General features: G+C 66.8%; 218 protein-coding genes, 3 tRNA genes and 2 pseudogenes (1 of these 223 only partly in view). 105 read left to right on the top strand and 118 right to left on the bottom strand.

Annotated features, from left to right (window positions below; genetic code table 11):
- The 7 genes in view from ACCD11_RS01115 to ACCD11_RS01085 are tightly spaced (at most 45 nt apart) and all read left to right on the top strand, a layout consistent with a single transcriptional unit that may run on beyond the window.
- Positions 1 to 588, top strand: the 3' portion of a protein-coding gene (locus ACCD11_RS01115; protein WP_413311825.1) for a hypothetical protein. It extends 342 nt beyond the left edge of the window; the window shows 588 of its 930 coding nt (coding positions 343-930); the start codon falls outside the window, past its left edge; it ends in the stop codon at positions 586 to 588.
- Positions 589 to 633: 45 nt separating this feature from the next.
- Entirely contained in the window at positions 634 to 1,572 is a 939-nt protein-coding gene (locus ACCD11_RS01110) for a hypothetical protein (protein WP_413311823.1), read from the top strand.
- 13 nt (positions 1,573 to 1,585) lie between these two features.
- A complete protein-coding gene (locus tag ACCD11_RS01105; protein WP_413311822.1) occupies positions 1,586 to 2,845 on the top strand; it encodes a polysaccharide biosynthesis protein in 1,260 nt (419 codons plus the stop codon).
- Positions 2,842 to 4,089, top strand: a complete 1,248-nt coding sequence (locus ACCD11_RS01100; RefSeq protein ID WP_413311820.1) for a glycosyltransferase WbuB — start codon at positions 2,842 to 2,844, stop codon at positions 4,087 to 4,089. Before ACCD11_RS01105 ends, ACCD11_RS01100 begins: the two co-directional genes overlap by 4 nt.
- 30 nt (positions 4,090 to 4,119) lie before the next feature.
- Positions 4,120 to 5,343 carry a UDP-glucose 4-epimerase GalE gene (galE, locus tag ACCD11_RS01095; RefSeq protein WP_413311818.1) on the top strand — a complete coding sequence of 408 codons (1,224 nt, stop codon included), beginning with the start codon at positions 4,120 to 4,122 and terminating at the stop codon, positions 5,341 to 5,343.
- A complete protein-coding gene (locus tag ACCD11_RS01090; protein ID WP_007832138.1) occupies positions 5,336 to 6,112 on the top strand; it encodes a LuxR C-terminal-related transcriptional regulator in 777 nt (258 codons plus the stop codon). Before galE ends, ACCD11_RS01090 begins: the two co-directional genes overlap by 8 nt.
- A gap of 44 nt (positions 6,113 to 6,156) precedes the next feature.
- On the top strand, positions 6,157 to 7,638 hold the full coding sequence (locus ACCD11_RS01085) for a mannose-1-phosphate guanylyltransferase/mannose-6-phosphate isomerase (RefSeq protein WP_413311816.1): 1,482 nt from the start codon (positions 6,157 to 6,159) through the stop codon (positions 7,636 to 7,638).
- Positions 7,639 to 7,665: 27 nt separating this feature from the next.
- On the opposite strand, the gene ACCD11_RS01080 is transcribed toward ACCD11_RS01085, so the two are convergent.
- Positions 7,666 to 8,268 (bottom strand): DJ-1/PfpI family protein, encoded by a 603-nt coding sequence (locus ACCD11_RS01080; protein WP_413311814.1) that lies wholly within the window; start codon positions 8,266 to 8,268, stop codon positions 7,666 to 7,668.
- Between the two features lie 95 nt (positions 8,269 to 8,363).
- Here ACCD11_RS01080 and ACCD11_RS01075 point away from each other — a divergent pair, with 95 nt between their 5' ends.
- From ACCD11_RS01075 to ACCD11_RS01060, 4 genes are all read left to right on the top strand, one after another.
- Positions 8,364 to 9,698 carry a PLP-dependent aminotransferase family protein gene (locus ACCD11_RS01075; RefSeq protein ID WP_413311813.1) on the top strand — a complete coding sequence of 445 codons (1,335 nt, stop codon included), beginning with the start codon at positions 8,364 to 8,366 and terminating at the stop codon, positions 9,696 to 9,698.
- A gap of 113 nt (positions 9,699 to 9,811) precedes the next feature.
- On the top strand, positions 9,812 to 10,102 hold the full coding sequence (locus ACCD11_RS01070; RefSeq protein ID WP_056596913.1) for a DUF1330 domain-containing protein: 291 nt from the start codon (positions 9,812 to 9,814) through the stop codon (positions 10,100 to 10,102).
- A 53-nt stretch (positions 10,103 to 10,155) separates the two neighbouring features.
- The gene (locus ACCD11_RS01065) at positions 10,156 to 10,503 is read left to right on the top strand and encodes a GFA family protein (RefSeq protein WP_413311811.1); all 348 of its coding nucleotides are present in this window, start codon (positions 10,156 to 10,158) and stop codon (positions 10,501 to 10,503) included.
- 58 nt (positions 10,504 to 10,561) lie between these two features.
- Entirely contained in the window at positions 10,562 to 11,068 is a 507-nt protein-coding gene (locus ACCD11_RS01060; RefSeq protein WP_413311810.1) for a GNAT family N-acetyltransferase, read from the top strand.
- Positions 11,069 to 11,155: 87 nt separating this feature from the next.
- Here the strand turns inward: ACCD11_RS01060 and ACCD11_RS01055 are convergent, their stop codons facing one another.
- Positions 11,156 to 12,121 (bottom strand): MBL fold metallo-hydrolase, encoded by a 966-nt coding sequence (locus ACCD11_RS01055; RefSeq protein ID WP_413311808.1) that lies wholly within the window; start codon positions 12,119 to 12,121, stop codon positions 11,156 to 11,158.
- 355 nt (positions 12,122 to 12,476) lie between these two features.
- On the bottom strand, positions 12,477 to 13,610 hold the full coding sequence (locus tag ACCD11_RS01050; RefSeq protein WP_413311806.1) for a DSD1 family PLP-dependent enzyme: 1,134 nt from the start codon (positions 13,608 to 13,610) through the stop codon (positions 12,477 to 12,479).
- A 72-nt stretch (positions 13,611 to 13,682) separates the two neighbouring features.
- On the opposite strand from ACCD11_RS01050, the gene ACCD11_RS01045 reads away from it, so the two are divergent.
- A complete protein-coding gene (locus tag ACCD11_RS01045; RefSeq protein ID WP_413311804.1) occupies positions 13,683 to 14,621 on the top strand; it encodes a LysR family transcriptional regulator in 939 nt (312 codons plus the stop codon).
- A 101-nt stretch (positions 14,622 to 14,722) separates the two neighbouring features.
- Entirely contained in the window at positions 14,723 to 14,929 is a 207-nt protein-coding gene (locus ACCD11_RS01040) for a dodecin (RefSeq protein WP_007832149.1), read from the top strand.
- Positions 14,930 to 14,965: 36 nt separating this feature from the next.
- Here ACCD11_RS01040 and ACCD11_RS01035 read toward each other — a convergent pair whose 3' ends face one another.
- Positions 14,966 to 15,460: a low molecular weight phosphatase family protein gene (locus tag ACCD11_RS01035; RefSeq protein WP_413311802.1), complete on the bottom strand. Its 495-nt coding sequence runs from the start codon at positions 15,458 to 15,460 to the stop codon at positions 14,966 to 14,968.
- A gap of 85 nt (positions 15,461 to 15,545) precedes the next feature.
- Between ACCD11_RS01035 and ACCD11_RS01030 the strand changes: the two genes are divergently transcribed.
- Positions 15,546 to 18,245 carry a GNAT family N-acetyltransferase gene (locus ACCD11_RS01030; RefSeq protein WP_413311800.1) on the top strand — a complete coding sequence of 900 codons (2,700 nt, stop codon included), beginning with the start codon at positions 15,546 to 15,548 and terminating at the stop codon, positions 18,243 to 18,245.
- A gap of 137 nt (positions 18,246 to 18,382) precedes the next feature.
- Here the strand turns inward: ACCD11_RS01030 and ACCD11_RS01025 are convergent, their stop codons facing one another.
- The 9 genes from ACCD11_RS01025 to ACCD11_RS00985 form a co-directional block, all read right to left on the bottom strand.
- On the bottom strand, positions 18,383 to 19,390 hold the full coding sequence (locus tag ACCD11_RS01025; protein ID WP_413311798.1) for an LLM class flavin-dependent oxidoreductase: 1,008 nt from the start codon (positions 19,388 to 19,390) through the stop codon (positions 18,383 to 18,385).
- A complete protein-coding gene (locus ACCD11_RS01020; protein ID WP_413311797.1) occupies positions 19,387 to 20,331 on the bottom strand; it encodes an ABC transporter substrate-binding protein in 945 nt (314 codons plus the stop codon). Before ACCD11_RS01020 ends, ACCD11_RS01025 begins: the two co-directional genes overlap by 4 nt.
- A 9-nt stretch (positions 20,332 to 20,340) precedes the next feature.
- A complete protein-coding gene (locus tag ACCD11_RS01015) occupies positions 20,341 to 21,258 on the bottom strand; it encodes an ABC transporter substrate-binding protein (protein WP_413311795.1) in 918 nt (305 codons plus the stop codon).
- 37 nt (positions 21,259 to 21,295) lie between these two features.
- Positions 21,296 to 23,131, bottom strand: coding sequence for an amino acid ABC transporter permease/ATP-binding protein (locus ACCD11_RS01010; RefSeq protein ID WP_413311793.1), 1,836 nt, complete (start codon positions 23,129 to 23,131; stop codon positions 21,296 to 21,298).
- Entirely contained in the window at positions 23,128 to 23,667 is a 540-nt protein-coding gene (locus ACCD11_RS01005; RefSeq protein WP_413311791.1) for a GNAT family N-acetyltransferase, read from the bottom strand. The genes ACCD11_RS01010 and ACCD11_RS01005 overlap by 4 nt, the downstream gene beginning before the upstream one ends.
- Before the next feature lie 35 nt (positions 23,668 to 23,702).
- Positions 23,703 to 25,043, bottom strand: coding sequence for an LLM class flavin-dependent oxidoreductase (locus ACCD11_RS01000; protein WP_413311789.1), 1,341 nt, complete (start codon positions 25,041 to 25,043; stop codon positions 23,703 to 23,705).
- 32 nt (positions 25,044 to 25,075) lie between these two features.
- Positions 25,076 to 26,083: an LLM class flavin-dependent oxidoreductase gene (locus ACCD11_RS00995; protein ID WP_413311787.1), complete on the bottom strand. Its 1,008-nt coding sequence runs from the start codon at positions 26,081 to 26,083 to the stop codon at positions 25,076 to 25,078.
- Between the two features lie 101 nt (positions 26,084 to 26,184).
- Positions 26,185 to 26,685, bottom strand: a complete 501-nt coding sequence (locus ACCD11_RS00990; protein ID WP_413311786.1) for an AAA family ATPase — start codon at positions 26,683 to 26,685, stop codon at positions 26,185 to 26,187.
- Positions 26,686 to 26,723: 38 nt separating this feature from the next.
- Positions 26,724 to 26,921: a hypothetical protein gene (locus tag ACCD11_RS00985; protein WP_413311785.1), complete on the bottom strand. Its 198-nt coding sequence runs from the start codon at positions 26,919 to 26,921 to the stop codon at positions 26,724 to 26,726.
- Between the two features lie 263 nt (positions 26,922 to 27,184).
- Between ACCD11_RS00985 and ACCD11_RS00980 the strand changes: the two genes are divergently transcribed.
- On the top strand, positions 27,185 to 27,613 hold the full coding sequence (locus ACCD11_RS00980) for a GNAT family N-acetyltransferase (RefSeq protein ID WP_007832174.1): 429 nt from the start codon (positions 27,185 to 27,187) through the stop codon (positions 27,611 to 27,613).
- 6 nt (positions 27,614 to 27,619) lie between these two features.
- Here ACCD11_RS00980 and ACCD11_RS00975 read toward each other — a convergent pair whose 3' ends face one another.
- The 4 genes from ACCD11_RS00975 to ACCD11_RS00960 all read right to left on the bottom strand — a co-directional run bounded on the left by ACCD11_RS00975 (position 27,620) and on the right by ACCD11_RS00960 (position 32,445).
- Complete coding sequence (locus ACCD11_RS00975; protein ID WP_413311782.1) at positions 27,620 to 29,107, bottom strand: MFS transporter; 1,488 nt, start codon at positions 29,105 to 29,107, stop codon at positions 27,620 to 27,622.
- Positions 29,108 to 29,156: 49 nt separating this feature from the next.
- Positions 29,157 to 30,386, bottom strand: a complete 1,230-nt coding sequence (locus ACCD11_RS00970; protein ID WP_007832176.1) for an SAM-dependent methyltransferase — start codon at positions 30,384 to 30,386, stop codon at positions 29,157 to 29,159.
- Positions 30,387 to 30,477: 91 nt separating this feature from the next.
- On the bottom strand, positions 30,478 to 31,419 hold the full coding sequence (locus ACCD11_RS00965) for a cation diffusion facilitator family transporter (protein ID WP_413311780.1): 942 nt from the start codon (positions 31,417 to 31,419) through the stop codon (positions 30,478 to 30,480).
- 33 nt (positions 31,420 to 31,452) lie between these two features.
- Entirely contained in the window at positions 31,453 to 32,445 is a 993-nt protein-coding gene (locus tag ACCD11_RS00960; protein WP_042673222.1) for an AraC family transcriptional regulator, read from the bottom strand.
- A 240-nt stretch (positions 32,446 to 32,685) separates the two neighbouring features.
- Between ACCD11_RS00960 and ACCD11_RS00955 the strand changes: the two genes are divergently transcribed.
- Positions 32,686 to 33,738: an aldo/keto reductase gene (locus ACCD11_RS00955; protein WP_007832178.1), complete on the top strand. Its 1,053-nt coding sequence runs from the start codon at positions 32,686 to 32,688 to the stop codon at positions 33,736 to 33,738.
- Here ACCD11_RS00955 and bioD read toward each other — a convergent pair.
- The 4 genes from bioD to ACCD11_RS00935 all read right to left on the bottom strand — a co-directional run bounded on the left by bioD (position 33,721) and on the right by ACCD11_RS00935 (position 37,698).
- Positions 33,721 to 34,449 carry a dethiobiotin synthase gene (gene bioD / locus ACCD11_RS00950; protein WP_413311778.1) on the bottom strand — a complete coding sequence of 243 codons (729 nt, stop codon included), beginning with the start codon at positions 34,447 to 34,449 and terminating at the stop codon, positions 33,721 to 33,723. The two genes, ACCD11_RS00955 and bioD, sit on opposite strands and share 18 nt — an antisense overlap.
- Entirely contained in the window at positions 34,446 to 35,678 is a 1,233-nt protein-coding gene (gene bioF, locus ACCD11_RS00945) for an 8-amino-7-oxononanoate synthase (protein ID WP_413311776.1), read from the bottom strand. Before bioF ends, bioD begins: the two co-directional genes overlap by 4 nt.
- Positions 35,662 to 37,050: an adenosylmethionine--8-amino-7-oxononanoate transaminase gene (locus ACCD11_RS00940; protein WP_413311774.1), complete on the bottom strand. Its 1,389-nt coding sequence runs from the start codon at positions 37,048 to 37,050 to the stop codon at positions 35,662 to 35,664. Before ACCD11_RS00940 ends, bioF begins: the two co-directional genes overlap by 17 nt.
- A gap of 336 nt (positions 37,051 to 37,386) precedes the next feature.
- Positions 37,387 to 37,698: a plasmid stabilization protein gene (locus tag ACCD11_RS00935; protein ID WP_413311772.1), complete on the bottom strand. Its 312-nt coding sequence runs from the start codon at positions 37,696 to 37,698 to the stop codon at positions 37,387 to 37,389.
- A 230-nt stretch (positions 37,699 to 37,928) separates the two neighbouring features.
- Here ACCD11_RS00935 and ACCD11_RS00930 point away from each other — a divergent pair, with 230 nt between their 5' ends.
- A complete protein-coding gene (locus ACCD11_RS00930) occupies positions 37,929 to 38,141 on the top strand; it encodes a hypothetical protein (RefSeq protein WP_413311770.1) in 213 nt (70 codons plus the stop codon).
- Between the two features lie 9 nt (positions 38,142 to 38,150).
- Here the strand turns inward: ACCD11_RS00930 and ACCD11_RS00925 are convergent, their stop codons facing one another.
- Positions 38,151 to 38,771, bottom strand: a complete 621-nt coding sequence (locus tag ACCD11_RS00925; RefSeq protein ID WP_413311768.1) for an alpha-ketoglutarate-dependent dioxygenase AlkB — start codon at positions 38,769 to 38,771, stop codon at positions 38,151 to 38,153.
- A complete protein-coding gene (locus ACCD11_RS00920; protein ID WP_413311766.1) occupies positions 38,758 to 41,085 on the bottom strand; it encodes an ATP-dependent DNA helicase in 2,328 nt (775 codons plus the stop codon). Before ACCD11_RS00920 ends, ACCD11_RS00925 begins: the two co-directional genes overlap by 14 nt.
- Positions 41,086 to 41,236: 151 nt before the next feature.
- On the opposite strand from ACCD11_RS00920, the gene ACCD11_RS00915 reads away from it, so the two are divergent.
- The 14 genes from ACCD11_RS00915 to ACCD11_RS00850 all read left to right on the top strand — a co-directional run bounded on the left by ACCD11_RS00915 (position 41,237) and on the right by ACCD11_RS00850 (position 56,446).
- The gene (locus ACCD11_RS00915) at positions 41,237 to 44,725 is read left to right on the top strand and encodes a response regulator (RefSeq protein ID WP_413311764.1); all 3,489 of its coding nucleotides are present in this window, start codon (positions 41,237 to 41,239) and stop codon (positions 44,723 to 44,725) included.
- Positions 44,722 to 45,591: a CheR family methyltransferase gene (locus tag ACCD11_RS00910; RefSeq protein WP_413311763.1), complete on the top strand. Its 870-nt coding sequence runs from the start codon at positions 44,722 to 44,724 to the stop codon at positions 45,589 to 45,591. Before ACCD11_RS00915 ends, ACCD11_RS00910 begins: the two co-directional genes overlap by 4 nt.
- Complete coding sequence (locus tag ACCD11_RS00905; protein WP_413311761.1) at positions 45,588 to 46,193, top strand: chemotaxis protein CheB; 606 nt, start codon at positions 45,588 to 45,590, stop codon at positions 46,191 to 46,193. Before ACCD11_RS00910 ends, ACCD11_RS00905 begins: the two co-directional genes overlap by 4 nt.
- The gene (locus ACCD11_RS00900) at positions 46,183 to 47,397 is read left to right on the top strand and encodes a hybrid sensor histidine kinase/response regulator (protein ID WP_007832193.1); all 1,215 of its coding nucleotides are present in this window, start codon (positions 46,183 to 46,185) and stop codon (positions 47,395 to 47,397) included. Before ACCD11_RS00905 ends, ACCD11_RS00900 begins: the two co-directional genes overlap by 11 nt.
- Before the next feature lie 16 nt (positions 47,398 to 47,413).
- Complete coding sequence (locus tag ACCD11_RS00895; RefSeq protein WP_413311758.1) at positions 47,414 to 47,770, top strand: response regulator; 357 nt, start codon at positions 47,414 to 47,416, stop codon at positions 47,768 to 47,770.
- A 73-nt stretch (positions 47,771 to 47,843) separates the two neighbouring features.
- The gene (locus ACCD11_RS00890) at positions 47,844 to 48,575 is read left to right on the top strand and encodes a FadR/GntR family transcriptional regulator (RefSeq protein ID WP_007832199.1); all 732 of its coding nucleotides are present in this window, start codon (positions 47,844 to 47,846) and stop codon (positions 48,573 to 48,575) included.
- 58 nt (positions 48,576 to 48,633) lie between these two features.
- Positions 48,634 to 49,479: a substrate-binding periplasmic protein gene (locus ACCD11_RS00885; RefSeq protein ID WP_413311756.1), complete on the top strand. Its 846-nt coding sequence runs from the start codon at positions 48,634 to 48,636 to the stop codon at positions 49,477 to 49,479.
- Between the two features lie 34 nt (positions 49,480 to 49,513).
- A complete protein-coding gene (locus ACCD11_RS00880) occupies positions 49,514 to 50,365 on the top strand; it encodes a transporter substrate-binding domain-containing protein (protein ID WP_413311754.1) in 852 nt (283 codons plus the stop codon).
- 108 nt (positions 50,366 to 50,473) lie between these two features.
- The gene (locus ACCD11_RS00875; protein ID WP_413311752.1) at positions 50,474 to 51,511 is read left to right on the top strand and encodes an L-idonate 5-dehydrogenase; all 1,038 of its coding nucleotides are present in this window, start codon (positions 50,474 to 50,476) and stop codon (positions 51,509 to 51,511) included.
- Between the two features lie 46 nt (positions 51,512 to 51,557).
- Entirely contained in the window at positions 51,558 to 52,223 is a 666-nt protein-coding gene (locus tag ACCD11_RS00870; RefSeq protein ID WP_007832206.1) for an amino acid ABC transporter permease, read from the top strand.
- A 13-nt stretch (positions 52,224 to 52,236) separates the two neighbouring features.
- Positions 52,237 to 52,896, top strand: a complete 660-nt coding sequence (locus ACCD11_RS00865; RefSeq protein ID WP_413311751.1) for an amino acid ABC transporter permease — start codon at positions 52,237 to 52,239, stop codon at positions 52,894 to 52,896.
- Positions 52,893 to 53,684 carry an amino acid ABC transporter ATP-binding protein gene (locus ACCD11_RS00860; RefSeq protein WP_082572215.1) on the top strand — a complete coding sequence of 264 codons (792 nt, stop codon included), beginning with the start codon at positions 52,893 to 52,895 and terminating at the stop codon, positions 53,682 to 53,684. Before ACCD11_RS00865 ends, ACCD11_RS00860 begins: the two co-directional genes overlap by 4 nt.
- A 27-nt stretch (positions 53,685 to 53,711) precedes the next feature.
- Positions 53,712 to 54,923 (top strand): D-mannonate dehydratase ManD, encoded by a 1,212-nt coding sequence (manD, locus tag ACCD11_RS00855; RefSeq protein WP_413311749.1) that lies wholly within the window; start codon positions 53,712 to 53,714, stop codon positions 54,921 to 54,923.
- A gap of 14 nt (positions 54,924 to 54,937) precedes the next feature.
- Positions 54,938 to 56,446, top strand: coding sequence for a mannitol dehydrogenase family protein (locus ACCD11_RS00850; protein ID WP_413311747.1), 1,509 nt, complete (start codon positions 54,938 to 54,940; stop codon positions 56,444 to 56,446).
- A 22-nt stretch (positions 56,447 to 56,468) separates the two neighbouring features.
- On the opposite strand, the gene ACCD11_RS00845 is transcribed toward ACCD11_RS00850, so the two are convergent.
- Together ACCD11_RS00845 and ACCD11_RS00840 are read right to left on the bottom strand one after the other, a co-directional pair.
- Entirely contained in the window at positions 56,469 to 56,843 is a 375-nt protein-coding gene (locus ACCD11_RS00845; RefSeq protein WP_413311746.1) for a hypothetical protein, read from the bottom strand.
- A gap of 255 nt (positions 56,844 to 57,098) precedes the next feature.
- The gene (locus ACCD11_RS00840; RefSeq protein WP_007832214.1) at positions 57,099 to 58,046 is read right to left on the bottom strand and encodes an adenylate/guanylate cyclase domain-containing protein; all 948 of its coding nucleotides are present in this window, start codon (positions 58,044 to 58,046) and stop codon (positions 57,099 to 57,101) included.
- A gap of 339 nt (positions 58,047 to 58,385) precedes the next feature.
- On the opposite strand from ACCD11_RS00840, the gene ACCD11_RS00835 reads away from it, so the two are divergent.
- A complete protein-coding gene (locus ACCD11_RS00835) occupies positions 58,386 to 58,721 on the top strand; it encodes a hypothetical protein (RefSeq protein ID WP_007832215.1) in 336 nt (111 codons plus the stop codon).
- A 59-nt stretch (positions 58,722 to 58,780) separates the two neighbouring features.
- Here ACCD11_RS00835 and ACCD11_RS00830 read toward each other — a convergent pair whose 3' ends face one another.
- The 8 genes from ACCD11_RS00830 to ACCD11_RS00795 form a co-directional block, all read right to left on the bottom strand.
- Positions 58,781 to 59,749 carry an LD-carboxypeptidase gene (locus ACCD11_RS00830; RefSeq protein WP_007832216.1) on the bottom strand — a complete coding sequence of 323 codons (969 nt, stop codon included), beginning with the start codon at positions 59,747 to 59,749 and terminating at the stop codon, positions 58,781 to 58,783.
- Positions 59,746 to 60,864, bottom strand: coding sequence for a tRNA adenosine(34) deaminase TadA (gene tadA / locus ACCD11_RS00825; RefSeq protein WP_413311743.1), 1,119 nt, complete (start codon positions 60,862 to 60,864; stop codon positions 59,746 to 59,748). The genes ACCD11_RS00830 and tadA overlap by 4 nt, the downstream gene beginning before the upstream one ends.
- The gene (locus ACCD11_RS00820; RefSeq protein ID WP_413311741.1) at positions 60,854 to 61,075 is read right to left on the bottom strand and encodes a hypothetical protein; all 222 of its coding nucleotides are present in this window, start codon (positions 61,073 to 61,075) and stop codon (positions 60,854 to 60,856) included. The genes tadA and ACCD11_RS00820 overlap by 11 nt, the downstream gene beginning before the upstream one ends.
- Position 61,076: 1 nt before the next feature.
- On the bottom strand, positions 61,077 to 61,721 hold the full coding sequence (locus ACCD11_RS00815) for an FMN-binding negative transcriptional regulator (protein ID WP_413311740.1): 645 nt from the start codon (positions 61,719 to 61,721) through the stop codon (positions 61,077 to 61,079).
- 45 nt (positions 61,722 to 61,766) lie between these two features.
- Positions 61,767 to 62,465 carry an ankyrin repeat domain-containing protein gene (locus ACCD11_RS00810; RefSeq protein ID WP_007832220.1) on the bottom strand — a complete coding sequence of 233 codons (699 nt, stop codon included), beginning with the start codon at positions 62,463 to 62,465 and terminating at the stop codon, positions 61,767 to 61,769.
- A complete protein-coding gene (locus tag ACCD11_RS00805; RefSeq protein ID WP_007832221.1) occupies positions 62,465 to 62,974 on the bottom strand; it encodes a GlcG/HbpS family heme-binding protein in 510 nt (169 codons plus the stop codon). The genes ACCD11_RS00810 and ACCD11_RS00805 overlap by 1 nt, the downstream gene beginning before the upstream one ends.
- Before the next feature lie 118 nt (positions 62,975 to 63,092).
- Positions 63,093 to 63,731: a response regulator transcription factor gene (locus tag ACCD11_RS00800; protein WP_007832222.1), complete on the bottom strand. Its 639-nt coding sequence runs from the start codon at positions 63,729 to 63,731 to the stop codon at positions 63,093 to 63,095.
- Complete coding sequence (locus ACCD11_RS00795; RefSeq protein WP_413311738.1) at positions 63,728 to 65,206, bottom strand: sensor histidine kinase; 1,479 nt, start codon at positions 65,204 to 65,206, stop codon at positions 63,728 to 63,730. Before ACCD11_RS00795 ends, ACCD11_RS00800 begins: the two co-directional genes overlap by 4 nt.
- 62 nt (positions 65,207 to 65,268) lie before the next feature.
- On the opposite strand from ACCD11_RS00795, the gene ACCD11_RS00790 reads away from it, so the two are divergent.
- Positions 65,269 to 66,351, top strand: a complete 1,083-nt coding sequence (locus tag ACCD11_RS00790) for a DUF72 domain-containing protein (RefSeq protein WP_413311736.1) — start codon at positions 65,269 to 65,271, stop codon at positions 66,349 to 66,351.
- Here ACCD11_RS00790 and ACCD11_RS00785 read toward each other — a convergent pair.
- The 5 genes from ACCD11_RS00785 to ACCD11_RS00765 all read right to left on the bottom strand — a co-directional run bounded on the left by ACCD11_RS00785 (position 66,348) and on the right by ACCD11_RS00765 (position 70,016).
- Positions 66,348 to 66,842 (bottom strand): RidA family protein, encoded by a 495-nt coding sequence (locus ACCD11_RS00785; protein ID WP_413311734.1) that lies wholly within the window; start codon positions 66,840 to 66,842, stop codon positions 66,348 to 66,350. The genes ACCD11_RS00790 and ACCD11_RS00785 overlap by 4 nt on opposite strands.
- Before the next feature lie 86 nt (positions 66,843 to 66,928).
- Positions 66,929 to 67,249 carry a non-heme iron oxygenase ferredoxin subunit gene (locus ACCD11_RS00780; protein WP_007832227.1) on the bottom strand — a complete coding sequence of 107 codons (321 nt, stop codon included), beginning with the start codon at positions 67,247 to 67,249 and terminating at the stop codon, positions 66,929 to 66,931.
- 8 nt (positions 67,250 to 67,257) lie between these two features.
- A complete protein-coding gene (locus tag ACCD11_RS00775) occupies positions 67,258 to 67,740 on the bottom strand; it encodes an aromatic-ring-hydroxylating dioxygenase subunit beta (RefSeq protein ID WP_413311732.1) in 483 nt (160 codons plus the stop codon).
- Positions 67,737 to 68,993, bottom strand: coding sequence for an aromatic ring-hydroxylating dioxygenase subunit alpha (locus ACCD11_RS00770; RefSeq protein WP_413311730.1), 1,257 nt, complete (start codon positions 68,991 to 68,993; stop codon positions 67,737 to 67,739). The genes ACCD11_RS00775 and ACCD11_RS00770 overlap by 4 nt, the downstream gene beginning before the upstream one ends.
- 33 nt (positions 68,994 to 69,026) lie before the next feature.
- Positions 69,027 to 70,016 (bottom strand): 2Fe-2S iron-sulfur cluster-binding protein, encoded by a 990-nt coding sequence (locus tag ACCD11_RS00765; RefSeq protein WP_413311728.1) that lies wholly within the window; start codon positions 70,014 to 70,016, stop codon positions 69,027 to 69,029.
- 125 nt (positions 70,017 to 70,141) lie between these two features.
- Between ACCD11_RS00765 and ACCD11_RS00760 the strand changes: the two genes are divergently transcribed.
- On the top strand, positions 70,142 to 71,056 hold the full coding sequence (locus ACCD11_RS00760; protein ID WP_413311726.1) for a LysR family transcriptional regulator: 915 nt from the start codon (positions 70,142 to 70,144) through the stop codon (positions 71,054 to 71,056).
- Between the two features lies 1 nt (position 71,057).
- Here ACCD11_RS00760 and eno read toward each other — a convergent pair.
- From eno to ACCD11_RS00725, 7 genes and pseudogenes are all read right to left on the bottom strand, one after another.
- Positions 71,058 to 71,231 (bottom strand): annotated as a pseudogene (gene eno / locus ACCD11_RS00755) (phosphopyruvate hydratase); the annotation flags it as partial.
- Positions 71,212 to 72,627 (bottom strand): pyruvate kinase, encoded by a 1,416-nt coding sequence (pyk, locus tag ACCD11_RS00750; RefSeq protein WP_413311724.1) that lies wholly within the window; start codon positions 72,625 to 72,627, stop codon positions 71,212 to 71,214. The pseudogene eno and the gene pyk, both read right to left, overlap by 20 nt.
- Positions 72,628 to 72,655: 28 nt before the next feature.
- Positions 72,656 to 73,426, bottom strand: coding sequence for an SDR family NAD(P)-dependent oxidoreductase (locus tag ACCD11_RS00745; RefSeq protein ID WP_413311722.1), 771 nt, complete (start codon positions 73,424 to 73,426; stop codon positions 72,656 to 72,658).
- A gap of 22 nt (positions 73,427 to 73,448) precedes the next feature.
- The gene (locus tag ACCD11_RS00740) at positions 73,449 to 75,320 is read right to left on the bottom strand and encodes a TRAP transporter large permease subunit (RefSeq protein WP_413311720.1); all 1,872 of its coding nucleotides are present in this window, start codon (positions 75,318 to 75,320) and stop codon (positions 73,449 to 73,451) included.
- A 5-nt stretch (positions 75,321 to 75,325) separates the two neighbouring features.
- Positions 75,326 to 76,345, bottom strand: coding sequence for a TRAP transporter substrate-binding protein (locus tag ACCD11_RS00735; protein WP_413311718.1), 1,020 nt, complete (start codon positions 76,343 to 76,345; stop codon positions 75,326 to 75,328).
- An 18-nt stretch (positions 76,346 to 76,363) separates the two neighbouring features.
- Positions 76,364 to 77,764 carry a four-carbon acid sugar kinase family protein gene (locus tag ACCD11_RS00730; protein ID WP_413311716.1) on the bottom strand — a complete coding sequence of 467 codons (1,401 nt, stop codon included), beginning with the start codon at positions 77,762 to 77,764 and terminating at the stop codon, positions 76,364 to 76,366.
- An 8-nt stretch (positions 77,765 to 77,772) separates the two neighbouring features.
- Positions 77,773 to 79,047 (bottom strand): ribulose-bisphosphate carboxylase large subunit family protein, encoded by a 1,275-nt coding sequence (locus ACCD11_RS00725; protein ID WP_413311714.1) that lies wholly within the window; start codon positions 79,045 to 79,047, stop codon positions 77,773 to 77,775.
- Between the two features lie 134 nt (positions 79,048 to 79,181).
- Here ACCD11_RS00725 and ACCD11_RS00720 point away from each other — a divergent pair, with 134 nt between their 5' ends.
- Entirely contained in the window at positions 79,182 to 80,066 is an 885-nt protein-coding gene (locus ACCD11_RS00720; protein ID WP_413311712.1) for a LysR substrate-binding domain-containing protein, read from the top strand.
- Between the two features lie 115 nt (positions 80,067 to 80,181).
- Here the strand turns inward: ACCD11_RS00720 and guaA are convergent, their stop codons facing one another.
- From guaA to guaB, 4 genes are all read right to left on the bottom strand, one after another.
- Positions 80,182 to 81,801 (bottom strand): glutamine-hydrolyzing GMP synthase, encoded by a 1,620-nt coding sequence (gene guaA / locus ACCD11_RS00715; protein ID WP_413311710.1) that lies wholly within the window; start codon positions 81,799 to 81,801, stop codon positions 80,182 to 80,184.
- Positions 81,802 to 81,813: 12 nt separating this feature from the next.
- Positions 81,814 to 82,233: a type II toxin-antitoxin system VapC family toxin gene (locus tag ACCD11_RS00710; RefSeq protein ID WP_413311999.1), complete on the bottom strand. Its 420-nt coding sequence runs from the start codon at positions 82,231 to 82,233 to the stop codon at positions 81,814 to 81,816.
- Between the two features lie 11 nt (positions 82,234 to 82,244).
- Positions 82,245 to 82,493 (bottom strand): type II toxin-antitoxin system Phd/YefM family antitoxin, encoded by a 249-nt coding sequence (locus ACCD11_RS00705; protein ID WP_413311708.1) that lies wholly within the window; start codon positions 82,491 to 82,493, stop codon positions 82,245 to 82,247.
- Between the two features lie 78 nt (positions 82,494 to 82,571).
- Positions 82,572 to 84,041 (bottom strand): IMP dehydrogenase, encoded by a 1,470-nt coding sequence (gene guaB / locus ACCD11_RS00700; protein ID WP_007832241.1) that lies wholly within the window; start codon positions 84,039 to 84,041, stop codon positions 82,572 to 82,574.
- Between the two features lie 128 nt (positions 84,042 to 84,169).
- Here guaB and ACCD11_RS00695 point away from each other — a divergent pair, with 128 nt between their 5' ends.
- On the top strand, positions 84,170 to 84,694 hold the full coding sequence (locus ACCD11_RS00695; RefSeq protein ID WP_413311706.1) for a DUF4124 domain-containing protein: 525 nt from the start codon (positions 84,170 to 84,172) through the stop codon (positions 84,692 to 84,694).
- Between the two features lie 7 nt (positions 84,695 to 84,701).
- Here ACCD11_RS00695 and ACCD11_RS00690 read toward each other — a convergent pair whose 3' ends face one another.
- Both ACCD11_RS00690 and ACCD11_RS00685 read right to left on the bottom strand, forming a co-directional pair.
- Entirely contained in the window at positions 84,702 to 85,040 is a 339-nt protein-coding gene (locus tag ACCD11_RS00690; RefSeq protein ID WP_007832243.1) for an RnfH family protein, read from the bottom strand.
- Positions 85,040 to 85,486, bottom strand: coding sequence for a type II toxin-antitoxin system RatA family toxin (locus ACCD11_RS00685; RefSeq protein ID WP_413311704.1), 447 nt, complete (start codon positions 85,484 to 85,486; stop codon positions 85,040 to 85,042). The genes ACCD11_RS00690 and ACCD11_RS00685 overlap by 1 nt, the downstream gene beginning before the upstream one ends.
- 63 nt (positions 85,487 to 85,549) lie before the next feature.
- Here ACCD11_RS00685 and smpB point away from each other — a divergent pair, with 63 nt between their 5' ends.
- Positions 85,550 to 86,026: an SsrA-binding protein SmpB gene (gene smpB / locus ACCD11_RS00680; protein WP_007832247.1), complete on the top strand. Its 477-nt coding sequence runs from the start codon at positions 85,550 to 85,552 to the stop codon at positions 86,024 to 86,026.
- A 178-nt stretch (positions 86,027 to 86,204) separates the two neighbouring features.
- Positions 86,205 to 86,600, top strand: a complete 396-nt coding sequence (locus ACCD11_RS00675; protein ID WP_007832248.1) for a hypothetical protein — start codon at positions 86,205 to 86,207, stop codon at positions 86,598 to 86,600.
- A gap of 101 nt (positions 86,601 to 86,701) precedes the next feature.
- On the opposite strand, the gene ACCD11_RS00670 is transcribed toward ACCD11_RS00675, so the two are convergent.
- The 12 genes from ACCD11_RS00670 to ACCD11_RS00615 all read right to left on the bottom strand — a co-directional run bounded on the left by ACCD11_RS00670 (position 86,702) and on the right by ACCD11_RS00615 (position 102,947).
- Positions 86,702 to 87,619: a DMT family transporter gene (locus tag ACCD11_RS00670; protein ID WP_413311702.1), complete on the bottom strand. Its 918-nt coding sequence runs from the start codon at positions 87,617 to 87,619 to the stop codon at positions 86,702 to 86,704.
- Positions 87,620 to 87,644: 25 nt separating this feature from the next.
- Complete coding sequence (typA, locus tag ACCD11_RS00665; RefSeq protein WP_007832252.1) at positions 87,645 to 89,483, bottom strand: translational GTPase TypA; 1,839 nt, start codon at positions 89,481 to 89,483, stop codon at positions 87,645 to 87,647.
- Entirely contained in the window at positions 89,480 to 90,436 is a 957-nt protein-coding gene (truB, locus tag ACCD11_RS00660) for a tRNA pseudouridine(55) synthase TruB (protein WP_413311699.1), read from the bottom strand. The genes typA and truB overlap by 4 nt, the downstream gene beginning before the upstream one ends.
- 2 nt (positions 90,437 to 90,438) lie before the next feature.
- Positions 90,439 to 90,810, bottom strand: coding sequence for a 30S ribosome-binding factor RbfA (gene rbfA / locus ACCD11_RS00655; protein ID WP_007832256.1), 372 nt, complete (start codon positions 90,808 to 90,810; stop codon positions 90,439 to 90,441).
- Between the two features lie 21 nt (positions 90,811 to 90,831).
- Positions 90,832 to 93,819, bottom strand: coding sequence for a translation initiation factor IF-2 (gene infB / locus ACCD11_RS00650; protein WP_413311697.1), 2,988 nt, complete (start codon positions 93,817 to 93,819; stop codon positions 90,832 to 90,834).
- 24 nt (positions 93,820 to 93,843) lie between these two features.
- A complete protein-coding gene (nusA, locus tag ACCD11_RS00645; protein ID WP_056596656.1) occupies positions 93,844 to 95,337 on the bottom strand; it encodes a transcription termination factor NusA in 1,494 nt (497 codons plus the stop codon).
- A 16-nt stretch (positions 95,338 to 95,353) separates the two neighbouring features.
- Entirely contained in the window at positions 95,354 to 96,001 is a 648-nt protein-coding gene (rimP, locus tag ACCD11_RS00640; protein WP_042673195.1) for a ribosome maturation factor RimP, read from the bottom strand.
- A gap of 195 nt (positions 96,002 to 96,196) precedes the next feature.
- A complete protein-coding gene (locus ACCD11_RS00635; protein WP_413311694.1) occupies positions 96,197 to 97,399 on the bottom strand; it encodes a YbfB/YjiJ family MFS transporter in 1,203 nt (400 codons plus the stop codon).
- A gap of 16 nt (positions 97,400 to 97,415) precedes the next feature.
- Complete coding sequence (locus tag ACCD11_RS00630; protein ID WP_413311692.1) at positions 97,416 to 99,053, bottom strand: ABC transporter ATP-binding protein; 1,638 nt, start codon at positions 99,051 to 99,053, stop codon at positions 97,416 to 97,418.
- Positions 99,050 to 100,093 carry an ABC transporter permease gene (locus ACCD11_RS00625; RefSeq protein ID WP_413311691.1) on the bottom strand — a complete coding sequence of 348 codons (1,044 nt, stop codon included), beginning with the start codon at positions 100,091 to 100,093 and terminating at the stop codon, positions 99,050 to 99,052. The genes ACCD11_RS00630 and ACCD11_RS00625 overlap by 4 nt, the downstream gene beginning before the upstream one ends.
- Positions 100,086 to 101,120: a microcin C ABC transporter permease YejB gene (locus ACCD11_RS00620; RefSeq protein WP_413311690.1), complete on the bottom strand. Its 1,035-nt coding sequence runs from the start codon at positions 101,118 to 101,120 to the stop codon at positions 100,086 to 100,088. Before ACCD11_RS00620 ends, ACCD11_RS00625 begins: the two co-directional genes overlap by 8 nt.
- A 27-nt stretch (positions 101,121 to 101,147) precedes the next feature.
- Entirely contained in the window at positions 101,148 to 102,947 is a 1,800-nt protein-coding gene (locus ACCD11_RS00615) for an extracellular solute-binding protein (protein WP_413311997.1), read from the bottom strand.
- A 37-nt stretch (positions 102,948 to 102,984) separates the two neighbouring features.
- Here ACCD11_RS00615 and fabI point away from each other — a divergent pair, with 37 nt between their 5' ends.
- Together fabI and ACCD11_RS00605 are read left to right on the top strand one after the other, a co-directional pair.
- Positions 102,985 to 103,767 carry an enoyl-ACP reductase FabI gene (fabI, locus tag ACCD11_RS00610; RefSeq protein WP_413311688.1) on the top strand — a complete coding sequence of 261 codons (783 nt, stop codon included), beginning with the start codon at positions 102,985 to 102,987 and terminating at the stop codon, positions 103,765 to 103,767.
- A gap of 62 nt (positions 103,768 to 103,829) precedes the next feature.
- Complete coding sequence (locus ACCD11_RS00605) at positions 103,830 to 104,672, top strand: DNA ligase (RefSeq protein ID WP_413311687.1); 843 nt, start codon at positions 103,830 to 103,832, stop codon at positions 104,670 to 104,672.
- A 28-nt stretch (positions 104,673 to 104,700) separates the two neighbouring features.
- On the opposite strand, the gene ACCD11_RS00600 is transcribed toward ACCD11_RS00605, so the two are convergent.
- Entirely contained in the window at positions 104,701 to 106,998 is a 2,298-nt protein-coding gene (locus ACCD11_RS00600; RefSeq protein WP_413311685.1) for an Orn/Lys/Arg decarboxylase N-terminal domain-containing protein, read from the bottom strand.
- Between the two features lie 216 nt (positions 106,999 to 107,214).
- Between ACCD11_RS00600 and ACCD11_RS00595 the strand changes: the two genes are divergently transcribed.
- The 5 genes from ACCD11_RS00595 to ACCD11_RS00575 all read left to right on the top strand — a co-directional run bounded on the left by ACCD11_RS00595 (position 107,215) and on the right by ACCD11_RS00575 (position 109,765).
- Positions 107,215 to 107,640, top strand: coding sequence for an NfeD family protein (locus ACCD11_RS00595; protein WP_413311683.1), 426 nt, complete (start codon positions 107,215 to 107,217; stop codon positions 107,638 to 107,640).
- A 36-nt stretch (positions 107,641 to 107,676) separates the two neighbouring features.
- Positions 107,677 to 108,606, top strand: coding sequence for an SPFH domain-containing protein (locus ACCD11_RS00590; RefSeq protein WP_007832284.1), 930 nt, complete (start codon positions 107,677 to 107,679; stop codon positions 108,604 to 108,606).
- A gap of 25 nt (positions 108,607 to 108,631) precedes the next feature.
- A tRNA-Ser gene (locus ACCD11_RS00585) sits at positions 108,632 to 108,722 on the top strand.
- Positions 108,723 to 108,919: 197 nt separating this feature from the next.
- Positions 108,920 to 109,276, top strand: coding sequence for a hypothetical protein (locus tag ACCD11_RS00580; RefSeq protein WP_413311681.1), 357 nt, complete (start codon positions 108,920 to 108,922; stop codon positions 109,274 to 109,276).
- A gap of 99 nt (positions 109,277 to 109,375) precedes the next feature.
- Positions 109,376 to 109,765 (top strand): response regulator, encoded by a 390-nt coding sequence (locus ACCD11_RS00575; protein WP_413311679.1) that lies wholly within the window; start codon positions 109,376 to 109,378, stop codon positions 109,763 to 109,765.
- Between the two features lie 88 nt (positions 109,766 to 109,853).
- Here ACCD11_RS00575 and ACCD11_RS00570 read toward each other — a convergent pair whose 3' ends face one another.
- From ACCD11_RS00570 to ACCD11_RS00555, 4 genes are all read right to left on the bottom strand, one after another.
- On the bottom strand, positions 109,854 to 111,059 hold the full coding sequence (locus tag ACCD11_RS00570) for a branched-chain amino acid ABC transporter substrate-binding protein (protein WP_007832287.1): 1,206 nt from the start codon (positions 111,057 to 111,059) through the stop codon (positions 109,854 to 109,856).
- A gap of 136 nt (positions 111,060 to 111,195) precedes the next feature.
- Positions 111,196 to 111,591 carry a hypothetical protein gene (locus ACCD11_RS00565; RefSeq protein WP_007832288.1) on the bottom strand — a complete coding sequence of 132 codons (396 nt, stop codon included), beginning with the start codon at positions 111,589 to 111,591 and terminating at the stop codon, positions 111,196 to 111,198.
- A 1-nt stretch (position 111,592) separates the two neighbouring features.
- On the bottom strand, positions 111,593 to 112,033 hold the full coding sequence (locus ACCD11_RS00560) for a DNA polymerase III subunit chi (RefSeq protein WP_413311677.1): 441 nt from the start codon (positions 112,031 to 112,033) through the stop codon (positions 111,593 to 111,595).
- Entirely contained in the window at positions 112,030 to 113,544 is a 1,515-nt protein-coding gene (locus tag ACCD11_RS00555) for a leucyl aminopeptidase (protein ID WP_413311675.1), read from the bottom strand. Before ACCD11_RS00555 ends, ACCD11_RS00560 begins: the two co-directional genes overlap by 4 nt.
- Positions 113,545 to 113,565: 21 nt before the next feature.
- On the opposite strand from ACCD11_RS00555, the gene lptF reads away from it, so the two are divergent.
- The 6 genes from lptF (at position 113,566) to ACCD11_RS00525 (ending at position 118,640) form a co-directional block, all read left to right on the top strand.
- The gene (lptF, locus tag ACCD11_RS00550; protein ID WP_007832293.1) at positions 113,566 to 114,687 is read left to right on the top strand and encodes an LPS export ABC transporter permease LptF; all 1,122 of its coding nucleotides are present in this window, start codon (positions 113,566 to 113,568) and stop codon (positions 114,685 to 114,687) included.
- On the top strand, positions 114,684 to 115,793 hold the full coding sequence (gene lptG, locus ACCD11_RS00545) for an LPS export ABC transporter permease LptG (protein ID WP_007832294.1): 1,110 nt from the start codon (positions 114,684 to 114,686) through the stop codon (positions 115,791 to 115,793). The genes lptF and lptG overlap by 4 nt, the downstream gene beginning before the upstream one ends.
- Positions 115,790 to 116,152 (top strand): sirohydrochlorin chelatase, encoded by a 363-nt coding sequence (locus tag ACCD11_RS00540; protein WP_007832296.1) that lies wholly within the window; start codon positions 115,790 to 115,792, stop codon positions 116,150 to 116,152. Before lptG ends, ACCD11_RS00540 begins: the two co-directional genes overlap by 4 nt.
- Positions 116,153 to 116,215: 63 nt before the next feature.
- Complete coding sequence (locus ACCD11_RS00535) at positions 116,216 to 117,157, top strand: CysB family HTH-type transcriptional regulator (RefSeq protein ID WP_007832298.1); 942 nt, start codon at positions 116,216 to 116,218, stop codon at positions 117,155 to 117,157.
- Positions 117,154 to 118,326 carry a pyridoxal phosphate-dependent aminotransferase gene (locus ACCD11_RS00530; RefSeq protein WP_413311674.1) on the top strand — a complete coding sequence of 391 codons (1,173 nt, stop codon included), beginning with the start codon at positions 117,154 to 117,156 and terminating at the stop codon, positions 118,324 to 118,326. Before ACCD11_RS00535 ends, ACCD11_RS00530 begins: the two co-directional genes overlap by 4 nt.
- Positions 118,327 to 118,481: 155 nt before the next feature.
- The gene (locus ACCD11_RS00525) at positions 118,482 to 118,640 is read left to right on the top strand and encodes a DUF3309 family protein (RefSeq protein WP_082572211.1); all 159 of its coding nucleotides are present in this window, start codon (positions 118,482 to 118,484) and stop codon (positions 118,638 to 118,640) included.
- A gap of 60 nt (positions 118,641 to 118,700) precedes the next feature.
- Here the strand turns inward: ACCD11_RS00525 and hrpA are convergent, their stop codons facing one another.
- Positions 118,701 to 122,480, bottom strand: a complete 3,780-nt coding sequence (gene hrpA, locus ACCD11_RS00520; RefSeq protein WP_413311995.1) for an ATP-dependent RNA helicase HrpA — start codon at positions 122,478 to 122,480, stop codon at positions 118,701 to 118,703.
- Positions 122,481 to 122,924: 444 nt separating this feature from the next.
- Between hrpA and ACCD11_RS00515 the strand changes: the two genes are divergently transcribed.
- The 10 genes from ACCD11_RS00515 to ACCD11_RS00470 all read left to right on the top strand — a co-directional run bounded on the left by ACCD11_RS00515 (position 122,925) and on the right by ACCD11_RS00470 (position 135,091).
- The gene (locus ACCD11_RS00515) at positions 122,925 to 124,910 is read left to right on the top strand and encodes an AAA family ATPase (RefSeq protein ID WP_413311672.1); all 1,986 of its coding nucleotides are present in this window, start codon (positions 122,925 to 122,927) and stop codon (positions 124,908 to 124,910) included.
- Positions 124,911 to 124,959: 49 nt separating this feature from the next.
- Positions 124,960 to 126,306, top strand: a complete 1,347-nt coding sequence (gene argA / locus ACCD11_RS00510) for an amino-acid N-acetyltransferase (RefSeq protein WP_007832305.1) — start codon at positions 124,960 to 124,962, stop codon at positions 126,304 to 126,306.
- Positions 126,307 to 126,342: 36 nt separating this feature from the next.
- Positions 126,343 to 126,984, top strand: coding sequence for a LysE family translocator (locus tag ACCD11_RS00505; protein ID WP_413311670.1), 642 nt, complete (start codon positions 126,343 to 126,345; stop codon positions 126,982 to 126,984).
- A 68-nt stretch (positions 126,985 to 127,052) separates the two neighbouring features.
- A complete protein-coding gene (dapC, locus tag ACCD11_RS00500; RefSeq protein WP_413311668.1) occupies positions 127,053 to 128,282 on the top strand; it encodes a succinyldiaminopimelate transaminase in 1,230 nt (409 codons plus the stop codon).
- Positions 128,283 to 128,322: 40 nt separating this feature from the next.
- Positions 128,323 to 129,147 carry a 2,3,4,5-tetrahydropyridine-2,6-dicarboxylate N-succinyltransferase gene (gene dapD / locus ACCD11_RS00495; protein ID WP_007832310.1) on the top strand — a complete coding sequence of 275 codons (825 nt, stop codon included), beginning with the start codon at positions 128,323 to 128,325 and terminating at the stop codon, positions 129,145 to 129,147.
- A gap of 63 nt (positions 129,148 to 129,210) precedes the next feature.
- Entirely contained in the window at positions 129,211 to 130,359 is a 1,149-nt protein-coding gene (locus tag ACCD11_RS00490; RefSeq protein WP_413311666.1) for a PilT/PilU family type 4a pilus ATPase, read from the top strand.
- A gap of 16 nt (positions 130,360 to 130,375) precedes the next feature.
- Complete coding sequence (dapE, locus tag ACCD11_RS00485) at positions 130,376 to 131,554, top strand: succinyl-diaminopimelate desuccinylase (RefSeq protein WP_413311665.1); 1,179 nt, start codon at positions 130,376 to 130,378, stop codon at positions 131,552 to 131,554.
- Positions 131,551 to 132,438, top strand: coding sequence for a 50S ribosomal protein L3 N(5)-glutamine methyltransferase (prmB, locus tag ACCD11_RS00480; RefSeq protein ID WP_413311663.1), 888 nt, complete (start codon positions 131,551 to 131,553; stop codon positions 132,436 to 132,438). The genes dapE and prmB overlap by 4 nt, the downstream gene beginning before the upstream one ends.
- Positions 132,439 to 132,564: 126 nt before the next feature.
- Positions 132,565 to 134,559 (top strand): ABC-F family ATP-binding cassette domain-containing protein, encoded by a 1,995-nt coding sequence (locus ACCD11_RS00475; protein WP_413311660.1) that lies wholly within the window; start codon positions 132,565 to 132,567, stop codon positions 134,557 to 134,559.
- A 28-nt stretch (positions 134,560 to 134,587) separates the two neighbouring features.
- Positions 134,588 to 135,091 (top strand): hypothetical protein, encoded by a 504-nt coding sequence (locus tag ACCD11_RS00470; protein WP_007832320.1) that lies wholly within the window; start codon positions 134,588 to 134,590, stop codon positions 135,089 to 135,091.
- Here the strand turns inward: ACCD11_RS00470 and ACCD11_RS00465 are convergent.
- Entirely contained in the window at positions 135,042 to 135,275 is a 234-nt protein-coding gene (locus ACCD11_RS00465) for a hypothetical protein (protein ID WP_413311659.1), read from the bottom strand. The two genes, ACCD11_RS00470 and ACCD11_RS00465, sit on opposite strands and share 50 nt — an antisense overlap.
- A gap of 3 nt (positions 135,276 to 135,278) precedes the next feature.
- A complete protein-coding gene (locus ACCD11_RS00460; protein ID WP_413311658.1) occupies positions 135,279 to 135,512 on the bottom strand; it encodes a transcriptional regulator in 234 nt (77 codons plus the stop codon).
- A gap of 68 nt (positions 135,513 to 135,580) precedes the next feature.
- On the opposite strand from ACCD11_RS00460, the gene ACCD11_RS00455 reads away from it, so the two are divergent.
- On the top strand, positions 135,581 to 136,297 hold the full coding sequence (locus tag ACCD11_RS00455) for a helix-turn-helix domain-containing protein (RefSeq protein WP_007832324.1): 717 nt from the start codon (positions 135,581 to 135,583) through the stop codon (positions 136,295 to 136,297).
- Between the two features lie 44 nt (positions 136,298 to 136,341).
- On the opposite strand, the gene ACCD11_RS00450 is transcribed toward ACCD11_RS00455, so the two are convergent.
- From ACCD11_RS00450 to tolB, 6 genes are all read right to left on the bottom strand, one after another.
- On the bottom strand, positions 136,342 to 136,533 hold the full coding sequence (locus tag ACCD11_RS00450) for a hypothetical protein (RefSeq protein WP_413311656.1): 192 nt from the start codon (positions 136,531 to 136,533) through the stop codon (positions 136,342 to 136,344).
- 24 nt (positions 136,534 to 136,557) lie between these two features.
- Positions 136,558 to 136,633 (bottom strand) — tRNA-Lys (locus ACCD11_RS00445).
- A 48-nt stretch (positions 136,634 to 136,681) separates the two neighbouring features.
- Positions 136,682 to 137,521, bottom strand: a complete 840-nt coding sequence (locus ACCD11_RS00440; protein WP_413311993.1) for a ThiF family adenylyltransferase — start codon at positions 137,519 to 137,521, stop codon at positions 136,682 to 136,684.
- A 34-nt stretch (positions 137,522 to 137,555) separates the two neighbouring features.
- Positions 137,556 to 138,305, bottom strand: a complete 750-nt coding sequence (gene ybgF / locus ACCD11_RS00435; RefSeq protein ID WP_042672779.1) for a tol-pal system protein YbgF — start codon at positions 138,303 to 138,305, stop codon at positions 137,556 to 137,558.
- Positions 138,305 to 138,823, bottom strand: a complete 519-nt coding sequence (gene pal / locus ACCD11_RS00430) for a peptidoglycan-associated lipoprotein Pal (protein ID WP_007829187.1) — start codon at positions 138,821 to 138,823, stop codon at positions 138,305 to 138,307. Before pal ends, ybgF begins: the two co-directional genes overlap by 1 nt.
- 28 nt (positions 138,824 to 138,851) lie before the next feature.
- Positions 138,852 to 140,078, bottom strand: coding sequence for a Tol-Pal system beta propeller repeat protein TolB (tolB, locus tag ACCD11_RS00425; protein WP_007829189.1), 1,227 nt, complete (start codon positions 140,076 to 140,078; stop codon positions 138,852 to 138,854).
- A 254-nt stretch (positions 140,079 to 140,332) separates the two neighbouring features.
- On the opposite strand from tolB, the gene msbA reads away from it, so the two are divergent.
- Positions 140,333 to 142,117: a lipid A export permease/ATP-binding protein MsbA gene (gene msbA, locus ACCD11_RS00420; protein ID WP_413311654.1), complete on the top strand. Its 1,785-nt coding sequence runs from the start codon at positions 140,333 to 140,335 to the stop codon at positions 142,115 to 142,117.
- Here msbA and rng read toward each other — a convergent pair.
- The 8 genes from rng to ACCD11_RS00380 form a co-directional block, all read right to left on the bottom strand.
- On the bottom strand, positions 142,114 to 143,640 hold the full coding sequence (gene rng, locus ACCD11_RS00415) for a ribonuclease G (RefSeq protein WP_413311652.1): 1,527 nt from the start codon (positions 143,638 to 143,640) through the stop codon (positions 142,114 to 142,116). The genes msbA and rng overlap by 4 nt on opposite strands.
- 7 nt (positions 143,641 to 143,647) lie before the next feature.
- Positions 143,648 to 144,250 carry a Maf family protein gene (locus ACCD11_RS00410; RefSeq protein ID WP_413311651.1) on the bottom strand — a complete coding sequence of 201 codons (603 nt, stop codon included), beginning with the start codon at positions 144,248 to 144,250 and terminating at the stop codon, positions 143,648 to 143,650.
- A gap of 113 nt (positions 144,251 to 144,363) precedes the next feature.
- Positions 144,364 to 144,843: a 23S rRNA (pseudouridine(1915)-N(3))-methyltransferase RlmH gene (rlmH, locus tag ACCD11_RS00405; RefSeq protein ID WP_056598898.1), complete on the bottom strand. Its 480-nt coding sequence runs from the start codon at positions 144,841 to 144,843 to the stop codon at positions 144,364 to 144,366.
- On the bottom strand, positions 144,840 to 145,523 hold the full coding sequence (gene rsfS, locus ACCD11_RS00400) for a ribosome silencing factor (protein ID WP_413311649.1): 684 nt from the start codon (positions 145,521 to 145,523) through the stop codon (positions 144,840 to 144,842). Before rsfS ends, rlmH begins: the two co-directional genes overlap by 4 nt.
- Positions 145,523 to 146,152: a nicotinate (nicotinamide) nucleotide adenylyltransferase gene (gene nadD, locus ACCD11_RS00395; RefSeq protein WP_413311647.1), complete on the bottom strand. Its 630-nt coding sequence runs from the start codon at positions 146,150 to 146,152 to the stop codon at positions 145,523 to 145,525. The genes rsfS and nadD overlap by 1 nt, the downstream gene beginning before the upstream one ends.
- Positions 146,149 to 147,066 (bottom strand): oxygen-dependent coproporphyrinogen oxidase, encoded by a 918-nt coding sequence (gene hemF / locus ACCD11_RS00390; RefSeq protein ID WP_413311645.1) that lies wholly within the window; start codon positions 147,064 to 147,066, stop codon positions 146,149 to 146,151. Before hemF ends, nadD begins: the two co-directional genes overlap by 4 nt.
- Positions 147,066 to 148,364, bottom strand: a complete 1,299-nt coding sequence (gene purD / locus ACCD11_RS00385; protein ID WP_413311643.1) for a phosphoribosylamine--glycine ligase — start codon at positions 148,362 to 148,364, stop codon at positions 147,066 to 147,068. The genes hemF and purD overlap by 1 nt, the downstream gene beginning before the upstream one ends.
- 46 nt (positions 148,365 to 148,410) lie before the next feature.
- On the bottom strand, positions 148,411 to 149,136 hold the full coding sequence (locus ACCD11_RS00380) for a YebC/PmpR family DNA-binding transcriptional regulator (RefSeq protein ID WP_007829214.1): 726 nt from the start codon (positions 149,134 to 149,136) through the stop codon (positions 148,411 to 148,413).
- 117 nt (positions 149,137 to 149,253) lie between these two features.
- Between ACCD11_RS00380 and ACCD11_RS00375 the strand changes: the two genes are divergently transcribed.
- The 4 genes from ACCD11_RS00375 to ACCD11_RS00360 all read left to right on the top strand — a co-directional run bounded on the left by ACCD11_RS00375 (position 149,254) and on the right by ACCD11_RS00360 (position 152,661).
- Positions 149,254 to 150,042 (top strand): class I SAM-dependent methyltransferase, encoded by a 789-nt coding sequence (locus tag ACCD11_RS00375; protein ID WP_413311640.1) that lies wholly within the window; start codon positions 149,254 to 149,256, stop codon positions 150,040 to 150,042.
- 2 nt (positions 150,043 to 150,044) lie between these two features.
- A complete protein-coding gene (locus tag ACCD11_RS00370; RefSeq protein ID WP_413311639.1) occupies positions 150,045 to 151,079 on the top strand; it encodes a hypothetical protein in 1,035 nt (344 codons plus the stop codon).
- Between the two features lie 65 nt (positions 151,080 to 151,144).
- Positions 151,145 to 151,918, top strand: a complete 774-nt coding sequence (locus ACCD11_RS00365; RefSeq protein ID WP_413311637.1) for a lysophospholipid acyltransferase family protein — start codon at positions 151,145 to 151,147, stop codon at positions 151,916 to 151,918.
- Positions 151,885 to 152,661: a glycosyltransferase family 2 protein gene (locus tag ACCD11_RS00360; RefSeq protein WP_413311636.1), complete on the top strand. Its 777-nt coding sequence runs from the start codon at positions 151,885 to 151,887 to the stop codon at positions 152,659 to 152,661. The genes ACCD11_RS00365 and ACCD11_RS00360 overlap by 34 nt, the downstream gene beginning before the upstream one ends.
- A 45-nt stretch (positions 152,662 to 152,706) precedes the next feature.
- Here the strand turns inward: ACCD11_RS00360 and ACCD11_RS00355 are convergent, their stop codons facing one another.
- The 8 genes from ACCD11_RS00355 to ACCD11_RS00320 all read right to left on the bottom strand — a co-directional run bounded on the left by ACCD11_RS00355 (position 152,707) and on the right by ACCD11_RS00320 (position 159,558).
- On the bottom strand, positions 152,707 to 153,210 hold the full coding sequence (locus ACCD11_RS00355; RefSeq protein WP_413311635.1) for a disulfide bond formation protein B: 504 nt from the start codon (positions 153,208 to 153,210) through the stop codon (positions 152,707 to 152,709).
- Positions 153,207 to 154,304: a sulfate/molybdate ABC transporter ATP-binding protein gene (locus ACCD11_RS00350; RefSeq protein WP_413311633.1), complete on the bottom strand. Its 1,098-nt coding sequence runs from the start codon at positions 154,302 to 154,304 to the stop codon at positions 153,207 to 153,209. Before ACCD11_RS00350 ends, ACCD11_RS00355 begins: the two co-directional genes overlap by 4 nt.
- A 21-nt stretch (positions 154,305 to 154,325) precedes the next feature.
- Positions 154,326 to 155,228, bottom strand: coding sequence for a sulfate ABC transporter permease subunit CysW (gene cysW / locus ACCD11_RS00345; RefSeq protein WP_413311631.1), 903 nt, complete (start codon positions 155,226 to 155,228; stop codon positions 154,326 to 154,328).
- Between the two features lies 1 nt (position 155,229).
- Entirely contained in the window at positions 155,230 to 156,120 is an 891-nt protein-coding gene (gene cysT, locus ACCD11_RS00340) for a sulfate ABC transporter permease subunit CysT (protein ID WP_413311630.1), read from the bottom strand.
- Entirely contained in the window at positions 156,120 to 157,136 is a 1,017-nt protein-coding gene (locus ACCD11_RS00335) for a sulfate ABC transporter substrate-binding protein (RefSeq protein WP_007829223.1), read from the bottom strand. The genes cysT and ACCD11_RS00335 overlap by 1 nt, the downstream gene beginning before the upstream one ends.
- Positions 157,133 to 157,708 carry an RBBP9/YdeN family alpha/beta hydrolase gene (locus tag ACCD11_RS00330; protein WP_413311628.1) on the bottom strand — a complete coding sequence of 192 codons (576 nt, stop codon included), beginning with the start codon at positions 157,706 to 157,708 and terminating at the stop codon, positions 157,133 to 157,135. Before ACCD11_RS00330 ends, ACCD11_RS00335 begins: the two co-directional genes overlap by 4 nt.
- A gap of 139 nt (positions 157,709 to 157,847) precedes the next feature.
- Positions 157,848 to 158,489, bottom strand: a complete 642-nt coding sequence (locus ACCD11_RS00325; protein ID WP_007829225.1) for a peroxiredoxin — start codon at positions 158,487 to 158,489, stop codon at positions 157,848 to 157,850.
- A 154-nt stretch (positions 158,490 to 158,643) separates the two neighbouring features.
- The gene (locus ACCD11_RS00320) at positions 158,644 to 159,558 is read right to left on the bottom strand and encodes a LysR family transcriptional regulator (protein ID WP_007829226.1); all 915 of its coding nucleotides are present in this window, start codon (positions 159,556 to 159,558) and stop codon (positions 158,644 to 158,646) included.
- A gap of 136 nt (positions 159,559 to 159,694) precedes the next feature.
- Here ACCD11_RS00320 and ACCD11_RS00315 point away from each other — a divergent pair, with 136 nt between their 5' ends.
- Positions 159,695 to 160,342 (top strand): FMN-dependent NADH-azoreductase, encoded by a 648-nt coding sequence (locus tag ACCD11_RS00315; RefSeq protein ID WP_413311625.1) that lies wholly within the window; start codon positions 159,695 to 159,697, stop codon positions 160,340 to 160,342.
- 71 nt (positions 160,343 to 160,413) lie between these two features.
- Here ACCD11_RS00315 and ACCD11_RS00310 read toward each other — a convergent pair whose 3' ends face one another.
- Positions 160,414 to 160,968 carry an NADPH-dependent FMN reductase gene (locus tag ACCD11_RS00310; protein WP_413311623.1) on the bottom strand — a complete coding sequence of 185 codons (555 nt, stop codon included), beginning with the start codon at positions 160,966 to 160,968 and terminating at the stop codon, positions 160,414 to 160,416.
- Between the two features lie 310 nt (positions 160,969 to 161,278).
- Between ACCD11_RS00310 and panE the strand changes: the two genes are divergently transcribed.
- Together panE and ACCD11_RS00300 are read left to right on the top strand one after the other, a co-directional pair.
- The gene (panE, locus tag ACCD11_RS00305) at positions 161,279 to 162,214 is read left to right on the top strand and encodes a 2-dehydropantoate 2-reductase (protein ID WP_413311622.1); all 936 of its coding nucleotides are present in this window, start codon (positions 161,279 to 161,281) and stop codon (positions 162,212 to 162,214) included.
- Positions 162,215 to 162,218: 4 nt separating this feature from the next.
- Positions 162,219 to 162,881, top strand: coding sequence for an Asp/Glu/hydantoin racemase (locus ACCD11_RS00300; protein ID WP_413311619.1), 663 nt, complete (start codon positions 162,219 to 162,221; stop codon positions 162,879 to 162,881).
- On the opposite strand, the gene ACCD11_RS00295 is transcribed toward ACCD11_RS00300, so the two are convergent.
- A complete protein-coding gene (locus ACCD11_RS00295) occupies positions 162,868 to 164,226 on the bottom strand; it encodes an NAD(P)/FAD-dependent oxidoreductase (protein WP_413311616.1) in 1,359 nt (452 codons plus the stop codon). The two genes, ACCD11_RS00300 and ACCD11_RS00295, sit on opposite strands and share 14 nt — an antisense overlap.
- Before the next feature lie 137 nt (positions 164,227 to 164,363).
- On the opposite strand from ACCD11_RS00295, the gene ACCD11_RS00290 reads away from it, so the two are divergent.
- Entirely contained in the window at positions 164,364 to 165,332 is a 969-nt protein-coding gene (locus ACCD11_RS00290; protein WP_413311614.1) for an alpha/beta hydrolase family protein, read from the top strand.
- Between the two features lie 10 nt (positions 165,333 to 165,342).
- Here ACCD11_RS00290 and ACCD11_RS00285 read toward each other — a convergent pair whose 3' ends face one another.
- From ACCD11_RS00285 to ACCD11_RS00215, 15 genes are all read right to left on the bottom strand, one after another.
- Positions 165,343 to 167,178: a family 2A encapsulin nanocompartment cargo protein cysteine desulfurase gene (locus tag ACCD11_RS00285; RefSeq protein ID WP_413311992.1), complete on the bottom strand. Its 1,836-nt coding sequence runs from the start codon at positions 167,176 to 167,178 to the stop codon at positions 165,343 to 165,345.
- Positions 167,179 to 167,244: 66 nt separating this feature from the next.
- Positions 167,245 to 168,177 carry a family 2A encapsulin nanocompartment shell protein gene (locus tag ACCD11_RS00280; RefSeq protein WP_056598965.1) on the bottom strand — a complete coding sequence of 311 codons (933 nt, stop codon included), beginning with the start codon at positions 168,175 to 168,177 and terminating at the stop codon, positions 167,245 to 167,247.
- Between the two features lie 62 nt (positions 168,178 to 168,239).
- Positions 168,240 to 168,509: a helix-turn-helix domain-containing protein gene (locus ACCD11_RS00275; protein WP_007829247.1), complete on the bottom strand. Its 270-nt coding sequence runs from the start codon at positions 168,507 to 168,509 to the stop codon at positions 168,240 to 168,242.
- A complete protein-coding gene (gene epsC, locus ACCD11_RS00270) occupies positions 168,506 to 169,417 on the bottom strand; it encodes a serine O-acetyltransferase EpsC (RefSeq protein ID WP_413311611.1) in 912 nt (303 codons plus the stop codon). The genes ACCD11_RS00275 and epsC overlap by 4 nt, the downstream gene beginning before the upstream one ends.
- A gap of 34 nt (positions 169,418 to 169,451) precedes the next feature.
- On the bottom strand, positions 169,452 to 169,931 hold the full coding sequence (locus tag ACCD11_RS00265) for a rhodanese-like domain-containing protein (protein WP_413311609.1): 480 nt from the start codon (positions 169,929 to 169,931) through the stop codon (positions 169,452 to 169,454).
- 554 nt (positions 169,932 to 170,485) lie between these two features.
- Positions 170,486 to 170,701, bottom strand: a complete 216-nt coding sequence (locus ACCD11_RS00260) for a TOBE domain-containing protein (protein WP_007829250.1) — start codon at positions 170,699 to 170,701, stop codon at positions 170,486 to 170,488.
- Positions 170,702 to 170,763: 62 nt separating this feature from the next.
- Positions 170,764 to 172,050 carry an O-acetylhomoserine aminocarboxypropyltransferase/cysteine synthase family protein gene (locus tag ACCD11_RS00255; protein ID WP_413311604.1) on the bottom strand — a complete coding sequence of 429 codons (1,287 nt, stop codon included), beginning with the start codon at positions 172,048 to 172,050 and terminating at the stop codon, positions 170,764 to 170,766.
- 151 nt (positions 172,051 to 172,201) lie between these two features.
- Entirely contained in the window at positions 172,202 to 173,032 is an 831-nt protein-coding gene (locus ACCD11_RS00250; protein ID WP_007829253.1) for an ATP-binding cassette domain-containing protein, read from the bottom strand.
- Positions 173,033 to 173,035: 3 nt separating this feature from the next.
- Positions 173,036 to 174,007 (bottom strand): aliphatic sulfonate ABC transporter substrate-binding protein, encoded by a 972-nt coding sequence (locus ACCD11_RS00245; RefSeq protein ID WP_413311601.1) that lies wholly within the window; start codon positions 174,005 to 174,007, stop codon positions 173,036 to 173,038.
- A gap of 10 nt (positions 174,008 to 174,017) precedes the next feature.
- Positions 174,018 to 174,863 carry an aliphatic sulfonate ABC transporter permease SsuC gene (gene ssuC, locus ACCD11_RS00240; RefSeq protein WP_007829255.1) on the bottom strand — a complete coding sequence of 282 codons (846 nt, stop codon included), beginning with the start codon at positions 174,861 to 174,863 and terminating at the stop codon, positions 174,018 to 174,020.
- Between the two features lie 121 nt (positions 174,864 to 174,984).
- Positions 174,985 to 176,154, bottom strand: a complete 1,170-nt coding sequence (ssuD, locus tag ACCD11_RS00235) for an FMNH2-dependent alkanesulfonate monooxygenase (protein WP_413311599.1) — start codon at positions 176,152 to 176,154, stop codon at positions 174,985 to 174,987.
- A complete protein-coding gene (locus ACCD11_RS00230; RefSeq protein WP_413311598.1) occupies positions 176,154 to 177,116 on the bottom strand; it encodes a sulfonate ABC transporter substrate-binding protein in 963 nt (320 codons plus the stop codon). Before ACCD11_RS00230 ends, ssuD begins: the two co-directional genes overlap by 1 nt.
- Positions 177,117 to 177,144: 28 nt before the next feature.
- A complete protein-coding gene (locus ACCD11_RS00225) occupies positions 177,145 to 177,282 on the bottom strand; it encodes a hypothetical protein (RefSeq protein ID WP_007829260.1) in 138 nt (45 codons plus the stop codon).
- 125 nt (positions 177,283 to 177,407) lie between these two features.
- A complete protein-coding gene (gene ssuE, locus ACCD11_RS00220) occupies positions 177,408 to 177,992 on the bottom strand; it encodes an NADPH-dependent FMN reductase (protein WP_007829262.1) in 585 nt (194 codons plus the stop codon).
- A 101-nt stretch (positions 177,993 to 178,093) separates the two neighbouring features.
- The gene (locus ACCD11_RS00215) at positions 178,094 to 179,146 is read right to left on the bottom strand and encodes a sulfate ABC transporter substrate-binding protein (protein WP_413311597.1); all 1,053 of its coding nucleotides are present in this window, start codon (positions 179,144 to 179,146) and stop codon (positions 178,094 to 178,096) included.
- 147 nt (positions 179,147 to 179,293) lie between these two features.
- Between ACCD11_RS00215 and ACCD11_RS00210 the strand changes: the two genes are divergently transcribed.
- From ACCD11_RS00210 to ACCD11_RS00200, 3 genes are all read left to right on the top strand, one after another.
- Positions 179,294 to 179,569 (top strand): oxidative damage protection protein, encoded by a 276-nt coding sequence (locus ACCD11_RS00210; protein WP_007829266.1) that lies wholly within the window; start codon positions 179,294 to 179,296, stop codon positions 179,567 to 179,569.
- 16 nt (positions 179,570 to 179,585) lie between these two features.
- Positions 179,586 to 181,427, top strand: coding sequence for an FAD-dependent 5-carboxymethylaminomethyl-2-thiouridine(34) oxidoreductase MnmC (gene mnmC / locus ACCD11_RS00205; protein ID WP_413311595.1), 1,842 nt, complete (start codon positions 179,586 to 179,588; stop codon positions 181,425 to 181,427).
- A gap of 123 nt (positions 181,428 to 181,550) precedes the next feature.
- Complete coding sequence (locus tag ACCD11_RS00200) at positions 181,551 to 182,450, top strand: transglutaminase family protein (RefSeq protein ID WP_413311594.1); 900 nt, start codon at positions 181,551 to 181,553, stop codon at positions 182,448 to 182,450.
- Positions 182,451 to 182,484: 34 nt separating this feature from the next.
- On the opposite strand, the gene ACCD11_RS00195 is transcribed toward ACCD11_RS00200, so the two are convergent.
- Together ACCD11_RS00195 and ACCD11_RS00190 are read right to left on the bottom strand one after the other, a co-directional pair.
- Complete coding sequence (locus ACCD11_RS00195; protein WP_413311593.1) at positions 182,485 to 183,975, bottom strand: ATP-binding protein; 1,491 nt, start codon at positions 183,973 to 183,975, stop codon at positions 182,485 to 182,487.
- On the bottom strand, positions 183,972 to 184,697 hold the full coding sequence (locus ACCD11_RS00190; protein ID WP_007829274.1) for a response regulator transcription factor: 726 nt from the start codon (positions 184,695 to 184,697) through the stop codon (positions 183,972 to 183,974). The genes ACCD11_RS00195 and ACCD11_RS00190 overlap by 4 nt, the downstream gene beginning before the upstream one ends.
- Before the next feature lie 97 nt (positions 184,698 to 184,794).
- Here ACCD11_RS00190 and ACCD11_RS00185 point away from each other — a divergent pair.
- From ACCD11_RS00185 to msrA, 4 genes and pseudogenes are all read left to right on the top strand, one after another.
- A pseudogene (locus ACCD11_RS00185) lies at positions 184,795 to 185,436 on the top strand (cytochrome b/b6 domain-containing protein); the annotation flags it as partial.
- Between the two features lie 145 nt (positions 185,437 to 185,581).
- Positions 185,582 to 186,373 (top strand): molybdopterin-binding protein, encoded by a 792-nt coding sequence (locus ACCD11_RS00180; protein WP_413311589.1) that lies wholly within the window; start codon positions 185,582 to 185,584, stop codon positions 186,371 to 186,373.
- Between the two features lie 105 nt (positions 186,374 to 186,478).
- Positions 186,479 to 186,715 (top strand): pentapeptide MXKDX repeat protein, encoded by a 237-nt coding sequence (locus ACCD11_RS00175; RefSeq protein WP_007839323.1) that lies wholly within the window; start codon positions 186,479 to 186,481, stop codon positions 186,713 to 186,715.
- A gap of 95 nt (positions 186,716 to 186,810) precedes the next feature.
- Positions 186,811 to 187,512 (top strand): peptide-methionine (S)-S-oxide reductase MsrA, encoded by a 702-nt coding sequence (gene msrA / locus ACCD11_RS00170; protein WP_413311587.1) that lies wholly within the window; start codon positions 186,811 to 186,813, stop codon positions 187,510 to 187,512.
- A 6-nt stretch (positions 187,513 to 187,518) separates the two neighbouring features.
- Here the strand turns inward: msrA and ACCD11_RS00165 are convergent, their stop codons facing one another.
- The 3 genes from ACCD11_RS00165 to ACCD11_RS00155 are packed head-to-tail and all read right to left on the bottom strand — an operon-like array spanning position 187,519 to position 190,799.
- Entirely contained in the window at positions 187,519 to 188,532 is a 1,014-nt protein-coding gene (locus ACCD11_RS00165; RefSeq protein ID WP_007839321.1) for a class I fructose-bisphosphate aldolase, read from the bottom strand.
- A gap of 47 nt (positions 188,533 to 188,579) precedes the next feature.
- A complete protein-coding gene (locus tag ACCD11_RS00160) occupies positions 188,580 to 189,752 on the bottom strand; it encodes an NAD(P)/FAD-dependent oxidoreductase (RefSeq protein ID WP_413311585.1) in 1,173 nt (390 codons plus the stop codon).
- An 18-nt stretch (positions 189,753 to 189,770) separates the two neighbouring features.
- Positions 189,771 to 190,799: an aldo/keto reductase gene (locus ACCD11_RS00155; RefSeq protein WP_413311583.1), complete on the bottom strand. Its 1,029-nt coding sequence runs from the start codon at positions 190,797 to 190,799 to the stop codon at positions 189,771 to 189,773.
- A gap of 258 nt (positions 190,800 to 191,057) precedes the next feature.
- Between ACCD11_RS00155 and ACCD11_RS00150 the strand changes: the two genes are divergently transcribed.
- The 4 genes from ACCD11_RS00150 to ACCD11_RS00135 all read left to right on the top strand — a co-directional run bounded on the left by ACCD11_RS00150 (position 191,058) and on the right by ACCD11_RS00135 (position 193,424).
- A complete protein-coding gene (locus tag ACCD11_RS00150) occupies positions 191,058 to 191,729 on the top strand; it encodes an N-acetylmuramoyl-L-alanine amidase (protein ID WP_413311580.1) in 672 nt (223 codons plus the stop codon).
- Entirely contained in the window at positions 191,726 to 192,280 is a 555-nt protein-coding gene (locus ACCD11_RS00145) for a hypothetical protein (RefSeq protein ID WP_413311579.1), read from the top strand. Before ACCD11_RS00150 ends, ACCD11_RS00145 begins: the two co-directional genes overlap by 4 nt.
- 110 nt (positions 192,281 to 192,390) lie before the next feature.
- On the top strand, positions 192,391 to 192,864 hold the full coding sequence (locus ACCD11_RS00140; RefSeq protein WP_413311577.1) for a GNAT family N-acetyltransferase: 474 nt from the start codon (positions 192,391 to 192,393) through the stop codon (positions 192,862 to 192,864).
- 113 nt (positions 192,865 to 192,977) lie between these two features.
- The gene (locus ACCD11_RS00135) at positions 192,978 to 193,424 is read left to right on the top strand and encodes an SRPBCC family protein (RefSeq protein ID WP_413311576.1); all 447 of its coding nucleotides are present in this window, start codon (positions 192,978 to 192,980) and stop codon (positions 193,422 to 193,424) included.
- Between the two features lie 54 nt (positions 193,425 to 193,478).
- On the opposite strand, the gene ACCD11_RS00130 is transcribed toward ACCD11_RS00135, so the two are convergent.
- Entirely contained in the window at positions 193,479 to 193,928 is a 450-nt protein-coding gene (locus ACCD11_RS00130; protein WP_413311575.1) for a MerR family DNA-binding protein, read from the bottom strand.
- A 337-nt stretch (positions 193,929 to 194,265) separates the two neighbouring features.
- Between ACCD11_RS00130 and ACCD11_RS00125 the strand changes: the two genes are divergently transcribed.
- The 15 genes from ACCD11_RS00125 to ACCD11_RS00055 all read left to right on the top strand — a co-directional run bounded on the left by ACCD11_RS00125 (position 194,266) and on the right by ACCD11_RS00055 (position 210,403).
- Positions 194,266 to 195,237, top strand: a complete 972-nt coding sequence (locus tag ACCD11_RS00125; RefSeq protein WP_007839313.1) for a MurR/RpiR family transcriptional regulator — start codon at positions 194,266 to 194,268, stop codon at positions 195,235 to 195,237.
- Positions 195,234 to 196,193, top strand: a complete 960-nt coding sequence (locus ACCD11_RS00120) for an isoaspartyl peptidase/L-asparaginase family protein (RefSeq protein ID WP_413311573.1) — start codon at positions 195,234 to 195,236, stop codon at positions 196,191 to 196,193. The genes ACCD11_RS00125 and ACCD11_RS00120 overlap by 4 nt, the downstream gene beginning before the upstream one ends.
- Positions 196,194 to 196,233: 40 nt before the next feature.
- Complete coding sequence (locus tag ACCD11_RS00115; RefSeq protein ID WP_413311571.1) at positions 196,234 to 198,111, top strand: dipeptide ABC transporter ATP-binding protein; 1,878 nt, start codon at positions 196,234 to 196,236, stop codon at positions 198,109 to 198,111.
- A 56-nt stretch (positions 198,112 to 198,167) separates the two neighbouring features.
- The gene (gene gsiB / locus ACCD11_RS00110; protein ID WP_413311569.1) at positions 198,168 to 199,721 is read left to right on the top strand and encodes a glutathione ABC transporter substrate-binding protein GsiB; all 1,554 of its coding nucleotides are present in this window, start codon (positions 198,168 to 198,170) and stop codon (positions 199,719 to 199,721) included.
- A gap of 79 nt (positions 199,722 to 199,800) precedes the next feature.
- Entirely contained in the window at positions 199,801 to 200,721 is a 921-nt protein-coding gene (gene gsiC, locus ACCD11_RS00105) for a glutathione ABC transporter permease GsiC (protein ID WP_007839308.1), read from the top strand.
- 10 nt (positions 200,722 to 200,731) lie between these two features.
- The gene (gene gsiD / locus ACCD11_RS00100; RefSeq protein WP_413311567.1) at positions 200,732 to 201,652 is read left to right on the top strand and encodes a glutathione ABC transporter permease GsiD; all 921 of its coding nucleotides are present in this window, start codon (positions 200,732 to 200,734) and stop codon (positions 201,650 to 201,652) included.
- A 14-nt stretch (positions 201,653 to 201,666) separates the two neighbouring features.
- Positions 201,667 to 202,725 (top strand): P1 family peptidase, encoded by a 1,059-nt coding sequence (locus ACCD11_RS00095; RefSeq protein ID WP_413311565.1) that lies wholly within the window; start codon positions 201,667 to 201,669, stop codon positions 202,723 to 202,725.
- Positions 202,726 to 202,741: 16 nt separating this feature from the next.
- Positions 202,742 to 203,560, top strand: coding sequence for a M55 family metallopeptidase (locus ACCD11_RS00090; protein WP_007839305.1), 819 nt, complete (start codon positions 202,742 to 202,744; stop codon positions 203,558 to 203,560).
- A gap of 268 nt (positions 203,561 to 203,828) precedes the next feature.
- A complete protein-coding gene (locus tag ACCD11_RS00085) occupies positions 203,829 to 205,607 on the top strand; it encodes a nitrite/sulfite reductase (RefSeq protein ID WP_007839304.1) in 1,779 nt (592 codons plus the stop codon).
- Entirely contained in the window at positions 205,604 to 205,999 is a 396-nt protein-coding gene (locus ACCD11_RS00080) for a DUF934 domain-containing protein (protein ID WP_056518187.1), read from the top strand. Before ACCD11_RS00085 ends, ACCD11_RS00080 begins: the two co-directional genes overlap by 4 nt.
- A gap of 20 nt (positions 206,000 to 206,019) precedes the next feature.
- The gene (locus ACCD11_RS00075) at positions 206,020 to 206,640 is read left to right on the top strand and encodes a phosphoadenosine phosphosulfate reductase family protein (protein WP_007839299.1); all 621 of its coding nucleotides are present in this window, start codon (positions 206,020 to 206,022) and stop codon (positions 206,638 to 206,640) included.
- A gap of 43 nt (positions 206,641 to 206,683) precedes the next feature.
- Positions 206,684 to 207,637 carry a sulfate adenylyltransferase subunit CysD gene (cysD, locus tag ACCD11_RS00070; protein WP_007839298.1) on the top strand — a complete coding sequence of 318 codons (954 nt, stop codon included), beginning with the start codon at positions 206,684 to 206,686 and terminating at the stop codon, positions 207,635 to 207,637.
- A complete protein-coding gene (locus ACCD11_RS00065) occupies positions 207,637 to 208,977 on the top strand; it encodes a sulfate adenylyltransferase subunit 1 (protein WP_413311560.1) in 1,341 nt (446 codons plus the stop codon). The genes cysD and ACCD11_RS00065 overlap by 1 nt, the downstream gene beginning before the upstream one ends.
- 41 nt (positions 208,978 to 209,018) lie before the next feature.
- Positions 209,019 to 209,348, top strand: coding sequence for a ferredoxin FdxA (gene fdxA, locus ACCD11_RS00060; RefSeq protein WP_007839295.1), 330 nt, complete (start codon positions 209,019 to 209,021; stop codon positions 209,346 to 209,348).
- The gene (locus ACCD11_RS00055; protein ID WP_413311558.1) at positions 209,306 to 210,403 is read left to right on the top strand and encodes an NAD(P)/FAD-dependent oxidoreductase; all 1,098 of its coding nucleotides are present in this window, start codon (positions 209,306 to 209,308) and stop codon (positions 210,401 to 210,403) included. The genes fdxA and ACCD11_RS00055 overlap by 43 nt, the downstream gene beginning before the upstream one ends.
- Here the strand turns inward: ACCD11_RS00055 and ACCD11_RS00050 are convergent.
- Positions 210,363 to 211,667, bottom strand: a complete 1,305-nt coding sequence (locus ACCD11_RS00050; RefSeq protein ID WP_413311557.1) for an aspartate aminotransferase family protein — start codon at positions 211,665 to 211,667, stop codon at positions 210,363 to 210,365. The genes ACCD11_RS00055 and ACCD11_RS00050 overlap by 41 nt on opposite strands.
- A 113-nt stretch (positions 211,668 to 211,780) precedes the next feature.
- On the opposite strand from ACCD11_RS00050, the gene ACCD11_RS00045 reads away from it, so the two are divergent.
- Together ACCD11_RS00045 and ACCD11_RS00040 are read left to right on the top strand one after the other, a co-directional pair.
- A complete protein-coding gene (locus ACCD11_RS00045; protein WP_413311556.1) occupies positions 211,781 to 212,515 on the top strand; it encodes a TetR/AcrR family transcriptional regulator in 735 nt (244 codons plus the stop codon).
- A gap of 365 nt (positions 212,516 to 212,880) precedes the next feature.
- Positions 212,881 to 214,218 carry a purine-cytosine permease family protein gene (locus ACCD11_RS00040; RefSeq protein ID WP_413311555.1) on the top strand — a complete coding sequence of 446 codons (1,338 nt, stop codon included), beginning with the start codon at positions 212,881 to 212,883 and terminating at the stop codon, positions 214,216 to 214,218.
- Here ACCD11_RS00040 and thiD read toward each other — a convergent pair.
- A complete protein-coding gene (gene thiD, locus ACCD11_RS00035; RefSeq protein WP_413311554.1) occupies positions 214,163 to 215,011 on the bottom strand; it encodes a bifunctional hydroxymethylpyrimidine kinase/phosphomethylpyrimidine kinase in 849 nt (282 codons plus the stop codon). The two genes, ACCD11_RS00040 and thiD, sit on opposite strands and share 56 nt — an antisense overlap.
- 134 nt (positions 215,012 to 215,145) lie before the next feature.
- Here thiD and ACCD11_RS00030 point away from each other — a divergent pair, with 134 nt between their 5' ends.
- From ACCD11_RS00030 to ACCD11_RS00005, 6 genes are all read left to right on the top strand, one after another.
- Positions 215,146 to 216,237 (top strand): FAD-dependent oxidoreductase, encoded by a 1,092-nt coding sequence (locus ACCD11_RS00030; protein WP_413311552.1) that lies wholly within the window; start codon positions 215,146 to 215,148, stop codon positions 216,235 to 216,237.
- Complete coding sequence (thiS, locus tag ACCD11_RS00025) at positions 216,234 to 216,437, top strand: sulfur carrier protein ThiS (RefSeq protein WP_007839285.1); 204 nt, start codon at positions 216,234 to 216,236, stop codon at positions 216,435 to 216,437. The genes ACCD11_RS00030 and thiS overlap by 4 nt, the downstream gene beginning before the upstream one ends.
- 18 nt (positions 216,438 to 216,455) lie before the next feature.
- Complete coding sequence (locus ACCD11_RS00020) at positions 216,456 to 217,265, top strand: thiazole synthase (protein ID WP_413311550.1); 810 nt, start codon at positions 216,456 to 216,458, stop codon at positions 217,263 to 217,265.
- Positions 217,262 to 218,197: a thiamine phosphate synthase gene (locus tag ACCD11_RS00015; RefSeq protein WP_413311549.1), complete on the top strand. Its 936-nt coding sequence runs from the start codon at positions 217,262 to 217,264 to the stop codon at positions 218,195 to 218,197. Before ACCD11_RS00020 ends, ACCD11_RS00015 begins: the two co-directional genes overlap by 4 nt.
- 5 nt (positions 218,198 to 218,202) lie before the next feature.
- Positions 218,203 to 220,350, top strand: a complete 2,148-nt coding sequence (locus ACCD11_RS00010) for a TonB-dependent siderophore receptor (protein WP_413311547.1) — start codon at positions 218,203 to 218,205, stop codon at positions 220,348 to 220,350.
- Between the two features lie 50 nt (positions 220,351 to 220,400).
- Positions 220,401 to 220,476, top strand: a tRNA-Asn gene (locus tag ACCD11_RS00005).
- Positions 220,477 to 220,695: the final 219 nt, after the last annotated feature.

The raw sequence follows: 220,695 nt of genomic DNA, 5'->3' as shown, positions 1-220,695 counted from the left end.
GCGCTGATCCTCTACCTGCCGTTCCGCGCGCCGCAGGGCGACCGCGCGCTGATGGAATGCCTGGGCGACGTGTCCGAACAGGAGCCGCCGCCCGCGCGCTTCATCGCCGCCTGGTCGAGCGTGATCCGCGACTGGTCGGAACGCTACGGCTCGCTCGTGAGCGGCTGGTGGTTCGACGGCACCTACAACACGAAGGGCATCACGCCGGCCGGCTGGGAGCTGCTGTGCAGCGCAGCCCGCGCGGGCGGGGGCAACCGCTGGCTGGCCTTCAACGCGGGGGAAGGCGCGGAGCACTTCAGCGCGAAATCGGCGCCCTGCCAGAACCTGATGGCCGGCGAGTACATGCAGCCGCCCGCGCGTCTCTCGGCCCCGCCGTCGGAGCTGGCGCTCCACGTGCTCACGCCGCTGAGTGCCTCGTGGGGCCGCGAGGCGCCGGCGCGCTTCTCGGCCACGCAGCTGCGCAACTGGATCTCGGAAGCGGCCGCCGCGCGCGGCCTCTTCACGCTGGACATGCCCGTCGATGCCACCGGCCGTTTTCTTCCCGCGCATGTCGCGCTGATGAAGAGCGTCACGGCGCGCACCCCCTGAATTCAACGAGTGCTGTCACATCCCCTCACCCCTCAAACAAGAGCCATGAATCCATCCTTGCCCTTCATCGTCGTGGAAGACCGCCAGAACAAGACGCTCGCGCTGTGCCGCGAATCGGCCGCGCTGGCCGGCGAGCCGCTTCTCGTGCTCTCAAGCACCGACGCCGGCCCGGCCTACGAACGCTTCTGCCGGTCGTACGTGCATCTGTCGAGCAACTCGCCCGAGTTCGAGAAGATCTGCTTCCGGCGCTACTTTCTTCTAGCGCGGTTTCTGGAATCCAACCCGGAAGTGCGCGAGTTCACGCTGATCGACAGCGACGTGCTGCTCTTCCAGGGGGCCGGGCCGCATGTCGCCCGGCTCGCGGGCAAGGCCGATTTTTCGGGTTCCTGCATGCAGACCTCGGACGGCTGGAACCACTGCCAGATCTCGCCGCACGTGAGCTACTGGACCGCGAACGGCCTGCGCCAGTTCGTGGCCTACGTGCTCGACTGCTACGCCACCCCGTCGGGACGCAGGAAGCTGCGCGAGATTGCCGCGCGCTTTGCCGCGCGGGGCGTGCGCGGCGGCGTGTCGGACATGACACTGCTCTACCTCTGGGCCCACGCCACGGGCAACGACGCGCCCATCAACCGCGTGCTCGACGGCACCGTCATCGACCACAACATCAACGGCATGCACAACCAGCTGCAGCGGGAGTTCAAGGTCCTGGGCGGCGCCAAGCGCATCGCGTACCGCGAGGGCAAGGCCTGGCTGACGAGCACGACCGGCGACATGACGCGCGTGGTGGCGCTGCACTTCCAGGGCAGCGCCAAGATGGCCATGCCCTACGCACTGCGCGGCCATACGTACGCCGTGGCGGGCGTGACCTTCGTGCTGCAGATGGCACGCCGCGCCAGGAACAATGCGTTCCGGGCCGCGGCGTTCGCGCGCCGGGTCTTCGACCCGCGCCGCGCGCCCCGCGCCTCGGCCAGCAAGCAACCCTGAACCGGCCTGCGCCATGAAGCACTTCAGCCCGCAACTCGCACTGCCCGGCGCCCGCATGGCCTGGCTTTCGGGCGTGGGCGCGCTGGCTTCGCGGCTGTATGTGTACCTGTCGGGTTTCCTGGCCATCTTCCTGATGGCGGCGAGCATTTCCCCGGCGCGCTTCGGCGAGTACTCCATCTACCAGTCGGTCATGGAAGTGGCGCTGGTCGTGGGCACGCTGGGCAGCTCGCTGCTGTTCTCGCGCAATGCGGCCACCGTACCGCCGGGCGTCACGCGCGGCGACGTGGTGCGCACGCTGGCCATCGGGCTGCCGCTGGCCGCGATGCTGGCGACCGTGATCCTCGCGGTGCAGCACATGCCGGTGGGCGACGCGCCCTTCCTGCTCGTGATTGCCACGCTGGCGGTCTTCGCATTCAACAGCCTGCGCCTCTCGTTCAGCCGCGGCCTCGGCCACGCAGGGCTGCTCAACCTGGAGACCGGCATCCGCTCGACCATCCTGGTCGCCGGCGTGGGCCTCTGCGTGGCGGTGCGCTTCGAGCTGGGCGTGGCGCACCTGCTGCTCATCAACCTGTTCGCCGTGGTGGTGGTTCGCCTGGCCATCGGCCTGCCGGGCAACGGAGCGGCGCCACCGGCCGGGCGGGCTGCGCTCGGGCTGGCGTCGCAGGCCGGCGCAACGATGTACTCGCTGCTCATGTTCCTGCTGCGCAAATCGGACCTGCTCATCGTGGCGTACTTCATGCCGCTCGGCTACGTGGGGGCCTTCAAGATCGCCTTCCTGCTGGCCGAGGCGCCGTCGCAGTTCGTGCAGGCTTTTCTCGTGACGAAGACACCCGCGATGCTGGAGACGGATGCGCACAACTTCTCCGCGGAAAAGCTGCGCCTCGCGAAGTATTCCTTCCTGCTGGGCTGCGGGCTCTTCGTCGGGCTGGCCGCCCTCATCTCGGTGGCTGCGCCGCTGCTCAAGCTGGGCAACGAGGCGCGCTCCATCTTCCTGTGCATTGCGCCGTACTTCCTGCTGCGCACCTACACGATCCATCACGAAATGGTGCTCTCGCTGAAGACCTCGATGGGGTCGCTCGGCCGGTGGGCGCTGCTGGAGGTTGCCCTGCGGCTGGCGTCCTACGTCGCGGTGGCGGCGATGTTTCCGGGCAAGCCGCACTACGTGTTCTTCATCGCCTGTGCGACCGACCTCGCGCTGTACGAAACACGCATGCGCCTGCATCTCGGCTTCTTCCCCCTGCTGCGCCTGCTGGCGCGGAGGCAGGCATCGTGAAGATCCTCCTCTACTCGATGAACTTCGCGCCCGAGCTGGCCGGCATCGGCAAGTACTCGGGCGAGATGGCTGAGTGGCTGCACGGCCGCGGACACGAGGTGCGGGTGATTGCGTCGCCGCCCTTCTTTCCGCAATGGTCGGTGTTCGAGGGCTACTCGGCGTGGAGCTGGCGCAAGACTGGCTGGAACGGTGTCACGGTCTGGCGCGCGCCCACCTGGGTACCGTCGAAGCCCCGTGCGCTGGGGCGCATCGGGCACCTGCTGTCCTTCACGCTGTCGAGCATTCCGTCGCTTCTGGCGCAGCTGCGCTGGAAGCCCGACGTGGTGTTCGTCGTGGAGCCGCCCATTTCCTGCACGCCGGCCGCCCTGTGCTTTGCGAAGCTGCTCGGCATCCGGTCGTGGCTGCACATCCAGGACTACGAGGTGGACGCGGCATTTGACCTCGGCTGGGTGCGCGGCGAACGGGTGCGGCGCTTCGCGCTGGCGGCCGAGCGCTGGCTCATGCAGCGGTTCGACCGGGTCTCGAGCATCTCGTCCACGATGTGCGCCAAGGCCCTGGAAAAAGGCGTGGACGAGGCCCAACTGGTGCTGTTTCCGAACTGGGTCGACGTGGAGGCCATCCAGCCTGTCGCAAGGCCGGCGGTGGCCGAAGGCGTGCCGCCGCAGGGCTATCGGGCCGAGCTGAACATTCCGGCCGACGCAGTGGTGGTGCTCTATGCGGGCAGCCTCGGCAGCAAGCAGGGCATCGAGCTGCTGGCCGAGGCGGCGCGCCTGCTGATCTGCTCTCACGGCATCCACTTCGTGTTCTGCGGCAACGGACCGAGCCGCGCCTCGCTGATGGACGCCTGCGTCCGGCTGACCAACACGCATTTTCTCGACCTGCAGCCGGCCGAGCGATTCAACGAACTGCTGGGCATGGCCGACATCCACGTGCTGCCCCAGCGCGCCGATGCCGCGGACCTCGTCATGCCGTCGAAGCTCGGCGGCATGTTCGCGAGCGGCCGCGCCGTGATCGTCACCGCGCACGCCGGCACCGCGCTCAGCGAGGCCGTATGGGGCCGCGGCGTGGTGGTCGAGCCTGGCGACGCGGCAGCGCTGGCCGATGCCATCGAACAGCTCTCCATGTCGCCCGCGACGCGCGATCTGCTGGGCTCGGCCGGCCGCCGCTTCGCGGAGGAAGAGCTGGACCGCGACACCATCCTGCTGCGCCTCGAAGAGGAACTGCAGCGCTGCATCGCGCGCTGACGAAACGCGCCGCACACCAGGACCACGACCATGCGCGCACCCAGAATTCTCGTGACCGGCGGCGCCGGATTCATCGGCAGCCATACCTGCGTGGCGCTGATCGCGGCGGGCTACCTGCCGGTGGTGCTCGACACGCTCGTCAACAGCGACGCGCGTTCGCTGCAGCGGGTGGCGTGCATCACGGGCGTCGAGCCCGTCCTCGTGTGCGGCGACGTGCGCGACGCGGTGGCGCTCGACCGGGTGTTCGCGGCGTACGACGTCGCAGCGGTGGTGCATCTCGCCGGCCTGAAGGCGGTCGGCGAATCGATGGTCGACCCGGTGAGCTACTACGACGTCAACCTCGCCGGCACGCTGGCGCTGGTGCAGGCCATGGACCGGACCGGCGTGCGCACGCTGGTGTTTTCCTCGTCGGCCACGGTGTACGGCGACTCGCAGCCCTCGCCGATCGCGGAAAGCGCGCCGTACGCTGCGGTGAACCCCTACGGCCGCACCAAGGCAATGGTGGAAAGCATGCTGGCCGACCTGGCTCGGGCCGACGCGCGCTGGAGCATCGCCTGCCTGCGCTACTTCAACCCCATCGGCGCGCACGAAAGCGGGCTGCTCGGCGAGCGGCCGCACGGGCCGCCCAACAACCTGATGCCCTACATCGCGCAGGTCGCGGCCGGCCAGTGCGAATGCCTGGTGGTGCATGGCGCCGACTACGACACCGTCGACGGCACCGGCGTGCGCGACTACGTGCACGTGATGGACGTGGCCGCGGGGGCCCCGGGGGGGCGGGGCCCCCCGGGCCCCCCCCCCCCCCCGGAAGAAGGCCCCCCCCCGCCCCCCCCCGCGGGGGCCCCCCCCCCCCCCCCGTGCGGCGGGGCCGCGCCGCCCGGGGGGGCGCCCCCCCCCCCGGCCCCCCGCCGGCCCGGCATTCTCATGGCCAACCTCGGCACCGGCCGCGGCGCATCGGTGCTGGAGGTGGTGTCGGCCTTCGAGCGCGCGAGCGGCCGCCGCATCGCGCTGCGCATCGGGCCGCGCCGACCAGGAGACGCACCCGCCTACTGGGCCGATGCGCGCGGCGCCTGGCAGGCCTTCGGCTGGCGCGCGCGCCGCGACCTCGACCAGATGTGCGCGGACAGCTGGCGCTGGCAGGCCGCGAATCCGCATGGTTTCGACGACCCGGCACCGGCCCATGCCTCGGGCCTGCCGCGCTTCCAGGACAACACCAGCACGAGCATCAACTCCAAACCGGGACACAGCCATGCCTGAAAACGCATCCTCATCTCCTGGCGAGCAGGCCGCTGGCCGCTCGGGGTATCCACCGGGTGTCTGCGCGCCCGCCGCGCCGCTATGGCCCGGTTTCCTGAGGGGGCAGGAAAACGCGCCGGTGCGCGTGCTGCTCGTCGACGACGACGAGTTCATGCGCCGGGTCATCGCGCAGGAACTGCTGTCGGACCTGCGCATCCAGCTCGAAGGCCAGGCCGGCAGCCTGCGCGACGGCCGCCGGCTGCTGGTCACGCACGAGTTCGACGTGTTGATGGTCGACCTGCGGCTGGGCGACGGCAGCGGCTTCGAGCTGATCCAGGAGGCCCGCGAACTCCACCGCGCGGGAGAGATCATCGTGATTTCCGCGATGGAGGACGAGGCGCACGTGCTGCATGCCTTCGAACTGGGCGCCACCGGCTACCTGCTGAAGGACGCCTGGCTGCAGAGCTTTTCCCAGGCCGTGCTGCAGGTGGTCAACGGTGGCGCGGCCATCACGCCGCGGCTGGCGCGGCGGCTGCTCTCGCGACTGATCCATCGGCCCGGCAACATGCCGCCGTCGGTGGAGCCGCCCGCGCGCGAGGCGACACTGACGGCCCGCGAGTGCGAGATCCTGCGCTGCGTGGCGCGCGGCCACGTCACCGACGAGATCGGCACCAAGCTCGGCATCTCGGGCCAGACCGTCAACGCGCACATCAAGAACATCTACAAGAAACTGCACGTGCATTCGCGTGCGCAGGCCGTGAGCTACGCGGCGTACTCAGGGCTGATCTGAAGCCCTCTTCCCACTCCCTCAAAAAGAAACGCAGGCAGGCCATCATGACAACCCCTCTCATCCATCCCGTGGTTCTGTGCGGCGGCAGCGGCACGCGGCTGTGGCCGCTGTCGCGCAAGGCGCTGCCCAAGCAGTTCGCGCCGCTGGTCGGCGGCAAGAGCCTGCTGCACCTCACGCTCGAACGACTGTCGGTGCTGAACCGCGACATCACCTGCATCACGTCGGAAGACCATCGCTTCCTGGTGAAGGAAACGCTGGAGAACGCCAATGCCACGGGCCGGCAGATCCTGGAGCCGGTGGCGCGCAACACCGCCGCGGCCATGGCCTCGGCCGCGCTGCTGGCCGATCCCGGCGACCTGCTGCTGTTCGCGCCGGCCGACCACCACATTCCAGACACCGCGCTGTTCGCCCGCACCGTGCGCACCGGCGTCAAGGCAGCACTGGCCGGCAAGATCGTCACCTTCGGCGTGGTGCCGAGTTTTCCGAGCACCGCCTACGGCTACATCGAGGCCGGCGAGCCCTCGGCCGACGGGCGCAGCCAGGCCGTCGCGCGCTTTGTGGAAAAGCCGACGGCGGCGGTGGCCGAAACACTGATCCTGCACGGCGGCTACAGCTGGAACGCGGGCATCTTCCTCGTGCAGGCGCGCACGCTGGTCGCGGCGCTGCGCGAGCACGCGCCCGACATCCTCCTGGCCTGCGAACATGCCACCGCCGCGGTGGCTGCCGACGGCAGCTTTCTGCGGCTGGAGCCCGTTGCCTTCGAGGGCTGCCGCGCCGACAGCATCGACTACGCCGTGCTCGAAAAGCACAAGGACATCGCGGTCGTGAAATTCGAAGGCGCCTGGAGCGACGTCGGCAGCTGGAACGCGGTTGCCAGCCTGCATCCGGCGGACGATGCGGGCAACCGCCTGAGCGGCAAGGCCAGCGCGCTGAATTCGCGCAACACCTTCATCCACGCGCCGCACCGGCCGGTGGTGGCGCTGGGCACCGAAGACCTGATCATCGTGGACACGCCCGACGCCGTGCTGGTGGCCGGCGTGGGCTGCGCCGAGCAGGTGGCTGACGTCGTGCGCAAGCTCGTGCGGGAAGGCTGCGCCGAGGCCACCCAGCACCGCCGCGTGGTGCGGCCCTGGGGCGCGTACGACAGCATCGACCTGGGCGAGCGCTTCCAGGTCAAGCGCCTGACCGTCAAGCCCGGCGGCAAGCTGTCGCTGCAGATGCACCACCACCGCGCGGAGCACTGGATCGTCGTGCAGGGCACGGCGCGGGCCACCTGCAACGGCGAAGTCACGCTGGTGCGAGAGAACGAATCGATCTACCTGCCCTCGGGAGCGATCCACCGGCTGGAGAACCCGGGCAAGACCGTGCTCGAGGTGATCGAGGTGCAGACCGGCGGCTACCTGGGCGAGGACGACATCGTGCGCTTCGACGACACCTACGGCCGCTGCGGGCCGGCCAGGATACTGGCGGACGCGTCGGCCGGATCGGGCGCGACCGCGGTGCTGCAGGCGCCCGTGGACCACTGAATTTCCGCGTTCAGCCGAATCCGAATGTCATCGGGGCAGGTACGGCGTGATGTTCTTCAGCGCATTGGCAACGTAGGCTTCCTTCTCGCCCACGGGGGCGACGTAGTGAAGCGCCGCGGTGGCGGCTTCGAGCCCCTCGGTGCGGGCGATGATCCAGCCGGCCAGATAGGGAGAAGCAAGGCAGCCGCCCGCGGTGGCGACATTGCCGCGCGCATAAAAGGGCTGGTTCAGCACTTCCACCCCCGCCTCCTGCACCCACGGCTTGGTGGTCAGGTCGGTGCAGGCCGGCACGCTGCCCACGAGGCCCAGCTTCGCCAGGATCAACGTGCCCGAGCACTGGGCCGCGATCAGCTGGCGCGCCGGATCGAGCGCGAGGCGCCCCATCAGCTCGGGACTGGCGACGACATCGCGCGTCCGGATGCCGCTGCCGACGACGACCGCATCCGCATGGCGCGCGTCTTCGAGCAGGGACTGCGCACGAACAGTCACGCCGTTCATCGACGTGACTTCCGCCGTCGGGCAGCACAGGCTCACGCGCCAGTCCGGCTTCTTGATCCGGTTGAGGACGCCGAGCGCGATGAGCGAATCAAGTTCATTGAAGCCGTCGAAGGTAAGGATCGCGATGTGCATGGTGTCCGTGGAGTTCGTGCGTTGGAAGAAGGGGCGCGCCCATCGTAGGAGAGACGATCAATACAATCAAAAAATTGTCATGGATACATCCCGCGATGGCCGAAGCCCGCTACAAGCAACTGGTCGATCAACTCGCTGCCGAGATCCGCGCGGGGCGCCTGCAGCCCGGCACCCGCCTGCCCACGCACCGGCGGCTGGCCGAACGCCACGGGCTGGCGCTGGTCACTGCATCGCGCGTCTATGCGGAGCTCGAGGCCATGGGGCTGGTCAGCGGCGAGGTCGGCCGCGGCACCTTCGTGCGCGAGACCGTGCGGCCTCGCGGACTGGGTATCGACCAGCAGGCCGTGGCCGCGGGCCTGGTGGACCTGAACTTCAACTACCCCTCGCTGCCCGGACAGGCCGAGCTGCTGCGCGGCGCATTGCGCCAGCTTGCCGCCGGCGGCGAACTGGAAGCGATGCTGCGCTATGCGCCCCATGGCGGCCGGATGCACGAACGCGCCCGCGTTGCGCGGCACCTCGAGTCGCGCGGGCTGGCGGCCGAACCGTCGAGGGTGCTGATCGTCGACGGCGCGCAGCACGGGTTGGCAGTGACGGTCATGGCGCTGCTGCAGCCGGGCGACGTGATCGCGGTCGATGCCCTCACCTACCCGGGCTTCAAGGTGCTCGCCGAGGCGCAGCGGCTGGAGCTGGCACCCATTCCGGCATCCGGCCAGGGACCCGACCTTGACGCGCTGGAGCGCCTGTGCACGCAGCGCCGCGTGCGGGCCGTCTACACCATGCCGACCTTGCACAACCCGCTCGGCTGGGTGATGAGTGCGAGCCGGCGCCGCCGCCTGGCCGCCATCGCGCGGCGGCACGGCCTGCTCGTCATCGAAGACGCGGCCTACGCCTTTCTGGCCGACGACCCGCCTCCCCCGCTGGCAACGCTGGCACCGGAGACGACCGTGTACGTCTCGGGCTTGTCCAAGAGCGTGGCGACCGGGCTGCGCGTGGGCTTCGTCGTAGCCCCGGAAGCCTGGGTGCCGAAGATCGAACGGTCGATCCGGGCCACGACCTGGTGCAACCCCGGCGTGACCACGGCAATCGCCTGCGCGTGGCTGGAGGACGGCACCGTCGGCCGGCTCGAATCCGAGAAACGGCACGACGCCGCGACGCGGCAGGCCATTGCCGGCGACGCGCTCGCCGGGCTGCGCTGCGTGTGCCACCCGGCGTCGTACTTCGTCTGGCTGCCCTTGCCGGAAGAAACGCGCGCCGACCGCGTCGCGGCGGCGCTGATGCGCGATGGCGTGTCGGTGTCGACGGCCGAGCCTTTTTCCGCCTCGCAGCACGTGCCGCATGCGCTGCGGCTGGCGCTCGGCTCCGTCGGGTTGGACAGCCTGCGCAGTGCATTGCGGACGGTGCGCCGGGTGATTGCGGAACAGTCCTTCTGAGAGTGCCTGCAGAGGCGACACGGCCGTTTCATCGGGGGTGTCCATGCCGGCGAGTGGTGGCGAGGAGCCATCGCAAGCTATATTGCCTGCTCCCCAACCTGAGAGAAATCACCATGGCAAAAGCCTACTGGGTCAGTGCATACCGTGCCATCAAGGACGCCGACAAACTTGCGGCCTACGCAAAGCTGGCCGGCCCGGCAATCACCGCCGGTGGCGGACGCTTTCTGGCGCGAGGGCTGCCGGCCCAGGTCTACGAATTCGGACTGGCCCAGCGCACCGTGTTGGTCGAATTCGACAGCATCGATCATGCAAGATCCGTTCATGACAGCCCCGACTACCAAGCGGCGCTGGCTGCACTGGGCGACGGTGCCGAACGGGATCTGCGGATCATCGAAGGGGTGTGAACAATCCCCGGCAAGGCGGGCGCGGAATGCGCGAATTTTCTTCTGGAGGACCGATGAACTACCAAGGCAGCTGTCACTGTGGCCGGATCGCTTTCGAAGTCGAGGGCGACATCCAAGGGGCAATGGCATGCAACTGCTCGATGTGCCAGCGCAAGGGGTCGTTGTTGTGGTTCGTGCCGCACGACCGGCTCAGGCTGAAGACGCCAGCCGAGGACATGAGCAACTACATGTTCAACAAGCACGTGATCTCGCATCGCTTCTGCCCGGTCTGCGGCATCCATCCCTTCGGCGAAGGCACCGATCCCAAGGGCAACAAGATGGCGGCCATCAACATCCGCTGCCTCGAGGGCATCGACCTTGAGGCGGTGCCGGTACAGCATTTCGACGGACGTTCGAAGTAAACCCGGCCCCTTGCTGCAACTCCGTCAAAGCCATTCGCACCCACAACAGGAGCGAGGGATGGAAAAGGGTGCAATCTCAGTGAGCAGAGCGGAACTGGGCGACGTTGCAGATCTTCTCGCCATCCTGAACGGCGCTACCCAATACAAAGTCGAGCGCGGCGATATGGCTTGGGGTAGCGAGGCAAGGTCTGAACAACGTGTGCGCGACGCGATGGCTGAGAGCCAGATGTACATCGTCCGGCAGGACGGCAGGTCCGTCGGTACGACTTGCCTTCAATGGGACGATGAGCACTACTGGGGCAAGCAGCAGCCGATCGCGGGCTACATCCACGGCCTCGCCGTCGAAAGTAGCGTTCACGGACAAGGCATAGGTGCGATGGTTATCGAGTGGGCGCTGCACCAAACCTTCCTGCAAGGGCGGCAGTTCCTTCGGCTGGACTGCAGCGCCAGGAACGCCGGTCTCTGCAGGTACTACGAGCGGCAGGGGTTCATTCAAGTCGGTCAACGGGTTCTGCAAAGCGGCTACATAGCGGCGCTATACCAGTGCGAAGCGTCTCACTGCTGAGAAATGCCTGGTTCACCCGAGCGTTCTTTTGCTGGCGAGCGCAAGGGTCGCACGGATGCAGCTGCGGCGCGCAAAGAATGACGCGACTCATCGAGCTGCCGAAGGCAGTTGCTTTACTTCTTCGCCGACGCTAAAAGCCATCAGGTCCTGGCCGACGACGAGCGGCCCGTTGTACGTCTTGCGCGTCTGCTCGATCAGCGCGTCCACCGTCGGACGAGGGAATTTGGTGTCGGACAGGAACACCAGGTGGCTGTAGACCGCCAGCTTTGGCTTCGCTGCGGTGAAGACCGCACCCGCATCGGCTGGTGTGACGTGGTGGGCAACGATGGCCTGGAAGCCTTGGTTCGAAGCGAGGGCTTGCTCGTTGACCATGCACACTTCGTGAATCAGCAGATCCACGCCGGTGGCGAACTTCACGAGATTGTCGCTGCGCCGCGTGTCGCCTGAGATCAACACGGAGTGGCCGTTGTAGTCGATCCGGTAGCCATAGGCCGGCTTGATCTTGTCGCCATGGTCGACCTCGAACGCCGTGACCCTGACTCCGCCATGCTCGAACACCGCGACGCCGTTGCCGCTGAACTCGCGAGCATCGATCCGCGCAGCGTCGGCCGAGAGATGCTCGTCGGCGACCCGGGTTGTCACGTCGTCGGCGTAAGCGGCCTCCAAGCCCCGGGCCAGGGGTAGCACCCCGCTCGGGCCGATCAGCCTCAGAGGCTGTTTGCGTCGACCGTAGGGGGTGTCGATCCAACCGGTGAGCCAGATGTCGGGCAGGCCGACGGTATGGTCCGAGTGGTAGTGAGTAAGGAAGACCGCATCGAGCTTGCCAATTGGTACCCCGGCCTGCCACAGGCGGATTGATGAGCCGCGACCGGCGTCGAACAGGAGGTTCTGCCCGCCTGCGGTAACCAGAGTGCTCATGGAAAAGCGCTCAGGGCTGGGGTTGGGCGAGCCGGTACCGAGCAAAGTAACCTTTATCTCGCCATCGTCGGCGTAAGTCCAACCGGTGAAAAGCAAGGCCAAGGCGACCAGAAGGGCGCGGAAGAGAGGGCTCATGGAGAACATCCTGATATGCGAATGGGGGAGTAGTCCGGCGCTGCGGTGCCGACGTCCGGGCCGCGACGGGCAGGACGTTCAGGTGTCGCGTTTCGTCCTAGATGCGAAATATATAGTTAGTTTATATAACTACTTTTGATGAGGTCATGAGCGTTTTCACCTATAACGCCAACTTGTCAGTGAGGTTTGTCGACAAGCTGCAGCACTCAACTTCAACCCCCGCCCAGCCGTCGCCTTCTTGCCTCGCGTTCGCATCGATGCATGCGCACCGATGACCCGCTGCGAGGCGCAGCGATCGTTCATCCATGCGGTGAGCGGAGGTGATGCCTTCGTTGCCCGCTCCGCAACGCGCGCGTCACCAACCGTGGAACCGTCCCCAGGTCTTCAGCGCGCCCTCTTCCGACAGCGCGTGATATTCGGGAAACTGCGCGCCCGTCGCGCAGGCGTGGTTCGGCAGAATGCGCAACCGCGTGCCGATGGGAAAGCGCGCCGCGATGTCCGCGTCCGGCGCGCCTTCGCGCGAAAGGATGCCGTGCTCCTGGTTGGCACCGCTGAGCACGTAGCCATCCAGCACCTTGCCGTCGATACCGCAGACCTGCCCGTAACCGAAGTCGCGCTTCTGCTTCTGCGTGCCGCGGTCGCGGCTCATGGCCATCCAGCCCGCGTCGACGATGGCCCAGCCCTTTTCGGCCTGGTGGCCAATCACCGTGGTGAGCACGCTCAAGGCAATGTCGGCCTCGGTGCACACGCCGACGTTGCGCATCACGAGGTCGAAGAACACGTACACGCCGGCCCGCACCTCGGTCACGCCGTCGAGCGCCTGGGCCATCAGCGCCGTGGGCGTGGAGCCGACGCTGACCACGGGACATGGCAGGCCCGCGCCGCGCAGACGCTGTGCGGCGCGCACGCAGCCCGAGCGCTCCTGTTCGGCCATCGCCCTCAGGGCTTCTGGCGTGTCCAGCTCGTAGCTGGAGCCGGCATGGGTCATCACGCCGCCAAGGCGCATGCCGCCGTCGTGCAGCGCGTGTGCCACGTCGAGCAGCGCGTCTTCCTCGGGGCGGATGCCGCAGCGGTGGCCGTCGGTGTCGACCTCGATCAGCACGTCGAACACTTCGCCGTTCGCGCGGCCGAACGCGGCAATCGCCCGCGCCGATTCCACGCGGTCGGTGATGATGCCGAGCGCACAGCCTCGCCGGCGCAGGTCCAGCGCATGCGGCAGCCGGTGCGGCGCCATGCCGACGGCATAGAGGATGTCGGTGAAGCCCCCGGCGAGGAACTGCTCGGCCTCCTTCAGCGTGGAAACGGTGATGCCCTGCGCGCCCGCGCCGCACTGCGCCTTGGCAACGTCGATGCATTTGCTGGTCTTCACGTGCGGGCGAAAGCGCACGCCGAGTTCGTTCATGCGCTGCTGCATGCGCGCGATGTTGTGCTGCATGCGCGCCTGTTCGATGAGGGCGGCAGGTGTGTCGATGGTGGAAAGGGTACTCATGGCCACCGACTGTACGTTTCAAGGCCGTGCCTGTGCTTCAATGCACGGTCATCAATCGTTAAGCAGAAGTTAATGATCCAGGTCGAGGACATGCAGCTCGCCGCCGCCCTTTTGCGCGAACCCTCGCTGAGCGCGGCGGCCCGCGCGCTCGACGTGACGCCGCCCGCGCTGTCGATGCGGCTGCGCAAGCTCGAAGCCGCGTTGGGCCTGTCGCTAGCCACCCGCACCGCACGGCGGCTGAGCCTCACGCCAGAAGGCGAACGCTTCGCGCGCGAGGCCGCCGCGCTGCTCGGGCAGATCGAGGGCCTGCGCGAATCAATGCAGCGTGACGACCGGCGGCTCACCGGCGCGCTGCGCATCGCCGCGCCCTTCGGCTACGGCCGGCAGTACATCGCGCCGATGCTGGCGCGCTTCGCCCGGCTGCATCCGGGGCTGCGCGTGCAGCTCGACCTGCGCGAAACCCCGTGGCCCGACCGGCACGACGTCGACGCGGTGATCCACATCGGCACGGTGCGCGATTCTTCATGGGTGGCGCGCACGCTGAGCCCCAACGAGCGCTGGCTGTGCGCGAGCCCGGACTACCTGCGCCTGCACGGCGTGCCGCGTGCACCGCGCGATGTGCTGGCGCACGGCTGCATCTGCATCCGGGAGAACGACGAAGACGTGACGCTGTGGCACGTGCGTCCGTCCAAAGGCGCAGCGGGGTCATCGGGCAAGCGGTCGGCCGAGCGGGAAACGCTGCGCATCTCGCCCGCCTACGTCACCAACGATGGCGGCGTGGCCCGGCAATGGGCCGAGCAAGGCATGGGCCTCGTGCTGCGTTCCGAATGGGACGCGGCCGACGCCGTCGCGCGCGGCACGCTGGTGCGCGTGCTGGCCGACTGGCAGTTCGACAGTGCACCGGTCACGCTGCTGGTACCGAGCCGCAAGGGCCGCACGGCGCGCGTGCAGGCCGTCGTCGGGTTCCTGGTCGAGAGCTTCGGGGATGCGGGAAAGCAGCTGGGCGCATAGCGATAGCCGGATTCGTCCACTGCCGCCCGCAACAGGACTACGATGTTTTGCGGCCGCCTTGCCGCCGCTGTCCAACCAACAACCTGAAGGAGACCGATCCCATGTCCAACCATGTCTACAAATCGCTCGAACTGACGGGCTCCTCGCCGACGGGCATCGAAGATGCCGTGCAGGTGGCCATCGCCAAGGCGCACGAGACGGTGCGCAACATCCAGTGGTTCACCGTGACCGAGACACGTGGGCATGTGGTCGACGGCAAGGTGGCGCACTGGCAAGTGACGTTGAAGATCGGCTTCACGCTGGAGTGAAGCGACGGACGCGGGGCGGCACGCTGCGCAGGCCCGCTAGCGCAAGTACCCCAGGTCCCGCAGGTCGGAGCGCACGGCCGAGCGATCCACCCCTTGTATCGGCAGGCTCACGAGCAGTTCCAGCCGGCGGCGCAGCGAGAACAGCATCTGGATCGCGTCGTGCGCGATCTTGTCGAGGTCGCTGCCATCGGCCACGTCCGGGTAGGCCCACAACGCCGCGTCGGGCTGGCCGGGCCATGGCGGCTGGCGGGATTCGGTGGTCGCATCCAGCGTGATGACGAAGTCTGCCGCCGCTGCATTCGCGCGCACCAGTTCGTCCCAGCTGCGCGGCGGCCGCAGCGGCACGGGGATGCTCGTGCTCTTCAATGCGGCGACGGCTGCGGGATGGAACTCGTGGGCGACCTGCCCAGGTTGACCGCAGGAAGATGCCGAGAACCGCTTCGGGTCCAGGTGCGCGAGGCACGCTTCGGCCAGGATGCTGCGTAATGAATTTCGTCGCGAGACGAAGATCACGCCGATACGTTTTTGCATGGAACCTTGACTATAGCCAAGCGTGCTGAATCCGTCCTGACCACCGCACTGCACAACGGCCTGCGAACGGTGCAGACTTGGGGGCATGGACAAGCATTTTCTGAACCCGCTTTTCGCGCCCGCCTCCATCGTGGCCTTCGTCGGCCACGCCGACGATCCGGGCGGCCAGACTCCGGCGGGCCACACGCTGCGCGAGGCCTTTCGCACCGACCGCTTCGACGGCACATTGCGCTTTCTGGACGTGCGCACCAAGGGCACGCTCGAAGAGTTGGCCCAGACCCACGCCGACCTCGCACTGATCGCGCTGGCGCCGCGCGACGTGGCGGCCGCGCTTGAAATCGCAGGGCGCATCGGCTGCACGGCGGCAGCGGTTCTTTCGAGCGGCATCGGCGCGGACCAGGCGGCTCAGTGGCGCAAGATCGCGCAGCGCGAAGGGGTGCATCTGCTGGGGCCGAACTCGCTGGGTTTCCAGCGGCCGCTGCTGCATCTGAATGCGAGTGCAGCCGGTCCGCTGGCCAGGCCGGGGCCGCTCGCACTGGTGTCGCAATCGGGTGCGCTCACGGCCTCGATGCTCGACTGGGCGCGGCAGAACGGCGTCGGTTTTTCCAGCGTGGTGTCGCTGGGCCCGCACACCTCGGTCGACATTCCGCAGGTGCTCGACTTCCTCGCCAACGACCAGGCCACGCACAGCATCATCGTGTACCTCGAAGGTATTGCCGACGCGCGCCGCTTCATGAGCGCGCTGCGCTCGGCCTCGCATGCCAAGCCGGTGGTGGTACTCAAGGCCGGCCGCAAGCCCGCGGGCAACGAGGCCGCGCAGACACATAGCGCGGCCATCGTGGGCAGCGACGACGTGTTCGATTCCGCCTTGCGCCGCGCGGGCGCCGTGCGCGTGCGTTCCTTCGTCGAACTGTTCTCGGCCGCCAAGTGCCTGGCCTCGCGCTACCGCCCCGTGGGCAAGCGGCTTGCGGTGGTCACCAACGGCGGCGGCCCCGGTGTGCTGGCGGCCGACTGGATCAACGAGATCGGGCTCGACCTGGGCAAGCTCTCCGCGCCCGCGCAGAAAGTGCTGCAGCCCGCCCTGCCCCCGCTCGCCTCGCTGGCCGACCTGATCGACCTTTCTGAAGAGGCCCTGCCCGCGCACTACCGCGCCGCCATCGACGCAGCCTCGGCCGACAGCCAGGTCGACGGCGTGCTCGCCATCTTCTCGCCCAAGGCCGGCGCCGACGCGGCCGCCACCGCGAAAGCACTGGCGGACATTCCGCGGCCGATGAACAAGCCGCTGCTGGCCTGCTGGATGGGCGACTCTTCCGTCGGCAAGGCGCGCTCGGTGCTGGCCGAGGCAACCATCCCGAGCTTTCGCACGCCAGAGGCCGCGGTGGGCGCCTTCGGCAACATCGCGGCCTTCTACCAGAACCAGCAGTTGCTGCAGCAGACGCCGCCGCCGCTGTCGGCGCTGGCCAAGCCCGACATCGAGGGCGCGCGCCTGCTGATCGAAAGCGTGCTGGCCGAGCGGCGCCGTGTGTTGACGGAGATGGAATCGAAGTCGCTGCTGTCGTCCTTCCACATTCCGATCACGCGCACGATGCTCGCGCGCAGCGCCAGCGAGGCGATGATGATCGCGACGCAGCTTGGCTTTCCGGTGGCGCTGAAGATCGATTCGCCCGACATCCCGCACAAGTCGGACGTCGAGGGCGTCGCGCTCAACGTGATGAACGGCACCGACGCGCGCGACACCTACATCGAGATGATGGAGCGCGTAGCCCGCCTCGCGCCCGAGGCGCGCATCAACGGCGTGACTGTGCAGAAGATGGTGCGGGCGCGGCGCGGCCGCGAGATTTACGTGGGCATGGTGACCGACGAACCCTTCGGCCCGGTCATCGTCTTCGGTGCGGGAGGCACCATGATCGAGCTGCTGAACGACCGCGCAATGGAGCTGCCGCCGCTCAACCAGTTTCTCGCGCACCGGCTCATCGAGCGCTCGCGCGTGGCGCAGACGCTGGGTGAATGGCGCGGCGCGAGTGCCGTGAACATGGAAGCGATCGAAGACGTGCTGCTGCGCGTGTCTGAAATGGTGTGCGAGCTGCCCGAGCTGCGCGAGATGGACATCAACCCGATCATCGTGGACGAGTCGGGCGCGGTGTCTGTCGATGCGCGCATCGTGATCGGCAGCAGCACGCAGGCGGCGGCGGGCCACCTGGGCAACGGCTACCAGCACCTGGCGATCATGCCGTACCCCGCGCGCTACCGGCGCGAGTGGCCCCTGCCGGGCACCGGCGGCGGCACCTACATCGTGCGGCCGGTACACCCCAACGACGCCCAGATGCTGCAGGCGCTGGTGCAGGGCCTGTCGCCCGAGAGCCGCTGGTTCCGCTTCGTCTCGCGCTTCCACGAACTGCCGCCGTCGATGCTGTCGCGCTTCACGCTGATCGACTACGACCGCGAGATGGCGCTGGTGGCGGTGATGCTGGAGCGCAGCGTGTCGCCCGAAGGCACCGTGCTCGAGAGCGAGCACATCGTGGGGGTGTCGCGCTACGTCACCAACCCCGACCAGACCAGCTGCGAGTTCTCGCTGGTGGTGGCCGACGAGTTCAGCGGCAAGGGCATCGGCTCGCGGCTGATGGAAAGCATCATCGACGTGGCGCGCGACAAGGGCCTCGCGGAAATCGACGGGCTGGTGCTGGCCAACAACCCCGACATGCTGAAGCTGGTGCGGCGGCTGGGCTTCACGGTGAAGCCCTTCCCCGAGGACCCGGACTTCAAGCTCGTGACTTACATGCTGTAGGGCTCGCCTTCTCTTGAAAAAAAACGGGCCGAAGGCCCGTTGAAAAGTCGCCCGTCGAATTGCAGAAAGCGCAACCCGACTCCGACTCACCTCGAACTCAATGCCTCAGGGTCTCCCCTCTCTCTCCATCCTCCAGTTCAAAGCGCCCGCCAACCGAGTTCCGGCGCGATGCGGCCAGACAAGTCGGTCAGGATCTGTTCGTATTCCGCACCGCTGAAGTTGTAGGGCAGCTCCACACGCAATTCGCTCACATGCGGCAGTACCGGGTCGTGCCGCAGGCGCTCTAGGATTTCGTCGGAGGTACCCACGAGGTCGCCCGCGAACAGCGTGCGCCGCTCGCCCTGCGGCGTCAGCGTGCGTTCGACGCGGCCGGCCGCAAACTCGCGGTAGCGCTTGCGCGTGGCGGCATCGGCGCCATCGAGCGGCACGATCACGCGGCCCAGCGCCACCCTGCCCCTGCGCCCATCCGCTTCGCTGGCGCGATAGCGCTCGACGAGGCCCAGCTGCGCCTGCAAAAAGTCGTCGGTGGTCTCGCCCGACAGCACATTGCCCAGCAGCAGGTTGAATGCATTGCGTCCCGCCCACTCGACCGAGCGCAGCGAACCGCCGCCGTACCAGAGCCGGTCGGTCAAGCCCTGTGGGTACGGTTGAATGCGCGGCCGCACGCGACCGCCGGCCGACTCGACAAAAGTCTGCTCATCGCCAAGCAGCGTGTCCTCCAGGTTGGCCTTGAGCCGCCCGACGCGCTTGTGCGTGAAGTCGATGGTGTTCGGCGCCGCGTCGTAGAAGCGGTTGCCCAACAGCGCGCCATGCTGCGGCGCGCCCGCGCTCAGGCCCACCTGCAGCCGGCCGCGCGACAGCACGTCGACCGTGGCGAGGTCTTCGGCAAGCCGGAACGGATTCTCGTAGCCCATCTGGATCACTGCTGCGCCCAGCTCGATGCAACGCGCACGCTGCGTTGCGGCGGCCAGGAAGGTCGCGGCCGACGACACGCCGCGCTCCAGGTGCCGCTGCCGCACCCATGCACCGTTGAAGCCGAGCTTCTCGCCGAATTCGAAGAGCTTCAGCGCGGCTTCGAGTCCGGTGTGCGGATCGCCCTCGGCGTAGTTGCCGGGCGTGAGGAATGCAAGATGGCGGATGCTCATGGCGCGAACTTCGGCAAACCGGGCGGGTTGGTCTCCGACTTCGGCAAGGCTTCTTCCACGAGGCTCCAGCGCGCCAGGGCCTTGGCGTAGGTGCCGTTGCGGATCAGGCCATTGGCAGCGGTGGTCAGCGCCACCGCGAGGCCGCTGCCCTTGCGCGTGGCAATGGCCACGTCCGACTTCAGCGGCCAGCCCGCGTTGACGGTGCCGACCAGCCTGATCTGCCCGTTCTTCGCGGCCTCGTAGGCCTGTGGCGCGTTGGGATTGAAGTTGGCATCGACCCGCTTGGTGACCACCGCCAGCGTGCGCGTCACATCATCGTCGTAGTACTGGATCTCGACGGGCTTCAAACCCGCCGCAACGTTCTGCCGGTTCCACTCGAGCAGGATGCGCTCCTGGTTGGTGCCGGCGCCGGTCGTCAGCTTGAGGCCCGCCACGTCCTTCGGCTCCTTGATCGACTTGATCGCGCTGTCGGTGCGCACATAGAAGCCATGCAGGCCGAGGCGGTAGGTCGAGAAGTCGAACTTCTCCTTGCGCTGCTCGGTCACGCCCACGTTGGAGATCACCGCGTCGTACTTACCCGAGCTCAGGCCCAGCGGCCAGTCGGCCCAGGCGATGGGCTGCAGGTCGAGCTTCAGGCCCAGCGCATCGGCGATGAGCAGCGCGAAGTCGGCGTCGAAGCCGACGACCGTCTTCGCGTCGGTGGCGTAGGTCGAGATGGGTGGGGCGAACGGCGCAATGGCGACGGTCAGCACGCCTTCTTTCACGAATCTGAAGCTCGGTGGAATGGCATTGACGGCTTCCGCGTCCTTGCCGGCGCGCAGACGGCTGCGCTGTTCGGGGCTGAAGTCGAACTTGTCGGCAGCCTGCACCGCGCCGGCAACCAGCGCGAGTGCGACGAAGCTGCGGGCGATCCAGGCGCCCGGTGCGTACTTGAAAGTCATGCCCATCGCTCAGTTCTTCGGCAGGCCTGGCGGATTGGTGCGCGAGGCCTCGATGGCTTCGGAATTCAGGTTCCAGCGCGAAAGCGCCTTGGCGTAGTTGCCGTTCCTGATCTGCGCGTTCAGTGCGAGCGTGATGGCGTCCGCAATGCCCGAGCCCTTGCGTGAAGTGACTGCAATCTCGGCGTTCTGCGGCCAGCCGCCGGAGAACACACCCGCGAGCTTCGTCTTGCCGTCGCGCGCCTCATAGGCCGCGATGGCGTTCGGGCCCACGTACGCGTCGGCGCGGCCCGACTGGATCGCCAGCCGCTGCACCACATCGTCGTCGTAGTACTGGATCTCGACCGGCTTCAGCCCGGCCGCCACGTTCTGTTTGTTCCAGCGCAGCAGGATCTGCTCCTGGTTGGTGCTGGCCGACACGATCACCTTCAGACCCGCGATGTCCTTCGGCTCCTTGATGGCGCCAAGCTTGCTGTCGGACTTCACGTAGATGCCGATCTGGTCGTTGCGGTAGGTGGAGAAGTCGAACTTCTCCTTGCGCTCTTCGGTCACTGTCACGTTGGACACCACCACGTCGAACTTGCCCGACTGCAGGCCCAGCGGCCAATCGGCCCAGGCGGTGGACACCAGCTCCAGCTTGCGGCCGAGGCTGTCGGCCACCAGCTGGGCGATGTCGGGGGCGTTGCCCACGGGCGTCTTCGTGTCGGTCGCATAGGCCGCGAACGGCAGGCGGCCGGTGGTCGTGCCGACGACGAGCACGCCCTCCTTCTGGAACTTGAAGTCCTTCGCGAGCTTGACGGCCTCGTCGAGCTTCTGCGCGCGCGGCCGGCCGGCCTGCTCGGGGCTCAGGTCGGCGGCGGGTTGCGCCAGGGCAGCCAGGGGCAGCAACGTCGCCAGAAGAGCGGACAGGATGTTTCGTCGATGGGTCATGAAGAGCGATGCAGTAGAGAAAGAAAAGGATGAGGAATCAAAGAACCTTGGCCAGGAACTCAGCCGTGCGCGGATGCTCCGGCGCGTTGAACACCTTGTCGGGCGTGCCGGTTTCGAGAATGCGGCCGCGCTCCATGAAGACGATGGTGTCGGCCACCTCGCGCGCAAAACCGATCTCGTGCGTCACGATGACCAGCGTGGTGCCCGAGCGCGCCAGCTCCTTGATGACGGCCAGCACCTCGCCCACAAGCTCGGGGTCGAGCGCCGAGGTGGGCTCGTCGAACAGCAGCACCTTGGGCTTGAGCGCGAGCGCGCGCGCGATGGCCACGCGCTGCTGCTGGCCGCCGGAAAGCTGGCGCGGATAGGCATGCGTCTTGTCGCCCAGGCCCACGCGCCCCAGCAGCTCGGAGGCCAGTGCCTCGGCTTCGGCGCGCGGCAGGCCGCGCACCGACACCGGCGCCTCGACGATGTTCTCCAGCACCGTGAGGTGCGGGAACAGGTTGAAGTTCTGGAACACCATGCCCACGTCAACGCGGCGCTTGAGGATTTCCTTCTCGTGCAGCTCGTAGAGCGTGTCCGCGTCGCGGCGGTAGCCGATGAGTTCGCCGTCGATGGCAATGAAGCCGTCGTCCACGCGCTCCAGGTGATTGACGACGCGCAGCAGCGTCGACTTGCCCGAGCCCGACTGGCCGAGGATGACCGTCACGCTGCCCTGACCCACGGTGAGCGTCACGTCGTCGAGTACCTTGAGCATGCCGAAGCTCTTCGAAACGCCGTGGATCGTGACCTCGCCGCCCCGCGTGAGCGGATCGGTCCAGCGCGGCACCTGCGCGGGGGCGTCGGCGGCGACCGGCGCTCCGGTCACGGGTGCCACGGTCGGCGTCTTCGATCGCCACAGGCCGCGCACCACGCCACCGAGCCACGAACGCGGCGGATGGCGCAGCGCGCCGCGCGAAAAATACCGCTCGATGTAGTGCTGCGCCACCGACAGCACCGTGAGGATGATGAGGTACCACACCGTCGCCACCATCAGCAGCGGAATCACTTCGAGGTTGCGCCGGTAGATGATCTGGATCGTGTAGAACAGCTCGGGCAGCGCCAGGATGTAGAGGTTCGACGTGCCCTTGGCCAGCCCGATGATGTCGTTGAAGGCCGTCGGCAAGATCGTGCGCATCGCCTGCGGCAGCACGATACGCAGCGACTGCCTTCCGCGCGACAGCCCCAGTGCCGCCGCCGCTTCGAGCTGCCCCTGCTCCACCGAAAGGATGCCGCCGCGCACGATCTCCGAGGCAAAGGCCGCCTGGTTCAGCGTGAGGCCCAGCAGTGCCGCCACGAACGGGCTGATCAGCTGCGTGGTCGGGTACGAGAAGAAGGTGACGTCGGTGCCCGGAATGCCCAGCGCCACAGTCTCGTAGAGGTAGCCGAGGTTGTTGATGATCAGCAGCAGCACGATCACCGGAATCGACCGGAAGATCCACGTGAACACCCATGACAGCCGCGCCAGCAGCGGCGAGCGGGAGACGCGTGCCAGCGCCAGCCCGGTGCCGAAAAAGAAGCCGAGCAACGCGCCCAGCGCCGTCAGCAGCAGCGTGCGGCCCAGCCCTTCGAGCACCGGCTGCGCAAAGAACCATTCGGCGAACACGCCCCAGCCCCAGCGCGGGTTGGTGAGCGTCGAATGCAGCACGATACCGATGACCGCCACGGCAAAGATGGTGCCGGCCGTGCGGGCCGGGTACTTCGCCGGCACGACGCGGAAGTGCGAGTAGTCGCCCTTGGCGGGTGCTGGCGCTGCTGCCGCGCGCGGCGGTTGAGGCGCGCGAACGGGCGCAGGGCTGCGCGGCTCGGCGCCGGCGTCGAGGACGGTCGTGTTCATCGCAGTACCGCCTCGGCTCGTTGCGCGGCCGGACGGCCGTGATGGCGCCCCGTGTCCAGGTGCTTCTCGAAAGGCAGCTTGCGCGGCGTTTCGGGGTCGATGGGCGGATCGAACAGCGCCGTGTAGCCATGGCCGAGGTACAGGCCCACGGCCTCGGGCTGGCGAAAGCCCGTCGTCAGGTAGATGCGCTCGTAGCCCTGCCGCAGCACCTGCGCCTCCAGCTCGGCAAGCACCTTGCTGGCCAGACCCTGCCGCCGCAGTGGGCCGTGCGTCCACACGCGCTTGAGTTCCGCCGTGCGCTCGTCATGCCGCATGAAGGCGCCACCGCCGATGGCGATGCCGTCCCGCAGCAGCAGCACGAAGTTGCCGCCGTGCGACGGCGCAAACACCTCGGCCGGATAGCGGTCTATCTCGCGCGGCGCGCCGGGCTCGCGCAGCACGTCGCCATAGCGGCTGTCGTACTCGAACGAAAGGCCTTCGAGCAACGGCTTCGCGCGCGGGTCGAGCGGCGTGGTGTAGAGGAAGTGTTCGTTCATGCGGTTCGTCTCCGTCTCCTTGTGGTTCTTTCCCATCAGGCGACCTTCTTTTTCGCGGCGGGCGCGTCGTCTTGCGCGGCGTAGCGGCTCGCCTTGCGTGGCAGTCCCAGGTGGTCGCGCAGGGTGACGCCAGGCAGTTCTCGCTGGTAGCGCCCGCGCGCCTCCAGCACCGGAATCACGAACTCGATGAAGTCGTCCAGGCCCTGCCCCAGCACCGGGAAACCGAGGATGAAGCCATCGGCCGCGCCCTCGTCCACCCAGCGGATGATCTCGTCGGCGATGCGCTCGCCGGTGCCTACAAACTGCGTGCGCGGCGTGGCCACTTCGAGCGCCACTTCGCGCAAGGTCTGGCCATTGGCCTTCGCGTTGGCCTTGATGCGGTCGGTGGTCGAGCGAAAACTGTTGCGGCCGATTTCGCCCAGCTCGGGGAACGGCGCGTCCAGCGGGTACTGGCCGAAGTCGTGATGGTCGAAGAAGCGACCCAGGTAGGCCAGCGCCTCCTCCACCGTCAGCAGCTCGCGGATGGCGCGGTACTTGGCCTCGGCTTCTTCCTCGGTGGCCGCGACCACGGGACCGATGCCGGGGAATATCTTCACGTCGTCGGCCTGACGGCCCTGCGCGACCGCGCTGGCCTTCACCTGCCGCAGGAAGCTGCGCGTGTCTTCCAGCGACGGTGAATGCGTGAACACCGCATCCGCATACTTGCCCGCGAGACCGACACCCGCGTCCGACGATCCAGCCTGGAAAATCACCGGCTGGCCCTGCGGCGAGCGCTGGATGTTCAGCGGGCCCGATACCTGGAAGAAGCGCCCCTTGTGGTCCAGCGTGTGGAGCTTCTCGCGCTCGAAGAACTGCCCGGTCTCGCGGTTGCGCGCGAAGGCATCGTCGTCCCAGCTGTCCCACAGGCCCTGCGTGACGGCAAGGTACTCGTCGGCGATCTCGTAGCGCAGCGCGTGCTCGGGGTGGCTGCGGCTGTAGTTCTTCGCGCTGCCTTCGAGCGGGGTGGTCACCACGTTCCAGCCCGCGCGGCCGCCGCTGATCAGGTCGAGCGAGGCGAACTGGCGCGCCACCGTGAACGGGTCGCTGTACGAGCTGGAAACGGTACCCGCGAGGCCGATCTTCGAGGTCACGGTGGCGAGCGCCGAAAGAATCGAGATCGGCTCGAAGCGGTTGAGGAAATGCGGGATCGACTTCTCGTTGATGTAGAGCCCGTCTGCCACGAATGCGAAGGCGATGCCGGCCGCTTCGGCCTTCTGCGCGGTGCGCACGAAAAAGTCGAGGTTGACGCTGGCGTCGGCCGGCCCGCCCGGATGCTTCCATGAATTCATGTGGCTGCCGGCACCCTGCAGCATGACGCCGAACTTGATGTTGCTCATGACGATCGTTCTTGTGAGGTTGAAGGAAAGGTTCAGGCCAGCGCCGGTTCGCGCGCCTTGGCAAGCAGTTCGACGCAGGCGTGGCGCTCGGCGAAACCGGCCACGGGGATGTCTATGACGAACTCCTCGATGCCGTAGCGCTCGCTCAACGCGTCGAGCGCGTCGCGCACCTCTTCGCCGGAACCTGCGATCACATGCGGGCGGCGTTCTTCGGTGCGGTAGTCGCTCACGCCGGCCTGCCGCGCAAACTCGGCGGCCGCCTCGAGGCTCGGCAGGTTGACGCTCTGGCCCGTGGGCAGGTGCACGCGAAAGCTGCGCAGCGCACCGACAAGCTCCGCGGCCTTCTCGTGCGTCTCGGCCGCGAAGGCGAAGAGCGCGAGCAGCGGCGCGCGGCCCGTCTCGGCGCGGTAGGCCTCGATCGATTGCGCAAGATTCACCGGGTCGCCGTTGAAATGCCCCGCATAGACAAAGTCCCAGCCGAGGCGCGCCGCCAGCACCGCGCTTTCAGGACTGCCGCCGAGCAGCACGCGCTGCGGCAGCTGCGGGGGATTGGGCGTGGCCACCACGCCGGCCAGCGCATGGCCGGAGGCAATGCCATCGTGCAGGAAGGCATCGAGCTCGGCCAGGCGCAGCCCGAAGTCCTCGCCCTTCGCCTTCACCGGATCGTGCAGCCATTGCAGCGCCTTGCTCGTCAGCGGCAGGCCGCCGGGCGCCTTGCCGATGCCCAGGTCCACGCGCCCCGGTGCCAGCGAAGCCAACACGCGGAAGGTCTCGGCCACCTTGAACGGGCTGTAGTGCTGCAGCATGACGCCACCCGTGCCCACGCGGATTCGCGAGGTCTTCGCGAGCACGTGCGCTGCCAGCACCTCGGGGGCGGAGCCCGCGTAGTTCCTGTTGCCGTGATGCTCGGCGAGCCAGTAGCGGTGGTAGCCCAGCCGCTCCGCGCTTTGCGCGAGCGCAATGGTGTGCCGGAACGCTTGAGCGGCGTCGGCGCCTTCTGGGATCAGGCTCTTGTCGAGCAGGGACAGCGAGTAGGACACGGTGTGCGGCGAAAGACGCCTCGGAAAGAATTGATGCAAATTCTCCGAGGCATCGCGCGCACCGTTTGCGCTGAATTCCTATATCGATATTTGCTGAATGCTCAGTCGCGCACGTGGGACAGGATCGATTGCACGGCCTCATGCGCGCTGAGGGTTGCGGTGTCGATGACGAGGCGTTGGGTGGTCCAGGGCGCGTAGTCGTGGCGCTGCACGGACGCCCACATCGGCGGCACGAGGCCCGGCACGTCGACGCTGCGCTGCTCGACGCGGCGCCGATGTTCGGCGTTATCGGAGCACACGATCTCGACCTCGACGATGCGCGATGCGGTATCTGCCGCGACGGTGCGCCAGGCCTCGCGCGTCACCGGCAAGGGATTCACGCAGTCGGCCACGACCGCCTGCCCCAGGGAAAGATTGGCGCGGGCCAGGTCATAGGCCACGATGTAGCCGGCCGGCCCCACGTCACCGGCCAACACCCTGGCCGACCGCAGCGCCTGCTCGATGGTGTCAATGCGCAGGTAGACGGCCGGCACGAGTTCGGCGATCTCGCGCGCGATGGTGGTCTTGCCCGTGCCCGGCAGACCGCCCAGGACGATCAGCATCTTCTCTTGTCTCCAGGTTCATGGCCCTGGCGCCAAGTTCACCACGAATGCGGCAGCAGGGCCAGTACCGCGGCCGCATGCAGCCGCCGCAGCGCCCGCACAGGCACATAGCCGTGTGGTGCCCGGCGCGCCACTTCGCGTGCCGAGCGCGGCGGAATGCGCCAGGCAGTGGCTGTCAGGGCAAGAACTTTGCGGCCCTGGGCCGACGGAGAAAGATGAAAGGTACGCAGTGGCATGGCAATGGTCGAACGAACGCTTCGGCCGATTCTGCGCAGTGCCACCGCCTTTCCAAAGACGGATTCCAAGTTACCTGATGAGGTTCGCGATGGAGGGGCTCAGGCGAAGTCGGTCGATGGCGTCTCCCAGGGATTGCATATGCGTGCGCGGCTTTCTTCGTTGGGTGGCTTCGCCCGCCAATCCTGAGCGGGCTGTGGTTCGGGTTCGGACTTGGAGCGAGCCGGTAGAGTTGCACCGTTCCATCGCACAGCTTTTCTCCCGAATGAAAAACCTCACCATTGCCCCCGCCACGCCTGAAGAAATCCGCTCTGGCGAGCTCGGCCTCAAGCTGCGCCACTACAACTATGGCTTCGTCGGCGAGTACCCCGAACAGCAGTACATCCGCCTCAACGCAAGGGACGAGAACGGGCGTCTCCTCGGTGGCCTGCGCGGCTTCGTGTTTCTCTACTGGCTCAACATCGAAGTGCTCTTCGTCGAAGAAGACGCGCGAGGCTCGGGCCTTGGCACCCGCCTGCTGGCCGAGGCCGAGCAGCAAGCCATCGCGCTGGGCGCGAAGAACGCAAAGCTGGACACCTTCGAGTGGCAGGCGCGCCCGTTCTACCTGAAGCACGGCTACGAGGAGTACGCCCGCATCGACGATTACGCACCCGGCTTCTACCTGGCGTACATGAAGAAGTCGCTGCTGCGCTGAAGCGGCCTACTTCGGCGCCGGCTTCCCAGCCCCGACCGCATGGCTCTCCAGTCCTTCCTTCGGCAACAGCAACGCCAGCGCGACCACACCCAGGCTCACGGCCAGCATTGCCACGAAGGTGAGATGCAGCGAACCGCCCAGCGCCAGGCGAATGCCCGCGTCGTTGGCCTCCGAACCCTGCACACCCTGCAGCAGCAGGCGCAGCTGGTCGTCGGTGAACATCGGGCCGCCATCCCCGCGCGTCAGCCCGAAATTGAAGACTGCGCCGAAGAAGGCCGCGCCCAGCGCACTGCCGAGGTTGCGGGAGAACACGTTCGACGCCGTGGCGATGCCGCGCTGCGCAAGATCGACGCCTTCCTGGATCAGGATCAGCGAGCTCAGGCTCATCACGCCCATGCCCAGGCCGATGACGAAGGAGCCGATGGCGGGCAGCACCGGCGAGCTGCCTGACGCGAGCAGGACGAAGGCCGAGGTGCCCACCGGAATCAGCGCTGCACCGACCACCACCATGCGCCACAGGCCGATGCGATGGAAGGTGCGCGAGGTCAGCGTCGCGCCGATGGGCCAGCCGAGCATCACCATCGTGAGCGTGAGGCCGGCCGTGACCGACGAGCGCTCGAGCACCACCTGCACGTACATCGGCAGGAAGGTCGTGATGCCGATCAGCACCATGCCGGCCAGCATTGCCGCGCCGTTGACGGCGGCGATCATCCGCGCGCCCCAGAGCTTCAGCGACACCATCGGGTCGGTGGCACGGCGCTCCTGCGCGATGAACAGCACGAGCGTGACGACGAACAACCCGGCCCACGCGAGCGCCACGCCCGAATTGCCGACGCCGAATTCCGTCAGTGCGATCATCAGCGCCGCGATGCCGATGGTGAACAGCACCGCGCCCACCATGTCGATGGACGAGCGGCGCACCGTCGGCGCTTCGTGCAGGAAGAGCCAGAAGCCAGCCGCGGCCGCCAGGCCGATGGGCACGTTGACCCAGAAGATCCAGGCCCAGGACAGCTTCTGCACGATCAGTGCGCCGATCATCGGCCCCACCACAGCCGACACGGCCCAGACGCTCGCAAGCCAGCCCTGCACCTTGCCGCGTTCGCGCACCGGATAGAGATCGCCCACGATGGTGAGCGCCACCGGCTGGATGGCGCCCGCGCCGATGCCCTGGATGAGCCGGAAGCAGATCATGGCCGGCATCGACCACGCGAAACCCGCCAGCACCGACCCGAGGACGAAGACGGCGATGCCCACGAACATGATGGGCTTGCGGCCGTACAGGTCCGAGAGCTTGCCGAACACCACAGTCATCGCGGTCTGCGCCAGCAGGAAGGAGGCGAACACCCAGCTGTACAGATGCAGTCCGCCCAGTTCGGAGGCGATCTGCGGCATGACGGTGGAGACGATGGTGGCTTCGATGGCCACCATCGCCATGGAGGCCATGATCGAGGCGATGACGAGGGGGCGGTTTGTTGTTCTGTTGGTGGAAGTCATGAGCCGTGCATGCTATAGACGGCTTGAGCCCTTGTCCGGCGCTCAAGCTCTAGGGGCTTCCGAACGAGGTGCCGTCGTAGATATAGCGGCGCGACCACGGCAGCGTGTTCGCCGGCCGCCCTGCCTTGCGGCCCACGACCTGGTAGATGGCCACGTCGTCGTTCTCGAAGGCATAGGCGCAGCCCGCGAGGTAGATGCGCCAGATACGGAATTTTTCTTCGTCGACGAACGCGCGCGCCTTCTCGCTGTTGGCTTCGTAGGCGTCGCTCCAGCAGCGCAGCGTGCGCACATAGTGGCGGCGCAGGTTCTCCACGTCGAAGGCTTCGAGGCCGCCCTGCTGCATGGCCTGCAGCGCGAGGCTGATGTGCGGCAGCTCGCCGTTGGGGAACACGTAGCGGTCGATGAAGTCGCCGCCGCCGTACGACATGCCGCCGCCGGCGGGGTCGGACGAGGTGATGCCGTGGTTCATCACCACGCCGTCGTCTGCAAGCAGCTCCTGCACGCGCCTGAAGTACGCAGGCAGGTTCCTGCGGCCCACGTGCTCGAACATGCCGACGCTGGTGATGCGGTCGAACCGGCCGGTCACGTCGCGGTAGTCCTGCAGGCGGATCTCGATGCGGTCCTGCAGGCCGGCGGCCTTCACGCGTTCGGTCGCCAGCTCCAGCTGGTTCCGAGAGAGCGTCACCCCCACGCAGCGCGCGCCGAACTTCTGCGCCGCACGGATCGCCAGAGCGCCCCAGCCGCAGCCGATGTCGAGCAGCGTCTGGCCCGGCTTCAGTTCGATCTTGGTGAGGATGTGGTCTATCTTCTTCAGTTGCGCAGTGGCCAAGTCCTCGTCGCCGTTCTCGAAGTAGGCGCATGAATAGACCATGTTCGGATCGAGCCACAGCCGATAGAACTCGTTGGAGACGTCGTAGTGGTACTGGACGGACTTCCTGTCCGACGACCTCGTGTGCGCGAAATGGCGCGCCATGTTCCGCAGCGCCCCGCCGTGCTTGTCGATCGACGTCCTGGCGAGGCCGTAGGCGATGTCGATGACGTCGCTGAGCTTGCCCTCGATGTCGATCTTGCTCTTGACGTAGGCCTCGCCGAGGTTGTCGAGCGTGGGATGCAGCATCAGCGGCAGCGCGGCGGGCGTCTTCACGTGCAGCGTGACCGAGGGCCCGCTGAAGGTGCCGAAGTCGTAGGACTGGCCGTCCCACAAGGTAAGCCGCACAGGCAGGTTGGCGCGTTCGCGGACCACGTCGCTCCATCGTGCCAGCTTCTTTTGCCAAAGCATGCATTACTCCGTGTTGCTGCAGCGAACAAAACAATAGCGAAATTCCGCGAAACCTGCATGGCAGGGGCAACGCGCGAAACCGCGGCAGGTGCTATCGGGCGCCGCCCGTCCTATCGGCGTGGGCATCGCCTCCGGGCGCGTCGCTCGCCTCGACGAAGATCCGCCTGATCATGGGGAAGCGCGCGCGCACCTGCTTCTCGATCGCCGCGATGGCATCGGCCGCGTCCCCGGTGGGCGTGTCGTCCTTGAAGTCGACATCGACGACCACGAGCACCTCGTCGGGGCCGACGTACATCGAAAGCACTCGGCCCACGCCTTCCACGCTGGGCTGCTCCATCACCACCGCACGGATCGCCTTTGCGGTTTCCGGGCGCACGCCCTCCCCGATCAGCAGCCCGCGCGACTGCGCGATGAGCAACACTGCCACGCCCGCGAGCAGCACGCCGATGACGACCGAGGCCACGCCGTCGAGCACCGGCATGTCCAGTGCATGGCTGGACCAGATGCCCAGCGCGGCCACCGCCAGTCCCACCAGCGCGGCCGAGTCTTCGGCCAGCACGGTATAGGTGGTCGGGTCCTTGCTGCGGTCGAGCGCCTCCCAGAACGGCACGCCGCGGGCCTGCGCGCGGAACTGCCTCAATGCGACGAGGAAGCTCGTGCCCTCGAACAGCGCCGCCGCCGCAAGCACCACGTAATTCCATGTCGGGTCGCGCATCGGCTCGGGCTGGCGGATGTGCTGGATGCCTTCGTAGAACGACACGCCGCCGCCCAGCCCGAAGATCAGCACCGCGACGATGAGACTCCAGAAGTACAGCTCCTTGCCGTGCCCGAACGGGTGCTCGGCGGTCGCGGGCCGCTTGCTCAGGCGCAGGCCCACCAGCAGCAGCACGCCGTTGAAGGTGTCGACTGCCGAGTGGATGCCTTCCGACAGCATGGCCGAGCTGCCGGTGATGCCCGCGACGATGAACTTGGTGACCGCGATCGCCACGTTGGCGCCGATGGCGCCATAGATGGCGATCTTCGAATCAGCCATGCGGCGCCGCGCCGGCCATGCAGCCCGTCCGGTTCACGCAGCCTCCATCGAGGCCGCCCCCATCGCGTCGTTGCCCGCCTCGCCGAGCCAGCGGCGCTTGTCGCGCAGCGGCGGCGCGCCGAACATGCGGCCGTACTCGCGTGCGAATTGCGACGGGCTTTCGTAGCCCACGTTGTGCGCGGCGCTCGCCACGTCGGCGCCGGCGATCAGCATCTGCCGGCGCGCCTCCTGCAGGCGCAGCTGCTTCTGGTACTGCAGCGGGCTCATCGCGGTGACGGCCTTGAAGTGGTGATGGAACGACGACACGCTCATGTGCACCGCCCGCGCCATGTCTTCCACCCGCAGCGACTGCGCGTAGTTGACGCGCAGCGCGCTGATGGCTTTCGCGATGCGCTGGGTGTGGCTGTCCTGCAGCGCGATCTGCCGCAGCCGCGCGCCCTCGCCGTTGACCAGCAGGCGGTACATGATCTCGCGCTTGATGAGCGGCGCCATGATCGGCACGTCTTCCGGCGTATCGAGCAGCCGCAGCAGGCGCAGCACGGGTTCGAGCACCGGCATGGCAATGCGGTTGACGTACATGCCGCGCGAGGCTGGCGCATTGGCCTTGGCGGGCAGCTTCTCGTCGCCGATGAGCTCGCCGATTTCGTCGAGGGCCAGTTCCAGCCGCACGCCGAGGTAAGGCTCCTTCTCGCTCGTCACGCACACCTGGCCGCACACCGGCAGGTCGACCGAGGTGACGAGGTAGTGCATCGGGTCGTACACGTAGATGTCGTCGCCCACGATGATCCGCTTGGAACCCTGCGCGATCAGGCCCAGCGCCGGAGACGCGAAGGCGTGCTTGGGGCCTTCGGGCTTGCTGATGCAGAACACCTGCAGGCCGGGCACGGCGGTGATGACGGTGCCGTCCTGCCCGCGCGTGATGTGCTCGATCAGCGCCACCAGTTCCTTGCGGGCTTCGTCGAGTTCGGGCTCCAGCGGCATCGGCTGGGCGATGACGGCGGCGATTTCGGGTGTTTCGTCGGACATGTTCGAGGCCTTGTCATGGTTGGGGGCCAAAGGGGCGGCCACCATGGAGGAATGAGCGGTTCGAAGCTTAGCGCTCCTCCATCGGATTCGCACGCGCCACGCGGGAGGTCTGGAGAATCAGGCAAATACTTTGCAGGAACGCACTCGCCATGGGCCAGGCGCCGGCGGGATACTTTTCCGCAGTCGCCCGGGCTTGTCGGCCCCTTTCGGCGCCTGCCTCCAACGCAAAGGAACCTCTCCATGCAATACCGCAAATTCGGCCGCACCGGCCTCCTGGTTTCCGAACTGTGCCTCGGCACCATGACCTTCGGCGGCTCCTCCGGCATCTGGGGCCAGATCGGCAACCTGCAGCAGTCGGAGGCCGAAGGGCTGGTCGGCCGCGCGCTCGACGCCGGCATCAACTTCATCGACACGGCGGACGTGTACTCCGAAGGGCAGTCGGAAGTCATCACCGGCCAGGCGCTGAAGAACCTCAAGGTGCCGCGCGACAGTTTCGTGCTGGCCACCAAGGTGCTCGGCGAAACCGGCAGCAAGGGCGTCAACTCCGCGGGCGCCTCGCGCTTCCACATCATGGACGGTGTCAAGGCCAGCCTGCAGCGCCTGCAGCTCGACCACATCGACCTGTACCAGATCCACGGCTTCGACCCCATCACGCCCATCGAGGAAACCGTGCACGCGCTCGACAACCTCGTGCGCCAGGGCCACGTGCGCTACGTGGGCGTGTCGAACTGGGCGGCCTGGCAGATCGCGAAGGCGCTGGGCATCGCCGAGCGCGACCGGCTCGCGCGCTTCGAGTCGCTGCAGGCCTACTACACCATCGCCGGGCGCGACCTGGAACGCGAGCTGGCGCCCATGCTGCGCAGCGAAAACGTCGGCCTGATGGTCTGGAGCCCGCTCGCGGGCGGCCTGCTGAGCGGCAAGTACGGCCGCGACACGCAGGCGGAAAAAGGCAGCCGCCGCACCACCTTCGACTTTCCGCCGGTGAACGTCGAGCGCGCCTACGACTGCATCGACGTGATGCGCCAGCTGGCCGAAGCGCGCAAGGTTTCGGTCGCGCAGATCGCGCTGGCGTGGCTGCTGCACCAGCAGGTGGTGACCAGCGTGATCGTCGGTGCCAAGCGCGCCGAGCAGCTGGACGACAACATCGCCGCCACGGCCATCAAGCTCACGGGCGACGAGCTGGCCGCGCTGGACAAGGTGAGCGCGCTGCCGGCCGAGTACCCGGGCTGGATGCTGGAGCGCCAGGGCGGCGTGCGAGCCAAGCGGCTCGTCGAATCAGGCCAGCGCGGCTGATTCCTCCGCCGCGGCACGGCGCGCGGCATGGGCCGCCGTCGCGCGCAGTGCACGCAAGTCGATGTGGCGCGCGGCCTGCGCGGCGCCGGGTTGCTGCAGATGCGGCACCACGCCGAGCAGCGGCGCGCCGAGCCGGGCACGCAGCGCCTGCAGGTTGGCTTGCGGCGCCAGCATCGAGGGATCGACAACGCTCGCCACCCAGCCCGCCAGCACGAGGCCCCGCGCGCGAACCGCCTCGGCGCTCAGCAGCGCATGGTTGAGGCAACCCAGCCGCAGGCCGACCACGAGGATCACGGGCAGGCCCAGCGCCACAGCGAGGTCGGCGCTGTCGAGGTCGTCGCCGAACGGCACGCAGAAGCCACCGACGCCTTCGACCACCACGGCATCGGCGCGCGCCGAGAGTTCCGCGAAGGCCGAGAGCATCGGCCGCAGCGTGATGTGCACGCCCTCTTCCCTGGCCGCCAGGTGCGGCGACATCGGCGCGCGCAGCAGGTACGGGCTGCGCAGCGCCAGTGGCGCGTCGACGTTGCCGGCCGCGCGCAGCTGCTCCACGTCTTCGTTGCGCCATTCGCCGTCGCGTTCTTCGAGCCCTGCGGCCACCGGCTTCATGCCGACCGCGCGCAGGCCGGAGCCGGCCAGCAGGCTCAGCATGGCGCTGCTGACCAGCGTCTTGCCGATGCCCGTGTCTGTGCCGGTGACGAACCAGTTCATGCGGCCTCCTTCCAGGGCTGCGCCAGCGCATCGCCCAATGCATCGACGAGCCGGGCGACGTCGGCTTCGCCGTGGCTGGCCGACAGCGCGATGCGCAGCCGCGCGGTGCCGGCGGGCACGGTCGGCGGGCGGATCGCGCCGACGCGCAGGCCGCGGGCATCGAGCTGCGCCATGGTGCGCATCGCGCGCGCGTTGTCGCCGACGATCAGCGGCTGGATCGCGGTGGGCGACTCGGGCAGCCATGCGCTGCCGTCCGCTGGCAGCACGGCGGTCAGGCCCCGGCGCAATTGCGCGATGCGTTCCCGCAGCCGTGAACGGCGTTCGGCGCCCTCCTCGCCCTCGATCAGCGCCAGACTCGCGAGCAGCGCGTGCGCGATGGCCGGCGGTGCGGCCGTGGTGAAGATGTACGGCCGCGCGCGCTGCACCAGGTAGTCGACGACGGTGCGATGCGCCGCCACGAAGGCGCCCGACACGCCCGCGGCCTTGCCCAGCGTGCCGATCAGCACCAGCCGCTCCGAGCGCAAGCCCATGGCTTCGAGCACGCCGCGCCCCGTGGCGCCGAGCACGCCGAAGCCGTGCGCGTCGTCGATCACCAGCCAGGCATCGTGCCGCTCGGCCAGCGCGAGCAGTTCGGCCACGGGTGCGATGTGGCCGTCCATGCTGAACACTGCATCGCTGACGATGAGCTTCACGGGCGCGTCGCAGGCGGCGAGCTGCGCGTCGAGCGCGGCCACGCCGCAGTGCGGATAGCGCTCGACGCGCGCCTTGGCCAGCCGGGCGCCGTCGATCAGCGAGGCATGGTTGAGTGCTTCCGAGAAGATGACCGCCTCGGCGCCGCCGAGCGCCGACAGCACGGCGAGGTTGGCCATGTAGCCCGTGCAGAAGAACAGGCTCCGCGCTTCGGGGATGAAAAGTGTCATCCACTCGGCGAGCCGCTCCTCGAGCTGCGCGTGGGCGCGCGAGTGGCCAAGGATCAGGTGCGAACCACCGCTGCCCGTGCCGTACAGCGCGGCGCCTTCGGCCCATGCCTTCGCCAACGCGGGGTGCGCGGCAAGACCGAGGTAGTCGTTGCTGCTGAAGCCGAGCATGGTGCGCGGCGCGGTGGCGCCGGCCAGCGTGAGGATCTGCTCGGGCGCGCAGGCGGTTTCGGCGATCTGCCGGCGGCGGCGCAGCGACTGCGCGTCGAGCGCGTGGATCTCGCCCTGCAGGCGGTCAAGCAAGCGCGACATCGCGGGCTCCTTCTTCCTGGTTCGTGGCCATGACGGCTTTCAGCGTGGCCAGCGTGCCGTCGACCAGCTGATCGATCTCGCCGTCGCCGATCGTGTACGGCGGCATGAGGTACACGGTGTTGCCGATCGGCCGCATCAGCAGCCCGTGCGCGCGCGCCGCCAGGTGAAAGCGTTCGGCGAAACGCGCGCCCGGCTCGCGCACGTCGAAGGCCGTGATCATTCCGCGCTGCCGCAGATGATCGACCGCCTGCCCTGCAAGCCCGCCGCGCAAGTGCCGCAGCAGGCGCGCGGCACGGCCGCGGTTGCATTGCAGCGCATCCTCGCTCTCGAAAAGATCCAGCGTGGCAATTGCCGCGCGGCAGGCCAGTGCATTGCCGGTGTAGGAATGCGAATGCAGGAAGCTGCGCGCCGCGTCGTCGTCGACGAAGCCTTCGTAGATGGCGTCGCGCGTCATCACCAGCGCCAGCGGCAGGTAGCCGCCGCTGATGCCTTTCGACAGGCACAGGAAGTCGGGCCAGATGCCGGCCTGCTCGCACGCGAAGAAGCTGCCGGTGCGCCCGCAGCCCACCGCGATCTCGTCGGCGATGAGGTGCACCCCATGGCGATCGCACAGGGCGCGCAGCCGACGCAGGTACTCGGGGTCGTGCATCGCCATGCCGGTGGCGCATTGCACCAGCGGCTCGACGATCACTGCGGCGATGGTGTCGTGCTGCTCGGCCAGCAGCGCTTCGAGCTCGGCGGCGGCGCGGCGCGCGACGGCGGCCGCGTCCTCGCCGGGCCGGGCGTTGCGCGCATCCGGCGAGGCGACGAGGTGTGCATCAGCGAGCAAGGGCGCATAGGCATCGCGGAACACCGGCACGTCGGTCACGTGCAAGGCGCCCAGGGTCTCGCCGTGGTAGCCCCGCTTCAGCGCCACGAAGCGCCGCTTCCCGCCGCGCCCGGCGTTGCGCCAGGCATGAAAGCTCATCTTCAGCGCGATCTCCACGGCCGAGGCGCCGTCGGACGCGTAGAAGCAATGGCCGAGCGCGTGGCCCGTCAGCGCGGACAGGCGCTCGGCCAGTTCCACCGCCGGCGCGTGCGTGCAGCCCGCGAGCATCACGTGCGACAGCTTGTCGAGCTGGTCCTTGAGCGCGGCGTTGATCGCCGGATGCGCATGGCCGAAGAGGTTGACCCACCACGAGCTGGTGGCATCCATGTAGCGGCGGCCTTCGGCGTCGAAGAGCCACACGCCGTCGCCGCGCGCAATGGGCAGCGGCGGCACCGCTTCGAGGCGGATGCTCTGCGTACAGGGATGCCAGACATGGCGCCGGCTGCGTTGCTGCCAGCGTGCATTGGCATCGGAGCCAGGGGAAGAAGCTGTGGTGATGGGCACTCGCGCGGTCCTTTCGTGAAGGGCAAGGCGCGGGATCGTATCGACGCGTCGAAGGCGCGGCAAACGACGAAAACGGCGGCGGAATGACCGCCGGTTGCCCGATGTTGGACGGCATAGAAGCCGCGTTCGGCGCAGCGTCGCCGAACAAGCCGGCAACCCGCGTCCACCGCCGGGTGGCGGGAAATCGCAAGTCGTCCGGCTGGCGCCAGAAACAGGTCAGGAATGTCCGGTTTTCGCGGCTTCCCGAGGAGAAATCCGATTTTCGGACATGCCCGATGGCTGGTTTCAGGAGGCCGCGGAACTCGCACGTTCAGGCCGGGTTCCTCTTCACCCCGCTCAGCCGCGCTTTTCGGCGTTGCGCTTGCGCGTGGCGGCGGCCTTCTTCGCCGAGGCCGAGCGTTCGGCCGCGGTGCGATGGGCGGCGGCAGCGCCGCCCAGGCGCCCGCCCTTGCGCGAGGGGCCGTGGTTCTCCGCCTTGCCGCGGCCGGAACCCGACTTCTTGCCGCCGCCTGTCTCGGCGTTCACCGTGGCCCAGGCGCGGCGCTCGGCCTCGCCCTTGCCCACACCGCGGTGCTCGTAGCCCTCTTCGATGTGTTCGGCCTTTCGCTTCTGCTTGTCCGTGTAGGACGACTTGTCGCCTCTTGGCATGGCATTGCTCCTGCGGGTTGAGAAGCCCCCCATGCTGGGCGCACGGCGCGCGCAAGGGGTAAGAAGACGCACGCGCTGCGCGTCAGCGAAATCTGTCTTCCACCCCATGGCGTGCGTCGACCGGCTGCCGCGCGGCTTGGACGACGCACGGGGTCGGTCCGTTCCCACAGGCATCCTCCATCGGCCGCAGGACAAATGGATGTCTTGTCCACCCCTACCCAGGAAGCCCCATGACGAGCCACAGGCAGCACCCGAAACACAACCCCGACGCCATCACCACCGACGAGCACGACACCGTGCCCACGCAGCACAACAAGGCGGGCAATCAGCCCACCACGCCAAGGAACGAGCCGCGCCGCACGCCGGAAAGCCGGCACGACCGCGAGAGTCACGTCGGCGCAGGCAACCAGCTGCAGGCGCGCCGCGGCGGCGGCACGCGATGACGGCCGCGATCACGGCCCAGGCGATCTTCTTCGCGTGCGCAGCGTGATCGAATAGCGCAATGCCTCGGTCGGCGCGATGGCGTGCTGCCACGCCCACCGTGCCGGACCGCGCAGCATGTAGATCGAGCGCGGCTCGACAAGAAACTCCAGCGTGCTCGGTCGCGAGGCCGCCGCGCCGGGCGCATACGGCCTGAACTGCATGACTGCATCGCCGAGCAGCGAGATGCCGACGATGTCCTCGAAGTCCGGTACGTCGCGGTGCCAGCCGAGCGGCGTGCCAGGCCGGTATTCGGCGATGAGCATGTGGGTGAGGTCTTCGGGCGCGAGGCCGGCCCATGCGGCCGCCTTGGCCCGCAGCGGGTGCAATGCCTCGGGCAGCGGCGGGCCGGGCTTGAGGCGGTTGGTGTCGAAGTCGTAGCTGCCGCCGAAGCTGGTGCCGCGCCGCCGCGCCGTGTATTCCTTGTAGCGCATCTCCCTGAGCGGCAGGCCCTGGACGATGTGCAGCAACGCCGCCTCTTCTTCGGGCGACAGGAACCCGCTTTCATAGCGCAGCCCCTCGATGGCGGCCACGGGCGCCTCGCCGAAGAGGTCAGGCTGGCCGGCGTGTTCGAGGCGTCTAGCTGCGCGCATCTTCTTCATCGCCTCCGCCCAGTTGCACATGCCACCAGCGCGGCAGCAGCTCCCGGATTTCTGCACGCGCGAAGCGGTCGTCGAGCAGGTGCAGCACGCCACGGTCCTGTTCGGTGCGGATCACGCGGCCGGCCGCCTGCACCACCTTCTGCAGGCCCGGGTACAGGTAGGTGTACTCGTAGCCCTTGCCGAAGCGCGTCTGCATGCGCTCGCGCGTGATCTCGTTGAGTTCGTTGTACTGCGGCAGGCCCAGGCTGGCCACGAAGGCGCCGATCAGGCGGCTTCCCGGCAGGTCGATGCCCTCGCCGAACGCGCCGCCAAGCACCGCAAAGCCGATGCCTTGCCCGCCCTCCTCGAAGCGCGCGATGAAGCCGTGGCGGTCGGCCTCGCGCATGCCGCGCGTCTGCGCCCACACCGGCACGCCAGGATGCCGCAGCGAGAAGGCGGCGCAGGCTTTCTCGAGGTAGTCGAAGCTGCTGAAGAAGGCCAGGTAGTTGCCGGGCAGCCGCTCGAACTGCGCGCCGATGATGTCCGCCACGTTGCGCAGCGACCCCGCACGGTCGCGGAAGCGCGTCGACACATGCATCGCCACCTCGACGCGCAGCTGCTGGCTGTTGAAGGGCGAAGCCACGTCGAGCAGCGCGGTGCCTTCGGGCAGGCCGAGCGCATCGCGGTAGAACTCGAAGGGCGACAGCGTGCCCGAGAAGCAGGTGACCGACACCGCATCGCCGAAGCGCGCCTCCAGGAATGGCGCCGGCACGAGGTTGCGAATGGCGAGGCCGCGATCCTGCTGCGCCGCACCCAGCGTGCGCTCGAACACCGAGTGGTCGCCGAAGGCCTCGGCCAGCCGGGCGAAGTGCAGCGCGTCGAAGAAGAAGCGCTGCAGCGGCCCCTGCGAAGCATCGGGCGTGGCGGCGAAGTACTCGGCCATGGCGGTGTTGGCAGCCTGCAGGGTGCGCAGGAAGCGCTCGGGAATCTCGTCGCCGGTTTCGTAGTCGGCCACCTGGGCCTGCTGCACCGTGTCCCATTCGCGGAACAGCCGGGCCAGCGGATCGCGCAGCGCGGCCGGCGCGACTCGGTGCGCCTCTTCGAGCGCCGCGCCTTCGAGCTGCGCGGTGTACATGCCGCGCGAGCGCTCCAGCAGGTTGTGGGCCTCGTCCACCAGCACGGCCACGCGCCAGTCGGCGTCGCGCATGGTGGCGTAGAGGAAGGCGCTGCTGTCGAAGTAATAGTTGTAGTCACCGACGATGGCGTCGGCCCAGTGCGCCATTTCCTGCGCGAGGAAATAGGGACACACCTCGTGCACGAGCGCGATGTGGCGCAAGGCTTCGCGGTCGAGCCACGCCACCTGCGCGGCCTGCTCGCGTGCGGCTGGCAGGCGGTCGTAGAAGCCCCTGGCGAGCGGGCAGGCATCGCCGTGGCAGGCGCGGTCGGGGTATTCGCAGACCTTCTCGCGGGCGGCGAGTTCGAGCACGCGCAGCCGGCCCTGGCCCTGCCCCCTGTCGAGCACGCGCAGCGCGTCGAGCGCCACCGGGCGGCCGGAGGTCTTGGCGGTGAGGAAGAACACCTTGTCGATCCTGCGCGCGGCGCGGGCCTTGAGCAGCGGGAAGATGGTGGCCAGCGTCTTGCCGATGCCCGTGGGTGCCTGCGTCATGAGGCAGCGCCCGCCCATGGCCGCGCGGTAGACGGCCCCGGCCAGTTCGCGCTGGCCCGTGCGGAAGTTGCGGTGCGGAAATTCGAGCCGGGCCAATGTTTCGTCGAGCGCGGCGCGGTGGCCGGCTTCACTCACGGCCCAGGCGCTGTAGCGCCCGCACAGCAGTTCGAAGTGCTCCCGCAGCGCTTCGCGGGTGTGATGCTCTTCGAGCACCGTCTCGTCGCCGGTGGCGAGGTCGAGGTACACCAGCGCCACCGTCATTTCGTCGTGGCCGTCCAGCTCGCACAGCATCCAGCCGTAGGTGCGGGCCTGCGCCCAGTGCAGCGCGCGGTGGTTGCCACGGATGGCGTCGAAGTCGCCGCGGAAGGTTTTTATCTCTTCGACGCGGGCCTTGCGCGCTTCATAACCGTCGGCCCGGCCGCGCACCCGGACCGCACCGCAAGTGGCTTCGAGCCCGACTTCGCAGGCGTAGTGCTCGGGATCGCGCCGGTGCTGCACCAGCGCGTGGCCTGCCATGCCTTCGAGCGCGCTGGGCGCGGGCACGAACCGCAGGTCGAGGTCGCCCGCCTTCGCACCGAAGGCGCACAGGGCCTTGACGGAAACGACATGTGCGGCAACGGTGGCCGCGTCATTCTGCGGGTTGGAGGGTGTGGCGCCCATCTGGCAATGCTGTATGAATTCACAGTATAGCCACAGGGGTGCCGACGATGAGGCTTCCTCGCGCACGTCAAAATTGCGACGGGTCCTTCTCCGACAGGGCTCCCCCGATTTATCGGCAAGACTCGATAGGTTTTGCTTACAAATGCGCCTGATGAAAACTCCCACCGCGATCGACCCCGACGACTTCGAGCGTCTGCTGAGCCGCAACCTCAAGCTCCCGCTGATCGGCGGCGTGTTCGGTGCGGTGGTGTTCGTCGGGCTGATCCTCTTCCTGCTGTCGACCATCGGCTGGGTCGAGCACACCGACCGCGTCACCCGTGTCGCCAGCGAGCTGCAGCACCAGAGCGTCGACATGGAGACCGGCATGCGCGGCTTCCTTCTCACAGGCGACGACGCCTTCCTGGAGCCCTACCAGAGCGCCCTGCCCCGCATCAACGGCGACACGGCCACGCTGCGCAAGCTGGTGTCGGACAACCGCCAGCAGGTGGAACGCGTCGACCGCATCGCCGCCATCCAGAGCAACTGGAACGAGCTGGCCGCCCAGCTGATCGCCGCGCGCCGTGCCGGCCCGGCCCCTCAGCTCGAGGTGCGCCTGGGCCAGGACAAGCGGCTGGCCGACGCCATGCGCGCCGAGTTCACGGCGTTCATGGAAACCGAGCAGGCCCTGCGCTTCCAGCGCAACAACGACGCCAACCGCACCGCATGGTGGGTGGTCGGCCTGTTCCTCTTGTTCACGCTGGTCATCACCGGGCTGGCGGCCTACTTCGGGCGGCGCCAGCTGGTGCTGCTGTCCGACAGCTACGACGTGGTGCTGAAGGAGCAGGCCGAGCACGCGGACAGGCTCGCCCAGGAGGCCTGGCTGCGCAGCGCACAGACCGAGCTCGTGGGAGAGCTGGTAGGCGAACTCAGCGCACCGGACATGGGCCGCAAGATCCTCGCGTTCTTCTCGCGCTACCTGGGCACGTCGGTCGGCGCGATGTATGTGCGCGAGCGCCACGGTCCGCTGCGTCGGGCGGCGAGCTATGGCTTTTCGAGCTCGGCCGAGGCGATGCCGCAGGTCTTTTCCCCCACCGAGAGCCTGGTGGGCCAGGCCGCGGCCGAGCGGCGCCGCATGCTGCTCGACCCGGTCGATGCCGACTACCTGAAGGTCAATTCGGGCCTGGGCGAGATGTCGCCCAAGGCCGTGCTGCTGGTGCCCGTTGCCAGCGCCGGCATGGTCAACGGCGTGGTCGAGCTCGGCCTGCCCGGCACGCTGGACGAGCGCGGCAGCCAGCTGATCGACACGGTGGCCGACGACATCGGCAGCTCGCTGGCGGCGGCGCGCTACCGCGAGCAGCTGCAGGACGTTCTTGCCCAGACCCAGCAGCTCAACGAGGAACTTCAGGTGCAGCAGGAAGAACTGCGCACCGCCAACGAAGAGCTCGAAGAACAGTCGCGCGCCCTGCATGCCTCGCAGGCCATGCTGGAGAACCAGCAGGCCGAACTGGAGCAGACCAACAGCCAGCTCTCCGAACGCACCGAGGCGCTGGACCAGCGCAACACCGCGCTGCGCCGCGTGCAGCGCGACCTGGAGGACCGCGCCGACGAGCTGCAGCGCGCCAGCCGCTACAAGTCGGAGTTCCTCGCCAACATGTCGCACGAGCTGCGCACGCCGCTCAACAGCGCGCTCATCCTCGCCAAGCTGCTGGGCGACAACCCGCAGGGCAACCTCACGCTGGAGCAGGTGAAGTTCGCGGAGTCGATCTACTCGTCGGGCAACGACCTGCTGGTGCTGATCAACGACATCCTCGACATCGCGAAGGTCGAGGCCGGCAAGCTCGAAGTGGTGCCCGAAGACGTCGCACTCGCCAAGCTGGCCCGCAGCCTGGAGAGCACCTTCGGCCCGCTGGCGATGCAGAAGAACCTGGGCTTCCGGCTCGAGGTGCGGCCCGACGCGCCGGCCTCGCTGGTCACCGACCGGCACCGGGTCGAGCAGATCCTCAAGAACCTGCTGTCGAACGCGCTCAAGTTCACCGACAGCGGCGAAGTGGCGCTGGTCGTTTCGCCGACATCGGACGGTGGCGCCGCCTTCGCGGTCTCCGACTCGGGCATCGGCATCGATGCGCAGCAGCACGAGCTGATCTTCGAGGCCTTCCGCCAGGCCGACGGCACCACCAGCCGGCGCTACGGCGGCACCGGGCTGGGCCTGTCGATCTCGCGCGACCTCACGCAGCTGCTGGGCGGCACGCTCACGGTGCAGAGCGAGCCGGGCCGGGGCAGCACCTTCACGCTGCAACTGCCGGCGAAGGCGCCGCAGGCTTCGCCGGGGCTGCCGCAACAGTCGTCGTCGGTCTACACGCCCCGGCCTGCACCTGCACCGTCCGTGCCTTCCGCTGCGCCGCCGGCGCCAAAGCCCCCTCCCCCGGTGCCCGCACCGCAGTTCGCCGACGACCGCAGCCTCCCGCGCGACCAGGTGCGCCGCGTGCTCGTGATCGAGGACGAGCCGCAGTTCGCGCACATCCTCTACGACCTGGCGCACGAGCTGGGCTACCGCTGCCTGGTGGCGCATGGCGCGGCCGACGGCTTCGAGCTGGCCACGCAGTTCCTGCCCGACGCGATCCTGCTCGACATGCGCCTGCCCGACAGCACCGGGCTCGGCCTGCTGCAGCGGCTGAAAGACTCGCCGCACACGCGCCACATTCCGATCCACGTGGTGTCCGCCGCCGAGAACGCGCAGAGCGCGGCGCTGCAGATGGGCGCCATCGGCTATGCGCTGAAGCCGGCCACGCGCGACGAGCTGAGGAAGGTGTTCGGCCGGCTGGAGGAAAAGCTCACGCAGAAGGTCAAGGTCGTGCTGCTGGTGGAAGACGACGAGCTGCAGCGCGAGAGCGTCATCCGGCTCATCGGCGACGAGGACATCGAGATCGTTGCCGTCGGCTCCGGCGAGGAAGCGCTGGAGCTGCTGCGCACCCGCGTGTTCGACTGCATGATCACCGACCTGAAGCTGCCCGACATGCAGGGCAGCGAGCTGCTCAAGGCCATGGCAGCTGAAGAGATCGTGTCGTTCCCGCCGGTCATCGTCTACACCGGGCGCAACCTTACGCGCGACGAAGAAGCCGAGCTGCAGCGCTATTCGCGCTCGATCATCATCAAGGGCGCCCGCTCGCCGGAGCGCCTGCTCGACGAGGTGACGCTGTTCCTGCACAAGGTGGAGGCAGAGCTGTCCAGCGAGCGCCGGGGCATGCTGAAGACGGCGCGCGGGCGCGACCGCATCTTCGAGGGCCGCACCATCCTGCTGGTGGATGACGACGTGCGCAACATCTTCGCGCTGACCAGCGCGCTGGAGCAACGCGGCGCCATCGTGGAGATCGGCCGCAACGGCCGCGAGGCGCTGGAGCGGCTCGACCAGGTCAGCGAGATCGACCTCGTGCTGATGGACGTGATGATGCCGGAGATGGACGGCCTCGAAGCCACGCGCCGCCTGCGCGGCGACCCGCGCTTCGAGAAGATGCCGGTGATCGCCATCACCGCCAAGGCCACCAAGGACGACCGCGAGCAATGCCTGGCTGCCGGCGCCAACGACTACCTCGCCAAGCCGGTGGACCTGGAACGCCTGTTCTCGCTGCTGCGCGTGTGGATGCCGAAGATGGAGCGCCTGTGACCACACGCCCCGGCACATCGCAGGCTGCGCAGACGCCGCCGCTGCACCCGCTGAGCGACACGGAGATCGAGCTGCGCCTGCTGATGGAAGCCATTTACCTGAAGTACAGCTACGACTTCCGCAACTACACCGTGGCCTCGCAGAAGCGCCGCGTGCTGCATGCGCTCGAGCAACTCGGGCTGCCGAGCATCTCGGCGCTGCAGGAACGGGTGCTGCGCGAGCCATTGCTGTTCGGCCGGCTGCTGCAGTTCCTGACGATCCCGGTGAGCGAGATGTTCCGCGACCCGGCCTACTTCCTGGCCTTGCGCGAGCATGTGGTGCCGATCCTGCACACCTACCCTTCCGTCAAGGTCTGGGTGGCGGGTTGCAGCACGGGCGAGGAAGTGTTCTCGCTGGCCATCCTGCTGCGCGAGGAAGGCCTGCTCTCGCGCACGCAGATCTACGCCACCGACATCAACCCCGCTTCGCTGGAGAAGGCGCGGCTGGGCATCTTTCCGCTGGAGGCGATCCGCGGCTACACCGCAAACTATCAGCGCGCGGGCGGACGCAGCGCGTTCTCCGACTACTACACCGCCGCCTACGACGCCGCGCGCTTCGACCCTTCGCTGTGCGCCGACGTGATCTTTGCCGACCACAGCCTGGCCACCGACAGCGTGTTCGCCGAAACCCAGCTGGTGTCGTGCCGCAACGTGCTGATCTACTTCAACCGGGAGCTGCAGGACAGGGCGCTGGGCCTGTTCCACGAGTCGCTGTCGCATCGCGGCTTTCTCGGGCTGGGCTCGAAGGAAAGCATCGACTTCTCGGGCTACTCCAACCGTTTCGACACGCATGCGCGTGCCGAGCGCATCTACCGCAAGGCCACATGAACCGCCACCTTCGCTCACCCGTTCGCAAGCGCGTGGACGCCGTGGTGCTCGGCGCCTCGGCCGGCGGCATCGATGCGCTCTCCGCGCTGCTGCACGGCCTGCCCGCTGGTTGGCATATTCCGATGGCGGTGGTCCTTCACCTGCCCGAGGGGCACGAGAGCCACCTCGCCGAGATCTTCGCGCAGCGCCTGCCTATTCCGGTGCACGAGGCCGCCGACAAGATGCCGCTGGCGGCCGGCAGCCTTTACTTCGCGCCGCCCGGCTATCACCTGTCGATCGAGCGCGAGCGCACCTTCTCGCTGAGCTGCGAGCCGCCGGTGCTGTTCTCGCGGCCGTCCATCGACGTGCTGATGGCCTCCGCCGCCGACGCCTACGGCCCTGCCCTCGCCGGCTTTCTGCTGACCGGCGCGAACGAAGACGGCGCCGAGGGCCTGCGCCGCATCCATCTGGCCGGTGGACTTACCGCCGTCCAGGAACCGAAAGAAGCACAGATTCCCACCATGCCCCAAGCCGCCATAGCGCGCCACGCTCCCGACTACGTGCTTCCCCTGCGCGAACTGCGCAACTTGCTGCTTCAACTGGAGGCCGCCCATGAACATTGACGTCCAGAGCAAGCTGCTCATCGTCGATGACCTGCCGGAAAACCTGCTGGCGCTGGAGGCGCTGATCCGCGCGCCGGGGCGCATCGTGTACCGCGCCGCCTCGGCCGACGCCGCTCTCGCGCTGCTGCTGGAGCATGAATTCGCGCTCGCCATCGTCGATGTGCAGATGCCGGGCATGAACGGCTTCGAGCTGGCCGAGCTGATGCGCGGCACCGAGCGCACGCGGCACATTCCCATCATCTTCGTGAGCGCGGCCGGGCGCGAGCTGAACTACGCCTTCCAGGGCTACGAGAGCGGCGCGGTCGACTTCCTGCACAAGCCGCTGGACCCGCATGCGGTGGTCAGCAAGGTGCACGTGTTCGTCGACCTGTACCGGCACCGCAAGGCGCTGCGGCACGAGATGGAATCGCTCGCTGCCGCGCACCGCAAGCAGGAAGAGCTGGTGCAGCAGCTTCAGCAGACGCAGCACGAACTGGAGCGCGCTGTGCGCATGCGCGACGACTTCATGTCGATGGTGTCGCACGAGCTGCGCACGCCGCTCAACACGCTGTACCTCGAGGCGCAGCTGCGGCAGCTGCACCTGTCCAAGGGCAATCTCGCCAACTTTGCGCCCGAGCGGCTGCCCGCGATGATCGAGCGCGACCAGCGGCAGATCCGCAACATGGTGCGGCTGATCGACGACATGCTCGACGTCACGCGCATGCGGCGCGACGCGCTGTCGATCAAGACCGAGCCGGTCGACCTGGCCGCGCTGGCGCGCGCAGTGGTGGAGAACCTGCGCCAGCAGGCCGAAGCCGCGGGCTCGGCCATCACGCTGATTGCGCCCGCCGAACTGCACGGCGTGTGGGACGAGTTCCGCATCGAACAGGTGCTGACCAACCTGCTGACCAATGCCCTGCGCTACGGCGGCGGCAAGCCGGTCGAGATGGTGGTGCAGCAGATGGGAGGCACCGCCCGGGTGGCCGTGCGCGACCAGGGCATCGGCATTGCGCCCGAAGACCAGGAGCGCATCTTCAAGCAGTTCGAGCGCACCAAGGACAGCCGCAAGCACGCGGCCGGGCTGGGCCTGGGCCTGTACATCACGCACAAGATCGTGAGCCTGCATGGCGGACAGATCGGAGTGGAAAGCGCGCCGGGCGAAGGCTCGCGCTTCGTGGTCGACCTGCCGCTCGAGCCGCCGGCCATACTTCCCTCTTCAACCTGAAGGAAAGAAACCCCTCGTGAACGTGCTGATCGTCGACGACAACAAGGCAGCGGCCGACCTGCTACAGGAACTGCTGGGCCTGTTCGGCCACACCGCGCGCTGCACCTACACGGCGCAGCAGGCGCTGGACACGGCCGCCGCCGAGAGCTTCGATGCCGCGCTCATCGACCTCACGCTGCCCGATTTCCCGGGCACCGAGGTGGCGCGGCGGCTGCGCGCCAGCACCACCCAAGGCACGCCGAAGCTGTTGATCGCGATCTCGGGTTTTTCGGCGGAGGACACGGGCGGCGAGGCGGCCGAAGGGCTGTTCGACCACCACCTGCAGAAGCCGATCGACATCGACAGGCTCGGCGGCCTCCTGGCGCAGGGCTGAGCGCGGCCGGCAGCCGGCTAGTGGTAAACCACTATCGGTAAATTGGTGAACCACTTTTAGACTGGCTCACCACATGGCGACCATTCACGAACTCCCCCGCCTGCCTGCGACCGAGCCGGATTCCGACCGCTCCTACCAGAAGCTCGCGGCCAGCATCGCCGCCCTCATCACCGAAGGCGAATTCAAGGTGGGCGACCGCCTGCCATCCGAGCGCGCACTGGCCGACCGCTTCGGCGTGAGCCGCACGCTGGTGCGCGAGGCCATCATCGTGCTGGAGATCCAGGGCAACGTCGAAGTGCGCGGCGGCTCGGGCATCTATGTCTGTGCGCCGGCACCCGGTGCAGTGGCGCCGGCCTCGGCCTACACCCTGTCGCCCGGTCCGGGCCCCTTCGAGCTGCTGCGCGCGCGCTGCCTGATCGAGGCCGAGATCGCGGCGGTGGCCGCCGAGAGCCGCAAGGACAGCGACCTCGACCGCATCTACAGCGCGCTGGCCGAGATGCGCGAGAACATGCACGACAAGGAGGCCAACGAGGCGGCCGACCGCCTGTTCCACCTGCGCATTGCCGAGTCGACCGGCAACAGCGTGCTGCTGCAGATGGTGACCGCGGTGTGGGACCACACCAAGGCCCCGATCTGGTCGCAGCTGGAGGCCCACTTTCATACCCCGGCGTTGCGCCGCGCGTCACAGGACGATCACCAGCGCGTGTTCACCGCCCTGCTGGAGCGCGATGCAGACGCGGCCCGCAAGGCCATGCGCGCGCACATCGAGCGCGTGATCAGCGAATTCGCGCAAGCCTGGCGCTGAGCAGGCACCCGGCGTCCGGCCTGCCGGCCGGCGCCACCCGAACCACGGAGACAAGACCATGAGATCCACCGTCCTTCGGCGATGCCGCATCGCCGCGCATTGCTTCGCCCTGACATTGCTGGCCGCTACCGCGGGTGGCGCGTCCGCCCAGCCGGCGCCCGGCGCCAGTCCACGCATCGACGCCATCCGCAAGGCCGGCGAACTGCGCGTGGGCGTGCTGCAGAACGCCCCCTGGCTGATGGAAAACACCACCGGCCAGGGCGAACCGTGGAGCGGCCCGGCCTGGCTGCTGGCCACCGAATATGCGCGGCAGCTCGGCGTGAAGCTGCGCACCGTGCCGGTGTCGCACGAAACCAAGGTGCCGGTGCTCGCGGCCAACCAGGTCGACATGACCATCAGCCCCCTGGGCGAAACGCCCGAGCGGCTCAAGGTGGTCGACTTCGTCATCTACTCCGCCACCAGCGTGTGCATGTTCGGTCGCGCCGACAACGCGAAGCTGGCCAAGGCCGCCTCTGTGGACGACCTCAACCAGCCCGACGTGACGATCGCCTATTTCACCGGCGGCGCCGAGGAAGGCTGGGTCAAGGAGCGCTTCCCGAAGGCGAAGCTGCGCGCCGTCGCCAGTTCGGGCGCCACCGCCCCCATCGAGGAAATCATGGCGCGCCGCGCCGACGCCGCGCCGATCAACCGCGTGCCATGGGTCGGCCTGCAGCAGAAGGTCAAGGGACTGGCCGTGCTGCCGAAGGACAACAACTGCCAGTCGAGCACCGAGAAGGCCTCGCCCGTCGGGCTCGCGGTGGACAAGAACCAGCCGGCGTACCTGAACTGGCTGCGCGAGGTCGCCAAGGCGCAGAAGGCGCGCCTGGACGCGGACGAGGCCCGCATCGTCGGCACGCTCAAGTGAGCATGAATCCCAGCAACATCAGGAGACAGACAGCATGACGAAGATCAAGACCTTCCTGGCGCGCGCATCGCGCGGTGCCGTGTTCGCTGCAGCACTCGCGGCCCTGGGCTCGACGGCCCTGGCGCAGACCCCGCCCGCGCCGGGTGCCAGCCCCCGCATCGACGCCATCCGCAAGGCCGGCGTGCTGCGCGTCGGCGTGGTCAACAACCCGCCCTGGCTGGTGCAGAACACCAGCGGCGACGGCGAAGACTGGGCCGGCCCGTCGTGGATGCTGGGCAAGGAATTCGCCAAGCTGCTCGGCGTGAAGATGATGCCGGTGGCGGTGAGCCACGAAACCAAGGTGCCGGCGCTGGTGGCCAACCAGATGGACATCATGATCGGCCCGCTGAACCAGACGGCCGAGCGCGCGAAGATCATCGACTTCGTCACCTTCTCCAGCACCGGCGTGTGCATGTTCGGACGCGCCGACAACCCGAAGTTCACCGGCGCGAAGACGCTCGAGGACTTCAACAGGCCCGAAGTCACCATCGCCTATTTCTCGGGTGCCGGCGAAGAGCCGCTGGTGCGCCAGCAGTTCCCGAAGGCCAAGCTGCGCGGGGTGGCCAATTCAGGCTCGGTCGCGCCCATCGAGGAAGTGATGGCCGGGCGCTCCGACGTGGCGCCGCTCAACCGCATGCTGTGGCCCAACATCAGCAAGAAGGTGAAGGGGCTGGCCGCGTTCCCGAAGGAAAACGACTGCCAGGACAGCAAGATCTTCGAGATCCAGTCCGGCATGGGCGTGGCCAAGGAACAGCAGGTGTACCTCGACTGGCTGCGATCGGTGGCGCAGCGCATGCAGCCCGCGCTGACCGCGGAAGAGCGGCGCATGACGCAGAACCTCAAGTAAGTCGAGCGCCTTCGGGCGCTTCCTCCACCTCCCATCGAAGTCTTTCGGGCCGCCGCCATCAGAGTGGCCCGCGGGGACTCCCTTGCCCATCATTTCGAGATCTTCACCATGTTGAATTGCCAGATCCACGGTGCCCGCGACCTGCGCGTGGAAGACGTGCCCACGGAAACGCTCTCGCCCACGCAGGTGCGCGTCGGCGTCAAGGCCGTGGGCATCTGCGGCTCCGACCTGCACTACTACCAGCACGGCCGCGTCGGCGACTTCCTGATCCGCGCCCCGCTCACGCCGGGCCATGAAGCCTCGGGCCAGGTGCTGGAAGTGGGCGCGCAAGTGACCTCGGTGCGCGCCGGCGACCGCGTGGCGCTCAACCCCTCGCGCACCTGCGGCCACTGCCGCTTCTGCCGCATGGGTGCTTCCAACCACTGCGAGAACGTGCACTTCTTCGGCAGCGCGAGCAAGTGGCCCCACATGCAGGGCGCGATGCGCGAGCAGGTGGTGGTGGAAGCGAGCCAGTGCGTGCCCGTACCCGACGGCCTGTCGTTCGAACTGGCCGCCTTCGGCGAGCCGCTGGCGGTGGCGCTGCATGCGGTGCAGGAGGCCGGCTCGCTGCTGGGCAAGACAGTGATGGTGATCGGCACCGGCCCCATCGGGGCCCTGATCCTCATGGCCGCGAAGCTGGCGGGCGCGAGCCGGCTGATCGCAGTGGACATCCAGGACCAGACGCTGGCCGCCTGCACCCGCGTGGGCGCCACGCAGACCATCAACGCCGCGAAGGACCCGGCGGCACTGGACGCGCTGGCCGAGGGCAAGGGCCAGGTCGACGTGAGCTTCGAGGTGTCGGGCAACTACGCAGGGCTGGCCAACTGCATCCGCCTCACGCGCCCGCGCGGCACCGTCGTGCAGGTGGGCACACTCAACGGCAGCAGCGAGGGCTGCCCGTTCAACCAGGTCATGGTGAAGAGCCTCACCTACGTGGGCACCTTCCGCTTCATCGGCGAGTACGCATGGGCGGTCGACTATCTGAGCCGCGGCGTGCTCGACGTGTCGCCGCTGCTGACCGACGCACTGCCGGTGTCGCGCGTGCACGAGGCCTTCGCGCTGGCCGCCGACCGGCAGCGCGCCATGAAGGTGATGGTCACGTTCTGAAGAACGCGCCCGCCCTTCCCTTCATCACCTCACGGGGATTCTTCCCATGAACTTCGATTTCTCGCCGATCGCGGACAACTGGCGCTTCTTCGCCAGCGGCCTGGGCATGACCGTGCTGCTGAGCATCGTCAGCGCGGCCACGAGCCTGCTGGCCGGGCTCGTGATTGCGCTGTTGCGCCTGTACGGCCCGCGCTGGCTGCGGCCGCTGCTGGTCTTCTACATCGACTCGATGCGCGCCATTCCGGTGCTGGTGGTGCTGATCTGGATCTACTTCGCGTTCCCGATCATCGCGAACGTGACCTTCCCGCCCTTCTGGGCGGCGCTGGTCGCGCTCACGCTGCACATCGCGGCCTACGCGGCGGAGGTGATCCGCGCAGGCATCGAGTCGATCCGGCCGGGCCAGACGCGCGCCGCACTGGCGCTGGGCATGTCGCGCGCGCAGATTTTGCGCAAGGTGCTGCTGCCGCAGGCCATCGTGCGGATGCTGCCGGCCTTCGGTTCGATCCTCACCATCGCGATCAAGGACACGGCCATCGCCACCGTGATCGCGGTGCCCGAGCTGATGCACCGCGCCGAAACCGTGGCCGGCCAGAGCTACCGGCCGGTGGAGGTGTTCACCGCGGTGATGGTGGCGTACTTCTGCATCCTGTTTCCCGTCACGCGGGGCGTGGACCGGCTCTATCGCCGCTTCGCGCACCTTGGCCGCTCGTAGGAAAGACACAGCCATGACATTCGATTGGTCCGTGATCTGGACGCACCGCGCCGCGCTGCTCGAAGGCGCCGCCCTCACCGTGGGCCTGACCGTGCTCACGATGCTGCTGGCAGTGCCTGGCGGGATCGTGCTCGCGCTGATGCGCCTGTCGCCCAACAAGCTGCTGCAGTCGGTTTCGCTCGGCTTCGTGGAGTTCTTCCGCAACCTGCCGCTGATCCTCGTCATCTACTGGGCCTTCTACGTGATGCCCATGGCCTTCGACGTGCAGTTCTCGGCCATCACCACCGCGCTCGTGGCGCTGGTGCTGAACGTCGCGGCCTACAACGCCGAGACCTTCCGCGCAGGCATCAACTCGATCCGCAAGGGGCAGATGGAGGCCGCGCTCGCCATGGGCATGTCGCGCCGCCAGGCGATGTTCAAGGTGGTGATCCCGCAGGCCGCGCGCCGCATCCTGCCGGTGATCGCGAGCACCTGGATCTCGCTGTTCAAGGACACCTCGCTGGTCTCGGTCATCGCCGTCAGCGAGCTGGCCTACACCTCGATGCAGATTCGTGCGCAGACCTTCCGCGTACTGGAGATGCTCACCGCCATGGCCGTCATCTACTGGCTCATGGGCTACCCGCAAGCCAAGCTGGTGGACTGGATCCACCGCAAATACGGAGTCAAGGAATGAACGCAACCACCCCAACCGCTCTTTCCCCGGCGCGCAAGAATGCCGACCAGCCGCCCGTGCTGGTGTACGAGAACGTCCGCAAGCTGTACGGCGACTTCGTGGCGCTGCGCGGCGTGTCGCTGCAGGTGCACAAGGGCGAGGTGATGTGCCTGATCGGTCCCTCGGGCTCGGGCAAGTCCACGCTGCTTCGCTGCACCAACGCGCTGGAGACCATCGACGGCGGGCGCGTGCTGGTCGACGGCGTGGCGCTGCCCTCGCAGGAGTCGCAGGTGCGCAAGGTGCGCCAGCGCATGGGCATGGTGTTCCAGAGCTTCGAGCTGTTCCCGCACAAGTCGGCGCTCGACAACGTGGCGATGGGCCCGGTCACAGTGCTGGGCATGCCCGAGGACAAGGCCCGCGCCCGCGCGATGGTGCTGCTGGAAAAGGTGGGCCTGGCGAACAAGGCCGGCAACTTCCCGGCCAACCTCTCGGGCGGCCAGCAGCAGCGCGTGGCCATTGCCCGCGCGCTGGCGATGGAGCCCGAGGTGATGCTGTTCGACGAGCCCACCTCGGCGCTCGACCCCGAGACCGTCGGCGAAGTGCTGAGCGTGATGCAGAAGCTCGCGCAGGAAGGCATGACCATGATCGTGGTGACGCACGAGATGGGCTTCGCGCGGCGCGTGGCCGACTGGGTGGTGGTGTTCGAAGCCGGCGCCATCATCGAACAGGGCCCGCCCACGCAGATCTTCGACAACCCGACGGTGGAGCGCACCCGCGACTTCCTCGGTCACCTCGGCTGGAACGGCTGAACCACTCACCCCCTGAAGCCACGCATCATGAAAATCACCAACGCGCGCGTCATCGTCTGCAGCCCCGGGCGCAACTTCGTCACCCTCAAGATCGAAACCGACGAGGGCCTCACCGGCATCGGCGATGCCACGCTCAACGGACGCGAGCTGGCCGTGGCGGCCTACCTCACCGAGCACGTCATTCCCTGCCTGATCGGGCGCGACGCGCAGCAGATCGAGGACATCTGGCAATACCTCTACAAGGGCGCCTACTGGCGCCGCGGCCCGGTCACCATGACCGCCATCGCCGCGGTCGACACCGCGCTGTGGGACATCAAGGCCAAGGCCGCGAACATGCCGCTGTACCAGCTGCTCGGCGGCAAGAGCCGCACCGGCGTGATGGTGTACGGCCACGCCAACGGCCGCGACATCGAACAGACGGTGGACGAGGTGCTTCGCTACAGGGACGAAGGCTACCTGGCCATCCGCGCGCAAAGCGGCGTGCCGGGCCTGGAAAAGGTGTACGGCGTGGGCCGCGGCACCATGTTCTACGAGCCGGCCGACGCTGACCTGCCCAGCGAGCACGACTGGTCGACCGCCAAGTACCTGGAGCACACGCCGAAGCTCTTCGACGCAGTGCGTAGCGCCGTGGGCCCCGACATCCACCTGCTGCACGACGTGCACCATCGCCTGACGCCCATCGAGGCCGGGCGGCTGGGCAAGTCGCTCGAACCCTTCAACCTGTTCTGGATGGAAGACGCCACGCCGGCCGAGAACCAGGAAGCCTTCAGGCTCATCCGCCAGCACACGACCACGCCGCTGGCCGTGGGTGAGATCTTCAACAGCATCTGGGACTGCAAGGACCTGATCGAAAACCAGCTGATCGACTTCATCCGCACCACGGTGGTCCACGCGGGCGGCATCACCCAGCTGCGCCGCATCGCCGACCTGGCTTCGCTCTACCAGGTGCGCACCGGCTGCCATGGCGCGACCGACCTGTCGCCGGCCTGCATGGGCGCGGCGCTGCACTTCGACATGTGGGTGCCCAACTTCGGCATCCAGGAATACATGCGCCACACCGATGAAACCGATGCAGTGTTCCCTCATGCCTACAGCTTCGCCAACGGCATGCTGCATCCAGGCGAGGCACCGGGCCATGGCGTGGACATCGACGAGAAGCTCGCCGCCAAGTACCCGTACCAGCGCGCCTACCTGCCGGTGAACCGGCTTCAGCACGACGGCACGCTGTGGAACTGGTGAACGGGGAAAGCGCCATGGCACGTCTGCATCCCGGCACCCTGCCCTCGCTGCCCGCCGACGTGGCAAAACCGCGCTATGTGCGCGATGCGCTGCAGGCCGGCATCGTCCACCTCGGCGTGGGCGCCTTCCATCGCGCGCACCTTGCGGTCGTCAACGAGGCCGCGCTGCATGCCAGCGGCGACCTGCGCTGGGGCGCGGTGGGCGTGTCGCTGCGCGCGGCCGATACGCGCGATGCGCTGCAGCCGCAAGGCGGCCTCTACACGCTGGCACTGCGCGATGCGGCCGACGACGGCAGCCCGCGCGAGGCGCTGCAGGTGGTGGGCAACCTGCTCGACGTGCTCGTGGCGCCGGAAGACCCGCTGGCCGTGCTCGAACGCCTCGCCCATCCGGACACGCGCATCGTCACCCTGACGATCACCGAGAAGGGCTACCACCACGACCCGGCCACCGGCGCGCTGCGGCTGGACGACGCCGGCATCGTGCACGACCTCGCGCACCCGCAAGCGCCGCGCACGATGCCCGGCTTCGTCGTGCACGCGCTGAACCTGCGCCGCCGGCGCGGGCTGCCGCCCGTGACGCTGCTGTCCTGCGACAACCTGCCCGCGAACGGCGACACGCTGCGCGGCATCGTGCTGGCCTTTGCGCAGCAGGTCGACGGCGCATTGCACGGCTGGATCGGGGCGCACTGCACCTTCCCCAATTCGATGGTCGATCGCATCGTGCCGCGCACCACCGACGCCGATCGCGAACGCATCTCCGCGCGCCTCGGCGCCGAAGATGCATGGCCGGTGATCGGCGAGCCCTTTCTCGAATGGGTGGTGGAAGACCGCTTCGCCAACGGGCGCCCCGGCTGGGCCGCGGGAGGCGCGCGCTTCGTCGAGCATGCGGAACCCTTCGAGCGGCTGAAGCTGCGCATGGTCAACGGCAGCCATTCGGCGCTCGCCTACCTGGGTACGATGGCGGGCTTTCGCACGGTGGACCGCGCGATGGCGGAGCCGGCCTTGCGCAACTTCATCGATGCGTTGATGCGCGAAGAGATCGCCCCCACGCTGCCGGCCATGCAGGGCCTCGACCTGGACAGCTATCGCGCGCGGCTGCTGCAGCGCTTCTCGAATCCCGCGCTACAGCACCAGACGAAGCAGATCGCAATGGACGGCTCGCAGAAGCTGCCGCAGCGCCTGCTCGGCACCGTGCGCGACCGGCTCGCTGCCGGACAGCCCATCGACCGGCTCGCGCTCGCCATCGCCGCATGGATTCACTACCTGCGCGGCGTGGACGAGACCGGTGCCACGCACGACATACAAGACCCTCTCGCCGAAGCACTGGCCCACCGGCTCGTGCAAGCCGACGCGGCACCGTCGGTGCAGGAGCGCGTTGCCTTCTTCGCGGGGTTCGCGCCAGTCTTCGGCGAGCTCGGCGGTGAACCGCGCTTCGTCGCGGCAGTGGCGCGCCAACTGGCCGTGCTCGAGACGCGCGGCGTGCTTGGCGCCCTGGCCGTCTTCGACACGACGGCCAGCGGCTGACGTCCGGCTCTGCGGCGGCGCCTCAACGCTTCTTGCGGCGCCCCTTGTAGGCGGGCATGGCCTCGTAGCGATAAACCCGGAATCCGTCCTTCTGCATGAAGCTGACCGGCTCCCAGCCGCGTGCCAGCGCGCAGTCGGTGATCTGCGCCATCTGCACGCCCAGGTAGTCCTGCAGGCTGTCGGCCACAGCGAGTTCGAATTTCTTCAGTTCGCGGTCCAGCGATTCCACCGCCGCAATGGCGGCCTCGACGCGGGTGAAGGGACGCACATGCGTCATCCCCTTGCTGCTCGCCGCAGTGCGCTCCTTCGCGGGATGTTCCGCGCTGAAATTCACGCTGGCTCCGCCTTCCATGCCGTTGAGGCCACCGATGGCACCCATGCTGCTCATTGCGTTCATGCCACGACCCGGCTCGCGCAGCCGGCCTCGAACTGTTCCACCATGTTCCTCGCTCCTACGGCGTTTCAGCGCCGGTCGAGCGATACAAGGCAAGCAGCATGCCCTGCGAAAAACTGCTGGCGGGCATCCAAAAACCAGCGCCTTCGCCGCACAAATGTGTACTTGCGTGACTTTTTGGTCACTTCCCAAAACAAAATTGGCATGCCAGTGTGCATGCCATGCTTCATCAAGCCCTGAGGCAGCGGCCGCGCAGCGTCAACGCGCGATCTCCCGGCGCGACAGCATCACGTCGCCGCTGTTGGTGTTGAAGGCGATGGTCGGCGCGCTGACATCGCTGAGCGGCGCGCCCAGCCCGATCTCTCCGCGCCCGTGCAGCACGCATTCCTCGCGCCGCAGGGCGATCTCGGTGCTCGGTCCGCCGTTGCCATGGAAGCGCACCCAGGTGCCATAGGTGCTGACGTCGATCAGCACACAGCTGCCCTGTCGCAACTCGATGCGCGCATGCAGCCGCGAGACGCGGGGATCGTTGACCACGAACTGGGCGTCATTGACGCGCCCGAGATGGATCGGGAGTTCTTCGGTACGGAACATCGAACGAACGTCGAGCCAGGCCAGTTCGATCTGGCCGAACGTGGAGTCCGGCATCCGCAGCGGAGCGAGCGCCGCAGGCACGGTGAGGAAGCTCGTCACCTCCTCCTGCCAATCGATACGGTGCACCACGGACATCTCGCTGCGGCCGCGGATGTTGATGAGGCCCAGGTCGCGGTGTTGCACCGTGCCTTCGCGCAATTGCGAGATGACCGCGTCAGTCACCCAGATCTGGCCGGGACCGGCCAGGTCGCTCAGGCGCGAGGCCAGGTTGACGGCGTCGCCGTAGCAGTCGCCCTCGACCTCGACCACCTCGCCGCTGGCCACGCCGATCTGCAGCGCCATGCGCAACGGCACAGGCCACGCGAGCAGCCGCTTCTGGTGATAGCGCTGCAGCTCGACGACAGCGTGCGTGGCGGCTGCACCACTGGAGAAGATGGCGAACACGCCGTCTCCGAGCGACTTCACCACTCGGCCGCCATGCGCCTGGCACACGCCGCCGATCCATTGCGTCAGCCGCGTCACGGTTTCCGTGGCCCGCGCATTCCCCATGGCCTCGAAGACTCTCGTACTCCCCGTCAAGTCCGCGAATACGACTGTGGAATTGACACCCATATTGTTGTGATTCTCGATTTTTCTATCGCAGGTTGTGAACGTTCAGGCTCTCTACCTTCCTCCGCAAACAGCTCTCCTGGCTATATCCATCGCGCACAAAAAGAAACGGCGTGCGCTCTCTTCGTGTTGACCACTGGGTATACCCCGTTGGGCACGGAGCAGACATACCAAGGGTCTTTTGGCCGCTTGTAGTACTTTTGAAAACAAAACACAACGACGGCGAAAAACACTAAGCCAAGGGTGTTGTTTACAAACAAGAAACATCGTTTCAGATCTTGTGGAACTCCTGACTGAGGCTTAAGGTAGCGGCCGTCCTGGCTTCCCACACGCATCCCGTCCATGCTTCTCCGCCTCCTTCGCCTGCTGAACGTACCCGGCTCCGGATCCCGCCAGGCGACGGAGAGCCAGCTGGGGCGCATTCGCACTGCGATGCTGTCGGTGCTCCAGGGCCATGGCGGCCACTCGGTGCAGCGCGTCAGCCAACGCGTGCGCTTCGCGGCCGACGTCGAGGCACTCTGGTACCTGCGACAGGACGTGATGATGGCGCTGAGCGCCATCGATGGCGAAACCGCCGCCCGCCGCCAGATGAAAGCCATCAACAGCATGTTCAAGGGCGGATTGCCGGGCTCGATGGGGCCTCGTGCGCACCAGCGCTTTACCAGCAACAACAGCTGAAGCTGCGGCGGCCCTTCGGGGCCGTTTTTCTTTTTTCGATTTCTTCTCCCTGCCCGTGGTCAATGGGCGTGTTGATGATCATGTTCGTGGTGGTGCCCGTGCGCCGACGCGTGCAAGTGGCCCCAGACGAGGAAGACGTCGCGCCCTTGCGCCGCCATCGACACCTTCGCGCCCACCGGCAGCAGCACCTTCGTGGGCACGTGGCCGAACGGCAGGCCCGCCAGCACCGGCACCTTGAGCGAAGCGCGCAGCCGGTCGATCACCGTGTCCAGGCCAAAGCCGCGGTCGTAGCCCGGCACCTTGCGGATACCCGTGAACTGCCCGAACACGATGGCACGCTGGCGCGCCAGCACGCCGGCCATCTTCAACTGGTCGAGCATGCGTTCGATGCGGTACGGATGCTCGTTGGTGTCCTCGATGAAGAGCACTCCCTTGTCGACCGCGGGAAAGTATGGCGTGCCAAGCAGGCTGGCCAGCACGCAGAGGTTGCCACCCCACAGCACCGCGTCCTGCACCGGCTTGAACTTCAGGTCGGCATCGCGCGCCGGCATGCGCCAGCCGGTGCCTTCGCCCTGCCCGCTCACGAGGTCGTCGAAGCAGGCTTCCATGATGTCGTCAGGACCGGCCTCGGCGCCGAAGTCTTCGCCGAGCGCAGGGCCCGACCAGCTCACGGCGCCGGTCTTGACCAGCAGCGCGCTCTGCAGCGCGGTGAAGTCGCTGCAGCCGACGAACTCGGTGCCCTTGCCGATCGCCTTGGCCACGGCCTTGTAGGGAATGGCATCCAGGATGCGCGTGAGGCCGTAGCCGCCGCGCGCGATGAGCGCGACGTCGGCACCGCTTGCTGCGGCGCGCGAAATCGCGGCGAGCCGCGTGGCGTCGTCGCCCGCGAAGCGTTGGTACGCCGAGAGTGCCGCCTCGTCGATTTCGACTTCATGGCCCAGCGCCTGGAGCCGCTTGACGCCGCGCCGGAACGCGGCCTTGTCGCGGACCGCGCTGGCGGGGGAATAGATATAGATGTGTTTGCTCACGTGTTCGAGTATCCCATTGCGTTTCGCGCCTGCAGCACGAACGTTCGAGCTTGCGCCGGCGCAGGTCCCGAGGACGTGGCGATGGGGCCGAGCGCGCGCAGCGCGGCTTCGTAGCCCCGATCGGGGAAAGGTGCGCGCCATGCGCCCCCGATTTGCTCGCCGCCGTCGGGCACGAGCAGCATCGCCGCGAAACGGCCGGGCGCCGCGGCCTGCAGCAGCGCGGCCAGGTCGGTCGCGGCCGCGCTGTGCGCAAGCACCATCGCGCCGGGCTGCATGCGATCCAGCCATTCGAGCAGCACGTCGCGGTGCCATTCAAGGCGATGCGGCGCTTCGCGCTTGGGCTTGTCGCTCTTGCCGAAACCGATCAGGTCGGGCACGAGCGTGCGCAGCCCGGGCAGGCCCACGAGCTGCCGGAAGAAGTAGCCCCATTCGCCCGGGCCGTGCAGGCACAGGCAGCAGGCTGCTTCGCCTTCACCGCCTTCACCGCCTTCATCGACGTAGTGCATGCGCCAGCCCTGCTGGCTCGGCAGGTCCTGCACGTAGTGCGGCGCGAAGGCGTAGCCGGCCAGCGCGTCGAAGCGTTCCTGCGGCGTGCGCAGCGCGTCGTCGCGCAAGGGTTCGGCCTGCGCGCGCGCGGCGCTCCGGCGCTGCTGGAAGAAGGCCTGCAGCACCGCGGCGCACTCCTGCGCCAGCACCCCGCCCTGCACCAGCGTGCGATGGTTCAGCCGAGGTTCGGCGAAGAGATCGAGCACCGAACCGGCTGCACCGGTCTTGGGATCGGTCGCGCCGTACACGACGCGCGCCAGCCGCGAATGCAGCATTGCCCCCGAGCACATCGCGCACGGTTCCAGCGTGACGAACAGCTCGCAGCCATCGAGCCGGTAGTTGCCGAGCGCTGCGGCACCGGCGCGCAACGCGTTGATCTCGGCATGCGCGCTCGGATCGTGCTGTGCGACCGGCGTGTTGCGGCCTGTCGCGATCAGCTGGCCGTCCTTGACCAGCACAGCGCCGACGGGCACTTCGCCTGCCTCGGCGGCAAGCTGCGCCTCGGCGAGCGCGAGCGCCATCCAGTGCGCGTCGCCCGGCATCGGCGCGGGAATGGCCTCAGTTGTCATCCGGCATCTGGCGCGCCTTGGTCGCCGCGTCGAGCGCTTCCTTGACCTGCCGCTGCACCTGTTGCGCATTCACAGGCGCTTCGCCTGCTGGTGCAGCAACGCCGGGTACGGCCGGCCGCGAAGAAGAAGCCATGCTCGTCATCTGCTTCTTCGCAACCAGCCCGGCGATCACGAGTGCCAGCACGAGGCCGATGAGTCCGAGTCCGCGCATCTCAGCGTTCCTGCGCCACGGGCGCATCGGCCGTCATGCCGAGCCGGCCCATCCACACGGCAAGCGCCTGCTCGTCCGGCGTGCCCGCGCTGTAGACCGCGTGCATCGCGGCATGCGACTCGCGGCGGTGCTGGTTGAGCTTGACCTTGCATTGCAGCGCCGTCACGCGCAACTCGAAGCCCGTGATGCCGGCCAGCATCTTGAGCTGGAATTCCTCGCCCAGGTCGCGCCACTGCTGCGCATAGGCGGGCTCGTGGTCGCCGATGAGTTTCTTGAGCAGCGCGTCCTTGTCCGCGGACTCCTCGATCAGCCGGGCCTCGACGGTGCAGTGCACGGCCAGGTAGTTCCAGGTCGGCACGCGGGCCAGGTCAGGGTACACCGAAGGTGACAGGTACGAATGCGGACCGAGGAAGGTGACGACCGCCTTGGGGCGCGCCTGCAGGTAGCGCCAGTGAGGATTGGGCTTGGCGCAATGCCCCAGCAGCACCAGTTCGTCGCCTCCGCGCGGCTCGGCCACGAGCGGCAGGTGCGTGACGTACGGCAACCCGTCGTCGTCGTTCGAGATCAGGCTCGCGAACGGGTGCGAGCGCATCAGCTCCAGCGCGATGGCCGGGTCCTTGGCATTGAACTGCGGGGGCATGTACATGGGCGTTTTTCCTCGTGGCGAGGCCCGATTGTCCCCGAGCCGCCCCTATCTTGTACGCGGCGCCTCCAGCAGTTTCACCATCGCGGTGTAGCCGCGCGCCTTGGCCAGCTGCAGCGGCGTGTTCCCCTGGCGGTCGGTCAGCTTGAGGCTGGCGCCGGCATCGATCAGCGCGGCCAGCGTGCGCTGATGGCGCGGGCCGCCGTCGCCGAGCACGATGGATTCGATCACGGCCGTCCAGTGCAGGTTGTTGACGTGGTCGAGCGGCGCACCCGCGGCGATCAGCCGCCGCACCACCTCGTCGTGCCCGAGGTGCGCGGCCGCGATCAGCGCGGTGCCGTCGTAGCGGCTCGTGGTCTGCCCGGCCTTGGCGCCGAGCGACAGCAGCAGGGAAAGCGTCGGCGTGTCATCGGCCACCGACGCGATGGTGACGGCGTCGTAGCGGTCGTCGTCGAGCAGGTCGAGGTTGGCGCCGGCCTTGGCCAGCAGCTTGATCGCCTCGCGCTGCCGCGCATGCGTGGCAACATGCAGCGGCGTGCGGCCGCGCGTGTCGCGCGCATCGAGGTTGGCGCCCGCGGCGGCCAGCGCCTTCAGCTTCTGCAGGTCGCCATGCCATGCAGCCTGGTGCAGTCCCTCGTAGGCCAGCACCTCCGCTGCCAGCGGCGGCACCTGGGCGAGCGCGCTGATCGGCACGCCCAACCCGAGCGCGATCGCCAGCACACCCGGCCAGATGCCGCGCGCCTTCATCAGAGCAGGCCCTTGACCTTTTCCAGCGCCGCGTTGGCGCACTGGTCGTCGAGATGGCCGCCGGGTGCGCCGCCCACACCGACCGCGCCGATCACTTCATTGCCCGACTTGACCGGCACGCCGCCGCCCAGCAGCAGGAAGCCCGGCAGATAGACCAGATTGGCCGCACCTGCGTTCTTCTGCGCGCCTTCCATCATGGCCTGCGTCGGGCTCTTGGCCGAGGCCGAGGTCCAGGCCTTGCGCTCGCTCGAAGCCAGCGTGTGCGGGCCAGCGTTGTCGGCGCGCTGCACGGCACGCACGGTGCCGGCGCGGTCGACCACGGTGGCCGCCACGTTGTAGCCGTTGGCCGCGCAGGCGGCCACGGCTTCGGCCGCGATCTGGTTGGCCAGCGCGAGCGAGATGTTCTTTTCGGTGCGCACGGCCGAAGCCGCGGGTGCGGGCGTCTGGGCCTGGACCGCGGAAGCGGCAAGCAGAACGGCGAGGCCGCCGAGGCGAAGGATGGAATGCATTGTTCGTTTTCTCCAGTGGATGCGGGTGGTTGCGCCGGCTGTTGCCGACGGCTGCGCCACTGTAGAAAACCCGGCGCGCAACGGCCATTCGTACGGCTACGCGCGGTGCTCCGTAGTTCTACGGAGCGCTGTCCACCAGCACGGCGTAGCGCCGGATCAATTGCGCGAGCGAATCGCAGCCGAGCTTGGCGAACAGGTTGGCGCGGTGCGTCTCGACCGTGCGCGGCGACAGCGCGAGCGTGCGCGCGATCTCCTTGTTGGTCAGCCCCTGCACGATGAAGGCGAGCACCTCGCGCTCGCGCTCCGACAGCTGAGCCACCCGCTCGCGCGCGGCGTTGTCCGCCTGCGAGCGTTCGCGCGAGCGCACGTGCTGCCGCACGGCCTGCTGCAGCGCTTCGAGCAATTGCTCGTCGTCCACCGGCTTTTCGAGAAACTCGGCCGCGCCGGCCTTGAAGGCGCGGCGGCACATCTCGACCGTGCCGTGGCCGGTCAGCATGATCACGGGCTGGTCGACGCCCTGCGCCACCAGACGGTCGAGCACCGTCAGGCCACTGATACCGGGCATGCGCACGTCGAGCACGATGGCGCCGACACTCGCGCGGTCGAACCCGTCGATAAAGGCCTGCGGGTCGGCCCAGGCCTGAACGCGCAGGCCGACCGTACCGATCAGCAGCGACAGGCTGTCGCGCACCGCCTGGTCGTCGTCGATCAGGTGGACCAGCGGAGATTGCGGTGGATGGATGCTCGGCGTGTTCATGGGGACGGTGCGACCAGCGGCAGCAAAAGAGTGAAGCGCGCGCCGCGCGGCGAGGCGTTGGCTGCGCTCAGGCTGCCGCCCATGCCGCTGGCCAGGGTTTCGCTGAGGCTCAGGCCGAGGCCCAGTCCGCCTTCGCGCGTGCTGAAAAAGGGCTCGAAGAGGCGCGGCAGGGCCTCGGGGGCGATGCCGCGTCCGTTGTCGGTCACGGTCAGCACGCCCTCCTGCCCATTGCGGCCGACCGAGACGACGAGGCGCCGCTCGGCCGCCGGCACGAGCTCGAGCGCCTGAAGCGCGTTCATCAGCAGGTTGTGCACGATCTGCTCGAGGGCCACGGCCTCGGCCTGCACGCGCACCGGCGCCTGCGCGGCGGCGTCGAACTGCGCGTTGATCGTGTGCTTCGCGAACTCCGGCGCCAGCAGGTGCATGGCGCTGCGCACCACCTCCTGCAGCACCAGCGGCTTCGCGTCGCCCGCGGCCTCTGGACGCTCGATGACGCGGCGCAGGCGTCCCACCACGCTGGCCGCGCGGCGCGCCTGCTCGACGGCCTGCCCCATCGCGTCGCGCGCCGTGGCCAGGTCCGGTGGCTCGTCGCCGAGCAAACGGCGCGCGGCCTGCACGTTGGCCAGCACCGCCGTGAGGGGCTGGTTGAGTTCGTGCGCCAGCCCGGCAGACAGTTCGCCCAGCGCATTGAGCCGCGCGACCTGCCCGAGCCGCAGCAGCTCTTCGGCCCGCCGCCGCGCCACGCGCTGGCGCTGCGCGGCCCACAGGCCCACCAGCAGCGCAGCCGCGGCCACGGCCCAGCCAGCGATGCCGCGCCACGGCAGCTCGCCCCATCCCACCTGCCGCTCGGCCACGAGCTCGAAGGGCTGGCTCGGCGAGGCCAGCGCCTTGGTCAGCCCGAAACGCCATCCGTTCGTGGCCGGTGCACCGGGTTGCAGCACGAGTTGCTGCCCGTCGCGCTGCAGGCTCACCCTCACGGGGCTGCGCTGCGGGTTCATCGGCCAGTCGCGCCACGGCACGGAGCCGGCCAGGTCGATGTCGAGTGCGTAGCTGAACGGCGTGGCGCCGATGACGAGCACATAGCGGCCATGAGCCAGGTCGAGCGCGGCCAGTTCGGGGCGCTGCAGGCTACGCGAACGCGCCTCGGCCGCGGCCAGTGCGCCGGCCTGCGCGCCGTCTGCCCAGGGCTCGTCGCGGTCGCGCCGCTGCACGCGCAGGATGGACGAATACACCGAAGGCAGGCGCTGCTCCGGATGGTCCGCGCCGGTGCTGGGCTCCAGCAGCGCGAGCGTGGCCAGCACGGCGTCGTACTGCACCATCTGCTGGCTCATGAGCCGGTGCGCGATGCGCACATCGGTCTCGAAGTCCTGGTGCACCTGCGCCAGTTCGGCGCGCGCGAGCCACACCGCGCCAGCGGCGGTGAGCACCAGCCATGCCAGCCACCAACCACCCTGCGTGCGCAACCACTGTTTCATGGCGCGGATTGTGCCCGGCGCGGCGAGCCTGTCCGGGGTTGGCCGAGAATGCGGGCCCAGACATGGCTGACGTACAGGACTCTCTTTTTCCCGATCTTCCGCGCCCTGAAGAGGCGTCAGCGGCCGCGCCGGCGCCCGCCAAGGCGGAAGCCGAACCGCCCGCGAAGAAGAAATCGCGCACCGGCACGGTCGAGCCCGCCCCCACCGATCCGGCACTGGTCGAGCTGGCCGCTGCGCTGCCGCCCAAGCTGCGGCTCGGCACCTCGTCGTGGAGCTATCCGGGCTGGGCCAACCTGGTTTGGGATGGCGAATATGCCGAGACCGTGCTGTCGAAGAACGGCCTCTCCGCGCTGGCGAAGCACCCGCTGTTTCGCACCGTGAGCCTGGACCGCAATTTCTACCGCGCCCTCACCGCCAGCCAGTACGCACGCTACGCGGCAATGGTGCCGGACGACTTCCGCTTCGTGGTGAAGGCGCCGAGCCTCGTGACCGACGCCACCGTGCGCGACGAAAGCGGCCGCGGCATGCAGGCCAACCCCGTGTTCCTCAGCGCCGAGATCGCGCGGCAGGAGTTCGTGCTGCCCGCGCTCGAAGGGCTGGGCCATCGCATCGGCGCGCTGGTGTTCCAGCTGAGCCCGATTCCCGGCCACCTGCTGGCCGACCAGCCCACGCTGCTGGCGCGCATCGCCGAGATGCTCGACTCGCTGCCCGACCTCGCATCGGTCGCGCCCGATGCGGTGATCGCCGTCGAAGTGCGCGACCCGCAGCTGCTGAACCCCGCCTTCGCCGAGATGCTGCGCAGCGTGCGTGCCACCTTCTGCATGGGCCTGCACGCCAAGATGCCCCCCATCGAGGAGCAGTTGCCGATGCTGCGTGCGCTGTGGCCCGGTCCGCTGGTGTGCCGCTGGAACCTGCACCGCCGCCATGGCCGCTTCGGCTACGAGGACGCAGAAAAGCTCTACGGCCCCTTCGACAAGATCGTCGATCCCGATCCCGAGACGCGCGCGGCGCTGGCCAAGGTGATCGCGGGAACCACGCGCGCGGGCCAGAACGCTTTCGTCACCGTGAGCAACAACGCAGAAGGCTGCGCGCCGCTGACCATCGCCCAACTGGCACGCGACCTCATCGGCCTGCCGTCGCGCTAGCCGATGTACTGCTTGGCGGCGACCGTCATCTCGACTTCGACCGTCGCATTCTTCGGCAGTGCATACACGCCGACCGCCGTGCGCACGTGCACGCCGGCCTCGCCGAACACACGGTGCAAGAGGTCGGAAGCGGCATCGGCCACTTCGCTCTGCAGCGTGAAGTCGGCCGTGCATTGCACGAACACGCCCACGCGCAAGACCTTCTCGATGGCATCGAGCGAACCGAAGGCCCTGCGCAGCAGCGCCAGGCTGCGCAGCGTGCAGATCTGCGCGCCTTCGCGGGCCTTGTCGAGCGACACTGTGTCGCCGACGCGGCCGGTGACCACCACCGTGGTGCCCACGCGCGGCACCTGGCCGCTGAGGTAGACCGTGCGGCCGTCGCGCACGAGCGGCACGTAGTGGCCGCCGGCAATGATCTCGCCGTCGAAGCTGTGGCCCAGCTCCGCGGCAATCTGGTCGGCGATCTGGTCCCGGGTCTTTTCTGCTGTCATGGCGCTTCCGTGAAAGGGAGGTTCATTGTCGCCAGCCCTCTCACCGCGCAACAGATACAGAGACTGCAGATCAGCGGCAGAACAGATCAGCCCTCGAACGCAAGAAACACCCGCCCGCCCTCGATCTTCACCGGGTAGCTGCGCAGGTCTTCGGTGAGCGGCGCGCACATCGCCTTGCCCGTGCGCACATCGAAGCGCCCCTGGTGCAGCGGGCATTCGATTTCGTGGCCCTCGAGAAAACCATCACACAGCCGCGCATGGCCGTGCGTGCAGATGTTGTCGGTGGCGTGGATGCCGTCCTCGGTGCCGTAGAGGGCGATGTCGCGCCCCTGCACCTCGATGCCCACCACGTCGTCGGAGGGAATGTCGTCGACGGCCGCGGCGTCGACCCAGGTCATGGTGCTCATGGTCGCTTTCAGATGGGATAGATGATGGAGTTCGGGATCATTTCGCTGTCGAACACGCACAGGCGCGACGCGAACTTCAGGCCTTCAGGTGTGGACACCACGGTGTCGATGTAGCGGCCGACGTTGAACACCGTCGAAGGCCCGTCGAGCTTGGTGCGGAACACCGCGTAGTTGGCCTCGCTGTGGATCGTGCCGTCTTCGTCGACCTTGTGCACCAGTGGCAGGCCAACGACGTGGCGCTGGTAGTACGGATCGTGGAACAGCGTCTCCTTGATGCCGTAGACCCGGTCTTCCAGCATGGCCCGGCTCTCGAACGAGAGCGTGGCCAGGGGCAGATTGCGCTCGTGGTTTTCACGCGGCTGAAGGCGGTAGCTGCATTGCTCCGTGAAGAACGCGGGCCACAGGTCCCAGTGACCGGAATCGACCGCATGGGCATAGGCCGCATAGAGGCGCGAGAGCTCCAGGTAGGCGTTGGCGTCGAGGTTCTTCATGCTTCCATCACCTCGCGCCAGTAGCGGTACATGCCGCGAATCAGTGTCTCCGTCACCATGTGGTCGGTGTTCTCCACCTCGCGCCCGCCGAGTTCGGCCAGCGTGCGATGGAAGGGCTTCTGCTCGAAGCCTTCCTGCGAGAACTCGATGACTTCACCGTCATCGGCCGAGACGAAACCCGCGGGGCCGAACAGGTTGGCCTGGCGCAGTCGCCGTTGCGTCATCTCCTCTGTGTCGTCCTCGAAGCCGAAATGCGTCCAGACGAAATCGAAGGCCTCGTGTCCCACGGGCTGGATGTGCCGGGTCGAGACGCTGTTGACCTGCTGCTGGAGGATCAGGCTGGGGAACAGCGTCATCATCACCGCGGTCGGCCCGCCCCACCAGGGCTCGGGCACGATGTCGAGAAAGCGCGGGTCCTTCAGCTGCATGCTCTCCTTGAAGCTCGACACCTGCGTGACCTGGGCCGCCTTGCCGCCGGTGCCGCGCGTGGAGATCATCGCGGCGTGGCGGCCGTGCGCGTCCATCTTCAGTTCCGACCTGTTGTCGGCGCGCCAGAGCCCGAAGGTCACGAACCAGGTGTGCAGCAGGCCCGGGTGGTACGGGTCCTTGATGTTCTCCTGCATCAGCTTCCAGTTGCCTGGAATGCGCTGACGGCTGTAGCCGAGGATGGTGAGCTTGCGGCCATCGAACAGGCGGTCGAAGTAATGCAGGATGTCGGGCCCGAGAAAGTCCTCGAGCGACTCGATGCCGTGGTCGAACGATGCGAACACCACGCCGCCGCGCGAGGCCACCTTGAGCCTGGTCAGGCCGTGCTCCTCGGTCTTGAAGTCGGCCGGCATGCCGCCGTTGACCTTGCCGTCCTGCTTCACGCCGCGGCGGAATGGCACGCCCTGCAGGTCGCCCTTGAGCGTGTAGTTCCACTGGTGGTAGGGGCAGACGAACTCCTTGCGGTTGCCATGGCGCTCGCGGCAGAACTGCATGCCGCGATGCGCGCAGACGTTCTCGAAGACGTGGATCACGCCCTCTTCGTCGCGCGACATGACGACCGAACGCTCGCCGATGGCAGTGCGCTTGAAATCGCCGGGGTTCGGAATCTCGGCTTCCAGACCGACGTAGCACCAGTGCTTTTCGTAGAAGAAGCGCTGCAGTTCCTTCTTGTGCAGCGCCTCGTCGGTATAGGCCATGAAGGGAATGCGACTGCTCTTTTCGCTTTCCCATTTCAATTCGATAGGGAACACGGTTTGCGTGGTCATCGCGGGTCTCCTTTTTTCTCGTGGTTTCTTGCTTCAGATGCCTTGCAGGTAGAAGGCATCGGCGTGGATCTGCTCGGTCGCGAGGCCGCGGCCACGCACCAGCTGGGTCACGGCCTCGACCATCGGCGGCGAGCCGCACAGGTAGGCGCGCCAGCCATCGAGGTTGCCCGGCCAGTCGGCGCGGATGGCATCGGTGATGAGGCCCACGCGCTGGTTGTTCCTCGCGGGGCCGGTGACGACCACCACGTGCACATTCAGCCCCGGATGCTGCGCCTGCAGTTCGCGCAGCTCGCCCAGGCCGTAGACGTCGGCATCGGAGCGCACGCCCAGGTAGAGGTGGACAGGCTGTGTCAGCCCGGTCGCTACGGCGCCGCGCACGATCGAGAGGATGGGCGCCAGCCCCGTGCCGCCCGCCGCGCAGAGCATGGGCCCGCGGTGTTTGGTGCGCAGGTAGGCGGTACCCAGCGGCCCGCTCACGCGCACCGAATCGCCAACGCGCAGCTGCTCGAAGATGTGCGCCGTGACCCGCCCGCCGGGCACCCTGCGCACGTGGAATTCAAGCTCGGCGTCGCGGCTCAGTCCGGCCATGGAATACGGCCGCGCCAGATCAGGCGCGAACTGCAGCTGCGCATACTGCCCCGGGGAAAACTCCAGCGGCTTGTTCGGCTTGAGGCGCAGGCGGCGGATGTCGTGCGTGAGCACGTCGATGCCGGTGACCGTCGCCTTCAGGATGCGCGCCGGATGCACCACCACTTCGTCGGGCTCCGGAATCTCGATGGCGCAGCTTTCGGTCAGCGTGCTCTGGCAGGCCAGCACGTAGCGCTCGCCCTGCCCGTCCGGTCGGATCGCGTCCTGGCCGCCGTCAAGCAGCTGGCCCGACACTACTTTGCAGCGGCAGGTGCCGCAGCGTCCCGACATGCAGCTGTACGACACCGGCACATGGTGTTCCCGCAGCACTTCGAGCAGGTTCGCGCCGGGGCGAACCTCGAGGGTGCGGGCAAGGGGGTGAATGTGAAGGTCCATCGTGGGGTTCTCTTGCGCCGGTGTGGATCCGGCTTGTCTCCGGGACCGATGATGCTCGGCCCCTATCGATTGACCAATAGAATTTGGTGAATCATCTGCATCACTGTGCTGAATAAAGGTGCACCATGCAACTCAAGGACATCGACCTCAACCTGCTGCTGGTGTTCGACCGCATGCTGGCCGAAAAGCGCGTGTCGGCCGTGGCTGAATCACTCGGGCTTTCGCAGCCAGCCATCAGTAATGCGTTGGCGCGGCTGCGCAAGCTGCTGGGCGACGAACTGTTCCTGCGAACCGCGCGCGGCATGGAGCCCACACCCTTCGCGCTGCAGTTGGCCGAGCCGGTGGCCTACGCCATGGGCGCGCTGCACACCGCGCTCAACCAGCAGGTGGTGTTCGACCCCGCCACGAGCACGCGCGGATTCACGCTCGCCATGACAGACATCGGCGAGATCTACTTCACGCCGAGGCTGATGGAGGCGCTGTCGGTGGCGGCGCCGGGCGTGACGATCAGCACGCTGCGCAACAACACCGCGACCAACCTGCGCGACGAGTTGGAGGCCGGCCACGTCGACATCGCCATCGGCCTGCTGCCGCAGCTGAAAGCGGGCGTGTTCCAGCGCCGGCTGTTCCTGCAGCGGTACGTGTGCCTGTTCTCGAACGCGCATCCGCTCGCGCACAAGCGCAGCGTTTCGCTCAAGGACTTCAGCGCGGCCGACCACGTGCAGGTGCTGGCTGCCGGCACCGGCCACGGCAAGGCAGACGACGTGATGGCGGCACAGGGCATCCAGCGGCGCATTCGGCTCAAGGTGCCGCACTTCGTGGCCATCGGCCACATCCTGCGATCGAGCAAGATGATCGCGACCGTGCCCGAACGACTCGCACAGAGCATCGCCGAGCCGTTCGGACTGGTCTGGCGCCCACATCCGGTGGCGCTGCCGCAAATCGCGATCAACCTGTTCTGGCACGCGAAGGCGCATCGCGATCCGGGCAACCAGTGGCTGCGCGGGCTGTTGTTCGACAACTTCGCCGATGGTGACTAGATGAGGCCTCTGTTTTCGCGCGCTTGATTTGCGTCGCGCTCGTGGCTACCGCCAGGTCGGCGATGGTCACGTCCTCCGTCTCGCCCGAACGGTGCGACACCACCGCTGAGTAGCCCGAATGTTCGGCCAAGGCGATGGCTGCCAGCGTCTCTTGCCTAGAGTTGTGCGACGTGAAGCAGGTTGGTGGTTCCCGCCTTGCCGAAGGGCATGCCGGCCGCGATGACGATCGCGTCGCCCGCGCGTCCGTAGCCTTCGGCCTGCGTCGTGCTGCGTCCTGTCGAGACCATCTCGTCGACGTTCTTCACGTCGCCGTTCAGGTGGACGGTGTGCACGCCCCAGGCGAGCGCCAGGCGGCGCGCGATGTCGCGATTCGGCGTGAGGCTCAGCACCGGCGCCTTCGGTCGCTCGCGCGCCGCCCGCAGGCTGGTCCAGCCCGAGCGCGTGTAGGTCACCATCGCTACCACCGGCAGCAATGCCGCCACCTGCCGCAATGACGCGCAAATGGCGTCGGCGACCGTCGGGTCGCGGGCGTCCAGCGAGGCATCGAGCACGTCGCGGTAGTGCGGGTCGCGCTCGACCTCCGTGATGATGCGGTCCATCGTCGCCACCGCCTCGATCGGGTAGTGGCCGGAGGCCGATTCGGCCGACAGCATCACCGCGTCTGCGCCGTCGTAGACGGCAGTGGCCACGTCCGACGCCTCAGCACGCGTTGGCACGGGCGACTGGGTCATCGATTCGAGCATCTGCGTGGCGACAATCACCGGCTTGCCGGCGCGCCGGCATTCGCGCACGATGCGTTTCTGGATGCGCGGCACCTGCTCCGCCGGCAGTTCCACGCCGAGGTCGCCGCGCGCAACCATCACGGCGTCGCACAGCGCGACGACGGCGGCCAGCGACTCGATCGCGGCGGGCTTCTCGAGCTTGGCCATCACGCCCGCGCGGCCCTGCACGATCTCGCGCAGTTCCTGCATGTCCTCCGGGCGCTGCACGAACGACAGCGCGACCCAGTCGACGCCGAGCGTCAACCCGAAGTCGAGATCGCGCCGGTCCTTATCAGTCAACGCCGAGATCGGGAGCAGCACGTCGGGCACGTTGACCCCCTTGCGTTCCGACAGGGCGCCACCGGCGATGACGCGCGTGGCCGCGAAGTCGGTTCCGCAGGCCTCGACGCGCAGGCGGATCTTGCCGTCGTCGATCAGCAGGTCGGTGTCCGGTTTCAGCGCGGCGAAGATCTCCGGATGCGGCAAGCTCACGCGCCGCTCATCGCCCGGCGCGGGATCGAGGTCGAGGCGGAACGCGGCGCCCGCCCCCAGGCGGATCGGACCGGCGGCGAAGGTGCCGACGCGCAGCTTCGGCCCTTGCAGGTCGAGCAGCACGCCGATCGGCCGGCCGGTCTCGAGCTCGACGCGGCGGATGAGTTCCAGCCGTTCCTGGTGCTGGGCGTGGGTACCGTGGCTGAAGTTCAGGCGGAAGACGTCAGCGCCGGCGTCGAACAGGGCGCGGATGGTGGCGAGGTCGGAGCTCGCGGGGCCGAGCGTGGCGACGATCTTGGCGTGGCGAAGGCGGCGCATGGTGTCCTCGGAGGTGTTACCAGACCACTCACAAGCCGCGTGCGCCCGACGCGAGGAAGCCGCCATCGACTGGCATCGCGATGCCCGTCACGTAGCGCGCGTCTTCCGACACCAGGTACACCACGGCCGAAGCGATTTCGCCGCAGGTGCCGTACCGGTTCATCGGGATCGCCTTCGAGTACTCGGCCCGGAACTGCGCGGTATGCAGCACCTGCGTCATTGGCGTGTCGACGGGACCCGGTGCCACCGCATTGGCGGTGATGCCGTGCTCGGCCAGTTCCACGGCCATCTGCCGCGTCAGCGCGATGACGGCACCCTTGGACGTGCCGTAGGCCGTGCGCCCGCTGCCCACGGCGCGCATACCAGCGACAGAGGCGATGTTGACAATACGGCCCCAGCCCTGCTTCACCATCAGACGTGCCGCCGCCTGCGCGCACAGCAGCGTGCCGGTCACGTTGACGTTCATCGTCGCGACGAAGTTGTCGAGCGGGAAGTCGATGAAGGGGAAGACCTTCGCGATGCCGGCAGAGTTGACGAGGATGTCGCAGCGCCCGTGCTCGCGCTCGACCTGCTCGAACGCAGTGGCGATGGCCTCGGGCTTGCCGACGTCCAGCCGCAGCGCACTGGCCCGGCCGCCGGCAGCGCTGAGTTCGCGCGCCGTCGCCGTCGCCGCATCGACATCGAGGTCGGCCACGAGGACGTGGTGGCCGAGGGCCGCCAGGCGGGCGCACACCTCCGCGCCGATGCCCTTGGCGCCGCCGGTGACGAGCGCGACGCGTGATTCGGAATTGGTAGTCATGTCGGGTACCGATAAGAAGGGTTCAAAGGAAGCCGATCGAGATCCACGGCACCGCCGCGACGATCACGAGGCCGACGAACAAGGCCAGCATGTAGGCGCCGATCGGCCGGATGCCGGCATCGGGGTTGACGCGGCCGATCGCGCAGGCGGCGTAGTAGCCCACACCGAAGGGCGGCGCGAACAGGCCGAGGCCCATCGCGAGGATGACCACCATCGAGTAGTGCACCTCGTGGATGCCCACCGCCCGGGCGATCGGAAACAGCAGCGGGCCGAACAGCACGATGGCGGGGATGCCCTCGAGCACGCTGCCCAGCACGATGAAGGCGACGATCGACACCGCCATGAAGCCAGCGGCACCGCCGGGAAGCGCGCGCATCGCCTGGCTCAGCGTGTTCGAGAAGCCCGATTGCGTCAGTCCCCAGGCCATCGCGGTGGCCGCACCAATGATCAGCAGGATCGAGCCCGACAGGCTGGCGGTGTCCACGAGCATCGGATAGACCCGCTTCCAGTCGAACTGCCGGTAGATCAGCAGGCCGGCGAGCACGCCGTAGGCGATGCCGATGGTCGAGACCTCTGTGGCAGTCGCGACACCTTCCACCACAGCGGCGCGGATGATGAACGGCAGCGCGATGGCCGGGAGCGCAATCAGAAACGCCCGACCGATTTCACGCCGGCTGGCGCGCTGCACGCCGCTCAGGTCTTCACGCCGATAACGGGCCCACACCACCGCCATCAGCGTTACGGCCAGCACAAGGCCTGGCAGCAGGCCGCCGGTGAACAACGCGGCGATCGACACGCCGGTGACCGAGCCGATCGTGATCAGCACAATGGACGGCGGAATGGTCTCGGTCTGCGCCCCGGTGGCCGACAGCAGCGCGACCAGGTCGCCTTCCTTGGCGCCGCGCTTCTTCATCTCGGGGAACAGCACCGGTGCCACGGCCGCCATGTCGGCCGCCTTCGAACCCGAGATGCCGGAGACGAGGTACATCGCGCCGAGCAACACGTAGTGCAGACCCCCGCGCACGTGACCCAGCAGGCTGGCGAGGAAGGCCACCATCGCACGCGCCATCCCGGTCATCTCGATCAGCTGGCCGAGAAAGACGAACAGCGGCACCGACAGCAGGATCAGGTGGCTGACGCCTTCATCCATGCGACCGACGACGATCAGAACGGGCGTGTTCGTCGTCAACATCACATAGCCAAGCGTTGCAAGGCCGAAGGCGAAGGCAATCGGCACGCCGGCGAACACCGCCCCAGCGACGACGATCACGAAGAAGACCACCAGATTGGCGTTGCCGAGTTGTCGCCACACCGGCTGAAGCAGCGTCATCAAGACCATGATGGCGACGACCAGCCCGACGGCTGCCGCCACCTGGCGGGGCCGGCCCACAGCGGCCAGCCGCAAAATGGCCAGCAGTGCCATCGCCCCGAAGCCGGTGGCCATCGCGGCCACGCGCCAGGAGTTCTGCAGGTCCAGCGCCGGCGTGCGCATCATCGCCTCCTCCACCGCGTACTCATACGCATGCGGCAGCACGAGGAGCAGGAACGCCAGCGCCGCGGCGGTAGCGAGCACGTCGAGGAAGGCGCGCATTTCGGGTGCGAGCTTGCCCACCACGGCCGTCATGCGCATGTGCTCGCCGCGCTGGAAGGCGACCGCAGAGCCCAGCATCGCCAGCCACAGGAAGAGGATCGAGGCGACCTCGTCTGACCAGATCAACGGGTGGTGGAACACGTAGCGCGCGACCACGCCGGCCAGAAGCACGGCGATTTCGGCGGCCACCAGCAGCGCAACGGGCAGGCCGAGCAGGCGGCCCAGCCCTTGATGGGCGCGCTGCGCCCAGGCTGCGACGACGCCGCGCTGCAGGTCGTCTTCGGACATTGGGGCGGCGTGCATGTCGGTCAGCCCAGCTTGCCGGTGTGCTTCTCGAGCAAAGCCCAGGCCTCATCGCCATACTTCTTCTTCCACTCGGTGTAGAAGCCCGATGCAATAAGCCGCTCCCGGAAAGGCCCGACCTTCGGGTCGTTGAAGGTCAGCCCCTTGGACGCCAGCTCGGGCCGTAGCGAGGCGTCGAGCTTCGCGCCATCGGCGCGCATGTCGAGCGCGGCCTGGTTCAGGTGCTTGGCAATGATGGGCCGCGCCTTCTCGGGGATGCGGTCCCAGACCTTTTGGTTCGTCATGCACCAATAGCCATCCCACATATGGTTGGTCATGGAGCAGTACTTTTGCACCTCGTAGAGCTTCGCGATCGAGATGATCGCCAAAGGGTTCTCCTGACCATCGACCACCTTCGTTTGCAGAGACGAATAGGTCTCCGCGAAGTTGATGGAAGCGGATGCGGCGCCGAGGTGCTTGAACAGCGAGGTCCACAGAGGGCTCACCGGCACGCGAATCTTCAGGCCCTTGAGGTCGTCGGGCGTGTTGATCGGCCGCACGCTGTTGGTGATCTGCCGGAAGCCGGAGCTCCACACGGTGTCCATCGCCATCAGGCCGACCTTGGGAAACTGCGCGCGCAGGAACTTGCCGAGATCGCCGTCCAGCGCCTTGTGGACGGCCTCGTCGTTCGCCCAAGCGAATCCCAGGCCCCACATCGAGGAGACGGGCACGAGCTGCGACAGCACGTTCACGCCGGAGACGGTGAAGAACTCGAGCCCGCCGGCGCGCAGCTGCGAGAGCATGTCGGCGTCGTTGCCGAGTTGGTTGTTCGGGAAGACGTTGATCTGGACCTGGCCCCCCGTGTCTTTCAGGATGCGCTCGGCGGCCTCCATCGCACGCACGTTGAGTGGATGCGTCGCCGGCAGGTTAGTCCCGAACTTGTAGGTAAATTCGGCTGCGCGAGCGAAGCGCGGCAGCACCAATGCCGGTGCGCTGATCAGTGCGGCACCGGTCACGAGGGCGCGGCGGCGGTCAATCGAAGTCATGGTTGAGTCTCCTGTTGTTTATGGAAGTGAGGGGCGAGCGTCGGCCGTACCGCGCAGCGCCTTGACGAAGTAGTCGGGCTGGCCCATCTGGCCGCCCTTGAGCGCAATTTCGAGCTGTGCCAGATGCGGCTCGCGCGAGATGGCGCGGCACAGCGGTGCACCTGGTGCCAGGCGAGCAACGACACGCAGCGCCTGCGGTGCCAGTCGCTGCGTGACATGGCTGGAGGTATCGCCGCCCGACAGCAGCAGGCGCTTCAGGGGATGCGCGCGCAGCAGCGCATCGACGAGGTCGCCGAAGCGGTGCCCTAGCAGGCGGCCGCCTTCATGGCGGGACTGCTCTCGGCTCATGCCTTGCTCTGCGAGCGCGGACAGCATCGCTTCGATGCGCGGGTCCTTCGGGCCGCGCGCGCTGTGCAGCATCACGCTGTGGCCGGCGCGCAGCGCCAGCAAGGCTTGTTCGACGAGGCGGGCGAGTTCCGCTGCGGGGTCGTTCGCGGCGACCAACGCGGCGGCGTCCACCGGCAACTCGACGAAGCCCGCGTCAACGGCCGCGTCGATCTGCAACGCGCTCAGCGGCGAAGCGCTGCCTGAGATCGCCAGTACCTGGGGGACGCCGTCGAAGCGGTCATGCGTGGTCGGGATGGCCGGCAGGGCGCCGGTCTCGCGCCACCACTGCGTCAGCGCGTACTCGAGACCCGAACCGCCGATGCAGAACAAGGGCGTCTGGCGGCCCTGAGCCAGACCAGCGAGCAGCCGGCCGGCCTCGGTCAGGTGCTCGGTCGTGGTGCCGTCCAGCAGCACCGCGCCGCCCGACGTGGCATCGACCACGCGCTGCAGCTCGCCCGCCATCGCAGCGCGGTCGAGTGCGAGCTGCGGCAGCGTGAAGCCGATGACGGGCATCGCGGTCTGCGCTCCGAGGTGGCGCGCCAGGTCCGCCTCGTGCATCGGCGTCACGGGATGCACGCTCATGATCGGGTGGCGATCGATGCGATGCACACGGCCGTCGGTGCCGGAGCGCGCAAACAGATTGCCGAAGGCGCAGTAGCGGCCGAGCGCCGGGGTGGCGGCCACGATGGGAATCGCGATGTCACCGAAGGCCGTGCGCGACAGGTCCATTACCCGCCCGATGCTGCCAATGGCCGGCGAGCTGTCGAAGGTCGAGCAGACCTTGTAGTGCACCAGCGGCACAGGCAGGCGGGACATCGCTGCGAGCACGGGTGCGAGCTGCGCGTCCATCTCGGCCGGCGACATCGCGCGGCTCGCGCCCGCCACGCCGATCGCGTCGAACGGTCCGAACTCGAGCAGCGTCTGCTCGTCGGGCACGTCAAGGAACAGCGCGCAGTTCAGACCGGCAAAGGCCAGTACCTCGAGCGCATCGGTGGACCCGGTGAAATCGTCACCATAGAAGGCGAGCTTCATGCGAGCCTCTACAGATTGCCGAAATGAACCAGCGCGCGTTGCAGCGCGGGGTGCGATTCGGCGTAGCGGTCCAGGCTGACGCCGGCCACGGCCGCCTCCCAGCCTTCACGCATGCTGGCCATGCCGGCGGCGATGCCGTCGGGGTGGCCGATGATTCCGCCGCCCGCGAGGTGCATCAGGTCGACCGCACCCAGCGCGCCGTACAGGTCGGGTGCGAGGCCGGCCCACTGGCCGGATGAAAACACCGGCAGCAGCGGCTGCAGACCGGCCCAGGGCGTCAGGCAGGCCTTCGCGGAGGCGATCACCGATTCGTCCGGCTCCCAGAACTTGCTGCGAATGCCGTTGACGTGCAGCTGATCCACGCCCGCCAGGCGCCAGAGCTTCTGGTAGGCCTGGAACGAGAAGCCGAGCCCGCCATGGCGCGTGAACGCGCCCCAGCCGTTGCGATGGCCATGGATTGGCAACTGCGAGTGGCGGCGGAGGTGTTCGACGGCGCTGAATCCGACCCAGTTGATGCTCACCATCACGCAGCTGCCGCCTGCGGCGAGCACAGCGTCGTGGCGGCGCAGCATCTCGTCGACCGAACCTGAGATGTTGATCGCGTACATCGGCATGCGACCGAGGCGATCGGCATGGCGCTGCAACACCGGCATGACGGCCCGCAGGCGCCCGTCGAACGGCGCGTACGGCGGGTCGGCGATCAGTTCGTCGTCCTTGATGAAGTCGATGCCGGCTGCACAGAGGCTGTCGACCAGTTCGGCTGTCTGTACGGGCGTGAGGCCGATGCTCGGCTTGATGATGGTGCCGATCAACGGCCGGCCGTGGACTCCGGCGAGACGCCGGGTGCCGGGGATGCCGAAGGCGGGGCCGGCGAACTGCGCGGCGTAGTCAGGGGCGAGATCGAGGTCGAGCAGGCGCAGGCCGGTGACTTCACCGAGCTCGTACAGGTTGCCCGCGATGGTGGCCAGCAGGCTCGACAGATTGGCACCGACGTTGGCTACGGGGAACGCGATCTCAATCTCCGCGCGGTGGAAGACGCCGCCGTGCGGATGCCGATCGACATAGGCGCTCGGAAGCGTCGGCTGAAGCCCGGGGGTGAGCGGCTTGATGCCGACGATCCGCGCGCGGGAGCGCTCTTTCAGTTCATCGGTCTCACCGGGCAGCGAGAGGAAGGTGCCGCTGGACTGTTCGCCGGCGATCACCTGCGCGATCTTTTCGGAGGCGACCGAGCTTTCGACGAAATAGCGGGCGGTGAACTCTTGACGCGGGCCGATGTGGTTCATGTGGCTGTGAGCTTATGTCTTTGATGGATCAAAGAATATGCGACCCATCCGAGTGAAGCAAACGATATAATTTCTAAATGCTGTGATGAAATCTCACAATACGCGCGGGTTGACCCTAAGCCGGGAGAGCACACATGAACTCGCCACTTCGCTTGTCGCTGAATGCCTTGCGTGCCTTCGAAGCGACGGCGCGCCTGCGCAGCTTCAGCGCGGCGGCCGCGGAGCTGTCGGTCACGCACGGCGCCGTGAGCCGACACATCCGCATGCTGGAGGACTCGGTGGGGCTAGCCCTGCTGAAACGCAACGCGCAAGGCGCCGTGCCGACGTTGGAAGGTCAGCGACTGGCTGATGGGCTTTCCACGGCCTTCAGCCTGATTCAGTCGAGCGTGGAACAACTGACGCCGGGGCCGCTGACCTTGGCGTGTTCGGAGTCGATCATGATGTATTGGCTCCTGCCTCGACTGAACCGCTTCAAGGACGCCCATCCGGAGATCGAGCTTCGCTTCAACATGAGCCACGGCCCGGTCGACTTTGCGCGCGACAACGTCAGCGTGGCAATCCGCCTGTCGTCGATCGAGGCGCCCAAGGATGCCGTGCGAGCCGACGTGGCGCCCGAGTGGGTGGGACCGGTGTGTTCACCGGAGTACCTCCGCAAGACGCGCATCGAGTCGATGAGCGATTTGGCACGCGCCCGGCTCATGGCTTCGCGCACAAGGCCGAGCGCCTGGGACGACTGGGCTCGCTGCACTACTCAGGCTGACATGGAGTTGCGCGTCGATGAGTCGTTCGACCACTTCTATCTGCTGATCCAAGGAGCGCGCTGCGGACTGGGACTCGCCAACGTGCCGCGGATGCTTGTGCGTGATGACCTGACCAGCGGCACGCTCGTTGCGCCGCTAGGCTTCGTGCGCGGCCCCAACCGGCTTTCGATCTGGATTGCGCCTCACCTCAGTCGCCGGCCGGATGCGGTCAAGCTGGTCGACTGGCTGCACGACGAACTGCGGGCGACAGAGCCTTGACTCGGCGTACTTCACTACGCATTGGTGTCGATCGCGGTAAGCATGTCGACGCTTCTAAGAGCCAGTGTTTCGATAACGCAAGCGCGCAAGCGATAGTCCCCGAAGGGACCTGATTTCACTCCCACTCGATCGTCGCCGGCGGCTTGCTCGACACGTCGTACGTCACGCGGTTGATGCCACGCACCTCGTTGATGATCCGCCCCGACACCTTCTTGAGCAGCGCGTAGGGCAGCTCTGCCCAGTCGGCGGTCATGAAGTCACTGGTCTGCACGGCGCGAAGCGCCACCACGTAGTCATAGGTGCGGCCGTCGCCCATCACGCCCACGCTCTTCACTGGCAGGAACACGGTAAAAGCCTGGCTCGTGAGGTCGTACCAGGTCTTGCCCGTTTCGGCGTCGGTGAAGTTTCGCAGCTCTTCGATGAAGATCGCGTCGGCGCGGCGCAGCAGGTCGGCGTATTCCTTCTTCACTTCACCGAGGATGCGCACGCCCAAGCCCGGGCCGGGGAACGGATGGCGATACACCATCTCGGGCGGCAGGCCGAGCGCCACGCCGAGTTCGCGCACTTCGTCCTTGAACAGGTCGCGCAGCGGTTCGAGCAGCTTCAGGCCCAACTGCTCGGGCAGGCCGCCCACGTTGTGATGGCTCTTGATGGTGACGGCCTTCTTGCTCTTGGCGCCGCCCGACTCGATGACGTCGGGGTAGATGGTGCCCTGCGCGAGGAAGGTCGCGCCCTTGTGGCCGCCATCGCCGGCCTTGAGCTTGGCGGCTTCCTGCTTGAACACGGTGACGAACTCGCCGCCGATGATCTTGCGCTTGGCTTCGGGGTCGCTCACGCCGGCGAGCTTGCCGAGGAACAGGTCGCTGGCATCCACGCGAATCACCTTCGCATGCAGCTTGCCTTCGAACATCTCCATGACCATGTCGCCCTCGTTCAGGCGCAGAAGGCCGTGGTCGACGAACACGCAGGTGAGCTGGTCGCCGATGGCGCGGTGGATCAGCGCAGCGGCCACGCTCGAATCGACGCCGCCCGAGAGGCCAAGGATGACTTCTTCATCGCCCACCTGCTCGCGGATCTTCTCGACCGCTTCAGCGATGTGATCACGCATGACCCAGTCGGGCTTGGCTTCGCAGATGCCGAGCACGAAGCGCTCGATGATCGCCTTGCCCTGCACCGTGTGCGTCACTTCGGGGTGGAACTGCAGCGCGTAGTAGCGGTGCGCCTCGTCGGCCATGCCGGCGATGGGGCAGCTGTCGGTGCTGGCCATGAGCTTGAAGCCCGGAGGCAGTTCGGTGACCTTGTCGCCATGGCTCATCCACACGTTGAGCATGCCGTGGCCTTCGGGCGTGGTGAAGTCCGAGATGTCTTTCAGCAGCGCGGTGTGGCCATGGGCGCGCACGGCCGCAAAGCCGAACTCGCGCTTGTGGCCACCTTCGACCTTGCCGCCGAGCTGATGCGCCATGGTCTGCATGCCGTAGCAGATGCCGAACACGGGCACGCCGAGGTCGAATACGGCTTGCGGGCACTTGTCGGTGGTTTCTTCGTACACGCTGGCATGGCTGCCCGACAGGATCACGCCCTTGAGATGGCCGTCGGCCGCGTATTCGCGCACCCATTCGTCGGTGACGTCGCAGGGATGCACCTCGCTGAGCACATGGGCTTCGCGCACGCGGCGTGCAATCAGTTGCGTGACTTGCGAGCCGAAGTCGAGGATGAGGATCTTGTCGTGTTGCATGGGCGTTGGGACTCAGAGCGTTGAAATGTCGAACAGCTTCACGCCCGCCTGGGGCGCTGCCTGGATGAGTTGCTCGTCGAAGGTGGCGAGCGGGAGATTGAGCGACTTGGCGAGCCAGAGGTAGCCGGCGTCGTAGAGCGACACGCCAACGTCGATGGCCACGGCGAGCACGGCCTTGTGCTGTGCGGGCGCGAGCTCGTGCAGTTCGACGCGGTGACGGATGGCGTCGAGCACGCTCCACAGCCCTTCGACTGCCGACGTCGGAATGCGGCCGCTGCGCACGCCGTTGGCGAGGATGTTGGCGCACTCCCATTGCCAGGCATTCGGTGCCTGCGGCTCGACCTCGTCGCGGCGGATGGCGGCGTAGAGCTTGCGGGTGTGTTCGCTGGCCATGTCGGGCAGCAGCCAGGCGGAGGTCACCGAGGCGTCCATGACGAAGGCTGTCACGATTGGCGCCCTTCGTCGAGCAATACGCGCAGTGGCAGACCCGGCTGGATGGCGGCGTGCAGCGCATCGATCTGCCCGAGTTCGCGCTCGATCTGCTCGTCGGTGATGACCGGCTTGCGGCGCACCGGCAGCATGCGCACGACTTCCTTGCCGTGGCGGGTGATGCGAACCTCCTCGCCCTTTTCGACCAGGTCGATCAGGGCCGAGAAGTTGTTCTTGGCTTCAGCGATGCCGATGGATTGCATTTGGGCCAGAAAAATCTGAATCTGGCCCAAATTCTAAACTCAGTCTGGCCCGATTTTCAAGGTCTGGCCAGAATGAGCTTATTCAGCGCGGTAGTTCGGCGCTTCCTTCGTGATCTGCACGTCGTGGACGTGGCTCTCGCGAATGCCGGCCGTGGTGATCTCGACGAACTCGGCCTTGTTCTGCATGTCCGCGATGGTGGCGCAGCCGCAATAGCCCATGCTGGCACGCACGCCGCCGGCCATCTGGTAGACGATGGAGACGATCGAGCCCTTATAGGGCACGCGGCCTTCGATGCCCTCGGGCACGAGCTTGTCGGTGTTCGGGTTGCCGGTGGTCGACTCCTGGAAGTACCGATCGGCACTGCCCTGCTGCATCGCACCGATGGAGCCCATGCCGCGGTAGCTCTTGTAGCTGCGGCCCTGGTACAGCACGATTTCGCCCGGCGCCTCTTCGGTACCGGCGAACATGCTGCCCATCATCACGGTGCTGGCGCCGGCCGCGATGGCCTTGGCGATGTCGCCCGAGTAGCGCACGCCGCCATCGGAGATCAGCGGAATGCCCGTGCCTTGCAGTGCAGTGGCGACGCTGTCGACCGCCATGATCTGCGGCACGCCCACGCCGGCCACGATGCGGGTGGTGCAGATGGAGCCAGGGCCGATGCCGACCTTGACCGCGTCGGCGCCAGCGTCGGCCAGTGCGCGCGCGGCATCGCCGGTGGCGATGTTGCCGCCGATGACGTCGACCTGCGGATAGTTCTTCTTGACCCATCGCACGCGCTCGATCACGCCGGCGCTGTGGCCATGCGCGGTGTCGACCACGATGGCGTCGACGCCGGCCTTCACGAGAGCTTCGACGCGCTCTTCGGTGCCGTCACCCACACCGACCGCCGCGCCCACGCGCAGGCGACCGTTGGCGTCGCGTGCGGCGTTGGGGAAGCTGGTCTGCTTGGTGATGTCCTTGACGGTGATCAGGCCCTTGAGCTCCCAGTCGCCGTTGATGACCAGCAGGCGTTCGAGCTTGTGCTTGTTCAGCAGCGCCTTGGCCTCGGCCAGCGTGGTGCCGTCGGGCACGGTGATGAGCCGGTCGCGCTGCGTCATGATTTCGCTGACGGGCACGTCGTAGCGGTTCTCGAAGCGCAGGTCGCGTCCCGTGACGATGCCGACCACCTTGCCGGCGTCGACCACCGGGAAGCCCGAGATGCCGAGCTGGTCGGACAGCGCCATCACCTGGCGCACCGAGTGCGTCGGCGTGATCACCACGGGGTCGCGCAGCACGCCCGACTCGTAGCGCTTCACGCGGGCCACTTCGGCGGCCTGCTGTTGCGCGGTGAGGTTCTTGTGCACGATCCCGATACCGCCCTCCTGCGCGATGGCGATCGCGAGGCGGGCTTCAGTCACGGTGTCCATGGCCGCCGAGACGAGCGGCAGGTTCAGCGTGATGTTGCGGGAGAATTTGGTGGCGAGAGAGGTGTCCTTGGGCAGGACCTGAGAGAACGCTGGCACCAACAACACGTCGTCGAAGGTGAGCGCTTTGCCGAGAAGGCGCATGGGTGAAGCTCCAAAAGATGGATTGTAACGAGGCCCCCGACCTGTTTGCCGGGCCGGGCTTTTTCGAAGCGTTGCAAAACCACCCACCCCGCATGTTGCAAAAAGTAAGGCCCGGCTAAACTTCAGGGATGAAATTCGTGCACTGGCTGGTACTGGGATGTGTCGTTGCGCTGCCGCTGTCGGCGAGCGCGCAATGGCAATGGGTCGACAAGAACGGCAAGAAGGTCTTCAGCGATCAGGCGCCACCGCCCGATGTGCCGGAGAAGAACATCCTGCGCCGCGTGGGTCCGCCGCCGGTGCCGCGCGCGAATCCCAACGTCGATGCATCGCCCGCCGAAGGCGCGAATGCGGAGGCTGGTGCACCTGCCAAGACGGCGGGCACGCCGAAGCCCACCGGCGTCGACAAGGAACTCGAGGAAAAGACCAAGAAGGCCGAGGCCGAGGAAAAAGCCAAGCGGGCTGCGGAAGAAGCCAAGGTTGCGAAGGCCAAGGCCGACAACTGCGCGCTCGCGCGCCAGGGCAAGGCCACGGTCGACAGCGGCATCCGCATTGCCAAGGTCAATGCGCAGGGCGAGCGCGAGATCATGGACGACGCTGCGCGCGCCGCCGAGCAGAAGCGCCTTCAGACGGTCATCAACAGCGACTGCAAGTAACTGGCGCTCAGTAGCCGGCCTTGCCGCCCTTGCGGCGATTCGCAAACAGGCCTGTGCCCCGAGCACCCTGGCGCTGGAACCGCTCCCGGCGCGCCACCTTGGGGTCCACCTTGAGGGGACGGCACAGCTCGATGCGGTCGCCGTCCTTCAGGGCCTGCTCCCACTCGACCACCTTGCCCCAGATGCCCGGGGTCATGGCGTGCCGCCAATCCAGATCCGGAAAGCGCAGGGAAAGGTCGCTGGCCCTGACCGCATCGGCCAGCGTCGTGTCGGGTGCGAGCCGCAGGACCTGCTCGAACACCTCGCGCGCTGCCGGCGAGCAGCTGAGCGTGACCTCGATGATCATCAGGACGAGCCGTAGACCTGCTCGGCGCGCTTGACGAACGCCTCGACCAGGCTGGAGGCGACGGTGTCGAACACCGGCCCCACCAGTGCCTGCAGGGCGAAGTTGCTGAAGCCGTAGCTCATGTGCAGCTCGACGCGGCAGGCGCGCTCGCCTTGCTCGCCCACGGGCACGAACTTCCATTTGCCATCGAGGTTGGAGAATGGCCCGTCGACCAGCTTCAGCTGTACCTCGCGCCCCGGCACGTGCGTGTTGCGGGTCGTGAAGCTCTGGTGCAAACCGGCGAATGCCAGACCGACTTCGGCCGTCATGCCGGCCTCGTCCTGCTCGAGAATGCGGGCCTTGTCGCACCACGGAAGAAACTGCGGATACCTCGCCACATCGGTGACGAGCGCATACATCTCTTCGGCGCTGTACCAGATGAGGACGGACTTGTTGACTGTTTTCATAGAATCGGCACAGCGTGCGCGACGGATTGTATTGAAGCCATGCAGCCCCCACATTCCCGAGTCATGGCCACAAAGAAACAAGACACCTCCTCCCGCATCGCCGACAACAAGAAGGCCGCGTACAACTATTTCTTCGAAGAGCGCTTCGAGGCCGGCATGGTCCTCGAAGGCTGGGAAGTCAAATCGCTGCGCGAAGGCAAGGTGCAGCTCACCGACGGCTACGTGGTGATCCGCAACGGCGAACTGTTCGTCGTCGGCTGCCAGATCAACCCGCTCAAGAGCGCGTCCACCCACGTCAATCCCGATTCGGTCCGCACCAAGAAGCTGCTTCTGAAGAAGGACGAAATCCGTCGCCTGATAGGCAAGGTCGAGCAAAAGGGCTACACGCTGGTGCCGCTCAACCTGCACTGGAAAGCCGGCAAGGTGAAGTGCGAGATCGCGCTCGCCAAGGGCAAGGCCGAGCACGACAAGCGCGACACCATCAAGGACCGCGAAGGCAAGCGCGAGGTCGAGCGCGCGATGAAGAACCGCAGCCGCTGAGTCTTTTCTGCAGGCGCCATCCCCGGCAGGTTGCCGCACGACCCTTTTGCTCGAACTCGCGACCCCGGCCTACCGCAATTTGTCGTGCCGACCGCATAAACTGCCGGCTCGCGCAATCATCTCGCCTGGCCTGTCACCAAGCTTGTTGTCGCGATTTTTCAACTGAAGGAGAAACTGCATGAAATTGCTCAGCGCCTCGATCCTCGCGGCGGCCCTGCTCGCCGGCTGCGGCGGCATGTCCAACAAGACCGCCAGCGCGCCCGACACGCCCACCCGCACCGCTGACGGCGTGCTGGTCGGACCGAACGGGATGACGCTGTACACCTTCGCCAAGGACACCGCGGGCTCCGGCACCTCCGCCTGCAACGCCCAGTGCGCCACCAACTGGCCCCCGCTCGGCGTGGCCGACGCCGCCAAGCCCATCGGCGGCTACACCATCATCATTCGCGAAGACGGCAAGCGCCAGTGGGCCTACAAGGGCTGGCCGCTGTACTACTGGGCGAAGGATGCCAAGCCCGGCGACAAGACCGGCGATGGTGTCCTGAACGGCGCCTGGAAGGTTGCCCGTCCCTGATCCCCTGCGGATCTGACGCAAAAACGCCGGCATCTGCCGGCGTTTTTTTCTGGTTTCGCGGTGTGGAGGAGATCCGAACCGCACGCGGCAAAATCGGCCCCTCAGTGGGCACCCGGCACCGCGGTGTCGGCGATCGTGCTGCGCCGCCCACGCAATGCCAGCAGTTCGTTGAACACCAGCGCGCCGATGACCAGCACCCCGCCGGTCAGCACGCTCGCTGCAGGCCGTTCTCCCGCGCCGATCCAGGCCAGCGCGATGCCGAAGATCACCTCCAGCAAGGCCAGCAACGCGACCTCAGGCGCCTTCAGCACCTGGGCGCACAGCACCGAGAGCACACAGGGAATGGCGAGCTGGAACACGCCCAGGAAAACCAGCAGCCCGAGATCATGCGCATTGGCCCTGAAGGGCCAGGCGAAGGGCAACGTGAACAGCGCCGAGAGCACCGCACCAATCAGCACGGCAGGTACCAGGTCGATCCTGCGACCCTTGGCTTGCGCGTGTTGAACCACGGTCCAGTTGGTCGCGCCGGCCAAAGGCACGCACAGCGCAACGAGCGTACCGGCCAGTGAACCGCCGCCGCCCTGCAGCAGTTGCGTGCCGTACATCCAGCCGATGCCGGCCCCCGCGACCACGATGGCCAGCCAGGTGCGCGCGGGCAGCCGATGCCCGATGAAAAAGCGCGCCGCCAACGCAGTGAACAGCGGCCCGAGCGACATCGTGACGAGCACGCTGGCCGTCGAAGCCAGCGTGAGCGCGACCATGAAGGCCGTGAACATCACGGCCCAGCACACGCCGGAGATCCAGAGTTCGCGCCCGGCATGACGCAGCTGCGAAAACACCGCGCGCCCCCGCCAAAGCGGCAAGATCACCAGCAGCGCCAGCATCGTGAAGAAGCTGCGCCAGAAGGTGATCTCGAAACTGTGCGCCTGTGCGAGGTGCCGCGTAACGACGCCCGCCGTGCCCCACATCAGGGTCACGACGGCCATCAGCCAGACGGCGCTGCCGTGCGTCAGGCGCATGAAGGGGGCTGCAATCCGAAAGCGATCAGCCCTGCGACGTGTCGCGGCCTGCGCGCTTGCGCTCGTGTTCCTTCAGGTAGCGCTTGCGCAGGCGCACGCTCTTGGGCGTGATTTCGACCAGCTCGTCGTCCTCGATGAATTCCACGCCGTATTCGAGCGTGAGTTCGATCGGAGGCGTGATCTTGATCGCGTCTTCCTTGCCCGAGACGCGGAAGTTCGTCAGCTGCTTGGTGCGCGTGGCATTTACCACCAGGTCGTTGTCGCGGCTGTGGATGCCGACGATCATGCCTTCGTACACCGGGTCGTTCGCCTTCACGAACATGCGGCCGCGATCGTCGAGCTTGCCCAGGGCGTAGGTGAAGATTTCACCGTCGTCCATGGAGATCAGCACGCCGTTCTTGCGGCTGCCGATCTCGCCCTTGTGCGGCTCGTAGCTGTCGAAGATGTTGCTGATGAGGCCCGAACCGCGCGTCAGGTTCAGGAACTCGTTCGTGAAACCGATCAGGCCACGCGCCGGAATGCGGTACTCGAGGCGCACGCGGCCGCGGCCGTCCGGTTCCATGTTGACGAGTTCGCCCTTGCGCTCGCCCAGTGCCTGCATCACGCCGCCCTGGTGCTGCTCTTCGATGTCGGCCGTGACCAGCTCGATGGGCTCGTGCTTTTCGCCGTTGACGTTGCGGAACACCACGCGCGGCTTCGACACGGCCATTTCATAGCCTTCACGACGCATGTTTTCCAGCAGGATGGTCAGGTGCAGTTCGCCGCGGCCCATGACTTCGAAGACGCCCTCCTCGTCGGTCTCGTTCACGCGCAGCGCCACGTTGTGCTGCAGTTCTTTCTGCAGGCGGTCCCAGATCTGGCGGCTGGTGACATACTTGCCTTCGCGGCCGGCCAGCGGGCTGGTGTTGACGCAGAAATTCATGGTCAGGGTCGGCTCGTCGACCTTGAGCATCGGCAGCGGCGCCGGGTTGGCGGCGTCGGTCACGGTGACGCCGATGCCGATGTCTGCGATGCCGTTGATCAGCACGATCTCGCCGGGGCCGGCTTCGGTCGCCTGCACGCGGTCCAGGCCCTGGAACGTCAGCACCTGGTTGACGCGGCCCTTCACGGCCTTGCCATCCGGACCTTCCATCACGATCACGTCCGTCATCGGCTTCAGCGTGCCCTGGCTGATGCGGCCCACGCCGATGCGGCCGACGAAGGTCGAGAAGTCGAGCGCGGAAATCTGCAGTTGCAGCGGCGCGGCGGGGTCGCCCTTTTGCGACGGCACGTGCTTCAGGATGGTGTTGAACAGGGCCGACATGTCAGGGCCCCACTGCTCGCCCTGTGCGCCTTCTTCCAGCGACGACCAGCCGTTGATGCCCGAGGCGTACACCACGGGGAAGTCCAGCTGCTCGTCGGTTGCGCCGAGCTTGTCGAACAGGTCGAAGGCGGCATTGACCACCTTGTCGGGGTTCGCGCCGGGCTTGTCGACCTTGTTCACCACGAGGATAGGCTTCAGGCCCAGGGCCAGCGCCTTCTTGGTCACGAAGCGCGTCTGCGGCATCGGGCCTTCCTGTGCATCGATCAGCAGCACCACGCCGTCGACCATCGACAGCGCGCGCTCCACTTCACCGCCGAAGTCCGCGTGGCCCGGGGTGTCGACGATGTTGATGTGCGTGCCTTCCCAGGTCACGGCGCAGTTCTTGGCCAGGATCGTGATGCCACGTTCCTTTTCGATGGCATTGTTGTCCATCACCGTGTCGACCACTTTCTCGTGCTCGGCGAAGGTGCCGGACTGGCGCAGCAGTTGGTCGACCATCGTGGTCTTGCCATGGTCCACGTGGGCAATGATGGCGATATTGCGGATTTGGTTGGTACTCATGGTGTCGCTTCGATCTGTTGTGCGTTCAAAAGAATTTGCTGGATTTCGATGGGGTTCAGCAAGCGCCCCGGTATCAGTTCGCCGGCCGTGACGTGGGCCGTGCCGAGGAAGGCAGGTGGCTCGGTGCCGAACACGGCCACCTCGCTCGCATCGGCCCAACTGCCGCGGCGGCGCAGGCCCGAGAGAAAACGTGCCGAATCTTCCGCGCCGAGCGTGACGCGGCTGTGGCCGTCCACCAGAGCTTCGGCAGGCAGGAGCCGTGCCAGTCGCCCTTCTTCGTCCAAGGCTTCGAGCGCCTCGAGCGTGATGCACTGGGCTTCGACGAAGCCGCCAGTGGCGGTGCGGCGCAACGAGGTCAGGTGCGCACCGCAGCCCAGCGCCTCGCCGATGTCTTCGCCGAGGGTGCGGATGTAGGTGCCCTTGCTGACGGCGGCAAGAATGCGGATCGTGTTGTCATCGATGGCGGCGAGTTCGAGCTTGTGTATCACCACGTCGCGCGGCGCGCGCTCGACTTCGATGCCTTCGCGGGCGTACTCGTACAGCGCCTTGCCGTCTTTCTTGAGTGCGCTGTGCATCGGGGGCACCTGGCGGATCGGGCCTGTGAACTGCGCTTCCACGCGCGCCAGGTCTTCCGGCGTGACGTGCACGGGCCGCTCGGCGATCACGTCGCCTTCGGCATCGCCGGTCGCGGTCTTGACGCCCAGACGGGCCGTGGCCGCGTAGGTCTTGTCGGCGTCAAGGTGAAGTTGGCTGAATTTGGTGGCCGCGCCAAAGCACAGCGGCAGGACTCCCGTGGCGAGCGGATCGAGCGTGCCGGTATGGCCCGCCTTTTCGGCGCGCAGCAACCACTTGGCCTTCTGCAAGGCCTGGTTGCTGGAGAGTCCCAGCGGCTTGTCGAGCAACAACACCCCATGCACAGGGCGCCGCTGCACCCGTGTGCGTGGCGCGTTCATGGCTAGTCGTCTTTCGAACGCGAAGCGACGGCCTGCGCGATGAGCGCGTTCATGTCGGCTGCACGCTCGGTGGTGCGGTCGAACAGGAAGTGCAGCGTGGGCACGGTGTGGATATGCAGGCGCTTGAACAGGCCGTTGCGCAGGAATCCCGCGGCCTGGTTCAACGCTTCGGTGGTCTCGTCCACGTCGCCCGTGAGCAGGCTGAAGAAGACCTTCGCATGCGCATAGTCCGGCGTGACCTCGACCGCCTGGATCGTGACCATGCCCACGCGCGGGTCCTTCAACTCGCGCGCGATCAGCTCCGTCAGATCGCGCTGGATCTGGTCAGCAACCTTGAACGCGCGGTTGGGGGCGGCGGCTTTTCTTTTCGGCATGGACTCTCTCGCTTCGAACGCTTACAGCGTCCGGGCGATTTCCTTGATTTCGAAGAACTCGAGCTGATCGCCTTCCTTGATGTCGTTGTAGTTCTTGAGCTTGATACCGCACTCAAAACCTTCGCGGACTTCGCGGACATCGTCCTTCATGCGCTTGATCGAGTCGACTTCGCCGGTGTAGATCACCACGTTGTCGCGCAGCAGGCGGAAGTGCGCACTGCGGTTGACCGAGCCCGAGGTGATGTACGAACCCGCGACCGTACCGATCTTCGAGGCCACGAACACCGTGCGGATCTCGGCCGAGCCGATGATTTCCTCGCGGCGCTCCGGCGCCAGCATGCCCGACATCGCGACCTTGATCTCGTCCACGGCGTCGTAAATGATGCTGTAGTAGTTCAGCTGCACGCCGTTGCCTTCGGCCAGCTTGCGCGCACCGGCATCGGCACGCACGTTGAAGCCGATCACGACCGCCTTGGAGGCGATGGCGAGGTTGATGTCGCTTTCGCTGATACCACCCACGCCCGCGTACACCACCTGCACCTTGACCTCGTCCGTCGCCAGCTTGAGCAGCGATTGCGCCAGCGCTTCCTGCGAGCCCTGCACGTCGGCCTTGATGATGATGCGCAGCGTCTGCACTTCGCCGACCGACAGGTCGGTGAACATGTTCTGCAGGTTCGCGGCTTGCGCCTTCGCCAGCTTGGTGTTGCGGAACTTGCCGGCACGGTAGGTGGCGATTTCGCGCGCACGGCGCTCGTCGCTCATCACCATGAACTCGTCGCCCGCCTGCGGCACTTCGGTCAGGCCCTGGATCTCGACCGGGATCGAGGGGCCCGCGGCCTTGGTCGACTTGCCGTCTTCGTCCAGCATGGCGCGAACGCGGCCGTAAGTCGAGCCGGCCAGCACCACGTCGCCGGTCTTGAGCGTGCCGGACTGCACCAGCACGGTGGCGACCGGGCCGCGGCCCTTGTCGAGCTGGGCTTCGATGACCAGGCCCTTGGCGGCGGCATCCACCGGCGCCTTGAGTTCCAGCACTTCGGCCTGCAGCAGCACCTGCTCGAGCAGGTCGTCGATGCCCTGGCCCGTCTTGGCGGACACCGGCACAAACGGCACGTCGCCGCCGTACTCTTCGGGCACGACCTCTTCGGCCACCAGTTCCTGCTTCACACGGTCCGGGCTGGCATCGGGCTTGTCGATCTTGTTGATCGCAACCACGATCGGCACACCTGCCGCCTTCGCGTGCTTGATGGCTTCCTTGGTCTGGGGCATGACGCCGTCGTCGGCCGCCACCACCAGGATCACGATGTCGGTGGCCTGCGCACCGCGGGCACGCATGGCCGTGAAGGCCTCGTGACCCGGGGTGTCGAGGAAGGACACCATGCCGCGTTCGGTTTGCACGTGGTACGCGCCGATGTGCTGCGTGATGCCGCCGGCTTCGCCCGCGGCGACCTTGGCGCGGCGGATGTAGTCGAGCAGCGAGGTCTTGCCGTGGTCGACGTGGCCCATGACGGTCACGACCGGTGCGCGCGGCAGGGCTTCGGCTGTTTGCGCCGACACGTCCTCGTCGGTGAAGGCTTCCGGGTCGTCCAGCGCGGCAACCACGGCGTTGTGACCCATGTCCTCCACGATGATCATCGCGGTGTCCTGATCGAGCGACTGGTTGATGGTCGCCATCATCCCAAGCTTCATCAGCTGCTTGATGACTTCCTGCGCCTTGACGGCCATCTTGTGCGCGAGCTCGGCCACGGTGATGGTTTCGGGCACGTGCACTTCGAGTACGCGTGCCTCGACCGGTGCGGCCGGTGCGTGCTGCTCGTCATGACCGCCACGGTCGTTGCCGCGACGCCCACGCGGGCCTCCGCGCCAATTGCCGCGACCGACGCCGCCGCTGGCATCGCCGCGGGTCTTGATTTCCTTCTTCTTGGCGGGATCGCCAGCCCAGCTCGACGAGAGCTTCGCTGACTTGACTTCCTTGCCGGCACCTGCGGCACCGGGTGCTGCTGCGGCGCCGGGCGCGGCAGGCGCGCCTGGGCGCGCTGCGGGTGCAGCCGGCTTGTGCAGCGTGCCCTTGACCGCGGCCTTCTCGGGCTGCGGCTTCTCGGGCGCCTTGTGCGGCACCAGCACGCGGGCCGGTGCGTTCATCATGGCGCGGATGGCTTCGGCTTCGGCAAGGGCCTTGCGGCGCCGCTCGTCGAGGTCCTTGGCGCGCGCAGCTTCCTCGTCGGCACGGGCCTTCGATTCGGCCGCAGCCTTGGCCTTCGCGTCTTCCTTGGCCTGCATCGCAGCGGTCTGCGCGGCGAGCTTGGTGTCGGCAGCCTGTTGCTCCGCGGCGGCGGCAGCAGCATCAGCCGCTGTCGCTGCGGGCGCTGGCGCCACGGCCGGCGCGGCGGCTGACCTGGCGGCAGCGTTCACTGCCGCGGCCTCCGCGATGGCGGCAGCCTTCTTTTCGGCGGCGATACGAGCGGCTTCCTGCTCGGCTTGTTCGGCGCGTTCGGCTTTTTCAGCCTGTTCGCGTTCGCGTGCTTCGGTTTCTTCACGCAGGCGACGCTTTTCGGCCAGCTCTTCTTCCTGGCGGCGGATCAGCTCGGCCTGGCGGCGCGCTTCTTCCTCGCGGCGGGCCAGTTCGGCTTCGTCTACGCGGGGTGCGGCCGGTGCGGCTGCCGGGGCTTCGGCGGCCTGCTGCGCGTGTTCGGGCGTGGCCGGATGGCCATCCTCGCGCTGGATGAAGGTGCGCTTCTTCCGCACCTCCACCTGGATGGTGCGGGCGCGGCCGGTGGCGTCGGCCTGCTTGATCTCGCTGGTCGATTTCTTGGTCAGCGTGATCTTCTTGCGCTCGGGCTCGACAGTGCCGTGGCTGGCCTTCAGATGGCCGAGCAGGCGCTGCTTGTCAGCCTCGGTGAGTGCATCGGTGGCGGCCGCTTTGGGCACGCCTGCGCTCTTGAGCTGGTCAAGCAAGGTTTCGGGAGTCTTCTTGAGCTCGTTCGCGAACTCGGCGACAGTGGTACTGGACATATTGGTTTCGTGCCTCCATGACCGTCACTCTTGGCCGGCGAACCAGTGTTCGCGGGCTTTCAAGATGAGGGCTTTGGCGTCATCGGCGCTCTGGCCGGTGATCTCGGTGAGTTCATCGACCGCGAGGTCGGCAAGGTCGTCACGGGTGTTCACACCCGCTTCGGTCAGCTTGGGAATCAGCTCGGGGTCCAGGCCTTCGAGATCGTGCAGGTCTTGCGACACTGCCGATTGGGGCTCGACACCCTCTTCCTTGGCGATTTCCATTGTCAGCAGCGCATCCTTGGCACGCGAGCGCAGCTCATTGATGGTGTCTTCGTCGAAGGCCTCGATCTCCAGCATTTCTGAGATCGGCACGTAGGCCACCTCTTCGAGGCTGTTGAAGCCTTCGGAAATGAGGATGTCGGCGATCTCTTCGTCGACGTCGAGCTTTTCCATGAAGAGCTTACGGCTGGCGTCGGTTTCGCTCGCCTGCTTCTGGGCCGACTCGTTGGCGTCCATGATGTTGATCTTCCAACCGGTGAGGTCGGAAGCCAGGCGCACGTTCTGGCCGCCGCGGCCAATGGCGATCGCGAGGTTTTCCTCGTCGACCACCACGTCCATGGCGTGCTTTTCTTCGTCCACAACGATGGACGACACGTTGGCCGGGGCCAGCGCACCGATCACGAACTGGGCCGGGTCTTCGCTCCACAACACGATGTCCACGCGCTCGCCGGCGAGCTCGTTGGTCACGGCGTTGACGCGGGTACCGCGCACGCCGACGCAGGTGCCGATCGGATCGACGCGCTTGTCGTGCGAGAGCACGGCGATCTTGGCGCGCGAACCGGGGTCGCGAGCACAGCTCTTGATTTCGAGCAGGCCTTGTTCGATCTCGGGCACTTCCTGGCGGAACAGCTCGATCATGAACTCGGGGGCCGAGCGCGAAAGAATGATGGGCGCGCCGCGCAGCGTCAGGTCGACTTCCATGATCATGGCGCGCACGCGGTCGCCATTGCGCAGGTTTTCCTTGGCGATCATCTCGCTGCGGCGCAGGCGGCCTTCGACGCGGCCTGCCTCGACGATGATGTCGCCCTTGTCCAGGCGCTTGACGGTGCCCACGAAGATCTTGTCGCCGCGCGACATGAAGTCGTTGAGCAGCATCTCGCGCTCGGCATCGCGAATCTTCTGCAGGATGACCTGCTTGGCGGCCATGGCGCCGATGCGGCCGATCGGCACCGAGTCCACCGCTTCTTCGATGTACTCGCCGACTTCGATGTCCGACATTTCTTCCTTGGCTTCGAACAGGAGGATTTCCTGGTCGGGCAGCTGCAGGCCGGCCTCGTCGGGCACGACATGCCAACGGCGGAAGGTCTCGTAGTCGCCGCTGTCGCGATCGACCGCGACGCGGATGTCCACGTCGCCCTGATGGAGCTTCTTGGTGGCTTGCGCCAGTGCGGATTCGACCGCGCCGAAGACGACGTCACGCTCGACGTTCTTCTCGCGCGAGATCGCATCCACCAACATCAACATTTCGCGATTCATGCCACCACTCCTCTGGTCAGTCCGGAACCTGCGTTCCGTCGTCAATATCCGAAAAACCCGGTTGGGTTTTGGCCTTGCGGCCCTTGAAATCCACAATGGGTGCGAGCCGCGCGTCGCGCAGCTCGTCCAGCACGAAGCCCAGCGCCTGCAGCGTTGCGGGCGCGCGCTTCTTGCTCACTTTTTGACCTGGCTTGGGCTCCGGCGCATCGCTCCAGACGATTTGCCAGCCCTGGGCGCCAGCGGCACCCTCTACCTTTGCGACCCGCTCCAGCGTGCCGCGAAACTTCTTGCGGTTGGCCGACACCTGGCCCGCCGCTGCCGCGCCCATGGGCGCCTTGAGCGTGATGTCGATCACCTCGCCCACGAAACGCTCGAAATCCTGCTCATTGCGCAGCGGACGGTCAATACCCGGCGAGGACACCTCGAGCCGCTTGTAATCGACACCATCGACCTCGAGCGCGAATTGCAATTGGCGCGTCACCTTCTCGCAGTCTTCGACCGTCACGAAGGGCTCGGGCACACCGGCAGCCACAGCTTCGGAGGTGGGGGCCGTCCAGGGCAAATCAATCGTCACGCGCAGCAATCCCCCGGCCGAGCGCTCGATCTCGACCAGGTCATAGCCGAGACCGGCCACGGTTTGTTCCACTATTTGCTGCAATGCCACGTGTTCGAATGCGCCTTTTGAGTAACTGGATTCATGCCACCCGCCCGCCACGGATGCCAAATCGCCATGAGCTCAGCCATGAATGCTCAGCCCAGAATGCATAGACCAAAAAAAACGGGCGGTTGGTACCCGCCCGTTTGGTCGTGAGCCTCGAATTATATGCTATTTGTGCAATATATGAAGGGGCTTTGCCCCTCAATCGGCTATTGCGCGACGCGATTTAGACCAAACCAACGCAAACAGGACCGCACCGAGTGCCAGCGCCGCCGCCGCGACGAGCAGCGGCAACTGAAAAGACCCGGTTCGCTGGGCCAGCGGCGCCGCAAACAGCGGCCCGATGATCTGCCCTACCCCATAGGAAGCCGTTGCATAGCCGATCAGCCCGGCCGCCGCATTGCCTCGCAGACGACGGGCATCCCGCATGGCGAAAAGCGTGATGGCGGTGAACGGCATGCCCAGCAGCAGGCTGCCGAGCGCAAATCCGGCGATGCTCGGCCACGCCACCGACAGAACGACACCGAGCGCCTGCAGCGCGTAGGCGCCAGCCAGCAGCAGCCGATTGTCCCAATGCGTTGGCGCGCGGGCTCCGATCAACGCCCCCGGAATGATGGCCAGCCCGAACAGCGGCCAGAAGAAATCGGGCCAGGGCGACCCCGGCAACGCCTGCCGGGCGATCACCGGCAGGAAGGTGGCAGTGATGATGTAGCCAAAACCGGCCAGGCCATAGAACGCGACCAGCCAGATGGCGTCGCTGCGGTCGGCCGCCGATCCGGCTTCGCGGGCCGCGGCAGCAGGCGCCGGCGCAGCCCCGCCGCCGACCGGTGCCCGCTCGCCGTCGTCGAAAACCCGCCAGATCACCGCGACCAGCACGATTGCCAGAATGCCCAGGCCGATCCACCCCGCCTCGGAACCCCAGCGCCCCAGCACCCCGCCGAGCAGGCCGGTCATGGCGATGCCGATGCCCGGCCCGGTGTAGATCACCCCGGCCAGCGTTGGCGCGTTCGTTTCCGACAGGCGGCGCAACCCCCAGCCCGAGGCAAAGACAAAAACCCAGGCGCTCATCACGCCCGCCGCCGTACGCAGCACGCCCCAGCTGGTAAAGCTGTGCAGCAACCCCATGCCGATCAGCAGGGCCGCCGTGGCCGCCAATCCGCCGCGCACCATGCTCGAAGCCTTGATGCCGATGGCCGCGCAGCTCAGCGCGCCGAGGAAATAACCCAGGTAGTTGAGCGACGCCAGCACCCCGCCCGCCGCGAGTTCCAGTTTTCCCTCGTGCAGCATGATGGGCAGCATGGGCGTGAAGGCGAAGCGCCCCAGGCCCATCGCCACCGCAAGGGTGACCATGCAGGCCAGCGCCGCGCGCCAGGCGCCGCGCCGGTCGCGTCCGATTTCCGACATTTCCTGCAATCTCCGTTTATTCCAGCAGCGCGGCGGCCACCAGCTTTTTTGTGTAGGGGTGATCGGGCGCGTCGAGCACTCGCTCGACCGGCCCGGTTTCGAGAATGGCACCGTCCTTCATCACGATGACGTGGTGCGCCATGGCACGGATCACCTCGACGTCGTGCGTGATCAGCAGATAGCTCAGCCCCCGCTCGCGCTGCAGGCGCTGCAGCAGGCCCAGCACCTGCTTCTGGATCGTCACGTCGAGCGCGCTGGTCGGCTCGTCGAGCACCAACAGTTGCGGATCGACGATCAGCGCGCGGGCGATCGCCAGGCGCTGCCGCTGGCCGCCCGAGAACTCGTGCGGATAGCGGTCGAGCAGCGAGGGGAACTGGGCCTCCGTCAGCCCGACGTCGGCCAGTGCGGCGAGCGCGCGGGCGCGGCGCGCTCCGATGTCGAGTTCGGGTGCATGCACGCGCAACCCCTCGCCCACGATCTGCTCCACCGTCATGCGCGGCGACAGCGAAGAGAACGGGTCCTGGAACACTACCTGCATGACGCGGCGCAAGCCGAGATCGGAGGCGCGATCGACCGCCCAGCCCTTGCCCGCGACCTCCAGTGCACCCTGGTGCTTCAAGAGCCCCAGCGCCGCCAGCGCAAGCGTCGACTTGCCTGAACCCGATTCACCCACCACGCCCAGCGTCTCGCCCGGCACGATGCGGAAATCCGCGCCCTGCACCGCCACGAACTCGCCCTTTCGGAACCAGCCGGCGATGCCGGGCCTCGGCACGGGGTAGATCACGCGCAGGGCCTTCGCCTCGATCACGGGCGTTGCGTCGGCACGCGCGGCAACGGCCGCCACATTGCGCTGCGGATGGCTGTCGATCAGCTTGCGCGTATAGGGATGCTGCGGGGCATCGAACACCGGCGCCACGGCGCCATGCTCGACGACGTGGCCGTTCTCCATGACCACCACGCGATCGGCGAAACGACGCACCAGGTTCAGGTCGTGCGTGATGAGCAGCACGGCCATGCCGTACTTGCGCTGCAGATCGGCCAGCAGTTCCAGGATCTGCGCGCGCACCGTGACGTCGAGCGCGGTGGTCGGTTCGTCGGCCAGCAGCAGGCGCGGCTTGCAGGCGAGCGCCATCGCGATCATCGCGCGCTGGCGCTGGCCGCCCGAGAGTTGGTGCGGAAACGCCCTCGCCCGCCGCGCCGGCTCGGGAATACCGGTATCGGCCAGCAACTGGACAGCGGCCGCCTGCGCGGCGCGAGCCGACAGGCCCTCATGCAGTTCGAGCACCTCCGCGATCTGGTCGCCGACGCTGTAGAGCGCATTCAGCGCGGTCATCGGCTCCTGGAAGATCATTGCGATCTCCTTGCCGCGGATGCCGCGCAGTTGGCGCTCCGGAATTGACAGCAGGTCGCGCACGCCTTGCGGCGCTGCGCCACCGAAGAGCCTTGCGACGCCGGTGACATCGGCGTTCTGCACCAGCCGCAGCAGCGACAGCGCCGTGACCGTCTTGCCCGAGCCCGACTCGCCGACCAGCGCGAGCTTTTCGCCGGCGGCCATCTGGAAGTCGATGCCGTGCACGACCTCCTTGCCGCCGAACGCGACACGCAGGCCTTTCACGTCCAGCAGGGCCTGCTTGAGTTGCGGATCGTTCATCATTTGTCGGCCTTGCGCGGATCGAGTGCGTCGCGCAGCGCGTCGCCCATGAATGTCAGCAGCATCAGGGTGACGACGAGCACGCCGAAAGTCGATATCGAGATCCACCAGGCATCGATGTTGGCCTTGCCCTGGCTGAGCAGTTCGCCGAGCGACGGCGTGCCCGGCGGCACGCCCAAGCCCAGGAAGTCGAGCGAGGTCAGCGCCAGGATGGCCGCGCTCATGCGAAACGGCAGGAAAGTGACGACCGGCACCATGCTGTTGGGCAGGATGTGGCGCCACATGATCTGCAGGTTGCCGACGCCCAGAGCGCGCGCGGCGCGCACGTAGTCCATCTGGCGGTTGCGCAGGAACTCCGCGCGCACGTAGTCGGCCAGGCCCATCCAGCCGAACAGGCTCAGCAGGATGAGCAGCAGTGCCACGCTGGGAGCGAAGATCGCGCTGAAGATGATCAGCAGGTACAACTCCGGCATGGAGCCCCAGATTTCGATGAAACGCTGGAACGCGAGATCGGTCTTGCCGGCGAAATAACCCTGCACGGCACCGGCGACCACGCCCAGCACCGTGCCGATGGCGGTGAGCGCCAGGCCGAACAGCACGCTCACGCGGAAACCATAGATGAGCTGCGCCAGCAAGTCGCGACCTCGGTCATCGGTGCCGAAGAAGTTCTCGGCCGACGGCACCGCCGGGTTTGGCTGCGACGCAAAGTAGTTCAATGTGTGTGGACCGTAGCGGTTTGGCGCGTAGATCGCCCAGTTGGAGCCATCGGTGATGCGCTTGCGGATGAAGGGATCGAGGTAGTCGGCAGGCGTCTCGAAGTCGCCACCGAAGGTTTTCTCGGAATAGTCGCGCAGCACGGGGAAATAGGTCTGGCCCTCGTAGCGAACAACCAGCGGCTTGTCGGTCGACAGGACTTCGGCGAACAGACTCAGCACGACAAGGATCGAGAAAACGACCAGGCTCCAGAACCCCAGCGGATTGCGGCGAAAGCGGCGCCAGGCACGACGACCCGGGCTCACGGAAACAACAGTGGCGCTAATCAAACTTGACCCTCGGATCGACCCAGACGTAGCAGAGATCTGAAATCAGCTTGGTGACCAGACCGATCAGCGTGAACAGATAGAGCGTGCCCAGCACGACCGGATAGTCGCGCCGGATCACGCTCTCGTAGCTCAGCAGGCCCAGCCCGTCGAGCGTGAATAGCGTCTCGATCAACAGCGAGCCCGTAAAGAATGCGCCGATGAAGGCCGACGGAAAGCCCGTGATGATCGGGATCAGCGCATTCCGGAACACGTGCTTCCAGAGCACCTGACGCTCCGACAGGCCCTTGGCGCGCGCCGTCAGCACGTATTGCTTGCGAATCTCTTCGAGGAAGGAATTCTTCGTCAACATTGCAGTGACCGCAAAGCTGCCGAGCACCATCGAGGTCACGGGCAACGCGATGTGCCAGAGATAGTCGACGATGCGTGCGCCCCAGTTCATGCTCTCCCAGTTGGGTGAGGTGAGCCCGCGCAGGGGAAACCATTGCAGTTGCCCGCCGAAGATCACGAGCAGCGCCACGCCCAGCACGAAACCCGGGATGGCATAACCGATCAGCACGATCAACGTGGTGACGAAGTCGAAACGCGATCCGGCGCGCACCGCCTTGGCCACACCCAGTGGCACCGCGATCAGGTAGCTGATGAAGAAGGTCCAGAGCCCGAGGCTGATCGACACCGGCATCTTCTCCTTCACGAGCTGCCACACGTCCTTGCGCTGATAGAAGCTGGTGCCCAGATCGAAGCGCGCGAACGACTTCAGCATGGTCCACAGGCGCTCGTGCGCGGGCTTGTCGAAGCCGTAGAGCTTCTTGATCTCCTCGATGCGCTGCGCGTCGAGGCCCTGCCGGCCGCGGTATCCAGCACCGCTCGAAGCAGCACGCTCGCCGCCCGAGTCGCGCCCCTGCAATTGCGCCACCATCTGCTCGACCGGACCACCCGGCACGAACTGGATCACGCCGAAGGTGATGATGAGCACGCCCAGCAGCGTCGGGATCATCAGCAGCAGGCGCTTGAGGATGTAGCTGAACATTCGGCTTTTTGATTCCGTGTGGTGGGGCTACTTGTTGGCGGGCGACGCCCACCACGTGGAAAGCGCCCAGTCGCCGACATCGTAGTACGGCGGAATGGTCGGCGGCAGCCCGAACGGCGCCGGTCGGTAGCCGACCAGGAAAGCGCTGCCGTAATACTGGGGAATGGAGTAATAGCCATGGGACAGCACACGATCGAGCACGCGCATCGCCGTGGCCAGCTCGGGTCGCGTGGTAGCGGCGAGCACCTTGCCGATCACTGCATCGACGGCAGGATCCGCAATGCCCCAGACATTGGCCGAACCCGGTGTTTCGGCAGATTTCGCCCCGAACAGCTCGAGCAGTTCACCTCCCGGCGCTGTATTGCCGGGCAAGCGCGACGATGTCATCTCGAAGTCGAAGGTTTGCATACGCTGCTGCGCCAATGAAAAGTCGACCGTGCGAAACGTCATCTCGATGCCGAGCTTGCGCAGCGTGGCCTGCAGGGGCGTCACGACGCGGATCAGGCCCGGCTGGTCGTTCAGGAACTCGATGGTGAAGGCCTCGCCCTTCGCGTTGCGCAACGCGCCATCGCGATAGGTCCATCCGGCTTGCTCCAGCAGCGCACGAGCCCGGCGCAGGTTCTCGCGCAGGCTGCCCGGCGGCGCGGTGCTCGGCGGGATCGGGGCCGCCCCAAACACTTCGGGCCTGAGCTTGCCGCGCAGCGGCTCCATGAGCGCCAGCTCATCCGGCTTGGGCAGTCCTTCGGCGTGGAACTCACTGTTGGGGAAGTAGCCCTGCACGCGGGTGTAGATGCCATAGAACAGCTGTTTGTTGAGCCATTCGAAGTCGAACGCGAGGCCGATGGCCTGACGCACGCGCGGGTCCTTGAACTTGTCCTTGCGGATATTGAAGACGTAGCCCTGAAAGTCGCCTGGATTGTGGTTCTCGAAGGCACGCTTGACGATCTCACCGCTGTCGAACTGCTTGCCCTTGTATTGGCGCGCCCAGTTGCGCGAAGTGAATTCGCGCATGAAATCGAACTCGCCCGCCTTCAGGCCCTCGAAGCGCGCGGTCTCGTCGAGGTAGACCTTGTAGGTCACGCGATCGAAGTTGTAGAGGCCCTTGCGCACGGGCAGGTCGGCGCCCCAGTAGTCGGCGCGGCGCACATAGGTGATATCGCGCCCCATGCGATCGCTGGCAGGTTTGTAGGGGCCCGAGCCGATGGGGACCTCGGTGATGATCTGGTCGAAAGGCTTGCCGCCACCCCAGTTGCGGCTGAACACCGCCATGCCGCCGACGACCAACGGCAACTCGCGGTTGGGGCTCGCGAAATCGAAGCGCACCGTGCGATCGCCGATGGCCGTGGCCTTTTTGACCTCTGCGTAGATGGTGCGGTATTGCGGCGAGGCGAGCGGGCCATTCAGTGTGTTGAACGAATACACCACGTCGGCCGCAAGCACCGAGGAGCCGTCGTTGAAGCGTGCCTTGGGATTGATGCGAAACGTGGCCGAGAGCCGGTCTGGTGCCACCTCGACGTCCTCGGCCAGAAGTCCGTAGGCGGTCGTCGGTTCTTCGGAATTGCCCGTCAGCAGACTTTCGATCATCAAGGACCCGACGCCCGAGGGCGAGGTCCCACGCAGCGTAAAGGGATTGAACTTATCGAAGTTGGTGGGCCGGGTGGGCGGCACCAGCCGCATTTCGCCGCCCTTGGGAGCGTCGGGGTTCACATAGTCGAAGTGAGTGAAACCCGGGGGATATTTGATGTCGCCAAATTGGGCGTACGCATGCGCGGCCCACGAGGGAGCCGCCGAGAGAGCCAACACAACCGGAAGCAGCCAACCTCGCATGCGAGAATTCTGCCCAAGATTTTCACGAGGCAACTTCATGGGCTTTCTTTCCGGCAAAAAACTGTTGATCACCGGCGTGTTGAGCAATCGCTCCATTGCATATGGCATTGCCAAGGCCTGCCATGAGCAGGGCGCGGAGCTCGCCTTCAGCTATGTCGGCGAGCGATTCAAGGACCGTATCACCGAATATGCCGCAGACTTCGGCTCGAAGCTGATTTTCGATTGCGACGTGGGCGACGACGCGCAGATCGACAAGCTCTTCGCCGACCTCGCACAGACCTGGCCGAAGTTCGACGGCTTCGTGCACAGCATCGGCTTCGCGCCGCGCGAGTCCATCGCGGGCGACTTCCTCGACGGGCTCTCGCGTGAAGGCTTCAAGATCGCGCACGACATCAGCGCCTACAGCTTCCCGGCCATGGCCAAGTCGGCCCTGCCCTACCTCAACGACAAGTCGTCCCTGCTCACGCTGACCTACCTGGGCGCCGAGCGTGCGCTGCCCAACTACAACACCATGGGCTTGGCCAAGGCCTCGCTCGAAGCTTCGGTGCGCTACACGGCCGCCTCGCTCGGCCCGAAGGGCATGCGCGTCAACGGTATCAGCGCGGGCCCCATCAAGACGCTGGCGGCCAGCGGGATCAAGGGCTTCGGCAAGATGCTGGCGGCGGTAGCCGACGCCTCGCCGATCCGCCGCAACGTGACCATCGAGGAAGTCGGCAACGTGGCCGCTTTCCTGCTGAGCGACCTGGCCAGCGGCGTGACTGCCGAGATTACCTATGTGGACGGCGGCTTCAGCAACGTCGTCGGCGGGATGGCCGAGTAGTCCTGCGCCAAACCCCGGCACGGCTGCCAAACGGCCCTGCTGCGCCACCCATTTCACACATCGTGCTGAATCGACGCTCCTTGCTGCTTGCCGCTTTCGGCGTGATCGTCGCGCCCTCCGCATTCGCGCGCGAGGCAGCGCCCTCGCTGATGCTGGCCGACGTCTACCGCCCCGGCATGTCGCTGAACGACTACTGGGTCAGCGAGAAGTACGACGGCGTGCGCGGCTACTGGGACGGCAAGCAGCTCTGGACGCGCGGCGGCGAGCGGATCATGGCGCCCGCATGGTTCACCGCCCCGCTGCCCAGGCAGCCGCTCGATGGCGAGCTGTGGGCCGGACGCGGCCGCTTCGCCCATGCGATGTCGACAGTGCGCAGCCAGACACCCAACGATGTCGCATGGCACGAGATGCGCTTCATGGTGTTCGACCTGCCCGCCCAGGGCGGCGACTTCACGACGCGGCTGGCCGCGCTGCGCAACCTGCTTCCCGTCACCGACGCTCCGTGGGTGGTGCCGGTGCCGCAGCAGCGCGCGACCACGCATGCAGAGCTGCAGGCGCTGCTCGACAAGACAATCAAGATGGGCGGAGAGGGGTTGATGCTCCACCGCGGCAGTTCCCGGTACCGCGGTGAGCGCAACAGCGACCTGCTGAAGGTCAAGCCCTATGAAGACGCCGAGGCCCGCGTGATCGAGCACGTGGCCGGCAAGGGCCGGCACAGCGCCCGGCTCGGCGCGCTGGTGGTCGAGACGTCCGACGGCAAGCGCTTCAAGCTCGGCACCGGACTGACCGATGCCGAACGGGAGAACCCACCCGCCATCGGCAGTTGGGTGACCTACCGCTACAACGGCACCACCGCCAAGGGCCTGCCCCGCTTCGCGCGCTTCATGCGCGTCCGCGAGGGCTGACCACCCCTCGAACGACTTCGGCCGCGCCCTACTTCGCTTCCTTGACGCAGTCCGCGTAGTAGCGCTTCTTGCCCGTCTCGTCGATGCGCGCCACGAGGCCGTGGATGTCGGTCTCGAAGCCCGGGCACTGCGTATTGAACTCGCGCGAGAACTTGAGGTAGTCGACGATCTTCTTGTTGAACACTTCGCCAGGAATCAGCAGCGGAATGCCCGGCGGGTACGGCGTGATCAAGCTGGTGGTGATTCGGCCTTCGAGCTCGTCGATCTCCACGCGCTCGGTCTTGCGGTGCGCGATGTGGGCGAAGGCGTCGCTGGGCTTCATGGCCGGCGTCAGGTCGCTCAGGTACATCTCGGTCGTGAGGCGCGCCACGTCGAAACGCGCGTACAGCTGGTGGATGTGCTGGCACAGGTCGCGCAGGCCGAGGCGTTCGTAGCCCGGGTGTTGCTGGCAGAACTCGGGCAGGATGCGCCACATCGGCTGGTTGCGCGCGTAGTCGTCCTTGAACTGCTGCAACGCCGTGAGCAACGTGTTCCAGCGGCCCTTGGTGATGCCGATGGTGAACATGATGAAGAAGCTGTAGAGGCCCGTCTTCTCCACGATCACACCGTGCTCGGCGAGGAACTTGGTCACCACGCTCGCGGGAATGCCGGTCTCGGCGAAGTTGCCTTCGAGGTCGAGGCCCGGCGTGACGATGGTCGACTTGATCGGGTCGAGCATGTTGAAACCGTCGGCCAGCTCGCCGAATCCGTGCCAGTTGCGCGGCGACTTCTTGTTCTTCGGCTTGCCGCTCTTCTCCCCCTGCATGATCCAGTCTTCTGCGCGGCCGATGCCCTCGTCGACGAGCTTCTCGGGGCCCCAGACCTTGAACCACCACTCGTCCTTGCCGAACTCTTCTTCCACCTTGCGCATGGCGCGGCGGAAGTCCAGCGCTTCGAGGATGCTCTCTTCCACCAGCGCGGTGCCACCGGGCGGCTCCATCATGGCGGCGGCCACGTCGCAGCTCGCGATGATCGCGTACTGCGGGCTGGTCGACGAGTGCATCAGGTAGGCCTCGTTGAACAGGTCGCGGTCGAGCTGGCGGTTTTGCGAGTCCTGCACCAGCACGTGGCTGGCCTGGCTGATGCCTGCCAGCAGCTTGTGGGTGGATTGCGTAGCGAACACCAGCGATTCCTTCGGCCGCACGCGGCGCTTGCCCATCGCGTGGTAGGCACCATAGAACGGGTGGAAGGCCGCGTGCGGCAGCCACGCTTCGTCGAAATGCAGCGTGTCGACGTAGCCGTCGAGCATGTTCTTGATGGTCTCGGTGTTGTAGATCACGCCGTCGTAGGTCGATTGCGTGAGCGTCATCACGCGCGGCTTGACCTTGTCGGCGTCCACGTCGGCCAGCAGCGGATTGGCCTTGATCTTGGCCTTGATGGCGCTCTGCTCGAACTCGCTCTTCGGAATGGGGCCGATGATGCCGAAGTGGTTGCGCGTGGGCTTCATGAACACCGGGATCGCGCCGGTCATGATGATCGCGTGCAGGATCGACTTGTGGCAGTTGCGGTCGACCACCACCACGTCGCCCGGGGCCACCGTGTGGTGCCACACCATCTTGTTGCTGGTGCTGGTGCCGTTGGTCACGAAGAAGCAGTGGTCGGCATTGAAGATGCGCGCCGCGTTGCGCTCGCTGGCCGCCACCGGGCCAGTGTGGTCGAGCAGCTGGCCGAGTTCTTCCACCGCGTTGCAGACGTCGGCGCGCAGCATGTTCTCGCCGAAGAACTGGTGAAACATCTGGCCCACCGGGCTCTTCAGGAACGCCACGCCGCCCGAGTGGCCCGGACAGTGCCACGAGTAGGAGCCGTCTTCCGCGTAGTCGATGAGCGCCTTGAAGAACGGCGGCTGCACGCTCTCGAGGTAGCTCTTGGCCTCGCGGATGATGTGGCGCGCCACGAATTCCGGCGTGTCCTCGAACATGTGGATGAAGCCGTGCAGTTCGCGCAGGATGTCGTTCGGGATGTGGCGCGATGTCTTGGTCTCGCCGTAGATGTAGATCGGCACGTCGGCGTTCTTGCGCCGCACTTCGCCGATGAAGTTGCGCAGGTTCAGCACGGCCGGATCGAGGTCGGGGCCGATGGTGAATTCCTCGTCGTCGATCGACAGGATGAAGGCGCTGGCCCGGCTTTGCTGCTGTGCGAACTGGCTCAGGTCACCGTAGCTCGTGACGCCCAGCACCTCGAAGCCCTCCGTCTCGATGGCCTGCGCGAGCGCGCGGATGCCGAGGCCCGAGGTGTTCTCGGAGCGGAAGTCCTCGTCGATGATGACGATGGGAAAGCGGAATTTCATGAGCGGGGCTCCGGACAGGCAGACAGACAGGCAATGAGGCGAGGCGCGAAGTGTACGGAATTCGGATGACGAATCTGGTCAGGCTCGTGCAAGCCATTCGGGCCCGTCCGGCAAGGCCCATTCCTCCGGCTGCGGCGCAGTACCCCTACCCAGGGCAAGCGCTTGGGGCATATGCCTCAGAATGGCGCGCATCGAACAAGGAAAAGAGGAGTTGAAATGGCGAATTCCACCGTCTGGTGGCTGATTGCGGGGGTAGCCATCGTGGTCGAGTTGCTCTCGGGCACCGTCTATCTTCTACTGCTGGCCGCCGGCTTCGCGGCCGCAGCAATTGCGGCGCATCTGGGCTTCGGCACCGTCACCCAACTGATCGTGGCCTCGGTCATCGGCGTGGGCGCCGTGCTCACCTGGTACTCGATCCAGCGCAAGCGCCCCCCTGCCCCGCCCACCGGAACCAACCGCGACGTGAACCTCGACATCGGCGAGAGCGTGCAGGTCGATGCGTGGAATGCAGACGGCACGGCGATCGTGCGCTACCGCGGCGCGCAGTGGACCGTGATCCAGCGCGCGGGCCGCACACCGTCGACCGGCGAGCACCGGGTGGTCGAGGTGATCGGCAGCCGGCTCGTCGTCGACAAGGTCTAGTCACAGTCCATAGAACTCAGAAAAAGGAAGCGCACCATGGAATTTTCGGTCCCTCTCATCATCCTGGTCATCGCGATCATCTTCATCAGCCAGTCGGTCAAGTTCGTGCCGCAGCAGAACGCCTGGGTGCGCGAGCGCCTGGGCAAGTACCACGGCACCATGACGCCCGGCCCCAACTTCCTGATTCCGTTCATCGACCGGGTGGCCTACAAGCACAGCCTGAAGGAAATCCCGCTCGACGTGCCGAGCCAGATCTGCATCACGCGCGACAACACGCAGCTGCAGGTCGACGGCATCCTGTACTTCCAGGTGACCGATCCGATGCGCGCGAGCTACGGTTCGTCGAACTACATCGTGGCCGTGACGCAGCTCGCGCAGACCTCGCTGCGCAGCGTGATCGGCAAGCTGGAGCTCGACAAGACCTTCGAGGAGCGCGACGTGATCAACGCCCAGGTGGTGGCCGCGATCGACGAGGCCGCGCTCAACTGGGGCGTGAAGGTGCTGCGCTACGAAATCAAGGACCTGACGCCGCCGAAGGAAATCTTGCTGGCCATGCAGGCGCAGATCACGGCCGAGCGCGGCAAGCGCGCGCTGATTGCGGCCTCCGAAGGCCGCCGCCAGGAGCAGATCAACATCGCCACCGGCGAACGCGAGGCCTTCATTGCCCGCTCCGAGGGCGAAAAGCAGGCGCAGATTAACAACGCACAGGGTGAAGCCGCCGCCATCACCGCGGTGGCCACCGCAACGGCAGACGCCATCGAACGCGTGGCAGCGGCCATCCGCCAGCCCGGCGGCGAGCAGGCCGTGCAGCTCAAGGTGGCCGAGCGCGCCGTCGACGCCTACGGCAAGGTGGCGGCCGATTCCAAGACCACGCTGATCGTGCCGAGCAACATGACCGAGACCGCCGCGCTCATCGCTTCGGCGATGCGCATGGTCCAGGCAGGCAAGCCGTCGAATCCGGCCTGAACTGACTGCTACAATCGTGGGCTCAGGAGCGGTGGATGAGCGGTTTAAGTCGCACGCCTGGAAAGCGTGTGAGGGTTAATAGCCCTCCGCGGGTTCGAATCCCGCCTGCTCCGCCAGAGATCGATTGTTCGTAACCGTTCACGAACATCAGACAACGCAAGAAGCCCAAGTTGCCACAAGCACTTGGGCTTTTTTGTCGTCCGGCTCACCAAGCAGTGCGTTGCTTTGCAACAACTGGATATCACCTGCCGGATCCTTTCATCTGGCGCTACGATCCGAATGTTTTAGTTTCAAAGCCTGCAAAGGAGCCTCGATGGCTGGACAACGAAAAAACGCGCCGCGCGGCAGGACCCCACTGGACCGCACCCTGGAAAAAAGCGAGCAGGTGGCTGCCGACGTGCAGCGGGCATCGGACAACCTCGCCGTGGTGAACACGGTACTCGAACAGGAGTTGCCCGAAGAAGTGCAGGTCGGCGAAGTGGCACAGGCCATCGAGCACACGAGCCAGCTGGAAGAAAAGCTGGCCAAGTCCGCCGAGAAGCTGGCTGAGGTCAACGCCGCACTGAGCGAGGAGATCGAGAAGCGCCTCGAAGCGGCGGCGGAGCGCGACGAAAGCCAGGCGCTGGCCAAGAAGCCCAAGGCAGAGATCCGCGCCGACGGCGACGACTGACCCCGGATTCGGCCACCGGCACTCCGTCCGTATCCTTTCTCCTACGCCGCGGCAACGCCAGGCACGCTACGCTATTCGTTCTCAAAGCGAAACCACGGCATGGCCCTCATCACGTTCCTCGTCGAGGACAACAAGACCATCAGGGATAACCTGGTCCCGGCACTCGAGGATTTGGTCAATGGCCGTGTGGTCGGCTTCGCCGAAACCGAGACAGAGGCCCTTGCATGGCTCGAGGTGCATCCCGACGGCTGGCAGCTCCTGATCGTCGACCTCTTCCTGAAGGAAGGTTCCGGCCTCGGCGTTCTGGGCGGCTGCAGGAACCGCAAGCCCAGCCAACGGGTGGTGGTGCTCAGCAACTACGTGACGGCCGACATACGCGCGCGTTGCATGGCTCTGGGTGCAGACGCGGTGTTCGACAAGTCGCGCGATCTCGACGCTTTCATCGAGTACTGCAACGCCAATCGCCCTTCAGGTCTTGCACCGCTCTGAACCGCGCCTGAAGCAGCCATGAAAAAAGGGCCCGAGGGCCCTTTTTCTTCTTGCGGACAACCGCGAAGGTTGCCGCTGCCGAAGCGAATCAGCGCACCACGGCGATCTGCGTGCGCGCACCACCCTTGTAGGTGTACAGCGTCAGGGCGCCGTTCTTGATGTCGCCCTTTTCGTCGAAGGCGATCGGGCCGGTCACGCCCTTGTATTGTGTCTTGCCGACTTCAGGCAGGTACTTGGCCGGGTCGGACGAGCCGGCCTTGACCATGGCTTCGGCCAGCACGTTGACCGCGTCGTACACGTACGGCGCGTAGATCTGCACTTCGACGCCGTTCTTGGTCTTGAACTTGGCCTTGAAGTCTTCCAGCGGCTGCTTGAAGTCGCCGTCCACGCCACCGGCTTCAGCGCACACCACCATTTCTTCGCCAATCGCATCGCCAGCCAGCTTCGGCAGTTCGCCGGTGCACAGGCCGTCGCCGCCCATGAACTTGACGTTCAGGCCGAGCTGCTTGACTTGCTTGAGCATCGGGCCGCCGACGGCATCCATGCCGCCAAAGAACAGCACGTCGGGCTTGGCAGCCTTGAGCTTGGTCAGGATGGCGTTGAAGTCGGTCGACTTGTCGGTGGTGAACTCGTGGCCCACGATGGTGGCGCCAGCGGCCTTTGCCGACTTCTCGAACTCTTCGGCAACGCCTTGGCCATAGGCCGTGCGGTCGTCGATCACGGCGATGTTCTTGCCCTTGAGCGTTTCGACCGCGTACTTGCCCAGCGTGCCGCCGAGCTGCGTGTCGTCGGCCACCACGCGGAACGTGGTCTTGAAGCCTTGGCGCGTGTACTTCGGATTGGTGGCCGAAGGCGAGATCTGCGGAATGCCGGCGTCGCTGTAGAGCTTCGAAGCGGGAATGGTGGTGCCCGAGTTCAGGTGACCCACCACGCCGTTGACCTTCTCGTCGACCAGCTTCTGGGCGACAGCGGTGCCCTGCTTCGGATCGCCAGCGTCGTCTTCTGCGACCAGTTCGAACTTGGCGACCTTGTCGCCGATCTTGAGGCCCTTTGCATTCAGGTCTTCGATGGCCATCTTGGCGCCGAACTCGTTGTCCTTGCCGAGGTGGGCAATGGGACCGCTCGTGGGCGCAACGTGGCCGATCTTGACGAGCAGGGTTTCTCCGGCAGGTGCAGCAGCCGGGGCCGCAGCCGTTGGCGCGGGCGCCGCAGCGGGAGCAGCAGCTTCTTCCTTCTTGCCGCAAGCCACCAGCGTGAGTGCAGCCAGTGCGACCGCAGTCCATTTCAATTGCATGAGAACCTCCAGAACTTGGATGAAAAGAATAAAAAACCGGTCGTGTGATCCGGGCGCACAGACCTCGCAAGTTTCGCGCCGCGGACCAGCGGCACCCTCACGCCCTTCCGACCTGCGGCGCAGTTTAGCCGAGGATTCAGGCGCCGGAAGCTGGCGTAGACCCTGTGTTTTCGCTGAGTTCCGCGGCCATTGCCTCGATCACCAGCGCACGCAGAACAGCTTCGATTTCATTGCGCAAACGCGGCACCATCGCGTCGAGCTGATGCTGAACGGCAGCTGACACGGTGTCGCTCAAACGCTCTTCCAGAGACAGGTCGACGCGCTGCAACACGCGGTGCAGCAACTGCTCTTCGAGGCTGACGATTTCCGCCTGCGAAAGCTGCACGGCCGGCGGCAATGCCATGACGCTCGCCGGGTCGGGTTGGAGCGCGGCCGCGGCCTGCGGCTCGGGACTCGCGGGCTCCGCCGGAACCTCGAGCACCGTGGTCAGCGTGGGAACGAACCGGGGCGGTGTGCGCAGCGTGCTGGCCATGTCAGGAACTCTTTGCGAAATCGTGTGGCTGGATGGTGTAGCCACGATCGGCATAGTGGCGCCAGCGCGAACGGCCGACCTGGCGATCGTTGGCCTCGTCGCTCACGATGTCGATCATGCGTTCATAGCGCTCGAAGCCTGCAGGCACTTCGAGTCCGAGATTCACCAGCATTTCGCGGTGCGGCAGCGAGGCCGCGTCGGCACCCTCCGCCGAAAGAACGACGGGCGAACGCGCGACCACATGGGCCGGCGCATCGCCGCGGCAGTGCGCGACGAAGTCCACCGGTGACAGCTGCCAGAGCGCGGCGTCCATGGCTTCGAGCGCAAGCGCATCGCCGACGACCACCACGCGCAGGCCGCGTGCATTCACGGCCTTGCGAACCAGCCGGCAGGCGTAGTTCAGCTTGTCGGGCGCGTTGTAGTGAAAGCCGATTTCCGTCACTTCGCCGACCTGGCCTTTTTGGCCGGAGCTGCGGGGGTTTTGGTTTTGCTGGCCTTGCCCGATCCGTCGCCGCCGTTTGCGCGGGTCGTCAGGTACGACACCAGCAGGCCCACCGGCCGGCCGGTCGAGCCCTTGACCGCACCGCTCTTCCAGGCGGTGCCCGCGATGTCCAGGTGCGCCCAGGCGAAGTCGCCGGCAAAGCGCTGCAGGAACTTGGCGGCGGTGATGGCGCCGCCGGCGCGGCCGGCAATGTTGGCCACGTCGGCAAAGTTGCTCTTGAGGCCTTCGGCATAGTCGTCGTCCAGTGGCAGGCGCCAGCAGCGGTCCTGCGAGGCCTCGCCGGCAGCTTCGATCGCTGCGGCCAGCGTTTCGTCGCTGGTGAACAGACCGCTGCGCACGCCGCCCAGGGCCACCACGCAGGCGCCCGTCAGGGTCGCTATGTCGATCACGGCCGCCGGATCGAAGCGCTTGGCGTAGGTCAATGCGTCGCAAAGGATGAGCCGGCCCTCGGCATCGGTGTTGAGCACCTCGATGGTCTGGCCGCTCATGCTCGTCACCACGTCGCCCGGCTTCACGGCGCGACCGTCGTTCATGTTCTCGCACGAGGGAATGAGGCCGACGACGTTGATGGCGGGCTGGAGGTCGCCGAGCGCGCGGAAGGTGCCGAGCACACTTGCCGCGCCGCACATGTCGAACTTCATTTCGTCCATTTCGGCCGCGGGCTTGAGCGAGACACCGCCGGTATCGAAGGTGATGCCCTTGCCGACAAGCACCACGGGCGCCTCGTCCTTGGGCGCACCGTGGTAGCGCAGCACGATGAAGCGCAGCGGCTCCGCCGAACCTTGAGCCACGGCCGCGAAGGCACCCATGCCGAGCTTCTCGACTTCTTTCGGGCCCAGCACTTCGCACTTGATGTTCGGCAGCTTGGCCAGCCCCTTGGCGACCTCGGCCAGCATCGTGGGCGTGGCATGGTTGGCCGGCCGGTTGCCCCATTCCTTGGCCAGTTCGATGCCCTGGACAGTGGCGCGGGCGGTGTCGAAGGCGCCGGTGACGACGGCGGCATCGGCCACGCCGACGATCAGCTGGCGGATGCTGCGGGGCTCGGCCTTCGACTTGGTGGTCGTATAGACATAGCTGGCGTCGGCCGCCGCCGTGACGGCGCTCGCTACCGCCGCGCCGTCGGCGGGTTGCGCAAACACGATGGCCACGCGCTTGGGCCCCTGGGCCTTGACCGCGTTGACCGCCGCGATCACCCCGCTGCGCACCGAGGCGGGCTTGCCGTCGCCGATGGCGGCGAGCACCACGCGGGACGCGACCACGTCTTCCGGACGGTAGAGCCCCAGCTGCTTGCCAGCCTTGTCGGGCAGGTCGCCGGCCTTGCGGGCACTGGCGGCGAGCACCGACAACGGGTCTTTGGAGGTGAGCGGAGCGCTGCCCACGAGCACGATGAGGACGTCGGATTTCTCGGCTGCAGCCTGGGCAACGGTGAGGGTCTTGAGTTGAAAGTCCATAATCCTTTTTTTCCTCGAACGATGTTATTCCATTCTTCCCTACGCAAGGAGCTGTCCCGCAGCTTCGGAGCAACCCTCGTGGTCCTGGTCACCATCGTGATGACCATGATGCTCATCCGCACCCTGGGGCTCGCGTCCAAGGGCAGTGTGAACCCGCAGGAGGTGTTCCTGGTGATGACTTACACGGTGCTCGGCTACATGCCGACCATCCTGAGCCTGAGCCTGTTCATCGCCATCGTCGGCACCCTCTCGCGCATGTACCGCGACAGCGAGATGGTGATCTGGTTTTCCAGTGGGCGCGGCCTGATCGACTTCGTCAAGCCGCTGTTCCGCTTCGCCTGGCCAGTGCTGATCCTGATCGCGGTGATGGCGCTGGTGGGCTGGCCGTGGGCCAATTCGCAGACCATCGGCATGCGCAAGCAGTACGAGCAGCGCAGCGACATCGAGCGCGTGGCGCCGGGTGAGTTCCGCGAATCCGCAGGCCGGGTGCGCGTGTTCTTCATCGACAAGGAGACGGCGGACAACTCCAAGGCCACCAACGTCTTCATCTGGTCGATCGAGCGCAACATGCAGATCACGACCTCGGCGCGCAGCGGCAGCATCGAGAACATCGGCAATTCGCGCTACCTTTTGCTCAACAACGGACAGCGGCTCGAGCAGCCCATTGCCCAGACCGGCCTGAAGATCAGCGAATTCAAGACCTACGGCACCCGGGCTGGCGGCAACAACGGCCTGACCAACGACGCAACGCCGCCGCGCGCGCGCAACACGCTGTCCCTTCTGACCGATCCGAGCGACCCGAGCCGCGGCGAGCTGGCCTGGCGCATCGGGATGCTGCTGACGGCCGTCAACTTCGTGCTGCTGGCGCTGAATGTGTCGAGCGCCAACCCGCGCGTCGGCCGCAGCGGCAACCTGCTGCTGGCGCTGTTCGCTTTCGTCGTCTACTACAACATGCTCAACCTGGGGCAGAGCTGGATCAGTTCAGGCAAATACAGCCTGGGTGGCTTCATGGTGCTGCTGCATGGCGGCGTGCTGCTGATCAACCTGGCATGGCTCGGCATACGCCAGAACAACTGGGGACGGCCGGGCAAGCCACGTCCGTCCGCCGCCGCGCTGCCTACACCCAAGATCGAACCCACGTGAAAACGATAAGACGCCTGATCTACGTGGAGGTGCTGAAGGCCGTGGCGTTCGTGACGCTCGGCTTTCTGAGCCTCTTTTTCTTCTTCGACTTCGTCGATGAACTGCAATCCATCGGCAAGCCGGACAGCCTCAACTACGGGCCGGCGCAGGCGCTGGTCTACGTGACGCTGCTGATTCCGAGCCACCTCTACGAACTGCTGCCGATCACGGTGCTGATCGGCTCCATCTTCGTGATGGCCCGGCTGGCGCAGAGCTCCGAATACACGATCCTGCGCACCAGCGGCCTGGGGCCCTGGCGTGCGCTGCGCACCCTGCTGCTGCTGGGCATCGGTTTCGTCATGCTGACCTTTGCCATCGGCGACTATGTCGCACCGGCGTCGGAGCGCACGGGCCAGCTGCTCAAGGCCAAATACCAGGGCGTCTATTCCCTGGCCGGCAACACGGGCGCCTGGCTCAAGGAAAAACGGGGCAATGTGTCGTTCGCAGTGAACGTGCTGTCGATCGACCGCAAGGGCACGCTGAAGAGCCCGCGCATCTTCGAGTTCGATGACAACGGCTACATCAGCACCCAGATCGTCGCGAGCTCGGCCCGCATCGACAACGGGCACTGGATGCTCACCGACGTCGAAGAGCAGAAGTACGACACGCGCAGCTCGGCCGACCAGGCCCGCATTGCCACGACCAAGATTCCGCAGCTGAACTGGCCCACCACGCTGACCGCCGAAATGGTGTCGGTCGCGCTCCTGCGCCCCGACCGCATGGGCACGATCGACCTGTTCGACTACATCCGCCACCTCGACGCCAACGGCCAGACCGCGCAGCGCTACGAGATCGAGTTCTGGCGCAAGGTGTTCTATCCGCTCTCGTGCCTGGTGATGGTGGTGCTCGCCCTGCCCTTCGCCTATCTGCACTTCCGCCAGGCCGGCATCACCACCTACGTGTTCGGCGGCGTGATGATCGGCATCAGCTTCTTCCTGCTGAACAACGTGTTCGGCTATCTCGGCAACCTGAGCAACTGGTCGCCATGGCTCACGGCGGCGGCGCCGGGAATGATCTATTCGGTGATGTCGTTGACGGCCTTCAGCTGGCTGGTGCTGCGACGATGACCCAGGGCATCGTTTTACTGGCGCACGGTTCGCGCGACGAACGCTGGCGCCAGCCCATCGAAGCCGTGGCCGAGCGCGTGTGCAGGAACGAGCCCCGCGCCCGCGTGGCCTGCGCCTACATGGAACTGGCAACACCCGACCTGCCCACGGCGACAGCGGCGCTGATTGCCGGCGGCGCCACCGCCATCCGCGTGGTTCCGCTGTTCCTCGGCATGGGCAAGCACGCACGCGAAGACCTGCCGCACCAGCTCGAGGCGCTGCGCCAGCGCTGGCCCGACGTTGGCTTCTCGCTCGCCCGCATCGTTGGCGAGGAGCCCGAACTGGTCGATCTCCTGGCCAGAATTGCGGTCAAATCCTGAACATCCGGCAATTTCGATAGATTCCGAAGGCATAATAAATTCCGTAATAAGACGGAATTTGATATGAATCTGCACCAGTTCAAGTTTGTTCAGGAAGCCGTGCGGCGCAACCTGAATCTCACGGAGGCGGCCAAGGCGCTCCACACCTCGCAGCCCGGCGTTTCCAAGGCCATCATCGAGCTCGAGGAAGAACTGGGCGTTGAAATCTTCGCGCGCCATGGCAAACGACTGAAGCGCGTGACCGAGCCGGGCCAGCACGTCATCGCGAGCATCGAACTCATCATGCGCGAGGTGGGCAACCTCAAGCGCATCGGCGAACAGTTCAGCGCGCAGGACAGCGGCACCCTCTCCATCGCCACCACCCACACCCAGGCGCGCTACGTACTGCCGGTGCCCGTGGCCAATCTGCGCGAGGCGTACCCCAAGGTCAACGTGAGCCTGCACCAGGGCTCGCCCGACCAGGTGGCGCGCATGGTGATCGACGAGATCGCCGAGATCGGCATCGCCACCGAATCGCTCGACGGCTACGCCGAGCTCGTGACCCTGCCCTGCTATGAATGGCAGCACGTGCTGGTGCTGCCCAAGGACCATCCACTGGCCGCCAAGGAGCGCATCTCGCTCGAAGACCTGGCGAGCGAGCCGATCATCACGTATCACCCGTCGTTCACCGGACGCACGCGCATCGACCATGCGTTCGCGCAGAAGAAGCTCACGCCGCGCATCGCGCTCGAAGCCATCGACTCCGACGTGATCAAGACCTACGTGCGCCTCGGGCTGGGCGTGGGCATCGTGGCCGAGATGGCCGTGCGCGACGAATCGAACGCCGACCTCGTGGTGCGCCCGATGGGCCACGTGTTCGGCCAGAATATCGCGCGGGTCGCGTTCAAGCGCAGCGCCTACCTGCGCAACTTCGTCTTCAAGTTCGCCGAACTGCTGTCCGACCGCCTCGACCGCAACCTGATCGCCAAGGCCCTGAGCGGCCATCAACAAGACTACGAACTATGAGCACAGCTCAATCCCCACGCACGCCCGACATCGCCACCAAGCTGCCGGCTATAGGCACCACCATCTTCACCGTGATGTCGGCGCTGGCCGCCGAGAAGAATGCGGTCAACCTCGGCCAGGGCTTTCCGGATTTCAACTGCGATCCGAAGCTGCTCGAAGACGTGACGGCCGCCATGGCCGCGGGCCACAACCAGTACCCGCCGATGCCCGGCATTCCGGCGCTGCGCGACGCCATCGCCGCGAAGATCTCGGCGCTGTACGGCCACGGCTACAGCGCGGCCACCGAGATCACCGTCACCGCCGGCGCCACGCAGGCCATCATCACGGCCATCCTCGCCGTGGTGCGCCCGGGCGACGAGGTGATCGTGCTCGAGCCCTGTTACGACAGCTACGTGCCCAACATCGATCTGGCCGGCGGCAGCGTGGTGCGCGTGCCGCTCGTGCCCGGCACCTTCCGCCCCGACTTCGACAAGATCGCCGCCGCGCTCACGCCGCGCACGCGCGCCATCATCATCAACACGCCGCACAACCCGAGCGCCACGATCTGGACCGCCGCCGAGATGCGCCAGCTCGAGGAACTGCTCGCGCCGACCGACGTGTTCGTAATCAGCGACGAGGTCTACGAGCACATGGTCTACGACGGCGCGCGCCACGAAAGCGTGGCGCGCTTCCCGGGCCTGGCCGCGCGCAGCTTCATCGTCAGCAGCTTCGGCAAGACCTACCACGTCACCGGCTGGAAGGTCGGCTTCGTGGCTGCGCCGGCTCCGCTGATGGCCGAGTTCCGCAAGGTGCATCAGTTCAACGTGTTCACCGTGAACACGCCGATGCAGCACGCGCTCGCGCAGTACATGGCCGAGCCGAAGCCGTACCTCGAGCTGCCTGCCTTCTACCAGCGCAAGCGCGACCTGTTCGCCGCCGGCCTGGCCGAGAAGACGCGCTTCAAGCTGCTGCGCAGCGAAGGCAGCTATTTCCAGTGCGTCGACATCTCGGCGGTGAGCGACCTGTCCGAAGCCGAGTTCTGCCTGTGGCTCACGCGCGAGATCGGCGTGGCGGCAATCCCGCTGTCGGCCTTCTATGGCAACGGCTTCGACCAGCGCGTGGTGCGCTTCTGCTTCGCCAAGAAAGACGAGACGCTGCTCGCCGCGCTGGAGCGGCTCGCCAGGCTCTGAGGACGCCCCTTCCGTCGCTTGCAGATACACCGGGCAAAACGCCGACGCGCGCGGTAGGACTGTCCTGACCACCGAAGGGGTGGCTCTCCGGCGCCGCGCCACCGCGAGGATGACCAGCATCGGGGTTCGTTGAAACAACGTCCCAGGAGCAAACCATGTCCCTCTCGTTCATTCTGCTGATCGTCCTGATCCTGCTGCTGATCGGCGCGCTTCCAAGCTGGGGCTATAGCCGGTCCTGGGGCTACGGGCCCAGCGGTGGCCTCGGCCTCGTGCTTGTGATCGTTGTCATCCTCGTGCTCATGGGGCGCATATGACCGGGCGGCGGCACCTTGTGCCGCCTTCGGCGAAGAGCCCGCCCCTTTCGGCGGGCTTTTTCATGCCTGCAGCTGAGCCCACGCCTTGTCGAGCCGCTTCACGCTCACCGGCTGCGGCGTGCGCAACTCCTGTGCGAAGAAGCTCACGCGAAGCTCCTCGAGCAGCCAGCGGAATTCGAGCATGCGCTCATCCACCACGCCCTTGCGCTCCGCCACCAGGCGCCAGTAGCGCTGCTCCTGAGGCTTGAGCTCGGCGAGCTTCGCGGCGTCGCGCGCGGGGTCCGCGCGCAGCTTGTCGAGCCGCAGCACGATGGCCTTGAGGTAGCGCGCGAAGTGCTGCAACTGCGTCCACGGTGCATCGGCGATGAAACGCTTGCCGACGAGACGCTGCAGCTGCTGCGCGGCATCCTGCACGGCATCGGGCTGGATCTTCGTGTCCTTGATCTTGCGCGCGGCCGCCGCGTATTCGACGAGGATGGCCGACGCCAGCCGGCCCACCTCGTTCGCAATCAGCGTGAGGCGGCCGCGCCCCTCTTCCAGCCGGCGCTTGAACGCGAACTCGTCGGTCGGCAGCGGCTCCTGAAGGAAGGCGCGGTCGATCGCCACATCGATGATCTGCGTGCGCAACTCCTCGGAGGTGCCGAGCGGCATGAACGCGACCGACATCTTCTGCAGATCGGGGATGTTCTTCTCGAGGTACTTGAGTGCATCCTTCAGCTGCAGTGCGAACAGGCGGCGCAGGCCGGCCCGGTGCTTGGCGGCCGCCACGGCAGGCTCGTCGAACACCTCGATGGTCACGGCGTCCCCCTCGTCGCGCAGCGCCGGAAAACCGATCAGCGATTGCGAGCCGCGGCGCACTTCCATCAGTTCGGGCAGCTCGCCGAAAGTCCAGCCCGTGTAGCGCTGGCCGGCGGGTAGCGCGGCGGGTGCAGGCGCGTCGGCCGCCTTCGCGGGCGCCTTCGAGCCTTCGTCCGTCGCCGTCTTCTTCTCCGGCGACGCCTTCACATTCAGCCCCGCGAGCGCCTGGAACGCGCCGCGCGCCTGCGCACCGAGTTCGGCCTTCAGCGCACCAAGGTTGCGCCCCATGCCCAGCTGCCGCCCGTGCTCGTCGATCACGCGCAGGTTCATGAACAGGTGCGGCGGCAGCATGTCGAGCTTGAAGTCGGCGCGCTTCACGTCGATGCTGGTCATGTCGCGCACGCGCTTGAGCAGCACGTCGGTCAGCGAGCCCGTGCCGAACAGCTCGGGCAGCGAGAGTTCTTCCGCCAGCTTCGAAGCCGACTCGGGCAGCGGCACCAGCCGCGAGCGCGGGCGCTGCGGCAGGCTCTTGAGCAGCGCCTGGATCTTGTCCTTGAGCATGCCCGTCACCAGCCACTCGCAGCGTTCCTCGCTCACCTGGTTGAGCACGAACAGCGGCACGCTGACGGTGAGGCCGTCCTTCGCGTCGCCGGGCTCGTGCAGGTAGGTCGCAGCACAATCGACGCCGCCCAGCCGCAGCGTGGCCGGAAAAGACTGCGTCGTGATGCCAGCCGCCTGGTGGCGCATCAGTTCATCGCGCGTCAGGAACAAGAGACGTGGCTGCTCCTTCGAGGCATGGCGGTACCAGTTCTCGAAGGTGATGCCGCTGGCCACGTCGGCGGGCAACTGCGCGTCGTAGAAGGCGAAGATCAGTTCGTCGTCGACCAGCACGTCCTGCCGGCGCGACTTGTGCTCCAGCCCTTCGACCTCGCGCACCAGCTTGCGGTTGGCCGTGAGGAACGGGAACTTGCTCTCCCATTGCCCACCGACCAACGCCTCGCGGATGAAGATTTCGCGCGCCGCGACCGGATCGACCTTGGTGAAGTCGACGCGGCGCCCGCTGTATACGACAAGCCCGTACAACGTCGCGCGCTCCAGCGCCGACACCTGCGCGCCCTTCTTCTCCCAGTGCGGGTCGAGCAATTGCTTCTTCAGCAGATGCCCCGCCACCTGTTCGAGCCACTGTGGCTCGATGTTGGCGATGCCGCGCCCGAAGAGCCGCGTGGTCTCGACCAGTTCGGCCGCAACGATCCAGCGGCCGGGCTTCTTCTTCAGATGCGCACCCGGGTGCTTGTAGAACTTGATGCCGCGCGCGCCGAGATACGCCTCGTCATCTTCGAGCTTCCAGCCAATGTTGCCGAGCAGGCCCGCGAGCATCGACAGATGCAGCGGCTCATAGCCAGCGGGCTCGGCGTTGAGGCGCCACTTGTGCTCGGTCACGACTGTGAGCAGCTGCGAGTGGATGTCGCGCCACTCGCGCACACGGCGGATGTTGATGAAATTCTGGCGCAGCAGCTGCTCGTACTGGCGGTTGCTGAGCTTGTGCGTGTCTCCGTGGCCGCCGCGCGCGTCGGCGATCCACTTCCACAACCGCAGGTAGCCGCTGAACTCGCTCTTCTCGTCGTCGAATTTCGAATGCGCCTGGTCGGCCTGCTGCTGTGCGTCCATCGGGCGGTCGCGCACGTCCTGCACGCTGAGGGCCGAGGCGATGACCAGGACTTCTTCGAGCGCGCCGCGCGATCGGGCTTCCAGGATCATCCGGCCGACGCGCGGGTCGAGCGGCAGCCGCGACAGCTCGGCACCGGTTTGCGTCAGTTCGTTGGCGTCGTCGACCGCGCCGAGTTCGTTGAGCAGTTGGTAGCCATCGGCAATCGCGCGCGGCGATGGTGCCTCGAGGAACGGAAAGCGCGCCACGTCGCCCAGCCGCAGCGACTTCATTCGCAGGATCACGCCCGCGAGCGAGGAACGCAGGATTTCCGGATCGGTGAAGCGCGCCCTGCCTTCGAAATCCTTTTCGTCGTAGAGCCGGATGCAGATGCCGTTCGCCACCCGCCCGCACCGGCCCGCTCGCTGGTTGGCCGCGGCCTGGCTGATCGGCTCGACCAGCAACTGCTCGACCTTGCTGCGGAAGCTGTAGCGCTTGACGCGCGCCGTGCCGGTGTCGATCACGTAGCGGATGCCCGGCACGGTGAGCGAGGTCTCGGCCACGTTGGTGGCCAGCACGATGCGCCGGCCCGTGTGGCCGTCGAATATGCGGTCCTGCTCGGGACCCGACAGGCGCGCGAACAGCGGCAGCACCTCGGCGTTGCGCAGCAGCGGCTGGTGGCTCAGGTGGCGGCGCAGGTGGTCGGCCGCTTCACGGATCTCGCGCTCGCCGGGCAGGAAAACAAGGATGTCGCCGGCGTTGTGCGGGTCGCGCCAGAGTTCGTCGACACCATCGGCGATCGCATCGTTCAGGTCGTGCTCGCGCGACTCCTCGAACGGGCGGTAGCGCTGCTCCACCGGGAAAGTACGGCCGGAGACATAAATGATCGGCGCCGGCCCGTTCCTGGACGCGAAGTGCTGCGCGAAGCGGTCGGCATCGATGGTGGCCGAGGTGACGATCACCTTCAGGTCGGGCCGGCGCGGAAGAATCTCGCGCAGGTAGCCCAGCAGGAAGTCGATGTTCAGCGAGCGCTCGTGGGCCTCGTCGATGATCAGCGTGTCGTAGGCCTTCAGCAGCGGGTCGGTCTGCGTCTCGGCCAGCAGGATGCCGTCGGTCATCAGCTTGACCGAGGCGTCGCGGCTCAACCGGTCCTGAAAGCGCACCTTGAAGCCGACCACGTCGCCCAGCGGCGTCTTCAACTCTTCGGCGATGCGCTTGGCGACCGAGCTCGCAGCAATGCGGCGCGGCTGCGTGTGGCCGATGAGCCGGCCCTTGCCTGGCTCGGCGTTGAGCTTGCCTCGACCCAGCGCCAACGCGATCTTGGGCAGCTGCGTGGTCTTGCCCGAGCCCGTTTCGCCGCAGACGATAACGACCTGGTGCGCCGAGATGGCGGCCATGATTTCGTCGCGCCTGCCCGAGACAGGGAGCGATTCGGGAAATTCGATGCGAAGAGGTGTCGTGGTCGTCAAGGGAAGGCAGTCGTCGGGCTGGCGCGGCGGGCAAACCGTCGATTATCGGTGCGCACGGCGGTTGTTGCAGGGCACCCACAGTGCGCCACTCCATGGCAACACGTCGTGTAAATAGTCTTTACTCGACCATACCCTCTCGCTACGATCGCGTCCATGTCCTGCCTTGCCCCCACCACCTTGCGCCGTCGCTGCGCAAGCCGTGCGCCCACCGCGCATGGACGGGCCAAGTTGCCTCGCCCGGCCTGAAGCCGCGCTCCCGCGCGCTTCGAGCACAGAAGCGCCGCAACCGCTCCCACAGCGTCTGACTGCCGACTCCTTCGTGCGAAGGAGCGGCCGCTTTTCCGTACCTGTTCGATAAAAAAGAAAAACACCATGTCCAAAGACATCCATTCCCGCCTGCACGCCGAGCTGTCCGAACGCACGCGCCATCTGCAGACCGTCGCCGAGGCGCTGAAGGCCGAACTCTTCGGCATCGATGACATCATCGACCGCGTGATCGATTCGCTGCGCGCCTGGTACGTGCTGCCGCAGCTCATCAGCCGCCCCGTGGTCATCTGCCTCTGGGGCTTGACCGGCACCGGCAAGACACAGCTCGTGCGCCGCCTGGCCCAGCACCTGGGCTTCTACGACCGCTTCATCGAAGTGCAGATGGACGGCTTCAGCCACGGCTCGGGCTATCACAGCCGCGGCTCCATCTCGGCCATGCTGGCCGAATCGGGCATTGCCGAAAGCACGCCCGGCATCCTGGTGCTCGACGAGTTCCAGCGCTTCCGCACCGTCGATGGCAACGGCAACGAGGCCAAGGTCGAGCGCTACCAGGATGTGTGGGCGCTGCTGTCCGACGGCCGCCTGCCGCCCGCGCTGTCGATGCTGGGCGAGATCGAATCGTCGCTCGCGCAGGCCGAGTACGTGCAGGACCGCGACGGCCCGGCCGACAGGAAGAAGGACGACAAGAAGCGCAAGCTGCACCTCTCGCCCTGGGAGGCGCGCGAAGTGAAGCGCTGCCTGAAGCTCTCCGAGACCCTGCTGCAGATCATGGCCTGGAAGCCCGCCGAGGTGCACGCGCGCCTGCGCGCCTTCCGCGACGCGCAGCAAGACTGGGAGACCGACTACAGCAAGCTGCTGGTGTTCGTCTCGGGCAATCTCGACGAGATGTACGCCGAGACGGCCCGCCGCGTCGAGGACTGCGACACCGACGCCGACATCTTCCACACACTGACGAAGAAGCTCTCCGTCATCGACGTGAAGAAGGCGTTGGCCGAGCGTTTCCGCCCCGAGCAGATCGCGCGCCTGGGCAACAACCACGTGATCTACCCGTCGTTCAACCGTGCGACCTACGTGCGCCTGATCCTGTCGATCTGCGACCGCTACGTGGGCGAGATCCAGGAGAGCTCCGGCGTGCGCTTCGTGCTCGACGCGAGCGTGTACGAGCAGATCTACCTCAACGCCGTGTTCCCGGCGCAGGGCACGCGCCCGCTGTTCTCTTCGATCCACGCGATCCTGAGCGCCACGCTGGTCAATGCCGCGCTGTGGGCGCTGGAGCAAGGCGCCGACGGCGGCGAGCCGGTGTGGCTCACGCTGGATGCGGGCGCCTCCTGCATCCAGGCCAAGTACCGCAAGGTGCGCCGCCAGTTCCCGGTGTCGCTGGAGCTGAACCGCCTCAAGCAGCGTTCGAGCGAGGACTTCCGCGCCCTGCTCGCCGTGCACGAGGCCGGCCACGGCGTGGCCTACGGCCTGCTGTTCGGCCGCGCACCGCAGGAGATCAAGATCAACGTCGCCTCGTTCGAGGGCGGCTACAACAGCTACGAGCAGCGCAAGGCCTGGTCGAAGGAGAACCTGCGCGACCGCATCTGCGTGAGCCTCGCGGGCCGTGCCGCCGAGCAGCTGGTGTTCGGCGAGCAGGCCTGCACCTCCGGCGCCGTGCAGGACTTCATGCAGGCCACCGCCTGCGCGGCACAGTACGTGCGCCACTTCGCCTTCGGCACGCGCCTGAGCCGCACCGACGTGGCGAACGACCCGGAGGACAACCGCAATACCGACGTCGATGCCACCAACCCCGAGATCGAGGCCCTGCTCGCGCAGGAGCATGCGCGCGCCCTCGCGCTGCTCGACGCGCACACGCCGGCGCTGGTGGCGGTGGTCGACGCGCTGATACGCGAGGGTTCCATCGCGCCGGCCGAACTGGCGGCAATGCTCGGCCTGCCAACCGCTCGCACCGGAGAGCCGACCGACGCCTATGCGGCGCTGCTGGCGAGCTTCCGCGCCCGCCATGCCGACCTGCTGCCCCCGGCGCAACCAGAGGCCGCCGCGGCAGCCGTCCCCGCCAGCGCGGCCCGCGTGCTGCGGGCGATCGCCTGAATCGCCCGAGTCAGGCAAACGACGCTCCATGAATGCACAATCACGCCCCATGTCCACCGTTTTCAACTTCACCTTCGTGCCCTGGTTCCGCTCGGTTGCGCCTTATATCCACACGCACCGCGGCAAGACTTTCGTGGTCGCCCTGGCGGGCGAGGCGATCGCGGCGGGCAAGCTGCAGAACATCGCGCAGGACCTGGCCCTGATCCAGAGCATGGGCGTGAAGATCGTGCTGGTGCACGGCTTCCGTCCGCAGGTCAACGAGCAGCTCGCAGCCAAGGGCCACGAAGCTAAGTACTCGCACGGCATCCGCATCACCGACGAGGTGGCGCTCGACTCCGCGCAGGAAGCCGCGGGACAGCTGCGCTACGAGATCGAGGCCGCCTTCAGCCAGGGCCTGCCGAACACGCCGATGGCGGGCTCGACGGTGCGGGTGATCTCGGGCAACTTCATCACCGCGCGACCCGTTGGCGTTGTCGACGGGGTGGACTTCAAGCATTCGGGCCTGGTGCGCAAGGTCGACTCGGCCGGCATCCGCCGCACGCTCGATTTCGGTGCGATGGTGCTGATGTCGCCCTTCGGCTTCTCGCCCACGGGCGAGGCCTTCAACCTGACGATGGAAGAGGTGGCCACCAGCGTCGCCATCTCGATCCAGGCCGACAAGCTGATCTTCCTGACCGAGATCCCGGGCATCCGCATCGACAGCGAGTTGCCCGAGAGCGAGGACAACCCGATCGACACCGAGCTGCCGCTGGATGCCGCGGAAAAACTGCTCGCCTCGCTGCCACCGCCGCAGAAGCCGACTGACACGGCTTTCTACCTGCAGCACTGCGTGAAGGCCTGCAAGGCCGGCGTGGAGCGCAACCACATCCTGCCCTTCGCGCTCGACGGCTCGCTGCTGCTCGAGGTGTACGTGCACGATGGCGTCGGCACGATGGTGATCGACGAAAAGCTCGAGAGCCTGCGCGAAGCCTCGGTGGACGATATCGGCGGCATCCTCCAGCTGATCGAGCCCTTCGAGCGCGACGGCACGCTCGTGAAGCGCGACCGCACCGAGATCGAGCGCGACGTGGGCCACTATACGGTGATCGAGCACGACGGCGTGATCTTCGGCTGCGCGGCACTCTACCCATACCCCGAGGCGCGCACCGCCGAGATGGCCGCGCTCACGGTGTCGCCTCAATCGCAGTCGCAGGGCGACGGCGAACGCATCCTCAAGCGTGTCGAACACCGCGCCAAGGCGATGGGCCTGGACAGCATCTTCGTGCTCACCACGCGCACCATGCACTGGTTCCTCAAGCGCGGCTTCCAGCAGGTCAACCCCGACTGGCTGCCCGAGGCGCGCAAGCGCAAGTACAACTGGGACCGCAAGAGCCAGGTGCTGGTCAAGAAGATCTGACCGACTGCTGAAATCCCCGAGAAGGAGACTGCCCCGATGACGCTCGCCACAGCCCTGCTCTTCGCCATCGTGGCCTTCGCCGCCATCGCCACGCCCGGTCCTACCGTCTTGCTGGCGCTCAGCAACGGCTCGCGCCACGGCGTACGGCGAGCCTTGCCGGGCATGCTCGGCGCGGTGCTGTCGGACTTCGTGCTGGTCGGCGCCGTGGCCCTCGGCCTTGGCGCGCTGCTGGCCGCGTCCGAGTTCTGGTTCTCGATGCTGAAGTGGGTCGGCGCGGTGTACCTGGCGTATCTCGGCCTGCGCATGCTGCGCTCCAGGGGCGGCGGCTTCCATCTGCCTGCCGCCGACGGCGCGCCGTCGACCACGGCGGGCGAGAGCAAGCGCATCTTCTTCAAGTCCTTCCTCGTGGCGGTGACCAACCCCAAGGGCTACATCTTCTGCTCGGCGCTGTTGCCGCAGTTCATCGATCCCTCGGCCGCGCAGGCGCCGCAATACTTCGTCATCGCCCTGATCTTCGCGGGCCTGGACATGGCGGTGATGCTGGCCTACGCCTTCGTCGGCGCCCGCGCGATCCGGCTGCTGACCGTATCGGCCACGCGCTGGATCGACCGCGCCTGCGGCGGCATGCTGCTGGCGCTGGCCGGCTCGCTCGCCTTCTACCGGCGCGGCGCGGCCTGACGACGCCTGTCGCCGGCCAGTAGCCGCTTCGCCAGGAGCGGTAACAGCCGTCACCGATAATCCCGGGCATGAATCCCCTGCTTTCCCGGTTGCAACCCTATCCCTTCGAGCGGCTGAAGCAACTGTTCGCGGGCGTCACGCCCAACCCCGAGTTTTCCGCCATCAGCCTGGGCATCGGCGAACCCAAGCACGCCACGCCGGGCTTCATCAAGGACGCCTTGAGCGCGAGCCTCGGCGCGCTGGCCGCCTACCCCGCTACCGCCGGCGACGTTGCGCTGCGCACCGCCTTCACCGACTGGCTGAAAACCCGCTACAGCCTCGCCCTCGACCCGGCCACGCAGGTGCTGCCCGTCAACGGCTCGCGCGAGGCGCTGTTCTCGCTGGCCCAGACCGTGGTCGACCCGACCGCCTCGCCGCAGCCGGTGGTGATGTCGCCCAACCCGTTCTATCAGATCTACGAGGGCGCGGCCCTGCTCTCGGGCGCCGAGCCGTACTACGTGGCCAGCGTGCCCGCGCGCAATTTCGCGGTCGACTGGGACAGCGTGCCCGACGACGTCTGGGCCCGTACGCAACTGGTGTTCGTCTGCTCGCCGGGCAACCCGACGGGCGCCGTGATGTCGCTGGACGAGTGGAAGAAACTCTTCGCACTGTCCGACCGCCACGGCTTCGTGATCGCCGCCGACGAGTGCTACAGCGAAATCTACTTCCGCGACGAGCCCCCGCTCAGCGGCCTCGAAGCCTCGGTGAAGCTCGGCCGGCCCGACTTCAGGAACCTGATCGCACTGACCTCGCTGTCCAAGCGCAGCAACGTGCCCGGCCTGCGCAGCGGCTTCGTGGCGGGCGACGCGTCCATCATCAAGAAGTTCTTGCTCTACCGCACCTACCACGGCAGCGCCATGAGCGGCACCGTGGCCGCCGCCAGCATCGCGGCCTGGGGTGACGAGTCCCATGTGGTCGATAACCGCGCGCAGTACCGCGCCAAGTTCGCTGCCGTCACGCCGCTGCTCGAACCCGTGCTCGACGTGCGCCTGCCCGACGCCAGTTTCTACCTCTGGGCCGGCGTGCCCGAAGTGTGGGCTGGCGACGACGAAGCCTTCGCCCGCGCGCTCTACGCTCAATACAATGTGACGGTTTTGCCGGGCAGCTATCTGGCGCGCCATACGACATACGGGGCGCACAGCTACAACCCCGGCCGGGGCCGCATCCGCATGGCGCTGGTGGCCGGAACGGCCGAGTGCGTCGAGGCTGCCGGACGCATCGTCCGCTTCTGCAACGAGGGCACGGACGCCCGCCGCTGATCCGCTTTCCCGCTCCCATTTTTCACCCGAGACCTTCTCCATGACCCAGCAACTGCAACAAATCATCGACGCCGCGTGGGAAGACCGCGCCAACATCTCGCCCTCCGCCTCGTCGGCCGAAGTGCGCGATGCCGTCGAGCACGTCATCACCGAACTCAACAACGGCAAGCTGCGCGTGGCCACCCGTGAAAGCGTCGGCAAGTGGACCGTGCACCAGTGGATCAAGAAGGCCGTGCTGCTGTCGTTCCGCCTGAAGGACAACGAGCAGATGCAGGCCGGCTCGCTCGGCTTCTACGACAAGGTGCCGACCAAGTTCTCGCACCTGTCGGCCAACGAGCTGAAGGAGTCGGGCGTTCGCATCGTGCCCCCGGCCGTGGCCCGCCGCGGCAGCTACATCGCCAAGGGCGCGATCCTGATGCCCTCGTACGTGAACATCGGCGCCTACGTGGGCGAAGGCACCATGGTCGACACCTGGGCCACCGTGGGTTCGTGCGCGCAGATCGGCGCCAACGTGCACCTGTCGGGCGGCGTCGGCATCGGCGGCGTGCTCGAGCCGCTGCAGGCCGGCCCCACCATCATCGAAGACAACTGCTTCATCGGCGCGCGCTCCGAAGTGGTCGAAGGCGTGGTGGTCGAAGAAAACTCGGTGCTGTCGATGGGCGTGTTCATCGGCCAGAGCACCCCGATCTACGACCGCGCCACCGGCGAAACCCACTTCGGCCGCGTGCCCGCGGGCTCGGTCGTCGTGGCCGGCAGCCTGCCCAAGGACAACGGCCGCTACAGCATGTATGCCGCCATCATCGTGAAGAAGGTCGACGCCAAGACGCGTTCCACGACCTCGCTGAACGACCTGCTGCGCGACTGAACGGTCCCAGGACCAATCCCTTTCCCCCTTAGAGAAAACAACAGCACCCGAGGAGAGAGACCGATGAACATGATGGAGCGGATTCTTCGTTTGATGGCCGAGCGCAAGGCCTCCGACATCTACCTCTCGGCCCACTCCCCGGTGCTGATCCGCATCAACGGCATCTGCGTGCCGATCAACGCGCAAGTGCTGCCGGCTACCGCGCCGCTCGCGCTGCTGTCCGAAGTGGTACCCCCCGCCCGCATCCAGGAGCTGGAAAGCACGGGCGAACTCAACATGGCCGTCGCCCTCGAAGGCGCCGGCAACTACCGCATCAGCGCCATGCGCCAGCGTGGCACCTACGCGGTGGTGGTGCGGCACATCGCCTCGACGATTCCGAGCTTTGCCGACCTGAACCTGCCCGACATCCTCAAAACGCTCATCATGGACAAGCGCGGACTGATCCTGATGGTGGGCGCCACCGGCGCCGGCAAGACCACCACGCTGGCCTCGATGCTCGACTACCGCAACGAGCACGCCAGCGGCCACATCCTGACGGTGGAGGAACCCATCGAGTTCACCTACACCAACAAGAAATCGGTGGTGAACCAGCGCGACGTGGGCAGCGACACCACCTCGCTGCAGATGGCGCTGAAGAACGCGCTGCGCCAGGCGCCCGACGTGATCCAGATCGGCGAAATCCGCGACCGCGACACCATGACCGCCGCCATCGCCTACGCGCAGTCGGGCCACCTGTGCGTGGCCACGCTGCACGCCAACAACAGCTACCGCGCGCTGAACCGCATCCTGAGCTTCTTCCCGGTCGAAGTTCGGCCCACGCTCCTGGGCGACCTGGGCGGCGCGCTGCGCGCCATCGTGTCGCAGCGCCTGCTGCGCACGCCGACCGGCGGCCGCGTGCCGGCGCTCGAAGTCATGCTCAACACCGCGCTGGTGGCCGAGCTGATCGAAAAGGGCGACTTCTCGGGCGTCAAGGAAGCCATGGAAAAGTCGATGGCCGAAGGCTCGCAGACCTTCGAGGAAGACATCGCCCGCCTCATCACCGAAGAGCGCGTGACCCGCGAGGAAGGCCTGTCGCACGCCGATTCGCCCACCAACCTGATGTGGCGCCTGCAGAACCGCGCCGCGCCCAAGCAGCAGGTGGATGACCGCAATCTGACCGACCAGGTCGACGAACCCACCTTCACCGACATCACGCTCGACGTGAAGTTCTGAACCAAGCCTTTTCCCGATGTCCCGTACGCTCCAGCTCGCCGAACAACTCATCTCGCGCCCCTCCGTCACCCCCGACGATGCGGGCTGCCAACAGATCCTCGGCGAGCGGCTGGCGCCACTGGGCTTCACGCTGGAAACCATCGAGAGCGGCCCGGCCGACTTTCGGGTGACCAACCTCTGGGCGGTGCGCCGTCCCACCAACGCGGCTGCGACCAAAACGCTGGTGTTCGCCGGCCACACCGATGTGGTGCCCACCGGCCCTGTCGAGCAATGGACCAGCCACCCTTTCACCCCCACGCATCGCGACGGCAAGCTCTATGGCCGTGGCGCCTGCGACATGAAGACCTCGGTGGCCGCCTTCGTGACCTCGATCGAGGAATTCCTGCAGGCCGTGCCCGACCCGCAGCTCACGCTCGCGTTGCTGCTCACCAGCGATGAGGAAGGCCCCGGCGTCGACGGCACTGTCATCGTCTGCAACGCGCTGGCCGCGCGCGGCGAAGTCATCGACTACTGCATCGTCGGCGAGCCCACGGCGGTGGAGCGCTGCGGCGACATGATCAAGAACGGCCGCCGCGGCACCATGAGCGGCAAGCTCACCGTCAAGGGTGTGCAGGGCCACATCGCCTACCCGCACCTGGCGAAGAACCCCGTGCATTCGGTGGCGCCCGCGCTGGCCGAACTGGTGGCCATCAACACCGCGGGCGGCTGGGACACCGCGAGCAACCCCTACTTCCAGCCCACCAGCTGGCAGATCAGCAATTTCCATTCGGGCACCGGCGCAAGCAACGTGATTCCGGGCAGCGCAGTGATCGACTTCAACTTCCGTTTCTCGACCGAATCGACGCCCGAATCGCTGCAGCAGCGCGTGCACGCCGTGCTCGACGCGCACGGCATCGACTACACGCTGGCCTGGACCGTCGGCGGACTGCCCTTCCTGACGACGCCCGGCGAACTGGTCGCGGCCGTGCAGGGCGCGATCCGCGCAGAGACCGGCATCGAAACCGAGCTGTCGACGAGCGGCGGCACCAGCGACGCGCGCTTCATCGCCAAAATCTGCAGGCAGGTAGTCGAACTCGGCCCGGTGAACGCCAGCATCCACAAGATCGACGAGCACATCGACGTGGCCGAGATCGAGACGCTGAAGAACATCTACCTGCGCACGCTGAAGCAGCTCGATGCTGCACTCGCGGCATGAGCACCGTCATCGAGCTGATCGAGTCGGGCGCCAAGCGGCTCGAGGAAGCCGGCGTGGCTTTTGGCCACGGTACCGCCAACGCCTTCGACGAAGCCGCCTGGCTCGTGCTGTGGCGCCTGAAGCTGCCGCTGGACGACCTCGACAGCGTCGCCGACACGCCCGTGTCACCCGCAGAAGCCGGCAAGGTCACCGCGCTGATCGAAGAACGCATCGCCACGCGCAAGCCCGCCGCCTACCTCACGAAAGAGGCGTGGCTGCAGGGCGTGCCCTTCTACGTGGACGAGCGCGCCATCGTGCCGCGCAGCTTCATCGCCGAGCTGATCGCCGACGGTTCCATCGACTACTGGCTCGGCGAGCACACGCGGCGCGTGCTCGACCTGTGCACTGGCAATGGCAGCCTCGCGGTGCTCGCGGCGCTGACCTATCCGGACGTGACTGTGGATGCGGCCGACCTGTCGGCCGAGGCCCTCGAAGTGGCGGCCATCAACGTCACCCGCCACGAGTTGGACGCGCGCGTCACGCTCATCGAATCGGACGGCCTGGCGAACACGCCCGGCCCGTACGACCTCGTGCTGTGCAACCCACCCTACGTGAACAGCGCCAGCATGGCCGCCCTGCCCGCCGAATACCGTGCCGAGCCCGAGTTCGCACTGGCCGGCGGCACCGACGGCATGGATTTCGTGCGCCAGCTGTTCGCCGGCGCGCCTTCCTGCATGAGCGAGCGCGCCGTGCTGGTGCTGGAAATCGGCAACGAGCGCGACTACTTCGAGGCCGCCTTTCCGCAGCTCGAGGTCGTCTGGCTCGAAACCTCGGCGGGCGAGGACCAGGTCTTGCTGGTCACACGGGAGGCGCTGCTGAAATCGGACTTCCGGACGCAGAAGTAATACAAAACCATTTTTTGGTTTTCCTTTTGCGCTCTCTGCGAAATCTTCGCGTCCTCTGCGTCCGGTAACCCGCATTCGCGGCCCCCTTCAGCCCACCCGGGATAATCCCGGCCTAGGCCCATTTTCATGATCACTCTCAAAAACGTCATTCTTCGCCGCAGCGCCAAGGTTCTGCTCGACGGCGCCACCGTCACCCTCAACCCCGGCGAGAAGGTCGGCCTGGTGGGGCGCAACGGCGCCGGCAAGTCGACCCTTTTCGCCCTGCTCAACGGCACGCTGCACGAAGACGGCGGCGACTTCTCGGTGCCCAAACACTGGCGCATGGCCCAGGTGGCGCAGAACATGCCCGAGACCGAGGAGTCGGCCACCGACTTCGTGGTGGGCGGCGACACCCGCCTGACCGAGCTGCGCGAGTCGCTGGCCGCCATCGAGGCCGCCTACACCGCGAACCCCGACGACGCCGACATCGGCATGGAGCTGGCCCACGCCTACACCGACCTGGCCGACGCAGGCGAGCACGACGCCGTGCCGCGCGCGCAGGCGCTCATCCTGGGCCTGGGCTTCAAGTCGCACGAGCTCGACGAGCCCGTCAACAGCTTCTCGGGCGGCTGGCGCATGCGCCTGCAGCTGGCCCGCGCCCTGATGTGCCCGAGCGACCTGCTGCTGCTCGACGAACCGACCAACCACCTGGACCTGGACGCCCTCGTCTGGCTCGAAGCCTGGCTGCAGAAGTACCCGGGCACCATGATCGTCATCAGCCACGACCGCGAGTTTCTCGACGCCGTGACCGACGTCACCCTGCACATCGCCAACGCCCAGCTCACGCGCTACGGCGGTAACTACAGCAAGTTCGAGGACATGCGCGCGCTGCAGATGGAGCAGCAGCAAGTGGCCTTCAGCAAGCAGCAGGACAAGATCGCCCACCTGCAGAAGTTCATCGACCGCTTCAAGGCCAAGGCCAGCAAGGCCAAGCAGGCGCAAAGCCGCGTCAAGGCGCTGGAGCGCATGGAAAAGGTGGCGCCGCTCCTGGCCGAGGCCGACTTCACCTTCGAGTTCAAGGAGCCGGGCAACATCCCCAATCCGATGCTGTCGATCAGCAACGCGAGCTTCGGGTACGAGATCGAGAACGAAGCGCCCAAGACCATCCTTCGCGGCGTGAGCCGTTCGGTGCTGGCGGGCCAGCGCATCGGCATCCTGGGCGCCAACGGCCAGGGCAAGTCGACGCTGGTGAAGACCATTGCGCGCGAAATGGGCGCGCTGGCCGGCCAGGTCACCGAAGGCAAGGGCCTCAACATCGGCTACTTCGCGCAGCAGGAGCTCGACGTGCTGCGCCCGCAGGACACCCCGCTCGAGCACATGGTGCGCATGGCGCGCGAGCTCGGCAGCAGCGTCAAGGAGGCCACCGGCGAGCAGGCCCTGCGCGGCTTCCTCGGCAGCTTCAACTTCAGCGGCGACATGGTCAAGCAGCCCGTGGGCACCATGAGCGGCGGCGAAAAGGCCCGCCTCGTGCTCGCGATGATGGTGTGGCAGCGCCCCAACCTGCTGCTGCTCGACGAGCCTACCAACCACCTGGACCTGGCCACCCGCGAGGCCCTGGCCGTGGCGCTCAACGAGTTCGAAGGCACGCTGATGCTCGTGAGCCACGACCGTGCGTTGCTGCGTTCGGTGTGCGACGAGTTCTGGCTGGTGGGCCGCGGCGTGGTCGGCGACTTCGACGGCGACCTCGACGACTACCAGCGCTACCTGCTCGACGAGGCCAAGCGCCTGCGCGAAGAAGCGAAGATGGCGACGCGCGAGGCCGTCAGCATCGCCGCTGCTGCCGCAGCAGCCGCACCGGTGGCGGCGCCCGCCGCTGCGCAGCAACGCAAGCAGGACGCCCAGGAGCGCCAGCAGCGCAGCGACCAAGCCAAGCCGATCAAGCGCGAGATCGCGCAGATCGACGAGCGCATGGCCGCCGCCGGCACCGAACGCACCGCGCTCGAAGCGCGCCTGGCGCAGCCGCTGCCTCCTGCGGAGATTGCCGAAGCGGGCAAGCGGCTGAAGGCGCTCAACGATGAAATCGGCCTCCTCGAAGAGCGCTGGCTGGCCCTGTCGGACCAGCTCGAAGCCCTGGCGGCCTGACCTGGAACCAGGCAAGGGGAATCACCGGATGCCATCCGCCATCGACCTGGCCCGGGGTGACGAGAAACTCGTCGCCGCCGTGCACCGCAGCCGCCGGCTCATCACCCGCAAGGCCCTGATGGCCGCTGCCGCCAGCGCCGTGCCCCTGCCCGGCATCGATTGGATGGCCGACGCCGCCCTGCTCTCGCGGCTGGTGCCGCAGATCAGTGCCGAGTTCGGCCTCTCGGTCACCCAGGTCGAAAAGCTCGCGCCGCACCAGCGCGAGCGCATCCAGAAGGCGGCGACCACCGTCGGCGCCCTGCTGGTCGGCCGGCTCGTCACGCGCGACCTGCTGATCCGGCTGGCCAGGCACGCGGGCGTGCGCCTTACCGCCAAGCAGGCCACCAAGTACGTGCCCATCGCCGGGCAGATCGTGTCGGCCGCGCTCGGCTATGCGGCACTGCGCGCGCTCGGCGAGCAGCACATCAAGGACTGTGTGCGCGTCAGCACGACCCTCGCTCTCGCGCCGCCCGAACCGCACGCGAACGCCTGAGCGACTCGCGGTCGAACAGCACCTGCGCCGCCCAGCCTGCACACACCAGTCCGAAGCAACCGGCTCCCGCGACGGCGGGGCGCGCCGCCATCAGCCCGACGATCAGCCCCACAAGGGACAGCAGCGCCAGCAGCGCGCACAGCAGGCGATCCAGCCAAAGGCCCGACAGGCATCGTCTGAGCACGGTTTACTCATCGGCCGACGGTTGGCGCAAGGCCCGCGGAGCGGATTTGAGCGCCTCTTCCCGTACCTGCTGCTCGTAGGCAGCCAGCAGCGCAATGTAGTGGCGCGACATCACGTCGCTCACCCGTCCCAGGCCGATCTTGCTGATCGTCGGCTGCGGAATGCCTGTTCTCTGCTCGATCTGCTTCTGCGTGAGCCCCATGGCCCTCAGCGCCAGGACCAATTCGCGTGGCTTCATGGTTTTCTCCCTTTTTCTCATATTCTAAAGTCCAGGAAGAATATTCATCTGAGCTTAAATCCCGCTCGATGGAGACCATTGCCACACGCGCCTTGGCCGCGCGCAAATTCGCCAAGATGACGCAGAAGCAGGCAGAGGCAGCTTCCGGCGTCAAGCAGTCCAGCATTTCCAAGATCGAGCGGGGAGACACCAGCCGGTCGATGAGCGTGCTCGCGCTGGCGCGCGCCTACCGTGTCGACCCCAACTGGCTGGACACCGGCGACGGGCCGGCTCCATGGGACGAAGACCAGATACGCCAGGCCCGCGACAAGGCCAACGAACCGCCTGGCCCCTATCGCGTGACGCGCACTCCGCCATCGATCCCCTCGTTCAATCCCCGCACTCCCGGTACTGTGCCGCTCATCGCGTGGGCGGATGCCGCCAACTGGGACAGCCTCGAAGTTTCGCAGCAGCCCAGCGCCGAGCGCTGGATCCCCTGCATCGCCCATCACAGCCTTCATACCTATGCGCTGCGCGTGCGCGGCGACAGCATGACCGCGCCCAGCGGCCATCTGAAGAGCTATCCGGCGGAGTCGATCGTGTTTGTCGACACACAACTTAAGACACCCGATGACGGCGAACGCATCATCGCGAAACTCGACGACAGCGGCGAGATCACCTTCAAGGTGTTCAAGGAAGACGACGGGCGCCGCTGGCTGCTGCCGTTGAACCCGACGCACGAGCCGGTGCGCCAAGCCTTCACAGTGCTCGGCACCGTCATCGGCAAATGGGAAGACGAAGACTGAGGCCGTTGAAACGAGATTCCATCAAGGTCAGCTTCCATGCAGGTTCACAGGCGATAGTCATGGCTCTCCCTGTGGCCTGCATTCTCTGATCCTCCCTCCTCCAGCAGGTCACCTTCCAGCCCGCCTTCGTGCGGGCTGTTTTTTTGTTGTTCCAGGTGTGTGCGCTTCGCGTTACCTCGCCGGGCAACTTTGAACGCCGCAAATGAAAAAGGCCGCTGGAAGGCGGCCTTGATCAACGTGTTTTCAGAGGAGAAGGGTTCTGGTAGGACGTACTGGATTCGAACCAGTGACCAACGGATTAAAAGTCCGCTGCTCTACCAACTGAGCTAACGTCCCGGAACCATTTTTTCTTCTAGCCGGTATCGAATCCGGCAAAGCCTAAGATTATAGCGTGACGTTCGAGGCGATTTGGTCGAGAACCCAACCCGCTGCACATTGACCGAAGGTCGCGGTGACGCTGACCACCGATCCGTAGCCATGGCAGTTGAGCGAGCCGTCGCCTTCGATGGCGCATGACGCGTCGGGCGGCGCCACGCTTTCGCGGCTGAAGACGCAGGCAATGCCGATCTTGCGGCCTTCGCGCGGCGCGCCGTGTTCCTTGCGCAGGCGCTGGCGCAATTGCGCCAGCAAGGGGTCGTGCGTGACGAGCGACAGGTCGTCGATGTCGACCTTGTGCGCCTGCCGCTTGCCGCCCGCCGCGCCTACCGTGACGAACGCAGCGCGCGATGAAGAAGATGCACGCGCCCACGCGGCCATGGCCACCTTGGCCTTCACCTGGTCGCAGGCATCGATGACGGCCGTTGCCGGCCCGTTCACGGCCTGCGCCGCATCGAGCAGCGATGTCCAGTTGCCGGGCTCGACGAAATCGTCGATCGCCTGCACCTTGCATCCGGGGTTGATCTGCGCGATGCGGTCGCGCATGGCTTCGACCTTGGCCTGTCCCACGGTGGCATCGAGCGCATGGATCTGGCGGTTGATGTTCGACTCCGACACGTGGTCGAGGTCGATCATCGTCAGCCGCCCCACTCCGCTGCGCGCCAGTGCCTCGACCGCCCACGAACCCACGCCGCCGATGCCGACGACCAGCACATGCGCGTTGCGGATGCGCGCGGCACCGGCAACGCCGTACAGCCGCTCGAGTCCGCCGAAGCGGCGCGCAAGATCGGGCGCCGCGGTGTCGGTGAGGACATCCGCGGCGGTGGGAGGAGTGGTGAAAGCGTCGATGACGATGGCACTCAAGCGCAAGGCTCCGCCGGCATCAACGCAGGCGCGAGAGGCGCTCGCGGCCGGCCTGCGCGGCTTCGGACTGCGGATAGGCCTTGGTCAGGTCTTCCAACGTGCGGCGCGCGGCGCGCGTGTCCTTCAGCTCGATCTGGCAGTTCGCGATCGACAGCACGGCCTCGGGGGCCTTGGCATGGTCGGGCGCGAGCGAGAGCATGGAGCGGAAGTTCGCGATGGCCTCGTTGTAGTTGCGCGTGGCGTACTGCGCATTGCCGAGCCAGAACAGCGCAGAAGCGTTGTAGCCGCTCTGCGGGTAGCGCTTGACGAATTCGGCGAACGCGGTCTGCGCCTGCGCGAACTGGCCCGAGCGGAACACGCCGAGGGCGGCGTCGAAGTCGGCCTTTTCCTTGGGATCGGCGGTGAACTCGCGGCCGTCCACCGATACCTTCGAGGGCTCGCTCTGCTTGAGCTTGTCGTCGATGGTGCTCTGGCGCGACTGCATCTCGCTCAGCGTGCGCGTGAGCTGCTCGTTCTGGCCGGTCATGCGGGCGAGGTCGCCACGCATCTGCTCGATCTGGTTCTGCAGGTCGAGCAGGCTGCGGCGCAACTGACCGTTCTCGTCGGTCAGCCGCTGGTCGGTCTGCTGGCGCATGGCCTCGACGCGCTGGCGCAGATCGAGGATGGCGCGGCGAGCCTCGTCATCCTCGAACAGTGCGGCCTGCGACCCCATCGAGACGCAAAGCAGGGCGGCGGCCAGCGCCGCGCCCCGCATGAGAGCGCGTGGCATCACCGGGTGTAGCGGAGTTCGGCGCGGCGGTTCTGTGCCCATACTTCCTCACCCGAGCCCGGGACGGCAGGCTTTTCCTTGCCGAAGCTCACGGCCTCGATCTGGCCATCGCTCACGCCCAGCAGGGTCAGCGCGCGGCGGACGGCTTCGGCACGCTTCTGGCCGAGCGCCAGGTTGTATTCACGCCCGCCACGTTCGTCGGTGTGGCCTTCGATCGAGACGCGGCGCTGCGGATTGGCCTTGAGGAACCTGGCGTGGCCGTCGATCAGCGACTGGAATTCGGGCTTGACGGTGTAGCTGTCATAGTCGAAATAGACGATGCGCGCCACGCCAACCGGACCCTGCGCGGTGCCGGCGTTCTGATCGGCGTTGACTGGCGTCACGGTGCTGGCGCCGCCGCCCTGCTGGCCCGCGGTGCCGCGCCCGTCGGTCACGGGCGTGTCGGTGAGCTTGGTGCCCGACGAGCAACCGGCGATGAGAGCCACGATGGCCAGCGAATAAATCGTACGTTTCAACATTTTTTCAAACTCCTCAAATAAACCTTGGTCATTGCTTTTGAAACGGACCCCAGTCCGGTTCCCTGATGTCTCCCGCCTGTCCCGCAAGCCGTGCCTTTATTTTTCCATCGAGCGTGGTCGTCATAAGCGCTTCGCGGCCTTGCAGGTGCGTTGCGTAGACGATCAGCTTGCTGTTCGGGGCAAAGCTTGGACTTTCGTCCGCGGAGGTGTCGGTGATCGCGCTGACGTTGCCGGTTGCCAACTCCATCACATGGAGTTTGAAGGCACCGCCCACGCGGGAGATGTAGGCCAACCACCGGCCATCGCCGCTGACAGACGGAGAGATGTTGTAGGTGCCGCTGAAGGTCACCCGCGTCGGGTTGCCGCCGCTGGCACTCATCTTGTAGATCTGGGGCGCACCGCCGCGATCGCTCACGAAATAGATGGTGCCGCCGTCGGCCGAGTACACAGGCTCGGTGTCGATGCTTGCGCTTTGCGTCAGGCGACGCGGTTCGCCGCCACCGGCCGGGATGGAGAACAGCTGCGAGCCGCCGTCGCGACTGAGCGTGACGGCGAGCGAATTGCCGTCGGGCGCCCAGGCCGGCGCGCTGTTGGAACCCTTGAAGTTCGCAAGCAGCCGGCGCTGGCCGCTGGCCACGTTGTGCACGTACACGACCGGCTTGCGCGATTCGAAGGACACGTATGCCAGCTGTTGGCCATTGGAGGACCAGCAGGGCGAGATGATGGGTTCGGGGCTGGCGAGCGCGGCTTGTGCGTTCTCGCCGTCGGCATCGGCCACCCACAGCGAGTAGCGGCTGCCGCCCTTGGTGACGTAAGCGATGCGGGTCGAGAAGATGCCCTTTTCGCCGGTCAGCTTCTCGTAGACGTAGTCGGCAATGCGGTGCGAGGCAAGGCGCAGGTCGCCTTGCGGCACGGTGTAGCTCTGGCCACCGAGATCCTGCCCCTTCACCACATCCCACAGGCGGAACTTCACGTCGAAGCGGCCGTCGCCCAGCCGGGTGACGCTGCCCACCACGAGCGAGTCGGCGGTGCGCTGGCGCCACAGCGACAGGTCGGGACGGGAGGCTTCGTCCAGCGCCTGGCCCGAGGCATCCACGCCGCGGAACTGGCCGCTGCGTTCCAGGTCGGCCTGGACGATGTCCGAGATCTTCTGGGGCGAGCCTTCCTGGCCCTTGAAAGGAACGAGCGCGATCGGCAACTGCGTGAGCCCGACGCCCGACACCTCGACCCGGAACTGGGCCAGTGCAGGAATCATGGGGGTGGCAGCGAGGGCCGCAATGAGAGTGCGGCGTGCAAAAAGTGATGAAGAAGGAGTTGGAATTGGAGTTGGCAACGGCTTGTTCATGCGATTCGGAGAGGTTTCCGGGTAAAAAGTTCTCCCCGGCTTTGTCGGGCCACATGTTACACACTGGCTTGGGGCGGCCGTCACAAAACGTTTATCGAGCGGCGCGGTCCTACAGAAGCAACCGCGGCAAGCGCTGAACGAGGCCCCCCGTAGAATCCGCCGCCATGCAAGCATCCCCCGGCGGCGAGAACGCCCGCCCTCCCCTGATGCGCCGTCTGGCGCGACTCATGACCTGGTTTGGCGGTTCGCGCCAATGGTGGGCCCTCGGACTGAGCGGGGCGATGCTGGCTGCAATCACCGAGCCGCTGATGGCCGCGCTGTTGAAGCCACTGCTCGATCGCGGCTTCACGCGCGGCGAAATGCCCCTGTGGTTCGTGCCTGCCGCCGTGCTGCTGCTGTTCGCGGTGCGCGGCATCGCCCAGTTCATCTCGCAGTACGCCCTGTCGCGCATCGCCAACGAAGGCATGCAGAAGCTGCGACGGGTGCTGTTCGAGCACCTGCTCGGCGCCGAACTCGCGCTGTTCGCGCGCCAATCGGCCAGCACCCTGTCGAACACGGTGGTCTACGAAGTGCAGACCGGCGCAATGCTGCTGGTGCAGGCGCTGCTCGGCCTTTCGCGCGACGGCTTCACGCTCATCGCGCTGCTCGGCTATCTGGTTTACCTGAACTGGAAGCTCACCCTGATCGTCGCATTCCTCGTGCCCAGCATCTCCTGGATCATGAAGGTGTTCTCCAAGCGGCTGTACCGCCTCACCCAGCAAGGCCAGCAGGCCACCGACGAACTGGCCTACGTGGTCGAGGAGAACGTGCTCGCCCACCGCGTGGTGCGCCTGCACGGCGCGGAAGGCGCGCAAGGCCGCCGCTTCGAACAGCTGAGCCAGCGACTGAACCGCCTGGCCGTGAAGTCGACCATCGCGCAGGCGGCCACCACGCCGCTCACGCAGATGATGGCGTCTCTCGCGCTGTCGGTGGTGGTGATGATCGCGCTCTGGCAAAGCGGCAAGCAGGGCTTCACGGTGGGCGGCTTCGTTGCCTACATCACGGCCATGCTGATGCTGATTGCGCCGATCCGGCGCCTCGCCGAAGTGGCCGGCCCGATCACGCGCGGCCTCGCCGCACTGGAGCGCGGGCTGGTCCTGATCGACGACGTGGCATCGGAGTCGCAGGGCACGTTCCAGGTCGAACATGCGGAAGGACACATCGAGCTGCGCAACGTGCAGGTCAGCTACCGAGGCGAAGACGAACAACGCGCGCTCGACGGCGTGAGCCTGACCATCGAGCCCGGCCAGGTTGTCGCATTCGTCGGCCCCTCGGGTTCGGGCAAGACCACGCTGGTCAATCTGCTGCCCCGCTTCGTGCAGCCCAGCGGCGGCCAGGTGCTGCTCGATGGGCACGACACCAGCGAATGGCAACTGAAGAGCCTGCGCGCCCAGTTCGCCATGGTGAGCCAGGACGTCGTGATGCTCAACGAGACGCTGGCCGCCAACGTGGCGCTGGGCGCAGAGATCGACCGCGAGCGCGTGCTGCAGTGCATCGCGGCGGCCAACCTCAGTGCGCACGTCGAAAGCCTGCCCCAGGGCATGGACGCGGTGCTCGGTCACAACGCCACACAGCTGTCGGGCGGCCAGCGCCAGCGCCTCGCCATTGCCCGCGCGCTGTACAAGAACGCCCCCGTGCTGCTGCTCGACGAAGCCACCTCGGCCCTCGACACCGAGTCCGAGCGGCTGGTTCAGGACGCCCTGCAGCGCCTGATGCAGAACCGCACGACGCTGATCGTGGCCCACCGCCTCTCGACCATCCAGCACGCCGACCGGATCATCGTGATGGAGCAAGGCCGCATCGCGGAGCAAGGCAGTCACGCACAGCTCATGGCGCTGGACGGGCTCTATGCGCGGCTGCAGACACTGGCCGTGCGCAGCGCCACGCCGGGGCAGGATCCGACGCTCTAAAGCAGCACGATGTCGTACTGCCCCTGCCCGATCGCGGGCTCGGACTGCAGCGAAATGGGCTTGCCGATGAAGTCGCTCAGCCCCGCCAGGTGCTGGCTTTCCTCATCGAGGAACAGTTCGATCACCTGCGGCGACGACACGATGCGGAACTCGCGCGGCGTGAACTGCCGCGCTTCGCGCAGGATTTCGCGCATCACGTCGTAGGCCACGCTGCGTGCGGTCTTCACGATGCCCTGCCCGCCACAGGCCACGCAGGGCTCGCACAGCATGTGCGCCAGCGATTCGCGGGTGCGCTTGCGTGTCATCTCGACCAGTCCGAGCTGCGAGAAACCGCCGGCCGTGGTCTTCACTCGGTCGCGCGCAAGCTGCTTGCGGAATTCCGCCAGCACCTGCTCGCGGTGGTCGTCGCGGCCCATGTCGATGAAGTCGACGATGATGATCCCGCCCAGGTTGCGCAGCCGCAGCTGCCGTGCGATGGCCTGTGCCGCCTCGAGGTTCGTCTTGAAGATGGTGTCGTCGAAGTTGCGCGCGCCGACGAAGCCGCCGGTGTTCACGTCCACCGTAGTCAGCGCCTCGGTCTGGTCGACCACCAGGTAGCCACCCGACTTGAGCTCGACGCGCCGGCCCAGCGCCTTCGCGATTTCCTCGTCGACCGAATACAGATCGAAGATCGGCCGCTCGCCCCTGTAGTGCTGCAGCTTGCCGGCCGCCTTGGGCATGAACTCGAGGCCGAACTTCAACAGCACCTCGAACTGCTCGCGCGAATCGATGCGGATGGCCTGCGTTTCCTCGCTGGTCATGTCGCGCAGCACGCGCTGCAGCAGGCTCAGGTCCTGGTGCAGCAGCGACATCGGCGGCATGCGCATCGATGCCTCGCGGATGCGCGACCAGGTCTTGCGCAGGTAGGCGATGTCTTCGGCCAGTTCGGGGTCGCTGGAATCTTCGCCGTTGGTGCGCAGGATGAAGCCGCCCGTGTTGACGGGCACCACGCCGCCGCTGTCGGCAGCCGCGGCCGCCTCGATCAGCGCGAGCATGCGGTTGCGCAGCGACTCGCGCTGGTCCGACGGAATCTTCTGCGAAACGCCGATGTGGTTGTCCTGCGGCAGGAACACCAGCAGTCGACCGGCAATGCTGATCTGCGTCGACAGCCGCGCGCCCTTGGTGCCGATGGGGTCCTTGATGACCTGCACCAGCAGCGACTGGCCTTCGAACACCTGCTTCTCGATCGGCACCATCGGGCCGCCGTTGCGATGGTCGCGCTCGGGCGCCGGTGCGCTGGGCCGCGAGCCCGGCGTGAACGGCGAGACGATGTCGGCCACGTGCAGGAAGGCGGTGCGCTCCAGGCCGATGTCGATGAAGGCCGACTGCATGCCCGGCAGCACGCGCGACACCTTGCCGAGGTAGATGTTGCCGACGAGTCCGCGCTCGAGCGTGCGCTCGACGTGCAGCTCTTGCACCGCGCCGTGCTCGACCAGCGCCACACGGGTCTCCTGCGGAGACCAGTTGATCAGGATGTCTTGCATGGAATTCTCAGGTATTGAAACCGGCGCTTCGAAGCAGCTGCGCGGTCTCGAACATGGGGAGGCCCATGATGCCCGAATAGGACCCGCTGATGTGCTCGATGAACGCGGCCGCCGCACCCTGGATGGCATAGGCCCCGGCCTTGCCGAGCGGCTCGCCGCTGTCGGCGTAGCGGGCGATCTGCGCATCGGTGATGTCGGCGAAGCGCACGCGCGACACGCTGAGCGCCGCATGGCGCTGCGTGCCGTGCTGCAGCGCCACGGCCGTCAGCACGCGATGCGTGCTTCCTGACAGCATCCGCAACATGCGCACGGCATCCTTCTCGTCCTCGGGCTTGCCGAGGATGGCGCGGCCGAGCGTAACCGTGGTGTCCGCGCAGAGCACCGGCGCCTCGGCCAGTCCGCGGCTCCGGAGCCGGGCCACGGCGGCATCGAGCTTCAGCGCCGTGACGCGCTGCACGTAAGTCGCCGGGGCCTCATTGGGCAGCACGGCTTCGAGCGATTCGGCGTCTTCGCCTGCATCGGCCAGCAGCAATGCATGGCGAACGCCGAGCTGGCCGAGCAGTTGGGCGCGGCGGGGGCTTTGTGAAGCGAGGTAAATGAAATCCGACAAGGCTCAGTGCTCCTGAAGGGCCGAGCGGCGGCCGCCCGGGTCCGAAAAGAAAGTGAAGGACTGCAAGGCCACCGATGAGGCATCGAGCCGCGCGGCCCGCCCGTCGGTGCTGGTCATTCGCGGTGGTAGGGATGACCCGCGTTGACCGACCACGCCCGATACAACTGCTCGACCAGCAGCACCCGCGCCATCGCGTGCGGCAGCGTCAGGTCGGACAGCCGGATGCGCTCGTGGGCTGCAGCCTTGAAGGCCGGGTCGAGGCCGTCGGGCCCGCCGATGACCAGGGCCACGTCATCGCCCTCGCCCTGCCAGGCCTGCAGCCGTGCAGCAAGCGCCTTGGTGGTCAGTGCCGTGCCGCGTTCGTCGAGCGCGACGATGCGCATGCCGCGCGCCGAGCTTTTGGCAATGGCGCCCTCGATGCGTTCGCGCTCGGCGGCATACAGCGTTTCCAGCGACTTGGAGCCGCGCGGCTCGGTCTTGACGGCGCGCAGCTCGAGCTTGAGCTCGGGCGGGAAGCGCTTGGCGTAGTCGTCCCAGGCAGTCTGAGCCCAATCGGGCATGCGTTGCCCGACGGCGACCACCAGCAGCTTCATGCGCGGCGGGCTGGCGCCTTCTTGGCTGCCGCCGCCTTCTTCGCAGCGGGCTTCTTGGCGGCGGGCTTGCCGACGACCTTGACCGGCACGCGCGCGGTGGTTGTCTTCTTGGCAGGCGCCTTCTTCGCAGGCACCTTCTTCGCAGCCGTTTTCCTGGCCGGGGCCTTAGCGGCCTTGGCTTCCTGCTCGGCTGCGCGGATCGCGGTCTTGGAGGCGCTCGAGCGGCGCAGCGTGGGCTCCTTGCCGGCGGCCTTCTTCTTGCCTTCGGGTTCGTCCTTGACCGACGAGCTGGTCGCCATGGCAGGCTTGGCACCGCCGAGCTTGGCACGCACCGGCTTGTCGCCCCAGATCTCTTCGAGGTGGTAGTACTGGCGGATGGCGGGCTGCATGATGTGGGCCACGGCCGCGCCGCAGTCGACGATGATCCACTCGCCGTTGTCTTCGCCCTCGATGCGCGGCTTGCCGAAACCGGCTTCGCGCACCGCATCGCGCACGCTGGCGGCCAGCGCCTTGGTCTGGCGATTGGAGGTGCCCGACGCGACGATCACGCGCTCGAACAGCGGCGAAAGATGTTCTGTGTCGAATACCTGGATGTCCTGCGCCTTGACGTCTTCGAGACCATCGATGATGGCTCGCTGGAGTTTCTGGGTGTCTTTCTTGGCGGCGGCTTCAGTGGTCATCAGGCAGAGCGGTAGAGGTGGTGTTGGTCAATATAGCGTGCAACCGTGGGCGGAACCAGCGAGGAAATGTCCACGCCAAGCGCCGCGCACCGCCGGATCTCGGTGGCACTGGTGTCCATGGGTGGCAGTTCGAGCGCCTCGAAACGAGCGCCAGCCGGAAGGCCGGGCAGCATTTTCGGATCAAAACGAGCAGTGTCGCCCGTCGATAATGCGCGATACGCTACAGAAACAATAGCAATGCCGAGTATATCCTGCCAGCCGTGCCAGGTCGGCAATGCGCTCGCCTGGTCGGCGCCCATGATCAGGACCAGCTGTGCGCCGGGCTGCTCCCGCTGCAGTTCGTTCAGCGTGTCGAGGGTGTAGGTCGGGCCGTCGCGCAGCACTTCGCGGCTGTCGACGACGACGGTGCCCTTCAGGCCGGAGAAGGCCAGGCGCGTCATCGCGAGGCGGTCTTCCTTCGGCGTCAGCGCCCTGCTCTTGTGCCAGGCCTGCCCGGTGGGAATGACATGCAGTTCGGCAAGGTCCAGTTGAGCCAGCGCGGCTTCGGCAAGCGCCACATGGGCGTTGTGCGGCGGGTCGAACGCGCCACCGAAAACGCCGATGCGGGGAGCTTTGCCGGAAGGGTTCACAACCAGTCGCGCCGCACGATGAAGTCGCTGTACAGCGCGGCTTCGGGGCTGCCCGGTTCGGGCTGCTGCCGGTAGGCCCAGCTTGCCAGCGGCGGCATCGAGAGCAGGATCGATTCGGTGCGTCCGCCCGACTGGAGGCCGAAGTGCGTACCGCGGTCCCACACAAGGTTGAACTCCACGTACCGGCCGCGCCGGTAGAGCTGGAAGTTGCGCTCGCGCTCGGTGTAGGGCGTGGCGCGGCGGCGCTCCACGATGGGCAGGTAGGCCGGCAGGAAACCGTTGCCCACCGAACGGATCAGCGCGAAGCCGTTCTCGAAACCGCCCTCGGAAAAATCGTCGAAGAAAATGCCGCCGATGCCGCGCTGCTCGTTGCGGTGCTTCAGGAAGAAATACTCGTCGCACCACGTCTTGAAGCGCGGGTACTTATCGTCGCCGAAGGGCGCAAGCGCATCGCGGCACGCGGCGTGGAAGTGAACCGCGTCTTCCTGGAAACCGTAGCAAGGCGTGAGGTCCATGCCGCCGCCGAACCAGCAGACCGGCTCGCCGCCTTCGGGCAGGGCAGCCAGCATGCGCACGTTCATGTGAACGATGGGCACGTAGGGGTTGCGCGGGTGGAACACCAGCGACACACCCATCGCCTCGAAAGGCGCGCCCGCCAACTCGGGCCGGTTCTGCGTGGCCGAGGGTGGCAGCTCCGCTCCGCGCACCTGCGAGAAGCCGCAGCCCGCGCGCTCGAAGAGTTCGCCGCCTTCGAGGATGCAAGTCAGCCCGTGGCCGCGCAGCGGCTCATCCGCAGCCTTCTGCCAGGCGTCGCGCACACATGCACCGCCATCGGCCTTCTCGAGCGCCGCGATGATCGACTGCTGCAGCCCGCGAAGGTATTCGCCGACCGCTGCCGGGTTGGTTTGCAGCATCAGGCGCCGTGAGGGTTGCGCGCATGAACCGCGCGGAATCCGATGTCCTTGCGGTATTGCGCGCCGTCGAAGCTGACACGCGCCGCAACCTCATAGGCCCGTTGCTGCGCCTGCTTCACGCTGTCGGCCAGCACGGTCACGCAGAGCACGCGGCCGCCGCTGGTCTTGAGCTCGCCGTCCTGCAGCGTCGTGCCGGCGTGGAACACCACGGCGTCGGGCGCCTCGGCCGGAATGCCGGTGATGCGGTCGCCCCTGCGCGGCGACAGCGGGTAGCCGTGCGCGGCCATCACCACGCCCAGGGCCACGCGCCGGTCCCATTGGAGCTCGACCTGGTCGAGCGTGCCGTCGGTGGCATGCCAGAACACTTCGAAGAGGTCGGACTTGAGACGCATCATGATCGGCTGCGTCTCGGGGTCGCCCATGCGGCAGTTGAATTCGAGCGTCTTCGGATGGCCTGCGGCGTCGATCATCAGGCCGGCATAGAGGAAGCCAGTGAACGGAATGCCGTCTTTTTCCATGCCGCGGATGGTCGGCAGGATGATTTCGCGCATGGCACGCGCATGCACCTCTGCCGTGACCACCGGCGCGGGCGAGTACGCGCCCATGCCGCCGGTGTTGGGGCCTTCGTCATTGTCGAGCAGGCGCTTGTGGTCCTGGCTGGTGGCCAGCGCGGTCACGTTCTTGCCGTCGCACAGTACGATGAAGCTGGCTTCCTCTCCCTGCAGGAATTCTTCGATGACGACGCGCGCGCCGCCTTCGTTGTGCGACACCCCGAACTTGTTGTCCACCAGCATGAAGTCGACGGCCTCGTGCGCTTCCTGCGCGGTCATGGCCACCACCACGCCCTTGCCTGCCGCCAGGCCGTCGGCCTTGACGACGATGGGTGCACCCTTGGCATCGATGTACGCATGTGCCGCGGCGGCGTCGGTGAAGGCCTCGTATTCGGCCGTCGGTATTTTGTGGCGCTGCATGAACGCCTTGGAGAACGCCTTCGAGCTTTCGAGCTGCGCGGCCGCCTGCGTCGGGCCGAAGATGCGCAGGCCGTGCGCACGGAACTCGTCGACCACGCCCGCGGCGAGCGGCCCCTCCGGGCCGACCACGGTCAGCGCGATCTTTTCCTTGATGGCCCACTCGCGCAATGCGGCAGGCTCGGTGATGTCGATGCAGTCGTAGCGTTCGTCGCCCGCAGTGCCGCCGTTGCCCGGCGCCACGTACACGCGGCTCACCCGGGCAGCTTGCGCCAGGCGCCATGCCAGAGCGTGTTCACGGCCCCCGCCCCCAATTACCAGTACCTTCATTCGCGGGCCTTCATTTCTCGCAGTGATTCAACAAACAAACAGTCATTCATTCCGACAGCGAGGCGTTGTGATAAACGTCCTGCACGTCGTCCAGGTCCTCGAGCACGTCGAGCAATTTCTGCATTCTTGCGGCGTCCTCGCCGGTCACGTCCACGGTGTTCTCGGCGCGCATGGTGACTTCAGCCGCGTCGGGCTTCAGGCCCGCGGCTTCGAGCGCGTTCTTCACTGCTTCGAAGTCAGCCACGGCGGTGATTACCTCGATGGCGCCGTCGTCGTCGGTAACCACGTCCTCGGCGCCCGCTTCGAGCGCCACTTCCATCACCTTGTCTTCACTGGTGCCCGGCGCAAAGACGAACTGGCCGCAGTGCTTGAACTGGAAGGCCACCGAGCCTTCGGTGCCCATGTTGCCGCCGTGCTTGGAGAAGGCGTGGCGCACTTCGGCCACGGTGCGCACGCGGTTGTCGGTCATGGTGTCGACGATGATCGCCGCGCCGCCGATGCCGTACCCTTCGTAACGAATTTCTTCGTAATTGACGCCTTCGAGATTGCCCGTGGCCTTGTCGATGTTGCGCTTGATGGTGTCGATCGGCAGGTTCACCGCCTTGGCCTTTTCCACCGCCAGCCGCAGCCGGGGGTTGGAGCCCAGGTCGGCGCCGCCGGCGCGGGCGGCCACCGTGATTTCGCGAATGGCGCGGGTCCAGAGCTTGCCCCGCTTCTCGTCCTGGCGGCCCTTCCGGTGCTGAATGTTCGCCCACTTGCTATGTCCGGCCATGGCTTTCTATCTCGCTGTCTTGTGTTTTCAAAGCAAGCTCCGAGTTTACTGTCCGGCGCACACAACGCCCGTCGCGGGCCGGGAATTCGGGGTAGGGCTTTTGGTGATAATCGTTCGATGACGCCATCGCCTTCCGTCGGGCCCGGGAATCCCGACATCCTGCCGCCGCACGCTCCTTTGCCGCTGTACTACAAGACCGAGGCCGAGCATCAGGCGTTCCTGCTGCGCATCTTCGACAGCACGGCGGCGGACTACGACCGCATCGAGAGCGTGCTGGCCTTCGGCACCGGTCCGTCGTACCGCCGTGCGGCACTGCAGCAGGCCGGACTCTCGGCAGGCATGCAGGTGCTGGACGTGGGCATCGGCACCGGGCTCGTGGCCCGGGAGGCGCTCAAGCTCATTGGCTCCATGGGCCACCTCGTGGGCGTCGATCCCAGCGCCGGCATGATGAGCCAGGTCAAGCTGCCCGGCGTCGAGCTGGTGCGCGGCGTGGCCGAAGCCCTGCCCCGGCCCGACGCCAGCTGCGACTTCGTGAGCATGGGCTACGCCATGCGCCACATCAGCGACGTGGCGGCGGCCTTCGGCGAATTCCACCGCGTGCTGCGCCCCGGCGGGCGCGTGGCGGTGCTCGAAATCACCAAGCCCGAAGGCCGCGTCGCCACGGCGCTGCTCAAGGGCTACATGCGTGCCGTCGTGCCGCTGATCGCCCGCGTGGTCGGCCGCCAGCGCAACACTTCCGAACTGTGGCGTTACTACTGGGACACGATCGAGGCCTGCATTCCCCCCGAGCGGGTGATGCAGGCGCTGGCCACCGCGGGCTTTTGCGACGTGCGCCGGCATGCGAGCCTCGGCGTCTTCTCGTCCTATACCGCCACCAAACCCGAACATCCCGCCGAGGCCAGCTGACAGTGCGAGTTCAGGACGACACTTCTTCTTCCCATCTGCGCGTCGAGCGCTTGTCTCTGCCGGCCAGCCTTGCGCTGGCCACCGACGGCAAGGCGCCCTTCGCGGCGCTCGGCTATGGAACGCCGCACGGCGTGGCCTGGATGCCGACGGTCAACGCGCGCGTGCTGTCTGCCAACGGCGCCATGGCCGACGTGTGGCATGCAAGCGGCCCGAGCATCGAGTCGGGCACCACCGGCATTGCGCGCTGGCGCACCGACGGGCACTGGCTGCTCGGCGCCATCGATCTCGACGAGGCCGGAGAAAGGCAGGGCCTCGCCGAACTCGCGCACCGCGCCTACCGCGATCTCTTCAAGACGCTCGACCAGGCCGGCACACCGCACTTGCAGCGCATCTGGAACTACCTGCCGCAGATCAATGCCGATGGCGGCGGGCTGGAACGCTACCGCCAGTTCAACCTCGGCCGGCAGGAAGCGTTTCTCGAAGCCGGCCGTGCTGCCTTCGAAGGCGCGCCGGCGGCCTGCGCGCTGGGCATCCACCAGGGCGCCCTGTCGATCCGTTTCCTGGCCGGCCAGCAGGCGCCGCTGCCGGTCGAAAACCCGCGGCAGGTCTCGGCCTACCGCTATCCCGAAACCTACGGCCCGCGCTCGCCAACCTTCTCGCGCGCCGCGCTGGCAGACATCGGCAACGGGAACATCGCGCTCTTCATCTCGGGCACTGCGAGCATCGTCGGCCACGAGACCGTGCACCGCGGCAACCTGCCGGAGCAGACGCGCGAAACGCTGCGCAACCTGCAGGCGGTGATCGCGGCCGCCAACGAGCGCGGCACGGCGAAGTTCTCGCTGGCCGAACTCGACTGCGTGGTCTACGTGCGGCATCCGTCGGACACCGAGACGGTGCGCGGCATCATCGAGGACACGCTCGGCGCCGACGCGCCGATGGCGCGCCACGCGGTGTACCTCGAAGCCGACATCTGCCGCAGCGACCTCCTGGTCGAGATCGAGGCCCACACGGTCGCGGCCGGCGAGCTGCGGGCCTGACCGGTCGTTGTCCGGCACCCATCGTCCGATTGACTGATTCAATGACTCGCGTGCTGCGATTTCTCATGTCGATTCCGCTCGCGTTGATGCTCTACGCGCTGTTGCTGTTCCTGGGCCTGATCTCGTTGGTCTGGAACTTCGTTGCCATGCTGATCCACCCGGTGATGCCGGCCGCGCCAGCACGCGCTCTGGGCCGCATGACCATCGCCTTTGCGTATCGCATGTTCTGGTGGCTGGCATCGGTGACCGGCATGATGCGCATCGACGCCACCTGCCTCGACCCGATGCGCAAGGAGCCCGGCGTGATCTTCGTGGCCAACCACCCGACCATGCTCGATGCACTGCTGCTGGTGGCGCGCCTGCCGCGCAGCGCCTGCATCATGAAGGCCGACCTGATGGGCAACATCTTCCTGGGCGCGGGTGCGCGGCTGGCGCGCTACATCAGCAACAGGTCGGCGCGCACGATGGTGCGACTGGCCGTGAACGACCTGCGCAACGGCGGCCAGCTGGTGATCTTTCCAGAAGGCACACGCACGGTGACGCCGCCGCTCAACCCGTTCCGTCCCGGCACCACGCTGATCGCCAAGCTCGCGCAAGCGCCCATTCAAACAGTGTTCATCGACACCGATTCGCCCTACCTCAGCAAAGGCTGGCCGCTGTGGCGCGTGCCGCCATTGCCCATCGTCTTCACCTTGCGGCTCGGCAAACGCTTTGCGCCCACGCAGAACAGCGACGTGCTGCAGGCCGAGCTCGAACAATACTTCCGCCAAAACATGGAGCAGCGCGCCATCGACGCGTCCCCCGAATGCCAGACGCCTCGCGCACCCACCTTGTCCTGATCCCCAGCTACAACACCGGCGAACGCCTGTTCTCGACAGTCGCGGCGGCGCGCGCGCAATGGAACCCCGTGTGGGTGGTGGTCGACGGCAGCGACGACGGCACGGGCGAGCGGCTGCAGCAGATGGCCGCCAGCGATCCTGGCCTGCGCGTGTGGGTGCTGCCGCAGAACCAGGGCAAGGGTTCTGCCGTGCTGCACGGACTGCGCGCCGCGAAGGACGCGGGCTTCACGCATGCGCTGACGATGGACTCCGACGGGCAGCATCCGGCGGACCTGATCCCGGCATTCATGAAGGCATCGCTGACCCGACCCGAGACGATGGTGCTCGGGCGCCCGGTGTTCGACGCCAGCGCGCCGCTGCTGCGCGTACGCGGGCGGCGCGTGTCGAACGGATGGACGCAGCTGGAAACGCTGTTCGCCGGCGTGGGCGATTCACTCTACGGATTCCGCGTGTACCCGGTGGCCGACCTGATCGCCGTGATGGCACGCCAGCCGTGGATGCGGCGCTTCGACTTCGATACCGAAGCCGTCGTGCGGCTGGCATGGCGCGGCGTCAAGCCCGTGAACATCGATGCGCCCGTGAAATACCTGACGGCCGAAGAAGGCGGAGTCTCGCACTTCCGCTATGGGCGCGACAACGTGCTGCTGACGTGGATGCATGCACGGCTGATGGTCGAGTTCGTGTTGCGGCTGCCTGCGCTGGTGTTGCGCAAGCTGGCGAAGAAGCCGCCGTTCCAGGACTGATGTCTTGTCCCCTCCCCCTGCGGGAGAGGGTTGGGGGTGAGAGCTTCAGCGCGCGCGGCGCGAACGCAGCAGCAGCGTGACCAGCAGCAGCGAGAGAACGACGAAAGCAATGAACGACCAGTTCGCCAGCGTCAGGCCGAACAGCGTCCAGTCGACCTTGGAACAGTCACCGCCGCCGCGGAAGATCATCGGCAGTGCGCGTTTCAGAGGGAAGGTCTCGATCATCCCGTAGAGGTCGCGCCCGCAGGAGACGACCTCGGGCGGATACCACTGCAGCCAGCTTTGCGAGGCCGCCGTGTAGGCGCCGCCAACTGCTGCGATCAGCGCCAGCACTCCGCCCGCGACACGCAGGCCGACGTTGCGGAACACCCCGGCCAGCCCGGTGAACAGCGCCACCAGCACCAGCGCATAGCGCTGCACGATGCACATAGGACAAGGCTCGAGCCCGACCACGTGCTGCAGGTAGAGCCCGAAGGCCAGCATGAGAACGCAGGCCAGGCAGATCAGCGCGAACGCGCGGCGCGGCGCGCCGAAGTACCAATCGATCAAGGAGACACCCAATCTTCTTCTACGAACACCCTGGCCTTGCGCGGATTGGCGACGACGGTGTCGCCTTCCTTCAAGCCCAGTTCCCGGAACTGTTGCGCAGGGAGTTGCGCCTCGATGATGGTTCCGGAGCCCGGATTATCTGGATTCGTTTCGGTGGGTTCAAGTTCCAGCCGCGCGATGGGCCCGACCACGATGGCGCGCGCCAGCGTGGCGACGATGCCGGAGGCGCCAGGCACATAGCGTGTCACGTCGATGTCATGCGGGCGCACATATGCGCGCGCCTTGGCGTCGCGCGCGCCGCTGTGCTCGGGCGAGTCGAGGCGCATGCCTTCGAGCTGCACCTGGCCGTTGTCGGCCCGTCCATGGAACAGGTTCACGTCGCCCAGGAAGCCGTAGACGAACGGGCTCGCGGGCTTGTCCCACACGTCCTGCGGCGAGCCGACCTGTTCGATCTGGCCCTTGTTGATGACCACCACGCGGTCGGCCACCTCGAGCGCCTCTTCCTGGTCGTGCGTGACGAAGATGGAAGTGACGTGCAGCTCGTCGTGCAGCCGGCGCAGCCAGCGGCGCAGTTCCTTGCGCACCTTGGCGTCGAGTGCGCCGAAGGGTTCGTCGAGCAGCAGCACCTTGGGCTCTACCGCCAGCGCACGGGCCAGCGCAATGCGCTGGCGCTGGCCGCCGGAGAGCTGCGACGGGTAGCGGTCGGCCAGCCAGTCGAGCTGCACCAGCTTGAGCAGCTCGGTCACCTTGGCCTTGATCTGCGCGTCGCTCGGGCGCTCCTTGCGTGGCTTCACGCGCAGGCCGAAGGCCACGTTCTCGAACACGGTCATGTGGCGGAACAGCGCGTAGTGCTGGAACACGAAGCCCACCTGCCGCTCGCGCACGTGCACGTCGGTGGTGTCCTCGCCCGAGAAAAGAATGCTGCCCGCGTCGGCCGTCTCCAGCCCCGCGATGATGCGCAGCAGCGTGGTCTTGCCGCAGCCCGAGGGGCCGAGCAGCGCGACCAGTTCGCCCGAATCGACGTCGAGGCTCACGTCGCGCAGTGCGCGGAAGTCGCCGAACTGCTTGCTGATGTTGCGGATTTCGATGCTCATGATTTCTTCTCTCTCACTCTCTCAGGCCGCGGTGGCTTCAGGGGGGCGTTCCGGGGGCAGCTCGGCAATGGCTTTCATCTCGCGCTCGTGGCGCCATTCGATCACCGACTTGATCACCAGCGTGACCAGCGCCAGGATCGCCAGCAGCGAGGCCACGGCGAAGGCGGCCACCGACTGGTATTCGTTGTAGAGCACTTCCACGTGCAGCGGCATGGTGTTGGTCTGCCCGCGGATGTGGCCCGACACCACCGACACCGCACCGAACTCGCCCATGGCACGCGCGTTGCACAGGATCACGCCGTACAGCAGGCCCCACTTGATGTTGGGCAGCGTCACGCGCCAGAAGGTCTGCCAGCCGGTCGCGCCGAGCACGATGGCCGCCTGCTCCTCGTCGGTGCCCTGCGCCTGCATCAGCGGCACGAGCTCGCGCGCGATGAACGGGAAGGTCACGAACACGGTCGCCAGCACGATGCCGGGCACGGCGAAGATGATCTTGATGTCGTGCTCGGCGAGCCACGGACCGAGCCAGCCCTGCGCGCCGAACACCAGCACATAGATCAGGCCCGCCACCACCGGCGACACCGCGAACGGCAGGTCCACCAGCGTGGTGAGGAAGGCCTTGCCGCGGAACTCGAACTTGGCGATGGCCCAGGCCGCCGCCACGCCGAACACGAGGTTCATCGGCACCGCGATGGCGGCCGTGATCAGCGTGAGGCGGATCGCGCTCCAGGCATCGGGCTCCTTCAGTGCTTCAAGATAAGCGCCAACGCCTTTGCGCAAGGCCTCGGTCGCCACTGCCGCGAGAGGCAGCACGAGGAACAGGAACATGAATACCAGCGCGAGGCCAATCAGCACCCAGCGCACCCAGGGCGACTCGGTGGTGCCGGCTTGCGCGCGGCGAATGACTTTGGAAGGGGCGCTCATCTCATGCTCCCGCGCGGCGGCGCTGCCAGGCTTGCAGGCCGTTGATGACCAGCAGCAAGAGGAACGAAATGACCAGCATCACGAGCGCAACAGCCGTGGCGCCCCCATAGTCGTACTGCTCCAGCTTCCCGATGATGATGAGCGGCGTGATCTCCGAGATCATCGGCATGTTGCCGGCGATGAAGATCACAGAGCCGTACTCGCCGATCGCCCGTGCGAAAGCCATGGCAAAGCCGGTGAGCAGCGCGGGCGCGATCGACGGAAAGATCACCTTGGTGAAGGTCTGCAGGCGCGTCGCGCCCAGCGAGGTGGCGGCTTCTTCCAGCTCCTTCTCGGTGTCTTCGAGCACCGGCTGCACCGTGCGCACCACGAACGGCAGCCCGATGAAGATCAGCGCGATCACGATGCCCGCCGGCGTGAACGCCAGCTTGATGCCGTGCGGCTCCAGCAGTTGCCCGACCCAGCCGTTGCCCGCGAGCAGCGCGGTCAGCGAGATGCCGGCCACGGCCGTCGGCAGCGCGAACGGCAGGTCGACCAGTGCATCGACGATGCGCTTGCCCGGGAACTTGTAGCGCACCAGCACCCAGGCCACCAGCAGGCCGAACACCGCGTTCACGATGGCCGCGATCAGCGAGGCGCCGAAGGTCAGCCGGTACGAGGCCATCACGCGCGGCGCGGTCACGGCCACCCAGAACTGCTCCCAGGTCAGCGTGAATGTCTTGAAGACCAGCGCCGACAGCGGGATCAGCACGATCAGGCTGAGGTAAAGAATCGAGAAGCCGAGCGTGATGTGGAAACCGGGCAGCACGCGCTTGGCGCCCCCGGCACGGTTGCCAGCACGCGAAAAAGGCGCTCCCGCTGACGGGAGCGCCGAAGAAACAGCGCCGCTCATTACCTGCCGCCGGGGGTGTACAACTTGTCGAACTGGCCGCCGTCGTTGAAGTGCACCTTCTGTGCTTCGCCGAGGCTGCCGAACAATTCCTGCACCGTGAACAGCTGCAGCGGCTTGAAGGTCGATGCGTACTTCTTGAGCACAGCCTGCGAGCGCGGGCGCAGCGCATGCTTGGCCGCGATTTCCTGCGCTTCGTCGGAGTACAGCCAATCGAGATAAGCCTTGGCCAGTTCGCCCGTGCCCTTCTTGTTGACGGTGCGTTCCACCACGGCCACCGGGTTCTCGGCCACGATGCTGATCGACGGGTATACCGAGTCGACCTTGCCGGTGCCGAATTCACGGTCGATGGACACCACTTCCGATTCGAAGGTGATCAGCGCATCGCCGATGTTGCGCTGCAGGAAGGCGGTGGTCGCGTCGCGGCCGCCGCGCGCCAGCACCGGCACGTTCTTGAACAGCTTGCCGACGAACTCGGCGGCCTGGGCGTCGGTGCCGCCCTTCTTCTTGATGTAGCCCCAGGCGGCCAGGTAGGCGTAGCGGCCGTTGCCGCCGGTCTTGGGGTTGACGATCACGACCTGCACGCCCGGCTTGACCAGGTCGTCCCAGTCCTTGATGCCCTTGGGGTTGCCGTTGCGCACCAGGAACAGCATGGTCGACGTGGTCGGCGATGCGTTGTCGGGGAATTTCTTGTTCCAGTCCTTCGCGACCACGCCGGCGTTGGCGAGGAAGTCGATGTCGGTAGAGGTGTTCATCGTCACCACGTCGGCGTCGAGGCCGTCGGCCACCGCGCGGGCCTGCGCACTGGAGCCGCCGTGCGACTGGTCGATCTTCACGTCCTTGCCGGTGGCCTTCTTGTAGTGCGCCACGAAGGCCGCGTTGTAGTCCTTGTAGAACTCGCGCGCCACGTCGTACGAGGCGTTCAGCAGCCCGGTGCCCTGGGCAAAGGCGCTGCTGCCGGCGAGTGCGGAAGACGCCAGCGCGAGCACGGCGACGAAGGTCTTGATTCTGGAAGTCATGTGGTTGCCAGGTTTTCTGAAAATTCACGGCCCGCCGACCAGGCGGCGGGCTCGTCGGTCAAGGACTGAAGCAAGGCAAGGCCCAGCGGCCAGTCCCCGTGCCCCGAATCGATGTTGATGTGGCCCGCATTCTGCATCCGCACGAACTCGCTGCCCCAGGCGCGCGAATAGGCGCCCGCCAGGCGGATCGGACAGTACGGATCGTTGCTGCTGGCCACCACGATGCTGCGGTACGGCAGCGCGGCGTACGGCACGGGCGCGAAGTCGGACAGCACGGCGCGGCGTTCGGGGTCCGCAGGCGCCACCAGCAGCGCGCCCTGGACGCGGCCAGCGGCTTCGGCCGGCAGGTGCGCCGTGGCGATGCAGCCCAGGCTGTGCGCTGCGATCACCACCGGGCCGGGGCTGTCGAGCACCAGCTTCGCCAGCGTCGACACCCATGCATCGCGCTTGGGCGAGGCCCAATCGTCCTGCACCACCCGCGCCGCGCCGGGGATGCGCTCCTGCCACAGGCTCTGCCAGTGGCCGGGCCCGGAGTCGCGCCAACCTGGCACGATGATGACGCGGGTGTTCATGAGCACTCCCCCAGGCTTCGCGCACTTCGTGTCGCTTCGCCTCCCCCCTCGCCGGGGGCAACACCAGCGGCCCGGCAAAGCCGGTTCCGCGGTGTTCCACGAAGGAGCGTCGATGCTTTCACCGCCTGCTGTTCCGCTCTTACTTGTTCGGCTGCGGCGTGATGCGCAGGTAAGGCTTGACGGCCTTGAAGCCCTTGGGGAAGCGCTGGGCCAGTTCGGCCGGGTCCTGGATGCTCGGGATGATGACCACATCGTCGCCGTCTTTCCAGTTCACGGGCGTGGCCACCTTGTGGCTGTCGGTGAGTTGCAGCGAGTCGATCACGCGCAGGATCTCGTCGAAGTTGCGGCCGGTCGAGGCCGGGTAGGTGATGGTCGCGCGGATGACCTTCTTCGGGTCGATGATGTAGACGCTGCGCACCGTGGCCGTGGCCGAGGCGTTGGGGTGGATCAGGTCGTACAGGTCGGCCACCTTGCGGTCTGCGTCCGCAATGATCGGGAAGTTGACCGTGGTGTTCTGCGTCTCGTTGATGTCGCCGATCCATTCCTTGTGCTTGTCGGCCGGATCGACGCTCAACGCGATGGGCTTCACGCCGCGCTTGGCGAACTCGCCCGACAGCGCCGCGGTCTTGCCGAGTTCGGTGGTGCACACGGGCGTGAAGTCGGCCGGGTGCGAGAAGAACACCACCCACGAATCGCCGGCCCATTGGTAGAAGTCGAGGGGGCCTTCGCTGGAATCCTGGGTGAAATTGGGGGCTGTATCGCCGAGTCGCAGAGTCGCCATGGTCGCTCCTGGGATGGATGGGAGCTTCGGATTGTGCGAACCATTGCTTCAATGCCAAACGAATATCTGCTTGTTTGGATATGGCGTTTTCCGCATAACGAAGACATGGCGGGGGAATTTGGCGCTCATCTTTTCACAGCAAGCCGCGGCCCCCTCAGTACATCCGCATCTCCACGCCCTGCATATGCTCGACGAGGAAATCGATCAGCCGCCGCACTGCCGGCACCAGCGCGCGCCGCGGTGGAAACACCATGTGCGCGATGACCGTCGACGGCCCCCAGTCGCACAACACCTTCACGAGCCGGCCCGCATCGAGATCGGGGCGGCACATGTAGTCGGGCAGCAGCGTGGCGCCGATGCCGGCGAGCGCGGCCGCCTGCAGGGTCGCGATGTCGTCCGCCACGTAGCGCGGCGTGTGCGAATGCAGGTGGATTTCGCCATTCGGGCCTTCGAGGCGCCATTCGCTGCGGCCCTCGCCGTTGGCCGACATCGCCAGCGTCGGCAGCCGCGCCAGGTCGGCCGGCGCCTGGACCGGCCCCTGGCGCTGCATCAGCTCGGGGCTGGCTACCAGCACGCCACGGCTGGTGCCCAGGACTTTGGCCACCAGCGCCGTGCTGTCCTCGATGCTGGGCCGCACGCGCAGCGCGATGTCGATGCCCTCCTCGATCAGGTCCACCGGTCGGTTGATGACCCGCACGTCGACCCGCACCGCCGGGTAGCGCTCCATGAACTGAGGCAGCAGATGGGCGAGCCCGCTGTAGGCGATGGTGACGGGGCAGCTCAGCCGCACCAGCCCGCTCGGCTCGGTCTGCACCTGCGCCACCGCCTCGGCCGCCGCCTGCGCCGCATCACGCATGGCGGACGAATGCCGCAAGTAGATCTCGCCGGCCGGCGTGAGCGACAGGCGCCGCGTGCTGCGCTGCATCAGTTGCACGCCGAGCCGCTCCTCCAGATCCGCCACGCGGCGAGACAGGCGCGATTTGGGAATGCCGAGCGCCCGGCTGGCTGCCGCGAAGCCGCCGCGCTCAGCCACTTCGGCGAAGAAAACCATGTCGTTGAGGTCTTGCATGGCATCGATTGTCCTGCAAACAGGACGATCTAGGCAATTTTTGGCCACTTATCGAAGACTCGATACAAAAATAGAATTCTTCCATCCGCCGGCCACCTTGAGCGCCGACAGCCAACACAGAAAGTGATTGATTGACATGAAGCTGCTCCACATCGACTCCAGCATCCTCGGTACCAACTCCACCTCGCGCCTGCTCTCGGCCGAGGTCGTGACCGCGTGGCGCGCCGCCCACCCCGACACCGCCGTCGAATACCTCGACCTGGCCGTCGACACCCCCTCGCACTTCAGCGCCGATGCGCTGGGCATCAAGACCGGCGTGCAAGCACAGCCCACGGAAGCACAACAGCGTGAAAACGCCCTGTCCGAAAAGCTCGTGAGCCAGTTCCTGGCCTCGGACGTGATCGTCATCGGCACGCCCTTCTACAACTTCTCGATCCCGACGCAACTGAAGGCCTGGATCGACCGCCTCGCGCAGATCGGCCGCACCTTCAAGTACACCGACAAGGGCCCCGTGGGCCTGGCCGGCGGCAAGACCGTCATCGTGGCCTCGACCCGCGGCGGCATCTACTCGACCAGCGAAGGCGGCCAGGCAATGGAACACCAGGAGAGCTACCTCAAGGTGATCTTCGGCTTCTTCGGCATCACCGACGTGCGCTTCGTGCGCGCCGAGGGCGTGGCGATGGGCGACGAAGCCAGGGGCAAGGCCCTGGCCGCGGCCCGCGCCGACATCCTGGTGGCGACGGCCGAAGCCGCGAACCAGCGCGATGCCGCCGTCGCAGCCTGAGTTCGCTCCCGCACCATGAAAAAAGCCGCCCGGCAGGGCGGCTTTTTTCGCTTTGCGCGGAGCAGATCAGATCAGGCTGCGTGGTTCTTGACCCAGGCCACGTACTTGTCCATCCAGCTCTGCAGGAACTTCTTCGAGCCTTCGTTGCCGATGTGGCCCTTGTCGTCGAACAGGTCGTCCTTGGCTTGCAGGAACACTTCGGGCGTGCCCATCGTGGGCACATCGAGGTAGGCCAGGATGTTGCGCAGATGCTGCTGCGCCAGCGCGGTGCCGATGGCACCCACCGAAATGCCGAGCACGCCGGCCGGCTTGCCCGCCCATGCGCTCTGGCCATAGGGGCGCGACGCATGGTCGATGGCGTTCTTCAGCACGCCGGGCACCGAACGGTTGTATTCGGGCGTGACAAACAGCAGGCCCTGAGCCGCCGCGATCTCGGTCTTGATGCGCTTCACCGCCGGCGCCTGGTTGCCGTCGTCGTCCTGGTTGTACAGCGGCAGGTCGTCGATGCGCAGGTTCTCGAAAGTGAAGTCCGCGGGTGCGAGGTGCGCCAGCGCGAGGGCCAGCTTGTGGTTGTACGAATCCTTGCGCAGGCTGCCGACAATGACGGCGATCCGGGTCTGGGCCATGGACGAATCTCCTTGTGTGAGGGGTTGGAATGACGGACACGATTATGCGAAGCGCCCAAGACCTTATCTGGAAAAGCCCATGCGGTGCCGGGCGTACGGCGTCGAATTGAACCGCATTCCGCCAACCCCATCAAGGCGCAGGACGCTCCCGTGACCCGGTCCTCTTCTTCGCACTGCGCCCCCAAGGCGCACGCCTGATGCGGCCCTTTGCCCGCCAGCGACTGCTGGAGAAGGCGACGGCGCAAAGCAGCCTCGCGCGAACGAAGGCATCATCGCTTCCGATCTTTTTTTGGCTCAGGAGCGACACGCGATGAGATTTCTGGTGGTGGGTGCCGGCGCACTCGGTGGTTATTTCGGCGGCCGTCTGCTGGAGGCGGGGCGAGACGTCACCTTCCTGCTGCGCCCGCGCCGTGCGGCACAGCTCGCAAAAACCGGGCTGGTGGTGCAGAGTCCCTTCGGCAACCTGCAGCTGCCCGCACCCAGGCACGTGCTGGCCGACGGCATCGACGGCCCCTACGATGTGGTCGTGGTCGGCAGCAAGGCCTACGACCTCGATTCGACGATGGACTCCTTCGCGCCGGCGGTCGGCCCCGACACCGTGATCCTTCCGCTGCTCAATGGCATGAGCCACCTCGACCGCCTGGCCGAACGCTTCGGCAGCGAGCGTGTGCTGGGCGGCCTGTGCATGATCTCGGCCACGCTCGACGACGAGGGCCACGTGCTGCACCTCAACGACATGCATGGGCTGAGCTACGGCGAACGCGCCGGCGGCCGCTCGGCCCGCGTAGATGCCATCGCGGCACAGTTCGCGGGTGCGAAATTCGATGCCACGGCCAGCGAGAGCATCTCGCAGGACATGTGGGAAAAGTGGGTCTTCATCGCTTCGGCAGCAGGCCTCACGAGCTTGATGCGCGCGTCCATTGGCGACATCGTGAGCGCCGGCGGGCAGGACGTGGCGCTGTCGATCTTCGACGAGTGCTGCGCCATCGCCGCGCACAACGGCTTTGCGCCCCGCCCCGCCGCCGTGCAGCGCGGGCGCGCCATCATGACGGCCGCCGGCTCGCCGATGACGGCGTCGATGTACAAGGACATGGTGCGCGGCGCGGCGGTCGAGGCGGATCACATCGTCGGCGACCTGCTGAGCCGCGCGGCGCCAAGTAATTCACCAGTGCCGACGGTGCTGCGCACCGCATACGTCCACCTCAAGGCCTACGAAGCGCAACGCGCCCGCACGGCGAGCGCCTGAGGCCATGCGCGACGCGCTGGCGTTCCTGCACACGGCACAGGTGCATGTGCCGACCTTCGAGCGGCTGGCGAGCGAGATCGCGCCCGCCCTGCGCGTGCGGCATTCGGTGCGGGAGGACCTGCTGGCCGATGCGCGCGTGGTGGGCCTCGATGACTCGGGGCTCGTGACACGCGTTCACGACGCCATGCGCGAAGCCGCATCCGGCGGTGCTGCGGTCGTCGTCTGCACCTGCTCGACCATTGGCGCCATCGCGGAACGAACAGCTCCGAGCGGCGCGTTCAAGGCCATGCGCATCGATCGCGCCATGGCCGACCGCGCTGTGCGCGCCGGGCCGCGCGTGTTGATCGTGGCGGCGCTCGAAAGCACGCTTGCGCCTACAGAGGCCTTGATTCTCTGCGCTGCGGAGAACGCGAGCGTCACGGTGCAACCAGACGCATTGCTCGTCGAAGAAGCCTGGCCCTATTTCGAAGCCGGCGACGGCACGCGCTACATCGAGGCCCTGGCCCGTTCGATCCGCGCTGCGTCAGGCAGGGCCGACGTCGTCGTGCTGGCACAGGCCTCGATGGCCCCCGTGGCCGCCCTGCTCGCGGACCTCGGCATCGACGTACTCAGCAGCCCCGCACTGGGCGTTGAACGCGCAGTAGCGCTGGCGGCTACTCCGACTTGAGGATCGTCTCCCCCTTCAACATGCCCATGTCCCGGATGTTGAAGCGATGCCGCTTCCAGCCCTCCCAGGTCCGCCGCATGTGCGTGACCGAGATGAAGTAGTACAGAACCTTGAACATGCCGAGCGGCCCCCGCATCGGCGTGCCGCGGTAGATGTCGCCGGCCAGCAGCGACATCAGCCCCTCCTTCACGCGGAAGGGGTTGCCCGGATGCATGAACATGTCGCGGATGGTCGGGTTGGTCACGCGGTAGATGAACCACGAGTACTCGCGCGGGCCCTTGCGCATCATGGCCTCGAAGTCCTTGCGTGCGGCCGCCAGCTCGGTGGGCCGATCGAGCGCCTTTGCCACCAGTTCGGCGCCGTCGAAGGCGCTGTGCATCGCGAGGTACACGCCCGAGGAAAACATCGGGTCGATGAAGGTGAAGGCGTCGCCCAGCAACAGGTAGCGATCGCCCGTGGCATGCGTGCTCGAATACGAAAAATTGCCGGTGGCATGCACCGCATCGTCGACCAGCGTGGCGTTCTTCAGGCGTTCCACCAGCACCGGACAGGTCGCGATGGTGTCGTAGAAGAACTCCTTCAGCGGCTTGTCGCGCGTCTTCAGGTAGTACGGCCAGCACACCGCGCCCACGCTGGTGGTGCCGTCGGCCAGCGGAATGAACCAGAACCAGCCATGCGGAAACCAGCAGATGCTGATGTTGCCTTCCTTCTTACCCTCCAGCCGCTCGGCGTTCGTGAAGTGGCCGAACAGCGCGGTGCTGTTGTGGTCCGGGTTCTTTTCCTTGCAGCGGAATTTGTTGGCCAGCAGCGTGTCGCGGCCGGTGGCATCGACCACGAAGCGGGCGCGCCAGCTGCGGCGTGCGCCGTCGTCCATCTCGGCTCGCACCGTGGCGCCGTCGGCATCGAAGGCCACGTCGCGCACCTTGCAGCCTTCGATCGTCTGCGCGCCGCGCACGGCCGCGTTGCGGAACAGCAGCTCGTCGAGCTCCGAACGGCGCACCTGCCAGGCGGAGTCGAGCGACTTGTCCATCCCTTCGGCAAAGTCCACGTAGCTGCGGTGCTCGTGCTCGGGCGAGACGAACTCAATGCCGAACTTGGGCATGCCGATCTTCTCGACCTGGTCGCGCACGCCGAGCTTGTCGAACAATTCGACGTTCGCGGGCAGCAGCGATTCGCCGATGTGAAAACGCGGATGGTGTTCCTTCTCGACCAGCACCACCTTGCGGCCCTGCTGCGTCAGCAGCGCCGAAATCGTCGACCCGGCGGGGCCGCCGCCGATCACGAACACGTCGCAGGATTCTGGAGAACTGGAAACGCCGGGGGAGGAAACCTGGGGCTGGGACATGCGAAGACAAGCTGCGTTGTTGACAGCGACAGAGCATAGCGCGCTCGCATCGCCCGACGCAAAACGGGCTGGTCGCATGGGTCGGGAGACGGCACACTTGTGCCCCACCATCCCTTGCCCTTGAGGCATTGCACGCCATGTTCCTGCATCGCCTTGCCTTGGCTGCCGCGCTCTGCCTGACTGCCGCATGGAGCCATGCGGCGGGCTTCAGCTTCATCGAAGTCCCGGCCGACAAGGACGGGCCGGCCTTGCGTGGCGCGGTGTGGACACCTTGCGAGACGGCGCCCGGCGAGATCGCGTTCGGACTGATCGCCATTTCGGCCACCAGAGACTGCCCCATCGCCGGCACGAAGCTCCCGCTGGTGCTGATGTCGCACGGCTCGGGTGGCTCGTTCCTGGGTCACCACGACACGGCGGCCGCGCTGGCCGATGCCGGCTTCGTGGTCGCCGCCATCAACCACCCGAACGACAACTTCCAGGATCTCGAGCGCCGGGGCCATCTCTCGACCCTGGCCGCGCGGCCTGTCGACATGCGGCGGCTGGCCGACCACATGCTCGGCGCGTGGCCCGCGCGCGAGAAGCTCGCCGCCGACCAGGTCGGCTTCTTCGGCTTCTCCCGCGGTGGCTTCACCGGCCTCGTGGCGACGGGCGCGGTGCCTGACTTCAGGCTCGGCCTGCGCTTTTGCACGCCGACATCGAAGATTCCGTTCTGCGGACAGATCCAGCGCCAGGAGCTGCCTGCGCCTCCGGTGCGCGATGCGCGCATCAAGGCCGCCGTCATCGTCGATCCGCTGAGCTTCTTCGACGCCGAGGGGTTGAATCAGGTCGCGGTGCCCGTCCAGCTTTGGGCCTCTGCCCGTGGCGGCGACGGGGTGACTCCGGACGACGTGGAAGCCATCCGCCGCAACCTTCCCGTGCCGCCGGACTGGCACGTGGCCGCGAACGCCGGGCACTTCGCGTTTTTGGCGCCCTGCGCGCCCGCCATGGCCAAGGCCCTGCCGGAGATCTGCAACGACGGCGCCGGCTTCGACCGCTCCGCCTTCCATGCGGACTTCAATGCCAGGGTGCTCGCCTTTTTCAGGCAGCACCTCACATCGAAGCCCTGATCCGGCCGCGCTACCGCGTGCGCCGCTGGCCGGCCAGCCGCCGTACCACCGCCACCAGCCGGTCGATTTCGTCGAAGGTGTTGTAGAACGCCAGCGACGGCCGCACTGTGGTCTCGACGCCGAAGCGCCGCAGGATCGGCTGCGCGCAGTGGTGCCCCGTGCGCACCGCAATGCCCTCGTCGTTGAGCGCGTGGCCCACCTCCTCGGTGCTGTAGCCGTCGAGCACGAAGGACATCACGCTGGCCTTGTCGGCCGCCGTGCCGATCAGCCGCACACCCGCAATCGCACCGAGCTGCGCCATGCCGTACAGCAGCAGGTCGTGTTCGTAGCGCGCGATGTTCTCGATACCGACTTTGTTGACATAGTCGATGGCGGCGCCCAGCCCCACGGCATCGGCAATGTTGCCGGTGCCGGCCTCGAACTTGTTCGGGATCGGCTGGAACACGGTCTTCTCGAAGGTCACGTCGGCAATCATGTTGCCGCCGCCCTGCCACGGCGGCATGTCTTCGAGCACCTCGCGCTTGCCCCAGACCACGCCGATGCCGGTGGGGCCGAAGACCTTGTGGCCCGAGAACACGAAGAAGTCGGCTCCGATGTCCTGCACGTCCACGCGCATGTGCGACACCGATTGCGCGCCGTCGACCAGCGCCTTCGCGCCCGCGCGGTGCGCCAGCTCGACGATCTCCTTCACCGGTACCACGGTGCCCAGCGCATTCGAGACCTGCGTGACTGCCACGATCTTCGTGCGGTCGTTCAGCAGCTTGCGGTATTCGTCGAGCAGCACCTGGCCCGAGTCGTCCACCGGGATCACGCGCAGCTTCGCGCCCTTGGCGGCGGCAAGCTGCTGCCACGGCACGATGTTGGCGTGGTGCTCCAGGTTCGACACGATGATCTCGTCGCCCTCGCCCACGTGCTGGCTGCCCCAGCTCTTGGCCACGAGGTTGATGGCCTCGGTGGTGCCGCGCACGAAGATCACCTCTTCGACTTCGGGTGCGTTGATGAAGCGGCGCACCCGTTCGCGCGCGCCTTCGTAGGCGTCGGTCGCGCGCGCGGCCAGCTCATGGGCTGCGCGGTGGATGTTCGAGTTCTCGTGCTCGTAGAAGTACGCGATGCGGTCGATGACCGACTGCGGCTTGTGCGTGGTGGCCGCGTTGTCGAACCACACGAGCTGCTTGCCGTTCACGCGCTCCTGCAGGATCGGGAAGTCGCGTCGCACGGCGTGCACGTCGAACGGCGGATGCTGGCCGCTGCCGGCCAGCGGCACCGCGTCGGGGCCGCGCGGATCGGGCTTGGCCGGCGTGACGAAGCCGTTGGGCAGGCGCACCGCATCGACGAAGTAGAACTGCGCATCGCGTCCGGCCGGCGCCGAAGGCGGGCTCGGTGGCAATGCGGGCTGCGTCGTCGACGCAGCGAGGCCCGCGAACGGATCGTGGATCGCGAAACCGTCACTGGCAACGGCCGTCGGATGTCCGTAGCTGTTGTTCAGGAAGTAGAACGGTGATGCAGAGGCTGCCTGCGGCGACGCAGGCGCCCCCACCTGCTGCGGCACGCCCTGCACCACGCCGCCCGAGCGCGACTCGAAAGCCGGCGCCACCGACAGCACCGTGTCCGGCACGCCGTTGCCCGCCACAGCATGCGGCAGCAGCGCCGGCGCGCGGTTCGCGAGCGAGGGCAGCTGCGTCGGCGATGCCGGCAGCACGTTGGCGCCCGGAATCTGCCCCTGTGGGATCGGCGTGCCCGGCACGCTCGGCCCAAAGCCCGCGGGGCTCACCAGCGGCGAGCCCGGCGGTGCGACGTTGGCGGGAAACTGCGCGCCCGGCGGCGCGGAGAACATGGCGCTGGCCATGCGCGCGAGAACGGCCGGATCGAACGGCGCCTCGCCCGGGAACGTGGGTGTGCTGCTCACCGCGGCTTACTTGTAGGTGTCGGGATAGTCGTGGTACTTGCCGATCTCGACGTCGTCGAGCACGGCCAGCGCGTCGGTGGTCAGCACCGCGAGCGAGCAGTACAGCGAGATCAGGTAAGACGCGATCGCGTGATTGTTGATGCCCATGAAGCGCACCGACAGCCCCGGGCCCTGCTCGCCCGACAGACCCGGCTGGAACAGGCCCACCACGCCCTGGCGCTTGTCGCCCACGCGCAGCAGCAGGATCTTGCTCTTGCCGTCGGCCACCGGCACCTTGTTCGACGGAATCAGCGGAATGCCGCGCCAGGTGATGAACTGCGAACCGAACAGGCTCACAGTCGGCGGCGGCGTGCCGCGGCGCGTGGCTTCGCGCCCGAAAGCGGCGATGGCCAGCGGGTGCGTGAGGAAGAATGCCGGCTCCTTCCACACCTTGGTCAACAGCTCGTCGAGGTCATCAGGCGTGGGCGCACCGGTCAGCGGGAAGATGCGCTGCTCTTCCGTCACTTGCGCCAGCAGGCCGTAGTCAGGGTTGTTGATGAGCTCGCTCTCCTGGTTCTCCTTGATCGTCTCGATCGTGAGGCGCAGCTGCTCCTTGATCTGGTCGTGCGGGCTGCTGTAGAGGTCGGAGATGCGGGTGTGCACGTCGAGCACGGTGCTCACAGCATTGAGGTAGTGCTCGCGCGGGCTTTCTTCGTAGTCGACGAAGGTGCGCGGCAGCTGGTTTTCTTCTTCGCGCGAGGTGCAGGTGACCTTGATCGATTCGGGATTCTTGACCTTGTTCACGCGGTAAATGCCGGCCTCCACCGGCACCCATTGCAGCAGGTGCGTCAGCCAGCGCGGGCTGATGGTTTCGAGCTGGGGGACTGTCTTGGTGGCATTGGCCAGCTGGCGTGCGGCGTTGTCGCCAAGGGCGGTGATACCACCGACTGTTGCGCTCATGAATCAAGGCTCCGTGTTGAGAAGAAAGTGGCCGCCAGTGTCCGGTAGCCACGGGTTTTCCCTCAACAGGCTATAGCCGCCAAGTTGATCCTTCGCGCAAGACGCGATTGTTCCAACTGCTCGCAGCGCATGAGCAGGCCGACCATGTTGATGCCGAGCGCGGTGGCCAGCTTCTGCGCGGTAACGATCGACGGGATGACGCGGCCGCGTTCGATCTCGCCCACGTAGGAGCGGTTCAGATCGGAGCGCTCGGCCAGCTCCTCCTGCGACCAGCCCTCGCCTTCGCGCAGCTGGCGGATGGTCACGCCGAAGTCTTCGACGAATGCTTTCATGCGCCACCCTTCGGTGCGTTCTGCAGGCTGGCCTGCGTGACGCTCGCACCCGGTTTCACGTCGTCGGTGATCCAGACGTTGCCGCCGATGACCGCGCCCTTGCCAAGCGTGACGCGGCCGAGAATGGTCGCGCCCGCGTAGATGACCACGTCGTCTTCCACCACCGGATGCCGCGGCAGCCCCTTCTGCAGGTTGCCCTCGGTGTCGATCGGAAAACGCTTGGCACCGAGCGTCACGGCCTGGTACAGCCGCACACGCTTGCCGATGACCGCCGTCTCGCCGATCACGACGCCAGTGCCGTGGTCGATGAAGAAGCCCGCGTCGATCTGCGCGCCCGGGTGGATGTCGATGCCCGTCTGCCCGTGCGCCAACTCGGCCACGATGCGTGCCAGCAGCGGCAGGCCGAGCTTGTAGAGTTCGTGCGCAAGGCGATGGTGGATCATCGCGAGCACGCCGGGGTAGCACAGCAGCACCTCGTCGACGCTGCGCGCAGCCGGGTCGCCCTGGTAGGCCGCGAGCACGTCGCTGTCGAGCAGGCGGCGCAGTCCAGGCAGTGCGTTCGCGAACCGGCGCACGGCCTCGGTGGCGATGTCATCGACCTCGTGCGCGGGGCGCGGCTCGTGGCGCGCGTTGTAGTTGAGTTCAAGCCGTGCCTGCGCCAGCAGCGCCTGCAGCGCCGCATCGAGTGTGTGGCCGACGTAGAAGTCTTCACTCTCGTGGCGCAGGTCCGGCGGGCCCAGCCGCATCGGAAAGAGCGCGCCTTTCAGCGACTCGACGGTCTGCGCAAGCGCATCGCGCGACGGAAACTCGCGTGCGCCGGGCTCGCGCGAGCGGCGCTGCGAGTCGCGCCACTCGTCGCGCACGCTGTGCAGCGCACGCACGATGTCGCTCACTTCGAAATGGGCCATGTGTGTTTCTCCCTGGAAGATGTGCCTGGTGCGCTCAGTCCTGCACCCACGGCAGGCCGTGGAAGCGCCAACCGTCGGAGCCGCCGCGATGCTGCTGCGCATCGATCTCGCCCTCGAAGCCTTCGAGCACGTTGAACACCTGCGTGAAACCCGCCTTGGCAGCGGCCTCGGCCGCCAGCGCGGACCGCTTGCCGCTGCGGCACAACAGCAGCACCACGGCCTCCTTGCCGCCGTCCTTCGCAAGCCTGGCTTCGAGTTCGCGCACGAAGCGGGGGTTGCGCGTGAGCGCCGTACCGGTGGCCCACGCCACGTGCAGGCTCTCGGGCACATGGCCGACGAACTTGCGTTCTTCACCCGAGCGCACATCGACCAGCACGGCCAGGCCCTTCTGCACCAACTCCCAGGCCACCGGTGGCGTCACGCCGCCGGCGTAAGGTAAATTGCTTTCGGTGGCCTTGGCGCGCGCCTGTTCCAGTGCTTCGGGCAAGACGAGTTCTTCAACTTCCACTGACATGCTGTGCGGCTCCTGTTATGCGTTGGATTCGCCTTGATGGCGATGGCCACCACTGTAGGAGCCCGGGGCGCAAGCTCAAACAACCGAAAAGTCGGTTCCTAACAACCAGACGTTGTATAGCCGCATGTCAGGCAGCGGCTCCCGCGGTGGCGGCGCGCACGGCCGGCGCGGTCTGATCCACGCTCTGCTTTCAGGAACACCGCCAGGTTCGAGTTGGGCGTTCGCCTCGAAGATGTTGATCCTCCCTGTGGGCTCAACTCCGATGACGATGATCTTTCCATTTCTGAAAGTCACGGAAGCGTCACCTGAACACGACATCGGAGCAATCCAGGAGATCCTTGTTCTCCCACACAGACCCACTGGAGGGTTCGACGACTTCGATCTTCTTTACTGAATCAAGCGAATACCGCTTGTCAGCCGCGTGGACCAGGGCGCCTGTTGCAGCTGCAACCAACGCCGCCATGCCCCGCAGATCGCTGCAAGCACACACCCTCGAAAACGAAAAAACCCGGCGCCAAAGCGGCGCCGGGTCATCGCAGATGCCCGAGGGTCCGTCAGAGCTTCGCGATCGAAACCTCGGTCGACTTCACGAGCGCGACCACGTCGGAGCCCACCTTCAGCTGCAGCTCGTCGACCGAGCGCGTGGTGATGACCGAGGTGACGATGCCCCAGGCGGTCTCGACGTCGACTTCGGAGACGACGTCGCCGCGGATGATCTCGCGGACCTTGCCCTTGAACTGGTTGCGCACGTTGATGGCTTGGATGGACATGATATTTCTTTCTCTTTCAGGTTGAAGGAATGATCGGGATGGGTAAAACAGGAGCGATGCGATCACCTGGCTGCGGCCAAGGCCTGTTCGAGGTCGGCGATCAGGTCGTCGATGTGCTCGATGCCGACCGACAGGCGAACTGTGTCCTCCGTGACGCCGGCCTTGGCAAGCTCTTCGGGCGACAACTGCCGGTGCGTGGTCGATGCGGGGTGCGTGGCCAGCGAGCGCACGTCGCCGATGTTCACGAGGCGCGTGAAGAGCTTCAGCGCATCGAGGAACTTCGCCCCGCCCTCGCGACCGGCGCCGATGCCGAAGGTCAGCACGCCGCTGGAACGGCCGCCGAAGTACTTCTTCGCCAGCGCATGATCGGCATGGTCTTCGAGCGCCGCGTAGTTCACCCAGTTGACGGCCTTGCTCTGCTTGAGGTGCTGCGCCACCGCCAGTGCATTGCTGCTGATGCGGTCCATGCGCAGCGCCAGCGTCTCGATGCCCTGCAGGATCAGGAAGGCGTTGAACGGCGAGATGGCCGCGCCCGTGTTGCGCAGCGGCACCACGCGTGCGCGGCCGATGTAGGCGGCCGCGCCCAGCGCCTCGGTGTAGACCACGCCGTGATAGCTCACGTCGGGTTCGTTCAAGCGCCTGAAGCGCTGCTTGTGCTCCGCCCACGGGAACTTGCCCGAATCGACGATGGCGCCGCCGATGCTGGTGCCGTGGCCCCCCAGGTACTTGGTGAGCGAATGCACCACGATGTCGGCGCCGTGCTCGATGGGCCGGCTCAGGTACGGCGACGGCACCGTGTTGTCGACGATCAGCGGCACGCCGTGGCGGTGCGCGATCTCGGCGATGGCCGCGATGTCGGTCACGTTGCCGGCCGGGTTGCCCAACGATTCGACGAACACCGCCTTGGTCTTCTCGTCGAACAGCTTATCGAAACTCGACGGATCGCGGTGGTCCGCGAAGCGCGTGGTGATGCCGAATTGCGGCAGCGTGTGGGCGAACAGGTTGTAGGTGCCGCCATACAGCGCGGTGCTGCTGATGATGTTGTCGCCCGCCTCCGCGATGGTCTGGATCGCATAGGTCACGGCCGCCTGGCCCGAGGCCAGCGCGAGCGCGGCGATGCCGCCTTCCAGCGCGGCCACGCGCTGCTCAAGCACATCCTGCGTCGGGTTGTTGATGCGGGTGTAGATGTTGCCCGGCACCTTCAGGTCGAACAGGTCGGCGCCGTGCTGCGCGCTGTCGAAGGCGTAGGCCACCGTCTGGTAGATCGGCGGCGCCACGGCGCGGGTGGTCGGCTCGGGCGAATAGCCGGCGTGCACCGACAGGGTTTCGAATTTCCAGTTCTGCGACATGCGGATCACCTTTCAGAGTTGAAGGAAAAAGCGAGCTGGCGGATTGAATTCATCCAGGAATACCGCGGAACCGGCTCTGCCGGGCCGCTGGTATTGCCCCCAGCGAGGGGGTTGGCGGCCACACGAAGTGGGCAAGCCTGGGGGGTGAACATCAAATTGCCCAGCGCAGGGCATGGGCCGGGGGCGTAAGCCAACTGGCATCGGTGCTTTGCGCGTCGGTCTCTTCGGACTTCTGCAGCACCCTGTCGAGGATTCGTTTTTCAATCGCCGCAAAGGCAGGGTCGCCCTGCGAGCGCGGACGGGCCAGCGCGATGTTCTCGTCGAGTGCGATCCGGCCGTCTTCGATCAGGATCACGCGATCGGCCAGCGCAACGGCTTCCTGCACGTCGTGCGTCACCAGCAGCGCGGTGAAGCGGTGGTGCTGCCACAGGTTCTCGATGAGGCGGTGCATCTCGATGCGCGTCAACGCATCCAGCGCGCCCAGCGGCTCGTCGAGCAGCAGCAGGCGCGGGTGGTGCACCAGCGCGCGCGCCAGTGCCACACGCTGGCGCTGCCCGCCCGACAGGCGTGCAGGCCATTCGTTCTCACGGTCGGCCAACCCGACTTGCGCGAGCACTTCCTTGCCGCGCGCCTTCGCATCGTTCGACAGGCCCAGCGTCACGTTGTCGAGCACGCGGCGCCAGGGAAGAAGGCGCGCCTCCTGGAACATGATGCGGGTGTCGTCGTGCAGCCCGTTCACGGCCTTGCCGTCGGTGTAGAGCCCGCCAGAGCTCGGCTCCTCCAGGCCCGCGACGAGCCGCAGCAGCGTGCTCTTGCCGCAGCCGCTGCGCCCGACGATGGCGATGAACTGGCCCGGCTCGATGGTCAACCGGGTGTTGCGCAGCACTTCGCGCGCGCCATAGCGCTTGTGCAGGCCGCGCGCTTCGAGGCGCACGCCGCCGGCGATGGCCTGGGATTGGATGTCTTTCAGAACGGCACTCATGGGTCAGGCTCCAGGCTTGAACAGCGCCACATTCAGCGCATCGATCTTTCGGGGCAGCAGCTTTTCGGCGAAAAAGGCGTCGGCGATACGCTGCTGTTCGACCAGACCCTCGGGCGCCACCGGGCGCACCGCGTAGCTGCGGCGGGCGTTGGCCTGTTCGATGGTCGCGGCGTCGAGGCCCCACACCGGGGACAGCAATGCGGCCGCCTCCTTCGGGTTCTGCTTGACCCACCGGCCGGTCTTCTCCAGTTCGGCATAGACCACGCGCAGCACGTCGGGTCGCGCCTTCGCGAATCTGGTGCGCGCCAGGTAGTAGCGCTGGTACGACGCGATGCCCGTGCCGTCGGCCAACACGCGCACCTTCGACTGGCGCTGCGCGGCGGCGAGGAACGGATCCCACACCACCCAGGCGTCGATCGCGCCCTTCTCGAAGGCTGCGCGGCCGTCGGCAGGCGTGAGGTAGGCGGGCTCGATGTCCTTGAACGACAGACCGGCATTGTCGAGCGCGGCGATCAGCAGGTAGTGCGCACCAGCCGCCTTGGCAAAACCGACCTTCTTGCCCTTCAGGTCGGCCACGATCTTGAGCGGCGAATCTTCACGCACGACGATGGCCTGCGCGGCGGGCGACGGCGCTTCCTGCGCGATGAAGGTCAGGTCGGCGCCTGCCGCCTGTGCGAACACGGGCACGGTGTCGGCCACGTCGGCGCTGATATCGAGGTTGTCGAGGTTCAGCGCTTCGAGCAGCGGCAGGCCGCTGGTGAACTCGTGCCAGCTCAGCGCGGCTTTGAGCGGCGCGAGCTGCTTCTCGAGCGCGCCCTGTGCCTTGAGCACGGCGATCAACGTCGACGACTTCTGGTAGCCGAGCCGCACGATGACCGGCCGCGCGGCCACGCCCTGTGCAAGCACCGTGTTGGCCCCCATTGCGCCCAGCGTGGCGATGGCCGCGCGTCGGGAGATGATGGACGAATGTGTCATGCCTCGGCCCTCATTTCGCCTTCTTCTGGTAGCCGGGGTGCCAGCGCAGCCACCATTGCTCCAGCCCGCGCGCGAACAGGTCGGCCAGCTTGCCGAGCAGCGCGTACAGCAGGATGCCCACCAGCACGATGTCGGTCTGCAGAAACTCGCGGGCGTTCATCGTGAGGTAGCCGATACCGGCCTGCGCCGAGATGGTCTCGGCCACGATCAGGATCACCCACATCAGGCCGAGCGAGAAGCGCAGACCCACCAGGATCGACGACAGCGCCCCCGGCAGGATCACCTCGCGGTACAGCTGCCATCGCGACAGGCCATAGGTGCGGCCCATCTCGATCAGCTGCGGATCGACGTTGCGGATGCCGTGGAAGGTGTTGAGATAGATCGGGAAGAACACCGACACCGAGATCAGGAACAGCTTGGCCGATTCGTCGATGCCGAACCACAGGATCACCAGCGGGATCAGCGCGAGCGCCGGAATGTTGCGCACCATCTGGATGGTGGAGTCGAGCAGCGTCTCGGCGAACTTCACCGAGCCCGTCAGCAGGCCCAGCGCGAGCCCTGCCCCGCCGCCGATGGCGAGCCCCGCCAGCGCGCGGCCCGCGCTGACCTTCACGTGTGTCCACAGCTCGCCCGAGGCCGTGAGCGTCCATGCGGCCTTGACCACGTCGACCGGCGCCGGCAGCACGCGGGTGCTGAGCCAGCCCAGCGACGACGCGATCTGCCAGAACACGATGAGCCCGACGGGCACGAGCCACGGCACCAGCCGCTTCGCGACGTTGACGGCGAACCCTGCGAGCGTGCTGCCGGTGTTTTCCACCGGCGCCACGGCCGGCAGCTCCTGAACTTGTTCGGTCATGTGATTCCCTCTTTTCAAGAAACACCGTGGAGCCGGCTTTGCCGGGCCGCTGGTGTTGCCCCCTGCAAGGGGGTTGGCGAAGCGACACGAAGTGCGCGAAGACTGGGGATGTGCGTCATTTCTAGCTTTGGGAAGCGAGGCGCGAGGGCGCGTCGAGATTGGCAACGACTTCGCCGAACGGGCCGCTCAGCGAGCCGCCGGCCAGCTGCGTCTTCGCCTTGCGCGAGAGCAGCGGGAACACCAGCTCGGCGAAGCGGTAAGCCTCTTCGAGGTGCGGATAGCCCGAGAAAATGAACTTGTCGAGGCCGAGCGCTGCGTACTCCTCGATGCGCGCCGCGACGGTCTTCGGGTCGCCCACCAGCGCGGTGCCGGCGCCACCGCGCACGAGGCCCACGCCGGCCCAGAGGTTGGGCGAAATCTCCAGTTCTGCACGCGAGCGCCTGGCGCCGCCCGCATGCAGCGCGGCCATGCGGCGCTGGCCTTCGGAGTCCATGCGCGCAAAGGCGGCCTGGGCGCGAATGACCGTCTCGTCGTCGACGCGGCTGATCAGTTCCTCGGCAGCCTTCCATGCGGCGTCTTCGGTCTCGCGCACGATCACGTGCAGGCGAATGCCGAACTCCACCGTCCGCCCTTTGCGCGCGGCACGGTTGCGCACGTCGGCGATCTTCCTGGCCACCTCCGCGGGCGGTTCGCCCCATGTGAGATAGGCATCGACCTGCTCGGCCGCAAGCTCGTGCGCGGCGGCCGACGAGCCGCCGAACCACACCGGTGGATGAGGGTTCTGCACCGGCGGATAGAGCAGCTTCGCGCCCTTCACGCTCAGGTGCCGGCCCTCGTAGTCGAAGGCCTGCCCGCCGTGGCTGCGCGCAAGAATCTCGCGCCAGATGCGGATGAACTCGGCCGACTGCTCGTAGCGCGATGCATGGTCGAGGTAGACACCATCGCCTTCGAGCTCGGTCTGGTCGCCGCCGGTCACGAGGTTCACGAGCACACGCCCGCCCGAGAGCCGGTCGAAGGTCGCGGCCATGCGCGCGGCCAGGCTGGGCTGATGCAGGCCGGGGCGCACCGCGACCAGGAACTTGAGCTTCTTCGTCGAGCCGATCAGGCTGGAGGCGATGACCCAAGGGTCTTCGCACGAACGGCCCGTCGGGATCAGCACGCCTTCGTAGCCGAGGTTGTCGGCCGCGCCGGCAATCTGCTGCAGGTAGGCCAGGTCGACGGGGCGCGCGCCTTCGCTCGTGCCGAGGTAGCGGCTGTCGCCGTGCGTGGGGAGGAACCAGAAGATCTGCATCACGCGATCCCCGCGCCGGCGGCTTCGAGCACGTTGATCTTTTTGGGGATCAGCTTCAGCGCGAAGAAGGTGTCCGCAATTTTTTGCTGCTCGCCCAGGATGGCCTTGGTGATGGGCGAGGTGCCGAAGGCCGTGCGGCCCTGCGCGAGGTCGGCCACCGGCTTGGGCAGGCCCCAGAGCGCGGCCAGCTCGGTGGCCAGTTCGTCCTTGTGGGCGGCGCCCCAGGTGTCGACCTTGTTGACTTCCTCGATCGCGATCGCGAGCACGTCGGCGTTCTTCGCGACGTAGTCGAGCGACGAGAAGTAGTAGCCGCGGTTGCCGACCACGCCGGTGGCGTCGGCCAGGATGCGCGCGTCGAGCGACTTCTGGGCCGCGGCCAGGAACGGATCCCAGATGACCCATGCGTCGACCGAGCCCTTCTCGAACGCGGCGCGCGCATCGGCCGGCGGCAGGTAGACCAGGTTGAGGTCCGCGTATGCGAGGCCGTGCTTTTCGGCCAGCTTGACGATGAAGTAGTGAACGTTCGAGCCCTTGTTGAGCACGATCTTCCTGCCCTTCAGATCCGCCACGGTCTTGATGGCGGAGCCCTTGGGCACCAGCACCGCCTCGGCCTGCGGACGCGGCACCGTCGCACCCACGTAGGCCAGCGGCGCACCGGCGGCCTGCGCGAAGATGGGCGGCGCCTCGCCCACGTCGCCGAAATCGATCGAGCCGACGTTCAGTGCTTCGAGCTGCACGGGGCCGGCCGTGAACTCGGTCCACTTCACGCTCACGCCGAGCGGTGCCAGGCGCTTCTCGAGCGTGCCGCGGCCCTTGAGCAACGTGAGATAGCCCTTCTGGTGGCCGATGCGGAACTGGCGCGCGGGCGCCTGCGCCAATGCGGCGAACGAGGAAGGCAGCGCGATGGCGGCGGCAGCGCCCTGGATCAGGCGGCGGCGGGGAGCAGAAATCTGTTGTGTCATGGCAAGGCTTGTGTGGAATGCGCCGCGCTCAGGCGGCGGCAATGAAGCTCACGATCAGCGCGATGGCGCTGACGACGACGACGCTCACGGCGAGATCGCCCAGCGCGTGCCAGAGGGAGCGCGGCGTCGTGTCGAGCACGGAGTCTTCGGTGGCAACGGGGTTCATGCGGAGATTCCTTGGTGTTGCAAAACGTCGGGCAAAGGCTGTCCCGCACCGCGCGCAGGCGGTTCTCAAAACAGCGGGAATGAAGGGTGAGGTCGAGAAGCCGGACTCGCGACGAGTCCGCGCTTTCAGACGCTACATCGCACTCGGGAGAACGGCACCGGCTCGAAGCCGTGGGTCGCGGGCAGCTTCAGGCCTTCCGTGGCCAGCACCTCTGTGGCCTCGTTGAGCCGTTCGGCCAGGTCGGGGTGCACCTGGTAGGCGTTCTCGGGCGTCAGCGCAATCTGCGATTCGCTGGCGTAGACGCCCGGCAGGATGTGACGCGCCGCCAGCGACTGCAGCACGGGCCGCAATGCGTAGTCGAGCGCGAGCATGTGGTGCGGGCTGCCGCCAGTGGCCAGCGGCAGCACCGTCTTGCCCTTGAGCGCGTTCTGCGAGAGCAGGTCGAGGAAGACCTTGAGCACACCGCTGTAGGCCGCCTTGTAGACCGGCGTGGCCACCACGACAACGCGGGCCTCGGCCACCTTGGCAATCGCGTTCACGATGGCCGGATGGTTCCAGTCGGCCAGCAGCAGCGCCTGCGCCGGCAACTCGCGGATGGCGAGCCGCTCGATCCGCGCATGGCGCTGGGCCAGGCGCTCGCCCACCGCGTCGAGCAACGCGGTAGAGCGGGACGGGGTCGAGGGACTGCCGGCAATCAGGAGAACGGACACGGGAAGCTTTCGTTTTTGATCTTCGGAAATTCAGGGCGAGCCGGGCTACGGCACTCGTCGAACGGCGCCCTGCACTGCCGGCTTGGCAGCGGGTTGGCTTCTTACTTCTGCCTGGTCGTATAGATCTGGTCGAAGGAGCCGCCGTCAGCGAAATGCTCCTTGTCGGCTTTCGCCCAGCCACCGAAGGCCTGGTCGATGGTCACCAGCGTGAGCTTGGGGAACTGCTTGTCGTACTTGGCCTTCGCCTTGTCCGACGTCGGGCGGTAGAAGTTGCGGCCGGCGATGTCCTGGCCTTCGTCGGAGTAAAGGTATTTCAGGTATTCCTCGGCCACGGCACGCGTGCCCTTCTTGTCGACGACCTTGTCGACCACCGACACGCTGGGCTCGGCCAGGATGGAGATCGACGGCACGACGATCTCGAACTTCTCGGGGCCGAATTCCTTCAGCGCCAGGAAGGCTTCGTTTTCCCAGGCCAGCAGCACGTCGCCCACGCCGCGCTGCACGAAGGTAATGGTCGAGCCGCGCGCACCGGTGTCGAGCACAGGCACGTTCTTGAACAGGCTGCCGATGTATTCCTTGGCCTTGGCGTCGCTGCCGTACTTGCGCTTGGCGAACTCCCATGCCGCCAGGTAGTTCCAGCGGGCGCCGCCCGAGGTCTTGGGGTTGGGGGTGATCACCTGTACGCCGGGCTTGATCAGGTCGTCCCAGTCCTTCAGGCCCTTGGGGTTGCCCTTCTTCACCAGGAACACGATGGTCGAGGTATAGGGAGCCGAGTTGTGCGGCAGGCGCTTCTGCCAGTCCGCGTTGACGAGGCCGCCATGCTTGACGATGGCATCGATGTCGCCGCCCAGCGCCAGCGTGGCCACGTCGGCGTCGATGCCGTCGATGATCGAGCGTGCCTGCTTGCCCGAGCCGCCGTGCGACTGCTTGACCGACACATCCTGGCCGGTCTTGGCCTTCCAGTACTTGGCGAAGGCCTGGTTGTAGTCCACGTAGAGCTCGCGCGTCGGGTCGTACGACACGTTCAGCAGCGTCACCGGACCCTTGGCCGCGGCAGGAACCTGCTGCGTGAACGCCGGCAACGCCGACAGGGCCATGGCACCGGCCGCACCGGCACCCAGGGAAAGCTTGATAAAGTCGCGGCGAAGGCTCATGGTGTCTTGCTCTAAAAAGGCATATCAATGAAGCTGCGTATTCTCAATACGACATATAGAAACTGGAACAACCAAGTTTTCAGTTCTAAATAGCCAAATCAACTAAGCACCCGCTTTCCCCACTTTTCCCGTTCAAAGGCAATCGAAATGGCACGCATGGTTCAGTGCATCAAGCTCGGCAAAGAGGCCGAAGGGCTCGACTTCCCGCCCTACCCAGGCGATCTGGGCAAGCGCCTGTGGGAAAACGTCAGCAAGGAAGCCTGGGCCGCCTGGCTCAAGCAGCAGACCATGCTGGTCAATGAAAACCGGCTGAACCTGGCCGACCTGCGCGCCCGCCAGTACCTGGCGCGGCAGATGGAAAAGCATTTCTTCGGCGAAGGCGCCGACGTGGCCCAGGGTTACGTACCCCCTTCCGGAAGCTGATCGCCGCCGCTGCGTCGTGAACGCAGAACCGGTGGCCTGGCGCGCCGACGGCGTGCCCCGGAGCGAACGCTTCGACGACATCTACCACACCGAAACCGGGGCCCTGGCGCAATCGCGCCATGTGTTCCTGGGTGGCTGTGGCCTGCCCGAAGCCTGGGCCGGACAGCCGCAATGGCTGATTCTCGAAACCGGCTTCGGGCTGGGCCTCAATTTCCTGACAACCTGGCAGGCGTGGCGCTCGGATTCGGCGCGGCCGCGCATGCTGCACTTCGTCTCGGTCGAGGCGCATCCGGTTTCACCCGACGATCTGCTGCGCGCGGCCGGCGCGTATCCCGAACTGGCGTCCCTCGCCGGCGAACTGGCTGCGCAGTGGCATGGGCTGCTGCCCGGCTTTCACCGGCTGGCGTTCGATGAGGGCCGCGTGCTGCTCACCCTCTGCATCGGCGACGTGCAGCCGATGCTGCGCGCTCAGCGCTTCGAGGCCGACAGCATCTTTCTGGACGGCTTCAGCCCGCAGCAGAACCCTGCAATGTGGTCGGAAGACACGCTCAAAGCGGTGTCTCGCTTCGCGCGGCAGGGCACGCGCATCGCCACCTGGACCATCGCACGGGCGGTGCGTGATGCGCTCGTGCAGTTCGGGTTCACGGTCGAGAAGCGCCAGGGCCTGCCGCCCAAGCGCGATTGCCTGCACGGCGTGTTCGCGCCCGCCTGGACGGTGCGCCGCCGCGGCCCCATGCCCGAGCGAATCGGCACGCCAGACCATTGCGCCGTCATTGGTGCCGGGCTTGCGGGCGCGGCCGTGGCGGCCAGCCTGGCGCGGCGCGGCTGGCAGGTCACGGTGCTGGATGCCGCCGAGCGGCCCGCATCAGGCGCTTCGGGGCTGCCCGTGGGCATGCTGGCGCCGCACGTGTCGCCTGACGACTCCCTGCTCTCGCGCCTCACGCGTGCCGGCATCCGCGCCACGTGGATCGAGCTGACGCGGCTGCTCGAAGAAGGCCGCGACTGGCGCGCCAGCGGTGTGCTGGAGCGCCGGCCCGATGGCGATGTGCGCGTTCCGGCCGGCTGGAACGACGACGGGCCCAACGAATCGTGGCCCGCGAATGGGGCGCAGTTGGCGGCGGTTGGCCTGCCGGTCGATGTGCCCGCCCTCTGGCACGCACGCGCCGCCTGGGTGCGGCCGCACCGGCTGATCGCCGCATGGCTGCGCCAGCCGGGCGTCGAGTTTCGCGGCGGATGCCAGGTGGCACGCTTGGAGCGCCGTGCGAACAGCTGGCAATTGTTCGACCCGGCCGGTGAGTTGCTGACAGACGCCGACCGCGTGGTCATTTGCGCAGGCTTCGAATCGGGCCGCTTCGCCCCCAAGCTGCCCCTGCAGCCGGTGCGCGGCCAGGTCGCCTGGGGCTACATGGCCGACGGCATCGAATTGCCCGCCACACCCCTGAACGGCGACGGCCATCTGGTCGCACGCGTGCCCGATGCCGAAGGCACCCCGATCTGGCTGGCCGGCGCGACCTTCGACCGCGACAGCACGGACCTCGCCCCGACCGCGGCCGACAGCGACTCCAACCGGGAGCGCCTTGCGCGGCTGCACCCGGCGTCGGCCGCTGCGCTGGCTCCTTCGTTCGCGCACGGCAAGGTCCGCAGCTGGGTTGGCATCCGCTGTGCTTCGGGCGACCGGCGCCCGCTGGTCGGCCCGATCGGCGCGGAAGCACCGGGCCTCTGGGCCTGCACCGCATTGGGTTCGCGCGGCCTGAGCTTCGCTGCGCTGTGCGCCGAACTGCTGGCTGCGCAGTGGCATGCCGAGCCGCTGCCCCTGCCGGCCACGCTGGCCAAGGCGCTTGGAACGCAGCGGCTCTAGCCAGCGCCCTGCCCCGAAACTGCCCGCGGTGGTCGATCCGGCAGTCCCCATAGGTGCGCCGATTTTGTGGCATACGCCAGCGCAATCACCGCTTTGCCACGCGAACGCGTGAGAATGCGGCGCATGGCCATCCAGTACGACATCAAGCACACCACCGTCTACCGCTACAAGAAGCCGGTCACCTTCGGCCAGCACCGTGTGATGTTCCGCCCGCGCGACAGCCATGACCTGCGCGTGCTGGCCACCGACCTGCAGGTGAGCCCGCAGGCCTTCACCCGGCTCATTCAAGATCCGCATTCCAACTCCGTGGCGCTGGTGCAGCCGATGGGCGAGGCGACCGAGTTGCGCATCGTCTGCTCGTTCACCATCGAGCAGGTGCCGGCGCAGCAGGACCAGCTGGCGCTCGACCCGGCCGCCGAATTCCTGCCCTTTGCCTACTCGGTGCAGGAGCGTCTCGACCTCGAGCACTACCTGCGCCCGCACCACGACGACGACGCCCAGGGCACGCTGATCCGCTGGGCCCACCAGTTCCTGCACACCGACAAGCCCAACAGCACGCGCGAGGTGCTCGCACGCATGAACGCGCACATCGGCCAGAGTCTCGAATACAAGGCACGCGACGAGGAAGGCACGCAAACGCCGCTCGTCACGCTGGCGCTCGGCAGCGGCAGTTGCCGCGACTACGCGCTGCTGATGATGGAAGCCGCGCGGCGCCTGGGCATCGCGACGCGTTTCGTCTCGGGCTACATCTATGACGCCGCGCTCGACAACGCCGCGCAGGCCCAGGGCGAATCGATGACCGGCGCCGGCACCACGCATGCCTGGCTGCAGGCCTACCTGCCGGGCATCGGCTGGCTGGCCTTCGACCCGACCAACAATCTGATGGGCAGCGGCCAACTGATCCGCGTGGGCGTCACGCGCGACCCGGCGCAGGCGGCGCCGATCTCGGGCAGCTGGTATGGGGATGCCGAGGCCTATGAGGGCCTCGAAGCGACGGTGGTCGTCACGCGCCGCAAGAACTGAACGGGCATCGCCGGGGGCCGCCGGCGCTTGGGCCTCAGCCCCCCGCCGCCCCGCCCAACTGGAACCGGAACACCGCGCCCTTGTCGGGCTGCTGCACCAGCCGGATGTCGCTGCCGTGCAGCTGCAGGATTCGCTTCACGATCACGAGGCCCAGCCCGCCGCTGCTGGCGCTGTCGGTGCGCGAACCGTTCATGAACACCGGGCGCATGAACAGGGCCTTCTGCAGTTCACCCGGAATGCCCGGGCCCGTGTCGCTCACCTGCACCGTCACGCCCGCGTTCTCCGCCCGCAGCTGCACCACGATCTCGCCGCCCTCGGGCGTGTGGCGGATGGCGTTGTCCAACAGGTTGGTCAGCACGCGCTCGATCATCCCGAGGTCGGCCGACACCACCGGCAGGCCCGGTGCGATGTCGGGCTCGAGGCGTTGATGGCGCGCTTCGGCCGCCAGCTCGAACTTCTGGAACACGTCCTGCACGAGGTCGGCCAGCGCGAAGTTCTCTTTCTCGGGCTTGACCACGCCGTATTCGAGCCGCGCCAGCTCGAACACCTCTTGCGCGAGCCGGCCGACCTTGCGGCTCTGGCCGAGCGCGATCTCCAGGTAGCGCCGTCGCTCCGACTCGTCGAGCGTGCCCGCCTTGAGCAGCAGGGTCTCGAGGTAGCCATGCAACGAAGTGAGCGGCGTGCGAAGGTCGTGCGAGATGTTGGCGAACAGCTCGCGGCGCTGCTGGTCCTGCAGCGTGAGCTCGCGCCATTGCTCGGCGATGCGGCGCGTCATCTGCGTGAAGGCCTGGCCCAGCTGGGCGATTTCGTCAGTGCCGTGGGAGAGGCGCTCCAGCGTGGGCGCTTCGCTTTCGAGTGAAGCGATGCCCTCGGTCTCGAAGCGCTTCACCGCCGCCGTCAGCTCGCGCAACGGCCGCGTGATGAGGCGAAAGGCCGCGAGGCCCGCGAGCAGCCCGAGCAGCGCCACCAGCCCCATCGACCACAGCGTGGTGCGCAGCACGTTGTCGGCGCCCACGTTGGCGACCAGCGCGTCGTGGTCCTCGCCCTGCAGCACCACGTAGACGTAACCCGCATCGCGCCCGCCCATGCGCAGCGGCGCGGCGCTGAATACCTTGGAGGTTGTGAGGCTGCGCGGGTCGTCGCCCGCGATCGGCAGTGGCGCGCCCGACAGCAGCTTGCGGATCGGCCCCAGCGCGACCCTGTCGCGCTTCAGGTGCCCGGGCGGTGCGGCCTGCGCCTCGATGCGGCCGTCGAGCCCCAGCAGGTAGACCTCCACGCTCGGGTTGACGGCCATCAGCTTGTCGAACAGGTCCTTTACCGCTTCCTGGTCGAGGCCGCCCGGCTTCATCAGCTCGGAGTTTTCCGCGATGTGCGCCGCCAGCCCGGTCGACAGGCGCTGGACGACCTCCTGCTCGTGCATGCCGTTGGAGCGCACCTGCAGCCACACCGAGGCACCGCAGCACACCAGCAGCAGCACCGCGAACACGGCCGACAGCCGCCGCGACAGGGTGGCCCAGGCGATCACGCCACGTCCTCCCCGCTCCCGGTGGCTGACAACTTGTAGCCGCGCCCCCACACCGTGAGGATGCGCCGTGGCTCTGCCGGGTCGGCCTCCACCTTGGTGCGCAGCCGGTTGATGTGCGTGTTCACCGTGTGCTCGTAGCCATCGTGCTGGTAGCCCCAGACCTGATTGAGCAGATCGAGCCGCGAGAACACCTTGCCCGGGTTGCGCGCGAAGAAATACAGCAGGTCGAACTCGCGCGGCGTGAGCTCGATGAGCCTGCCGTCCACGCGCACCTCGCGCGCCAACGGCTCGATGCCGAGGTTGCCGAGCGTGAGGCTGCCGGACTCCATGCGTGCGTTGCGCGCCATCGCGTCGGTGCGCCGCAGCAGCGCCTTCACGCGGGCCACCAGCTCCAGCACCGAGAAAGGTTTGGCCAGGTAGTCGTCGGCGCCCAGTTCCAGCCCGAGGATGCGGTGCACCTCGCTCGACCGCGCGCTGATGATGATGATCGGTGTGTAACGTGTCATGGCGCGGGCACGGCGGCAGATTTCGAGGCCGTCGATGCCGGGCAGCATCAGGTCGAGCACCAGCGCGTCCCAGCTGCCGCGCTCCAGCTCGCGCAGGCCGGCATGGCCGTCGGCGGCGTGCTCGACCGCATAGCCTTCGTCGCGCAGGTGCATGCGCAGGAGTTCGGCGATATGGGCGTCGTCCTCGACGATCAGCACGCGTTTGGGGGTGTCCATGGCCTCGATTGTCCCGCCATCCGGGTTCTGGAGTTATCACGATTAATTGAACTTTGCGTGATGAATCGGCCATGGGGTGCGCCCAACAATCCACCCCATGAACAGCTCAGCCATCGCCCCTCCTGCCGACCCGGCCGCGGCGTCCGATCGCCGCCCGATCCATCCGCTGTGGATGCGCATCACGCACTGGCTCAACGCGCTGGCCGTGATGATCCTGGCGACGAGCGGCTGGCGCATCTACGACGCGTCGCCGTTCTTCCCGTTCACCATTCCGGCCGTCATCACGCTCGGCGGCTGGCTCGGCGGTGCGCTGCAGTGGCACTTCGCGGCGATGTGGCTGCTGGTATTCAACGGCTTCGTGTACCTCGCCATCAACATCGCCAGCGGACGGCTGGCGCGCAAGTTCTTTCCCGTGACGCCCCGCGGCGTCTGGCACGACGCGCTGGCCGCACTGAAAGGCCAGCTCTCGCATGCCGACCCGCGCCACTACAACAGCGTGCAGAAGCTGGCCTACCTGTTCGTGATGCTCGACCTGATCGTCATCGTGCTGTCGGGCCTGGTGCTGTGGAAGTCGGTGCAGTTCCCCGTGCTGCGCGAACTGATGGGCGGCTACGAGTTCGCGCGCCGCATCCATTTCTTCGCGATGGCGGCCATCGTCGCCTTCGTCGCCGTGCACCTCGTGATGGTCGCCCTGGTGCCCCGAACCCTGCTCACCATGATCCGCGGCCGCGCGCCGAAAACGGAGCTCTCCCCCAGCCTTCGCGCACTTCGTGTCGCTCCGTCAACCCCCTTCCGGGGGCAACACCAGCGGCCCGGCAAAGCCGGTTCCGCGGTGTCCCACGAAGAGACCGCGCAACTTACGCAACACAGCGCAGGAAAGTGACGTGAAGATCTTCAAAGCCCCCACCCTGAGCGGCATCGACGGTGACGCCGTGCTGCGCGAAGCCCGCACACTGATCGCGAAGCAGCTCGACCAGCCCTCGCGCCGCGCCTTCCTGCAGCGCTCGCTGACGCTCGGCGGTCTCTCGCTGCTCACGGGTTGCAGCCTCAGCGACAACGCGCAGGTGGAAGCCGCGCTCACGAAGATCTCGCGCTTCAACGACAAGGTGCAGGGCCTGATCTTCAGCCCGACGCAGCTTGCGCCGACCTACTCGGAAGCAGAGATCACGCGCCCCTTCCCCTTCAACGCCTACTACGGCGAGGACGAGGTGCGCGAGGTGGACGAGGCCAGCTACAAGCTCGAAGTGACCGGCATGGTTGCCGACAAGCACGCCTGGACGCTCGCCGAACTGCGCGCCATGCCGCAGCAAGACCAGATCACCCGCCACATCTGCGTGGAAGGCTGGAGCGCCATCGGCAAATGGGGCGGCGTGCGCTTTGCCGACTTCCTGCGCCACATCGGCGCCGACACCACTGCCAAGTACGTCGGCTTCAAGTGCGCCGACGACTACTACACCAGCATCGACATGCCCACCGCGCTGCATCCGCAGACCTTGCTGACCCTGACCTACGACGGACAGCCCCTGCCGCCCAAGTACGGCTTTCCGATGAAGCTGCGCATGCCGACGAAGCTTGGCTACAAGAACCCGAAGCACATCAAGGCGATGTTCGTCACCAACACCTATTCCGGCGGCTACTGGGAAGACCAGGGCTACAACTGGTTCGGAGGGAGCTGAGGGGCTGCTGAAGCCGCTCGACTGCCGAAGAAAGCGCGAGGCCGTGTTCATTGAACCGAGCCGATCCTGAAAACGAAACTTCATCAACCACTAGGAAAATTCCAAATGAACAAGCTCACCGCAACCCTGCTCGCAACCTGCATGGCCTTCGCCGGCGCCTCGGCATTCGCCGCGGACGAAATGGTGAAAGACGGCATGGCCAAGGACGGCATGAAGAAAGACGCCATGTCGAAGGACGGCATGAAGAAGGACTCGATGGCCAAGGATTCGATGTCGAAGGACGGCATGAAGAAGGACGCCATGAAAAAGGACAGCATGGACAAGGACGAGATGAAGAAGTAAGCGCCTTCGCAACCGCCATTGACGCCCGGCAGATTCGGCGTCAATGTCGCGTCGGCCGGTTTCCCAGCCACTGAAAGCTCTCTCAAGGAACCCTCATGAAATCCCTTGCACTCACTGCCGGCACGCTGGCGGCTGCCGCCCTGGTCTGGTACGCGGTGCCCTCGTTCGCCGAAACCGCCCGCCGCGTGCCCGCGCCCACGGCCGACCTCGTGGCGCCGCCGGCCGCCAAGACCGAAACCGCCGTGTTCGCCGGTGGCTGCTTCTGGGGCGTGCAGGGCGTGTTCCAGCGCGTCAAGGGCGTGAGCAATGCGATGTCGGGCTATGCCGGCGGCGATGCGAAGACGGCGCGCTACGACGAGGTCGGCTCCGGGCGCACCGGCCATGCCGAATCGGTGCGCATCACCTACGACCCGCAGCAGATCAGCTACGGCAAGCTGCTGCAGATCTACTTCTCGGTGGCGCACGACCCGACCGAGCTCAACCGGCAGGGGCCCGACACCGGCACGCAATACCGCTCCACCGTGTTCGCCGAGAACGCCGAGCAGGCCCGCATTGCCAGCGCCTACATCGCGCAGCTGAACCAGGCCAAGACCTTCGGCAAGCCGCTGGCCACCACCGTCGAGATGGCCAAGCCCTTCTACGCGGCCGAGGACTATCACCAGGACTACCTGACGCTGCATCCGAGCCAGCCCTACATCGCGATCAACGACATGCCGAAGATCGACGAGCTGAAGAAGCTGTTCCCCGAGAGCTACAAAGCTACGCCTGCACTGGTGAAGGCGGCCAAGGCCAGCTAAGGCCGATCAAGGCGTTGTGGCCAGTGCCCCGCGGCGCGCGGCCTGGTTGGATCGAGTGCGAAGCACCAGCGCCTGCTGCGCAGCGGACGCGTTGGCGGCATCGCCCTTCCATGCGTCGAGCGCGGGCTGCTGCACCGCACGGGAGAAAGAGAAGGCCAGCGCCCACGGCACGCGCGGCCTGAACCGGGCGTTCATTTCATTGAGGCGGGCGGAAGCCAGCTGCGCCGGCTGGCCACCCGAGAGAAACGCCACGCCGGGCACAGCGGCGGGCACGGTGCGCAGCAGGCAGGCGACCGTGGCCTCGGCCACCGCTTCGACCGAATCCTGCGTGGGCGCCTTCAGTCCAGGCAGCACCATGTTCGGCTTCAGCAGCATGCCTTCGAGCAGCACGCCCTGCGCGCGCAACTCGGCGAAGGTCCGGTGCAGCACCTCTTCGGTCACCTCGGCACATTGCGCCAAGGCATGGCCACCGTCCATCAGCACCTCCGGCTCGACGATGGGCACCAGCCCGGCCTCCTGGCACAGCGCCGCATAGCGTGCAAGGGCATGCGCGTTGACGTCGATGCATGCGCGCGTCGGCAAGCCGTCGCCGATGGCGATCACGCCGCGCCACTTGGCAAAGCGCGCACCCATGCCAGCGTATTCGGCGAGGCGCTCGCGCAGGCCGTCGAGCCCTTCCGTAACGGTTTCGCCGGGATGTCCGGCCAGCGGCTTCGCTCCGGTGTCGACCTTGATGCCGGGGACGATGCCAGCGTCGGACAGCGCCTTCGCGAAGGGCACACCCGCATGGGTCTGCTGGCGGATCGTCTCGTCGAACAGGATCGCGCCGCTGATGCTGTCGGCCAGGCCCGGCGCGGTGACGATCAGTTCGCGCCATTCGCGCCGCGCCGCCTCGGTTTGCGGGATGCCGAGCGCGGCAAAGCGCTTGTTGCAGGTGGCGTTGCTCTCGTCCATCGCGAGCAGGCCCTTGTCGCCGGCGACGAGCGCGCGGGCGGTATCGATCAGCGTCTGTGCGGTCATGGGGCACCTCTTTTGCGGAAGATCGTACGCCCTCCCCCGGGCTCCGCCTAGATCACGTTCTTCTCCAGCAGCGGCCGGTTCTCCAGGATGCGCGCGAAAGACACCGGCGATAGATCGAGGCTGCGGTACTCGCCGAAGCGGATCAGTTCCGCAATGCCGCGCCCCGCGGCCGGGCACTGCTGCAGCCCATGGCCCGAGAAGCCATTGGCGAAGTACAGGTTGTCGCACTCCGGGTGCAGGCCGAGGATGGCGTTGTGGTCGAACACGTTCATCTCGTAGTAGCCGGCCCACGCACCGGTCATGCGAATGGCCTCGAAGGCCGGCACGCGCTCGGCCAATGACGGCCAGATGAAGCTGTCGAAGGCTTCGTACTCGACGTCGAGCGGAACGTCGTCGTGGTCCTGGTCTTCGGGCGGCGCGAAGCCGCAGATGAACTGGCGGCCTTCGGGGCGCAGCCAGATGCCGGAGGTGTCGATCACCAGCGGGCAGCCCGGCAATGTCTCGGGGCACGAGAAGCTGAACACGCTGCGGCGGCGGCCGCGCACCGGAAGATCGATGCCGGCCCAGCCGGCGACCTGGGCGGCCCATGCGCCCGCGGCGTTGACGACAACCTCGGCTTCCAGGGTCTCGCCACGGTCCAGCTGCACACCCGTCACGGCGCGGCCGTTGCGGCGCAAACCCGTTGCATGGGCCTGCACATAACGCGTGCCTTGAGAGGCGGCCTTCTTGCGAAAGGCCTGCAGCAGGCTGTAGCCGTCGTACCAGCCCTCGCCCGAGAGGCCCAGCGACGCGAGCGCAATGCCCTCGGTCGAAATCCACGGAAAACGCGCCTTCAGTTCGCCGGGCGTCATCAGCGCCACGTCCACCGCGTGCGCCTTCTGCATCGCATGGTTCTCGCGCAGCACGTCGACGCCAGCCGGCGAGGCCAGGTACAGGTAGCCGGGCTCGACCAGGCCCATGTCGGGCACGTCGTTGCCCACGCGCAGGGTCTCGCCGAGCGCGCGGAAAAAGTCGATGCCGTAGAGCGACATCTCGATGTTGATGGCGGTCGAGAACTGCTGCCGTATCGAGCTCGCGGACAAGGCCGAGGACGCCTGCTTGTAAGAGAAGTCGCGCTCGACCACCGTGACCTCGAAGGGCTCCTCCTTCGGGTCCCGGGTCAGGAAATAGGCGATGGCGGAGCCGATCGCCCCGCCTCCGATGATCACCACACGACGCATACGGGGCCTCATGCCGGCCTAGACCGGATTCGGATTGCGCTCAAGAAAGCCCTGCTGGTGCCAGTACGGATAAGCCCGCGTCGTCGCGCTGGCCGCGTCGAGTTCCGCAACCTGCGCGGGTGTGAGGTTCCAGCCCACGGCGCCGAGGTTCTGGCGCAACTGCGCCTCGTCGCGCGCGCCCACCACCACGCTCGACACCGTCGGTCGCTGCAGCAGCCAGTTCAGCGCGACCTGCGGCACGGTCTTGCCCACTTCGGCGCCAATCTTTTCCAACGCCTCGACCACGCGGTAAAGCAGTTCGTCCGGCACCGGCGGGCCCATGTCCGCAGTGACATGCAGGCGGCTTTTGGCGGGCAGCGGCTGGCCGCGGCGGATCTTGCCCGTGAGCCGCCCCCATCCGAGCGGGCTCCACACCACGGCACCCACGCCCTGGTCTTGCGCGAGCGGCATCAGCTCCCATTCGTAGTCGCGGCCGACCAGCGAGTAGTAAGCCTGGTTCGCGACATAGCGCGCGAGGCCGTAGCGCTCTGAAGTGGCCAGCGATTTCATCAGGTGCCAGCCCGAGAAGTTCGACACGCCGATGTAGCGCAGCTTGCCCGCGCGCACGAGGTCGTCGAGCGTCGAAAGCGTTTCTTCCACCGGTGTGCTCGCGTCGAAGCCGTGCAGCTGGTAGAGGTCGATGTAGTCCGTGCCCAAGCGCTTGAGCGCGCCATCGACGGCCTGCACGAGATGGTGGCGCGACGAGCCCACGTCGTTCGGCCCTTCGCCGCTGCGGAAGGTGGCCTTGGTAGAGATCAGCAGCCGGTCGCGCGGCCGGCCCTTGATCGCCTCGCCGAGCACCGATTCGGCGGCGCCGCCCGAGTAGACGTCGGCGCTGTCGAACATGTTGACGCCGGCGTCGATGCAGATGTCGATCAACTTGCGCGCCTCGGCCACGTCGGTGCTTCCCCAGGCGCTGAATAGCTCGCCCTTGCCTCCGAAGGTGCCGGTGCCAAAGCTCAACACGGGGACCTTGAGGCCCGATTTACCCAGATGACGGTATTCCAAAGTACTGCTCCTTCGTGTTTGCGGATTCGGGGAGAAAACCGACAAGCCGACCGGCTTGTCGTCACGCCATTCTTGGACGAAGCAGTGAACCCTGCAGGCCGGCGGACTTTGTGGAAATCGATCGGAATAAGTTGACAACCGTCACTGAATTCCCTGCTGTAGCATGCGCCGCGAAGCCGTGATCTGGGCCGTGAATTGATGGAAAGACACGCCTTGGTGGAAATCGATAACTAAATAATTATTTTCAGGAGGACCCGCATGCTTGTCGAAATTGACGCGAACGGAATGATCAATCACGCGCGAGTCAAAAGTGCTCGCAGTCCCGAAATCGAAAGAGGCAGGCGGACCGGTGCGATCACCGGCATCGTCGTTCATCAAACCGATGCCGACACATCGGCATCCTCACTGAACAGCTACAAGCGGCCGAAGGCGAATGGCGCGCACTTTCTCATCGATACGGATGGGACCATCTATCAGACGGCGGCGATTTATCAGCGTACGAATCATGTGGGGCCGCTGAAGGCGAGATGCTTGGCCGTAGGGGCCGCAATGCCGTGCGCCCTGCGCGACTATGCGAAGGCGGGAGTGGAAGGAATGCATCGCATTGAAATGCGCAAGCCGCCCAGCGATCGTTATCCGAGCAACATGGAGGCCGTCGGAATTGAATTGGTCGGCAGGGCAAGGCTGCCGGTAGAGTTCAAGCCAATCGGTGAAGCAGCAAAGTGGCCGCTCGAAAAACAACGAGGTGAGTACGGCATATTCGATACCCCGACTGCGGCTCAAAATCTATCTCTCTCGTGGCTTGTCAAGGCGCTTGAAGATTCCATGCAGATTTCTTCGAGTGAAGTCTTTCCTCATCCCGCAGTCAGCAGAAAGAATCCAACGGAAGCCCGGGGCGCGAACTGGAATCTGCCCGTACCAACGCCATGAACAAGACCCACATTTTTGTGACCGTGGCGGCGCTGATCTTGGCCGCGGTCGCATGTCCGGCGCAGGCAGCCGACAGGCGCTATCGCCTCGCATATGTGCAGAAAGTGAAGGTCATAGAACCTTCAGGCCGAACTGCCTGGGAAAACAAGGATATCCTGGACTGCGACGACGTCGTGCTGACAGAAGAGGATGTCCGCTATGCCTTGCAGCACATGCGCAGGGTTTCATGGAAGGCCTATGACCCCCAAAACACCGACACCACGGGGTGTAAAGGGAGCGCACTCGTTACCTTCCAGAACGGGAAAATCCTCGCCATGGGCATTGAGCCCACGGGGCGGATCAGCACGCAAGAGTATGACGCCAAGATGAAGCTCACGGCGAGTCCACCGGGCTTCTACGATTGCGCTCCTTGCGGCAAACGCAAGATGGCACTCCTGAAGGACGCGCTGTATCGAGCGCACGAGCGAGCGCTGAGGAAACTGGCGGCTGAAGGGAAGTTTCCGCCTGACGAGGTGGAGCGCCGGCTGAAGTGGTTCCGGGACAGCCGCTAACGGCCCTGACGCGCCCGCCAGGGCAACGACTCTCCCACCCCGCTGCGGCGGGGTTCTCCTTTTGGCCTCAGGGACACCATAAGATCCGGCGACCCAACGAAATCCTCCGCATGAACATTGCCCTCGAGCGCCCCGACCAGCCCGACGTCATCCAGCTCATCGACGACCTCGATGCGTACCAGAAGCCGCTGTATTCGCCCGAGAGCCACCATGGCATCGACATTGCGGCACTGTCGGCGATGCACGTGCTGTTCGCGGTGGCGCGCGACGAAGCGGGCACGGCCATCAGCTGCGGCGCCCTCGTCATGAACCCCGGCTACGGCGAACTCAAGCGCATGCATGTGCGCCCGCAAAACCGCGGGCAAGGCGTTGCGGCGAAGATGCTGAGCTTTCTCGAAGGCGAAGCCGCGGCGCGCGGTTGCACCCTGTTCCGGCTGGAGACGGGCGTGAGCCAGCCAGAGGCGCTCGCGTTCTATGCGCGCGCGGGGTATGCGCGGCGCGAGCGCTTCGGCGACTATCCCGACGATCCGTTGAGCGTGTTCATGCAAAAGACGACGAATCGTGGCGCACGGTTCATCGATTGAGGCGTGAGGCGTTGACCCAGGGTTCTTCCTAGTTTTGGGGCATGTCGAATCGCAACGGGCTCATCCGACGTAACCACAGAGGGTCGTCCTCTGTTCTTCAGGAGAAAGCAACCATGGCTACCAACACTGTTCGTCTGCACCGCGTCCTGCGCACCTCCCCCGACCGGCTCTATCGTGCCTTCGTGGAGGCCGGCGCGTTCGAGCGCTGGCTGCCGCCCTTCGGCTTCACCGGCAAGGTCCACACCATGGAGCCCGTCGTGGGCGGCGCCTGGCGCATGTCCTTCACCAACTTCGGCACCGGCCACAGCCACTCGTTCGGCGGCAAGTATCTGGAACTCGTTCCCGGCCAGCGCATTGCCTACGACGCCAGCTTCGACGATCCCCATCTTCCAGGCACGATGAAGACCACCGTGACCCTGACCGCGGTGTCCTGCGGCACCGACATGTCCGTCGTGCAGGAAGGCATCCCCGACGTGATTCCCGCCGAGATGTGCTACCTGGGCTGGCAGGAATCGCTGATTGCGCTGGCCCAACTGGTCGAGCCGAACATTCCGGGTTGAGGCACTTGCGCTTCGGAAGCGTTTGAAGGGCGGCGCGGCGTGCCCGCGCCGGCGTCACCCATGCCGCGCCTCACAGCCGGCAAATCCCTCGAGCCCGGCCAGTTCTTCCAGGATGGGGCACTCGGGACGCTCGTCACCTTCGCAGCAGTGGGCCAGGCGCTCCAGCAGGCGCTTCATGTGTGCGAGTTCTTCGATCCGCTGGGCCAGCTCCTCGGCTCGTTCGAGCGCGACGCGCTTCACATCGAAACTCGCGCGGCGCCCGTCTTGCCACAGCGCATGCAGCTCGACGACTTCCGCTGTGTCGAAACCCAGCGTGTGCGCCCGTCGTACGAACCGCAGTGTCGACACGGTTTGCTCGTCGTAGAGATGGCCGTCCGCGTCGGTGCCGTCGAGCAGCCCGAGCGATTCGCAGTCGTGCAGCAGTTGCGCGGACGCACCGGAGCGGGCAACCACGTCGGCAAGGGTTAGGTGCGCCGCAGCAGTCGGCGCCGTGGGGTGTCCCATGGAGTTCTCCTTCGAACCAAAACGCAAAAGTCTCAGCCTTCACACCATGGCAGAGTCAAGCCGCCGCATGACCTTGGCGCGCAAGGGGGGTCAGGCTCCGCTGAGTTCACTGCGAGTCGGGTTGAATTGCTCCGTTTCGCTTGCTCTAAGCGGCACGATGAGTTTTTCGAAACCCGCCCGCCTGGCTTGTCCATCCCGGGTAAACCCCCGAATGCCCCCTCTCTTCTGGCCCGGTATTTGCGTCTACGATCGGAAATGACAGAAAATTTTCTTATCTGTCATATATTTGTAAATTCATTTTCATCGTCCGCACCCTTCGAGGTGCATCGCCTGCCCCATGAGCACCAACGTCGACACCCCAGGCACCACAGTGGCCCAGCGCATCGCGCAGGCGCTGCCGCGGCTGACGCGTTCGCACCGGCAGGTGGCCGACTTCGTGCTCGAGCACCCGCTGCAGGTTGCGACGCTGCCCATCGACGAGCTGGCAACCGCGGCGGGCGTGTCGGTCGCCACGGCCAACCGCTTCGCGCGGGCGTTGGATTTCGACGGCTACGCCACCTTCCGCGCCGAACTCGTGCGCGGCTTCGAGTCGCTGGTGGCGCCGGTCGAACGGCTGCGCGGCAACCTGGAGCGCCCGACCACGGTCGCCGAGGTGTTCGCCACGGCGCTCGACGAGAGCCGCCGCAACATCGAGGCCACGCGCCAGTCGCTGGACTACGCGGCTTGCGAGGCCGCGGTGCAGCGCATCCTGAAGGCACGCTCGATCTACATCGGCGGCTTCGGCGCCAGCGCCTGGCTCGCGGGGCTGCTGCAACACGGCCTCGATGGCTCGTGCAGCGACGTGCGCATGCTCTCCAGCGTGAGCGGCATCACCCATGCGGCGCGCACGCTGATGCACGCGGGGCCGCAAGACCTGTTCATCGGCCTGACCTTTCCGCGCTACCTCACCGACACGGTGGCGCTGGCGCAGATCGCGCGCGGCCAGGGCTGCGCGGTGCTCGCGCTGACCGACCGCCCCAGCTCGCCGCTCGCGCCGCTGGCCGACGTGGTGCTGTATTGCCAGACCGAAACCAGCTACCGCCCCAACTGCGAAACCAGCGTGCTCGCGCTGATCGAAGCGCTGACCAGCGCGGTCGCCCTGCGCGCGCCGGGCGCGGCGCAATCGGCCGGCCGCATCCTGCAGGCAGTGCGCCCGTGGCTGCACGGCGGACTGGGCCAGGGCCATGTGCGCGGCGAGGTCTCCATGCCATCCCTGCCTGCCGCCGTCGCTTCCGACGCCGGCAGGAAAAAGAAGAAAGCTTCCCGATGAAGAACATCACGCCCGTCATCGCCATCCACGGCGGCGCCGGCACCATCAGCGCCTCGACGACCAACCCCGAGCAGGCGCAGGCCTACCACGACGCGCTGCAGGCCATCGTGCGCGCCGCGCAGGCCGCGCTGCTCAAGGGCATGTCCGCGCTCGACGCCACCTGCCTGGCGGTCGAGATGCTCGAAGACTGCCCGCTCTTCAATGCCGGCTACGGCGCGGTGTTCACGCACGAGGAAACGCACGAGCTCGACGCGGCCGTGATGGACGGCGCCACGCTCGCCGCCGGCGCCATCGCCGGCGTGAGCCACGTGCGCCGCCCGGTGCGCGCCGCGCGCGCCGTGCTCGAGGACGGCGCCCACGTGCTGCTGGCCGGTGCGGGCGCCGAGGCCTTCGCGCGCGACCGCGGCCTGGAGATGGTCGAGCCCTTCTTCTTCTCGACCGACGCGCGCCGCCAGCAGCTGTACCGCGTGCGCGACACGGGCCGCGTGGTCACCGACCACGAAGGCGCCGCCATGACCAAGCCGCCGCTGGACGAAGACAAGAAGTTCGGCACCGTCGGCGCCGTGGCGCTCGACATCCACGGCCACCTGGCCGCCGCCACCTCGACCGGCGGAATGACCAACAAGCGCGTGGGCCGCGTCGGCGATACGCCGCTCATCGGCTCCGGCACTTACGCCGACGACCGCACGGCCGCTATTTCGTGCACCGGCAGCGGCGAAATGTTCATCCGCGTCGCAGCCGCGTACGACATCTGCGCGCGCATGGCCTACGGCGGCGCCACGCTCGAAGCGGCCACGCACGCCGTGGTGCACCAGTCGCTGCCCGCCATCGGCGGCACCGGCGGGCTGATCGCCGTCGACCGCCACGGCAACCTGAGCCTGGCCTTCAACACCGAAGGCATGTACCGAGGCCACGCGCGCGGCGACGAAGCGCCCCATACGGCCATCTTCGCCTGACGACGCACCAACGTACGCCCCCATTTTTCTTCGCACTCCCATGTCCACCCCTGTCCTCGCCCTGCCGGACGGCCGCGTTCTCGCCGTCGACGACCTCACCGTTCGCTTCTCGACCTCCGAGCGCACGGTTGATGCCGTCAAGAAGCTGTCCTTCCACGTCGACCACGGCGAAACGCTCGCGGTAGTGGGCGAATCGGGCTCGGGCAAGTCGGTTACCTCGCTCGCGCTGATGCGGCTCGTGGAGCATGGCGGTGGGCGCATCCTCGATGGGCGCATGACCTTCCGCCGCCGCAACGGCGAAGTGCTCGACCTCGCGCAGGCACGCGACACCACGATGCGCAACATCCGCGGCGCGGACATCGCGATGATCTTCCAGGAGCCGATGACATCGCTGAACCCGGTGTTCACGGCCGGCGAGCAGATTGCAGAGGCCATCCGCATCCACCAGGGCAAGAGCGACTCGGCCGCGCGCGCGGAAGCCTTGCGCATGCTGGAGCTGGTGCGCATTCCTGAAGCGCGCAATGTGCTCGACCGCTTTCCGCACCAGCTGTCGGGCGGCATGCGCCAGCGCGTGATGATCGCAATGGCGCTGTCGTGCAAGCCACAGCTGCTGATTGCCGACGAGCCGACCACCGCGCTCGACGTGACCATCCAGGCGCAGATCCTCCAGCTCATCCGCGAGCTGCAGAAAGAAATGCGCATGGGCGTTCTCTTCATCACGCACGACATGGGCGTGGTCGCCGAAATCGCCGACCGCGTGCTCGTGATGTACCGCGGCGACAAGGTGGAAGCAGGCAGCTCCGACACCGTGTTCGCGGCACCGCAGCACCCCTACACCAAGGCGCTGCTGTCGGCCGTGCCCAAGCTTGGCGCGATGCAGGGCACCGACCTGCCGGCCAAGTTCGAACTGCTGCGCACCGAGGCCAACGCCGACACCGTGCCCGCCGAAGTGCCCACGCAGCAAGACACGGTGCGCCAGGACACCGGCCCCATTCTTCGCGTGCGCGACCTCGTCACGCGCTTCGACGTGCGCAGCGGCATCTTCGGCCGCGTGAAGCGCCGAGTGCATGCGGTGGAAAAGATCAGCTTCGACCTGTACCCCGGCGAGACGCTGGCGCTGGTCGGCGAATCGGGCTGCGGCAAGTCGACCACTGGCCGCTCGCTGCTGCGCCTGGTCGAAAGCCAGAGCGGCGCGATCGAGTTCGGCGGCAAGAACATCCGCGAGCTGCCCACGCGCGAGCTGCAGGCGCTGCGCCGCAATATCCAGTTCATCTTCCAGGACCCGTTCGCCTCGCTTGATCCGCGCGTGACGGTGGGCTTCTCGATCATGGAGCCGCTGCTCATCCACGGCATTGCCAAGGGCGCCAAGGCGCAGCAGCGCGTCGACTGGCTGCTGCAGAAGGTCGGCCTGCCGCCCGAAGTGGCGCAGCGCTATCCGCACGAGTTCTCGGGCGGCCAGCGGCAGCGCATTGCGATTGCACGCGCGCTCGCGCTCAACCCCAAGGTGGTGGTGGCCGACGAATCGGTGTCGGCGCTGGACGTGTCGATCCAGGCGCAGATCGTCAACCTGATGCTCGACCTGCAGCGCGAGTTGGGCGTGGCCTTCCTTTTCATCTCGCACGACATGGCGGTGGTGGAGCGCATCAGCCACCGCGTGGCCGTGATGTACCTGGGCCAGATCGTCGAGATCGGCCCTCGCCGCGCCGTCTTCGAGGCGCCGCAGCACGCCTACACCCGCAAGCTGATGGCAGCGGTACCGGTGGCCGACCCGTCGCGCCGCCACAAGCCGCGCGCCCTGCTCGAAGGCGAGATCCCCAGTCCGATCCGCGCGGTGGGCGACGAGCCCGAGGTGCCGCCGCTGGTGCAGGTCGCGCCCGGCCACTTCGTCGCACGGCACGCCATCGGCGGCGCTTTCTGATTTTTCAACCCGCAGGCCCTCCTGCTTTTTTCCTCGAACCGACTGGAGTTCTTTCCATGAAGCAATCTTCTTCCTCTCTGCGATGGGCATCGGCATTGCTGGGCCTGGCCGCGTTGGCCGCATCGGGCACGGCACTGGCCGCGAAAGACGTGGTGCTGTCGATCGCCGCGCAGCCCGAGACGCTGGACCCCTACAACACCAACACCACCCTGACCACCGCCGTCACCAAGACCTTCTATGAAGGCCTGTTCCAGTTCGACAAGGACCTGAAGGTGCAAAACGTGCTCGCCGAGAGCTACGACGTCTCGAAGGACGGCCTGGTCTACACCATCAAGCTGCGCACCGGTGTCAAGTTCCACGACGGCACCGACTTCAACGCCGAAGCCGTCAAGGTCACGCTCGACCGCGTGCTCAACCAGGACAACAAGCTGCTGCGCTACAACCAGTTCAACCGCGTGGGCAAGGTCGAAGCGGTGAACCCCAGCACCGTGCGAATCACGCTGAAGGAGCCCTTCGGCCCCTTCATCAACTCGCTGGCCCACGCATCGGCCGCCATGATCTCGCCCACCGCGCTGAAGAAGTGGGGCAACAAGGACATCGCCTTCCACCCCGTGGGCACCGGCCCCTTCGAATTCGTCGAGTGGAAGCAGACCGAAGCCGTCAAGGCCAAGAAGTTCGACGGCTACTGGAAGAAGGGCTACCCGAAGGTCGACAACGTCTCGTGGAAGCCTGTGCTCGAGAACAACACGCGCGCCGCGATGCTGCAGACCGGCGAGGCCGACTTCGCGTTTCCCATTCCCTATGAGCAGGCCGAGCTGCTGAAGAAGAGCGACAAGCTCGAAGTGACGACTACGCCTTCGATCATCACGCGCTTTCTCACGTTCAACGTGCTGCAGAAACCATACGACAACCCCAAGGTGCGCGAGGCCATCGGCTACGCCATCAACAAGGACGCGCTCGCCAAGGTTGCCTTCAGCGGTTTCGCATTCCCGGCGCAGGGCTTTGTGCCGCAGGGCGTCAAGTTCGCCGAAAAGATGGCGCCAATCGGCTACGACGTCAAGAAGGCAAAGCAACTGCTGACCGAAGCAGGCTATCCGAACGGCTTCGAGTCGGTGCTCTGGAGCCACTACAACAACACGACTTCTCAGAAGGTCATTCAGTTCGTGCAGCAGCAGCTCGCACAGGTGGGCATCAAGCTGCAAGTGCAGGCGCTCGAAGTGGGGCAGCGCACCGAATGGGTCGAAACCTGGGCCGATCCAGCGACCGCCAAGGTACGCATGTACTACGTGGGCTGGTCGTCTTCCACCGGGGAAGCCGACTGGGCACTGCGCCCGCTATTCGCCTCGGAAGCCTGGCCGCCGAAGCTCGCCAACTACGCGTACTACAAGAACGATCTGGTCGACGGCAACATCGCCAAGGCCCTCGCCGCGGTGGACGACAAGGAGAAGGCTGCGCTCTACAAGGCCGCCCAGGAACAGCTCCAGAAGGATCTGCCGCGTATTCCTCTGGTCACCGAGCAGAACCTGTCGGCGCACGCCAAGCGTCTCTCGGGCGTGTTCGTGATGCCTGACGGCAACATCAACATCGACGCGATCGCTGTATCGAACTGATCCCGGCTTCTAGTTTCCTGACTGACTGCCCGGCGGGCGGTGGCATGCCGCCATCGCCCGCCCGCGGCAACCGCACCCCATGCTGAATTACTTCCTCAAACGACTGTTGGGCCTGATCCCCACGCTGCTCATCGTGGCGGTGCTGGTGTTCCTGTTCGTCCACATGCTGCCCGGCGACCCGGCGCGACTTGCCGCCGGCCAGGACGCCGACGAGCAGACCGTGGCCATGGTCCGCGCGGAGCTCGGGCTGGACAAGCCGCTGCCGCAGCAGTTCGTGAACTTCTTCTCCCACATGCTGCAGGGCGACTTCGGCACCTCCATCCGCACCCGGCGGCCGGTGTCGGCGGAGATCGGCGAACGCTTCTTCCCGACGGTGATGCTGACCATCACCAGCATGGTGTGGGCGGTGATCTTCGGCATGGGCATCGGCATCGTGTCTGCCGTGTACCGCAACAAATGGCCGGACCGGCTGGGCATGACGCTCGCCGTGTCGGGCATCTCTTTCCCCGCATTTGCACTCGGCATGCTGCTGATGCAGATCTTCTCGGTCCAGCTCGGCTGGCTGCCCACGGTGGGGGCCAGCAGCTGGAAGCACTACATCCTGCCCTCGATCACGCTGGGCGCGGCCGTAGCGGCCGTGATGGCGCGCTTCACGCGGGCCTCCTTCGTCGAGGTGATCCAGGAAGACTTCGTGCGCACCGCGCGCGCCAAGGGCGTGCACGAATCCAGCGTGGTGTTCAAGCACACGCTGCGCAACGCGCTGATCCCGGTGGTCACGATGATGGGCCTGCAGTTCGGCTTCCTGCTGGGCGGCTCGATCCTGGTCGAGGCCGTCTTCAACTGGCCGGGCCTCGGGCGCCTGCTGGTCGATGCCGTGCAGATGCGCGACTACCCCGTGATCCAGACGCTGGTGCTGCTGTTCTCGCTCGAATTCATTTTGATCAACCTGGTGGTGGACGTGCTCTACGGCTACATCAACCCCACCATCCGCTACAAGTGAGGCAGCCGACATGACGCAAGCCACCGGCGTGACCGCCGAATCGATCACTCCGCCCGTAGTGGCGGTTCAAACCGCGGGCAAGGTCCGCACGCCCTGGGGCGAATGCTGGCGCCGCTTCAAGAAGCAACCTGTGGGCATCGTCGCCGCGGTGTTCGTGCTGCTGCTGGTGTTCGTCGCGGTGTTCGCACCCTGGATCGTGCCCTTCGATCCGGAGAACTTCTTCGACTACGACATGCTCAACACCGGCCCCTCGGCCGCGCACTGGTTCGGCGTCGATCCACTCGGGCGCGACATCTTCAGCCGAATCCTGGCCGGCGCGCGCATCTCGCTGATGGCGGGCTTCCTGTCGGTGGTGCTGGGCGGCATCATCGGCACCGCCTTCGGCCTGCTGGCCGGCTACTACGAAGGCTGGTGGGACCGCATCGTGATGCGCATCTCCGACGTGCTGTTCGCCTTCCCCGGCATTCTTCTCGCGCTCGGCGTGGTCGCCATCCTGGGCAGCAGCATGACCAACGTGGTGGTGGCCGTGTCGGTGTTCAGCGTGCCGGCGTTCGCGCGGCTCGTGCGCGGCAACACGCTGGTGCTCAAGCAGCAGACCTACATCGAGGCCGAGCGCAGCATCGGCGCATCCGACTGGACCATCATCGTGCGGCACATCCTGCCGGGCACCATCTCCTCGATCGTGGTGTATTTCTCGATGCGCGTCGGCACGTCGATCATCACGGCGGCCAGCCTCTCCTTCCTGGGCATGGGCGCGCAGCCGCCGACGCCCGAATGGGGCGCAATGCTCAGCGAGGCCCGCGCCGACATGGTGACCTCGCCGCACGTGGCGCTGTTCCCCAGCCTGGCCATCTTCTTCACCGTGCTCGCCTTCAACCTGCTCGGCGATGCGCTTCGCGACGCGCTCGATCCGAAGATCGACCGCCAGTAGCTCGTTTTTTCTTCATGCCATCGACGACCTCCCTGCCCTTCATCGGCAATCTGCTCCAGGGCGCGCGCAATGCAATCACCGACGTCGCGGGCGTCACCGTGGGTCACCAGACGCTCAGCGACGGTGCCGTGCAGACCGGCGTGACGGTGATCCGGCCCCACGCGGGAGACCCGTTCCGCGACAAGGTGCCCGCGGCCGCCGTGGTGCTCAACGGCTTCGGCAAGAGCGTGGGGCTGGTGCAACTCGCCGAACTCGGCGTGCTCGAGACGCCAATCGCGCTGACCAACACCTTCTCGGTCGGCACGGTGGCCACGGCGCAGATCCGACATTGCGTTGCGGCGAACCCCGAGAGCGGCCGGTCGCTGCCGACGGTGAACCCGCTGGTCTTCGAGTGCAACGACGGCTTCCTCAACGACATCCAACGGCTGGCTGTGACCGAGTCGGACTACCTGCGTGCGCTCGGCAACGCCGGCGTCGACTTCGCGCAAGGCTCGGTCGGCGCGGGACGCGGCATGTCGAGCTTCCAGCTCAAGGGCGGCATCGGGAGCGCATCGCGCCGCGTCTCGGCCCCCGACAGCGCGGTGCACACCGTCGGCGCACTGGTGCTGGCGAACTATGGGCGCCAGCCGCAACTGGTGCTGGCGGGGCATGCGGTCGGCGAGCGATTGGCGACGCAAGGCTCGGCCGAATGCAAGGAGCCTGAAAAGGGCTCGATCATCATCGTCGTCGCCACCGACGCGCCGCTCGATGCGCGCCAGTTGCGCCGTCTCGCGCTGCGCGCGGGCGCGGGGCTGGCCCGCACGGGCTCGGTCTTCGGGCACGGCAGCGGCGACATCGTGCTGGCTTTTTCCACCGCCTACACCGTGCCCGACCAGGTCGAGCGGCCGATGCCGGTCCTGGCAATGCTGCACGACGGGCTGCTCGACGGCCTCTTCCAGGCCGCGGCCGACAGCACCGAGCAGGCGATCATCCATGCGCTGTGGCGCGCCGAGGCCGTGACCGGCCGTGACGGCAATCACCGCGCCGCGCTGAGCGAACTCCTGCCCGCGGCCACCTTTTCTTCTCGAGCCTGACCTGATCGCACCGCCCATGAAAGTCCTGATCTCCACCGACATCGAAGGCGTCGCCGGCGTCTATCACTCCGAGCAAGTGCGCGCGGGCAACCCCGAGTACGAGCGTGCGCGCCTGTTGATGGCGCAGGAGGCCAACGCGGCGATTGCCGGTGCCTTCGACGCGGGTGCCACCGAAGTGCTGGTGAACGACTCGCACGGCGGCTTTCGCAACATGCCGCCCGACGTGCTCGACGCGCGCGCCCGCGTGGTGCAGGGCAAGCCGCGCTACCTGAGCATGGTGGCCGGGGTCGAGGAAGGCGTCGACGCGGTCTGCATGGTGGGCTATCACTCGCGCGCGCAGGGGCGCGGCATCCTGGCGCACACGATCAACAGCTTTGCCTTTGCAAGCATCTCGCTCGGCGGGCAGGAGTTGGGCGAAGCCGGGCTCTACGGCGCGCTGGCCGGGGAATATGGCGTGCCTGTAGTGATGGGCAGTGGAGACGACGTGTTCATTGCCGAGAACCGGCCGCTCTTTCCGCACGCGACCTTCGTCGAAACCAAGAAGGCCACGGGGTGCAACAGTGGCGTATCGCTGTCACCCGAGCAATCCCGACGAGCAATTCGCGCGGGCGTGGAAGAAGCGCTGGCCGCCCGCTCCCGGGCGAAGCCGCTCGTCTTCGAGGGCCCGCAGACCGTGACGCTGCGCGCCCAGTCGCCCGCGCTGGCCGACCTGTTCTGCCAGTGGCCGGCTTTCGAGCGCGTGGACGGCGTCACGCTTCGTTTCACCGCCGAGACGGTCGAAGCCGCGGTGCGCATGCTGAATTGCTGCTCGGCCATGTCGTCGATGCTGCGCTAAAGCATTACGCCCTCTTCCAGGGCGAACAGGAAAACAGGCCCGGGGACATCCCGGCCTCGCCGCGGGGCTTATCCTTGCCCATGCAGGGCACCCGCGCCCTTATCCGGAATAAGCATCCAACCGTCCCGCAACCCGCATGGATGCTGGGGAATAAGCTTATCCGCATAAGGCGCGAACCAAAAAATAGTTTGTTTCCATAAGGCCGGCTTTCAGAATCTCGGCTTCTTGCTGGGGCGATGGACGCACTGCACTTCAAGACACACGCACGATGTACCAATACACAGAATTCGACCGACAGTTCGTTCATCAACGAGCCGCCCAATTCCGAGACCAGCTCGAGCGCTGGCAAAAAGGCCGTCTTCACGAGGACGAGTTCCGCCCCCTTCGGCTGCAAAACGGCTGGTATGTCCAGCGCTACGCGCCGATGCTGCGCGTGGCCGTGCCTTACGGCGAGCTCTCCAGCCGCCAGATCCGCGTGCTGGCCCGCATCGCCCGGGAGTACGACGAGCCCGAAGCCGAGGTCTACAAAAAGGCCGTCGAGACGCAGGGCCTGCTCGGCAGCCACAAGCTCCCGACCCACTACGCCCATTTCTCGACGCGCCAGAACGTCCAGTACAACTGGATTCCGCTCGCCAAGTCGGCCGACGTGATGGACCTGTTGGCTTCGGTCGACATGCACGGCATCCAGACCAGCGGCAACTGCATCCGCAACATCACGAGCGACGAGCGCGCCGGCATTGCCGTCGACGAAATCGCCGATCCGCGTCCGTTCGCGGAAATCATGCGGCAGTGGAGCACGCTGCACCCCGAGTTCGCGTTCCTGCCGCGCAAGTTCAAGATCGCCATCACCGGCGCCACCGAAGACCGCGCCGCGACCGGCTGGCACGACGTGGGCCTGCACATCGTGAAGAACGAGGCCGGCGAAATCGGCTTCCGCGTGCAGGTGGGCGGCGGCATGGGCCGCACCCCCATCATCGGCACCGTGCTGCGCGAGTTCCTGCCGTGGCAGCAGATCATGAATTACCTCGAAGCGGTGATTCGTGTGTACAACCGCTATGGCCGCCGCGACAACATCTACAAGGCGCGCATCAAGATCCTGGTGAAGGCCGAGGGCCAGCGCTACATCGACGACGTCGACGCCGAGTACAAGCAGATCCTCGAGCACGACGGCGCGCCGCACACCATCACGCAGGAAGAGTACGACCGCGTGGCCGCATCCTTCGTGCCGCCGACGCTCGCCACCCGCGTGCTGCAAAGCGCCGAGAAGACCGACGCCGAGCTGCGCGCCCAGGCCGCCGACGACGTCATGTTCGCCCGCTGGCTGGCGCGCAACGTGGCGCCACACAAGAACCCCGCGCTGCGCGCCGTGACGCTGTCGTTCAAGCGCCTGAAGCAGGCGCCCGGCGATGCCTCGGCCGACCAGCTCGACACGCTCGCGCAATTGGCCGACCGCTTCTCGGCCGGCGAAGCCCGCGTGACGCACGACCAGAACGTCGTGCTGCCCTGGGTGCATGCCGAAGACCTGCATGCGCTGTGGCTTGCCGCCCGCGCTGCCGGCTTTGCCAGCGCCAACGTGCACCTGCTGACCGACATGATCGCCTGCCCCGGCGGCGACTTCTGCGCGCTGGCCAATGCGCGCTCCATTCCCATCGCCGAAGCGATCACCGAGCGCTATCAGGACCTCGACGAGCTCGACGACCTGGGCGAGATCGACCTGCACATCAGCGGCTGCATCAACTCGTGCGGCCACCACCACAGCGGCCACATCGGCATCCTGGGCGTCGACAAGGACGGCAAGGAGTGGTACCAGGTCACCCTCGGCGGCTCCGACGGCTCCGCGCTCAGCGGTACGCCGCAGGCCGGCAAGGCGGTCGGCCCCTCGTTCTCGGCGGCAGAAGTGCCGGGCGTGATCGAGGCCGTGCTCACCGCGTACCGCGACACCCGCGAGAGCGGCGAGAACTTCATCGACACGCTGCGCCGCGTGGGCCATGACCCGTTCAAGGCCGCGGCCAACGGTGCGCGTTTCAAGGTGGAGGAAGCAGCATGAAGAAGAACCTGAACATCCTGGCCGCCGAAGAACATGTGGACGACGGCGACCCGAAGGTGCTGCAGTTGCCGAACGACGCAGACCCGCTCGCCATCGAGGTGTGCCTGGAAGACATCGAGCGCATCGACCTGAACTTTCCGAAGTTCACCGATGGCCGCGCCTACAGCCAGGCCTTCCTGCTGCGCCGCCGCCTGGGCTTCAAGGGCGACATCCGCGCCACCGGCGACGTGCTGATCGACCAGCTGGTGCAGATGGAACGCACCGGCTTTTCCAGCGCCGTACTCAAGGAAGGCGTGGACGCCTCCGACGCGCAGCGCCAGTTCGACCGCTTCGCCGCGTTCTACCAGGGCGATGCGGTGAAGACCGCGCCGCACTTCGTGGCCGGCACCTGAGCCCCGAGAGACCTTCAGCCATGAGCATGGACCTCACCAAAATCAACGCCGAACTCGGCCGCAACGCCGAGGGCCTGGTGGACTGGGCGATCGGCCTGGGGCAGCCCACCATCGTCACCACCAACTTCCGCCCGTTCGAGGCGGTGATCCTGCACATGGTCACGCGCGCCAAGCGGGATGTTCCCGTGGTCTGGATGGACAACGGCTACAACACCGAGGCCACCTACCGCTTTGCCGACGAGGTGACGAAGCAACTGGGCCTGGACCTGCACATCTACCTGCCGCGCCGCTCGCGTGCGCATCGCGAAGCGGTGGAGGGCCCGACGCCGGCGCTCGACGATCCGCGCCATGCTGCCTTCACGGAAGAAGTGAAGCTCGAGCCCTTTGCCCGCGCGCTGCGCGAGACGGCGCCCAAGGTCTGGTTCACCGCGCTGCGGGCCACCGACACGGCCGTGCGTGCGCAGATGGACCCGGTCAGCGTCAATCCGGACGGCCTCATCAAGGTCGCGCCGCTGCTGCACTGGTCGTCCAAGGAGCTGTACGAGTACTGCGAGGCGCATGGCCTGCCGAACAACTTCGATTACGTGGACCCGACCAAGGGCGAAGACAACCGCGAGTGCGGATTGCATCTTGCGCACTGAGAGCCAAGGTCTCACCGATTCACCGCATCCAGCATCCCCTCCGATGAACGCCCGTACCGAAACCGAACTGCTGCAGCCGCCCATGCACTCTCCCGCGCGCCTGTCCAACACGCACCTCGATGCACTCGAAGAAGAAACCGTCTTCATCCTGCGCGAGGTCGCGGCCGCCTTCGAGCGTCCCACCCTGCTGTTCTCGGGCGGCAAGGATTCGCTGGTGCTGCTGAAATGCGCGGAAAAGGCCTTCGGCGCCGGCCGCATTCCCTATCCGCTGCTGATGATCGACACCGGCCACAACTTCCCCGAAGTGACCGACTACCGCGACCAGCGCGCGAAGGAGCTGGGCGCCGAACTGATCGTGCGCAGCGTCGAAGACTCGATGAAGCGCGGCACCGTGCGCCTCGCGCACCCCGGCGAATCGCGCAATGCGCACCAGTCGGTGACGCTGCTCGAAGCCATCGAGGAGTTCCGCTTCGACGCGCTGATCGGCGGCGCCCGTCGCGACGAGGAAAAGGCCCGCGCCAAGGAGCGCATCTTTTCGCACCGCGACTCCTTCGGCCAATGGCAGCCCAAGGACCAGCGCCCCGAGCTGTGGACGCTGTTCAACACGCGCCTCGCTCCCGGCGAGCACTTCCGCGTGTTCCCGATCTCGAACTGGACAGAGCTCGATGTGTGGCAATACATCGAGCGCGAACACGTCGGCCTGCCGTCGATCTACTACACGCACAAGCGTGAAGTGGTCGAGCGCCGCGGCCTGCTGGTGCCGGTGACCGGGCTGACCCCGGCGCGCGACGGCGAAACCGTGCAGGTGCGCGACGTGCGCTTCCGCACCGTGGGCGACATCACGACCACCTGCCCGGTCGAGAGCCTCGCGGCCGATGCGGGCGACGTGGTGCTCGAAACACTGTCGGTCGACGTGAGCGAACGCGGCGCCACCCGGATGGACGACATGACCTCCGAAGCATCCATGGAAAAACGCAAGAAAGACGGTTACTTCTGATGAGCGCGACGACGACAGCCTCCCCCCAAGAACTCGCCGCTCACGGCGACACCGGCACCGCTCTGCGCTTCATCACCTGCGGCTCGGTCGACGACGGCAAGAGCACGCTGATCGGCCGCCTCCTGGTCGACAGCAAGACCGTGCTGCAGGACCAGCTCGCCGGCGTGCAGCGCGGCGGCGAAACCGACCTCGCCCTCCTGACCGACGGCCTCTCGGCCGAGCGCGAACAGGGCATCACGATCGACGTGGCCTACCGCTACTTCTCGACCGCCAAACGCAAGTTCATCATCGGCGACGCGCCGGGCCATGAGCAGTACACGCGCAACATGGTCACGGCCGCCTCGGCCGCCGACGCCGCCGTGGTGCTGGTCGATGCGACCAAGCTGGCCTGGGCCGCCGAGGTCGAAGACGGCACGGTCGTCAAGCGCGAGCTGCTGCCGCAGACGCGCCGCCACTCGCTGCTGTGCCACCTGCTGCGCGTTCAGTCGATCGTGTTCGCGGTCAACAAGCTCGACGCCATCGACGACGCCGGACTCGCCTTCGAGCGCATCTCGGCCGCGCTGAACGCTTTTGCCGAAGCGGCCGGCGTGCAGGTCGCGGCCATCGTGCCGATCTCCGCGCTCAAGGGCTGGAACGTGGCCACGCGCCATGCCGACTGGGTCGGCTACGAAGGTCCGAGCCTGCTGGAGCTGCTCGAGGAACTGCCCGTGACGGCGCAGGACGAGGCCGTGCCTTTCGCCTTTCCGGTGCAGTGGGTCGAGAAGTTCTCGGCCTCCGCCGACACCTCGCAAGGCCGCCGCGTGTTCTGGGGCCGCGTCGCCTCGGGCCATGTGGAACCCGGACAGCGCGTGACCGTGCTGCCGAGCAACCAGACCGCCACGGTCGCGCAGGTGCTGAGCCATACGCGCCAGCCGAAGTCGGTGCATGCGGGCCACAGCGCCGGCATCGTGCTCGACCGCGAGGTCGACGTGTCGCGCGGCGACTGGCTGCTGGCGCCCGAGGCCTTCGAGCCGGTGCGCGAGATCACGGCCACCGTGGCCTGGCTCGACGACGAGCCGCTGGTCGCGGGCCGTGTGTACTGGGCGCTGCAGGGCCACCGCTGGGTCAAGGCCAAGGTGGCGCGCATCGTCGATCGCGTGAACATCACGACGCTCGAATCGGAGCCGGCAACGCAGCTGGAAGCCAATGCCATCGGCGACGTGGTGCTCGCACTGCAGCAGCCGCTGGCCGTGCTGCCCTTCACGCAATCGCGTGCACTGGGCTCGCTGGTGCTGGTCGATACCGCCTCCCACAAGACCGCTGCTGCCGTGCTCGTGCAGCCTGCCGCCGCAAAGGCCTAAAATCAGGGGTTTTCCCCGATCAAACTGACGTTAAAAGACAAATGACCCACGTCGTCTCCGAAGCCTGCATCCGCTGCAAATACACCGACTGCGTGGACGTTTGCCCCGTCGACTGCTTCCGCGAAGGTCCCAACATGCTGGTGATCGATCCGGACGAGTGCATCGACTGCGCGGTCTGCATCCCCGAGTGCCCGGTCAACGCGATCTACGCCGAGGAAGATCTGCCGGCCAACCAGATCGCCTTCATCAAGATCAACGCCGAGCTGGCCCTGGCCGACGGCTGGAAGAGCATCACCAAGCGCAAGCCGGCGCTGCCTGACGCTGAAGAGTGGAAAGACAAGACCGACAAGGTCGGGGAGCTGGTGCGCTGAGCACGCAAGCCGCCCCGATCGAAACCGACGCCCTCATCATCGGCGCCGGTCCGGTCGGGCTGTTCCAGGCCTTCCAGCTCGGCCTGCTCGAGATCTCCTGCCACATCGTCGATGCGCTGCCCGCCGCGGGCGGCCAGTGCGTGACGCTCTACGGCAACAAGCCGATCTACGACATTCCCGGCACGCCGGTCACCAGCGGCCGCGGCCTCGCGCAATCGCTGCTGGAGCAGATTGCGCCCTTCAAGCCCCAATTCCATTTCGGCGAGCAGGTGGCCACGCTCGAAAGGCAGGCCGACGAGCGGCTGCTGCTGACCACCTCGGCGGGCAGCGCTTTCCTGGCCAAGACAGTGTTCATCGCGGCCGGCGTGGGGGCCTTCGTGCCCAAGCGCATCGCCGTCGAGGGCATTGCGCAATTCGAGGGCGCATCGCTTTTCTATCACCCCGATTCGCTGGAGCGCTTTGGCGGCCAGACCGTGGTGGTCAACGGCGGTGACGACATCGCGCTCGAAACCGCCATCGCGCTCACGGCCGTTGCGAAGCAGGTCACGCTGGTCCACCGCCGCGATGGCTTCCAGGCCGACGAAACCACCGTTGCCTCAATGCGAGCCCTCGTGGCCGCGGGCAAGCTGGCCTTCCAGGTCGGCCAACCGACCGCGTTCGACGGCAAGCAACTGCAGATCACCACGCCTGATGCAACGACCGTCGATCTGCCGCTCGACGCGCTGATCGCCTGCCTGGGCATCTCGCCGCGCCTCGGCCCCATCGCCGACTGGGGCCTGGAACTCGAGCGCAAGCAGGTGCCCGTCGACACCGAGAAGTACGAAACCCGCGAGCGCGGCGTGTTCGCGGTGGGCGACATCAACACCTACCCGGGCAAGAAAAAGCTCATCGTCTGCGGCTTCCACGAAGCCACGCTGGCGGCCTGGGGCGCCACGGCCATCGTCTTTCCGGGCAAAGCCGTGCCGCTGCAGTACACGACCACCAGCACGCGGCTGCACGAGCTGCTGGGCGTGGCTACTGCCCGCGAGGCAACAGCGCGCGGTATTCGCCGATGAAGCTGCCGATGGCGGCAACGTAGCGGTCGATGTCCGCATCGGTCAAGGGCAGCGACAGCACGACAAAGCCGCGCGGCGAGGCATAGATGCCCTGCTCCAGCAGGTGGAAGAACAGCAGCTGCCGAAGCCGTCCGTCGACCGCCGCCAGGTCGTCCACGCGGCGCACCTCGCCGCGCAGGAAATGCGCGTTCATCAACGACCCCACGCCGGTGAACTGCATGGCCACATCCTCCGCCGCGCACAACGCATTGAGCCGCGCGCGCATCGCCTCGCCGCGCCCGGCCAGCACGGCGGCTGCCTGGGGCGTGAACAGCTTCGTAAGCCCGGCATGGCCGGCCGCCATCGTCATCACGTTGTTGTTGAAGGTGCCCGAATGCGAGAGCGGTCCGGTGCGCGGGTCGAACAGCGCCATCACGTCGGCCCGCCCGCCGAAGGCGCCGAAGGACATGCCGCCGCCGATGTACTTGCCCAGCGTGGTCAGGTCCGACCGGATGCCCAGCCTGTTCGCCAGTCCGTGCGGCGCGAGGCGCGAGGTCATCACCTCGTCGAAGACCAGCAACGCGCCGACGCGCGTGGCCGACTCACGCAATGCCTGCAGGAAGTCGAGACGCCCCGGAATACAGCCGCTCGCCCCCTGCATCGGCTCGGCCAGAACAGCGGCGATCTCGGTGCCGTGCCTTTCGATCTGCTCGCGCGCTGCCTGCGTGTCGTTGTAGGGCAGCACCAGGAAGTCGAACGGCACGGTGGTCGGCAACGGCCTGGCGCCGAAACCCAGTACGCCGCCGTGGTAGCCGCCCGAGAACACCACGATCTTGCGGCGTCCCGTGAAATGCAGAGCCGCCGTCAACGCCATCAGGTTCGCTTCGGTTCCCGAATTGGTGAAGCGCAGCTGCTCGATCTGCGGAAAGCGCTCGCAGATGAGCCTTGCGAGCCGGCCTTCGAGCAGGTTGTGGCCCGTAAGGTTGATGCCGCTTTGCATCGCCTCGACGACGGCGTCGCGTATCTCGGGCGCCGAATGGCCATAGACGCCTGCCGTGTACTCGGCGATGAAGTCGGCATAGCGGTGGCCATCGGCATCCCACAGCGCCGCGCCCTCGCCCCGGGCAATGGTGAGCGGAAACGGCGCATAGAACAGCACCGAGCGGCTATTGGCACCGGGCATGTAGCGCGCCTGTTCCTCGAACTGGCTGCGGCTGGCCGGGTTGCTGTCGGTGAAGCGCTGGTGCGCCCCTGCAAGGGCGCGGTCGGTGGCGGCATGGGTCATGGCAATGTCCTTCGAATGGCGAGGCTCTCGCCTCTTGCAGCGAATTTAATTGATCAATGCTCAATTAATATTGTTTATACAGTCAACCAAGCTGCAGCACAATGGCTGCAGCCATGACGAAGAAATCGCCACCCAAGCCCCGCACCGCCGGCCGCCCCGCCGGCGGTGGCGGCCTGACGAAGCAACGCATCGCCGAGGAGGCACTGGCGCAGATCGACGAATTCGGCCTCGGCGCCTTCAGCATGCGCGAGGTTGCGGCGCGGCTCGATGTCTACCCGGCCACGGTGCACTGGCACGTAAGCACGCGCGAGGCGCTGCTGGCCGAAGTGGCGGCCATCGTCATGGCCGAAGTCGCGCCGCCGCCCGGCAAGCTGGCCTGGAAGGACTGGATCGCCGAACTGTTCCGGCGCTGCCGCGCCGCCGTGCGCCGCCATCCGAACGCGGCGCAGCTGCTGGGCGCGCAACTGGTGTCGAACGGCAGCCTGCCGATGGCGTTGGTCGAGGGCGTGCTGGCCGCGCTGACCGAAGCCGGCTTCGAGGGCGAGCCGCTGCTGGAGGCCTACAACTGCGTGATCGCGGCGATGCTGGGTTTCCTCACGATGGAGTTCTCGCCCCTGCCCGCCGACAACACACAGGCCTGGGCCGAGGAGTTGCGCGAGCGCGTGCACACGATCCGCCCGCTCGACCATCCGGTGCTCACGCGCAACCTGCCGCTGCTGGCCAACAAGGCGTTCATCGTGCGATGGGACAACGGCACGGCGGTGCCGCTCGACGGCAGCTTCGAGCGCCACATCCAGATCACCATCGACGGGCTCGAGGCCTTCGCGCGGCGGATCGAGGCGGCGTAGGCCCCGCGGTTCGCGCAGCGCCTCAACGATGGCGGTGGCATGCGACCGGCGCTTCTGCGGGTTTACCCCCTGGAATGGCACGCCCGTCGTCGCGGGCTTCCCCGCAGCGGATAAACTCCGCCCTGCGCCGCGGCTCGCCACGGTGCAATTGCTAGGGGTGCTGGGCGGCTTGCCGTCCGGCTGAGAAAGTCCCTTTGAACCTGTCCGGTGGTTTCACCGGGGGTCCGCATCGTTTCCGACGACGCGGGCTCGAGGCAATCCTCGCGCAGGGAAGCTGGTCCGGTGGCCTCTCACGTTCTCTCGCGTGACGGCTGCGCCGCTCGGGCCCCGCCCACCTGCCAAACCTTTTGCACTGGAGCAAATGGATGGCAAACGATGACACCGCTACCGGCGCCAACGAAGCGCTGACGCCGCTGCCCGCATCCCAGCGCGTGTTCGGCTGGCACGACCACGCCTCGCTCTGGTTCAGCCTCGGCGTGGGCCTGCTGGTGATGCAGATCGGCGCCTACCTGGTGCCGGCCGTGGGCACGCGCGACGCGGCCATTGCCATCGTGCTCGGCTCCTGCGTCGGCGCCGGCCTGCTGGCCTGGACCGCGCGGCTGGGCTGCGAGAGCGGCCTAGCCAGCGCCGGCCTGATGCACGCCACCTACGGCAGCGCCTTCGCGCGGCTGCCGGTGCTGCTCAACATCGTGCAGCTGGTGGGCTGGACCACTTTCGAACTCGTCGTCATGCGCGAAGGCACGCAGGCCATCGGCCAGTCGGTGATCGGCCCTTCGCTCGGCACCGCCTGGGGCGGCGTGCTGACCACACTGCTCTGGGGCGCGGTGCTGCTGGCGCTGCTTGCAGGGTCGATGGTCAAGCTGGTGCGGCGCTTCGTGAGCCGCTTCGGCCTGCCGCTGGTGGTGCTGTCGCTGATCTGGCTCACATGGCAATTCGCGACGCGGCTACAGGCCAAGGGCCTGGACGCCTTCTGGGCACGCCCGGGTGACGGCACGATGGGCATGTTCGGCGCGCTCGACCTCGTGATCGCGATGCCGGTCTCGTGGCTGCCGCTGGTGGCCGACTACGCGCGGCACGGCCGGCGCAGTGCGACCGGCAAGGGCGGCCTGGGCAGCGCCTTCAGCGGCACCTGGATCGGCTATGCGCTCGCCAACATCTGGTGCTACGCACTGGGCGTGATGGTGGTGAGCGTGGCCGAGCCCGGCACGGGTCTGGTCACCGCGCTGCTGCTGGCACAGGGCGGGCTGGTGGCGCTGGGGCTGATCCTGATCGATGAACTCGACAACGCGTATGGCGATGTCTATTCGGGCTCGGTCTCCACGCACAGCCTGCTGCCGCGATGGAGCGTGAAACGCTGGGGCCTGCTGCTGGCCGCGCTGTGCATCGCATTGGCTCTGGTGCTGCCAATGCACACGCTGGAGCCCTTCCTGCTGCTGTTGAGCTCGGTGTTCGTGCCGCTCTACGGCGTGATCATCGGGCGGCTGGGCGGCGGCCAGTCGGTGTCGCCGGCCGGCACGCGGCAGCTCGATTTCGGCGCGGCGCTGATCTGGATCGCGGGCATCGCGGCGTACCACGCGCTGGCCAGGTGGGCGCCGCAGTTCGGCTCTGCGCCGCCCACGCTGGCGGCGACTTTTGTTCTCGCCTGGCTCAGCCGGCCTTCACAGGCAAACGGTGCGTCGGCACTGGCGCAAAGCCGTGGTTGAGGGGGCCATGACCCGCACCGACCTTCACGTTCGCACCGGCGGCCATCGCGCCGAGGATGTAGGCACGCGCCTGTTCGACCGCCTCGGGCAGCGCCGCGCCCAATGCAAGATGCGCGGCGATGGCGGAAGACAGCGTGCACCCCGTGCCATGCAGGTTGCGGCTGGCAATGCGCCGGGAGGCCAGCCGCTTGCGCTCGCCGCCGGTTTGCAGCAGCACGTCGACCACGTCTTCGCCCGGCAGATGGCCGCCCTTGAGCAGCACGGCCTTTGCACCGAGCGCGAGCAGTTCGTCGGCGGCGCCGTCGAGCGCATCGACGCCATCGATGGCATGGCCGATCAGCAAGGCGGCTTCATCAAGGTTGGGCGTGACGACCACGGCGCGCGGAAACAGTTCGCGCACCAGCACCTGCACCGTCTCGGCCGCGATCAGGCGGTCGCCGCTGGTGGCCACCATCACGGGGTCGAGCACCACGTTCTTCAATTGATAGCGGTCGATGGCCCAGGCCACCACCTCGACCACCTCGGGTGCATGCAGCATGCCGAGCTTGACGGCATCGACGCCGATGTCTTCCACCACCGCCTGGATCTGCGCCTTGAGGAAATCGGGCGGCACGCCGTGGATGCCCGAGACGCCGAGCGTGTTCTGTGCGGTGAGCGCGGTGATGGCCGTCATGCCGTAGCAGCCGAGCGCCGCGAAGGTCTTGAGGTCGGCCTGGATGCCGGCGCCGCCGCCGCTGTCGGAGCCGGCGATGGAGAGCACGCGTGCGTAGCGCTGGGTGGGTGCGGGGGTCATGCCGAAAATTATCGGCGACTCTTCTTCTCCCTCCCCTTCCGGGGGAGGGTCGGGGTGGGGGCACGCGGCGTATCCATTGGGCGCTCTGCCTGGCCCCATCCCAGCCTTCCCCCAGAGGGGGAAGGAGCAAGACCATGAGCCTTCCTTTCCAATCGGCTGCCATCCTCGGCGCAGGCCTCATGGGCCGGCTGCTGGCGGTGACGCTCGCGCAGGCCGGCTGCAAGGTCGATCTTTTCGAAGCCGGCAGCCCCGATGCCGAAGGCGCCGCCGCGCGCGTGGCTGCGGCGATGCTCGCCCCGTTGGCCGAATCGGCCGTGGCACCTGTGTCGGTCGTGCGCATGGGGCAGCATGCGCTGTCGCGCTGGCCCGAACTGCTTGCCTCGCTCGCTCAGCCCGTGTTCTTCCAGCGCGAAGGCACACTGGTGCTCTGGCATCGGCAGGACGCCGCCGAAGCCACACGGCTTGCGCGCGTGCTTGCGAACACCGGCACGCAGGTGCCTGAGCTCGCGCCGATGCAGACACTCGGCGCGCAAGCGATTGCCGCGCTCGAGCCTTCACTGGGCCAGCGTTTCGCGCAGGGCCTGTTCCTGCCGGGCGAAGGCCAGCTCGACAACCGCGCGTTGCTGGCTTCGTTGCTCGCCACGCTGCAGGCCAGCCCGCGCGTCACGCTGCACTGGCAATCGCCGCGCGCACCCTCGGACTTTTCGCCCGGTGCGACGGGCCAGCCCGACTGGTTGATCGACTGCCGCGGTCTCGGCGCCAAGCCCCAATGGAACGCGCTGCGCGGCGTGCGTGGCGAGGTGATCCGCGTGCACGCGCCCGAGGTGAGCCTGAAGCGCCCCACCCGCCTCGTGCATCCGCGCTACCCGCTCTACATCGCACCCAAGCCCGGCAAGCTGTTCGTGATCGGCGCGACCGAGATCGAATCGGACGACATGTCGCCCGCCAGCGTTCGCTCCACGCTCGAACTGCTGAGCGCCGCCTATGCCGTGCACAGCGGCTTCGCCGAGGCGCGCATCGTCGAGATCGCCACGCAGTGCCGCCCTACGCTGCCCGACAACCTGCCCGCCATTCGCCAGCCGCAGCCGCGCGTGCTGCAGATCAACGGCCTGTACCGCCACGGTTTCATGATCGCGCCCGCCCTGCTCGACGCCGCGATGGAACTGCTTGCGCATGGCCACTCGGTCCTCGCAAGGAGCTTCGGCATGGAGACCTCCGACACATGACGATGAACATCCTGATCAACGACAAGCCCTTCACGCTGCCGGACCACGCCAGTCTGACCGACGCTCTGGCGGCATTGAACGCCACCCCGCCTTTCGCGGTGGCCGTGAACCGCGAGTTCGTGCCGCGCTCGGCATACGCCGCGCGCACGCTCCAACCCGACGACCGCATCGAAGTGATCCGCCCCGTGACCGGCGGCTGAATGATGGAGACAAAGAACATGACAACGAACGACCCCTTGGTGCTCTACGGCGAGACCTTCCAGAGCCGCCTGCTGCTGGGCACCGCGCGCTACCCCTCGCCCGACCTGCTCGAAGCCGCGGTGAAACGCGCAAGGCCCGCGATGCTGACCGCCTCGCTGCGCCGCCAGACCGCCAGCCAGGGCTCGGGCAACAGCGAGCTCGGCAACGGCTTCTGGGAGCTGCTGCGCAAGCTCGCGGTGCCGGTGCTGCCCAACACCGCCGGCTGCCACAGCGTGCAGGAGGTGATCGCCACCGCGCAGATGGCGCGCGAGCTGTTCGACACGCCGTGGATCAAGCTCGAGCTGATCGGCGACGACTACACGCTGCAGCCCGACACGCTGAACCTCGTCGATGCCGCTTCGCAGCTGATCCGCGAGGGCTTCAAGGTGCTGCCCTACTGCACCGAAGACCTCGTGCTGTGCCAGCGGCTGGTCGACGTCGGTTGCCAGGCCGTGATGCCCTGGGCTGCGCCCATCGGTACCGGCCGCGGGCCGATCAACCCCTACGCGCTGCAGGTGCTGCGCGACCGCCTGAAGGTGCCGATGCTGGTCGACGCGGGCCTGGGGCTGCCCTCGCATGCCTGCCAGGTAATGGAGTGGGGGTACGACGGCGTGCTGCTCAACACCGCCGTTGCGCTGGCGCAGGACCCGGTCGCGATGGCCGGTGCGTTCGCCGACGCGGTGCAGGCCGGCCGCACCGCATACCGTGCCGGCGCCATGGCCGCGCAAGACGCAGCACAGCCCAGCACGCCTGTGCTCGGCACGCCCTTCTGGCATCACGCACCATGACCGCCGCGACCGACGCCCGCGCCATCGCGCACGCCATCGTCGCGGCCCACGGGTTGCGCTTTGGCGCCATCACCTCCGCGCCCGTGGCCGCGCCCAGCTTCTCTTCCGGCGACCCCGTCTACCGCGGCGCCAAGCAGGCCTGCACCGCTCTCGGCTTCATCGAGATCGATGCCGAATGCCTGGCCCATGCGTGGCGCGCCCAGACGCAGCGCCTGGGCAGCTTCGACGCCGTGCTGTGGCCCGCCGCACCCGAAGATTTCGGCATGCGGCCGTTTCCACCGGCCGGGCGCGGCGACGCGTTCCCGCCCTGCCCCGAACGGCTCGGCCTGTATGCCGTGCTGCCCGATGCGCAATGGGTCGGCCGCATGGCGCGCGCTGGCGTACCGACGGTGCAGTTGCGCTTCAAGTCCGGTGACGCAGCGGCCGTCGAACACGAAGTGCAGGCGGCCGTCGAAGCGGTGCAAGGTACCGGCGCCCTGCTCTTCATCAACGACCACTGGCGGGTCGCCATCGCGGCCGGCGCCTACGGCATCCACCTCGGCCAGGAAGACCTCGACGCGCTCTCGCCCGACGAGCTGGCGCAACTGCGCGCCTCGGGTCTTCGCCTGGGTGTCAGCACGCATGGCTACGCCGAGATGGTCCGCGCCGACAGGGTGAGCCCGAGCTACATCGCCATGGGCGCGGTGTACCCAACCACGCTCAAGAAGATGGCGACCGCACCGCAGGGCGTGGCCCGGCTTGGCGCCTATGCACGGCTGCTGCACGGCTATCCGCAGGTCGGCATCGGCGGCATCGACGCCGTGCGGCTGCCCGAAGTGCTGGCCACCGGCGTCGGCTCTGTCGCCGTGGTACGCGCGCTGGTCGCGGCCGAAGACCCCGAGGCCACGGCCGCACAATGGATGGCGGCCATAGGCGCCACAGCGGGCAACTGAACAGAATGAACCACAAGCTCACCTCCTCCCCTGGCTGGCCACTCTCGCCCGTTTCGCGTGCACTGGCCGTCGTTCTTTTCACCACTGCCTTCGGCGCGCATGCGCAACAAAGCACGTTGCGCGAAGTCACAGTCACCGAAGGCGCCGCCGCACCACAAGCCGACATCAGCGGCTTCGGCGACGTGCCGCTGCGCGAGTTGCCGCTCTCGGCCACGGTGATCGACGGCAAGCAGTTGCGCGACAGCGGCGCGCGCCGGCTCGCCGACCTCACGCAATTCGATGCCTCGGTCACCGACGCCTACAATTCCGCGGGCTACTGGGACTACCTCACGGTGCGCGGCTTCGTGCTCGACAACCGCTTCAACTACCGGCGCGAGGGCCTGCCGATCAGCGCGGAGACATCGATCCCGCTCGACAACAAGGAGCGCGTCGAGATCCTGCGCGGCACCAGCGGCATCCAGGCCGGCACCAGCGCGCCGGGCGGGCTGGTCAACTATGTCGTGAAGCGGCCCACCGAACAGGACCTGCGCACGGTGCGAATCGAGACCACGAGCCGCGGCAGTACGCTCGGCGCCATCGACCTGGGCGGGCGCTTCGGCGCGGACCGCCAGTTCGGCTATCGGATCAACGTGGCGAGCGAAAACCTCAAGCCGCTCACGCACAACCTCGACGGCAACCGCAACCTGTTCTCGCTCGCGGCCGACTGGCGCATCTCGCGCGACTCGGTGCTGGAGTTCGAGATCGAGCAAAGCCGCAAGACGCAGCCGAGCCAGAACGGCTACAGCCTGCTGGGCAGCGCGCTGCCTGCGCCGGTCGATCCGCGCATCAACCTCAACAACCAACCGTGGTCGCAGCCCTCGGTGTTCAAGGCGCTGACGGGCACGGTGCGATTCAGCCAGGCGTTGAACGCCGACTGGCGCTGGAGCGCGCAGATCGGCCAGCAGCGCCTGAAGAGCGACGACCGGCTGGCCTACGCCTTCGGCTGCGGCGCCGAAGGCAACTACGACCGCTACTGCTCCGACGGCACCTTCGACTTCTACGACTTCCGCAGCGAGAACGAGCGCCGCACGCAGACCGCGGGCAGCCTCAACCTCAAGGGCAACGTGACGACGGGCAGCGTGCGGCATGAGCTCGGCTTCGGCCTGCTGCAGAGCCGCGTGCGCAACCGCTTCGACAACCAGGCCTACAACTACGCGGGCACCGGCAACGTCTGGGGCACGGCCATCGTGCCGCCGAGCCCCGATGCCATCACGCCGCAGACCAACCGCGACGAACGCTCGACCGAGCTGTCGGTGCAGGACGCGATACGCTGGAACGACCGCTTCACCACCTGGCTCGGCGTGCGCCACACGCGGCTCGATCGCAGCAGCATCGGCAACGATGGCTCGAGCCCGACCGGCTACAAGCAGGACGTGACCACGCCGTGGATCGCGGCGAGCTACGCCATCCAGCCGGGGCTGCTGGCCTATGCGAGCTGGGGCAAGGGCGTCGAATCGCAGGTCGTGCCGAACAGGATCTCGCAGTACAGCAATGCGGGGCAGGCGCTGCCCGCGTTGACCTCGCGCCAATGGGAACTGGGCCTGAAGGGCGGCAGCGAAGCATTCAGCTGGCAGGTCGCGTGGTTCGACATCTCGCGGCCGATGACCAACCTCGACCTGTGCGGCGCCTACTGCGAAGTGCGCAACGACGGGCGCGCGGTGCATCGCGGCCTGGAGGCCGGCGCGCAATGGAGCCAGGGTCCGTGGCGCATCGGCGGCAGCATCGCGGTGATCGATGCCAAGCGGCGCGGGAGCACCGCGAATCCGGCGCTCAATGGAGAGTCGCCGACCAACGTGCCCAAGGAGGTGCTGCGGGCGCAGGCCGCGTACCGCGTCGCATCGGTGCCGGGCCTCGAAGTCGCGGGGCAGCTTTCGTACGAAGGCCGCCGCAACGTGTTGCCCGACGGCTCGGTCACGTTGCCTTCGTGGACCCGCGTCGATGCGGTGCTGCGCTACGACACCAAGGTACGGGGCGTGAACACCAGCTGGACGCTGGCCGTCGATAACCTGTTCGATCGCCGCTACTGGAAGGAATCGCCCTATCAGTTCAGCCACGTCTACCTGTTCCCCGGGGCGCCGCGCACGCTGCGCCTCGGGGTAAGTGTTGCGCTTTGAACGCGGCCGGGCAAGCACCGTCAAAAATCACGCTATAATCTAAGGCTTGTTCCTCGATAGCTCAGTCGGTAGAGCGCCGGACTGTTAATCCGTAGGTCCCTGGTTCGAGCCCAGGTCGAGGAGCCACTACAAAGCCGCAAGGCCTCTGGATGCCCCGCTACTCACAAGGTAGCGGGGCATTTTCATTTGCACTGTCGCGCCGGGTGCTCGGCGTCACGCAAAAAATCGGGGATGGCCGGCGAGATCGGCAAATCCATTGCATATAATTTAAGGCTTGTTCCTCGATAGCTCAGTCGGTAGAGCGCCGGACTGTTAATCCGTAGGTCCCTGGTTCGAGCCCAGGTC

It is taken from the genome of Variovorax sp. Varisp36 (assembly GCF_047304235.1).
Taxonomy (GTDB): Bacteria; Pseudomonadota; Gammaproteobacteria; order Burkholderiales; family Burkholderiaceae_C; genus Variovorax.
Note: the sequence above shows the minus strand (reverse complement) of the source record. Positions and strands in the feature narration are given on the sequence as shown.

What these genes read in the sequence shown, in the direction of transcription:
- ACCD11_RS00040 (WP_413311555.1), top strand. Translation starts at nt 212,881, where the DNA reads ATGGCAAACGATGACACCGCTACCGGCGCCAACGAAGCGCTGACGCCG.
- ACCD11_RS00960 (WP_042673222.1), bottom strand. Translation starts at nt 32,445, where the DNA reads ATGTCCGACGAAACACCCGAAATCGCCGCCGTCATCGCCCAGCCGATG.
- panE (WP_413311622.1), top strand. Translation starts at nt 161,279, where the DNA reads ATGAGATTTCTGGTGGTGGGTGCCGGCGCACTCGGTGGTTATTTCGGC.
- manD (WP_413311749.1), top strand. Translation starts at nt 53,712, where the DNA reads ATGAAAATCACCAACGCGCGCGTCATCGTCTGCAGCCCCGGGCGCAAC.
- ACCD11_RS00725 (WP_413311714.1), bottom strand. Translation starts at nt 79,047, where the DNA reads ATGAACCACATCGGCCCGCGTCAAGAGTTCACCGCCCGCTATTTCGTC.
- ACCD11_RS00970 (WP_007832176.1), bottom strand. Translation starts at nt 30,386, where the DNA reads ATGCTTTGGCAAAAGAAGCTGGCACGATGGAGCGACGTGGTCCGCGAA.
- ACCD11_RS00135 (WP_413311576.1), top strand. Translation starts at nt 192,978, where the DNA reads ATGGCTACCAACACTGTTCGTCTGCACCGCGTCCTGCGCACCTCCCCC.
- ACCD11_RS00065 (WP_413311560.1), top strand. Translation starts at nt 207,637, where the DNA reads ATGAGCGCGACGACGACAGCCTCCCCCCAAGAACTCGCCGCTCACGGC.
- ACCD11_RS01050 (WP_413311806.1), bottom strand. Translation starts at nt 13,610, where the DNA reads ATGAGTACCCTTTCCACCATCGACACACCTGCCGCCCTCATCGAACAG.
- ACCD11_RS00295 (WP_413311616.1), bottom strand. Translation starts at nt 164,226, where the DNA reads ATGTCCCAGCCCCAGGTTTCCTCCCCCGGCGTTTCCAGTTCTCCAGAA.
- ACCD11_RS00840 (WP_007832214.1), bottom strand. Translation starts at nt 58,046, where the DNA reads ATGGGTGTCAATTCCACAGTCGTATTCGCGGACTTGACGGGGAGTACG.
- ACCD11_RS00770 (WP_413311730.1), bottom strand. Translation starts at nt 68,993, where the DNA reads ATGACCACGCAAACCGTGTTCCCTATCGAATTGAAATGGGAAAGCGAA.
- ACCD11_RS00845 (WP_413311746.1), bottom strand. Translation starts at nt 56,843, where the DNA reads ATGAACGCAATGAGCAGCATGGGTGCCATCGGTGGCCTCAACGGCATG.
- ACCD11_RS00900 (WP_007832193.1), top strand. Translation starts at nt 46,183, where the DNA reads ATGAACATTGACGTCCAGAGCAAGCTGCTCATCGTCGATGACCTGCCG.
- ACCD11_RS00920 (WP_413311766.1), bottom strand. Translation starts at nt 41,085, where the DNA reads ATGGGCGCCACACCCTCCAACCCGCAGAATGACGCGGCCACCGTTGCC.
- ACCD11_RS00905 (WP_413311761.1), top strand. Translation starts at nt 45,588, where the DNA reads ATGAACCGCCACCTTCGCTCACCCGTTCGCAAGCGCGTGGACGCCGTG.
- tadA (WP_413311743.1), bottom strand. Translation starts at nt 60,864, where the DNA reads ATGACAACTGAGGCCATTCCCGCGCCGATGCCGGGCGACGCGCACTGG.
- ACCD11_RS00875 (WP_413311752.1), top strand. Translation starts at nt 50,474, where the DNA reads ATGTTGAATTGCCAGATCCACGGTGCCCGCGACCTGCGCGTGGAAGAC.
- ACCD11_RS00130 (WP_413311575.1), bottom strand. Translation starts at nt 193,928, where the DNA reads ATGGGACACCCCACGGCGCCGACTGCTGCGGCGCACCTAACCCTTGCC.
- ACCD11_RS00320 (WP_007829226.1), bottom strand. Translation starts at nt 159,558, where the DNA reads ATGCAAGACCTCAACGACATGGTTTTCTTCGCCGAAGTGGCTGAGCGC.
- lptF (WP_007832293.1), top strand. Translation starts at nt 113,566, where the DNA reads ATGTTATTCCATTCTTCCCTACGCAAGGAGCTGTCCCGCAGCTTCGGA.
- ACCD11_RS01030 (WP_413311800.1), top strand. Translation starts at nt 15,546, where the DNA reads ATGGACAAGCATTTTCTGAACCCGCTTTTCGCGCCCGCCTCCATCGTG.
- ACCD11_RS00535 (WP_007832298.1), top strand. Translation starts at nt 116,216, where the DNA reads ATGAATCTGCACCAGTTCAAGTTTGTTCAGGAAGCCGTGCGGCGCAAC.
- gsiB (WP_413311569.1), top strand. Translation starts at nt 198,168, where the DNA reads ATGAAGCAATCTTCTTCCTCTCTGCGATGGGCATCGGCATTGCTGGGC.
- ACCD11_RS00380 (WP_007829214.1), bottom strand. Translation starts at nt 149,136, where the DNA reads ATGGCCGGACATAGCAAGTGGGCGAACATTCAGCACCGGAAGGGCCGC.
- ACCD11_RS01085 (WP_413311816.1), top strand. Translation starts at nt 6,157, where the DNA reads ATGACAACCCCTCTCATCCATCCCGTGGTTCTGTGCGGCGGCAGCGGC.
- ACCD11_RS00075 (WP_007839299.1), top strand. Translation starts at nt 206,020, where the DNA reads ATGAGCATGGACCTCACCAAAATCAACGCCGAACTCGGCCGCAACGCC.
- ACCD11_RS00590 (WP_007832284.1), top strand. Translation starts at nt 107,677, where the DNA reads ATGGAATTTTCGGTCCCTCTCATCATCCTGGTCATCGCGATCATCTTC.
- ACCD11_RS00160 (WP_413311585.1), bottom strand. Translation starts at nt 189,752, where the DNA reads ATGCGTCGTGTGGTGATCATCGGAGGCGGGGCGATCGGCTCCGCCATC.
- ACCD11_RS00775 (WP_413311732.1), bottom strand. Translation starts at nt 67,740, where the DNA reads ATGAAGAACCTCGACGCCAACGCCTACCTGGAGCTCTCGCGCCTCTAT.
- ACCD11_RS00470 (WP_007832320.1), top strand. Translation starts at nt 134,588, where the DNA reads ATGCCATCCGCCATCGACCTGGCCCGGGGTGACGAGAAACTCGTCGCC.
- ACCD11_RS01025 (WP_413311798.1), bottom strand. Translation starts at nt 19,390, where the DNA reads ATGAGCATCCGCCATCTTGCATTCCTCACGCCCGGCAACTACGCCGAG.
- ACCD11_RS00780 (WP_007832227.1), bottom strand. Translation starts at nt 67,249, where the DNA reads ATGAGCACCATGACCTGGGTCGACGCCGCGGCCGTCGACGACATTCCC.
- ACCD11_RS01035 (WP_413311802.1), bottom strand. Translation starts at nt 15,460, where the DNA reads ATGCAAAAACGTATCGGCGTGATCTTCGTCTCGCGACGAAATTCATTA.
- ACCD11_RS01045 (WP_413311804.1), top strand. Translation starts at nt 13,683, where the DNA reads ATGATCCAGGTCGAGGACATGCAGCTCGCCGCCGCCCTTTTGCGCGAA.
- ACCD11_RS00885 (WP_413311756.1), top strand. Translation starts at nt 48,634, where the DNA reads ATGAGATCCACCGTCCTTCGGCGATGCCGCATCGCCGCGCATTGCTTC.
- ACCD11_RS00785 (WP_413311734.1), bottom strand. Translation starts at nt 66,842, where the DNA reads ATGACAGCAGAAAAGACCCGGGACCAGATCGCCGACCAGATTGCCGCG.
- hemF (WP_413311645.1), bottom strand. Translation starts at nt 147,066, where the DNA reads ATGCTGCAAACCAACCCGGCAGCGGTCGGCGAATACCTTCGCGGGCTG.
- ACCD11_RS00635 (WP_413311694.1), bottom strand. Translation starts at nt 97,399, where the DNA reads ATGTCGGAAATCGGACGCGACCGGCGCGGCGCCTGGCGCGCGGCGCTG.
- msbA (WP_413311654.1), top strand. Translation starts at nt 140,333, where the DNA reads ATGCAAGCATCCCCCGGCGGCGAGAACGCCCGCCCTCCCCTGATGCGC.
- gsiD (WP_413311567.1), top strand. Translation starts at nt 200,732, where the DNA reads ATGACGCAAGCCACCGGCGTGACCGCCGAATCGATCACTCCGCCCGTA.
- ACCD11_RS00375 (WP_413311640.1), top strand. Translation starts at nt 149,254, where the DNA reads ATGACGCCATCGCCTTCCGTCGGGCCCGGGAATCCCGACATCCTGCCG.
- bioD (WP_413311778.1), bottom strand. Translation starts at nt 34,449, where the DNA reads ATGAACTGGTTCGTCACCGGCACAGACACGGGCATCGGCAAGACGCTG.
- ACCD11_RS01075 (WP_413311813.1), top strand. Translation starts at nt 8,364, where the DNA reads ATGGCCGAAGCCCGCTACAAGCAACTGGTCGATCAACTCGCTGCCGAG.
- ACCD11_RS01070 (WP_056596913.1), top strand. Translation starts at nt 9,812, where the DNA reads ATGGCAAAAGCCTACTGGGTCAGTGCATACCGTGCCATCAAGGACGCC.
- ACCD11_RS00820 (WP_413311741.1), bottom strand. Translation starts at nt 61,075, where the DNA reads ATGCGCGGACTCGGACTCATCGGCCTCGTGCTGGCACTCGTGATCGCC.
- truB (WP_413311699.1), bottom strand. Translation starts at nt 90,436, where the DNA reads ATGAACGCGCCACGCACACGGGTGCAGCGGCGCCCTGTGCATGGGGTG.
- ACCD11_RS00475 (WP_413311660.1), top strand. Translation starts at nt 132,565, where the DNA reads ATGATCACTCTCAAAAACGTCATTCTTCGCCGCAGCGCCAAGGTTCTG.
- cysD (WP_007839298.1), top strand. Translation starts at nt 206,684, where the DNA reads ATGAACGCCCGTACCGAAACCGAACTGCTGCAGCCGCCCATGCACTCT.
- ACCD11_RS00890 (WP_007832199.1), top strand. Translation starts at nt 47,844, where the DNA reads ATGGCGACCATTCACGAACTCCCCCGCCTGCCTGCGACCGAGCCGGAT.
- ACCD11_RS00230 (WP_413311598.1), bottom strand. Translation starts at nt 177,116, where the DNA reads ATGACACAACAGATTTCTGCTCCCCGCCGCCGCCTGATCCAGGGCGCT.
- ACCD11_RS00515 (WP_413311672.1), top strand. Translation starts at nt 122,925, where the DNA reads ATGTCCAAAGACATCCATTCCCGCCTGCACGCCGAGCTGTCCGAACGC.
- ACCD11_RS00565 (WP_007832288.1), bottom strand. Translation starts at nt 111,591, where the DNA reads ATGGCCAGCACGCTGCGCACACCGCCCCGGTTCGTTCCCACGCTGACC.
- ACCD11_RS00290 (WP_413311614.1), top strand. Translation starts at nt 164,364, where the DNA reads ATGTTCCTGCATCGCCTTGCCTTGGCTGCCGCGCTCTGCCTGACTGCC.
- ACCD11_RS00315 (WP_413311625.1), top strand. Translation starts at nt 159,695, where the DNA reads ATGAAGCTGCTCCACATCGACTCCAGCATCCTCGGTACCAACTCCACC.
- hrpA (WP_413311995.1), bottom strand. Translation starts at nt 122,480, where the DNA reads ATGGCCGCCATCTCGGCGCACCAGGTCGTTATCGTCTGCGGCGAAACG.
- ACCD11_RS00150 (WP_413311580.1), top strand. Translation starts at nt 191,058, where the DNA reads ATGCTTGTCGAAATTGACGCGAACGGAATGATCAATCACGCGCGAGTC.
- ACCD11_RS00675 (WP_007832248.1), top strand. Translation starts at nt 86,205, where the DNA reads ATGAAATTGCTCAGCGCCTCGATCCTCGCGGCGGCCCTGCTCGCCGGC.
- ACCD11_RS00285 (WP_413311992.1), bottom strand. Translation starts at nt 167,178, where the DNA reads ATGGCCAGCGCCATGTTCTCCGCGCCGCCGGGCGCGCAGTTTCCCGCC.
- thiD (WP_413311554.1), bottom strand. Translation starts at nt 215,011, where the DNA reads ATGACCCCCGCACCCACCCAGCGCTACGCACGCGTGCTCTCCATCGCC.
- ACCD11_RS00250 (WP_007829253.1), bottom strand. Translation starts at nt 173,032, where the DNA reads ATGAGTGCCGTTCTGAAAGACATCCAATCCCAGGCCATCGCCGGCGGC.
- ACCD11_RS00090 (WP_007839305.1), top strand. Translation starts at nt 202,742, where the DNA reads ATGAAAGTCCTGATCTCCACCGACATCGAAGGCGTCGCCGGCGTCTAT.
- ACCD11_RS00335 (WP_007829223.1), bottom strand. Translation starts at nt 157,136, where the DNA reads ATGACTTCCAGAATCAAGACCTTCGTCGCCGTGCTCGCGCTGGCGTCT.
- ssuD (WP_413311599.1), bottom strand. Translation starts at nt 176,154, where the DNA reads ATGCAGATCTTCTGGTTCCTCCCCACGCACGGCGACAGCCGCTACCTC.
- rng (WP_413311652.1), bottom strand. Translation starts at nt 143,640, where the DNA reads ATGCAAGACATCCTGATCAACTGGTCTCCGCAGGAGACCCGTGTGGCG.
- ACCD11_RS00365 (WP_413311637.1), top strand. Translation starts at nt 151,145, where the DNA reads ATGTCGATTCCGCTCGCGTTGATGCTCTACGCGCTGTTGCTGTTCCTG.
- ACCD11_RS00805 (WP_007832221.1), bottom strand. Translation starts at nt 62,974, where the DNA reads ATGCATTCCATCCTTCGCCTCGGCGGCCTCGCCGTTCTGCTTGCCGCT.
- ACCD11_RS00265 (WP_413311609.1), bottom strand. Translation starts at nt 169,931, where the DNA reads ATGTCAGTGGAAGTTGAAGAACTCGTCTTGCCCGAAGCACTGGAACAG.
- pyk (WP_413311724.1), bottom strand. Translation starts at nt 72,627, where the DNA reads ATGCGCCGCCTTCGCCACGCCAAGATCGTCGCCACGCTCGGCCCCGCG.
- ACCD11_RS00810 (WP_007832220.1), bottom strand. Translation starts at nt 62,465, where the DNA reads ATGAAGGCGCGCGGCATCTGGCCGGGTGTGCTGGCGATCGCGCTCGGG.
- ACCD11_RS00800 (WP_007832222.1), bottom strand. Translation starts at nt 63,731, where the DNA reads ATGAACACGCCGAGCATCCATCCACCGCAATCTCCGCTGGTCCACCTG.
- ACCD11_RS00525 (WP_082572211.1), top strand. Translation starts at nt 118,482, where the DNA reads ATGTCCCTCTCGTTCATTCTGCTGATCGTCCTGATCCTGCTGCTGATC.
- argA (WP_007832305.1), top strand. Translation starts at nt 124,960, where the DNA reads ATGTCCACCGTTTTCAACTTCACCTTCGTGCCCTGGTTCCGCTCGGTT.
- ACCD11_RS00710 (WP_413311999.1), bottom strand. Translation starts at nt 82,233, where the DNA reads ATGGACGCCTCGGTGACCTCCGCCTGGCTGCTGCCCGACATGGCCAGC.
- gsiC (WP_007839308.1), top strand. Translation starts at nt 199,801, where the DNA reads ATGCTGAATTACTTCCTCAAACGACTGTTGGGCCTGATCCCCACGCTG.
- cysW (WP_413311631.1), bottom strand. Translation starts at nt 155,228, where the DNA reads ATGAGCGCCCCTTCCAAAGTCATTCGCCGCGCGCAAGCCGGCACCACC.
- fabI (WP_413311688.1), top strand. Translation starts at nt 102,985, where the DNA reads ATGGGCTTTCTTTCCGGCAAAAAACTGTTGATCACCGGCGTGTTGAGC.
- ACCD11_RS00490 (WP_413311666.1), top strand. Translation starts at nt 129,211, where the DNA reads ATGAACATGATGGAGCGGATTCTTCGTTTGATGGCCGAGCGCAAGGCC.
- smpB (WP_007832247.1), top strand. Translation starts at nt 85,550, where the DNA reads ATGGCCACAAAGAAACAAGACACCTCCTCCCGCATCGCCGACAACAAG.
- ACCD11_RS00795 (WP_413311738.1), bottom strand. Translation starts at nt 65,206, where the DNA reads ATGAAACAGTGGTTGCGCACGCAGGGTGGTTGGTGGCTGGCATGGCTG.
- ACCD11_RS00030 (WP_413311552.1), top strand. Translation starts at nt 215,146, where the DNA reads ATGAGCCTTCCTTTCCAATCGGCTGCCATCCTCGGCGCAGGCCTCATG.
- ACCD11_RS00540 (WP_007832296.1), top strand. Translation starts at nt 115,790, where the DNA reads ATGACCCAGGGCATCGTTTTACTGGCGCACGGTTCGCGCGACGAACGC.
- ACCD11_RS00175 (WP_007839323.1), top strand. Translation starts at nt 186,479, where the DNA reads ATGAACAAGCTCACCGCAACCCTGCTCGCAACCTGCATGGCCTTCGCC.
- ACCD11_RS00350 (WP_413311633.1), bottom strand. Translation starts at nt 154,304, where the DNA reads ATGAGCATCGAAATCCGCAACATCAGCAAGCAGTTCGGCGACTTCCGC.
- ACCD11_RS00705 (WP_413311708.1), bottom strand. Translation starts at nt 82,493, where the DNA reads ATGCAATCCATCGGCATCGCTGAAGCCAAGAACAACTTCTCGGCCCTG.
- ACCD11_RS00045 (WP_413311556.1), top strand. Translation starts at nt 211,781, where the DNA reads ATGACGAAGAAATCGCCACCCAAGCCCCGCACCGCCGGCCGCCCCGCC.
- ACCD11_RS00685 (WP_413311704.1), bottom strand. Translation starts at nt 85,486, where the DNA reads ATGAAAACAGTCAACAAGTCCGTCCTCATCTGGTACAGCGCCGAAGAG.
- ACCD11_RS00690 (WP_007832243.1), bottom strand. Translation starts at nt 85,040, where the DNA reads ATGATCATCGAGGTCACGCTCAGCTGCTCGCCGGCAGCGCGCGAGGTG.
- ACCD11_RS00300 (WP_413311619.1), top strand. Translation starts at nt 162,219, where the DNA reads ATGCGCGACGCGCTGGCGTTCCTGCACACGGCACAGGTGCATGTGCCG.
- ACCD11_RS00980 (WP_007832174.1), top strand. Translation starts at nt 27,185, where the DNA reads ATGAAAAACCTCACCATTGCCCCCGCCACGCCTGAAGAAATCCGCTCT.
- ACCD11_RS01000 (WP_413311789.1), bottom strand. Translation starts at nt 25,043, where the DNA reads ATGAGCAACATCAAGTTCGGCGTCATGCTGCAGGGTGCCGGCAGCCAC.
- ACCD11_RS00835 (WP_007832215.1), top strand. Translation starts at nt 58,386, where the DNA reads ATGCTTCTCCGCCTCCTTCGCCTGCTGAACGTACCCGGCTCCGGATCC.
- galE (WP_413311818.1), top strand. Translation starts at nt 4,120, where the DNA reads ATGCGCGCACCCAGAATTCTCGTGACCGGCGGCGCCGGATTCATCGGC.
- ACCD11_RS00720 (WP_413311712.1), top strand. Translation starts at nt 79,182, where the DNA reads ATGAACTCGCCACTTCGCTTGTCGCTGAATGCCTTGCGTGCCTTCGAA.
- ACCD11_RS00880 (WP_413311754.1), top strand. Translation starts at nt 49,514, where the DNA reads ATGACGAAGATCAAGACCTTCCTGGCGCGCGCATCGCGCGGTGCCGTG.
- ACCD11_RS00630 (WP_413311692.1), bottom strand. Translation starts at nt 99,053, where the DNA reads ATGATGAACGATCCGCAACTCAAGCAGGCCCTGCTGGACGTGAAAGGC.
- ACCD11_RS00165 (WP_007839321.1), bottom strand. Translation starts at nt 188,532, where the DNA reads ATGACCGCACAGACGCTGATCGATACCGCCCGCGCGCTCGTCGCCGGC.
- ACCD11_RS00455 (WP_007832324.1), top strand. Translation starts at nt 135,581, where the DNA reads ATGGAGACCATTGCCACACGCGCCTTGGCCGCGCGCAAATTCGCCAAG.
- ACCD11_RS00580 (WP_413311681.1), top strand. Translation starts at nt 108,920, where the DNA reads ATGGCTGGACAACGAAAAAACGCGCCGCGCGGCAGGACCCCACTGGAC.
- ACCD11_RS01015 (WP_413311795.1), bottom strand. Translation starts at nt 21,258, where the DNA reads ATGACCCATCGACGAAACATCCTGTCCGCTCTTCTGGCGACGTTGCTG.
- ACCD11_RS00360 (WP_413311636.1), top strand. Translation starts at nt 151,885, where the DNA reads ATGCCAGACGCCTCGCGCACCCACCTTGTCCTGATCCCCAGCTACAAC.
- prmB (WP_413311663.1), top strand. Translation starts at nt 131,551, where the DNA reads ATGAGCACCGTCATCGAGCTGATCGAGTCGGGCGCCAAGCGGCTCGAG.
- ACCD11_RS00140 (WP_413311577.1), top strand. Translation starts at nt 192,391, where the DNA reads ATGAACATTGCCCTCGAGCGCCCCGACCAGCCCGACGTCATCCAGCTC.
- ACCD11_RS00530 (WP_413311674.1), top strand. Translation starts at nt 117,154, where the DNA reads ATGAGCACAGCTCAATCCCCACGCACGCCCGACATCGCCACCAAGCTG.
- ACCD11_RS00975 (WP_413311782.1), bottom strand. Translation starts at nt 29,107, where the DNA reads ATGACTTCCACCAACAGAACAACAAACCGCCCCCTCGTCATCGCCTCG.
- msrA (WP_413311587.1), top strand. Translation starts at nt 186,811, where the DNA reads ATGAAATCCCTTGCACTCACTGCCGGCACGCTGGCGGCTGCCGCCCTG.
- ACCD11_RS01020 (WP_413311797.1), bottom strand. Translation starts at nt 20,331, where the DNA reads ATGACTTTCAAGTACGCACCGGGCGCCTGGATCGCCCGCAGCTTCGTC.
- ACCD11_RS00280 (WP_056598965.1), bottom strand. Translation starts at nt 168,177, where the DNA reads ATGAGCGCAACAGTCGGTGGTATCACCGCCCTTGGCGACAACGCCGCA.
- ACCD11_RS00310 (WP_413311623.1), bottom strand. Translation starts at nt 160,968, where the DNA reads ATGGCCCAGACCCGGATCGCCGTCATTGTCGGCAGCCTGCGCAAGGAT.
- tolB (WP_007829189.1), bottom strand. Translation starts at nt 140,078, where the DNA reads ATGATTCCTGCACTGGCCCAGTTCCGGGTCGAGGTGTCGGGCGTCGGG.
- ACCD11_RS00860 (WP_082572215.1), top strand. Translation starts at nt 52,893, where the DNA reads ATGAACGCAACCACCCCAACCGCTCTTTCCCCGGCGCGCAAGAATGCC.
- dapE (WP_413311665.1), top strand. Translation starts at nt 130,376, where the DNA reads ATGTCCCGTACGCTCCAGCTCGCCGAACAACTCATCTCGCGCCCCTCC.
- rsfS (WP_413311649.1), bottom strand. Translation starts at nt 145,523, where the DNA reads ATGACCACTGAAGCCGCCGCCAAGAAAGACACCCAGAAACTCCAGCGA.
- ACCD11_RS00115 (WP_413311571.1), top strand. Translation starts at nt 196,234, where the DNA reads ATGTCCACCCCTGTCCTCGCCCTGCCGGACGGCCGCGTTCTCGCCGTC.
- cysT (WP_413311630.1), bottom strand. Translation starts at nt 156,120, where the DNA reads ATGAGCGGCGCTGTTTCTTCGGCGCTCCCGTCAGCGGGAGCGCCTTTT.
- ACCD11_RS00595 (WP_413311683.1), top strand. Translation starts at nt 107,215, where the DNA reads ATGGCGAATTCCACCGTCTGGTGGCTGATTGCGGGGGTAGCCATCGTG.
- ACCD11_RS00765 (WP_413311728.1), bottom strand. Translation starts at nt 70,016, where the DNA reads ATGGACCTTCACATTCACCCCCTTGCCCGCACCCTCGAGGTTCGCCCC.
- ACCD11_RS00085 (WP_007839304.1), top strand. Translation starts at nt 203,829, where the DNA reads ATGTACCAATACACAGAATTCGACCGACAGTTCGTTCATCAACGAGCC.
- ACCD11_RS00260 (WP_007829250.1), bottom strand. Translation starts at nt 170,701, where the DNA reads ATGTCCATCCAAGCCATCAACGTGCGCAACCAGTTCAAGGGCAAGGTC.
- ACCD11_RS00760 (WP_413311726.1), top strand. Translation starts at nt 70,142, where the DNA reads ATGCAACTCAAGGACATCGACCTCAACCTGCTGCTGGTGTTCGACCGC.
- ACCD11_RS00965 (WP_413311780.1), bottom strand. Translation starts at nt 31,419, where the DNA reads ATGGCTGATTCGAAGATCGCCATCTATGGCGCCATCGGCGCCAACGTG.
- ybgF (WP_042672779.1), bottom strand. Translation starts at nt 138,305, where the DNA reads ATGCCACGCGCTCTCATGCGGGGCGCGGCGCTGGCCGCCGCCCTGCTT.
- ACCD11_RS01090 (WP_007832138.1), top strand. Translation starts at nt 5,336, where the DNA reads ATGCCTGAAAACGCATCCTCATCTCCTGGCGAGCAGGCCGCTGGCCGC.
- dapC (WP_413311668.1), top strand. Translation starts at nt 127,053, where the DNA reads ATGAATCCCCTGCTTTCCCGGTTGCAACCCTATCCCTTCGAGCGGCTG.
- ACCD11_RS01080 (WP_413311814.1), bottom strand. Translation starts at nt 8,268, where the DNA reads ATGCACATCGCGATCCTTACCTTCGACGGCTTCAATGAACTTGATTCG.
- ACCD11_RS00095 (WP_413311565.1), top strand. Translation starts at nt 201,667, where the DNA reads ATGCCATCGACGACCTCCCTGCCCTTCATCGGCAATCTGCTCCAGGGC.
- ACCD11_RS00930 (WP_413311770.1), top strand. Translation starts at nt 37,929, where the DNA reads ATGACGAGCCACAGGCAGCACCCGAAACACAACCCCGACGCCATCACC.
- ACCD11_RS00990 (WP_413311786.1), bottom strand. Translation starts at nt 26,685, where the DNA reads ATGCTGATCGTCCTGGGCGGTCTGCCGGGCACGGGCAAGACCACCATC.
- ACCD11_RS00015 (WP_413311549.1), top strand. Translation starts at nt 217,262, where the DNA reads ATGACCGCCGCGACCGACGCCCGCGCCATCGCGCACGCCATCGTCGCG.
- ACCD11_RS00935 (WP_413311772.1), bottom strand. Translation starts at nt 37,698, where the DNA reads ATGCCAAGAGGCGACAAGTCGTCCTACACGGACAAGCAGAAGCGAAAG.
- nusA (WP_056596656.1), bottom strand. Translation starts at nt 95,337, where the DNA reads ATGAATCGCGAAATGTTGATGTTGGTGGATGCGATCTCGCGCGAGAAG.
- ACCD11_RS00870 (WP_007832206.1), top strand. Translation starts at nt 51,558, where the DNA reads ATGAACTTCGATTTCTCGCCGATCGCGGACAACTGGCGCTTCTTCGCC.
- infB (WP_413311697.1), bottom strand. Translation starts at nt 93,819, where the DNA reads ATGTCCAGTACCACTGTCGCCGAGTTCGCGAACGAGCTCAAGAAGACT.
- ACCD11_RS01105 (WP_413311822.1), top strand. Translation starts at nt 1,586, where the DNA reads ATGAAGCACTTCAGCCCGCAACTCGCACTGCCCGGCGCCCGCATGGCC.
- ACCD11_RS00620 (WP_413311690.1), bottom strand. Translation starts at nt 101,120, where the DNA reads ATGTTCAGCTACATCCTCAAGCGCCTGCTGCTGATGATCCCGACGCTG.
- ACCD11_RS00210 (WP_007829266.1), top strand. Translation starts at nt 179,294, where the DNA reads ATGGCACGCATGGTTCAGTGCATCAAGCTCGGCAAAGAGGCCGAAGGG.
- ACCD11_RS00330 (WP_413311628.1), bottom strand. Translation starts at nt 157,708, where the DNA reads ATGAACACCCGCGTCATCATCGTGCCAGGTTGGCGCGACTCCGGGCCC.
- epsC (WP_413311611.1), bottom strand. Translation starts at nt 169,417, where the DNA reads ATGGCCCATTTCGAAGTGAGCGACATCGTGCGTGCGCTGCACAGCGTG.
- ACCD11_RS00080 (WP_056518187.1), top strand. Translation starts at nt 205,604, where the DNA reads ATGAAGAAGAACCTGAACATCCTGGCCGCCGAAGAACATGTGGACGAC.
- ACCD11_RS00985 (WP_413311785.1), bottom strand. Translation starts at nt 26,921, where the DNA reads ATGCCACTGCGTACCTTTCATCTTTCTCCGTCGGCCCAGGGCCGCAAA.
- ACCD11_RS00120 (WP_413311573.1), top strand. Translation starts at nt 195,234, where the DNA reads ATGAAGAACATCACGCCCGTCATCGCCATCCACGGCGGCGCCGGCACC.
- ACCD11_RS01040 (WP_007832149.1), top strand. Translation starts at nt 14,723, where the DNA reads ATGTCCAACCATGTCTACAAATCGCTCGAACTGACGGGCTCCTCGCCG.
- ACCD11_RS01005 (WP_413311791.1), bottom strand. Translation starts at nt 23,667, where the DNA reads ATGAACGAACACTTCCTCTACACCACGCCGCTCGACCCGCGCGCGAAG.
- ACCD11_RS00275 (WP_007829247.1), bottom strand. Translation starts at nt 168,509, where the DNA reads ATGAAAGCATTCGTCGAAGACTTCGGCGTGACCATCCGCCAGCTGCGC.
- ACCD11_RS00555 (WP_413311675.1), bottom strand. Translation starts at nt 113,544, where the DNA reads ATGGACTTTCAACTCAAGACCCTCACCGTTGCCCAGGCTGCAGCCGAG.
- fdxA (WP_007839295.1), top strand. Translation starts at nt 209,019, where the DNA reads ATGACCCACGTCGTCTCCGAAGCCTGCATCCGCTGCAAATACACCGAC.
- ACCD11_RS00325 (WP_007829225.1), bottom strand. Translation starts at nt 158,489, where the DNA reads ATGGCGACTCTGCGACTCGGCGATACAGCCCCCAATTTCACCCAGGAT.
- pal (WP_007829187.1), bottom strand. Translation starts at nt 138,823, where the DNA reads ATGTTGAAACGTACGATTTATTCGCTGGCCATCGTGGCTCTCATCGCC.
- rbfA (WP_007832256.1), bottom strand. Translation starts at nt 90,810, where the DNA reads ATGCCGAAAAGAAAAGCCGCCGCCCCCAACCGCGCGTTCAAGGTTGCT.
- ACCD11_RS00010 (WP_413311547.1), top strand. Translation starts at nt 218,203, where the DNA reads ATGAACCACAAGCTCACCTCCTCCCCTGGCTGGCCACTCTCGCCCGTT.
- thiS (WP_007839285.1), top strand. Translation starts at nt 216,234, where the DNA reads ATGACGATGAACATCCTGATCAACGACAAGCCCTTCACGCTGCCGGAC.
- ACCD11_RS00190 (WP_007829274.1), bottom strand. Translation starts at nt 184,697, where the DNA reads ATGGACACCCCCAAACGCGTGCTGATCGTCGAGGACGACGCCCATATC.
- ACCD11_RS00570 (WP_007832287.1), bottom strand. Translation starts at nt 111,059, where the DNA reads ATGCAATTGAAATGGACTGCGGTCGCACTGGCTGCACTCACGCTGGTG.
- ACCD11_RS00215 (WP_413311597.1), bottom strand. Translation starts at nt 179,146, where the DNA reads ATGAGCCTTCGCCGCGACTTTATCAAGCTTTCCCTGGGTGCCGGTGCG.
- purD (WP_413311643.1), bottom strand. Translation starts at nt 148,364, where the DNA reads ATGAAGGTACTGGTAATTGGGGGCGGGGGCCGTGAACACGCTCTGGCA.
- ACCD11_RS00125 (WP_007839313.1), top strand. Translation starts at nt 194,266, where the DNA reads ATGAGCACCAACGTCGACACCCCAGGCACCACAGTGGCCCAGCGCATC.
- ACCD11_RS00255 (WP_413311604.1), bottom strand. Translation starts at nt 172,050, where the DNA reads ATGTCGCAGAACTGGAAATTCGAAACCCTGTCGGTGCACGCCGGCTAT.
- ACCD11_RS00505 (WP_413311670.1), top strand. Translation starts at nt 126,343, where the DNA reads ATGACGCTCGCCACAGCCCTGCTCTTCGCCATCGTGGCCTTCGCCGCC.
- ACCD11_RS00915 (WP_413311764.1), top strand. Translation starts at nt 41,237, where the DNA reads ATGAAAACTCCCACCGCGATCGACCCCGACGACTTCGAGCGTCTGCTG.
- ACCD11_RS00245 (WP_413311601.1), bottom strand. Translation starts at nt 174,007, where the DNA reads ATGACACATTCGTCCATCATCTCCCGACGCGCGGCCATCGCCACGCTG.
- ACCD11_RS00575 (WP_413311679.1), top strand. Translation starts at nt 109,376, where the DNA reads ATGGCCCTCATCACGTTCCTCGTCGAGGACAACAAGACCATCAGGGAT.
- guaA (WP_413311710.1), bottom strand. Translation starts at nt 81,801, where the DNA reads ATGCAACACGACAAGATCCTCATCCTCGACTTCGGCTCGCAAGTCACG.
- bioF (WP_413311776.1), bottom strand. Translation starts at nt 35,678, where the DNA reads ATGTCGCGCTTGCTTGACCGCCTGCAGGGCGAGATCCACGCGCTCGAC.
- dapD (WP_007832310.1), top strand. Translation starts at nt 128,323, where the DNA reads ATGACCCAGCAACTGCAACAAATCATCGACGCCGCGTGGGAAGACCGC.
- guaB (WP_007832241.1), bottom strand. Translation starts at nt 84,041, where the DNA reads ATGCGCCTTCTCGGCAAAGCGCTCACCTTCGACGACGTGTTGTTGGTG.
- ACCD11_RS00735 (WP_413311718.1), bottom strand. Translation starts at nt 76,345, where the DNA reads ATGACTTCGATTGACCGCCGCCGCGCCCTCGTGACCGGTGCCGCACTG.
- ACCD11_RS01010 (WP_413311793.1), bottom strand. Translation starts at nt 23,131, where the DNA reads ATGAACACGACCGTCCTCGACGCCGGCGCCGAGCCGCGCAGCCCTGCG.
- ACCD11_RS00145 (WP_413311579.1), top strand. Translation starts at nt 191,726, where the DNA reads ATGAACAAGACCCACATTTTTGTGACCGTGGCGGCGCTGATCTTGGCC.
- ACCD11_RS00740 (WP_413311720.1), bottom strand. Translation starts at nt 75,320, where the DNA reads ATGCACGCCGCCCCAATGTCCGAAGACGACCTGCAGCGCGGCGTCGTC.
- ACCD11_RS00745 (WP_413311722.1), bottom strand. Translation starts at nt 73,426, where the DNA reads ATGACTACCAATTCCGAATCACGCGTCGCGCTCGTCACCGGCGGCGCC.
- ACCD11_RS00020 (WP_413311550.1), top strand. Translation starts at nt 216,456, where the DNA reads ATGACAACGAACGACCCCTTGGTGCTCTACGGCGAGACCTTCCAGAGC.
- typA (WP_007832252.1), bottom strand. Translation starts at nt 89,483, where the DNA reads ATGAGTACCAACCAAATCCGCAATATCGCCATCATTGCCCACGTGGAC.
- ACCD11_RS00925 (WP_413311768.1), bottom strand. Translation starts at nt 38,771, where the DNA reads ATGCGCGCAGCTAGACGCCTCGAACACGCCGGCCAGCCTGACCTCTTC.
- ACCD11_RS00225 (WP_007829260.1), bottom strand. Translation starts at nt 177,282, where the DNA reads ATGAACCCCGTTGCCACCGAAGACTCCGTGCTCGACACGACGCCGCGC.
- ACCD11_RS00955 (WP_007832178.1), top strand. Translation starts at nt 32,686, where the DNA reads ATGCAATACCGCAAATTCGGCCGCACCGGCCTCCTGGTTTCCGAACTG.
- ACCD11_RS00865 (WP_413311751.1), top strand. Translation starts at nt 52,237, where the DNA reads ATGACATTCGATTGGTCCGTGATCTGGACGCACCGCGCCGCGCTGCTC.
- ACCD11_RS01060 (WP_413311810.1), top strand. Translation starts at nt 10,562, where the DNA reads ATGGAAAAGGGTGCAATCTCAGTGAGCAGAGCGGAACTGGGCGACGTT.
- ssuC (WP_007829255.1), bottom strand. Translation starts at nt 174,863, where the DNA reads ATGACCGAACAAGTTCAGGAGCTGCCGGCCGTGGCGCCGGTGGAAAAC.
- ACCD11_RS00730 (WP_413311716.1), bottom strand. Translation starts at nt 77,764, where the DNA reads ATGAAGCTCGCCTTCTATGGTGACGATTTCACCGGGTCCACCGATGCG.
- rlmH (WP_056598898.1), bottom strand. Translation starts at nt 144,843, where the DNA reads ATGAAGCTGCTGGTGGTCGCCGTCGGGCAACGCATGCCCGATTGGGCT.
- ACCD11_RS00790 (WP_413311736.1), top strand. Translation starts at nt 65,269, where the DNA reads ATGGCTGACGTACAGGACTCTCTTTTTCCCGATCTTCCGCGCCCTGAA.
- ACCD11_RS01110 (WP_413311823.1), top strand. Translation starts at nt 634, where the DNA reads ATGAATCCATCCTTGCCCTTCATCGTCGTGGAAGACCGCCAGAACAAG.
- ACCD11_RS00050 (WP_413311557.1), bottom strand. Translation starts at nt 211,667, where the DNA reads ATGACCCATGCCGCCACCGACCGCGCCCTTGCAGGGGCGCACCAGCGC.
- ACCD11_RS00600 (WP_413311685.1), bottom strand. Translation starts at nt 106,998, where the DNA reads ATGAAATTCCGCTTTCCCATCGTCATCATCGACGAGGACTTCCGCTCC.
- ACCD11_RS00615 (WP_413311997.1), bottom strand. Translation starts at nt 102,947, where the DNA reads ATGCGAGGTTGGCTGCTTCCGGTTGTGTTGGCTCTCTCGGCGGCTCCC.
- ACCD11_RS00850 (WP_413311747.1), top strand. Translation starts at nt 54,938, where the DNA reads ATGGCACGTCTGCATCCCGGCACCCTGCCCTCGCTGCCCGCCGACGTG.
- ACCD11_RS00815 (WP_413311740.1), bottom strand. Translation starts at nt 61,721, where the DNA reads ATGTACATGCCCCCGCAGTTCAATGCCAAGGACCCGGCCATCGCGCTG.
- ACCD11_RS00695 (WP_413311706.1), top strand. Translation starts at nt 84,170, where the DNA reads ATGAAATTCGTGCACTGGCTGGTACTGGGATGTGTCGTTGCGCTGCCG.
- ACCD11_RS01065 (WP_413311811.1), top strand. Translation starts at nt 10,156, where the DNA reads ATGAACTACCAAGGCAGCTGTCACTGTGGCCGGATCGCTTTCGAAGTC.
- ACCD11_RS00200 (WP_413311594.1), top strand. Translation starts at nt 181,551, where the DNA reads ATGGCCATCCAGTACGACATCAAGCACACCACCGTCTACCGCTACAAG.
- ACCD11_RS01055 (WP_413311808.1), bottom strand. Translation starts at nt 12,121, where the DNA reads ATGAGCCCTCTCTTCCGCGCCCTTCTGGTCGCCTTGGCCTTGCTTTTC.
- ACCD11_RS00670 (WP_413311702.1), bottom strand. Translation starts at nt 87,619, where the DNA reads ATGCGCCTGACGCACGGCAGCGCCGTCTGGCTGATGGCCGTCGTGACC.
- ACCD11_RS00460 (WP_413311658.1), bottom strand. Translation starts at nt 135,512, where the DNA reads ATGAAGCCACGCGAATTGGTCCTGGCGCTGAGGGCCATGGGGCTCACG.